At 51.4% G+C, this 230686-nt stretch carries 224 protein-coding genes, 1 tRNA gene and 1 pseudogene (2 of these 226 cut by a window edge); 184 read left to right on the top strand and 42 right to left on the bottom strand.

Going from position 1 to position 230686, the window contains the following annotated elements:
* A protein-coding gene (locus tag MKZ07_RS10185; RefSeq protein ID WP_036701128.1) for an AAA family ATPase crosses the window boundary here: on the bottom strand, positions 1 to 516 show its 5' portion. 15 nt of this gene lie to the left of the window's left edge; 516 of the gene's 531 nt are visible here — the first part of the coding sequence; it begins with the start codon at positions 514 to 516; its stop codon lies off the left edge, out of view.
* 108 nt (positions 517 to 624) lie between these two features.
* Here MKZ07_RS10185 and MKZ07_RS10180 point away from each other — a divergent pair, with 108 nt between their 5' ends.
* The gene (locus tag MKZ07_RS10180; protein WP_341027958.1) at positions 625 to 1005 is read left to right on the top strand and encodes a VOC family protein; all 381 of its coding nucleotides are present in this window, start codon (positions 625 to 627) and stop codon (positions 1003 to 1005) included.
* Between the two features lies 1 nt (position 1006).
* On the opposite strand, the gene MKZ07_RS10175 is transcribed toward MKZ07_RS10180, so the two are convergent.
* Positions 1007 to 1357, bottom strand: a complete 351-nt coding sequence (locus MKZ07_RS10175; RefSeq protein ID WP_051494048.1) for a VOC family protein — start codon at positions 1355 to 1357, stop codon at positions 1007 to 1009.
* Between the two features lie 245 nt (positions 1358 to 1602).
* Here MKZ07_RS10175 and MKZ07_RS10170 point away from each other — a divergent pair, with 245 nt between their 5' ends.
* Positions 1603 to 3084: a serine hydrolase domain-containing protein gene (locus MKZ07_RS10170; protein WP_341025678.1), complete on the top strand. Its 1482-nt coding sequence runs from the start codon at positions 1603 to 1605 to the stop codon at positions 3082 to 3084.
* Positions 3075 to 3632 carry a hypothetical protein gene (locus MKZ07_RS10165; protein WP_341025677.1) on the top strand — a complete coding sequence of 186 codons (558 nt, stop codon included), beginning with the start codon at positions 3075 to 3077 and terminating at the stop codon, positions 3630 to 3632. The genes MKZ07_RS10170 and MKZ07_RS10165 overlap by 10 nt, the downstream gene beginning before the upstream one ends.
* Before the next feature lie 52 nt (positions 3633 to 3684).
* Here the strand turns inward: MKZ07_RS10165 and MKZ07_RS10160 are convergent, their stop codons facing one another.
* Positions 3685 to 4236 carry a helix-turn-helix domain-containing protein gene (locus tag MKZ07_RS10160; protein WP_341025675.1) on the bottom strand — a complete coding sequence of 184 codons (552 nt, stop codon included), beginning with the start codon at positions 4234 to 4236 and terminating at the stop codon, positions 3685 to 3687.
* Between the two features lie 29 nt (positions 4237 to 4265).
* On the opposite strand from MKZ07_RS10160, the gene MKZ07_RS10155 reads away from it, so the two are divergent.
* The 9 genes and pseudogenes from MKZ07_RS10155 (at position 4266) to MKZ07_RS10120 (ending at position 9963) form a co-directional block, all read left to right on the top strand.
* Complete coding sequence (locus MKZ07_RS10155) at positions 4266 to 4676, top strand: hypothetical protein (RefSeq protein ID WP_341025673.1); 411 nt, start codon at positions 4266 to 4268, stop codon at positions 4674 to 4676.
* 42 nt (positions 4677 to 4718) lie between these two features.
* A complete protein-coding gene (locus MKZ07_RS10150; RefSeq protein WP_036701136.1) occupies positions 4719 to 4901 on the top strand; it encodes a hypothetical protein in 183 nt (60 codons plus the stop codon).
* Positions 4902 to 5285, top strand: a complete 384-nt coding sequence (locus tag MKZ07_RS10145) for a hypothetical protein (RefSeq protein WP_341025670.1) — start codon at positions 4902 to 4904, stop codon at positions 5283 to 5285. It begins immediately after the preceding gene.
* Between the two features lie 107 nt (positions 5286 to 5392).
* Entirely contained in the window at positions 5393 to 5596 is a 204-nt protein-coding gene (locus MKZ07_RS10140) for a hypothetical protein (RefSeq protein ID WP_341025669.1), read from the top strand.
* Positions 5597 to 5711: 115 nt separating this feature from the next.
* Positions 5712 to 5846, top strand: a complete 135-nt coding sequence (locus MKZ07_RS33555; RefSeq protein WP_372238094.1) for a phage holin family protein — start codon at positions 5712 to 5714, stop codon at positions 5844 to 5846.
* Positions 5847 to 6293: 447 nt separating this feature from the next.
* Positions 6294 to 6542: pseudogene (locus MKZ07_RS10135) on the top strand (ran-binding protein 10); the annotation flags it as partial.
* Between the two features lie 765 nt (positions 6543 to 7307).
* Complete coding sequence (locus MKZ07_RS10130) at positions 7308 to 8234, top strand: hypothetical protein (RefSeq protein ID WP_341025668.1); 927 nt, start codon at positions 7308 to 7310, stop codon at positions 8232 to 8234.
* Between the two features lie 84 nt (positions 8235 to 8318).
* Positions 8319 to 9071 (top strand): hypothetical protein, encoded by a 753-nt coding sequence (locus tag MKZ07_RS10125; RefSeq protein ID WP_341025666.1) that lies wholly within the window; start codon positions 8319 to 8321, stop codon positions 9069 to 9071.
* A gap of 349 nt (positions 9072 to 9420) precedes the next feature.
* Positions 9421 to 9963, top strand: a complete 543-nt coding sequence (locus tag MKZ07_RS10120) for a DUF1648 domain-containing protein (protein WP_341025664.1) — start codon at positions 9421 to 9423, stop codon at positions 9961 to 9963.
* Between the two features lie 122 nt (positions 9964 to 10085).
* Here the strand turns inward: MKZ07_RS10120 and MKZ07_RS10115 are convergent, their stop codons facing one another.
* On the bottom strand, positions 10086 to 10577 hold the full coding sequence (locus tag MKZ07_RS10115; RefSeq protein WP_076160390.1) for an effector binding domain-containing protein: 492 nt from the start codon (positions 10575 to 10577) through the stop codon (positions 10086 to 10088).
* A 105-nt stretch (positions 10578 to 10682) separates the two neighbouring features.
* Here MKZ07_RS10115 and MKZ07_RS10110 point away from each other — a divergent pair, with 105 nt between their 5' ends.
* The 5 genes from MKZ07_RS10110 (at position 10683) to MKZ07_RS10090 (ending at position 15758) form a co-directional block, all read left to right on the top strand.
* Positions 10683 to 11600 carry a helix-turn-helix transcriptional regulator gene (locus MKZ07_RS10110; protein WP_341025662.1) on the top strand — a complete coding sequence of 306 codons (918 nt, stop codon included), beginning with the start codon at positions 10683 to 10685 and terminating at the stop codon, positions 11598 to 11600.
* Between the two features lie 21 nt (positions 11601 to 11621).
* Positions 11622 to 12284, top strand: coding sequence for a hypothetical protein (locus MKZ07_RS10105; protein ID WP_341025661.1), 663 nt, complete (start codon positions 11622 to 11624; stop codon positions 12282 to 12284).
* Between the two features lie 238 nt (positions 12285 to 12522).
* Positions 12523 to 13239: an SMI1/KNR4 family protein gene (locus MKZ07_RS10100; RefSeq protein ID WP_076160385.1), complete on the top strand. Its 717-nt coding sequence runs from the start codon at positions 12523 to 12525 to the stop codon at positions 13237 to 13239.
* A gap of 195 nt (positions 13240 to 13434) precedes the next feature.
* Complete coding sequence (locus MKZ07_RS10095; protein WP_341025660.1) at positions 13435 to 14811, top strand: ADP-ribosylglycohydrolase family protein; 1377 nt, start codon at positions 13435 to 13437, stop codon at positions 14809 to 14811.
* Entirely contained in the window at positions 14808 to 15758 is a 951-nt protein-coding gene (locus MKZ07_RS10090; protein ID WP_341025659.1) for an alpha/beta hydrolase family protein, read from the top strand. The genes MKZ07_RS10095 and MKZ07_RS10090 overlap by 4 nt, the downstream gene beginning before the upstream one ends.
* Here the strand turns inward: MKZ07_RS10090 and MKZ07_RS10085 are convergent.
* Entirely contained in the window at positions 15755 to 16072 is a 318-nt protein-coding gene (locus MKZ07_RS10085; protein WP_341025658.1) for a hypothetical protein, read from the bottom strand. The genes MKZ07_RS10090 and MKZ07_RS10085 overlap by 4 nt on opposite strands.
* Before the next feature lie 458 nt (positions 16073 to 16530).
* Between MKZ07_RS10085 and MKZ07_RS10080 the strand changes: the two genes are divergently transcribed.
* The 3 genes from MKZ07_RS10080 (at position 16531) to MKZ07_RS10070 (ending at position 21597) form a co-directional block, all read left to right on the top strand.
* Positions 16531 to 18339, top strand: a complete 1809-nt coding sequence (locus MKZ07_RS10080; RefSeq protein ID WP_036701168.1) for a copper amine oxidase N-terminal domain-containing protein — start codon at positions 16531 to 16533, stop codon at positions 18337 to 18339.
* Between the two features lie 116 nt (positions 18340 to 18455).
* A complete protein-coding gene (locus MKZ07_RS10075) occupies positions 18456 to 19373 on the top strand; it encodes a metallophosphoesterase family protein (RefSeq protein WP_036701170.1) in 918 nt (305 codons plus the stop codon).
* A 121-nt stretch (positions 19374 to 19494) separates the two neighbouring features.
* Positions 19495 to 21597: a thioredoxin domain-containing protein gene (locus MKZ07_RS10070; protein ID WP_036701251.1), complete on the top strand. Its 2103-nt coding sequence runs from the start codon at positions 19495 to 19497 to the stop codon at positions 21595 to 21597.
* A gap of 48 nt (positions 21598 to 21645) precedes the next feature.
* Here MKZ07_RS10070 and MKZ07_RS10065 read toward each other — a convergent pair whose 3' ends face one another.
* Positions 21646 to 22443 (bottom strand): PaaX family transcriptional regulator C-terminal domain-containing protein, encoded by a 798-nt coding sequence (locus MKZ07_RS10065; protein ID WP_162174501.1) that lies wholly within the window; start codon positions 22441 to 22443, stop codon positions 21646 to 21648.
* A 196-nt stretch (positions 22444 to 22639) separates the two neighbouring features.
* Between MKZ07_RS10065 and MKZ07_RS10060 the strand changes: the two genes are divergently transcribed.
* On the top strand, positions 22640 to 23326 hold the full coding sequence (locus MKZ07_RS10060) for a metal-dependent hydrolase (RefSeq protein ID WP_036701172.1): 687 nt from the start codon (positions 22640 to 22642) through the stop codon (positions 23324 to 23326).
* A 104-nt stretch (positions 23327 to 23430) separates the two neighbouring features.
* Here the strand turns inward: MKZ07_RS10060 and MKZ07_RS10055 are convergent, their stop codons facing one another.
* Positions 23431 to 24240, bottom strand: a complete 810-nt coding sequence (locus MKZ07_RS10055) for an alpha/beta fold hydrolase (RefSeq protein ID WP_036701173.1) — start codon at positions 24238 to 24240, stop codon at positions 23431 to 23433.
* 117 nt (positions 24241 to 24357) lie between these two features.
* Here MKZ07_RS10055 and MKZ07_RS10050 point away from each other — a divergent pair, with 117 nt between their 5' ends.
* Positions 24358 to 25227 (top strand): aminoglycoside phosphotransferase family protein, encoded by an 870-nt coding sequence (locus MKZ07_RS10050; protein WP_036701176.1) that lies wholly within the window; start codon positions 24358 to 24360, stop codon positions 25225 to 25227.
* A gap of 183 nt (positions 25228 to 25410) precedes the next feature.
* Here the strand turns inward: MKZ07_RS10050 and MKZ07_RS10045 are convergent, their stop codons facing one another.
* Entirely contained in the window at positions 25411 to 25638 is a 228-nt protein-coding gene (locus MKZ07_RS10045) for a hypothetical protein (protein WP_036701178.1), read from the bottom strand.
* Positions 25639 to 25789: 151 nt separating this feature from the next.
* Between MKZ07_RS10045 and MKZ07_RS10040 the strand changes: the two genes are divergently transcribed.
* The 3 genes from MKZ07_RS10040 to MKZ07_RS10030 all read left to right on the top strand — a co-directional run bounded on the left by MKZ07_RS10040 (position 25790) and on the right by MKZ07_RS10030 (position 29785).
* Positions 25790 to 26629: a DegV family protein gene (locus MKZ07_RS10040; RefSeq protein WP_036701180.1), complete on the top strand. Its 840-nt coding sequence runs from the start codon at positions 25790 to 25792 to the stop codon at positions 26627 to 26629.
* Between the two features lie 361 nt (positions 26630 to 26990).
* Positions 26991 to 27359 carry a hypothetical protein gene (locus MKZ07_RS10035; RefSeq protein WP_036701181.1) on the top strand — a complete coding sequence of 123 codons (369 nt, stop codon included), beginning with the start codon at positions 26991 to 26993 and terminating at the stop codon, positions 27357 to 27359.
* A 182-nt stretch (positions 27360 to 27541) separates the two neighbouring features.
* Positions 27542 to 29785 (top strand): helix-turn-helix domain-containing protein, encoded by a 2244-nt coding sequence (locus MKZ07_RS10030; protein WP_341025654.1) that lies wholly within the window; start codon positions 27542 to 27544, stop codon positions 29783 to 29785.
* 142 nt (positions 29786 to 29927) lie between these two features.
* Here MKZ07_RS10030 and MKZ07_RS10025 read toward each other — a convergent pair whose 3' ends face one another.
* On the bottom strand, positions 29928 to 30812 hold the full coding sequence (locus MKZ07_RS10025) for a carbohydrate ABC transporter permease (RefSeq protein ID WP_036701185.1): 885 nt from the start codon (positions 30810 to 30812) through the stop codon (positions 29928 to 29930).
* Between the two features lie 380 nt (positions 30813 to 31192).
* On the opposite strand from MKZ07_RS10025, the gene MKZ07_RS10020 reads away from it, so the two are divergent.
* Genes MKZ07_RS10020 through MKZ07_RS10010 form a run of 3 tightly spaced genes read left to right on the top strand, consistent with a single transcriptional unit; the run spans position 31193 to position 34605 of the window.
* Positions 31193 to 32050, top strand: a complete 858-nt coding sequence (locus tag MKZ07_RS10020) for an ABC transporter permease (protein ID WP_081751444.1) — start codon at positions 31193 to 31195, stop codon at positions 32048 to 32050.
* 41 nt (positions 32051 to 32091) lie between these two features.
* On the top strand, positions 32092 to 33594 hold the full coding sequence (locus MKZ07_RS10015) for an extracellular solute-binding protein (protein WP_036701190.1): 1503 nt from the start codon (positions 32092 to 32094) through the stop codon (positions 33592 to 33594).
* 51 nt (positions 33595 to 33645) lie between these two features.
* Positions 33646 to 34605 (top strand): pectinesterase family protein, encoded by a 960-nt coding sequence (locus MKZ07_RS10010; protein ID WP_036701191.1) that lies wholly within the window; start codon positions 33646 to 33648, stop codon positions 34603 to 34605.
* Positions 34606 to 34725: 120 nt separating this feature from the next.
* On the opposite strand, the gene MKZ07_RS10005 is transcribed toward MKZ07_RS10010, so the two are convergent.
* Positions 34726 to 35013 carry a YxcD family protein gene (locus MKZ07_RS10005; protein WP_036701193.1) on the bottom strand — a complete coding sequence of 96 codons (288 nt, stop codon included), beginning with the start codon at positions 35011 to 35013 and terminating at the stop codon, positions 34726 to 34728.
* The gene (locus MKZ07_RS10000) at positions 35013 to 35447 is read right to left on the bottom strand and encodes a hypothetical protein (protein ID WP_200869254.1); all 435 of its coding nucleotides are present in this window, start codon (positions 35445 to 35447) and stop codon (positions 35013 to 35015) included. Before MKZ07_RS10000 ends, MKZ07_RS10005 begins: the two co-directional genes overlap by 1 nt.
* A 635-nt stretch (positions 35448 to 36082) precedes the next feature.
* Here MKZ07_RS10000 and ltrA point away from each other — a divergent pair.
* Positions 36083 to 37375 carry a group II intron reverse transcriptase/maturase gene (gene ltrA / locus MKZ07_RS09995; RefSeq protein WP_036694821.1) on the top strand — a complete coding sequence of 431 codons (1293 nt, stop codon included), beginning with the start codon at positions 36083 to 36085 and terminating at the stop codon, positions 37373 to 37375.
* Between the two features lie 295 nt (positions 37376 to 37670).
* On the opposite strand, the gene MKZ07_RS09990 is transcribed toward ltrA, so the two are convergent.
* Positions 37671 to 38234 carry a beta-class carbonic anhydrase gene (locus MKZ07_RS09990; RefSeq protein WP_036701195.1) on the bottom strand — a complete coding sequence of 188 codons (564 nt, stop codon included), beginning with the start codon at positions 38232 to 38234 and terminating at the stop codon, positions 37671 to 37673.
* 232 nt (positions 38235 to 38466) lie between these two features.
* Between MKZ07_RS09990 and MKZ07_RS09985 the strand changes: the two genes are divergently transcribed.
* The 9 genes from MKZ07_RS09985 (at position 38467) to MKZ07_RS09945 (ending at position 46015) form a co-directional block, all read left to right on the top strand.
* Positions 38467 to 39984, top strand: a complete 1518-nt coding sequence (locus MKZ07_RS09985) for a carboxypeptidase M32 (RefSeq protein ID WP_036701196.1) — start codon at positions 38467 to 38469, stop codon at positions 39982 to 39984.
* A gap of 151 nt (positions 39985 to 40135) precedes the next feature.
* The gene (gene trhA, locus MKZ07_RS09980; protein ID WP_036701197.1) at positions 40136 to 40783 is read left to right on the top strand and encodes a PAQR family membrane homeostasis protein TrhA; all 648 of its coding nucleotides are present in this window, start codon (positions 40136 to 40138) and stop codon (positions 40781 to 40783) included.
* A gap of 169 nt (positions 40784 to 40952) precedes the next feature.
* Positions 40953 to 41309 (top strand): putative DNA-binding protein, encoded by a 357-nt coding sequence (locus MKZ07_RS09975; protein WP_036701198.1) that lies wholly within the window; start codon positions 40953 to 40955, stop codon positions 41307 to 41309.
* A gap of 21 nt (positions 41310 to 41330) precedes the next feature.
* On the top strand, positions 41331 to 42722 hold the full coding sequence (ffh, locus tag MKZ07_RS09970) for a signal recognition particle protein (RefSeq protein ID WP_036701200.1): 1392 nt from the start codon (positions 41331 to 41333) through the stop codon (positions 42720 to 42722).
* Positions 42723 to 43079: 357 nt separating this feature from the next.
* A complete protein-coding gene (gene rpsP / locus MKZ07_RS09965) occupies positions 43080 to 43352 on the top strand; it encodes a 30S ribosomal protein S16 (RefSeq protein WP_036701203.1) in 273 nt (90 codons plus the stop codon).
* A 22-nt stretch (positions 43353 to 43374) separates the two neighbouring features.
* A complete protein-coding gene (locus tag MKZ07_RS09960) occupies positions 43375 to 43605 on the top strand; it encodes a KH domain-containing protein (RefSeq protein WP_020432321.1) in 231 nt (76 codons plus the stop codon).
* Positions 43606 to 43709: 104 nt separating this feature from the next.
* Positions 43710 to 44234, top strand: coding sequence for a ribosome maturation factor RimM (gene rimM / locus MKZ07_RS09955; RefSeq protein WP_036701208.1), 525 nt, complete (start codon positions 43710 to 43712; stop codon positions 44232 to 44234).
* Positions 44234 to 45022, top strand: a complete 789-nt coding sequence (trmD, locus tag MKZ07_RS09950) for a tRNA (guanosine(37)-N1)-methyltransferase TrmD (protein ID WP_036701255.1) — start codon at positions 44234 to 44236, stop codon at positions 45020 to 45022. Before rimM ends, trmD begins: the two co-directional genes overlap by 1 nt.
* A 919-nt stretch (positions 45023 to 45941) precedes the next feature.
* Positions 45942 to 46015: transfer RNA gene (locus MKZ07_RS09945), tRNA-Pro, on the top strand.
* 255 nt (positions 46016 to 46270) lie between these two features.
* Here the strand turns inward: MKZ07_RS09945 and MKZ07_RS33550 are convergent.
* Complete coding sequence (locus MKZ07_RS33550) at positions 46271 to 46354, bottom strand: putative holin-like toxin (RefSeq protein WP_353953970.1); 84 nt, start codon at positions 46352 to 46354, stop codon at positions 46271 to 46273.
* 201 nt (positions 46355 to 46555) lie between these two features.
* Positions 46556 to 46750 (bottom strand): hypothetical protein, encoded by a 195-nt coding sequence (locus MKZ07_RS09940; RefSeq protein WP_036701210.1) that lies wholly within the window; start codon positions 46748 to 46750, stop codon positions 46556 to 46558.
* Between the two features lie 227 nt (positions 46751 to 46977).
* Here MKZ07_RS09940 and MKZ07_RS09935 point away from each other — a divergent pair, with 227 nt between their 5' ends.
* Positions 46978 to 47235 carry a hypothetical protein gene (locus MKZ07_RS09935; RefSeq protein ID WP_036701211.1) on the top strand — a complete coding sequence of 86 codons (258 nt, stop codon included), beginning with the start codon at positions 46978 to 46980 and terminating at the stop codon, positions 47233 to 47235.
* A gap of 118 nt (positions 47236 to 47353) precedes the next feature.
* On the opposite strand, the gene MKZ07_RS09930 is transcribed toward MKZ07_RS09935, so the two are convergent.
* Entirely contained in the window at positions 47354 to 48301 is a 948-nt protein-coding gene (locus tag MKZ07_RS09930; RefSeq protein ID WP_341025653.1) for a hypothetical protein, read from the bottom strand.
* A 278-nt stretch (positions 48302 to 48579) separates the two neighbouring features.
* Here MKZ07_RS09930 and MKZ07_RS09925 point away from each other — a divergent pair, with 278 nt between their 5' ends.
* The 11 genes from MKZ07_RS09925 (at position 48580) to MKZ07_RS09875 (ending at position 58227) form a co-directional block, all read left to right on the top strand.
* Positions 48580 to 48873, top strand: a complete 294-nt coding sequence (locus MKZ07_RS09925) for a hypothetical protein (protein WP_036701213.1) — start codon at positions 48580 to 48582, stop codon at positions 48871 to 48873.
* Positions 48874 to 49019: 146 nt separating this feature from the next.
* Positions 49020 to 49364, top strand: a complete 345-nt coding sequence (gene rplS, locus MKZ07_RS09920) for a 50S ribosomal protein L19 (protein WP_036701215.1) — start codon at positions 49020 to 49022, stop codon at positions 49362 to 49364.
* Positions 49365 to 49619: 255 nt separating this feature from the next.
* The gene (lepB, locus tag MKZ07_RS09915) at positions 49620 to 50240 is read left to right on the top strand and encodes a signal peptidase I (RefSeq protein WP_036701218.1); all 621 of its coding nucleotides are present in this window, start codon (positions 49620 to 49622) and stop codon (positions 50238 to 50240) included.
* 40 nt (positions 50241 to 50280) lie between these two features.
* A complete protein-coding gene (gene ylqF / locus MKZ07_RS09910) occupies positions 50281 to 51144 on the top strand; it encodes a ribosome biogenesis GTPase YlqF (RefSeq protein WP_036701219.1) in 864 nt (287 codons plus the stop codon).
* A gap of 444 nt (positions 51145 to 51588) precedes the next feature.
* The gene (locus MKZ07_RS09905; RefSeq protein WP_341025652.1) at positions 51589 to 52221 is read left to right on the top strand and encodes a ribonuclease HII; all 633 of its coding nucleotides are present in this window, start codon (positions 51589 to 51591) and stop codon (positions 52219 to 52221) included.
* Positions 52222 to 52291: 70 nt separating this feature from the next.
* A complete protein-coding gene (locus MKZ07_RS09900) occupies positions 52292 to 54547 on the top strand; it encodes a hypothetical protein (protein ID WP_341025651.1) in 2256 nt (751 codons plus the stop codon).
* On the top strand, positions 54544 to 54846 hold the full coding sequence (locus MKZ07_RS09895; protein ID WP_036692460.1) for an EscU/YscU/HrcU family type III secretion system export apparatus switch protein: 303 nt from the start codon (positions 54544 to 54546) through the stop codon (positions 54844 to 54846). Before MKZ07_RS09900 ends, MKZ07_RS09895 begins: the two co-directional genes overlap by 4 nt.
* Complete coding sequence (locus MKZ07_RS09890; protein WP_036692462.1) at positions 54843 to 55229, top strand: YraN family protein; 387 nt, start codon at positions 54843 to 54845, stop codon at positions 55227 to 55229. Before MKZ07_RS09895 ends, MKZ07_RS09890 begins: the two co-directional genes overlap by 4 nt.
* A 297-nt stretch (positions 55230 to 55526) precedes the next feature.
* Positions 55527 to 55781: a hypothetical protein gene (locus MKZ07_RS09885; RefSeq protein WP_083684912.1), complete on the top strand. Its 255-nt coding sequence runs from the start codon at positions 55527 to 55529 to the stop codon at positions 55779 to 55781.
* Positions 55782 to 55815: 34 nt separating this feature from the next.
* Positions 55816 to 56325 (top strand): metallophosphoesterase, encoded by a 510-nt coding sequence (locus tag MKZ07_RS09880; RefSeq protein WP_036692464.1) that lies wholly within the window; start codon positions 55816 to 55818, stop codon positions 56323 to 56325.
* Between the two features lie 210 nt (positions 56326 to 56535).
* Positions 56536 to 58227 (top strand): YifB family Mg chelatase-like AAA ATPase, encoded by a 1692-nt coding sequence (locus MKZ07_RS09875; RefSeq protein ID WP_036692465.1) that lies wholly within the window; start codon positions 56536 to 56538, stop codon positions 58225 to 58227.
* Positions 58228 to 58332: 105 nt separating this feature from the next.
* Here the strand turns inward: MKZ07_RS09875 and MKZ07_RS09870 are convergent, their stop codons facing one another.
* Entirely contained in the window at positions 58333 to 58761 is a 429-nt protein-coding gene (locus MKZ07_RS09870; protein ID WP_341025649.1) for an organic hydroperoxide resistance protein, read from the bottom strand.
* A gap of 148 nt (positions 58762 to 58909) precedes the next feature.
* Here MKZ07_RS09870 and MKZ07_RS09865 point away from each other — a divergent pair, with 148 nt between their 5' ends.
* The 79 genes from MKZ07_RS09865 to MKZ07_RS09475 all read left to right on the top strand — a co-directional run bounded on the left by MKZ07_RS09865 (position 58910) and on the right by MKZ07_RS09475 (position 140538).
* Positions 58910 to 59380, top strand: a complete 471-nt coding sequence (locus MKZ07_RS09865) for a MarR family winged helix-turn-helix transcriptional regulator (protein WP_036692468.1) — start codon at positions 58910 to 58912, stop codon at positions 59378 to 59380.
* Positions 59381 to 59792: 412 nt separating this feature from the next.
* Complete coding sequence (sucC, locus tag MKZ07_RS09860) at positions 59793 to 60950, top strand: ADP-forming succinate--CoA ligase subunit beta (RefSeq protein ID WP_036692469.1); 1158 nt, start codon at positions 59793 to 59795, stop codon at positions 60948 to 60950.
* A gap of 66 nt (positions 60951 to 61016) precedes the next feature.
* On the top strand, positions 61017 to 61946 hold the full coding sequence (sucD, locus tag MKZ07_RS09855; RefSeq protein ID WP_341025647.1) for a succinate--CoA ligase subunit alpha: 930 nt from the start codon (positions 61017 to 61019) through the stop codon (positions 61944 to 61946).
* Positions 61947 to 62196: 250 nt separating this feature from the next.
* Positions 62197 to 63315 (top strand): DNA-processing protein DprA, encoded by a 1119-nt coding sequence (gene dprA / locus MKZ07_RS09850; RefSeq protein WP_036692471.1) that lies wholly within the window; start codon positions 62197 to 62199, stop codon positions 63313 to 63315.
* Between the two features lie 99 nt (positions 63316 to 63414).
* Positions 63415 to 65511 carry a type I DNA topoisomerase gene (topA, locus tag MKZ07_RS09845; RefSeq protein WP_036692472.1) on the top strand — a complete coding sequence of 699 codons (2097 nt, stop codon included), beginning with the start codon at positions 63415 to 63417 and terminating at the stop codon, positions 65509 to 65511.
* 23 nt (positions 65512 to 65534) lie between these two features.
* Positions 65535 to 66914 (top strand): FADH(2)-oxidizing methylenetetrahydrofolate--tRNA-(uracil(54)-C(5))-methyltransferase TrmFO, encoded by a 1380-nt coding sequence (trmFO, locus tag MKZ07_RS09840; RefSeq protein ID WP_036692474.1) that lies wholly within the window; start codon positions 65535 to 65537, stop codon positions 66912 to 66914.
* A 40-nt stretch (positions 66915 to 66954) separates the two neighbouring features.
* Positions 66955 to 67497: an ATP-dependent protease subunit HslV gene (gene hslV / locus MKZ07_RS09835; protein ID WP_036692475.1), complete on the top strand. Its 543-nt coding sequence runs from the start codon at positions 66955 to 66957 to the stop codon at positions 67495 to 67497.
* A 33-nt stretch (positions 67498 to 67530) separates the two neighbouring features.
* Positions 67531 to 68931, top strand: coding sequence for an ATP-dependent protease ATPase subunit HslU (gene hslU, locus MKZ07_RS09830; protein WP_036692477.1), 1401 nt, complete (start codon positions 67531 to 67533; stop codon positions 68929 to 68931).
* A 376-nt stretch (positions 68932 to 69307) separates the two neighbouring features.
* Entirely contained in the window at positions 69308 to 69715 is a 408-nt protein-coding gene (flgB, locus tag MKZ07_RS09825; RefSeq protein ID WP_036692479.1) for a flagellar basal body rod protein FlgB, read from the top strand.
* 6 nt (positions 69716 to 69721) lie between these two features.
* On the top strand, positions 69722 to 70168 hold the full coding sequence (gene flgC, locus MKZ07_RS09820) for a flagellar basal body rod protein FlgC (RefSeq protein ID WP_036692480.1): 447 nt from the start codon (positions 69722 to 69724) through the stop codon (positions 70166 to 70168).
* Between the two features lie 29 nt (positions 70169 to 70197).
* A complete protein-coding gene (gene fliE / locus MKZ07_RS09815) occupies positions 70198 to 70506 on the top strand; it encodes a flagellar hook-basal body complex protein FliE (RefSeq protein WP_036692482.1) in 309 nt (102 codons plus the stop codon).
* 34 nt (positions 70507 to 70540) lie between these two features.
* Positions 70541 to 72130: a flagellar basal-body MS-ring/collar protein FliF gene (gene fliF, locus MKZ07_RS09810; RefSeq protein WP_341025644.1), complete on the top strand. Its 1590-nt coding sequence runs from the start codon at positions 70541 to 70543 to the stop codon at positions 72128 to 72130.
* A gap of 4 nt (positions 72131 to 72134) precedes the next feature.
* Positions 72135 to 73151 carry a flagellar motor switch protein FliG gene (gene fliG / locus MKZ07_RS09805; protein WP_036692485.1) on the top strand — a complete coding sequence of 339 codons (1017 nt, stop codon included), beginning with the start codon at positions 72135 to 72137 and terminating at the stop codon, positions 73149 to 73151.
* On the top strand, positions 73144 to 73992 hold the full coding sequence (locus MKZ07_RS09800; RefSeq protein ID WP_036692487.1) for a FliH/SctL family protein: 849 nt from the start codon (positions 73144 to 73146) through the stop codon (positions 73990 to 73992). Before fliG ends, MKZ07_RS09800 begins: the two co-directional genes overlap by 8 nt.
* Positions 73985 to 75298 carry a flagellar protein export ATPase FliI gene (gene fliI / locus MKZ07_RS09795; RefSeq protein WP_036692488.1) on the top strand — a complete coding sequence of 438 codons (1314 nt, stop codon included), beginning with the start codon at positions 73985 to 73987 and terminating at the stop codon, positions 75296 to 75298. Before MKZ07_RS09800 ends, fliI begins: the two co-directional genes overlap by 8 nt.
* A gap of 6 nt (positions 75299 to 75304) precedes the next feature.
* Complete coding sequence (gene fliJ, locus MKZ07_RS09790; RefSeq protein WP_036692490.1) at positions 75305 to 75748, top strand: flagellar export protein FliJ; 444 nt, start codon at positions 75305 to 75307, stop codon at positions 75746 to 75748.
* 18 nt (positions 75749 to 75766) lie between these two features.
* Positions 75767 to 76717, top strand: a complete 951-nt coding sequence (locus tag MKZ07_RS09785; protein WP_235218363.1) for a MotE family protein — start codon at positions 75767 to 75769, stop codon at positions 76715 to 76717.
* 22 nt (positions 76718 to 76739) lie between these two features.
* Entirely contained in the window at positions 76740 to 78215 is a 1476-nt protein-coding gene (locus MKZ07_RS09780) for a flagellar hook-length control protein FliK (RefSeq protein WP_036692491.1), read from the top strand.
* A 27-nt stretch (positions 78216 to 78242) separates the two neighbouring features.
* Positions 78243 to 78776 (top strand): flagellar hook capping FlgD N-terminal domain-containing protein, encoded by a 534-nt coding sequence (locus MKZ07_RS09775; RefSeq protein ID WP_036692493.1) that lies wholly within the window; start codon positions 78243 to 78245, stop codon positions 78774 to 78776.
* Positions 78773 to 79156, top strand: a complete 384-nt coding sequence (locus MKZ07_RS09770; protein WP_036692495.1) for a TIGR02530 family flagellar biosynthesis protein — start codon at positions 78773 to 78775, stop codon at positions 79154 to 79156. The genes MKZ07_RS09775 and MKZ07_RS09770 overlap by 4 nt, the downstream gene beginning before the upstream one ends.
* A 123-nt stretch (positions 79157 to 79279) precedes the next feature.
* The gene (gene flgG, locus MKZ07_RS09765) at positions 79280 to 80098 is read left to right on the top strand and encodes a flagellar basal body rod protein FlgG (RefSeq protein WP_036692497.1); all 819 of its coding nucleotides are present in this window, start codon (positions 79280 to 79282) and stop codon (positions 80096 to 80098) included.
* Positions 80099 to 80210: 112 nt separating this feature from the next.
* Positions 80211 to 80435, top strand: a complete 225-nt coding sequence (locus MKZ07_RS09760; RefSeq protein WP_036724671.1) for a flagellar FlbD family protein — start codon at positions 80211 to 80213, stop codon at positions 80433 to 80435.
* Complete coding sequence (locus tag MKZ07_RS09755) at positions 80432 to 80899, top strand: flagellar basal body-associated FliL family protein (protein ID WP_036692501.1); 468 nt, start codon at positions 80432 to 80434, stop codon at positions 80897 to 80899. Before MKZ07_RS09760 ends, MKZ07_RS09755 begins: the two co-directional genes overlap by 4 nt.
* 39 nt (positions 80900 to 80938) lie before the next feature.
* Positions 80939 to 81937 carry a flagellar motor switch protein FliM gene (fliM, locus tag MKZ07_RS09750; protein WP_036692509.1) on the top strand — a complete coding sequence of 333 codons (999 nt, stop codon included), beginning with the start codon at positions 80939 to 80941 and terminating at the stop codon, positions 81935 to 81937.
* On the top strand, positions 81927 to 83261 hold the full coding sequence (fliY, locus tag MKZ07_RS09745; protein ID WP_036692512.1) for a flagellar motor switch phosphatase FliY: 1335 nt from the start codon (positions 81927 to 81929) through the stop codon (positions 83259 to 83261). The genes fliM and fliY overlap by 11 nt, the downstream gene beginning before the upstream one ends.
* Before the next feature lie 26 nt (positions 83262 to 83287).
* Positions 83288 to 83653 (top strand): response regulator, encoded by a 366-nt coding sequence (locus MKZ07_RS09740; RefSeq protein ID WP_036692515.1) that lies wholly within the window; start codon positions 83288 to 83290, stop codon positions 83651 to 83653.
* A 9-nt stretch (positions 83654 to 83662) separates the two neighbouring features.
* Entirely contained in the window at positions 83663 to 84193 is a 531-nt protein-coding gene (locus MKZ07_RS09735; protein ID WP_036692516.1) for a flagellar biosynthetic protein FliO, read from the top strand.
* The gene (gene fliP, locus MKZ07_RS09730; protein ID WP_036692519.1) at positions 84190 to 84954 is read left to right on the top strand and encodes a flagellar type III secretion system pore protein FliP; all 765 of its coding nucleotides are present in this window, start codon (positions 84190 to 84192) and stop codon (positions 84952 to 84954) included. The genes MKZ07_RS09735 and fliP overlap by 4 nt, the downstream gene beginning before the upstream one ends.
* A 22-nt stretch (positions 84955 to 84976) precedes the next feature.
* Positions 84977 to 85246 carry a flagellar biosynthesis protein FliQ gene (gene fliQ, locus MKZ07_RS09725; protein WP_036692523.1) on the top strand — a complete coding sequence of 90 codons (270 nt, stop codon included), beginning with the start codon at positions 84977 to 84979 and terminating at the stop codon, positions 85244 to 85246.
* A gap of 4 nt (positions 85247 to 85250) precedes the next feature.
* Positions 85251 to 86042 (top strand): flagellar biosynthetic protein FliR, encoded by a 792-nt coding sequence (fliR, locus tag MKZ07_RS09720; protein WP_036692526.1) that lies wholly within the window; start codon positions 85251 to 85253, stop codon positions 86040 to 86042.
* A 22-nt stretch (positions 86043 to 86064) separates the two neighbouring features.
* A complete protein-coding gene (flhB, locus tag MKZ07_RS09715) occupies positions 86065 to 87159 on the top strand; it encodes a flagellar biosynthesis protein FlhB (RefSeq protein ID WP_084648837.1) in 1095 nt (364 codons plus the stop codon).
* A gap of 20 nt (positions 87160 to 87179) precedes the next feature.
* Positions 87180 to 89213: a flagellar biosynthesis protein FlhA gene (flhA, locus tag MKZ07_RS09710; RefSeq protein ID WP_036692533.1), complete on the top strand. Its 2034-nt coding sequence runs from the start codon at positions 87180 to 87182 to the stop codon at positions 89211 to 89213.
* Complete coding sequence (flhF, locus tag MKZ07_RS09705) at positions 89210 to 90628, top strand: flagellar biosynthesis protein FlhF (RefSeq protein WP_036692540.1); 1419 nt, start codon at positions 89210 to 89212, stop codon at positions 90626 to 90628. Before flhA ends, flhF begins: the two co-directional genes overlap by 4 nt.
* Positions 90625 to 91506: a MinD/ParA family protein gene (locus tag MKZ07_RS09700; RefSeq protein ID WP_036692542.1), complete on the top strand. Its 882-nt coding sequence runs from the start codon at positions 90625 to 90627 to the stop codon at positions 91504 to 91506. Before flhF ends, MKZ07_RS09700 begins: the two co-directional genes overlap by 4 nt.
* A gap of 34 nt (positions 91507 to 91540) precedes the next feature.
* Positions 91541 to 92932 (top strand): protein-glutamate methylesterase/protein-glutamine glutaminase, encoded by a 1392-nt coding sequence (gene cheB, locus MKZ07_RS09695; RefSeq protein WP_341025639.1) that lies wholly within the window; start codon positions 91541 to 91543, stop codon positions 92930 to 92932.
* 34 nt (positions 92933 to 92966) lie between these two features.
* Positions 92967 to 95057, top strand: a complete 2091-nt coding sequence (locus MKZ07_RS09690; RefSeq protein ID WP_036692545.1) for a chemotaxis protein CheA — start codon at positions 92967 to 92969, stop codon at positions 95055 to 95057.
* A 27-nt stretch (positions 95058 to 95084) separates the two neighbouring features.
* The gene (locus MKZ07_RS09685; protein ID WP_036692546.1) at positions 95085 to 95546 is read left to right on the top strand and encodes a chemotaxis protein CheW; all 462 of its coding nucleotides are present in this window, start codon (positions 95085 to 95087) and stop codon (positions 95544 to 95546) included.
* A 3-nt stretch (positions 95547 to 95549) separates the two neighbouring features.
* Positions 95550 to 96176, top strand: coding sequence for a chemotaxis protein CheC (locus MKZ07_RS09680; protein ID WP_036692548.1), 627 nt, complete (start codon positions 95550 to 95552; stop codon positions 96174 to 96176).
* Complete coding sequence (locus MKZ07_RS09675; RefSeq protein ID WP_036692550.1) at positions 96169 to 96666, top strand: chemotaxis protein CheD; 498 nt, start codon at positions 96169 to 96171, stop codon at positions 96664 to 96666. Before MKZ07_RS09680 ends, MKZ07_RS09675 begins: the two co-directional genes overlap by 8 nt.
* A gap of 2 nt (positions 96667 to 96668) precedes the next feature.
* Complete coding sequence (locus MKZ07_RS09670) at positions 96669 to 97079, top strand: hypothetical protein (RefSeq protein WP_036692553.1); 411 nt, start codon at positions 96669 to 96671, stop codon at positions 97077 to 97079.
* Between the two features lie 78 nt (positions 97080 to 97157).
* Positions 97158 to 97946, top strand: a complete 789-nt coding sequence (locus MKZ07_RS09665; protein ID WP_036692554.1) for a FliA/WhiG family RNA polymerase sigma factor — start codon at positions 97158 to 97160, stop codon at positions 97944 to 97946.
* A 30-nt stretch (positions 97947 to 97976) separates the two neighbouring features.
* Positions 97977 to 99380: a DUF342 domain-containing protein gene (locus MKZ07_RS09660; RefSeq protein WP_341025635.1), complete on the top strand. Its 1404-nt coding sequence runs from the start codon at positions 97977 to 97979 to the stop codon at positions 99378 to 99380.
* A gap of 67 nt (positions 99381 to 99447) precedes the next feature.
* Positions 99448 to 99756, top strand: a complete 309-nt coding sequence (locus tag MKZ07_RS09655) for a hypothetical protein (RefSeq protein ID WP_036692560.1) — start codon at positions 99448 to 99450, stop codon at positions 99754 to 99756.
* 69 nt (positions 99757 to 99825) lie between these two features.
* The gene (locus tag MKZ07_RS09650; RefSeq protein ID WP_036692562.1) at positions 99826 to 100398 is read left to right on the top strand and encodes a hypothetical protein; all 573 of its coding nucleotides are present in this window, start codon (positions 99826 to 99828) and stop codon (positions 100396 to 100398) included.
* On the top strand, positions 100395 to 100997 hold the full coding sequence (locus MKZ07_RS09645) for a hypothetical protein (protein ID WP_036692563.1): 603 nt from the start codon (positions 100395 to 100397) through the stop codon (positions 100995 to 100997). The genes MKZ07_RS09650 and MKZ07_RS09645 overlap by 4 nt, the downstream gene beginning before the upstream one ends.
* A gap of 161 nt (positions 100998 to 101158) precedes the next feature.
* Entirely contained in the window at positions 101159 to 101860 is a 702-nt protein-coding gene (gene rpsB, locus MKZ07_RS09640) for a 30S ribosomal protein S2 (RefSeq protein WP_036692565.1), read from the top strand.
* Between the two features lie 146 nt (positions 101861 to 102006).
* Entirely contained in the window at positions 102007 to 102657 is a 651-nt protein-coding gene (gene tsf / locus MKZ07_RS09635; RefSeq protein WP_036692572.1) for a translation elongation factor Ts, read from the top strand.
* A gap of 102 nt (positions 102658 to 102759) precedes the next feature.
* On the top strand, positions 102760 to 103488 hold the full coding sequence (pyrH, locus tag MKZ07_RS09630; protein ID WP_036692582.1) for a UMP kinase: 729 nt from the start codon (positions 102760 to 102762) through the stop codon (positions 103486 to 103488).
* Positions 103489 to 104043: a ribosome recycling factor gene (frr, locus tag MKZ07_RS09625; RefSeq protein ID WP_036692586.1), complete on the top strand. Its 555-nt coding sequence runs from the start codon at positions 103489 to 103491 to the stop codon at positions 104041 to 104043.
* A 78-nt stretch (positions 104044 to 104121) separates the two neighbouring features.
* Positions 104122 to 104889 (top strand): isoprenyl transferase, encoded by a 768-nt coding sequence (locus tag MKZ07_RS09620; RefSeq protein WP_036692589.1) that lies wholly within the window; start codon positions 104122 to 104124, stop codon positions 104887 to 104889.
* A gap of 20 nt (positions 104890 to 104909) precedes the next feature.
* Complete coding sequence (locus MKZ07_RS09615) at positions 104910 to 105713, top strand: phosphatidate cytidylyltransferase (RefSeq protein WP_341025632.1); 804 nt, start codon at positions 104910 to 104912, stop codon at positions 105711 to 105713.
* Between the two features lie 23 nt (positions 105714 to 105736).
* Complete coding sequence (locus MKZ07_RS09610; protein WP_341025630.1) at positions 105737 to 106876, top strand: 1-deoxy-D-xylulose-5-phosphate reductoisomerase; 1140 nt, start codon at positions 105737 to 105739, stop codon at positions 106874 to 106876.
* Between the two features lie 147 nt (positions 106877 to 107023).
* On the top strand, positions 107024 to 108298 hold the full coding sequence (rseP, locus tag MKZ07_RS09605) for an RIP metalloprotease RseP (protein WP_036692599.1): 1275 nt from the start codon (positions 107024 to 107026) through the stop codon (positions 108296 to 108298).
* A gap of 94 nt (positions 108299 to 108392) precedes the next feature.
* Positions 108393 to 109841 (top strand): proline--tRNA ligase, encoded by a 1449-nt coding sequence (gene proS / locus MKZ07_RS09600; protein WP_036692605.1) that lies wholly within the window; start codon positions 108393 to 108395, stop codon positions 109839 to 109841.
* A gap of 158 nt (positions 109842 to 109999) precedes the next feature.
* The gene (locus tag MKZ07_RS09595) at positions 110000 to 114331 is read left to right on the top strand and encodes a PolC-type DNA polymerase III (RefSeq protein ID WP_341025629.1); all 4332 of its coding nucleotides are present in this window, start codon (positions 110000 to 110002) and stop codon (positions 114329 to 114331) included.
* Between the two features lie 202 nt (positions 114332 to 114533).
* Complete coding sequence (gene rimP, locus MKZ07_RS09590) at positions 114534 to 115001, top strand: ribosome maturation factor RimP (RefSeq protein WP_036692612.1); 468 nt, start codon at positions 114534 to 114536, stop codon at positions 114999 to 115001.
* 26 nt (positions 115002 to 115027) lie between these two features.
* The gene (nusA, locus tag MKZ07_RS09585) at positions 115028 to 116125 is read left to right on the top strand and encodes a transcription termination factor NusA (protein ID WP_036692613.1); all 1098 of its coding nucleotides are present in this window, start codon (positions 115028 to 115030) and stop codon (positions 116123 to 116125) included.
* 30 nt (positions 116126 to 116155) lie between these two features.
* Positions 116156 to 116464, top strand: a complete 309-nt coding sequence (rnpM, locus tag MKZ07_RS09580) for an RNase P modulator RnpM (RefSeq protein WP_036692616.1) — start codon at positions 116156 to 116158, stop codon at positions 116462 to 116464.
* Complete coding sequence (locus tag MKZ07_RS09575; RefSeq protein WP_036724725.1) at positions 116457 to 116780, top strand: YlxQ family RNA-binding protein; 324 nt, start codon at positions 116457 to 116459, stop codon at positions 116778 to 116780. Before rnpM ends, MKZ07_RS09575 begins: the two co-directional genes overlap by 8 nt.
* Positions 116773 to 119463, top strand: coding sequence for a translation initiation factor IF-2 (gene infB, locus MKZ07_RS09570; protein WP_076158323.1), 2691 nt, complete (start codon positions 116773 to 116775; stop codon positions 119461 to 119463). The genes MKZ07_RS09575 and infB overlap by 8 nt, the downstream gene beginning before the upstream one ends.
* Before the next feature lie 18 nt (positions 119464 to 119481).
* Positions 119482 to 119829, top strand: coding sequence for a 30S ribosome-binding factor RbfA (rbfA, locus tag MKZ07_RS09565; protein ID WP_036692621.1), 348 nt, complete (start codon positions 119482 to 119484; stop codon positions 119827 to 119829).
* Positions 119830 to 119855: 26 nt separating this feature from the next.
* A complete protein-coding gene (locus MKZ07_RS09560) occupies positions 119856 to 120833 on the top strand; it encodes a DHH family phosphoesterase (RefSeq protein WP_036692623.1) in 978 nt (325 codons plus the stop codon).
* Positions 120830 to 121744, top strand: a complete 915-nt coding sequence (truB, locus tag MKZ07_RS09555) for a tRNA pseudouridine(55) synthase TruB (RefSeq protein WP_036692625.1) — start codon at positions 120830 to 120832, stop codon at positions 121742 to 121744. The genes MKZ07_RS09560 and truB overlap by 4 nt, the downstream gene beginning before the upstream one ends.
* 36 nt (positions 121745 to 121780) lie before the next feature.
* A complete protein-coding gene (locus MKZ07_RS09550; RefSeq protein ID WP_036692627.1) occupies positions 121781 to 122728 on the top strand; it encodes a bifunctional riboflavin kinase/FAD synthetase in 948 nt (315 codons plus the stop codon).
* Positions 122729 to 122877: 149 nt separating this feature from the next.
* A complete protein-coding gene (rpsO, locus tag MKZ07_RS09545; protein WP_019910460.1) occupies positions 122878 to 123147 on the top strand; it encodes a 30S ribosomal protein S15 in 270 nt (89 codons plus the stop codon).
* 224 nt (positions 123148 to 123371) lie between these two features.
* Positions 123372 to 125474: a polyribonucleotide nucleotidyltransferase gene (gene pnp, locus MKZ07_RS09540; RefSeq protein WP_341025627.1), complete on the top strand. Its 2103-nt coding sequence runs from the start codon at positions 123372 to 123374 to the stop codon at positions 125472 to 125474.
* Positions 125475 to 125741: 267 nt separating this feature from the next.
* On the top strand, positions 125742 to 126728 hold the full coding sequence (locus tag MKZ07_RS09535; protein WP_341025626.1) for a polysaccharide deacetylase family protein: 987 nt from the start codon (positions 125742 to 125744) through the stop codon (positions 126726 to 126728).
* Positions 126729 to 126805: 77 nt separating this feature from the next.
* Positions 126806 to 128071, top strand: a complete 1266-nt coding sequence (locus MKZ07_RS09530; protein WP_076158328.1) for a M16 family metallopeptidase — start codon at positions 126806 to 126808, stop codon at positions 128069 to 128071.
* Positions 128043 to 128495 carry a dUTP diphosphatase gene (gene dut / locus MKZ07_RS09525; protein WP_036692634.1) on the top strand — a complete coding sequence of 151 codons (453 nt, stop codon included), beginning with the start codon at positions 128043 to 128045 and terminating at the stop codon, positions 128493 to 128495. The genes MKZ07_RS09530 and dut overlap by 29 nt, the downstream gene beginning before the upstream one ends.
* Positions 128496 to 128771: 276 nt before the next feature.
* Positions 128772 to 129668, top strand: a complete 897-nt coding sequence (gene dpsA, locus MKZ07_RS09520) for a dipicolinate synthase subunit DpsA (RefSeq protein WP_076158330.1) — start codon at positions 128772 to 128774, stop codon at positions 129666 to 129668.
* A complete protein-coding gene (locus MKZ07_RS09515) occupies positions 129669 to 130265 on the top strand; it encodes a dipicolinate synthase subunit B (RefSeq protein WP_036692637.1) in 597 nt (198 codons plus the stop codon).
* Between the two features lie 218 nt (positions 130266 to 130483).
* A complete protein-coding gene (dapG, locus tag MKZ07_RS09510; protein ID WP_036692638.1) occupies positions 130484 to 131704 on the top strand; it encodes an aspartate kinase in 1221 nt (406 codons plus the stop codon).
* 16 nt (positions 131705 to 131720) lie between these two features.
* On the top strand, positions 131721 to 132596 hold the full coding sequence (gene dapA, locus MKZ07_RS09505; protein WP_341025623.1) for a 4-hydroxy-tetrahydrodipicolinate synthase: 876 nt from the start codon (positions 131721 to 131723) through the stop codon (positions 132594 to 132596).
* Between the two features lie 651 nt (positions 132597 to 133247).
* Entirely contained in the window at positions 133248 to 134933 is a 1686-nt protein-coding gene (locus tag MKZ07_RS09500) for a ribonuclease J (protein WP_036692641.1), read from the top strand.
* A gap of 154 nt (positions 134934 to 135087) precedes the next feature.
* A complete protein-coding gene (locus MKZ07_RS09495) occupies positions 135088 to 135588 on the top strand; it encodes an RNA polymerase sigma factor (RefSeq protein ID WP_341025622.1) in 501 nt (166 codons plus the stop codon).
* The gene (locus MKZ07_RS09490; RefSeq protein ID WP_036692655.1) at positions 135585 to 136604 is read left to right on the top strand and encodes an anti-sigma factor; all 1020 of its coding nucleotides are present in this window, start codon (positions 135585 to 135587) and stop codon (positions 136602 to 136604) included. The genes MKZ07_RS09495 and MKZ07_RS09490 overlap by 4 nt, the downstream gene beginning before the upstream one ends.
* A gap of 157 nt (positions 136605 to 136761) precedes the next feature.
* Positions 136762 to 137556, top strand: coding sequence for a ClpP family protease (locus tag MKZ07_RS09485; RefSeq protein WP_341025621.1), 795 nt, complete (start codon positions 136762 to 136764; stop codon positions 137554 to 137556).
* A complete protein-coding gene (locus MKZ07_RS09480; protein ID WP_341025620.1) occupies positions 137553 to 137768 on the top strand; it encodes a YlzJ-like family protein in 216 nt (71 codons plus the stop codon). Before MKZ07_RS09485 ends, MKZ07_RS09480 begins: the two co-directional genes overlap by 4 nt.
* A gap of 97 nt (positions 137769 to 137865) precedes the next feature.
* Positions 137866 to 140538 carry an FtsK/SpoIIIE family DNA translocase gene (locus MKZ07_RS09475; RefSeq protein WP_341025619.1) on the top strand — a complete coding sequence of 891 codons (2673 nt, stop codon included), beginning with the start codon at positions 137866 to 137868 and terminating at the stop codon, positions 140536 to 140538.
* Positions 140539 to 140600: 62 nt separating this feature from the next.
* On the opposite strand, the gene MKZ07_RS09470 is transcribed toward MKZ07_RS09475, so the two are convergent.
* The 4 genes from MKZ07_RS09470 to MKZ07_RS09460 form a co-directional block, all read right to left on the bottom strand.
* Entirely contained in the window at positions 140601 to 141554 is a 954-nt protein-coding gene (locus MKZ07_RS09470) for an IS3 family transposase (RefSeq protein ID WP_445260094.1), read from the bottom strand.
* Positions 141476 to 141778 carry a transposase gene (locus MKZ07_RS33545; RefSeq protein ID WP_076160338.1) on the bottom strand — a complete coding sequence of 101 codons (303 nt, stop codon included), beginning with the start codon at positions 141776 to 141778 and terminating at the stop codon, positions 141476 to 141478. Before MKZ07_RS33545 ends, MKZ07_RS09470 begins: the two co-directional genes overlap by 79 nt.
* A gap of 196 nt (positions 141779 to 141974) precedes the next feature.
* On the bottom strand, positions 141975 to 142520 hold the full coding sequence (locus tag MKZ07_RS09465; RefSeq protein WP_036692660.1) for a DUF402 domain-containing protein: 546 nt from the start codon (positions 142518 to 142520) through the stop codon (positions 141975 to 141977).
* A gap of 196 nt (positions 142521 to 142716) precedes the next feature.
* Positions 142717 to 144693, bottom strand: a complete 1977-nt coding sequence (locus MKZ07_RS09460; protein WP_341025618.1) for an AraC family transcriptional regulator — start codon at positions 144691 to 144693, stop codon at positions 142717 to 142719.
* A 172-nt stretch (positions 144694 to 144865) separates the two neighbouring features.
* On the opposite strand from MKZ07_RS09460, the gene sleB reads away from it, so the two are divergent.
* The 19 genes from sleB to MKZ07_RS09365 all read left to right on the top strand — a co-directional run bounded on the left by sleB (position 144866) and on the right by MKZ07_RS09365 (position 163709).
* The gene (gene sleB, locus MKZ07_RS09455) at positions 144866 to 145717 is read left to right on the top strand and encodes a spore cortex-lytic enzyme (protein WP_036692692.1); all 852 of its coding nucleotides are present in this window, start codon (positions 144866 to 144868) and stop codon (positions 145715 to 145717) included.
* Between the two features lie 145 nt (positions 145718 to 145862).
* Positions 145863 to 147143 carry an EF-P 5-aminopentanol modification-associated protein YfmF gene (yfmF, locus tag MKZ07_RS09450; RefSeq protein ID WP_445670277.1) on the top strand — a complete coding sequence of 427 codons (1281 nt, stop codon included), beginning with the start codon at positions 145863 to 145865 and terminating at the stop codon, positions 147141 to 147143.
* 2 nt (positions 147144 to 147145) lie between these two features.
* A complete protein-coding gene (gene yfmH, locus MKZ07_RS09445; RefSeq protein WP_341025617.1) occupies positions 147146 to 148426 on the top strand; it encodes an EF-P 5-aminopentanol modification-associated protein YfmH in 1281 nt (426 codons plus the stop codon).
* Positions 148426 to 149193 carry an elongation factor P 5-aminopentanone reductase gene (gene ymfI / locus MKZ07_RS09440; RefSeq protein ID WP_036692664.1) on the top strand — a complete coding sequence of 256 codons (768 nt, stop codon included), beginning with the start codon at positions 148426 to 148428 and terminating at the stop codon, positions 149191 to 149193. Before yfmH ends, ymfI begins: the two co-directional genes overlap by 1 nt.
* A 132-nt stretch (positions 149194 to 149325) precedes the next feature.
* The gene (locus MKZ07_RS09435) at positions 149326 to 149586 is read left to right on the top strand and encodes a DUF3243 domain-containing protein (protein WP_036692667.1); all 261 of its coding nucleotides are present in this window, start codon (positions 149326 to 149328) and stop codon (positions 149584 to 149586) included.
* A 147-nt stretch (positions 149587 to 149733) separates the two neighbouring features.
* Positions 149734 to 150501: a DUF3388 domain-containing protein gene (locus MKZ07_RS09430; protein ID WP_036692668.1), complete on the top strand. Its 768-nt coding sequence runs from the start codon at positions 149734 to 149736 to the stop codon at positions 150499 to 150501.
* Between the two features lie 48 nt (positions 150502 to 150549).
* Positions 150550 to 151497 carry a RodZ domain-containing protein gene (locus MKZ07_RS09425; RefSeq protein ID WP_341025616.1) on the top strand — a complete coding sequence of 316 codons (948 nt, stop codon included), beginning with the start codon at positions 150550 to 150552 and terminating at the stop codon, positions 151495 to 151497.
* Between the two features lie 83 nt (positions 151498 to 151580).
* Positions 151581 to 151742: a hypothetical protein gene (locus tag MKZ07_RS09420; RefSeq protein ID WP_179090467.1), complete on the top strand. Its 162-nt coding sequence runs from the start codon at positions 151581 to 151583 to the stop codon at positions 151740 to 151742.
* 229 nt (positions 151743 to 151971) lie between these two features.
* Positions 151972 to 152463 (top strand): YajQ family cyclic di-GMP-binding protein, encoded by a 492-nt coding sequence (locus MKZ07_RS09415; protein ID WP_036692670.1) that lies wholly within the window; start codon positions 151972 to 151974, stop codon positions 152461 to 152463.
* A gap of 149 nt (positions 152464 to 152612) precedes the next feature.
* On the top strand, positions 152613 to 153200 hold the full coding sequence (gene pgsA / locus MKZ07_RS09410) for a CDP-diacylglycerol--glycerol-3-phosphate 3-phosphatidyltransferase (protein ID WP_036692672.1): 588 nt from the start codon (positions 152613 to 152615) through the stop codon (positions 153198 to 153200).
* Between the two features lie 58 nt (positions 153201 to 153258).
* Entirely contained in the window at positions 153259 to 154548 is a 1290-nt protein-coding gene (locus MKZ07_RS09405) for a competence/damage-inducible protein A (protein ID WP_036692673.1), read from the top strand.
* Between the two features lie 298 nt (positions 154549 to 154846).
* Complete coding sequence (gene recA, locus MKZ07_RS09400) at positions 154847 to 155911, top strand: recombinase RecA (protein WP_036692675.1); 1065 nt, start codon at positions 154847 to 154849, stop codon at positions 155909 to 155911.
* 115 nt (positions 155912 to 156026) lie between these two features.
* On the top strand, positions 156027 to 156761 hold the full coding sequence (locus MKZ07_RS09395) for a regulatory protein RecX (RefSeq protein ID WP_036692677.1): 735 nt from the start codon (positions 156027 to 156029) through the stop codon (positions 156759 to 156761).
* A 309-nt stretch (positions 156762 to 157070) separates the two neighbouring features.
* Positions 157071 to 158612: a ribonuclease Y gene (rny, locus tag MKZ07_RS09390; protein ID WP_036692679.1), complete on the top strand. Its 1542-nt coding sequence runs from the start codon at positions 157071 to 157073 to the stop codon at positions 158610 to 158612.
* Between the two features lie 223 nt (positions 158613 to 158835).
* Positions 158836 to 159630 carry a TIGR00282 family metallophosphoesterase gene (locus MKZ07_RS09385; protein ID WP_036692681.1) on the top strand — a complete coding sequence of 265 codons (795 nt, stop codon included), beginning with the start codon at positions 158836 to 158838 and terminating at the stop codon, positions 159628 to 159630.
* Between the two features lie 180 nt (positions 159631 to 159810).
* Positions 159811 to 160071, top strand: a complete 261-nt coding sequence (locus tag MKZ07_RS09380) for a stage V sporulation protein S (RefSeq protein ID WP_019910496.1) — start codon at positions 159811 to 159813, stop codon at positions 160069 to 160071.
* 164 nt (positions 160072 to 160235) lie between these two features.
* Positions 160236 to 161222 carry a dipeptidase gene (locus MKZ07_RS09375; RefSeq protein WP_036692682.1) on the top strand — a complete coding sequence of 329 codons (987 nt, stop codon included), beginning with the start codon at positions 160236 to 160238 and terminating at the stop codon, positions 161220 to 161222.
* A gap of 161 nt (positions 161223 to 161383) precedes the next feature.
* Positions 161384 to 161956, top strand: coding sequence for a phosphate propanoyltransferase (pduL, locus tag MKZ07_RS09370; protein WP_036692683.1), 573 nt, complete (start codon positions 161384 to 161386; stop codon positions 161954 to 161956).
* 220 nt (positions 161957 to 162176) lie between these two features.
* On the top strand, positions 162177 to 163709 hold the full coding sequence (locus MKZ07_RS09365) for a DEAD/DEAH box helicase (RefSeq protein ID WP_036692685.1): 1533 nt from the start codon (positions 162177 to 162179) through the stop codon (positions 163707 to 163709).
* A 123-nt stretch (positions 163710 to 163832) separates the two neighbouring features.
* On the opposite strand, the gene dapA (MKZ07_RS09360) is transcribed toward MKZ07_RS09365, so the two are convergent.
* Entirely contained in the window at positions 163833 to 164738 is a 906-nt protein-coding gene (dapA, locus tag MKZ07_RS09360) for a 4-hydroxy-tetrahydrodipicolinate synthase (protein ID WP_076158351.1), read from the bottom strand.
* A gap of 121 nt (positions 164739 to 164859) precedes the next feature.
* Between dapA (MKZ07_RS09360) and MKZ07_RS09355 the strand changes: the two genes are divergently transcribed.
* Complete coding sequence (locus MKZ07_RS09355; RefSeq protein ID WP_036699185.1) at positions 164860 to 165756, top strand: LysR family transcriptional regulator; 897 nt, start codon at positions 164860 to 164862, stop codon at positions 165754 to 165756.
* Positions 165757 to 166096: 340 nt separating this feature from the next.
* Here the strand turns inward: MKZ07_RS09355 and MKZ07_RS09350 are convergent, their stop codons facing one another.
* Positions 166097 to 166987, bottom strand: coding sequence for a LysR family transcriptional regulator (locus MKZ07_RS09350; RefSeq protein ID WP_341025613.1), 891 nt, complete (start codon positions 166985 to 166987; stop codon positions 166097 to 166099).
* Between the two features lie 169 nt (positions 166988 to 167156).
* On the opposite strand from MKZ07_RS09350, the gene MKZ07_RS09345 reads away from it, so the two are divergent.
* From MKZ07_RS09345 to MKZ07_RS09330, 4 genes are read left to right on the top strand one after another with little or no spacing between them, the layout of a single operon-like run.
* Positions 167157 to 168161 carry an ABC transporter ATP-binding protein gene (locus MKZ07_RS09345; protein WP_036699183.1) on the top strand — a complete coding sequence of 335 codons (1005 nt, stop codon included), beginning with the start codon at positions 167157 to 167159 and terminating at the stop codon, positions 168159 to 168161.
* 2 nt (positions 168162 to 168163) lie between these two features.
* The gene (locus tag MKZ07_RS09340) at positions 168164 to 169249 is read left to right on the top strand and encodes an ABC transporter substrate-binding protein (RefSeq protein WP_341025612.1); all 1086 of its coding nucleotides are present in this window, start codon (positions 168164 to 168166) and stop codon (positions 169247 to 169249) included.
* Positions 169250 to 169274: 25 nt separating this feature from the next.
* Positions 169275 to 170960, top strand: coding sequence for an ABC transporter permease (locus MKZ07_RS09335; protein ID WP_341025611.1), 1686 nt, complete (start codon positions 169275 to 169277; stop codon positions 170958 to 170960).
* Positions 170957 to 172345 (top strand): MBL fold metallo-hydrolase, encoded by a 1389-nt coding sequence (locus tag MKZ07_RS09330; RefSeq protein WP_341025609.1) that lies wholly within the window; start codon positions 170957 to 170959, stop codon positions 172343 to 172345. Before MKZ07_RS09335 ends, MKZ07_RS09330 begins: the two co-directional genes overlap by 4 nt.
* Positions 172346 to 172814: 469 nt before the next feature.
* Here MKZ07_RS09330 and MKZ07_RS09325 read toward each other — a convergent pair whose 3' ends face one another.
* On the bottom strand, positions 172815 to 173273 hold the full coding sequence (locus MKZ07_RS09325; protein ID WP_341025608.1) for an AraC family transcriptional regulator: 459 nt from the start codon (positions 173271 to 173273) through the stop codon (positions 172815 to 172817).
* A gap of 223 nt (positions 173274 to 173496) precedes the next feature.
* On the opposite strand from MKZ07_RS09325, the gene htpG reads away from it, so the two are divergent.
* The gene (gene htpG, locus MKZ07_RS09320; protein ID WP_036699175.1) at positions 173497 to 175380 is read left to right on the top strand and encodes a molecular chaperone HtpG; all 1884 of its coding nucleotides are present in this window, start codon (positions 173497 to 173499) and stop codon (positions 175378 to 175380) included.
* A 183-nt stretch (positions 175381 to 175563) separates the two neighbouring features.
* On the opposite strand, the gene MKZ07_RS09315 is transcribed toward htpG, so the two are convergent.
* Entirely contained in the window at positions 175564 to 176433 is an 870-nt protein-coding gene (locus tag MKZ07_RS09315; RefSeq protein ID WP_036699173.1) for a LysR family transcriptional regulator, read from the bottom strand.
* Positions 176434 to 176594: 161 nt separating this feature from the next.
* Between MKZ07_RS09315 and MKZ07_RS09310 the strand changes: the two genes are divergently transcribed.
* A complete protein-coding gene (locus tag MKZ07_RS09310) occupies positions 176595 to 178334 on the top strand; it encodes an ABC transporter ATP-binding protein (protein ID WP_341025607.1) in 1740 nt (579 codons plus the stop codon).
* The gene (locus MKZ07_RS09305; RefSeq protein ID WP_341025606.1) at positions 178331 to 180070 is read left to right on the top strand and encodes an ABC transporter ATP-binding protein; all 1740 of its coding nucleotides are present in this window, start codon (positions 178331 to 178333) and stop codon (positions 180068 to 180070) included. The genes MKZ07_RS09310 and MKZ07_RS09305 overlap by 4 nt, the downstream gene beginning before the upstream one ends.
* Positions 180071 to 180144: 74 nt before the next feature.
* Here the strand turns inward: MKZ07_RS09305 and MKZ07_RS09300 are convergent, their stop codons facing one another.
* Positions 180145 to 181017, bottom strand: coding sequence for an AraC family transcriptional regulator (locus MKZ07_RS09300; protein ID WP_063829056.1), 873 nt, complete (start codon positions 181015 to 181017; stop codon positions 180145 to 180147).
* Positions 181018 to 181207: 190 nt separating this feature from the next.
* Between MKZ07_RS09300 and MKZ07_RS09295 the strand changes: the two genes are divergently transcribed.
* The gene (locus MKZ07_RS09295; protein ID WP_341025605.1) at positions 181208 to 183286 is read left to right on the top strand and encodes a beta-galactosidase; all 2079 of its coding nucleotides are present in this window, start codon (positions 181208 to 181210) and stop codon (positions 183284 to 183286) included.
* Between the two features lie 106 nt (positions 183287 to 183392).
* Here the strand turns inward: MKZ07_RS09295 and MKZ07_RS09290 are convergent, their stop codons facing one another.
* The 3 genes from MKZ07_RS09290 to MKZ07_RS09280 are packed head-to-tail and all read right to left on the bottom strand — an operon-like array spanning position 183393 to position 184715.
* Entirely contained in the window at positions 183393 to 184028 is a 636-nt protein-coding gene (locus MKZ07_RS09290; protein ID WP_036699168.1) for an NUDIX hydrolase, read from the bottom strand.
* A 26-nt stretch (positions 184029 to 184054) separates the two neighbouring features.
* Positions 184055 to 184507, bottom strand: coding sequence for a hypothetical protein (locus tag MKZ07_RS09285; RefSeq protein ID WP_036699165.1), 453 nt, complete (start codon positions 184505 to 184507; stop codon positions 184055 to 184057).
* A complete protein-coding gene (locus MKZ07_RS09280) occupies positions 184494 to 184715 on the bottom strand; it encodes a helix-turn-helix transcriptional regulator (RefSeq protein WP_036699162.1) in 222 nt (73 codons plus the stop codon). The genes MKZ07_RS09285 and MKZ07_RS09280 overlap by 14 nt, the downstream gene beginning before the upstream one ends.
* A gap of 167 nt (positions 184716 to 184882) precedes the next feature.
* On the opposite strand from MKZ07_RS09280, the gene MKZ07_RS09275 reads away from it, so the two are divergent.
* Both MKZ07_RS09275 and MKZ07_RS09270 read left to right on the top strand, forming a co-directional pair.
* Positions 184883 to 185632 (top strand): ABC transporter ATP-binding protein, encoded by a 750-nt coding sequence (locus tag MKZ07_RS09275; RefSeq protein ID WP_341025602.1) that lies wholly within the window; start codon positions 184883 to 184885, stop codon positions 185630 to 185632.
* Entirely contained in the window at positions 185629 to 187053 is a 1425-nt protein-coding gene (locus MKZ07_RS09270; protein WP_341025601.1) for a hypothetical protein, read from the top strand. Before MKZ07_RS09275 ends, MKZ07_RS09270 begins: the two co-directional genes overlap by 4 nt.
* A 104-nt stretch (positions 187054 to 187157) precedes the next feature.
* Here the strand turns inward: MKZ07_RS09270 and kduD are convergent, their stop codons facing one another.
* From kduD to kduI, 3 genes are read right to left on the bottom strand one after another with little or no spacing between them, the layout of a single operon-like run.
* Positions 187158 to 187913, bottom strand: a complete 756-nt coding sequence (kduD, locus tag MKZ07_RS09265; protein ID WP_036699159.1) for a 2-dehydro-3-deoxy-D-gluconate 5-dehydrogenase KduD — start codon at positions 187911 to 187913, stop codon at positions 187158 to 187160.
* A 38-nt stretch (positions 187914 to 187951) separates the two neighbouring features.
* Positions 187952 to 188707 carry a DeoR/GlpR family DNA-binding transcription regulator gene (locus MKZ07_RS09260; RefSeq protein ID WP_036699156.1) on the bottom strand — a complete coding sequence of 252 codons (756 nt, stop codon included), beginning with the start codon at positions 188705 to 188707 and terminating at the stop codon, positions 187952 to 187954.
* Between the two features lie 34 nt (positions 188708 to 188741).
* Positions 188742 to 189575 carry a 5-dehydro-4-deoxy-D-glucuronate isomerase gene (gene kduI / locus MKZ07_RS09255; protein WP_036699154.1) on the bottom strand — a complete coding sequence of 278 codons (834 nt, stop codon included), beginning with the start codon at positions 189573 to 189575 and terminating at the stop codon, positions 188742 to 188744.
* A 222-nt stretch (positions 189576 to 189797) separates the two neighbouring features.
* Here kduI and MKZ07_RS09250 point away from each other — a divergent pair, with 222 nt between their 5' ends.
* The 4 genes from MKZ07_RS09250 to ybaK all read left to right on the top strand — a co-directional run bounded on the left by MKZ07_RS09250 (position 189798) and on the right by ybaK (position 193986).
* Positions 189798 to 191477, top strand: a complete 1680-nt coding sequence (locus MKZ07_RS09250) for a hypothetical protein (RefSeq protein ID WP_341025600.1) — start codon at positions 189798 to 189800, stop codon at positions 191475 to 191477.
* 239 nt (positions 191478 to 191716) lie between these two features.
* Positions 191717 to 193141 (top strand): aspartate ammonia-lyase, encoded by a 1425-nt coding sequence (aspA, locus tag MKZ07_RS09245; RefSeq protein ID WP_036699151.1) that lies wholly within the window; start codon positions 191717 to 191719, stop codon positions 193139 to 193141.
* An 89-nt stretch (positions 193142 to 193230) separates the two neighbouring features.
* Positions 193231 to 193503, top strand: coding sequence for a YolD-like family protein (locus tag MKZ07_RS09240; protein WP_256706908.1), 273 nt, complete (start codon positions 193231 to 193233; stop codon positions 193501 to 193503).
* Positions 193504 to 193515: 12 nt separating this feature from the next.
* A complete protein-coding gene (ybaK, locus tag MKZ07_RS09235; protein ID WP_036699144.1) occupies positions 193516 to 193986 on the top strand; it encodes a Cys-tRNA(Pro) deacylase in 471 nt (156 codons plus the stop codon).
* 100 nt (positions 193987 to 194086) lie between these two features.
* Here the strand turns inward: ybaK and MKZ07_RS09230 are convergent, their stop codons facing one another.
* The 3 genes from MKZ07_RS09230 to MKZ07_RS09220 form a co-directional block, all read right to left on the bottom strand.
* Entirely contained in the window at positions 194087 to 194908 is an 822-nt protein-coding gene (locus MKZ07_RS09230) for a phosphotransferase (protein ID WP_036699141.1), read from the bottom strand.
* Between the two features lie 53 nt (positions 194909 to 194961).
* Entirely contained in the window at positions 194962 to 195714 is a 753-nt protein-coding gene (locus MKZ07_RS09225) for a YdcF family protein (protein WP_076158391.1), read from the bottom strand.
* A gap of 454 nt (positions 195715 to 196168) precedes the next feature.
* Positions 196169 to 197131 carry an AraC family transcriptional regulator gene (locus MKZ07_RS09220; RefSeq protein WP_341025597.1) on the bottom strand — a complete coding sequence of 321 codons (963 nt, stop codon included), beginning with the start codon at positions 197129 to 197131 and terminating at the stop codon, positions 196169 to 196171.
* 174 nt (positions 197132 to 197305) lie between these two features.
* Between MKZ07_RS09220 and MKZ07_RS09215 the strand changes: the two genes are divergently transcribed.
* A complete protein-coding gene (locus MKZ07_RS09215) occupies positions 197306 to 199423 on the top strand; it encodes a glycoside hydrolase family 52 protein (protein WP_341025596.1) in 2118 nt (705 codons plus the stop codon).
* 229 nt (positions 199424 to 199652) lie between these two features.
* Here the strand turns inward: MKZ07_RS09215 and MKZ07_RS09210 are convergent, their stop codons facing one another.
* The 4 genes from MKZ07_RS09210 to MKZ07_RS09195 form a co-directional block, all read right to left on the bottom strand.
* Positions 199653 to 200759: a glycoside hydrolase family 88 protein gene (locus MKZ07_RS09210; RefSeq protein ID WP_036699129.1), complete on the bottom strand. Its 1107-nt coding sequence runs from the start codon at positions 200757 to 200759 to the stop codon at positions 199653 to 199655.
* A 118-nt stretch (positions 200760 to 200877) separates the two neighbouring features.
* Entirely contained in the window at positions 200878 to 201735 is an 858-nt protein-coding gene (locus MKZ07_RS09205; protein WP_051493913.1) for an AraC family transcriptional regulator, read from the bottom strand.
* A gap of 98 nt (positions 201736 to 201833) precedes the next feature.
* Entirely contained in the window at positions 201834 to 202709 is an 876-nt protein-coding gene (locus MKZ07_RS09200; protein WP_341025593.1) for a GerAB/ArcD/ProY family transporter, read from the bottom strand.
* Positions 202679 to 202942, bottom strand: a complete 264-nt coding sequence (locus MKZ07_RS09195) for a GerAB/ArcD/ProY family transporter (RefSeq protein WP_341025591.1) — start codon at positions 202940 to 202942, stop codon at positions 202679 to 202681. The genes MKZ07_RS09200 and MKZ07_RS09195 overlap by 31 nt, the downstream gene beginning before the upstream one ends.
* Positions 202943 to 203122: 180 nt before the next feature.
* Here MKZ07_RS09195 and MKZ07_RS09190 point away from each other — a divergent pair, with 180 nt between their 5' ends.
* From MKZ07_RS09190 to MKZ07_RS09160, 7 genes are all read left to right on the top strand, one after another.
* Entirely contained in the window at positions 203123 to 204631 is a 1509-nt protein-coding gene (locus MKZ07_RS09190) for a spore germination protein (protein ID WP_036699126.1), read from the top strand.
* A 1-nt stretch (position 204632) separates the two neighbouring features.
* Positions 204633 to 205850, top strand: coding sequence for a Ger(x)C family spore germination protein (locus MKZ07_RS09185; protein WP_036699124.1), 1218 nt, complete (start codon positions 204633 to 204635; stop codon positions 205848 to 205850).
* Between the two features lie 6 nt (positions 205851 to 205856).
* Complete coding sequence (locus tag MKZ07_RS09180; RefSeq protein ID WP_341025587.1) at positions 205857 to 206087, top strand: hypothetical protein; 231 nt, start codon at positions 205857 to 205859, stop codon at positions 206085 to 206087.
* Positions 206088 to 206260: 173 nt separating this feature from the next.
* On the top strand, positions 206261 to 207799 hold the full coding sequence (zwf, locus tag MKZ07_RS09175; protein WP_036699122.1) for a glucose-6-phosphate dehydrogenase: 1539 nt from the start codon (positions 206261 to 206263) through the stop codon (positions 207797 to 207799).
* A 64-nt stretch (positions 207800 to 207863) separates the two neighbouring features.
* Positions 207864 to 208757 (top strand): phosphogluconate dehydrogenase (NAD(+)-dependent, decarboxylating), encoded by an 894-nt coding sequence (gene gnd / locus MKZ07_RS09170; protein WP_076158403.1) that lies wholly within the window; start codon positions 207864 to 207866, stop codon positions 208755 to 208757.
* Between the two features lie 645 nt (positions 208758 to 209402).
* On the top strand, positions 209403 to 209597 hold the full coding sequence (locus MKZ07_RS09165) for a hypothetical protein (protein ID WP_036699115.1): 195 nt from the start codon (positions 209403 to 209405) through the stop codon (positions 209595 to 209597).
* A gap of 106 nt (positions 209598 to 209703) precedes the next feature.
* Positions 209704 to 210996: an L-cysteine desulfidase family protein gene (locus tag MKZ07_RS09160; RefSeq protein WP_036699114.1), complete on the top strand. Its 1293-nt coding sequence runs from the start codon at positions 209704 to 209706 to the stop codon at positions 210994 to 210996.
* A 32-nt stretch (positions 210997 to 211028) separates the two neighbouring features.
* Here the strand turns inward: MKZ07_RS09160 and MKZ07_RS09155 are convergent, their stop codons facing one another.
* A complete protein-coding gene (locus MKZ07_RS09155; RefSeq protein ID WP_036699113.1) occupies positions 211029 to 212084 on the bottom strand; it encodes an ankyrin repeat domain-containing protein in 1056 nt (351 codons plus the stop codon).
* A gap of 53 nt (positions 212085 to 212137) precedes the next feature.
* Positions 212138 to 212893, bottom strand: coding sequence for a DeoR/GlpR family DNA-binding transcription regulator (locus tag MKZ07_RS09150; RefSeq protein ID WP_036699191.1), 756 nt, complete (start codon positions 212891 to 212893; stop codon positions 212138 to 212140).
* 265 nt (positions 212894 to 213158) lie between these two features.
* Between MKZ07_RS09150 and MKZ07_RS09145 the strand changes: the two genes are divergently transcribed.
* The 5 genes from MKZ07_RS09145 to MKZ07_RS09125 all read left to right on the top strand — a co-directional run bounded on the left by MKZ07_RS09145 (position 213159) and on the right by MKZ07_RS09125 (position 219205).
* Complete coding sequence (locus MKZ07_RS09145; protein WP_036699111.1) at positions 213159 to 214310, top strand: iron-containing alcohol dehydrogenase; 1152 nt, start codon at positions 213159 to 213161, stop codon at positions 214308 to 214310.
* A 29-nt stretch (positions 214311 to 214339) separates the two neighbouring features.
* On the top strand, positions 214340 to 215812 hold the full coding sequence (gene rhaB, locus MKZ07_RS09140; RefSeq protein WP_036699109.1) for a rhamnulokinase: 1473 nt from the start codon (positions 214340 to 214342) through the stop codon (positions 215810 to 215812).
* A gap of 15 nt (positions 215813 to 215827) precedes the next feature.
* Positions 215828 to 217084: an L-rhamnose isomerase gene (gene rhaA / locus MKZ07_RS09135; protein ID WP_036699108.1), complete on the top strand. Its 1257-nt coding sequence runs from the start codon at positions 215828 to 215830 to the stop codon at positions 217082 to 217084.
* A 72-nt stretch (positions 217085 to 217156) separates the two neighbouring features.
* Entirely contained in the window at positions 217157 to 218002 is an 846-nt protein-coding gene (gene rhaD / locus MKZ07_RS09130; protein WP_036699107.1) for a rhamnulose-1-phosphate aldolase, read from the top strand.
* Positions 218003 to 218110: 108 nt separating this feature from the next.
* On the top strand, positions 218111 to 219205 hold the full coding sequence (locus MKZ07_RS09125) for an NADH:flavin oxidoreductase (RefSeq protein ID WP_036699104.1): 1095 nt from the start codon (positions 218111 to 218113) through the stop codon (positions 219203 to 219205).
* A gap of 107 nt (positions 219206 to 219312) precedes the next feature.
* Here MKZ07_RS09125 and MKZ07_RS09120 read toward each other — a convergent pair whose 3' ends face one another.
* Positions 219313 to 219789, bottom strand: coding sequence for a hypothetical protein (locus MKZ07_RS09120; RefSeq protein WP_036699103.1), 477 nt, complete (start codon positions 219787 to 219789; stop codon positions 219313 to 219315).
* Positions 219786 to 220568 (bottom strand): MerR family transcriptional regulator, encoded by a 783-nt coding sequence (locus tag MKZ07_RS09115; RefSeq protein WP_036699102.1) that lies wholly within the window; start codon positions 220566 to 220568, stop codon positions 219786 to 219788. The genes MKZ07_RS09120 and MKZ07_RS09115 overlap by 4 nt, the downstream gene beginning before the upstream one ends.
* A 174-nt stretch (positions 220569 to 220742) precedes the next feature.
* Here MKZ07_RS09115 and miaB point away from each other — a divergent pair, with 174 nt between their 5' ends.
* From miaB to MKZ07_RS09075, 8 genes are all read left to right on the top strand, one after another.
* On the top strand, positions 220743 to 222293 hold the full coding sequence (miaB, locus tag MKZ07_RS09110; protein ID WP_076158415.1) for a tRNA (N6-isopentenyl adenosine(37)-C2)-methylthiotransferase MiaB: 1551 nt from the start codon (positions 220743 to 220745) through the stop codon (positions 222291 to 222293).
* A gap of 24 nt (positions 222294 to 222317) precedes the next feature.
* Entirely contained in the window at positions 222318 to 222770 is a 453-nt protein-coding gene (locus MKZ07_RS09105; RefSeq protein ID WP_036699099.1) for a RicAFT regulatory complex protein RicA family protein, read from the top strand.
* Positions 222771 to 222910: 140 nt separating this feature from the next.
* Positions 222911 to 223681: an NUDIX domain-containing protein gene (locus MKZ07_RS09100; protein ID WP_036699096.1), complete on the top strand. Its 771-nt coding sequence runs from the start codon at positions 222911 to 222913 to the stop codon at positions 223679 to 223681.
* A gap of 47 nt (positions 223682 to 223728) precedes the next feature.
* Positions 223729 to 224280, top strand: coding sequence for a cysteine hydrolase family protein (locus MKZ07_RS09095; protein WP_036699095.1), 552 nt, complete (start codon positions 223729 to 223731; stop codon positions 224278 to 224280).
* A 57-nt stretch (positions 224281 to 224337) separates the two neighbouring features.
* On the top strand, positions 224338 to 225789 hold the full coding sequence (locus MKZ07_RS09090) for a nicotinate phosphoribosyltransferase (protein ID WP_036699092.1): 1452 nt from the start codon (positions 224338 to 224340) through the stop codon (positions 225787 to 225789).
* A 357-nt stretch (positions 225790 to 226146) separates the two neighbouring features.
* Positions 226147 to 227376: a glycosyl hydrolase family 8 gene (locus tag MKZ07_RS09085; protein ID WP_341025583.1), complete on the top strand. Its 1230-nt coding sequence runs from the start codon at positions 226147 to 226149 to the stop codon at positions 227374 to 227376.
* A gap of 395 nt (positions 227377 to 227771) precedes the next feature.
* A complete protein-coding gene (locus MKZ07_RS09080; RefSeq protein WP_036699189.1) occupies positions 227772 to 228782 on the top strand; it encodes a 2-oxoacid:acceptor oxidoreductase family protein in 1011 nt (336 codons plus the stop codon).
* Between the two features lie 26 nt (positions 228783 to 228808).
* Positions 228809 to 230686 carry the 5' portion of a thiamine pyrophosphate-dependent enzyme gene (locus tag MKZ07_RS09075; protein WP_036699090.1) on the top strand. It continues 429 nt past the right edge of the window, so only the first 1878 of its 2307 coding nucleotides appear in the window; it begins with the start codon at positions 228809 to 228811; the stop codon falls past the right edge of the window.

Raw genomic sequence — 230686 nt, 5'->3', positions numbered from 1 at the left:
AAACCGTTTCGCTATATTCGTCGCGTTCGTGTGCCAATCAATTGCACCATCAATATGTATTACAGGACACGTTAGAGTTTCCGCCCATTGTTCAATTCTTGACAGCGAACGCGAAGCCACGAAATCTGTAAATTTCAAATGTTGCTCGTACATATCACCGCCTTTGCGGATACGTTCTCCATGTTCGCTATACGCTCGTTGCTCTACACGTTCCATACGCAGTTCAATTGGTGCTGAGATAAATACAGCGAGGTCGTAATACTTAGGAATTGTGTCGCCAAAATCACCCGTGACAGCGGTGAGGACAAACGAACGATATTTCTCAATGTCGGAAAGTATTAAACTCAAACAGTCCTCATAAGGACGGACTACGGTATATGGAATTACTGATTTTTTAAAGTGGTAATCCTCGTGATCCATATGCTTAGAGTTCAATATGTGCGCCAGTTCACGTCCAAGTGTAGTCTTTCCGCTTCCATTTGCCCCGAACAAAATTATTCCATGAGTTTTATTCATTTTGCTGCCCTCCAACGCTAATCTAGTACTTTAGTTATAGGTGCGTTAATGATGATTGAGGTTTTTGGTGGGAGAGAAGTTAACTAAAATAAAAAGGAGGTCCACAGAATTAAACTAGGAGCAACCTTATACATTAAGGATACCATTGAAGCTGTAGCATTTTATTCAGAAGCCTTTGGACTTACCCTGGGGTACCATGAGAAATTCCCGGATGGCACATTTATGCATGCGTCCTCACTTAGAGACGGACAAGAAATATTTGCTGTCAGCGAATCACACAATGAAACCTTGGTTAATCTCATGCTCTCATCATCATTAGAGGGATCACGCCCAACTATGAATTATGGGATTAGCTTTGAGCGTGAAGAAGAAGTGAAAAAGGCATACGTAATGCTAGCGAAGGGCGGCACGGCGCTGTTTCCGTTAGGCGCCCTTCCATGGAGTTCCTGCTGTGCTGAAGTTGTCGATAAGTACGGCGTGTACTGGTAAATTACAGTAGATCCTTCTTCTCAATGAAGCTTACCGTATTGCCATCGGGATCAAGGAACCAGAAAGAATAAGCGCCCCACGGTCTGCGTTCAGGTGGAGAGGTAATCCCGATGCCGGGGATGGCTTGCCTTAGACGGTCATATTCAGCCAAGACATCATGGACATAGAACATTAGAGACATATTTTTGTCATTGACCACGTTCACTTGGCCCGGATTGTAGACTGCAAGCTGAGCGCTGTCGAATCCGTAATGCTGTCCTTCAACAACTGGAGACTCCTTGAGCACGATTTTATAAAAAGCAGCCAGGCGCGGCGCATTGTCAGTGAGGATACAGACACCACAAAGTTTCATATGTATACCTTCTTCCTTATTTTGGACGACATAGGTTACGCTCATTATCCCAAATCCTGTTAAGCATCACAAGTTATTCATGCGTTGCTCTTACTAATAACATAGTTACAGCAAATAACCGGGGGATAGTCAACTTCGGTTCTTTGTTGTTGAAATCACTAATCGTGCAGGGAAGGGCTGCTGCAAGCCGTCATACTAGATAAGTGTAAATTGATCCAGATGACCCAACTTGAAGGAGCATAACGATGAAGAGAACAACACGGAGAAAAGAAATACTGCTGAAAGGCATAGCGGTGCTGCTGATTGTGATCCTTGCTACGGCTGCATGTTGGCATGAGATTGGAACTCTTTTGGCCTCAGGGAAGGTTGACAATGAGTCCGTTATGGTGCAGAGCATCATGGACAAGACAGCGACTCCAGGTATAGCGATTCTATCCACCAGTCACGGTAAGACCGAATTCAAAACCTACGGCAATGCTGATAAGGAGCAGAGAAGGCCGGTTACGGCGGAGTCACTTTTTGAGCTAGGCTCAACGACTAAGGCATTCACGGCTCTGGCTGTGAGTATGCTGCAAAATCAAGGGGACTTGGCTTATACCGATGATGTCTCGCAATATCTGCCAGAGTTTGCTCCGGCCTACAAGGGGGAGAAGGTTGAGATCACGATTAACCAGCTACTCGCACATACCAGCGGAATTCCGTCCTGGAGCATCCGCCTGATCCCTGAAGGTTCAGGTAAAGAGCAGCTTGCAGCGACCATACATACGATGTCCAGTCTAGCGCTGGATACCCAGCCGGGCAGTGCCTATCAGTACGCAACAGTGAATTACGATATTCTGGCAGCGATTATTGAACAAGTTACAGGGATGAGCTATCAGGATTATGTGACGGAGCACATTTTGAAGCCGCTGGGGATGAACGACAGTTATTTCTCGACAGGACAGGAACGGAAGCCGGAGCAGCTTGCGCAGGGGTATCGGGTGTTTTTTGGCAAAAGCATGGCTTACGATGCCCCTAGATACTACGGAAATATAGCCGCAGGTTATCTGGTGACGAGTCTGAACGATTTACAGCACTGGGTCAACGCCCAGATGGGAAGCAGCGCGATCCCGGATGATCTGCATAAGGCCATTCAGCAATCGCATGAGCCTGACCTCCGAACAGCGGGACATGAAAGTGAAGACTTACTCTATGCCTTCGGCTGGAGCCAAGACCCGGAGACGCGGGTAATCCGTCATAGCGGCAGCAACCCAAATTATTCTTCCCAGGCGATCATTGATCCAGCGCGGAAGGAGGGGGTGTTCGTACTGGCTAATCTGAACTCTACCGCACCTGCGCTGATTGCCCAGAATATCTATAACCAGATGCAAGGGAAGCCGATGAAGGCCTTCAAGTATGACGACACCTATATCCTAATGGACGGGATAGCTTCGTTGTTAGTTGTGTTCACTCTGATTGGTATTGTGTTTAAGCTCATTCGGTTGGCGGGAGGGAGAAGCACATACACCATGGAAGAGAAGGTCATTCGCCATCAAAAGATCAAGGCGCGTATTACGCTTCTAATCAGAGCGCTGCTGCTAATATTTGTGCTGGGCTGGCCTTTTTTGGTAAATTACAATTACACTATGATTAGTGTATGGATGTCCTATTCCGTATTGCTGTGGATGGGGCTTGCTTCGCTTAGCTGCGTATTGTCCATGATTCTGGCAGGCAGACATTGGCGTTAATTATAGAGAGGGAGATGATCCTTATTAATCGCTGTACAAAAATAATATTGAGTATGCTTTTATGTTCATTACTTGTGGCACTTACCGCTTGTGATAGTAGTCCTAAGAGTACCGTTACCATTCTTGGCGGAAAAGAAAATATTAAATATGCGACTCTAAATAGTGATCCAAAGGCCTCTTTATCCGGTCAGACAGCTTCACCGTTTTCCTTTGCGTTTGAGGAAGAGAATCCTTCAGACATTCAATATTTGAAAAATGGCGAAGAGATTTCAATTGATTTTGGATCGAATCCGCCTGACACACTTTCCATAAGCGATGGATTACTTGATTCTAATGGAGATTATTTATATACATCCAAATTAATAACCGACGTTCCCTATGTTACAAAGAAAGGCGTGTATAGTTTCAATTTAGAAACGCACATCGCTTCTTCCTTAAGCTCTTACTATGAACAAGATAAAAAGGAATTTAGAGGTTTTATCATCAATGCATTCTGGGAGAAGCAGGAAAAGAAATATGCTTTTGCGATCCAATCAAGCGCTTACTGAAAGGGGCAGATGATGCGGAGGCTCGTTTTTGGCTAAAATAATTGACCGTAGTCTATGTTTTACTAACTTTGATACTATTCTCGATCATATAGTTAATAACTTTATCGCTCACATTAAATTTATCCAATACAGGCAGCCCGCGTTTAACGTTTTCGTGGTGCTCATCAATCTCTTCTTTTAAATCTTGCATTTTAGTTCGTAATGATTCTTTGCCGCCGTAGTCACGGCTTTTGTAATCAGAAGCGCCTAACTTCAGCTCTCTCCAGTGCATATTATCCAGCCAGACAAGCAATAGCCCGCCCACCAAGACCGCATGGGAAGAGAAGGTCCGCTCCATTGAAAGCCCTGTTTCAACAGCCATACTCTTAACTGTTTTGTATACATTTCTTAATTTCCTCATATCTGTTTCCTTTTCAATCATAATGGGGCCAAATGCCTGCAACATCCCAACTTCAAGGACGATCCATTGCGATCTAAACTTTCGGGCGGTACCTGATGGAAAGTCCTTGATTTTTTGTCGTACCCTTGAAACACTTATATCCCACTTCTGTGCTGCTTCGGATAATGTCAGGATTGTTTCATCGTTAAGATTGATATCGTTCATACATACACTGCTCCTATTCGTGAGGGAATATGGCTTGTTCTTATTATCAACTGAACTCGCAGGCCAGGCAAGGGAATGGAGACAAAGGAAATTCTGACTTAGGAAATAACAGTCGGATACAAGTTTCAAAAGGGAGCAAACAGACATCATGGAAAAAATGTATACTATATTCAGAATATTTGGAGGAGAAGGCGGGTATCATAAAATATTTAAAACTTTTCGATCTTTATGACGATAATAGAGGAAACATATCCCAAAAGGGAGTGCTTACCTTGAACAAGTTTATATCTGGGTTTATCACAGGCGCGTTATTGTTTGGTGGGGTTTCTGCTTTTGCTGCCTCATCAGGACTTATCGGTCAGAAAGTACAAGGTCTCTTTACAATTGAAAAGGCGGGGGTAAAGGTAGCTGATGCTGTAGTTATAAAAGGTTCAGCTTAGGCTCCTGTACGTGCTGTGGCAACTGCGATAGGAGCGGGGGTGATGGTAGAAGAGAAAAAAATAATTATGGAAGACTCAGTGTCGCAATGGGAGAACACGAAAAAGGAAAGAATGGTTATGCTTGAACAACTTAAAGCTGAACTGAACACACTCCAACAACAACTTTCTGATTTAGATGCTCAAATCAAGGCGCTGCAAAAAAACATACCCTTTGGAGAATATTAAATGAACAAAATTTTAATTATCATCTTTTCGAGTGCTCTTCTATTCGGGGGAGTTCATGGTATTTCTTTAGACAGCCTATCTTCATCGACATCTGTATCAGATAAGGCTGGGTTGAATGATCGCTTAGAAATGTTAAAGATTGAGCGCGATGAAATGGAATCTCAGATTCTAACAACAGAAAGCTTCATTGATAGTTACAAGAAAAATCAGGTGGATAAATGGAAAATTCAAATAGAGAAAAATCCAAACTCTCCCATGGTTCCCCAATGGCAAGAAGCATTTACTGACACTAGTGAATATTTGGAAGAACTTAAAGCTGATCTTGCCGCGCTTCGACAACAACTCATCAAGCTAGATTCACAAATAGAAGCACTCAGCCAATAAACCGTAGTACCGGAGTATCCTTAATCAATTACATTATAGTCATAAGAAAGCCTCTCCAATTTTGGAGGGGTTTTTACTCATGCTTGGAATGAGGAAAACAGGTGGTAGTGATAAAGAAACTTGAGTTATCCATTGACCTCACAAGACCGGCTGAAGAAATTACTGAAGCTACCATTACAATAATGGAGTTCTTTCCAGGGCGGCAGCTTGGTATTTTGCAGCAGGTTGATCAGGATATCGGCGATATACTGGCCGCGATGCAGCCGAAGGAAGATCAAGGACCTGTAGAAACGGCTAAAGAATCAACGTAGAAAGAATAAATTATCACAGCGCCGATTTAGGCGTTTTTATTTTGCCCTTTAATTGTTTTTTATGGTTTGGGGGCTACTTATTATTAGGGAGAACTCATAGAGAGGTCGGGGGAGAATGGATGACAAGGTTCACATGGTAAAAGCAATAGCTGCAACTGCTGGGGCAACTGTAGGCTACTTATGGGGAGGGTGGACCGTTATGTTACAAGCGCTGCTTGTGCTAGTCATTGTTGATTTTGTAACCGGATGAGCCGCCGCCTGGATTAACGGCATGATAATAAAGAGAATACAAGCGCCACTTTGAGCATGACTTATAACAAGTTACCTTACAGTGTATGAAATGAAACCAGCAGTTCACTTGACCGATTATGCTTTTTATTATACCGGCTCACATAATCTTAATTTAGAGTTCACATACCTTGTTGATGGTGTCAAAAAATATAAAACTATCACAGTGCCACAAAATGCCCCTGGACGAATAGCTTTAGATAAAGTATTAGACAATGTGGTAAATGTCAGTATTTATATTACCTCTGGAGTAGCTAAGGGAACGTATTTAGTGAAAGAGTTAAATGTATATGGAGTATTACAAACAGAGGTGCCAGTAGAGACTCCAGCGCTAACGCCTACACCAGAGCCATCTATTGAACCAACGTCAACAGTAACACCATCGCCGACTCCGGAACCATCGCCCGAGCAACCAACAGGTGACCGTGCGATCCTGGTTGTAACAATGAACACCGGCCTTGAAAAAGAGTTTGACCTGAGCATGGAGGAAGTGAATTCCTTTATCAACTGGTATGAGAATAAGCAAGCTGGAACAGGGAAGGCATCGTACGCCATTGATAAGCACGACAATAACAAAGGGCCATTTATTAGCCGCAAAGATTATGTAATTTTTGATAAGATACTTACATTCAGTGTAGATGAATATTCAGCAGAATAACTTCTTACTATGGTTAACCCTGCCTTTAAAGGTGGGGGGGCGTTAAGTAAAAGTTTCCTTACCCACATATACAAATGTTCCAAATAAAATATACTGGTCGTAAATAAGCAGAAAGCGGGATGAGTCATGAGTCAAACTCCAACAAGAAGTGAATTTCGCCGCGAAGTTAAAAGGCTAATAGACAAAGCGTGCGAGGCAGGGGCAGAATACGTAGATGTAGTATCTGGTGAGGTTCATAAAAACCTTGGTGGATACCCTGCACAAGATGGAAATCACAGGATGCCAATGTGTTGTGAAGCGATGTACGATTAGAAAAAGAGAATTGATGTAATTCTTTTCTCAACAACGAGTGGAAAAAGTAGTAAATTAAAGATTCGTTATTATACATTTGGATCCCATAGGACACCTAATGGATTATGGTGGCATCGTAGAGGGATAACACTTGAGGAACTTATGAGGATTTTAAGCACCCAAGAAGAAAAGGAAAGGTTTAGTACGGAATTGTTGAACAAAACGATCCCATGTCTACGGATTGGGAAATCAATGCTTACCTAAACTTATTAATTCAATAACCCGATAGTAGCGCTACTTGCCCCAAACTAACCCATCCCACCTGAACTTCAACCCCTAACTTCATGTTAGTGTCTTTTTCGTATGTTCCTAAGCTTCGCCATACTTCCGCCATGTTCTGGTTCCATCTACTCTGACATAATACGGTAAAGAACAGAGGTTGGTTTAACATCAGCCCTTTAAGGAGGAATTGGCATGTTTCATAAAACAGTGACGCTGCAGCCTTTTGCTGATATTTCGGTGCATACTGAGGGGTTCGAGATCGTCTCAGCTCAATTAGGTGGAGATGGCTGCATATATGTCCTGCTGATTAACCAGATCCCGGAACGGAAAAGCGGAATGTTCGTGCAATCCGCCTTGAAGCAACCGCGTACCTACAAGGTTCTGATGGTAGAAAGCCAAATTTATATCGATGAGATAATATTTCCTGATCAGCATTTTAATTATCATTATGTTCAGCCGCTTCGCAGACATCTGCTGTTGGTTGGAGCACGCAGTACGTATTATGGTGCAGGAAGATATGATCTGAACGCCAAAGTATGTGATTATACAGGACGTATCGTTCGTGAGTTCCTGCTTGGAGATGGGATTCAGAATGTTCAGGTGACGGAGAAAGGAACCATCTGGACCAGTTATTTTGACGAAGGCGTGTTCGGGAATAACGGGTGGGATCAGCCTGTCGGTGAACACGGCCTTGTGGCCTGGGATGAGCATGGAAACAAATTGTACGAAGATCATGTGTCTAATATTGCCGATTGTTATGCTTTGAATGTTGTCCGTGAAGAGCAGGTCTGGTTTTATTATTATACAGACTTTCTGCTCGGCTGCATCTCAGGCGGACCCAGTCAGCCCAAGGTTACGTTTATGAATCCTGAGATTTCCGGTTCGGCCGGGTTCTGCACGGATGGTTATCACTTCCTGTTCGATGGCGGTTACGGCAAACACGGAGAATATGTTATCAAGAAGCTTGAACAATCCAGCTTGACCAAAGGGCATAAGGTAAAGTTTCTGAATGAAAAATCCGTGCCGCTTGAACTAAAGTCGCAAGATTTCCGGGAAGACCGCGTGCTGTTCTGTGCAGATGATACATTGTATCAGATTTCGGTTAGTGATTTGCTCTGAGGGTGCGGGGTGCGGGGAAGTGACACGTACCCCATAATATGGTAGGGTTATTGCATTACGCGGAAATTGAGGGTGGCATACATAATGAAGGTTAAGATTTTATTTATTTTATTGACAGTTTCCTTAACAGTAAATGTAGTAATATTTTATGGATTATCGAAGTTTGATTTAGTTGAGAAAGGAAGTACAATTTCGAGTATCAATAAGTCAGCTTCAACTTCTATTGATATGCCTAACACAAGTAGTACTGGAATAAGTAGAACTAACACAAGTAGGACAGAAGATTCATTGACAATAATAGATCAAGATAAAATAGCAGCAACAGTAAAATCGGGTTACGGATATATCTATAGCTTAACTAATGATCAAATTATGAAGGCGATCAATGAAGGAAAAAGAGATCCTGGCTATATCGGCGAAGACTTCAAATTGCCTGTATTATCATCGACCAGCAAAGATAGAGCATTTGAATACATGGGCGTATTTATTGATACACCTTACAGATATGTGGCCATATATTCAAGTGATCTATACGAGAACTATGGCAGGACGTCATCTATTAATGAAGTGTATAAATTTATCGGCTATGATCATATTTCATTCTCTGCTTACTTGTTCGATGGATGGGCTCAGAAGATAGCCATGGAATTTACACAGGAGGGTGAAATCATCCAACCCTATAAGACCGAAGATAATGAGAATGGAGATATCAAGAGTATCAATTTTGATGTAAATGATATAGATTTTCGGGAACCCGCTTATTTGAAAATATATGAAAAAAGTAATCCTGAAAGGTATGCTGAATATAAGATCGCTTTCGAGGATTATGTGAAATAATATCCATTAGATTGAGGTGAGTGATATAACGATACTGCCTGTTATAATATTTATCTTAGTATTTGTACCTTCCATTGTACTCATTGTGAGTATGCCATATTTATCAAAAGAGACGATTAGTTTCGGAGTCACCGTCAGCGCTGGACAATTCCACAGTGAAACTCTGCGCCAGATGCGGAGGTCATATGCCAGAATTAGTTCTATTTTACATACCCTGCTATTCATTATTGGCATCCTATGCCTAATGTACAGTGATGAGCATTCGAGGCAAATCAGTTGGATCATGATTTCCTATGCACTCGCCATGCTCGTAATCTCCTTGCTTATTAACTATAGGTATCATTTGAAAATGAAAAGCTTACTACCTACGCTGCCTGCTGCTCCCGAATCACCGGTCATGGGGATGGAACCGGGATTTCGGAAAAGAAATGTTGGCCTGCCCAGTCATTGGTTTCTCATTCATGCTGTTATTATTGTGGTTAGTATTCTAACAGTGCTGCGCAACTACGATCTGATTCCTGACCAGCTACCTGTCCATTTCGACAGCAGTTGGACTGTAGACCGCTATGTAGATAAATCTTATAGTATCGTGTTTATACCTGCGATGATGCAGGTGTTAGGGGCACTTCTGTTCATTTATGAATATTGGAGAATGCGCAGAGGGAAGCAGCAGGTTAGAGAAGACGTATCTTACCGCCGTGCCTGGTCCAATTTTATGATTACAGCAAGCTTCTTGTTCGTTATCCTGTTATCCGTCGTGCAGCTAAATATGATGTCTCTGCTTCACATTAATTTTGTTATCCCCGTTGTCCTAAGCATTATTGCCTTTATCATCCTATATGCCTGCACCTTAACGTACTGGGCTGGTCAGCGTGAAAGCCGCAACACTTAATTAATAGTTGAGCGCTAGATCAGCCACACCTCAAATTTTGAGTACAAGCTGATCTAACGCGCTACAACGCAACGAAGTTGCTTTTACCTACAGCCTAACGTTATTTCCACTTAGTGGAGTCCTCAATCTGCCTTCCGCTTCTTCACCGGCACCCATACTTCAACTTCGGCATCCATAGGATTGCCATTGGTCAGTACCTCCGCAATTGGGTGTCCGGTATACACGTACTCATAATTATCGTTCAGGATGGCACCGAATGCCTCATCCTCCAGCCGGTCAAACGCAAGACGCGACAACCCGCCCTGACCCGACAATACTAAATACTCTCCTCCCGGAAAAAGCACTTCACCCGCAGCATCCGGCTCGGGCCCCAACGACTGAACGCCTGCAACATACAGGATCTTCCCATCCTCCTGAGCAATCGCGGCGAAGCCGTAGGGACTCTCAGACAAGGGAAGCAGAGAGGCCATGGAGCCGTTCTCCAGCGTGCTTTTGAAAAAAGCCGTTTTGAGCGGAGAATACGCCGGATCGTGCACCGCCTCGCCTTCACTTATAGCCGTCTTGTACCCGATGATGCGGAATGCTTCTTTCGTTTCAATTCTGGTCGAAATCATGACAATGTACCTCCTGGATCGTGGGATTGGTGTATTCCAAGCAAGCATAATCTACCAACTGTGACATCTGTATGGCATACTTGATTAGAGGTGGTTAGGATGAAAATGGATCGCTTGATTGCGCTCATTATGATCCTGCTGGAGCATGAGCAGATTAGTGCGCGCGAGTTAGCGGAGCGTCTCGAAGTCAGCAGACGAACAATTTACCGGGATATTGATATGCTGAACAGAGCCGGCCTGCCGATCTATACGCTCATGGGAGCATGGGGCGGTGTCGGCTTGATGAAATCCTACAAAGTGGGCAAAACCTTGTTCACCCCGCAAGAAATTCAGAACCTGCAGAATGGGATGCAGAGCTACAAGCAGCTTTTTGGGAGAAGGGAAATGGTGTATGCAGCGGAGAAGCTGAACACTCTCTACCCGGACAATGCAGAGGGCAGACCGAATGCGCCGTTCGTCATGGATCTGTCCTTGAATCAAGGGAATGAGTCGCTGCGCAGCCTGTTCGGGATGATCGAGACGGCGATGAATGAGCACGCTGTGCTGGCTTTTGCGTATACGGATGCGCGGGGGCAGATCAGTGAACGGCGGGTGGAGCCGTATCAGGTGGTTTTCAAGGAGAGTAGCTGGTACTTGCAAGCCTATTGTCTGGTCAAGCAGAACTACCGAGTCTTCAAGCTGGCCAGGATGAGTGGTCTCCAGATGACGAAGGAGCAGTTCGTTCCGAGAGCGTTCACCCCTCTTCCCATGGACGGAGGAGATTGGCTAAGTCAGGGCTGGCTGGAGGTTACGATCCGGCTGGACCGCTCCGTCATGGATCGCGTGATTGAACGGTTCGGCGCTGACCATATTCTGCGGGTGGATGAACACCACTGCTGGGCCAAGTATCCCATTATTGCGAATGACTATGGCTATGACCGGCTGCTCGCTTTTGGAGATAAATGTGAAGTGCTGGGGCCGCCTGAGATACGGAGCGGGTTCAAGGAATATGTGCGGGGGATTATGAGTAAGTATGAGGATTAATGTAAACTGGAGGTGCGGAAGATGGGAAACACAGTTAGGGGAGAGAAAAAAATTGGAGCAAGCGATTATCTGGCTTTAGCATTGTATGCGTTTGCAGGGTTTGGACTTGAGATCGTGTTATCTATGCTGTTGCCTTCGATCCTGGGAGTTAGAAGCTCTGAATACACGCTCATTCATCATTGTATCCATTGGGGACTAACCTGCTTGCTATGGGGAAGCATGGCCCTATTCCTGATCAGGCTCTCCAAGCGCAAATACGATTTTGACATGATGAACTTGCACGCAGCGCCGGACGCGAAGGAATGGTTGCTCGCGGTGGTGGTGTCGGTGATCGCCATTGCAGCTACAACTATCGTATGGGAGGGGTTTAAGCCGGTTCAGGAATACAAGGATGCGGTGAGGTTCGTTTTTCAGAATATCTATTACTTGTTCGAAGCTGCGCTGATCCTGCTGACGATTGCTTTTGGACAGAAATTCGGTGAAACGCTATTCAAAAGAGACAGGCTGCCCTACGGAGGGATATTCCTCGCACTCACTTGGGGCCTGATCCACATTCTGCTCCAGGGCGGGGCAACGGGCGTTTATGCGTTCTTCATGTCACTACTTTACGGAACGATATACATAATGTTGAGAAAGAATGTGCGGTATTCGTATTTGGTGATTGCGGTTGTGTTTGTTTTGTGAGGCAGAATGGGGAGAGGCTAGGGTGAATGAAATGAAGTATTCGATATGGATTGAAGCTGAAGAATGGGTTGAAGGGGAATGGAACTAGACGAATGCAGTCGTAAGCGGATTGAAGAGGTAATTGCACATTTAGTAGTTAGTGGTGAGTTATGAACTATCTCATTCTGAAAAAGTACCACAAAAGTCAATCATAAAGTGACACTAGGTTGTGAAAAACTATTTTATGAGGAGTAGTCGCATGCTTACAGATCTTATTCACAGACTTGGCCTCACATTGCCTGTTGCATTAGTTGAGGAGTTGGAGCTGCACAAGGAGAAACAAAAGGATCAAAACTACTTTTTGAGATTAATGGAAGCTGACGAAATTGTTGAATTAGTTGATTATTTGTCCAAAATAGAGGCTTATCGGGATATGATTCCTTTGTGGAGTGACGATCATTCAAACTATATTGGCTTGTACGTACAAGGCACATGCAAATACAGGATATGTTATATCGATCATGAGGAAACGGATGTATCTCCGGCCTTTAGAAGTATACGTTCATTTATAACGAAAATCGAAGAATATCCTGATCTGGATTGGCATGATTTGAATAAAGACTATCCAGCAGAATTTGAAGTTAGTCAAACTGAAATGAATGAAGACCTCGCTTGTATTGACGAGTTGAATCGAATGATAAGCTCTGACCAACTTATAAGCGATGATATTCGCTGTCAGTATATTTTTTCGATTATGGCATTAACGCCAAAAGGAAATCTTAATTCCATCATAAAATATCTAGACGATGAAGATATGTTTGTTCAAGAAAGAGCATGTGAGATTATTGGATTTCATACTTATATACCAGCTAAGGAAAAGCTGGTGAAGATCTCCAAAAACGGAATGCATAATGGGAAAATAGCAGCCAAAAGAGCATTAGAAAGGATAAGGGAAGACCGAAAAAATGAAATTTAAAAGCTCTGAATTGCTCGTAAATCGACTCGAACTACTAGGAAATAGAGTACACAAAAGTGAATTTATAAATGAGATAAGAACTAGAATTATGGAATTTATTAAGGAGATTCAAGCGATAAACAGTGAACTTTTGAAATCTGTTTATTTTTCTAAGTTGTTGGGGTTTTGTGATAATCAGAATAAAGGAGAGACAACATGCTGCCATCACTAACGTTTCTGAAACATCAATTAGAGGGGATTCTGCGTAATAAATTTGCACAGGGACATCAAACCTCCGGTTATTTAGCCCGATTGGAACAGCTTCCCTCAAGCTACGATGCTTATCTGGAATTCGCCCATAGCTTGGCTGATATTCCAATGCGGGAGAATTGGCCTTATTATGAGCCGGATGATTTGGAAGAGATATGGCGGGAATGCGATCCGGACAGACCTCTTGGGCAGCTCGGAGTCTTGAATTTGAAGGACAGTGCCAAGCGTGTAGAGGCAGGCTTCCTCGCTTCAGTCTGTGGTTCAATGCTGGGCAAGCCGATCGAGGTCAATCCCACGTTGCCAGAATTACGTCAAGCGTTAACCGCTATAGGGGAATGGCCGCTGAATGATTATATTTCTGAAAAAGCTCTCCATGCTTTGGATCGTCGCCATTGGTCCTGGTTCGAGACGACGCGGGGGCGGATTCGCTATGTGGCACCTGACGATGATATCAACTACACCTTAATGGGAATGATGGCGTTAGAGCAATTCGGTAAGGGTTTTACGAAAAGAAACCTAAGAGATTTATGGATCAATCATCTTCCGATAAGTACAACCTGGGGACCGGAGAGGGCCATCCTGGTTCGGTCGGGGATAAGCTATCTAGAGCATGACCAGGAATTATTCAATCATTCTGAGATGGAATCTTGGCCCGACTTCCTGGTGCAAGGTACAGAATTATGCGGTGCGGCAATTCGTGCAGATGCTTACGGCTATGCCTGCCCCGGTCAACCTGCGCTTGCGGCCGAGCTGGCTTGGCGTGATGCCAGTTTTACACACCGCCGGACAGGAATTTATGCCACGATGTTCATTGCCGCTGCAATTGCCGCCGCACATGTGCTGCGCGATCCGCTTGAAATAATAAGTACTGCACTGCAATTCGTCCCTAGAAGGAGCCGGTTCTATGAGATTACTGCGGATTGCCTGCAGATCGTAGCGGATGCAGATAACTGGCTGGACGCTTATCAGGACATTCATCAGAAGTACGCGAATCATTCCCACTGCCAGGTATATCAGGAAATCGGCACCTTGATAAATACCTTTCGATTTGCTGAGAATACCGGAGACGGAATATGCAAGCAGGTTATGCAAGGCAATGATACCGACAGCTTCGGAGCAACAGCAGGCTCGCTGCTCGGAGTGTATTTCGGCCCGGACAGCTTGGATGCGAGATGGCTGGAACCTTTCCAGGACCGGATTCATACGGGCTTATCTTATTTTCATGAGCAACAACTATCCCGCTTGGCTGAGCGTATAGGGCGTTTGCCAGAGCTGTTGCATACTGGTCAGCACCGTATTCAACCCAGCGAGCTGTATTTATGAAAGAGGTGAGTAACATAGCGAATTTAAGAAATGAAATAGCAGAAGCCATTGGAATAACATCTCCTAATCCCATAACTAATATCGAATATAGAATACTGGATTCAACGAAGGAAGATGGATATACAAGGAAATTAATTGAATATGATTCTTACGGAGACAAAGTTATTGCCTATCTTTTGCTTCCGGAAGTACTTGATAAAAACCCAGCGATTCTCATTAACCACCAGCATAACAGGGAGCATCATTTTGGAAAGAGCGAAGTGTGTGGATTAGCAGGAAATCCTTTACAAGCTTTCGGACCGGAATTGGTCAAAAAGGGATTTGTTGTGTTAGCTCCTGACTCCATATGCTTTGAGGACAGACGTACAAATGCACACGGAATTGAACCTCTCTCAGGCGACAGTGACTTTTGGCAACATTATAATGAAATGTGCTACCGTATAATACAAGGCGATTGTTTGATGAAAAAAGTGATAGATGATGCTATGAATGGTATAACATTGCTTTCTAATCTCTCTTTTGTTGACAATGAGTGTATTGGCACACTTGGACATTCATATGGAGGTAATACTGTTCTATTTCTATCTGCGTTAGATGAACGAATAGCCTTTAGCTGTGCAAGCGGCAGTGCGTGTACTTATGCAAATCGAATCAGTAACAATGTTGGGATCGAGATGGCGAGTGTAATTCCGAACTTCCACAGTAAATACGATATATATGATTTAGTATCTTGTATTGCACCAAGACGACTGCTTATTGTATCTGCGGATGATGATAAATATTCAAGAGATGCTGCATATATTGTTGAAAAAGCCAGCCCAGCCTATCTGGAACAGAAAGCTCTACATAACCTGCAACATATGAGATTTCAAGGCAGTCATGGGTTAACTGAAGAAAGATTTAATTATATTATTGGCTGGCTTAACTCAAATGGGAGACATTGTTAATCGCGTAATTTATATTCCCGCCATACGTTTTCATAGTCTTGGCTTTTTATGAAATAACGGTCTTCGAAGACATTGCTTTTGTAGATTTTAAGACCAAGTTGAATTCCGTCTTCCGTATCAGTTATGTTTCCCGTATCAACTAGTGTGGTCTCATCCATCTGGTCATAAGTAGTTGTATAGAAGTATTTATTTCCATCAATTGTGAGCCAAGTCACGGGATCGCTATTGGACAAATTATTGTTGCTTGTAGCTTTGGTATTTGAACATCCTAATAAAAGAAAGCAAACAGATATAATAAACAGAAGTTTTTTCATTTAATTAAGTCCTCCGGAGTTTTTCGTAAGCGCTATAAACATAGTTTATGGCGCTTACGAAGATTAGTTTAACTTTTGGAGTAAGGTTTCTTTTGGTTCGTTTGGTTAAGTAAATAGTCAGTACTCGTCATATGAAAATCTGCCAGCTTGATCAGAATCGCTGTGGGAATATCGACATCACCGCGTTCATAATTACTATAATCCGCTGGCTGCATTGCAAAAACTCCGCCATTTGAGTTTGCGTCAAATCCTTATCTTCGCGTAAATCCCGGATATGTTGATACATATCAAACACCTCCATCGCAAGCATATCTTAGCGAATTATTCGCTAGTGTAAACCTTTGAAACATCCAATAAAACAAAACATGACAATAAAGTACAAAATATACTATTGACTAATAGATTTATGCTATCCTTTATAGGATGGAATAAGATGCATTTTGAAGGGACGATTGTTTATGAGGAAAGTAATAGGATTGCTTATTTTTTGCATGATATTTATTAGTTTTTCAGAGATGGGAATTTCAGAAGCCAGCCAGCAATCAAAATATTTAACAAAGGAACAGAGTATCGTACCCCCGGTAACATTTTATGATAGTTCTGGAGAGAAGACAAACACATCGTTGAATTTTCTGACCAACGGTACATATGAATGGAAATGGACGATTCGCAGTGCACACCAATTTAGCTTTGATAAATTTTCGGACAATATGGTTTATTATAAGGACTTTAATGACATTTATACAGCAGTTGATGGAGAGGGAAAGAGAAACTGGATGTTTTTTGACGAACGGGCAAATGTATCTCGCACTACGAAGGGGACGCTTATTTCTACATTTTATGATCAAACAAGCACCCTTCAGATTATAGATGAAGAACCAAGAACTATTACTCAGCATGGATATATAAAAATATACAATTCAGATGAAACAGTTCGGGCAACTCTAAACTTTGTAAAACCTAATAGTCCTTTCTCAGAAATTTATTGGTTGGATAATAATGAGAATATAATTGTATTGGAACAAACAGGAATAGTTTCTTACAATAAAACCGGAAAGAAAAATTGGACGTATGAAACAGATGTTTTGGTTTCGGAGGATCGTCTTTTGGGCACAACAACAAATGTAGACAATATTTATTTTTCTGATTTAAACGGATATCTTATTGTTGAAATAGGCAATAAGATGATTTTATTGGATGATCAAGGCAAACCGGTTAATAGCGAGAAAATAGCGGGGAATTTACAAAGCTCATTCACAAATAATGATGATACCAATCAATGGAAAGGTGGCTCTTATGAAGCTGGTGAAGGTGCAATTCTAATCGCAAAAAATTTATCGGGGAAAATAAAATGGAGCTATAAATTGAGGAAATATGGACCACCTGAAAATATTGTTGCGAATTCTAAAGGACATGTGTTTTTTTCGGATAGTAACGGTAATATTTATGGATTAGACGAGATGGGAAATGAGATGTTCTGTTTATTACGTAATAATTCAGGGCTGACCCTCACTGAATTACTTGTGGACAATGAGGGCGACTTAATCGGAATCACAGATAATATAGGTATGTTTAAAATAGGTTTGCGGAAAGCTTCAATGCGTATTAATGGAGAGTTATTTAAACTCTCTAACCTGCCTATTGTGAAAAGTGGAGTTGTATTGGTACCCTATCGCGATTTACTTGAAAGATTGGGGTTCAAAGTAGTAGAGAACCAGAAAACACACGAAATCACAGGGAAAATGGTAAGTAAGGAAATTCGGTTTAAGCCAGGGGATACCACTGTATATCTTAATGGTAAACAGCGGAAACTTGCAGTTGGGGCTGAGATTCACAATGGAACAACTTATATTCCACTTCAACTCATTGCAGAAGTATCAGGGTTGGCAATGGAATGGGACCCAAGTATAAAAGAAGCGCGATTAGGCACAGCGTCTAGTATTGCTCAAAACGCAGTTGAACGCTTCTTGCTTCAAGTTGAACAGGGGGATGAGATTAAGATAAAGAATTCCTTAGTTACAAGTAACAATTTGAATTTGAAAGTTGCCAAACTTCTTGGAACTCATCACAGTTTTAAACAAATATATGATCTAAAATCAATCTCTGTTAAAGCTGTTGGTGAAGATGAAATGATTGTGGAAACTGTACAACGAAATCAACAATATTTTCAAGAAAATCAAGCAATACTTGATAAAGTAATGACAAATCATTTTACAATTAATCGGATGAAAGACGGACAATGGAAGATCAGTGATTTCGATTTATAGGTTTATGTCGATGTAGTCGGAACCCTAATGATCATGAATTTCCGGTCCCTTACTAAATACTTGCGAACGAAAAATTACTTATGTAATCTGAATATTTAAAGGAGGTAGGTAATCTAATGGGTATTATAAAATTTGCACTTTTTACAGATTTACATCATGATGTTATTCCAGATGGGTTAGAAAGATTAAATAGTTTTATAACAAGGGCACGTGAAGCAGAGGTGGATTTTATAATTGAGCTTGGGGATTTCTGTCATCCATGCCATAAGAATGAAGAATTGCTATCAATATTTAATGGTTTTGAAAAGCCACATTACCACGTAATAGGCAATCATGATACTGACCTGTATACTAAAAATGATGTTATAAATTGGCTTGGTATGGAACACTCATACTATTCATTTGAATGTGGAAATATAAAGTTTATAGTGCTTGATGCAGCTTTTATTCGATACGGTAATGAATTTGAAGTATATCATAAGCGTAATTATGAAGTAACAGATGGTATATATCCATCAATACCTGATTTTGAATTAATTTGGCTACAGCGAGAAATTTCAGAAAGCTTGCTACCTGTAGTTATATTTTCGCATCACAGCTTAGAAAACAGCTTTAGAAAACGTGGTGTATCAAACCGAGAAGAAGTACAAAGTATCATTAATCAAGCAACGGCTAATGGGAAGAAAATATTACTTTGTGTTAATGGTCACGACCATACAGATTCAATAGAAAAAATTAACGAAACTTATTATTTTACCCTTAACTCAATATCTTATAAATGGTTTGGTCCAGAATTTGAACATTTTTGCCACTCCAGTGAAATTCACGACAAATATCCATATATGAAAGATATTGTATTACATAGTGAACCTTTATCTGCTATTATATCAATTGATGAACAATACAATATTGAGATACAAGGTATGGAAGGTGGCTATCAAAAAATTACACCAAAGGAGTTAGGGATTACTGGTCCTTGGGATGGAAGAATAATTTCTCCTAATGTATCTTCTATGCGGTTATTGTTTGAATAGTATAAATTAGCTTTATTAACTTTTCGCATAAAAAGACACTAACTCTCGTTAGTGTCTTCTCTCTTCTATTGGGTAATACTAAGAATGGTACATCCTGCTTAAGGAGGTTACACAAATGAAGATTGAAGAAAGCCGGCAGCCTAATCGATTGACAAATGAAAAGTCCCCATATCTATTACAACACGCCCACAACCCCGTGGACTGGTATCCATGGGGAGACGAGGCTTTTGCCAAGGCGCAGGCGGAGAATAAGCCGATCTTTCTTTCCGTCGGCTATAGCACTTGTCATTGGTGCCACGTAATGGAACGCGAATCATTCGAAGACGCAGAGGTCGCACAGCTTCTCAACAATCACTACGTAGCCATCAAAGTAGACCGCGAGGAGCGGCCGGATATTGATGCGCTGTATATGTCGGTGTGTCAGGCGCTGACGGGGAGCGGGGGATGGCCGCTGACGGTGCTGTTGACGCCGGAGAAGAAGCCGTTCTATGCCGGGACGTACTTTCCGAAGCGGCAGATGTTCGGGCGGATCGGGCTGATGGAGGTGCTTGAGCAGATTCATGCGAAGTGGGAGCAGGATGGCAAAGCGCTGGATAAGCTGGGCGATGATCTGCTGGCTGAGCTGCACACGCTGGATCACAAGAATGCGTACAATCCTGAAACTACGGGCGGTATTCCCGGAGCGGAGCTGCTGCATGAGGCGTATGAGCTGTACCGGCGGCAGTTCGATGAGGAATACGGCGGGTTCGGCAATGCGCCGAAGTTCCCTTCGCCGCATAATTTGTCTTTCCTGCTGGCGTATAGCCAGCTTCATGATCAGCCGGAAGCGCTGCGGATGGTGGAGCATACGCTGGAGTCGATGTATAAGGGCGGCATGTACGACCATGTGGGCTTCGGCTTCGCGCGGTATTCGACCGACCGGGAGTGGCTGGTGCCGCATTTTGAGAAAATGCTCTACGACAACGCTCTCCTGGCTAACGTCTATCTGGAAGCCTTCCAGCTTACGGGGAAGCCGCTGTATGCGGAGATTGCCGAGCAGATCTTCACGTATGTGCTGCGCGATATGACTTCGCCGGAAGGTGCCTTCTACTCCGCAGAGGATGCGGATTCCGAAGGGGTGGAAGGGAAGTTCTATGTCTTCTCCCGCGAGGAGATTGAGGAAGCTTTGGGGCTGGAGGATATGCATTCGTATTGCCATGTATATGGGATTACGCCGGAAGGTAACTTCGAAGGTGAAAATATTCCGAATCTGCTCCAAGGTCTGCCAGAGGAGATCGCGGAGCGCATGGGCATGAATCCTCTGGGTCTGCGGACCCGGATGGACGAATGGCGTACGAAGCTGTTCGAGTACCGGGAGCAGCGCATTCACCCGCTTAAGGATGATAAGGTGCTGACCTCGTGGAACGGCCTGATGATTGCTGCGCTAGCCCTCGGAGCCAAAGCTCTACAGAAGCCGGAATATGCCAAGGCCGCCGAACGTGCAGCGGACTTCATCTGGGACAAGCTGCGGCGTGAAGATGGACGGCTGCTGGCCCGTTACCGTGACGGGGAGTCAGCGATTCCGGCGTATGTGGATGACTATGCTTTCCTGATCTGGGGCTTCAGCGAATTATATGAAGCTACAGGTCATGCGGTCTATCTGGAACGGGCGCTGGTGCTGAAGGACGGACTCTTGGAGCTGTTCCACGATACGGATGGCGGCGGCTTCTTCTTCACGGGTCATGACGGGGAGAAGCTGCCGGTCCGCTCGAAGGAATTGTATGACGGGGCGATTCCGTCCGGGAATTCGGTGGCGGCGAAGCTCTTATGGAAGCTGTCAGTTATTACTCAGGATATGGAGTTAAAAGAGATCGCGGAGCGCACCGCTGCGGTGCTTGCTTCCGCTGCATCAGAGTATCCGCCGGGGTATGCGATGTATTTGCAGGCCCATCTGGGGATGGTCTCCGGGGGCAGAGAATGGGTCCTCTCCGGCAAAAAAGAAGATCCCGCACTGCACGCCATGCTCGCTCAGGTCCAGCAGACCTATCTGCCGGACGCAGCGCTCATCGTCAACTGGGAAGGGGACAGCGGAGAGATGCTCCGTCTGCTGCCGCATCTGGCTGACAAACCGGCCATCCGCGGCGAAGCAACTGCCTATGTCTGCCGCAACTTTGCTTGCCGGACTCCGCTTACGAATAAGGAAGCGGTTCGGGAGCTGCTGGCTTCCGGCAGCCTAGAAGAGTAGTTCATATACGAAGAGCAGCCCTTCATCCGGGCTGCTCTTTGCCATACCTTATTGAACGAAAGGAGCATAGAACGAATCTGCAGGTATCGCCTGAGCGGCTCTAACCATGTATTCTCTCATGTCTGAGAGGACCCGTTTGCCCGGCCAGTGGTCCGGCAGCAGCTCATCCGGGAGATAGGGGTCGGCCATGAACAGTCCGCTTAACTCTTCACCCATTTGCAAATATAGCAAGAACAGCTGTAACGGTTGCCCCGCCTGAAGTCTATCCGCTAATCTCGGAGCGAACTCTTCCTTCAGCCAGACTGCTTTCTTCCGGTATAAGGCTTCGATGTCGTCCAGGTGCCAGATGGTCTGCGCTTTGAGCGGTGTAATCGTGCCTTCCTGAAATTGGCCTTGCAGGATGGACACCTTGCCTTCCAGCTCCAGCTTCTGGATCTGGGCTAAGACTTCGTCCTGATAGTTCCACGGTGAGATGTACACACTGTTATATAAAAGCCCATAACCCAGCTGCCCGAGTGCTGAGCGGAACAGGTCACGCTTCTTGCGCTCGGATTCGGGCACCTCCAGCATCACGACATCCCAGGTATGGTCCCACTGCTCCTGGTAACGGGCGGGCTTGCTGTTTATTGCCTTAATGTAGGCGAGGCCCTCGGCAGTGACGTTATACCAGGAGCGGGCCGGGGATGCGATATAGCCCTCTTTTTTCAAGCGGGATAGGGCATTGCGGATATAGGTGGAGGTGTACCCCCTGTGTTCATAGATCTCGACAAACTGCTGGGCGCCCATCTGCTCCACCTTAGATAACAGAAACAGCATTGTTTTCTCAACGGACAGCAACTTCTTCACACCTCTCTTGACAGCTGGCAGGAATAGATATATCATAAAAACAAACGAACGTTATTATTTATGTTATATTCGTCAATCGCACTGCTGGATTTGGATGTAGAGCAACTTGGTGTCATTGTAACGTAAACCTTGGGTTTTTGCACGATTCATTCCTAAGGACTTATTAAAATCTAGTCATGAAGAGGAGAGGAATTCTATGAAAATTACCTTCCACGGCCATTCCTGTGTTCAAATTGAGGTCAACGGCAAATCGCTGATCATCGACCCGTTCATTAGCGGTAATCCGGCGGCGGTGACGACTGTAGAGGAGATTAAGACCGATGCGGTGCTGCTGACGCATGCCCATATGGATCATATGCTGGATGCCGCACCGATTGCTAAGCGCAATGATGTGCCGATTGTAGCGATTGTGGAGCTGGCGGGTTACCTTGAATCCCAAGGCGCACAGACGATTGGCATGAACATCGGGGGAACGGTAGATCTGGGGTTCGCCAAGGCGACGATGATCCATGCTTTCCATACCTCAAGCATCACCCTCGAAGACGGACAGAGTATCTATGGCGGCACACCGGCGGGCTTCATTATTGAGGCGGACGGACACACGGTACTGCATGCAGGGGATACAGGGCTGTTCGGCGACTTGAAAATGTTCGGGGAGCTGTATGACATCGATCTCGCGATCCTGCCCATCGGTGGACATTTCACCATGGGGCCGGAGCATGCGCTTATCGCGGCGAAATGGCTGGGAGCAAGACAGGTACTTCCGGTTCACCATAATACCTTCCCGCCGATCCGCCAGGATGTAGGAGCCTTCGTTCAGGCGCTGGAAGAGGCGGGAATACGCGGCTCGGCGCTTGGCTATGGAGAGACGCTGGAGCTGTAGCGATCCCCTCTAGCCGCCGTATAATTTCTGCATTAACCACAGGGCTGCCCCAAATCGCTATTTCATGGCTTTTGGAGCAGTCCTGTTCAGGTTATGCATATAATCTACTGGGCGAACCGCGACAGCTCACGGTTGAACCGCTCCCGTTCGTCATAGAATAATCCGTGTCCGCTGTTCTCAAACGGAATAAGTACTGAATTCCTGATCCCTTGGTGCTGCGCTTCCGCAAGCGGGTACAAGCAGACCTGATCATGGATGCCGTGAAGAATCAGCGTAGGTACATGAATTTGGGGGAGATCCAGGAATAGCTCTTCTTGCAGCCAAGCCTCAGAGACAGCGATAGTGGACCAGCTAGCCGCCTCTAGTCCTAAGAGGAAGAACCAGTCCGAGAACGCCGGAGAGACTTGGTGATAGAAGAAAATCTTGCCGAAATCCTGCAGCATATTTGGCCGGTCCTCATAAGTTGACTTAATAATCTGCTCTATAACTTCTCTGGTTGTGCCGTAAGGGAAGCCCGGCCGCTGAATCAGACTGGGGGCTGCCGAAGCGAATAGGGCCAGCTTGGAGACTCCGTATCCCTTATGCCGTGCCATATAACGGATCGCGACAGCCCCGCCGGTAGAATGCCCGCCCAGCGTAATATTGCTCAGCCCTAAGGCGCCGATTACGCAGCGGATATCATCAGCGAGACGGTTGTAATCGTATCGGCCCAGCGGTTTATCTGATTTGCCGAAGCCCCTCATGTCAAGGCCAATACAGCGATACCCTTGAGGTACCAGCTGGTTGTATTGATACTCGAACATCTGGTGGTTCGCAGGCCAGCCGTGAATGAACAGGATGGTTTTACTGCCTTGTGGATTGATATCATTGACATAGATCTTCACGTTCGGTTCTACTCTGATCCAATGTTCCATTTCGCTTCCCTCATTTACTGGAGTTGTCTGTTTGCCTCATTGTATTCAGCATGCTGGGGAAAGTGCCTAGAAGACTGGCTTAGGCTGGTCATTCATACGAAAGGGGAATACAATATTATGAATAAGATTCTGAACGGTATCCGCTGGCAGGAGCAGGGCGCAGATAGTGAAGGCCTAATAGCAAGGCTGGAAGAGGCGGCCGTAACACAGATGAAGGGCGGGTTGGAAGCCGAAGTACATAGAATTACACTGCCGGATACGAAGCTTGTGCTGAAAATTTGGAACCGTGAGTCCCGGCCGGACATCTCGATCCAGTATCAAGTGCTGGAGCAGCTGTTCCGGCAGGGATGCGCGGTCTCACGGCCGTATGCTTGGGGGCTCGACGCTGAGGGTCATCAGGTGCTGTTAACCAGCTTCGATGGTATGCCCGTTAAGAAGGTGAATGCCGACAGCCTTACAGCCATAGCAGCCAATCTGCTCGATGTACATAAGCTGGAGATCGATTCTTCCAGCAGCTTGAAGGTTCCTGCATATGATTTCGCAGATTACTTTTTCCCTTCCTGGGCAGAGCAGCCGGAGATCCGATCGCTGGCGCAGGAGCTGGCGGAGCGGGGCAAACTGACTGCTCACCAGCTCATTCATGGCGATTATCATCTGGGCAATGTTCTGGAGTCTTCCGGGAAGTTCACTATCATCGACTGGACCAATGTCCAGCATGGCGATCCGAGGTATGATATTGCGTGGTCTATTCTGCTCTTTAGAGTGTATCTGGCGGAGCGGAATGCCAGCGTCTACCGGTCAGCCTTTGCCGCCAAATGCAATTATAGCCCGGCAGAGCTGGAGCTGTTCGAGGCACTGGCTGCTCTGCGCTGGCTTCAGCTGCACCGGACAACGGGTGTCCCGGTGCAGCGGAACACGCTGAAGGTGATGCGGACGCTAATACGGGAGAACCGGTATTTGCCGGATAGTCTGTCTGAATCGTTGTAGCTGATACCCCGCTTGGCTATTTCCCGTCCTCACAAGCACTACGTTCTCCAACCAACCAGTGCAAGCAGAAACGGCTACGCTATCCTCTTAAGGACGGCATAGCCATTTCTGCTTGCATGATAAGAAAGGTTGAGGAGTAAATATGCTCCCATAGAATGAGAAGCATTTCAGCCATTAAGCTGCTTAATTCTTACGCTCCGGGTTCTGCGGCTTCACACGGGCGGGCCGGGTGACCCAGTTGCTGCGGTTCATCGGCTTGACCGTATCAATCCGCTCGTTAATAACCTCAGCTTGTGTCTCCTCTGCCGGAGCAGACTCTGCGCTGCTGTCCGTGTCCACGGCAGCCGGGGTTTTCTTGGACAGGCCGGCACCATTATGCTTGCCGCGGTTCCATACTCTATTCTTGCTCATCTAAGTACACTCCATTTCTGTAACCATATGCTTCAACCATATCACAACTAGGACTAAGCACAAAACTCCGATTTTGACAAGTTATAAATTGTACTATCGATCTCCGGAAAGGGTAACTATAATGGTATAGAATTGAAAGGAGAGCATTCTGATGCCCATCAAGATAATAACGGATAGCGGTTCGGATCTACCCCCTGAATACACGAAGCAGTATGACATCTCCATTGTTCATTTGCCGGTCCATTTCGGCCATGAGCTGATGCCGGATGATATGAATGCCAAGGATTTCTATGACAAAATGCATGAATCGAAGGAGTTGCCTACGACTGCAAGCCCGAGTCCGCAGACCTTCCTGGACAGCTTCAAGCAAGTGGAAGCAGGCACTGACATTCTGGTCATCTGCATGTCCTCTAATATTAGCAGTACTTATCAGACCGCAATGATTGCCAAGGAGATGTACGAGGAAGAAGGACATCCGAATGCGATTGAAATTATAGATTCCAAGCTCTTCTCCGGCGGCTTGACCCTGATTGTCGCTATGGCGGCCAAATGGTCACTCACCGCAGCAAGTCTGGCTGAACTGAAGGACAGAGTGCTAAGCAAGGTCGAAGAGACGACTGCGTACTTCACACTGGACACCCTGGAAAATGTGATCAAGGGCGGACGGCTGAGCCGGATCTCCGGCGCTGTGGCTTCCGTGCTGAACATTAAGCTGCTCCTGAAGATCAGCGACGAGGGTATCGTTGAAGTGGTCGAGAAGACGCGCGGACTGCCCAAGGCACTGACTCATCTGCTGGCCAAGCTGGACCAGAAGCAGCATGATTATGAGCAGGCGGTAATCGCAATTGTGCATAGCAATTGTGAGACGCTGGCGCTGGAGATCAAGCGGCGTATTCTGGAGAAGCATCCCTTCAAGGAGGTTCTTCTGTCCACGATGGGACCCGTGATGGGAACCTATGCCGGGCAGGGCGGAATCGGCGTGGCATTTTAATTATATTAGGAAACTATAGTTTCCTGCTGCTGTGGAAAAGGTGTGTGTTGAACCAAATGTATATCAAAAAAAGCATACATTGTGCTCGCAAGCAGGCATGCGGCCTGAATGTATGTTAAAAACAGCATACATTGTGCTCGCGCGAAGGTAATCTTACTCGCCCTCAGGGTGATTTTGTCCTTATTCCCAGAGTAAAGCACTTGTAGAGTATTAATAACTAAGCCGTATACCGGACTTTCCGGTGTACGGCTGTTTGGTCTGAGTATGCGGATAGTATGAACGGCGGGAAGCAGGCTAGGCACACCGGACTGGGCAGGTGCATAGTATGAAGCAAATCCAATTACACGGAGGTCAACCACTTATGTCGACAACTTCTTCCGGCCAGCAAACGTCGGTAATCTATCAGGCAGACCCGGCGGTGGTTCAGCATCTGAACGGGGTCCGCGATTCGCTTCACCAGTCTTGTAAGCCGTATCTGAATCACAAAGTGCAGGTGCAGACCCTTGACGGTCAGATGCATGAGGGTACGATTGCCGGTATGGACAGCAAGCATATGTACCTGGCTGTAACCATAGCCACGGATATGGGCCGCGGATATTACAACCCATACTATAAGCCTTATCCTGGTCCAGGATATCCTGGCCCGGGCTACCCGTACCCCGGTACGGTGAACAGCAATGTGATTATGCCGCTGGTCTTGTTCGAGCTGCTGGCGATTTCGTTACTCTAAGCAAGGCTCATAGCCCCAGGATGTGAAAGGACCGGATCAGCCTATCGCTGATCCGGTTTTTCAGCTGTGCGGATGATATTCACCGGGAGATCTGCAAATTGCACACGTGAAAATAATCATGGAACCGCATTCATGAAAACGCTATAATTTAATGGAGTCTATCAAATCAAAGGGGAAACACAATGAGCAAAGGAAGAATGTTCTACAGCATCTTTATTCCTATATTAATTCTGGGCGTGGGACTGGTGGTCGGCTTCGGAAGCTATATCTACATCAGTACCATCGATTCAGTGGTCGAGCGGTTCTCCAGCAGCAAGCAGAGCTATATCGAGCAGATCAAGAACAATCTGGAGCATAAGATCCAAACGATAGAATATGCGTTCAACACCTATAGCACCACCAGCTCTTTTCAGGAGGTTGTGACCCACCCCATTACTGAGCAAGACTTCATCGCTTACCGGAATGTGAACTCGCAGCTGAATTATATCGCCTCCATGGCGGCTGAAGGGACGGAATATTCGCTGATCAGTCTGGTGCAGAACTGGCAGATCCTGAATGAGAAGCTCAGCAATCTCAGTGCCGAAGAGGTCCAGCAGCTCCGGGAGCAGTATATTGAGAATCAGGAGCAGAGCCTCTTCTGGATGAAGACGGACAAGGGCATCCGGTTCGTGAATACACTGCCGGTGTTCTCCAGTAAGAAGCAGGCGATTGCCTTATCCGACATTTCATTACATACCCTGAATGCCACGATGAAGAGCGAGGAGGATGCCTACGTCTACATTTTGAACAAGCATGGAGAACTGATGTATGAATCCGATCCTGGCAAGGGGCTGTTAGCCCCGGAGCAATTCGGTCGGCTTGCCGGAACGATCAATTCCATGGAGGACAAGGGGACGGTCCAACAGGAGATCTCCGGCCGTGACAGCCTTAAGCTTATCTATGCCAAGTCCTCGTATAATAACTGGATTTATCTTACTGTACTGGATCAGGCGGAGATTACCCGCTCTCTGGAGATGACCAAGTTCGGGATCTCCGCGATGGGGCTGCTGTTGATTCTCCTGATCTGGGTGGTGGCTTATATGATCTCCCAATATTTCACCAAGCCGATTGAGCAGCTCAAGCGCAGTCTGCCGGTTATTCCGCAGATGAATTCCAGGAATGAGCTGGAATATATCCGGCATTCTATTGATACGATGATCTCGGAGAAGGCTTCGCTTGAGAGTCTGATCGAATCGGAAATGCCCCGGCTAGAGACACAGTTGATCCTTAATCTGTTCCGCAGCCGCGTCTCGGCAGAGGAGCTGGAGCAGAGTCTGCTCCGGTTCGGGTACAGCCTGTCAGAGAAGCGCCGATATGCGGCGATGCTGATTCAGCTGGACAGTATGGGCGGCCGGGAGGCTTCGGACAAGGATGTCCTGCTGCTTGCCGTCAATAAGATGGTGGAGGAGCTAATCCCGCCTGGGCACCGGCTGCTGCCTATTATCCTGAATGATGATACCCAGGCCACGATCCTGTCCTTCGCCGGGTACAGTGATGCCGGGATGAACAAGGAAGTGACTGATTATGCGGCAGCCCTGCTGAAGGCGGTGCGCGATTATCTTAAGGTGTCGATCAGTATCGGCATCAGCAACTTTTACAGCAATCTGTTAGAGAGTAAGGAAGCCGGGGAGATGAGCAAGCAGGCCCTGCATCAGCGGCTGAATCTGGGTAAGGAATCGATTATCTTCTATGAGGATATATCCATGGTCGTCTCCGGTCCGGTGTCGCTGCATTATCCGGCAGAGCTGGAGACGCAATTGTTCAATGCCATCCGGCTGGGGGATAAGGAGCAGGTCACCGCTGCGCTCTATCCGTTCCTGGCGGAGCTGATGGGCAAGAACAAGAGCACTCTGAAATTCGAGGTCATGCTGGTGCGGCTCGTGAATAACCTGATCCAGCTCGAACAGCATCTGGGAGTTAGCGTCCTGTTGACACAGGATAATAATAAGCTGTATCACCGCCTGCTGGACATCCGGAATCCCGAAGAGATGGAGCGGATGCTGGTGCAGGAGGTTATTTACCCCATGATGTACAGCATGAAGGACAAGACCAGCCAGCAGTTCCGCTGTCTCTCGGATAAGATCACCGACATTGTGCACGCGGAATATGACCGTGAGCTTACACTGGAGGGGATCGGCGAGCGGCTTCATTACAATCCGAATTATCTAAGCAGCATCTTCAAAAAAGAGTACGGCACCGCCTTCAGCGAATACCTCATGAACTACCGCCTGGAGATGGCCAAACGGTGGCTGACGGAGACGGATATGACGATCAAGGAGATTGCCGAACGGCTGCAGTATCATAATCCGCAGAATTTCATCCGTTCCTTCCGTAAGAAGGAGCAGGTTACGCCTGGCGCTTACCGGAAGCTTAAGCAGGGCGAGTAGTGGTTGATTTTAGCGGGAATAGGGGATATTGGCTTAGGAGCTTGTATCAGGGGTCATGCAGAAACGGTACCGTCCTTGCTTCAAGGCGGTACCGTTTCTGCATATGTTCTATATTTTTGGATGGAAGCTGAACGGCGGACCGTCAGCCTTTGACTGCTCCGAGCAGAGCGCCCTTGGTGAAATGCTTCTGAACAAAAGGATAAGCGGCCAGCATCGGCACGGTGGCGATGACAATGACCGCCATTTTGATCGTCTGGGCCGGCGGCACAATATCGACTGAGCTTCCTTCGGCCTGCATCCCGCTGGAGACAATGACGATCTGGCGCAGCAGCACCTGGATCGGCCATTTTGCCGAATCATTCATGTAGAGGATCGCGTTCATGTACGTGTTCCAGTAAGCAACCGCGTAGAACAGGGAGATGGTGGCGATGGAAGGCAGGGCCAGCGGCAGCATAATCCGCATGAAGATTCCGAAGTCATTGCTCCCGTCGATCTTGGCGGACTCCTCCAGACTGTCAGGCAGCGCCTGGAAGAAGTTGCGCATGATAATCATGTTGAAGGCATTGACGGCAACCGGGAAGATCAGTGAGCCGTACGAGTTGATCAGGCCGACGCTTTTGACGACCAGGAAGGTGGGAATCATTCCGCCGCTGAACAGCATGGAGAAGACGACGATGAAGTTAATCGTATTGCGGGCAGGCAGGTATCTCCTGGACAAGCCGTAGGCCATCAGCGCGGTAAGCAGCATACTGACTACGGTTCCTGCAATAGTGACACCCACGGATACCCCGAGTCCCCGGAAGATGGTAGGCGTCGAGAGAATGTAGCGGTATGCATCCAGAGAGAAAGTGGTCGGGAATAAGATGAACCGCTTGGCCATGACCTCCTGGGTGGTAGCGAAGGAGCTGGCAATGATATTGATGAACGGCAATAAGCAGACAAGCGCAATCAGAACGAGTATGGCTGCGTTAACGAAGGTGAAGATCCTTCCGCCGACTGATTCTTTTCTACGTGAGCTATGGTTCATTCTGTGATCCTCCTCGTATTTCAGTACCTCTTCACTGTAACAAGGGGCAGAAATTACGTATATAATCCGGGCATGAGGTGTTCGCAGACCAGCCCTGTGCAGCACGCCTCCGCAGAATAATCATTAGCCTAGGCAGATAATCCTCAGAGGAGATCTGATCGGCCTTAATCCCGCAGCCACGCGGGTTCTGTAAACGCTATCACATAATGATTATATACGTAATGTAAGAAATTTCTTACGCTGGGATCGTAACAGGAACGAGCAAAGGAGGCTGACATGTGAAAGCAACAAGCATCACCGCAACACCAAATCTGACCATAGAAAAGGGGAAAGGCGCACGCGCTCTTACGGCTCTGAACAAATACAAGCTGCTGTATCTGATGATCCTGCCCGGGCTGCTGTATTTCATCATCTTCAAATATCTGCCCATGGGCGGGCTGATCATTGCGTTCCAGAATTATCAGCCGTTCCAGGGAATTACCGGGAGTGAGTGGGTCGGCCTGAAGCATTTCATCCGGTTATTTACGGAGCCTACGTTCATGCAGCTGCTGCGCAATACCCTGATTCTGTTTGCCATGAACATTGTGATCTTCTTCCCTCTGCCGATTATTGTAGCTTTGATGCTGAACGAATTGAAGGGACGCTATCTCAAAAACTGGATTCAGACGATTATCTATATCCCGCACTTCATGTCCTGGGTCATCATTGTCTCTATTACGTATGTGTTCCTGACGGTGGATGGCGGGGTCATCAATGAGCTGATCGCAAGTCTCGGCGGCAACAAAATCAGCTTCCTTACCTCCTCCGAGTGGCTGCGGACGATCTACATTCTGCAGATAATCTGGAAGGAGCTTGGATGGTCAACCATTATCTATCTGGCTGCCATTACTGTCGTGGACCCGCAGCTCTATGAAGCCTCTGAGATGGACGGGGCCAGCCGTCTGCGCAAGACCTGGCATGTTACACTGCCGGCCATCCGTCCTGTGATTATTACTCTGCTGATTCTCAAAATCGGCAGCACGCTGGATCTCGGCTTCGAGCATATGTATCTGCTGCTGAATTCACTGAACCGCAGTGTCGCCGAGATTTTTGATACCTATATCTATACGGCGGGCCTGAAGAACGGGCAATTAAGCTTCAGCACCACGATAGGTTTGTTCAAGGGTGTTGTCGGGTTAATTCTCGTGATGCTCTCCAACAAGCTGGCCAAGAAGATGGGCGAAGACGGCGTGTATTAAGGCTAAGGCTAACTATTTCTATCTACCAAAGGAGAAGTGTTATGAACAAAAAATGGGTCACTCTAATTGCAATCGCTACAATGGCTACCACTATGCTCTCGGCTTGCGGCGGAGACAAGGAAGAGAAGAAGAATGCCGCTGAAGAGGATCTGAACTCGACACTCGAAGTAACCTGGCTGAATATTCTGCACACGGCGTCACCGCCGACCGATACGATCAAATCTCTGCTTGAGGAATATACCAACAGCAAAATCACCTTCAACTGGGTGCCCGATGCTTCCAAGGAAGAGCGGATCACTACGGCGCTGGCCTCCGGGGAGCTTGCAGACATTGTCACCCTGACCATGATGACCAATTCATCGGTTAGAAGCTCACTGAAATCAGGGCTGTTCTGGGATGTGGGGCCGTATCTCGCAGAGTTCAGTAATCTGGCGAAGATTGCTCCTGAGCTGAAGGAAGCGGCTTCGATTGAAGGCGTACTGTACGGCGTTCCTTTCCAGAAGAATCTGGCGCGTTCCGGTCTAATTTTCCGCAAGGACTGGCTGGATAAGCTGGGTCTGCCGGTTCCGAAGACGCTGGATGAGGTGTATGAAGTAGCCAGAGCGTTCACAGAGGACGACCCGGACGGCAACGGTGTGAAGGATACGACAGGCTTCGGGGACAGATCAGAGCTGAAATACAGCAGCTTCAAAACACTAAGCTCCTATTTCGGCACGCCGAATGGCTGGAAGGTGGATGATAGCGGCAAGTTTACCCCTGAATTCGATACACAAGAGTATATCGACACGATGAATTACTCCAGAAAGCTCTACGAGAACGGATATCTGGCGCAGGACTTCGCAGTTACAGCCAAATCAGACCAGCAGCAGCAATTCGCACAGGGTAAAACCGGGATTTATACCGGTATGGTGGACATCACCAGTCTTAGAACACTGGCGCAGGATCTGCAGCCGGGCATGGAGCTGGTGCCGGTGAACAAGATTTCGGGTGGAGATGAACAGTATCATATCTGGTCCGAGGGCAGCGGGATCGGCGGATTGATGGCTTTTCCGAAATCAGAGGTGAAGACCGAAGCAGAGCTCAAGCGGCTGCTGAAGTTCGTCAATGACCTGATCGATGAGAAGGCGTTCATGCTTATGACCGGCGGGATTGAAGGCACTCACTTTGAATACGATGAGAACGGCGCCTTCAAGATTCTGAACACCGAGCTGTGGCAGGCGGATGTGCAGCCTTTCTCCTCCAGCAGACCTAGTGAGATTGCCTATACGCTTAAGGATGCGAACCCTGAGAAGCAGCTGGCTAATGAACTGATCCGCGAGAATGACAAGTTCGCTGTGCTTGACCCGACTGTTCCCCTAGATTCGGCAACCAACAATGAACAGGGAACGGAATTGCAAAAGATCATCACAGATGCTACCTTCAAATATATCATGGGCCAATCCGATGAGGCGACCTTCAAGAAAGACGTACAGACCTGGAAGGATTCCGGCGGAACCAAGATCACCGAAGAATATGAAGCTGCATACAAACTGACACAGAAGTAAGTAAGTAGGGTTTATGCGAAGGCTAGAGTCTGAGAGGGGATGGGAAAAGGGATGCTGGTGGGCAAGGAGGGCTTTTGCGATTACTCTACCATTCAAGCGGCAGTCGATGCCCTGGAACGGCTGGACCCGGACATAGAGGCTACGCTCTACATTATGCCGGGAGTGTATAAGGAGGAGGTGCGGGTCTACCGCTCCTGTCTCCGTATCATCGGCATCGGACAAGTGGAGATCACGATGAACCGCTATGCCCGGGAGCTGGATGAGCAGGGGGAAGAGATCGGGACCTTTGCCACTCCCACCCTGTTCCTGGGCGGCCGGAAGCTGGTGCTGGAGAATCTGACTATTTCTAATACAGCGGGACAAGGCAGTGAGGTAGGACAGGCTGTGGCGGTGTACGCCCATTGTGATGAGACGGTATTCCGAAATTGTACATTCAAGGGCCATCAGGACACACTGTTCACTGGTCCGCTGCCGCCGGCTCCCAGAGAGCGTCTGCTGTTCGGCGGGATTCCGCTCAGGGAGCAGCACGCGCAGTACCGCCAGCTGTACCAGCACTGTCACATTGAGGGAACGGTAGATTATATTTTTGGCGGAGCAACGGCCTACTTCGAGCATTGTACGCTGCACAGCCTGCGGGGTAGCGGAGGCCATGCAGGCTACATCACGGCAGCCTCCACTCCCGAAGGGCAGGCCTACGGCTACGTGTTCAGCCATTGTTATCTGAGCGCTGAGCCGGGCACAGCTCCTGTATTCCTGGGCCGCCCATGGCGGGAGCATGCCAAGACTGTCTTTGTGGATTGCCGGATGGGCCAGCATATCCACCCCCAAGGCTGGGCTCATTGGGGCGAGCCTGCCAATGAGCAGACGGTCAGGTATGCGGAGTACACTTCTGAAGGAACTGCGGCGATTCTGCGGCAGCAGCGTGTGCCTTGGGCTGAGCTGCACGGAAGCGGCGCAGCGCGGGTTGGCAGGGACGATGTACTGGCCGGGTTCCATACGCCGGAAGGATAAATGATCTTGTGGATATAAGGCGCTGACAATAAAAGGTAGGGAAACTAAACAGCAGAAGAAAATAAAAGGGATGACCCCGCTACCCGGGGTCATCCCTTTATTCGATCAAGTCTTCAACGCTTACGTGTTCACAACTGCTGTAATCTCTTCGTCCAGCTCCAGCCGAACATCTTCACGGTAGGCTCGGATGCCGTATTCGCTGTGTACGTAGCGAAGAATGGACTCAATCATGTTGGACTCTACCAGGTACTGGCTGCGTCCTTGTATCCAGACCTCTGCGGTGTATCCGGTGTCCTCGTCCCAGCTCAGTTCCACCTGGACTTCCTCCACCCGAACAGCCTTGCGTTCCGCCATATGCAGGCAGATCGCATTGATAATCTCGTCCATACTGAGAACGGTAACACCCATTAGTAGCGTCCGTCTCTTTCCTGCATTCTGCGTCGTTCCTGTCTGCGCTTGAAGAAGGACATAATCAGCGTAATCACGAAGTAGATGGCCAGCATGTTAATCAGGAATCCTATGATATTTCCAAAAGCACCCATTCCGGCGAACATTCCGCCGAAGAGGAAGCCGGCGATCCCGCCGATCATCAGGCCTTTCATCAAGCTGCCGCCGCTGAAGAAGCCGCGGTTCGCGTTCGCTGCAGTTCCGTTGGTGTTGCTTTTGGTGCTATCGCTTTTTTTCACATTATCAGTGGTCGATTTCTTCGGGGTCGTTGTGAATCCCCGGCTGCCTGATTTGAAGCCCCCGCCGCGGCGGGCATCTGCGAAGTCAGGAACAGTGACGGCGAAGAACAGTGTGAAGGCCATGACGATCATCATTACACGTTTCATTGGTTTCATTGAGTACGAGAACCTCCTAGAAGTTGGTAACACCCAGTGTACCTGGCTGTTGCCCGGTAATACGCAGAGCGGAGGTTAAGGTTTCAATTTTTAAAATATAAGGCGTGCCCAGAAAGCGCGTATCTTCTAACCGGTGAAAGTCCGGTCACGGGAGGGGCCAAGCCCCCGTGTAGCTAGGATGCCTGCGTACGGCGAAATCCGTGCGTAGAAGCGCATCGACAAAAGTCCGGTCAGAGACAGGGCGAGCAACCCGCCAGGCCGTAACATGAAGTGAATCCTGCCGCGTCGTCATAAAGGCCCCGCAAGGGGGAAGAGAGGAAGTCGAACCTCGCTTATATGGGTGAAGACCATGGAAGCTGCAGAGAACTTGGAACGGCAGTGAAGAATCCTCCGGCGTATGGGGATCGGCATGGAAGGAAAGAAGACATAGTGAACTGGGGAGACCCTCCCCCACACGGGAGGATTTTTTTTTTAGAAACCCGTAAAAAGACGCTCTATAAGTCCAAAAGATGAAATGAACCGTCTGTGGGAAGGGAGTCCGAGGGGCTCATAGTACCGAGGAACCTAAGGACAACATAACCTTAGGGAGAGAAGGAGCCCTGCTTTGTTTATGCTTTTGGAGGAGGTACGAGTGAGTGAATGCCAGTAGGCTAACGACACCTAAGGAAAAAGTTCAAGAACTCCAAGAAAAGCTAGGTCATGCGGCCAAGGAGAACAACAAGCGTAAATTCCATGCACTGTACGACAAAGTCTACCGCTGGGATGTGCTGAGTGAAGCCTGGAAACGGGTGAAAGCGAACAAGGGGGCTGCCGGAGTAGATACGGTGACGCTCGCGGATATTGAGAAACAAGGAGAAGTGCAATTTCTCAAAGACTGCGAGCGAGCATTAAAGGATGGTAACTACCACCCACAGCCCGTACGGCGGCACTATATCCCAAAGAAAGACGGGAAACCAAGACCGCTGGGCATACCCAGCGTGCGCGACCGAGTGGTGCAGATGGCAACCAAACTCGTCATTGAACCGATCTTCGAAGCGGATTTCGAAGAAGTATCCTTCGGATTTCGCCCGAAGCGAAGTGCGAAAGGAGCACTGGATCGAATCCGGAAAGCCTGCAACCGCAAAGGAAATTGGGTAGTCGACGTCGACATCCAAGGTTACTTCGACAATATTAACCAGGAGAAACTGATGAAATTGGTACAAATGCGTATCAATGACAGACGAATCCTGAAGTTAATCCGGAAGTGGCTTCAGGCGGGAGTCATGGAAGAAGGAAACGTAAGACGTTCCGATTTAGGCACACCACAAGGTGGAGTGATCTCACCACTTTTGGCGAACATCTATCTGAACTATTTTGACCGACTGTGGGAAAAACACGGGAAAGGAGTAGGTGAACTCACGAGGTATGCAGACGATCTTGTGGTGGTCTGTAAAACTAAAAAGGACGCCGGACATGCGTATGAACTCATACGCAGAATCATGGAACGTCTGGAGCTGACGCTACACCCAACCAAAACCCGTATTGTCGGCTTATGGACAGGAGACGAAGGATTCGACTTCTTAGGAATGCACCACCGGAAAAAGAAGGCAGAAACATCCCAAGGCAAGGTGTATTACACCACGCAGCAGTGGCTAACGAAGAAGGCGGAGGAACGAATTCGAGGCGTGGTTAAAGAAAGATTAGCACCGCCCAGCATGCGTTCGAAATCGTTTGCGGAACACGTGGAATGGCTCAATCCCAAGATTCAAGGATGGAGAAACTACTATTACACAAAGTACAGCCAAAAGAGGTTAGCAAAACTGGATTGGTATATTCTGCAACGATTTACCCGGTGGTATGCGAAGAAGAGACAACGAGGAAGATGGATGAGATCCCGGTCAGAAGTTAGATATTTGACCATCCAATATGGACTAAAAACGCTATTGTAATCTGCATGCCGATGAATGACAAACATCGGAAAGCCGTATGAGGGAAAACCTCACGTACGGTTTGATGAGGAGGGGCTGGGTTGCACCAGCCCTTTACTCTAGAATTTATATGTTTCACACGATAACTTATCCTTCTATTTCTCGCTGAAACGGTATCGTCCTTAAAAGGACGGCAAAGCCGTTTCCACTTGTTATCACAAATATAAATGTTATCATCCGGCATTGGCCTATGAACCCGGACACAAAAAAAGCGCGGGTCCGGGACCCGCGCAAACAGCAGTATCAGAGAGTTGCCTTAGTCCGCGTAGCCGTCCGAGACAAGCTCAAGCGCTCCGGTAGCCGGATCGATGATCATGCCGTGAATAGGTACGTTTGGGGGGAGTAAGGGATGGCGCTTAATCAGCTCCACAGTCTGAATTACCCCTTCCTCGACATTGTCAAACCCGCGCAGCCATTTCGTCAGCTTAATTCCCGAATTCTCCAGGGTGCTGAGCACTTCATCAGACACTCCACGCTCCTTGATAGAGTTAATCATCTTGTCCGCGTTCAGGGAAGCCATGCCGCATTCATAATGCCCCACGACGATGACTTCGTCTGCATCCAGCTCGTATAGCGCAACCATGACGCTGCGCATAACGCTGCCGAACGGCTGGGAGATGACGGCTCCGGCGTTCTTGATGATTTTGACATCGCCGTTCTTGAAATTCATGGCCTTAGGCAGAAGCTCAACAAGCCGCGTGTCCATGCAGGTGATGATCAGCATTTTTTTATCCGGGAAGCGGCTGGTCAGATAGCTCTCATATGCCTTTTCCTCTACAAAATGCTTGTTGAACTCCATAATGTCTGTAATCTGACTCATGAGCATGCGCCTCCTTAATTGATTAAACTGTAATCCATTGTACTGCGTCTAGCCGTGAACATAAAGGGCTTCCTGTAATCAAATATTGCAAAATCTAAGCGGAGTCTGTCTCCGTGCCTGTGAGCCGTTAACTGCTTCAAATTTGAAGAGAAACAGCCCGAATTTGATTATACCGATTATAAAAAGTATCATCAAGAGGAGTAGAAAAAAATGACAAGGCAGGTGCTCAGACATGGAACAGCAGGTCCGGGAACAGTGGGATAAATTCAGCGAGCTATTATTTAAAATCAGAGGCTATTATGAAGCAATTGGACTTCTGGGCTGGGATCTGCGTACAGGCGCGCCCCGCAAAGGCGTAGAGACCCGTTCTGCCACGCTCGGTATGCTGAGTGGAGAGGCGTTCAGACTCCAGGTATCTGAGGAGATCGGAGCGTTCACAGAGTATCTCAGCCGCCCGGAAGTAGCGGAGCAGTTGGACGGCAATCAGAATAAGATTGTCAAGGATACGCGCAAGGAGTACCAGCGGAGCAAGAGCATTCCTTCCAAGACCTTCGAGGAATATTCGGTGCTCACCGCCCATGCGCAGACCGTGTGGGAAGAGGCTAAGGATGATAATGATTTCGCCTCCTTCGAGCCATATCTGACCAAGATTGTGGCCTTCAAACAAGAGTTCGTTGATTACTGGGGCGTACAAGGCTCGCGGTATGACACACTGCTGGATATGTACGAGCCGGATTTGACGGTTGAGAAGGTGGATGCTATCTTCACCCGTCTGCGCAGCCGTCTTGTTCCGCTGGCCGAAGCGATCAATGCTTCGCCGAACAAGCCGGACACCGAATTCCTGAGCCAAATCTTCCCCAAGGAGCAACAGGAGAAGTTCGGCCTCTTCTTACTCGAACAGATGGGTTATGATTTCGAGGCAGGACGTCTGGATGAGAGTGTGCATCCGTTCGCAACGGGCCTGAACCCCGGCGATGTCCGAATTACAACGAACTATCTGCTCGACAATGTGACCAGCTCCATCTTCAGTTCGCTGCATGAGGGCGGACATGCTCTGTACGAGCAGAATTTCGGTGAAGAGCTGATCGGTACACCGTTGGCACAGGGCGCCTCCATGGGAATTCATGAATCCCAGTCCAGACTGTGGGAGAATATGATCGGCCGCAGCCGGGCCTTCTGGCAGCGTTACTATGGCGATCTGCAGCAGCATTTCCCGGAGCAGCTTGCGAACGTGGAGATGGAAGACTTTTACCGGGCAATCAACAGCGTAGGCAATTCCTTCATTCGGATCGAAGCCGATGAACTGACGTATAACCTGCATATTATTGTGCGTTATGAGATTGAGAAGCTGATTTTCAATGAAGGGCTTGAAGTCAAGGACTTGCCTAAGACCTGGAACGCGAAGTATCAGGAATACTTAGGTATTACACCGCCTACGGATGCGCTTGGCGTGCTGCAGGATGTTCATTGGTCCGGTGGAGATTTCGGCTATTTCGCTTCCTATTCCTTGGGTAACATGTATGCGGCCCAGATGCTGAACACTCTGCGCAAGGAGCTGCCGGAGTTCGAAGAGCTGATTGCTGCCGGTAACCTGCTGCCGATCAAAGAATGGCTGACGGGCAAGGTATACCGCTACGGCCAGAGCCTGACCCCTTCCCAGATTATCGAGCAAGTCACAGGCGAACCGCTGAATCCCGATTATCTGGCAGATTATCTGGAAGCGAAGTATACAGAGCTCTACAAGCTATAAGATTTGAATAAGCCTTGCTGCATCAGCAAATGATGGCTTCTTAAGCGATTAAATGATACAGCAGCAGCCTGCCCTGCGGCGTCCCTAAGCTGGAAGGACTTCGGAGAAACGGCTATAATAGAAGGAAACCGCAAACGGAAGGAATCGTGGTATGGCTAATACTCACACTTACAGCCGCAAGGAAGAAGTTGCCAATGCGGTTACTCACGGGATCGGCGCCGTCTTAAGCATTGCTGCGCTGGTGATGCTGGTCGTATATGCCGTTCAGAACGGCACGGCTTGGCATGTAGTCAGTTTCTCCATTTACGGCGCTACTATGCTGCTGCTGTATTTTAATTCAACCATGGTGCATAGTCTCAGGGAGGGGAAGGCGAAGGATTTCTTTGAATTCCTTGACCACTCCTCGATTTATTTATTCATTGCCGGAACGTACACCCCGTTTATGCTGGTGGCGATCCGCGGACCGCTGGGCTGGACCTTATTCGGTATCGCTTGGGGAGTGGCGGTGTTCGGTGTCTTCTTCAAGGCCTTTTTCGTCAAAAAATTCCTGTTCATGTCCACCATCTTCTACATTGCGATGGGCTGGATGATCGTAATCGCCTGGAGCCCTCTGTCCCAGGCTGTCGCCAGTGGCGGGATGACACTGCTGGTAGCAGGGGGGTTGATGTACACCCTCGGCACCGTCTTTTATGTATGGCGGGGCTTCCCGTACCATCATGCAATCTGGCATTTATTCGTGCTTACGGGAACCGTTCTGCACTTCTTCGTTGTATTGTTATTCATTCTCCCTATTCATTAATGCGGGAAGTTAGGGCAGGTATGGCGCCTGATTTCAACACGGGAATGCCGGTATTGGGCAAAGTGAAAGATGACAAGTAAAAAGACTTGACATCTTTCTTTGTTTTCGGTATCATAAGGGACGTTGTGAAGCTGTAAAGTGTTTTTCCTTGACGAAGGGAGTGCCCTTAATGAGTCAGGAGAATAGGCTCGAGAAAACCAACCGTATTAACCTGTTATTTGCTTTCTATGAACGGCTGCTTACTGACAAGCAACAGACGTTTCTCAAATATTATTTCCATGATGATTTCTCCCTGGGGGAGATCGCAGCGGAATTTGAAATTAGCCGCCAGGCTGTGTACGAGCATATTAAGCGGGCGGAGCAAGTGCTTGAGAATTATGAAGAGAAGCTTGGACTCCTGTCCAAGCATGAAGACCGCAACAAATACTTAGAAGAACTGCGCAGATTGCAGGATACGGCAATGCTGCCTGAGCAATATAAACAGCAGTTCATGGAACTCATGGAACAGCTGCAGAAGTTAGAGTAGGAAGAAGGGAGCGAGCCGCCTATGGCATTTGAAGGATTAACCGGAAGATTGCAGAATGTGTTCAGCAAACTGCGCGGCAAAGGGAAAGTATCCGAAGATGACGTAAACGAAGCGATGCGTGAAGTGCGGCTGGCCCTTCTGGAAGCCGATGTTAACTTCAAGGTCGTCAAGGACTTTGTGTCTAAGGTGAAAGAGAAGTCTGTTGGCACGGAAGTGATGGACAGCTTCACGCCAGGCATGGTTATCATCGATATTGTGAACAAGGAACTGACTGAGCTGATGGGCGGAAGCCAGGCGAAGCTGGCTAAGTCGAACAAGCCGCCGACGGTCATCATGATGACGGGTCTGCAGGGCGCGGGGAAGACGACCACATCCGGTAAGCTGGCGAAGCTGCTGCAGAAGGGCAATCACCGCCCGCTGCTCGTAGCCGCCGATATCTACCGTCCGGCTGCAATCAAGCAGCTACAGGTGCTCGGAGAACAGATCAAGGTTCCTGTCTTCTCGCTGGGTGATCAGACCAGTCCGGTAGAGATTGCCAGACAAGGTGTTCAGCATGCGAAGGATAACAACCTGGATTATGTCATCATCGATACGGCAGGCCGCCTGCATATTGATGAAGAGCTGATGGAAGAGCTGAAGCAGATCCATAACGTGGTAACTCCAGACGAAGTGCTGCTTGTAGTCGATGCCATGACCGGTCAGGATGCCGTGAATGTGGCGGACAGCTTCAACAAGCAGCTGGAGCTTACCGGCGTAGTGCTTACGAAGCTTGATGGTGACACCCGTGGTGGTGCTGCGTTATCCGTCAAGGCGGTCACCGGCTGCCCGATCAAATTCGCCGCTCTCGGCGAGAAGATCGATGCGCTGGAGCCGTTCCATCCGGAGCGGATGGCTTCACGGATACTCGGCATGGGCGACATGCTGTCGCTGATCGAGAAGGCTCAGGCCAACATCGATACCGAAAAAGCCAAGGAAATGGAACGTAAGATGCGCAATGCAGAGTTCACGTTCGATGATTTCCTGGAGCAGATGGATCAAGTGAAGAAGCTTGGACCGATCGATCAGATTCTTGATATGCTTCCCGGCATGAACAAGGCCAAGGGCATGAAGGACCTGAAGGTGGATGATAAGCAGATGGGCCGTGTCGAAGCCATTGTTCATTCCATGACCAAGGCCGAGAAAGCCCAGCCTGAGATTATCAACCACAACCGCCGCAAGCGTATTGCAGCAGGCAGCGGTACCAACGTCGCTGAGGTGAACCGGCTCATCAAGCAATTCGATGAAATGCGCAAGATGATGAAGCAGTTCTCCGGTATGATGGGCGGCGGAGGCGGCAAGGGTGGTAAGAAGAACGCCATGAAGCAGCTCAAGGGCCTTGCCGGCAAAGGCGGCATGAAGTTCCCGTTCCGTTGATCTTAATCTTCAGGGTCAATCTTTAATGTTTAGGTTCTAGGTTTAAGGTTTACCCCTAGATCTGATATAGTACAACATCAGAAGATCGAGTAGTCTTTTGACCTTAATCTTTTGATCTTAGTCTTTCGATCTTGAAATCTTTAAAACCTCGTTGCCAGGGAACGCCGCCAGTCAAGCGTATCCCGCAGGGAGGAAAAGCGGTCTCCGCTCGAACTCATTCCAAGTCCCGCCAATCTGAACGCCTACGCTAGTTGCACTTAGCGGGTGTCCAGAGGGCAGAGCCCTTGGGGCCCTCCCTTCGGGAAGGGAGGGTTTGGGAGGGATCGACAACGATATTCTTTTAAGGAGGTGAATTTCGTGGCAGTACGTATTCGTTTGAAAAGAATGGGAGCACATAAAGCGCCTTTCTACCGTGTAGTGGTTTCCGATTCCCGGTCTCCTCGTGACGGCCGTTTTATCGAGGAAATCGGTTATTATAATCCGATCGAAGTACCGGCAGTCGTTAAGATTGACGAAGAGAAGGCTCTTAAATGGCTTCAGACAGGTGCACAAGCATCTGATACCGTCCGCAACCTGCTTTCCAAAGCTGGCGTGATGAAGAAGTTCCATGAGTCAAAGCTTCAGAAATAATGACTGATTGCGAGGGTCCTCTATGGAAGAATTAGTTGGTGTTATTGCTAAGGCTTTAGTGGATCATCCGGAGGATGTGGCCGTACGGACCGTGGAGAAGGATCACCTGATTGTCTATGAGCTCTCCGTGCATCCTGATGATGTCGGTAAGGTCATCGGCAAGCAGGGACGGATCGCCAAAGCGCTTCGTACCGTAGTCACATCTGCAGCAGTCAAAAGTGATAAACGCGTTACCGTGGATATTTTATCTTAAGGATGCGCACAAGGAGGGGCTAGGGATAGTATATCCCGGCTCCTTTTTGTTGAAAATATAAGAATTTATTAGCTGTACGCAATCAACGTGAAGGAGATGAACACATGACAGAAGAGTTAACCGTAGGCAGACTGGTGAATACGCACGGCATTCGCGGAGAGGTCAAGATCCTGTCGCATACCGATTTCCCGGAAGTGCGGTTTGCACCCGGCAACAAGCTGCTGCTGATTCCCGCAGACGGAAGCCCGAAATTCGAGGTTACGATAGAATCGGCGAAAGAACATAAAGGAATGTATATCGCCAAGCTGAAGGGGTATACGAATATTAATGAGATCGAGAAATACAAAGGCAGTATGCTCAAGGTGCCTAGTGATAATCTGGTTGAGCTGCCGGAGAACGAGTATTACTTCCACCAGATCGTAGGCTGTGAAGTCTACACGGATGAAGATGCCAGCCAGCCGCTGGGAACGATTACAGAGATTCTGCAGCCCGGGGCCAACGATGTCTGGGTAGTGAAGCCGAAGAAGGGCCAGGATATTCTGATTCCGGTTATTAACGATGTAGTGCTGGACGTCAATATTGCAGACAAAAAAATCACCGTGCATCTCATGGAAGGGCTGCTCCCATGATCCGCATCGACGTGCTGACGCTGTTCCCGGATATGTGTGAAGGCGTCTTCGGCACCAGCATTCTCGGTAAGGCCCGTGATAAAGGCATTGCTTCACTGAACACTGTGAACTTCCGCGACTTCTCGGGCAACAAGCATAATAGCGTAGATGACACGCCTTATGGCGGAGGGGGAGGCATGGTGCTGAAGCCTGACCCTATCTTCGCAGCGGTGGAGCATGTGCTGGCTCAGAATAACGCTGGCGGGGAGCATGGGGACAACGGGGATACAGAGGCAGTGAAGCCGCGTATTATTCTGATGTGCCCCCAGGGCCGGACCTATAACCAGCAGATCGCCGAAGAGCTGGCACAGGAACAGCACCTGATCTTCATTTGCGGTCATTATGAGGGCTATGACGAGCGAATCCGTGAGCATCTGGTGACGGACGAGCTGTCGATTGGCGACTATGTGCTGACCGGCGGTGAGCTGCCTGCCTTGACCGTAATAGATTCGATCGTGCGGCTGCAGCCGGGGGCGCTGGGTAACGAGACCTCTGCAATCTCTGACTCCTTCAGCACCGGGCTGCTGGAGTACCCGCATTATACCCGGCCGGCAGAGTTCAGGGGCTGGAAGGTGCCGGACATGCTGCTCAGCGGACATCATGCCAATATCGAAGTGTGGCGGCGTGAGCAGGCGCTTCAGCGTACCCTCGAACGCAGACCGGATCTGCTGGAGACGGCTGAGCTGACAGTGAAGGACAAGCAGACGCTGAAGCGGCTGCAGGAGCAGGCAAGCCTTAAGAATAATTAACTGTAAATTTGGGCCTGAATAGAGTCATAGCAGGCGTCTTTTTAACGTATATTACGTTAGGGAGGCGTTTTTTGCTGTGTGCTGGGGATTGTAAGACATGTTTCATGAATGTGACAGGTAGGCAGGAAGAGTAGCTTTTTATTTGAAAATAGAAGCAGGGGTGTGTCGGTACCCATGTAGAGGGGTAATAATAAGAGGCGCCGCAAGAGTAGATGCAGCGTAAGACACAGCTAGCTTAACTATCGAAAGGAATGACTGAAGTGACTACGAATACGCATGAACCATTCAAGCCAGCCGTGGACACAGTCCACAACAAAGAAGCGGAGCCGCTCCGCACAGTAAGTGATATTATCGATTTCTATAAGAATCGTAAATCATAACTAAGATGTGCAAGGAATGAATTAGACCCTGGTATCAGGTTCCATAGCCTCAGTAATACAGCAGATTACACCAATAACCGCTTGAACAGAAGGACTTAAGGTCCTGATGGCTCAAGCGGTTATTTTTAGATAATAAGCAGGTAAATAAAAAAGACCGTCCGAAGACGGTCTCTCTACCCGAGGCGCTAGTTTGTAACTTTGATCCGTATCCCGCGCCACCAAGGCTAAACCATTCAGCCGTTGGTCCGGGTAAGGGATACGTTCAGCATGTCATGCTTGATGTGAACGCACCTCCTTTCCTTGTGCCAAGAGTATAGCACAGCCTTTACGGAAAATCCATTAAATATTAATAACATCCGAAAAAATATTGAACTCCATAAAAACGCTGAACTCTATTTGAAACTACTGCACTAGTGAGGTATATTTATAGTATAAGTAGTAAGTAACCGCTTACAGTCATATTATGTATTAGATGAACGTATGTTAATCGTAGGTATGCGGCAGACGTAAGTATGAAGGAATGGATTGATTTGAAATGTCGGGGTATAGCGCAGCCTGGTAGCGCGCACCCTTGGGGTGGGTGAGGTCGCAGGTTCAAATCCTGTTACTCCGATTTAAACAACATAACGATTCCTTACCAAGAGGGAGTTTTTGCAAGCTTCATGAAAAATTGCGTATGAATTAGAGTGATGAAAGTAAAAATAACTATAAATGGTTTTAAATTATAAGCAATATGTTGTATACTATAGAAATTACAGGAGTCGTACATACGACACGACTCCCGAGCAATAGCCGCTTTTAAGGGCGGTAGGCTTAAAAAGTGGAATAATCAACAAAAAGTAGACCATTCACCTTTGCCGAGGGCGGTCTACTTTTTGTTGTGGAATGATAGTATAAGAACAACCAAAGTCGCAAATGAAATCATTAGCGTTAATGTGTCTTTAACTGTCATATGGGCATCCCTCCCTTCTACGGAGAGGTAGCCGACCGCCCTTGCAAGCCTATTCTATTGCTTCTGCGATTATATCATATTTTGTAGAGGATTGGCATTTATTGTATTCCCGTTTTCGCTAAAACAAAAAACACTTCCGTCAGCGCAGCACGCTCTGTAGGAAGTGTTTTTATTTAGGTGATAAGGCTATGTGCGGTTAAACTAGAACCTGCCCCTGTCTCTATCCCGGCGGGTAAGCATAATGACTCCCGTAACCAGTGAATACAAGGCAACAACCATAAGCAATACAATGGCCCAAGTATAATTGCGCACCGTGTAGGTGAGCGAAGCGAAAATGATAAACCAGGCGATCCGCAGTACTCCTTCATTAATAAAACGTCTGCCTGCTGTACTCATGATTCCTGCCTCCTTATGGATTGTAGAAGATTGTTCACAACCGTAAGCGGTTAATTGTTTTGTTACTTTAATATTACCCCTTTTTACACAAAATTGATACACAATGTTCACAAGTTATTCATTTCACAGCTAATTTAATTATAGACAGCTGCTGCGTGACGATAGCCGTTACCGGCTTATCCCTCCCCTCATAAGATACAGAACCACGATTAAGGAGGAAACAGCAGATGGAAGCTTATTATAATTGTCTCCATTGCAAGGATAAGCGTGTACGCATTATGACTTCTGACGGCAAACGTCATGAAGGAATTATTGTGGATGTGGACCGGAATAATGTGTATCTGAAAACAAAGGGCAATGGTAGAATGCAAACTTCGGCCTTCTATCCGGGCGGTGCAGGAAACTACTATGGCGGATACTATGGCTACGGCAGTCAGATCCTTACCTTGAGCCTGTTCACGCTTCTGGCGATTGCGCTAATCTGACGATGGCCTGAACAACACAAAAAAGTGGGCTCCTGGAAGTCAGGAAGGCCCACTTTTTGCGTGAATAAATTATAGGATGATATAGTATACGGGTAAAATGCGCTCAAGGTAGAGGCTGTTAATTAACGGATATAGCTCCGATCTGCGTGGTTAACGATAGCAGCGGACCGCCGCCATTATAATCCTTAGATGTACCGTTGTCAGCGCCGGAGATGTGGCCAAGTTCGCTGCGGGCTTTGACCGTACATGCGGTTGATGCTGACAGATCGGCGGAGATTCTTCCGATATCGCTCTTGGCCTTGAGGCTGCTGCCCTTGGTCATGCTGGATACTCCAAGCTCAATACTTCCCGTATTCGACTCCACACTGGACTTGCCTGTGAACACGGTGTCTTGAAGGATGATGCTGCCCACATTGCTGTTAATCTCAAAAGTCCCCTCGAGCCCGCGGAGCTGAGCGGTGCCTACATTATTATCAATCTCAAACCGGTCAACGGTCTCTGGAATCCCGATTACATAATTAATGCTGAAGTTGGAATCGCCGTACTCATGCTGCGCCCATTCCCAGAGATCCTTCTTTGCATTGCCTTCACCATGAGCAGAGACGATGAGAGCGTCACCTTTATGTTCAATAGAAACTTCCGTATGATCCAGTACACCGGATACCAGCTTATGGCCTGTCTGCTCATGGACAATGACGGTGGCCTGGACAGTAATCTCGTCACCTGAAGCGGGCGCCACTGCGACTTCCCCCACCGAATTATCTAACTTAAGGACAGAAGCCGAAGCAATAGGCAGGGAGGTGGAGAACTTCCGGCTGATTCCGCTAGTGTTCATTTGATCTTCAATCATGCCCGCTGTGTTCTCGATGGCGTCGCCTACAGCATCACTGGCATCGCTGAGACTCTGCTTCACGGCTTCTGCCGCTTCCTGGGTGAAGCTGCCGGAGATCGTCTGCTCCAGTTGGCTATCCGCTGCTTCCTTGCCGGGAAGCTCCCGGCAGCCGGTAAGTGCAATAGAAAATACGGCCATTGCTGCAATAATTGCTGTGCTGTGATGTTTCTTCATTATATAGGCCCTCCTAAAGGCATGATTATTTGCTTATGTATACTCAGTATTATATATTATGGGAAAACACTGGATAACAGCCTGGCGGCGGGTTGTTGTACTGGACTATAGTCCAGTAAGCCTGCGGCTACATTTCAACTCTGCATTATGGTACACTAGCGTTAGATTAAGGAACGGAAGAATGAAATGTGACAGCTGGAGGGCCGGCACGGAAGCAGACCCGGGAGACGGTCTGTTTACTATTTTGACTGAACAAGTCAGAGGGGCGGATGAGCCAAATGCAGTATGCAGCTTTCCTGATCGTTGTGTTGGTGGGCGCAGTTGTCTATACCGTGTACCGCAGCCGGATGAGCCAAGAACAGACTGAAGCGCCGAAGCAGGGGAAGGCCAGTAATGTGATTTCTATGGAAGGGCACCGTAAGGCCAAGCAGAATGCTGCGGATCAGCAGTGCTCCTCCTGTAAGAAGAAGAACGGCAAGCTGATTTTTTATGCCCAGGATGACGGAAGTGTGGTCGGACTCTGCAAGGATTGCAAGGTGAAGGCGAAGAAACGGGATATGCTGCCGCTTTAAAGAATAAATATATGTTGCATGAGCCTGTCTTTTATGATAAAATTACTTCTGTTGTGTGGAATACGGTGGTCCTCTGCGGATAATGAGGGAGAGCAACGGCTCTCCGGAAGAGGCAAGAACACCTGTACGGAAGGAGGAAGTCCTTAATGAATATCCTACAAGCAATTACACAAGAGCAACTTCGTAAAGATATCCCGAGTTTTCGCCCGGGTGACACTTTGAAGGTGCATGTAAAAGTTATCGAAGGAACTCGTGAGCGTATCCAGTTGTTCGAAGGCGTTGTAATCAAACGTCGCGGCGGCGGTATCGGTGAGACTTTTACGGTTCGTAAAATCTCTTATGGTGTTGGTGTGGAAAGAACATTCCCAGTTAACTCCCCTAAACTCGAGAAAATCGAAGTGGCTCGCCGCGGTAAAGTTCGTCGTGCGAAGCTGTACTATCTTCGTGACCTGCGCGGTAAAGCTGCAAGAATTAAAGAAATTCGTCGCTAGAATAGTGACAAAGGAAAGGGGCTTGAATTCAAGCCCCTTTCGTTTATTTCTTGTAATTAAAGAATTGTGCTCCCCGCAAAGCACCTGAGTAAGCATCGAAGTTCGAGCATCACTTTGTGGGTTTTTAGACATATGTGCCTTAGGAACAGCTTCTCCGAAAAGGCCTCCTGAAGGAGTAATCGCGGGGGAGTTTTTGGCAGGAGCTTTTTTGTATTGTATAGTGGAGATAACAATTATTGGAGAGGACGGTGAACTATGCAGCAGGATTTGCAGCAAGGGCAAGGCGAAGTGATTGATTCAAACGGCCAGAGCCCCCGGAAGCCAAAGAATGAAGTCCTGGAATGGATTAAAGCGATAGCGATTGCATTGGTTCTGGTTATTCTAATACGCTGGCTTTTGTTCAAACCGTTTATCGTAGACGGCCCTTCCATGAAGCCTAACTTCCATACCGGCGAAAGAGTGATTGTTAACGAAATTCTCTACGATATCCGCAAGCCGGAGCGCGGAGAAGTCATTGTGTTCCATGTGCCTTCAGAGGGCCGGGATTTCATTAAGCGTGTCATTGGTGTGGCAGGCGACACAGTCACAGTTGAAGGGGATGTCGTTACAGTTAACGGAGAGCCTGTGAACGAAACGTACATCCAAGGCGCGATTGATGATGCGCATAATAACAACATTTTGTACAACAATAAGAACTTCCCGAATGAGCAGTTTACGGACAATAAGGTGCCGGAAGGCCATGTGTTCGTAATGGGGGATAACCGCTCTGACAGCACGGACAGCCGGATGATCGGTTATGTGCCGCTGGGGGATATTGTCGGCCGTGCAGACCTTATTTTCTGGCCGGTGAAGAATATTTCATTAATAAATCATTAATTCATTACGAAGCTGACAGAAGTCAAAGGAGGTGACGGCATTGGCCATTCAATGGTTTCCTGGTCATATGACGAGGGCTAGACGGCAAATCGAGGATAAGCTGAAGCTAATTGATGTTGCAATAGAACTGCTTGATTCCCGTCTGCCGATTTCGAGCCGCAATCCGATGATTGACGATATTTTGCGGGACAAGCCAAGACTGATTATTCTAAATAAAGCAGATCTGGCCGATCCGGAAGCTACGCGCAAGTGGCTGGCTTATTTCAAGGAGCAGGGTCATGTTGCCTATCCGGTAGATGCTTCTACTGGCACTGGAATTAAAGAAATTCCGGAGCAGGTGAAGCTGCTGCTAAAGGACAAGATCGACCGGCAAATTGCCAAGGGCATGAATCCGCGTGCGATGCGGGCACTGATTGTGGGCATTCCCAACGTAGGCAAATCGACTCTCATTAACCGGATGGCAGGAAGAAATATTGCAATTACCGGTGACCGTCCGGGGGTTACCAAGGGCCAGCAATGGATTAAGACCGGCGGTAGTCTGGAACTATTGGATACGCCGGGGATTCTTTGGCCGAGGTTCGAGGACCAGGCGGTAGGCTATAAGCTGGCAGTAACCGGGGCCATTAAGGAAGAAATCCTGAATATTGAGGATATCGCTTATTATGCGGTGAAATATCTGGTGAAGGATTACGGAAGCCGGTTCAAGGAGCGCTTCGATATCAGTAAGCTGCCGGAGGACTTAGAGAACCCGGATGAAATCGTAGCCGTTATGGAAGCGGTAGGGCGTAAGCGCGGTTGTCTGATGAGCGGTGGCCGTGTAGATCTGGAGAAGGCTTCACGCGCGCTGCTGCATGAGCTTCGTGCCGGGAAGCTTGGACGCTTCACGCTGGAGACACCTGAATAGTAGAATGTAGTATGGAATGGAAGAGCCATCCGTGAATGTGGGGTGGTTCTTTTTTTGCGTATTAGAGGGTTGAGGAAGAATGGGCTGGAAGTCGTTAGTGCTGTGAAGTGTGAGAAGGAGCGCGAAAAGACATTGGGAGAGTTGGAGAGAACAAGGGTAGGGGTATGAGAGGATGCGTGAAGCAATCATGTAAGAATTGCAACTTTTCTCTATTAATATTGGACGGAGCAGCAGAAGTGTTGTTTTTCATACAACTTTTTTGGATTTGCGCAGTATTAATGAAGGGATTGTTGTATTCAGTGCAGAATTTTAAGATTCTGAGACTGGGATTGGATGGAAATGAGTGCAAGTTCGAAGCTCTTTTGGGATTCGCATTCTGTCATATATTCGTAGGAAGATCATAGATGTAGCTTATTTTAATTTTAGTGGGCAGGTGGAGAGACGATGAGTGAGATAGATATGCTTGGGTATGAAAAAGAAGGCTGGAGACAATCTTTCCGTCACATCGCAGGTGTGGATGAAGTGGGCCGGGGGTGTTTGTTCGGGGATGTGGTGGCTGCAGCGGTAATTTTGCCGGTGGGGCTGATTATTGAGGGTGTGGATGACTCTAAGAAGCTGACGGCCAAAAAGCGGGATGCTCTGTATGAGACCATTATGGAGCAGGCGCTGGCGGTAAGCTTAGGGCATGTGGGGGCAGCGGTGATCGATGAAATTAATATTAAGCAGGCTTCGCGTTTGGCGATGCGCCTGGCGGTAGAAGGTTTAAGCCAGCAGCCGGACTATATGCTGATTGATGCGGAGAAGGTGGAACTGCCCTTGCCGCAGCGCGCCATCATCAAAGGGGATGCCAACAGCCAGTCGATTGCTGCCGCCTCCATTATAGCCAAGGTGACCCGTGACCGGCTCTGTGAGGGCTTGTGGGAGGAATTATACCCGGATTATGGGATTAAAGTACATAAAGGATATGCTACCAAGCTGCATCGTGAACAGATCAAGGCACTGGGTGTAACTCCGATGCACCGGCGCAGCTTCATCGGCAATATTCTGGCGGAGCAGGAACAGCTGGCTTTATTCTAAGCGTGTGACCCAGATAATCACAAATGAAGGCGAAATACCGATATAAATAGAAAGAAGGGAGGCGGACAACATGAACATCGGATCACTGGTTCGCGGTTTGCTTGGCGACAGTAAGGCGGGAGAGGCCAAATCTGTAGAGCTTAAGGAAGGTCAGGTTGTTCGCGGCGTTGTGCTTAGCGTATCCGATTCCGGAAAAGAAGCGGTGGTGCAGATTCAGGGAACGCCGGTACGGGCTGAACTGGAAACACCGCTGGCAGCCGGTCAGACGCTGAACCTGCAGGTGGGTGCACCAGGAGAAGGCGGCTTGCCGGTGCTTAAGCCGGTATCTCTTGGGGAGGCGGCTATGGTCTCGCCGCAGAGTATGGGCGAGGCACTCGAGTCGCTTGGACTTGCCAATTCCAAGACGGGCCGGGAGATTGTTCAAGCGATGCAGGCTGGAGGACTGGCTTTCACTAAGGAGACTGCGGCGAAGCTGGATGCAGTAATGAATGCCAAACCTCCCGGTGTCCCTGCTTCAGAATGGCTGGAGGCGGCTGTAATCTCGGTGAAGCGAGGCTTGCCTGTAACGGCTGAGACGGTGAAGGGGCTGCAGCAGGCTGTATTCGGACCGAAGCTGCATGATCTGCTGGCGAAACTGGAGACTGCGCTGAACGTATGGGTGAAGCAAGGGGCGGAAGGCGACGGATCAGGTCAAGCTGCGGGGAATAGCAGACCTGCGTCAGGGCTGCTGACAGGCGGAGTGAATGCTGCGCTGGCTGGCAATGGAGGGACTGCCGGAGTGAATACTCAGGCGGGACAGAGCGGTAATGCGGGCATTTCGCAGGCTGTGGGTGCCAATGGACAAGCTGAATTGGTATCAGCGGGAGATGCAGAACCTGCAGGAAGCGGGGATGCGGTTGGAGTGCGTGACGGTGCGGGGAACGCGACTGGAACGCGTGAAGGTGCAGGGAACGCAGCTGGAGCGCGTGGCGGAGGTGCGGGGAACGTAGCAGGAACGCATGGTGAAGGAGCGGGGAACGCTGCGGGAGCACGTGGCGAAGGTGCGGGTACTGTAGCTGGAGCGCGCGAAGGCGTCGGGAATGCGGGAGGAGCGCGTGAAGGAGCGGGGAACGTAGCAGGAACGCGTGGCGAAGGTGCGGGTCCTGTAGCAGGAGCTCGAGAAGGAGCGGGGAATGTAGCTGGAGCGCGTGGCGAAGTTGCGGGAAGCGTGGCTGGAGCGCGAGAAGGCGCGGGAATCGCGGCGGGAACGCGTAGTGAAGGTGCGGGAAATGCAGCTGGAGTGCGTGAAGGAGCGGGGAACGTAGCAGGAGCGCGTGGCGAAGTTGCGGGGAGCGTGGCAGGAACGCGAGAAGGCGCGGGGAATGTAGCTGGAGCACGTGGCGAAGTTGTGGGGAGCGTGGCTGGAGCGCGAGAAAGCGCAGCAATCGCGGCGGGAGCGCGTGGCGAAGGTGCGGGTACCGCAGCTGGGGTGCGTGAGGGCGCGGGCGTTGCCGCGCAGACGCAGAGCGCTGCGGGGCCTGCCCTGCTTGCGAAGCTGCAGGGTGTGCTCTCCGAGCTGCGCGGCACTCTGCCACAGCTCGCCGAAGCGCCGCCCGCCTCCGGCGCGGCGGGCGGCAGTGCAGCCCCTGCGGCTGCGCCGCCGCAGGGGGAACCCGCCGCCACCCAGGGGACTGACCCCTGGGTGGGGCGGATCTTGAAGCTGCTCGGTGCGGAGCACGAGCAGCAGATCCTGCGCAGCGGCGGGGCGCACACCGCCGCTGCGCAGGCAGCGTCCGGCGGCGCAGAAGATGCCGCCGGTACGCTCAAGGGCGTGCTGCTGCAGGTACTGGGCAGCAGTGAGGCCCCGCCCGCGGTGAAGGAAGCCGCGGGCCAGCTGGTTCAGCAGCTGACAGGCCAGCAGCTGCTGCTGAATACAGACCGCACCGCGCCGTTCGCGCAGGTGACGATGTTCCTGCCGCTGCACGGGCCGGATGGCCGGGAGACGGCCTCCGTCCAGATCCAGTCGCGGCGCGGCAGCAAAGGGGAGCTCGACGCGGCGAATTGCCGCTTGTGGTTCGATCTGGACATGAAGCAGCTCGGCCAGACGATGGTCGATGTGCAGGTGGTGGACCGCATCGTCAGCCTGAAGCTGCATAACGATGAACCTTGGGTACTGGAGCTGCTGGAGGGCCGCCGCGAGGAGATGAAAGCGGCGGTCGAAGGCATAGGCTATCAGCTATCCAGCTTGCGCACGGAGGCATTGCCGGAACGGAGCGTGGCCGCTGCTGCGGTGAAGCCGTCCGATTATGCTCCTCAGGAGTACAAAGGAGTAGATTACCGCATATGAGTGAGTCTGAGCAGAAGGTTCCGCAGAATCTCAAGAAGGCAGTGGCGCTCAAATATATTCCAGGGCAGAGCGAAGCGCCGGTGGTTGTCGCTAAGGGGCAAGGCTCGGTTGCGGACATCATCCTGCAAAAGGCAAAGGAAAACGGAGTAGCGGTCCAGGAGGATGCTGCGCTGGTAGAGGTGCTATCGAAGCTGGATCTCGACCAGCAGATTCCGCCTCAGCTCTATCAGCTGGTGGCTGAGATTCTCAGCTATGTATACCAGAGTGACCGGACAGCCGGGGAACGGAGACAGAAGTGAGCCATAACGGGGACGGCAGAACCTACACCCGCCAGGAGAAAGGCGCTGCTGCCGAGCAGGCGGCCCGAATGTATCTGACTTCACGGGGCTACCACATCCGGGATTATAACTGGCGCTGCCGTAGCGGAGAGCTGGATATTATCGCAGAGTATGAAGGCGCTCTGGTCTTCATTGAGGTGCGCAGCCGGAGCGGATCAGCTGTACAAGGCACTGCGGAGGAATCGGTCGATGCGCGCAAAATCCGTCAGGTGAGAGAGACGGCCCGGGTCTACCTGCACATGCAGGGACTGCAGCCGAATGCAATTGCCTTCGATGTGATTGCTGTACAGCTTCAGCCGGATTTAAGCATCGGCTCCCTGCGGCATCTCCGGGACGCCTTTTAGCGGTTCTCTGTTTTTCAAAAAAACGGGTAGAATTATACAATTATCCTTGACAGATGCCGGACTTCATGGGTCATTTCTCAAAAGAAGTGGGTAAACATTAGTGTAACTTTTAATGCCACCATGAGGAGGGCTGCCGGAATGAGGAATCAACCAATGAATATACAGGTAAGCTTTACTTGCCAAAATTGTGAGCATAATATAGTAACGGAACTTGGCGCAGAGCCCTTATCCGTTGTATGCTGCAGTAATTGCAATAAGACATTTACCGTTATGCGGCCTGCAATAGCGGAAGAGATATTGATTGACTGGGAGAATGAAGCGTTATTCCACAAGATGCGTGCTGAGAAAACTCAAGACAGCAACAGCAGCCTCTTGTCACTGGTCATCAATGTGATCGAGCTGCTGACCTGGCGCGACAAGGGCAACGGACAAGTGGAGGCTATTAAGGAAATGCGCAAATGGCTGATCGAGCATGAGGAAGCGCCGCCCGTGGCAGAATTAATACAAATGGATGTGAATCGGCGCGGAGCCAAACGGAAGTGGAATGAATAAGGAATCAGGCACTTAGCGAAAGCGGGGAGCGGTCTTGTCCAAAGTATTTTTTACCTCAGATCATCATTTTGGCCATAACCTGATCATTGATTTTGAATCGCGGCCTTTTGCCGGTGCGGAAGAGATGGACAAGATGATGATTGCGAACTGGAATGCTGTCGTAGGCAAGGAGGACACAGTTTTTCATCTTGGGGACTTTTCCTTCAGGAATCAAGAGGATACCCGGAGCATTGTGGCTGCCCTGAACGGGTACAAGATATTGATTCTTGGCAATCATGACCGTGGACGCGGACGGAACTGGTGGCTGGAAGCCGGGTTTGATGAGGTCAGTGAGTATCCGATGATATACAAGGAGTTTTTTCTGCTCTCGCATGAGCCGATGTATATGAACAAGCATATGCCTTACGTGAATGTGCACGGACATATTCATGGACAGAAGTATGAAGGCAATCATCATTTTAATATCTGTGTGGAACACTGGAATTACACCCCGCTGTCCTTTGAGCAGATCAGGAATTCGGTGGTAGCCAGTGAAGAAGGCTGAATAAAATGATTCTTTGGTCATGATTGCGCAATTATGCAAGACTATTAAAAGCTGATTTTTGTGCAGCATTATATGCGCAATAACCTTGCATCTTGTGTAGGGTTACGGCTATACTGAGTGTAATTAAGCTTACGGAAAAAGAGGAAGCACCTTTTTTCCTGGAAACGAACGCCCGCTGCGGGCGTATTTCTGGAGAAGAGGTGCTTATTTGTGTACGGAAAAATGCATAGCGCATGCCTGTATGGCATTGAAGGTGTAATGATTGGAGTAGAGGTGGATCTGGCTAACGGCTTGCCGCAGACCATTATTATCGGCCTGCCAGATTCGGCAGTCAGAGAAGCGGTCGAACGGGTGCGGGCCGCTGTCAAAAATTGCGGGTACAGCTATCCCCAGCAGCGGGTGACGATTAATCTGGCCCCGGCGGATCTGCGCAAGGAGGGCTCGGCGTTTGATCTGGCGATTGCCCTGGGGATACTGACGACCAGCGGCCAGCTTGTCATGCCGGAAGCCGGGCAGATGCTGCTGATTGGTGAGCTTGCGCTGGACGGAAGTCTGCGGCCGGTAAATGGGGTATTATCTATGGCCCAGGCTGCGCGGCAGGCCGGAATTCATGCTGTCCTGGTGCCACCCGGCAATGCGGCGGAAGCTGCGTTGATCGCGGGAATGAAGGTGTACACTGCCGGGCATCTGCGGGAGCTGCCTCAGCCCGGTCAGATTATTCCGCCGAATTCGGTTGAACGATCTGAAGTGGCCGGGTCTGAGCTGCTGCAGGCTGATTTACCGTTTCCAGTATCAGTATCTGTGAGTGCTGAAGCGTCTTCCAGGAAACGTCCGCCCGTTCTGGCTTTGTCCCTTGACCATTTGAGATATCGTTCTGAGCCAGCGGAGAAGATTCCTTCCCAGCTTGGGGTGAAGCAGCTAATGAATGAAGATTACAGCGATGTTATTGGCCAGAATCATGTGAAGCGGGCGCTTACGATTGCGGCTGCCGGGATGCACAATATTATTCTGATCGGCCCTCCAGGTACGGGGAAGACCATGTTGATTAAGCGGTTACCCGGAATTCTTCCCGATCTTACCGATCAAGAATCGCTTGAGGTGATGAAGATATTCAGTGCTGCCGGGAAGCTTAGAGACGGCGGAGGCGGCTTGCTGCGGGAACGTCCGTTTCGTTCACCGCATCATACCATCTCAGCAGCCGGATTGATCGGCGGGGGAGGAATTCCGAAGCCGGGGGAAGTTAGCCTTGCGCACCGCGGTATTCTCTTCCTGGACGAGCTGCCCGAGTTCTCCCGGACTGTGCTTGAAGTGCTCCGTCAGCCGCTGGAGGATGGGATTGTCACAATCAGCAGGGCACGGGCATCCTTCACCTTCCCGGCCCAGTTCCTGCTCGCTTGCTCCATGAATCCCTGCATGTGCGGATTTCTTGGTAATGGCAATGCGGAACAGAGGTGCAGCTGCAGTCCGGCCAAAATCGCTAAGTACCGGGGCAAAATCTCGGGTCCGCTGCTGGACCGGATGGATATGCAGGTTGATGTGCCGCGTCCAAGAGAAGGCGACAGGAGTGTACCTCCGGTCTCAACGGCACAGATGCGTTCTGAGGTCCTGCGGGCTCAAGCCATTCAGGCGAAGCGGTATAACACTCTACCGATCTCCTGGAACAGCGAGCTGTCTGGGGCGGCGCTTCGCCGTTATGCTGCGCTGCGGCCGGAAGAGGAGATGCTGCTCAGCAGTATTCTGGAGAGTCTCGGGCTTAGCATGCGGGCGCATGACCGGATTATTAAGCTGGCCCGCACGATTGCCGATTTGGAAGGAACGGAGGAGATTAGCGCTGCGCATCTGGCCGAAGCAGTCCAATACCGCAATCTGGACAGGCAGGTCATGGTGGAGGAGGAAGCCTGACACGCCAAAACCCCCGTCCGGGGCCGCCGGGCAGGGGGTTGGCATGCTGAAACGGTACCGTCCTTTAAAAGGACGGCAATGCCGTTTCCACTTGGGAAGCTATTCTTATAGCACGTTCAGTTCAACTTCGATATTGCCGCGGGTCGCGCGGGAGTAAGGACAAGCTCCGTGAGCTGCTTCTACGAGTTGCTTGGCGGTCTCACGGTCAACACCCTTGACGAGAACATCCATCTTCACGGCAATGCCGAAGCCGCCGTCTTCCACTTTACCGAAGCTGACAGTAGCCGTAACTTCTGAGCCTTCGATCTTTACCTTGCCCATACGTGCAACCATATTCAGCGCGCTGTCGAAGCAAGCGGAGTATCCGGCTGCGAACAGCTGCTCAGGATTGGTACCTTCACCGCCGGCGCCGCCAATTTCGCGTGGTGTGCTAATCGCAAGATTAAGCTTAGGGCTGTCGGATTCGATAGAACCTTGTCTGCCGCCTACGGCTTTTACTGTTGTTTCGTACATTTTCTGTTGGATGGTCATCATATTTAATCGCTCCCGTTCGTTTTCATAAAGTATTGTACACAACTAAATTTAACACAATTAAAATAAAAGTCAATCTATTTCCCGCTATTAACATGATATTATGGATGAATTGTGATAAACTAATGTCACAAAGGCAGGTGAAGAAGAAATGCAAAAAGAATCTACTACAACCCCTGAGCTTATGCTGGAGAACCAGCTCTGCTTTACGATTTATGCGTGTTCGCGTGAATTTACGAAGCTATACCAGCCTCATCTGGATAAGATCGGATTAACGTATTCGCAGTATCTGGTTATGCTGGTCCTGTGGGAGAGACAACAATGTACAGTCAAGGAGCTGGGTGAAGCTCTGTTCCTCGATTCAGGGACGCTGACTCCGCTGCTCAAGCGTCTGCAGGCTGCAGGACTAATTTTGCGTGAACGTTCTTTGCAGGATGAGCGGAAGGTGCTGATTTCATTAACAGCCCAAGGCTTGGCGCTGCGGCAGGATGCTATGGGCATTCCCGGCAAAATGGCAGAAGGCACGATGCTCTCCCCGGTAGAGTTCATAGACTTGCTGGGACAGTTCAAAAATCTCCTGAACCGGGTGCATGAAGCTAACGTTAGCAATTCGAAATCGTAGTCTCGCTCCCATATAAGAGTATAGGTTTCACCGTCCTGAATAAGGGCGGTAAAGCCGTTTCTGCATGGATGTCAATGCAATCGTTCGCATTCCGGCATGAAACCGAGCGAAAATGTATGTATAAATAGTGAAAGTTTTTAAGGAAAGCGTTTTTAAAACATGTTACAATATTCTGGGTTTCACATTCTGGCATATAGGTAATTATAGATATCACCTTGTGATAGGAACTATATGCTACTGGCAGAGAACTGTACCGTTTGCAGCGTATGCTTCAGGCGCCGGCGCTCTGCTTGTACCGGGATATTGCCGGTTAACAACCGGTCTGGACCCGGCTTTGGACAATCAAAACGGAATGCGGAATGACCGCAGGCTGCCTGCACAGGTCACCGCAACACTTTAGGAGGCTTCCGGAATGAATATCCACGAGTATCAGGGAAAAGAAGTACTTAAGAAGTATGGCGTAGCCGTACCGAACGGAAAAGTTGCTTATACAGTGGACGAAGCAGTGGAAGCTGCCGCAGCGCTGGGTACACCTGTGGTTGTAGTCAAAGCGCAGATTCATGCTGGCGGACGCGGCAAGGCCGGCGGCGTCAAGTTGGCGAAGAACAGTGATGAGGTTCGCGCGTATGCGTCCGAGATCCTTGGCAAGACACTGGTCACCCATCAGACGGGACCCGAAGGCAAGGTAGTGAAGCGGCTGCTGATTGAAGAGGGCTGTCAGATTGTCAAAGAATATTATATTGGTCTGGTTGTGGACCGCGCTTCCGGACGTGTCGTCATGATGGCATCCGAAGAGGGCGGTACGGAGATTGAAGAGGTGGCGGCTACACATCCCGAGAAGATTTTTAAGGAAATCGTGGATCCGGCGGTGGGGCTTCAGACCTTCCAGGCGCGCAAACTGGCTTACAGTATCTCTATTCCTCCCGAATTGGTGAACAAAGCAGTCAAGTTCATGCAAGCGCTATATCTGGCTTTTGTGGATAAAGATTGCTCAATTGCGGAGATCAACCCGCTGGTTGTTACTGCTGACGGTAATGTGATGGCGCTTGATGCTAAGCTTAACTTCGATTCCAACAGTCTGTTCCGCCACAAGGATATCCTGGAGCTGCGTGATCTGGACGAAGAGGATGCCAAAGAAATCGAAGCGTCCAAATTCGACCTCAGCTACATCGCACTGGACGGCAACATCGGCTGTATGGTGAACGGTGCGGGCCTGGCGATGGCAACTATGGATATCATTAAATATTATGGCGGCGAACCGGCCAACTTCCTCGATGTAGGGGGCGGTGCGACAACTGAGAAGGTAACGGAAGCTTTCAAAATCATCCTGTCCGATGACAAGGTGAACGGTATCTTTGTTAATATTTTCGGCGGAATTATGCGTTGTGATGTCATCGCTACCGGTGTAGTCGAAGCGGCAAGACAGCTTGGCTTAACCAAGCCGCTGGTCGTACGTCTTGAGGGCACGAATGTGGCACTGGGCAAGGAGATACTCGCCGGCTCCGGACTGAATATCGTTGCTGCTGATTCCATGGCGGACGGTGCCCGCAAAATCGTTGCTCTTGTGTAAGCATAGCTGCCTTTGTGGGGAGCCAGTCTCGTATTCGACAATATAAGTGAGGATGTGACCTATCGCATGAGCATTCTTGTAGATAAAAATACGAAAGTCATCACCCAGGGAATTACCGGCGCTACGGGTTTATTTCATACAAAAGGCGCGCTGGACTACGGTACTCAGATGGTTGGCGGTGTAACACCGGGCAAGGGGGGCACTACGGTTCAGATTACCCTGGACAACGGCACCGAGAAGAGTCTGCCTGTCTTCGACACGGTTGTTGCAGCTAAGGCTGCCACTGGTGCAACTGCAAGTGTCATTTACGTACCGCCTGCTTTTGCCGCAGATTCGATTATGGAAGCGGTGGATGCAGAGATGGACCTGGTCATTTGTATCACAGAAGGCATTCCGGTGCTCGATATGGTCAAAGTGTCCAGATACATGGAGGGCCGCTCCACAGTGCTGATCGGTCCCAACTGTCCGGGTGTCATCACGCCTGGAGAATGCAAAATCGGCATTATGCCTGGTTATATTCATAAGCCGGGGTATGTCGGTGTAGTCTCCCGAAGCGGAACCTTGACCTATGAGGCCGTAGATCAGCTGACGGAGCGCGGAATCGGCCAATCCTCAGCGGTGGGCATCGGGGGGGACCCGGTGAAGGGCTCGGAGTTCATCGACATCCTTAAGCTGTTCAATGAAGATCCGGGCACTAAAGCTGTTATTATGATCGGTGAGATCGGCGGCACAGCTGAGGAAGAAGCAGCGCTGTGGATCAAAGAGAACATGACCAAGCCTGTAGTGGGCTTCATCGGCGGGGTCACGGCACCTCCGGGCAAACGGATGGGTCACGCCGGGGCAATCATTTCTGGCGGTAAAGGGACGGCGAGCGAGAAGATCGCTGTGCTGGAGTCCTGCGGCATTAAGGTAGCGCCAACACCTGCTGAAATGGGCTCTACCCTCGTCAGTGTGCTTGAGGAACGCGGCATCCTGAATGCCTTCACAACCCACTAGAGCGCTTCTACGCTAGTTCGAAATGTTTTGGGGTCCCGCAAAGTACCTGAGTTATCATCGAAGCTAAATCTCCACTTTGTGGGGTTGTTTGGTCACAGCTTTTCCTGCTGAAGCAGGTATAATGAATGTTGAAGGTAAGCAACCTTTTGTCCCGGATTATGCGGATGAAAGGTTGCTTTTTTTGGTTTAAGTCAGGTTGGGTTTAAGACAATAAGGAAGGCTGGCCCTTCCGCACGGGGAGAGAATACATATGGAAATTCGGGAGCTATTGTTCGGTCTGCATGAGATGGAGGGGATTGGGTGGAAAAGTATCGACAAGATCCGCCGGGCGGGTCTTTTGACGAATGCTGTCTTCTCCTGTTCTGCTGAGGAATGGGAGCGGGTTGGAATCAACGGTGTGATATCCGCGCGCCTGGCTGTAGACTTTAATGAAGCATGGGTGCTGAAGCGCCGCTCTTTAATGGAAGAAAGCGGTGTAGCGATGGTCACCATTCTGGACGATCACTATCCTATGCAGCTGCGGGAAACCCCTCAGCCGCCTTGGGTATTGTACTATCGTGGCCGTCTGGAGCTGGCTTCCCGTCCCTCTGTTGCTATGGTTGGGACCCGGGTGCCTACCGCTTATGGGCGCAAAGTGGGGGAGATGCTGGCGGGACAGCTAAGTGCAGCCGGTCTCACGGTTGTAAGCGGCCTGGCGAGGGGGATTGACAGTGTCTGTCATGAAGCGGCGCTAGGCGGAGCAGGAGGGACTATTGCCGTGGTGGCAACCGGCCTCAATAAGGTCTATCCTCCGGATAACCGTGAGCTGGAGCGGCAGATTTCGCGGGAAGGGCTGGTTCTTAGCGAATATCCTATCGGAACTCCGAGTCATCCCGGATTATTCCCGCAGCGCAACCGGATTATCGCAGGTCTGTCACTGGGAACACTGGTAGTGGAAGCAGATAGCCGCAGCGGGTCCCTGATCACCGCTGATGCTGCGCTTGAAGCAGGTAGGGATGTGTTTGCCGTACCGGGGCCGCTGACCTCTCCCAAGAGCAGAGGGGCACTGGAGTTGATTAAGCAAGGTGCGAAGCTGGTAACCTGCGCCTCAGATATTGTGGAAGAATACGTCTCCTACCTTCCTTCCAAGGGGGCTGAATCAGCTTTAGCAGGAGCATTAGAGCAAGAGAGCCCAGCCGATCTGATGGAAAAGAAATTGACAAGTGAGGAGCTGCACCTTTACCATATACTGCATCAAGGCCCCTTTACACTCGATGAACTGCTGGCGTCAACGAGGTGGGATTTTGGACATTTGCATTCAGTTCTGTTATCTTTAATCATAAAAAAAGCGGTAACACAATTACCGGGTGCAATTTATAAGGTAATTTAATATAGAAGTAACTGTGGTAAGCATAGACATCCTGGTTCAGCCGGGTCCGAGGACTGGTTCAGGAGGTGATCTGCTTACGAACTTTTGGGAGGAAAACCTATGGCAGATGCGTTGGTTATTGTAGAATCACCATCAAAAGCAAAAACGATTGGTAAATATCTGGGCAGCAAATATATTGTTAAGGCATCAATGGGGCATATCATAGATTTGCCAAAAAGCCAGATCGGTGTGGATGTGGAGAATCAGTTCAATCCCAAATATATAACGATCCGGGGCAAGGGTTCTATCTTGAAGGAACTTAAGGATGCCAGCAAAAAAGTCAAAAAAGTTTATCTCGCAGCCGACCCGGACCGCGAAGGGGAAGCCATTGCCTGGCATTTGGCAAATGCACTGAATTTGGACAACACTCAGGAATGCCGGGTGGTCTTCAATGAAATTACCAAGCAGGCGGTGAAGGATGCCTTCAAGACACCGCGCAAGATAAATATGGATCTGGTGAACGCCCAGCAGGCGCGGCGGATTCTGGACCGGCTTGTCGGTTACAAGATTAGCCCTCTATTATGGAAGAAAGTCAAAAAAGGCCTCTCCGCCGGACGGGTACAATCGGTAGCGGTCAAGATTGTGATGGACCGGGAGAATGAAATTTCCGAATTCATTCCTACAGAATACTGGAGCATTACTGCTAAGCTAGCGATTCGGGATTCTGAATTCGAAGCCAAGTTCCACCGGCTGAACGGCGAGAAGAAGGAACTGGGCCAGGAGAGCGATGTGCAGGAAGTGCTGGAAGCGATTAAGAACGCGGCCTTCCAGGTCAAAGAAGTAAAGGAGAAAGAGAGACAGCGTCATCCATCCGCTCCGTTCACAACAAGCTCACTGCAGCAGGAGGCTGCCCGTAAGCTGGGCTTCCGCGCGTCCAAGACGATGTCTGTCGCACAGCAACTCTATGAGGGAGTTGAGCTGGGCAAGGAAGGCACTGTCGGATTAATCACTTATATGCGTACGGATTCCACGCGTCTATCCACTACAGCCCAGGATGAAGCCAAGGAGCTGATCCAAGCCAAATACGGTGAGAAGTTCATTCCCGAGACGCCGCGCCAATATTCCAAGAAGGCTGCGGGCGCCCAAGATGCGCATGAGGCGATCCGTCCGACTTCTGCACTGCGCGAGCCGGATATGGTCAAGGAATTCATGAGCCGTGATCAATTCCGGCTGTATAAGCTGGTATGGGAGCGTTTTGTGTCCAGTCAGATGTCTTCTGCGGTGCTGGATACATTGTCGGTAGACATAACAGCCGGTACAGCGATATTTAGAGCGGTAGGGTCCAAGGTCTCGTTCCCGGGATTCATGAAGGTGTATGTGGAAGGCAATGATGACGGCACGACAGACGAAGAGAAATTTCTGCCGCAGCTGAAGGCAGGCGATGAGCTGGTGAAGCGCGGGATCGAGCCGAAGCAGCATTTCACCCAGCCGCCGCCAAGATATACAGAAGCCCGTCTCGTCAAGACGCTTGAGGAACTGGGCATAGGCCGTCCAAGTACCTATGCGCCGACCCTGGAGACGATCCAGAAGCGCGGGTACGTGGCGATTGAAGAGAAGAAGTTCATGCCGACTGAGCTTGGAGAGCTAATCATAGAGCAAATGGAAGAGTTCTTCCCAGAAATTCTCAATGTGGAATTCACCGCCCATATGGAAGGGGATCTTGACCATGTGGAGGAAGGTGCGGAGAATTGGGTGAAGGTACTCGCCCAGTTCTATGAGTCCTTTGAGAAAAGACTCCTATATGCGGAAGAAGAAATGAAGGAAATTGAGATTGAAGATGAGGTCTCCGATGAACTGTGTGAGAAATGCGGCAAGCCAATGGTCTATAAGCTGGGCCGGTTCGGCAAATTCCTGGCCTGCTCCGGATTTCCGGAATGCCGCAATACTAAGCCGATCATTAAGGATATCGGTGTAAGCTGTCCGAAATGCCATGAAGGCAAGGTAGTGGAGCGGCGCAGCAAGAAGGGGCGCGTCTTCTACGGCTGCGATCAATATCCGGGCTGCGACTTTGTCTCCTGGGATAAGCCGTCAGTGAAGCCTTGTCCGGCTTGCGGCTCCTGGATGATCGAGAAGCGTAACAAGCAGGGAACCAAGCTGCAGTGTACTTCATGCGATCATACAGAGGCTGTAATCGACAGCGATGAGTTAGCAGAATAATAGGGTTACAGGAGGAACGGAAATTGACAGAAAAAGCACAAGTAACCGTTATCGGCGCAGGTCTGGCCGGGAGTGAAGCCGCCTGGCAGATCGCTTCGCGCGGAGTTCCAGTCAGACTATATGAGATGCGCCCAGTGGTGAAGACACCGGCGCATCATACGGATCAGTTCGCCGAGCTGGTCTGCAGCAACTCACTGCGGGCCAATGGCCTTGGGAACGCGGTGGGTGTACTTAAGGAAGAAATGCGGCGTCTGGGCTCCCTGGTGCTGGGTGCAGCCGATAGGCATGCTGTTCCGGCAGGAGGCGCTCTTGCTGTTGACCGGGACGGCTTCTCCGGCGAAATCACGTCCACGCTGCATAACCACCCTCTGGTGGAAGTCATAAACGAAGAACTTACGCATATACCGGAGGAAGGGATTGTTGTTATTGCCACCGGGCCGCTGACTTCACCCTCCTTGTCTTCGGAGATTAAGGCACTGCTGGGTGAGGAATACTTCTATTTCTATGATGCAGCAGCGCCGATTGTAGAGAAAGACAGCATCGATATGAGCAAGGTCTATCTGGCATCCCGCTATGATAAAGGCGAAGCCGCCTATCTCAACTGTCCAATGACAGAAGAGGAATTCGATGTTTTTTATGATGCGCTGATCTCGGCCGAGACGGCTGCACTCAAAGATTTTGAGAAAGAGATTTACTTTGAAGGCTGTATGCCGATTGAAATTATGATGAGACGCGGAAAGCAGACGGCACTGTTCGGCCCTATGAAGCCTGTAGGACTGCTCAATCCTCACACAGGCAAGCTGCCTTACGCGGTTGTGCAACTGCGCCAGGACAATGCTGCCGGTACGCTGTATAATCTGGTTGGTTTCCAGACTCATCTGAAGTGGGGCGAGCAAAAACGGGTATTCTCGCTTATTCCGGGCCTGGAGCAAGCTGAATATGTGCGTTATGGGGTTATGCACCGCAATACCTTCATTAATTCTCCCAAGCTGCTTCAGCCGACTTACCAGATGAAGGGACGGGAAAGACTGTTTTTTGCCGGCCAGATGACCGGGGTTGAAGGTTATGTAGAATCTGCGGCTTCCGGTATGATCGCCGGTATGAATGCAGCGAGAGCTGCGCTTGGCGAAGAGAGCCTGATCTTCCCTGAGGATACGGTGCTGGGCAGCATGCCCGCCTATATCACTTCGGCCGATCCTGAACATTTCCAGCCGATGAATGCCAACTTCGGCCTGCTGCCGAAGCTGGACGCCCGGTTCCGCAGCAAAAAAGAGAAGAACGAACGTCTGGCTTACCGGGCGCTTGACAGCCTTGCTGCTTATGCTGCAGCCCATGAATTGACGTATACAGAGCCGGAGCCGGTGGATACTGATCCGGCAGAAGCGGATAGTCCGGCACAATAGGTTCAGACCTGTATCACCTAATCTGAGGAGGGTGTCCATCATGTTACCCAGCTTTCATGCAACTACGATTTGTGCGGTAAGACATAACGGCCATGCGGCGATTGCCGGTGATGGCCAGGTTACGTTCGGAGAGAGTGTCATTATGAAGACGACGGCCAAGAAGGTCCGCCGCTTGTACAGAGGCCAGGTTATTGCCGGGTTCGCAGGCTCCGTTGCTGATGCGATTACCCTGTTCGAGAAGTTCGAGGGGAAGCTCGAGGAGCATCACGGCAATCTTCAGCGGGCGGCGGTGGAGCTGGCCAAGGATTGGCGCCAGGACCGCATTCTGCGCAAGCTGGAAGCGCTCATGATCGTAATGGATAAGGAAGGCATGCTGCTGATCTCCGGCAACGGTGAAATTATCGAGCCGGATGATGATGTGCTGGCGATCGGCTCCGGCGGTAACTTTGCGCTGGCTTCCGGGCGGGCACTTAAGCGTCATGCTCCTCAAATGGGTGCCGGTGACATTGCCAGAGAAGCGCTGCAGATTGCATCCGAGATCTGTGTATATACCAATTCCAATATCATTGTCGAACAGTTATAGGCAAGGTGCCATATATAAAGGGAGGAAGTCACAATGGTGAATCAATCGCTTACGCCACGCCAGATCGTAACAGAGCTTGACAAATATATCGTAGGTCAAAAGCAGGCCAAGAAATCAGTGGCTGTTGCCCTCCGCAACCGGTATCGGCGGAGTCTGTTGTCCGAGGAGCTGCGGGATGAGGTTGTGCCTAAGAATATACTAATGATTGGACCTACCGGTGTAGGTAAAACAGAGATTGCCCGGCGTCTGGCCAAGCTTGTTAACGCCCCGTTCATCAAAGTTGAGGCCACCAAATTTACGGAAGTCGGCTACGTGGGGCGCGATGTGGAGTCGATGGTCCGCGATCTGGTTGAGACCTCTATCCGTATGGTGAAGCTGGAGCGCACCGAAAAGGTGAAGGACCGCGCAGAAGAGCTGGCGAATGACCGGATTGTGGCGATCCTGGTCCCGTCCACCTCGAAGGGTAAATCGCAGCGCAATCCGTTTGAGATGATTTTTGGCGGAAACAACGGCGGGACGGAAGATACTAAGGAAGAGCCGGAGGACGGAAGCCTGAGCGAACGCCGCAGAGGGATCAAGTTCAAGCTGCTTGCCGGCCAGTTGGAAGATGATGTCATTGAGATTGATGTCGAGGACACGACGCCTTCGATGATGGATATGTTCGCGGGCCAGGGGAACGACCAGATGGGCATGAATATGCAGGAGATGTTCGGCAACCTGCTGCCTAAGCGTACGAAGAAGCGTAAGTTGCCGATCCGTGAGGCCCGCAAGGTGCTGATCCAGGATGAAGCGGCCAAGCTGATTGACACAGACGACATGATTCAGGAGTCAGTAGCCCGCGCAGAGCAATCCGGGATTATTTTCATCGATGAGATCGATAAGGTAGCCAGCCAAGGCAAGGGCTCAGGTCCCGATGTATCCCGTGAAGGCGTGCAGCGTGATATTCTGCCAATCGTCGAGGGATCAACAGTCATGACCAAATACGGGCCTGTGAAGACAGACTACGTGCTGTTCATCGCTGCAGGCGCTTTTCATATTGCCAAGCCTTCAGATCTGATCCCTGAGCTTCAGGGACGTTTCCCGATCCGTGTGGAGCTGAGCAGTCTTACACTTGAGGACTTTGTATCTATTCTTACGGAGCCTGAGAACGCACTTACGAAACAATATGTACATTTGCTGCAGACGGAGAACATTGAAATCCAGTTCCAGAAGGAAGCTATTCAGGAAATTGCCAAGATCGCGGCCTCCGTGAATCAGAATATGGAGAACATAGGGGCACGGCGTCTTCATACAATCCTGGAAAAGCTGCTGGAGGATCTATCATTTGAGGCGCCTGAGCTGACGCTCGACAGGGTGGTCATCACTCCGGAGTATGTTCGCGAAAAACTGGCAGGAATCGCGCAGGACCGCGACTTAAGCCAATATATCCTTTAAGATGACAGAGCCATAAAATCATCAATATAGGTAATTCGAATTATGGTTATGTAAATTTGATTCTAATTTCATGCATAAAAAGTTAAAAAATTCTATAATAAAGCAGTAAATGTAATATAAAAGGAAAATAATTGTAAAAACATGCTTTAAGCCCTCTCTTTTCTGAAAAGATAGGGCTTATTTCTTATTGTAATAATATACAAATTCTAAGAGAATCAATGTATGTGAGATTGATATAAGAATCATTCATCGACATGGTTCGACTTAATGACGAATATGTTGTGAAAAAAATGACTTTATTTGTCGAAAATAAGCAGGGATTTGAACAAAGTTGTGGAATTCTTTTCATTATGATAGGTTTGGAAGGGGGATTACTATGGGTTTGCTGAACAGTGTCAGTTTTCAAAGATTACAAGGAGGCCTTGATGCCGCCACCAAACGACAAAGTGTTCTGGCTAATAATGTAGCAAATAATGATACACCAAATTTTAAACGTTCAGATGTTAGCTTTGAGAGCTTCCTGAGAGATCAGGAGGGCGGACTTAAAGCTACTCTGGGTGCGAAGGTTTCAGACTCCCGCCATTTCCGCTTCGGGACAGTAACCGGCATGCCGGCTGCTGTGGTCAGTACCGATGAGACTACATCTATGAATAACAACGGCAATAATGTGGATATGGATCGTGAACAGGCGCTGAGCGCCGAGAACCAGCTGAGATACAACTCTTATGTAGAACAGCTGAACAGTCAGATCACAATGATGCGTACAGTTGTACAGGGAGGGTAATAAATAATGAACTTTGGCAGCAGCTTTGGTATTAGCGCCTCGGCTTTAACCGCCCAGCGTCTGCGGATGGATGTGATCTCCTCCAATATCGCCAACGCCGAGACCACAAGAGCCTCCGTGGTGGACGGTAAAGCCGTACCTTACCGCCGTAAGCTCACAGTTCTGGAAACTACCCAGGCTGACAGCTTCGCGAATATACTCGGCTCCAAGATGAGCGGCGGCAATGATGGCGTCAAGGTGAAATCGATTATCGAGGATTCTTCTCCGCTCAAGCCCGTATATAATCCGAGCCATCCTGATGCGGACGCTGACGGTTATGTATATATGCCGAATGTGGATGTGACCAAGGAAATGGTGGACATGCTGTCTGCCTCGCGTTCTTACGAAGCGAATGTTACGATGCTGAACGCATCCAAATCCATGGTGACCAAGGCGCTTGAAATCGGCCGGTAAAATGAATTGACTGTCTAGGAGGAGAAGAATTGATACAGAATTTATTGATCGGGAACCAGGCGGTTCAGCCGCTCGCTATGAAGTCCGTAGCTGCAGAATCCTCAGCCGTGCAAGAGCCGGGACAGAGCTTCGGTTCATACCTGGAGAATGCGCTTAACCAGGTAGCAGATCAGGAAGAACAGGCGAAAGACATGAGTAACAAATTTGTACTGGGAGAGGTCAACATTGATGAGGCTATGATTTCGTCCCAACAGGCATTGCTGAGTTTGCAGTTGACTACACAAGTCCGGAACAAAGTAATTGAAGCCTATCAGGAAATTATGAGAACTCAAATCTAAATGATCCTAGCTACGTTTCGGATGGGGTGACACTGTGAATGAAAGATTGGCCCAGTACCGGGAGAAGATAACCCAGTATTGGAACAGATTCAGCGGTAAACAGAAGTTAATGTTTTTCTCCACTCTGTTTATTATCATTATAGTAATCGTAGTTACGACTATGCAGTTATCGAAGGTAGAATACGAGGTTGCTTTTCAGGACCTGGACAGTACCGATTCAGCGGGAGTTATGAGTTATTTGGATACATCAGGGGTGTCTTACCGTTTAAGCCCGGATGGCAAAAGTATCTCCGTTCCCAGCACGGATGCTGCACGTATCAAGATAGCTGTTGGTTCTCAGGGGATCGTTCAGCAAGGGTCAATCGGGTACAAGGTGTTCAATGAATCCTCGTCCATGATCGGCACTACAGACAGTGAATTCAATGTTAAATACAACAATGCGCTTAATGGTGAAGTTGAACAGCTGATGAGAAGGATGCAGGGGATTAAAGACGCCAAGGTTCTCATTACTCTGCCAAAGGAGACGGTATTCGCCTCACAGGAGGATCAGGAGAAAGCGCAGGCTTCCGTGGTGATGAGCTTTGATCCGGGATTCAGACCCTCCCAGGAGAATATTGACGGTTACTTCAATCTCGTGAAGACCGCTGTCCCGAATCTTCCCATCGACAACATTACGATCACTAACAACGAGGTGGAGCTGAAACCGACGGCCAAGGGCGGCCAGGCGGGGATCTCCAGCCAGGTTGAAGAGAACTTCGCACTCAAGAAGAAATTCGAAGATGATGTCAAGAAAGATGTCAAACAATTCCTGAGTACCCTGACAGGTCCCGACAAGGTCGATGTCCTGGTGTTCTCCAAGCTTAATTTCGATAAGGAGAACAGAAAGGAAGATGTTGTAGTACCGGTGGATGCTGAGAATATGAAGGGGATTGAGATCAGCTCGCAGATTATCAGCAAAACGTTCTCGGGCCAAGGGAACACATCCGGAGGAGTCGCGGGTACAGGGTCTGAAGATGTTGCAGGTTATCCTGCTGGGGCTGACACAGGTGCTTCTTCTTCTGAGGAATCATCGGAGACAAGGAACTTTGAAGTTACGAGAATCACCAAAGATATTATCGCAAGTCCATATACTGTAAAAGATTTAACCATAAATGTCGCGGTTGAACCACCTGCAGGACAAACAACTTTGGACGAGGCTACTTCAGGAGCGATACAAAACATTCTGGTCAACATTGTCCGCGCCTCGCTGGCAGATTCAGGTATTACTTATACAGACGCGGACCTGACCAAAAAAGTTTCGGTATTCTCGCAACAATTTGGAGGTGCCACTGCCGAGAATACATCCGGAGGACTGGCAACTTGGATGATCTGGGCCATCGGTGCGGCTGCTCTGCTGGTCGGTGCAGGCGGAGGTTATCTGATCTACCGCAGCCGCAAGAACAAGCAGGAGGAAGAGGTGGAAGAAGATATTCCGCTGCAGGTTCCTACCGAGTTCCCTTCAATTAATATGGATAGCGTGACGAATGAAAGTCAGGTCCGCAAGCAGCTGGAAAGTCTGGCGAAGAAGAAGCCGGATGAATTCGTAAATCTGCTCCGCACTTGGCTTGCTGAAGAACAGAGGTGAAGAGATGGCAAAAGCTAGCCAGCAGGGACTCAGCGGCCGTCAAAAGGCGGCGATCCTGCTTATCACACTAGGGCCTGAAGTATCGGCACAAATATTCAAGCATCTGCGGGATGAGGAAATCGAACAGCTGACGCTGGAAATTGCGAATGTACGCAAAGTGGACAGCGGGGAAAAAGAGTCGATCATGTCCGAATTCCATCAGATCTGTCTTGCACAGGAATATATCTCTCAGGGTGGTATCAACTACGCCAAGGAGATCCTTGAAAAGGCGCTCGGCTCGGCAAAGGCGCTCGAAGTGATCAACCGCCTGACAGCAACACTGCAGGTAAGACCCTTCGATTTTGCCCGCAAGGCAGATCCGAATCAGATTCTCAACTTCATCCAGAACGAGAATGTGCAGACCATTGCACTTGTACTCTCTTATCTGCAATTTGAACAAGCGGCCTCTATCCTGTCTTCTCTGCCTCAGGAGAAGCAGGCCGAGGTAGCCAGAAGAATAGCGATTATGGACAGCACCTCTCCAGAGGTCGTAACCCAGATCGAACGTGTGCTGGAACAGAAGCTGTCTGCTACAGTCACCCAGGATTATACGAATGCAGGCGGTATCGAATCGATTGTACAGATTCTAAACGGTGTTGACCGCGGTACAGAACGGACTATTCTCGATTCCTTGGAAATTCAGGACCCGGAGCTGGCCGAAGAAATCAAGAAGCGGATGTTCGTCTTCGAAGATATCGTCAATGTGGATAACCGTTCCATTCAGCGGATTATCAAGGATATCGACAACGCGGACTTGCAGCTTGCGCTCAAAGTGGCCAGCGAGGAAGTGCGGGATGTTATCTTCCGCAATATGTCTAAGCGTATGGCTGAGACCTTCCGCGAGGAAATGGAGTATATGGGACCCGTGCGGCTGCGTGATGTGGAAGAAGCACAGACCCGCATCGTAGGCACGATCCGCAGACTCGAAGAGTCTGGTGAAATTATCATCGCCCGTGGCGGAGGAGATGACATTATTGTCTAAGCTGATCAAACATTCTCAATATATTCCCGTAGATGTGCTGAAGCGTCTTGAACAGGCCAGACATCATGCAGGCCTGACTGAAGAGCCGGCTCCAGAAGAGCCTTCGGGTGAAGTCCACTACCAGGACCCCGCCAGGGAGGCAGCGGAGCAGTCCCGCAAGCAAATGCTGAAGGATGCTCAGGAGTTCGCGGAGAGTCAAGTCCGCAGCGCTTCCGAGGAAGCGGAGAATATTGTGGAATCAGCACGGACTGAAGCTGAAGAATGGTGGCGCGAGCGTAGAGAACAGGATGAGCTGCTGATCGAAGCCGTCAAATCCGAGGGCTATCAACAGGGGTATCAAGAAGGTCTGGCCCAAGCAGAGCAGGAGATGTCCCGGCGTCTCGCCGAGATGATGGACGAAGCGCAGACCGTGCTTCAGGAAGCGTACCGGGCAAGAGATGTAATTATTCAGGAGGCGGAGCCGTTTCTTGTAGAGCTAAGCTGTGATATTGCTGAGAAAATCGTGGACAAGCAACTCACCGTTGAACCGCAATTTGCGATGGATCTGATCCGTAAGAATCTGGCCCGCAAACGTGAGCAGGGGCTGATCTCACTCTGTGTGTCTCCTGCACAGTTTGCTTTTGTCAATGCGGCCCGTGAAGAACTCTCGCTTGCTGTGGACTCTCAGGCTGAGCTGCAGATTCTCCCGGATTCAACGGTCAGAGATCTGGGGTGTGTGATCCGGTCTTCCTTCGGCAGCATCGATGCCCGGGTTGATACCCAGCTTGCCGAAATTAAAAAAGAACTGCTAAGAATCGCTCTGGACTCAGATGAACACAGAAATGGGGACGACGATGCTTGACAGCAGAAGATACAAAGATCAGCTGCGTAACTTCGATCCGGTAAGGATTAACGGTAAGGTTACTCAGGTTATCGGGCTGATGGTGGAGTCGGAAGGGCCAGACGCCAGCATCGGTGATGTGTGTTATATCTATCCTGCCAAAGGAAGTAAGCCGCTTCAGGCAGAGGTTGTAGGGTTCCGTGATAACAAGGTGCTGTTAATGCCGCTTGGCGAACTGCAGGCTATCGGGCCTGGTTGTGATGTAGTGGGCACCGGCAAGCCGCTTAGCGTTCAAGTCGGCTCGGAGCTGCTCGGGAAGGTTCTCGACGGTCTGGGACAGCCGCTGGATGGTTCACTGATACCGGCCAGAATGCCGCACAGCTCCACCTTCAACATTCCGTCCAATCCGCTTAACCGCCCGCGGGTCGCCGAACCGATCAGCATTGGAGTCCGGGCTATTGATGGACTTTTGACTATCGGTAAGGGGCAACGTGTAGGGATTTTTGCCGGCTCGGGTGTGGGGAAGAGTACACTGATGGGCATGATTGCCCGAAACACCTCGGCAGATGTCAATGTGATTGCGCTGATCGGTGAACGGGGCAGAGAGGTGCTTGATTTCATTGAGCGCGATCTGGGACCCGAAGGTCTTCAGCGTTCGGTGGTCATTGTGGCCACTTCCGATCAGCCTGCACTGATCCGGATTAAGGGGGCGCTGATCGCCACTACGATTGCCGAGTACTTCCGCGACCGTGGTCTGAATGTCATGCTGATGATGGACTCGGTAACACGTTATGCGATGGCGCAGCGTGAGGTAGGGCTAGCAGTCGGCGAGCCTCCGGCGATGAGAGGGTATACACCTTCTGTATTCGCCAGTCTGCCTAAGCTGCTGGAACGTGCTGGGACGGGCCCTACAGGCTCAATCACCGCGTTCTACACGGTGCTGGTTGACGGTGACGATATGAACGAGCCGATAGCAGATGCTGTGCGCGGCATTCTGGACGGACATATTGTTCTGAACCGGAATATAGCCAATAAAGGACATTTTCCAGCGATCGACGTTCTCGCAAGCATCAGCCGGGTGATGAAGGATATCGCCCCGGAGGAGCAGATTGCAGCGGCCGAGAATGTGAAGCGCCTGATGGCGGTATATAAGGATTCCGAGGACCTGATTAACATCGGAGCCTACCAGAGGGGCTCTAACGCGCAAATCGATGAGTCGATGCATTACATCGACAGCATCTGGGATTTCACCAAGCAAAAGGTGAACGAGAAGGTAACCCTCAGCGAAGTGCAGCAGACTTTAATTTCACAGTTCTCGAGGAGTTGATTGATCATGAGATTCCATTATACTTTTCAAAAAGTGGTGGACTTGAAGGGTAACGAAAAAACACAGGCAGAGTGGATGCTCTCAAGCGCGCTCGGAGAACTGCAGGCACAGGAAAAAAGCCTTGATGAATTAACTGGTCAGCGCAGCACGCTGATGTTGTCCCTGCAAAGTGCAGCACAGCAGAAGACACCGATGGCTAAGCTTCGTGAAATGCAGGATTACGTGGATTATCTCGACAAATGCATTGCCCGTAAGCATTCCGACATTAGTAGGGCACATGTTGAGGTTCAGAATAAGCAGGATCACCTGAGTACGAAGGTTCTGGATGAGAAGGTATGGCTCAAAGCCAAAGACAAAGCACAAACCGCATTTCTGCAGAATATGAGTTTACGGGAACAAAACGAACTGGATGAGATGGCTACCGTCCGCTTCGCGATGAAATCCCTCTAACCCGGGAGGTTTCCGCTAGTGGCAAATAATCAGATGGAACTTGAAGATGAAGGGTCGGCAGGCAAATTAGAGCGTTTTTTGTTCTTGATGATTCCAATCATTTTCACGCTTGTACTGCTTGGGGTACTGCTCACCCTATTTAATATGGATATCCGCAATAACGTGTTGGCGATTGCCAACAAAATTCCTGTTATAGAGAAATGGGTGCCTGATCCGCCCGCGGACCCGGCAGCGCCGGGTGAAGCCGCAGAGGAGAATCCGCCCGCAGAGAGTAAAGAGCAGGCCGCGAGCTCCGCGAGCACGATCAAAGAACTCAAAGCTCAACTTACCGCTGGGGAGGAAAAACTGAAGAAGGCTGAAGAAGACAAGGCGGCGGAGACAACCAAGGCCGAAGCACTTCAAAAGCAGGTTGATGAGTTAAAGACCGCTGCTGAAACGGCCGCAGCCACCGAGGAAGAGGAAGATCCTTATCTGAAGAAAGTGACGGATCTGGCTAAGCTGTATGCCGGGATGAAGGCCTCCAAAGCGGCGCCGATTATGGAGAATTTGACTACCGATGAGATGGTTCAAATCTTCAGTGTGATGAACAATGCCAGCAAAACGGCCATCCTGGAAAAAATGGATGCCAAAAAAGCGGCAGATGTCTCCATAAAGCTAAAAGAAACCACAAATTCAACCGATATGGCTATTGCAGCCCTGCAATCCCGGCTAAAGCAGGAGGCTGGTACTGCTACTCCCAAGCCTTCAGCTAATCTGGATCAGGAGAAGCTAGGCCAGACCTTCACCAGCATGCCCGCTGCGGATGCGGCAGTGCTGCTTGGCTCCATGTACAGCCTGAGTCCGGATAAAGTCATCACGGTGCTGAATACGGTCAGTGACTCGGTCCGCTCCTCCATTTTGGGGGAGATGACCAAGAAAGACAGCAAGCAGACAGCCAAAATTGTCAACCGTCTGATGGGCGGGAAATAACTTTTGAAGGGAGGTGAAAAAGATGAGTATTATTCTACAAACCTTAACCGCAGGCAATCTGGCTGCTTCCGGCGGAACAACGCAGGGGACAACCGGGACAGTTAACCCGTCGATGCCATTTGCCCAGACGCTTGTGCAGAGCATGGGGGGAGTTACGACTGCCAAAGGCACTGAGACTCCCGTAGCCGGTAATTTAGCTTCATTATTGCAGGGACTCCTCAGTGCTGTTCAGGCTAAGGGAGAAGAGGCAGGCAGTACAGATGTTAAGCAAACGAAGCTGCTGGAAGGTCTTGTGCAGGATATAGAGAAGCTTGACACCAGTCTGGAGGCTGATCCGGCACTAATTGCTGCGCTTCAAAGTTGGCTGCTTCAAGTATCTGCTCTTGTGTCCGGCAATCCCTCTCCAGGTTCACAGGATGCCTCAGCTACTGTTGCTGACACATCCATCAGCTTGTCGCCACTTGCCAAGAACCCTGAAACCCTGCGCTTTGCCATTCAAGATGAACTGAACAGCCTGGTTCAACGGGTTCAGATAGCAGCTGTCAGCGGGGATCAGGAGACTGCTGCCAAAGGAGCTGCGCTTCTAAATCAATTCTCAGCTATTATGGCGGAGAGTGCACCTGTTAATCACAAGTCCATGGCTAACAAGACTCCAGCAGTTGTTGATGCTCCAGCGGTGTCGCTTAAGCAGGCAACGGAAAGCGAGCCTAGGGTGGGAATGTATAGCAAGGGAGATTTGGCAACGGATGTCCGTAGGTTATTGGGGGCTTCAGCGAGCACAGGTTCCATGTTGAATGCAGCAGCTGTGGCTGGCAATTCCGAAGCTGTAACTGCACCTGAGGGTTCCACTCCTATTGCCGCGGTAGTGACTGCCACATTGAAGGAGACAGTGTCTGCCGAAGATCCTTTACTATCTGGAGAAGGGACGACTCAGGAGCCGGAGGTTGTAACGGCCGGCCAATTATCGCTGCGGCACGGAATTACTGCACCGCTGAAGGCGGAAGCCGCGCCAGTGCCGGTCCAGCAATTCGCCCAGGAGATGAACACCTTCATCAGCGGTAAGCTTGAGATTGTCAAGAAGGGCGGAGTGGCTGAAGCTACGATCACCTTATTCCCAGAGAATCTTGGACAAGTGGATGTGAAGATTACCATGCAAAACGGAAATCTGGTGGCACAGTTCATGACCCAGCATGCCGGAACCAAGGATATGCTTGAGCAGCAGATGAGCCAGCTTCGATTGGCATTGCAGTCCCAGGGACTTCAGGTAGAGCGCCTCGAAGTGACGCAGAACAACAACTCCCCTCAGTCACAGTGGACCGGAGGGCAGGGTCAGCAGGCAGGCGCGGGCGGACAGCAGCAAGGCAGACGTTCGCGGGATCACCAGGAAGAATCAGCAGATGCCGTGCTCGCCGCAGAGCTTAATGGCGAATGGAAGGATTGGGTTTCTGCTACTCAGCAGGATACCAACCAGAGCGGCGGATTCTCAACCAAGATTTGATGAACAGAACAAGCGAGGTGAAATAATATGGCAACGAATCCCGTGTCTAACAGCAACCAGTGGAATTATGTAGCGAATGATAAGACACCCAAGACCACAGGTACCTCTACACTGGGCAAGGATCAGTTCTTGAAAATACTGATTACCCAGCTGCAGAACCAGGACCCGATGCAGCCGATGGAGGATAAGGAATTCATCGCTCAAATGGCTCAATTCTCATCTGTAGAGCAGCTTATGAACATATCCACCCAGCTTACAGCACTGAATCAGTCCCTTGGCTCGGTGTCAGGATTGATCGGGAAGGATATCACCTGGACGGATGCTGAGACGAAATTGCCGAAATCGGGCAATGTTGAATCGATTGTTGTCAGCAGCGGGGTACAATACGCAGTGGTAGGCAAGGAGCGTATTGCTCTAACAGATATTACGCAAATTCAGAATGCTGGTACTACACCTCCAGCGGGCAGCGAGACTCCAGCGGCTAGCGAGAGTCCAGCAACCAGTGAGACTCCGGCAGCCAGTGAGACTGCGACAAACGGGGAGAGCGGGGAGACATCATGAGTGACAGAATAACTATCGGACAATTATATCCGGCAGCTGTACATCCTTCCGCCTTGCAGCGTCAGCAATCTGTTAAGGGCTCCTCAAGTCCTGAAGCGTCGTTCGAGAGTGTGCTGCAGAAGAATATCCTGAAGTTCAGTAACCATGCAGCTAAACGCCTGGAGCAGCGGGGAATCGAGCTTGGCAGCCGCCAACTGGATCAGATCTCCACTGCGGTAGACAAAGCAGCCGCCAAGGGCAGCAAAGAATCTCTGATTCTTATGAAGGATATGGCACTTATTGTTAGTGTGAAGAACCGGACAGTTGTTACAGCGATGGATGGCAATTCAATGAAGGACAATGTATTCACGCAGATTGACAGTGCAGTAATTATATCTTGACATCGGCTGGTCCTTACTGGAGAGCCGATAGTGGCTGCCGACCGACTGACGCGGCCACCACTCCAGCTTCATCTTTCAATTCTTAAGAGTCAGAAGACTCTATAACCGGGAGGACGATTAATAATGTTAAGATCTATGTACTCAGGGGTTTCAGGTATGCGCGGATTCCAGACCAAGCTTGATGTCATTGGTAACAATATTGCGAATGTCAATACCATCGGCTTCAAGTCTGGACGCGTGATGTTCAAGGATATTATGAGCCAGACTGTCTCCGGGGTTACAGCACCTGGGGAAGAGGGACAAGGCGGTGTCAACGCCAAGCAGATCGGTCTTGGAGTGAGTATCGGTTCAATTGATACCCTGCACACCGGTGGTAGTGCAATGACTACCAATAACCCTACAGATTTGCGGATTGAAGGAGACGGATTCTTTCTGGTGAAGCTTTCGGGTGATCAGGAGATTCCATTCCTAACCCGTGCCGGAGATTTCCATGTGGACGCCAGCCGTAATCTGATTACATCGGATGGCCTGCATGTCGTTGACTCCGGGGGCGCACCCATTCAACTCAGCGATGATGCAACGGGATTCTCCATCTCCAGTGACGGAACAATTGTGCAGACGATGGCGGACGGCACTACTGAATCCGGTGTTCAAATTGGTGTTGGCAAAGTCAGTAATCCGGGAGGGCTTGAGAAAATTGGCGGCAACCTGTACCGGATGACCTTAAATGCAAATGCTGAAGGGGCGTTGGAGCCGACGACTGCCAATAATGCAGAAGTGGGAACTGGTACCATCGTTCCAGGCCAACTGGAAATGTCCAATGTGGATCTGACCGGCGAGTTTACAGAAATGATTGTTACCCAGCGTGGATTCCAGGCGAATTCGCGGATTATCACCACTTCCGATGAAGTATTACAGGAAGTAGTTAATCTGAAGCGTTAAGCCTGAACCGTAATATGTAATTTGCTGAATAATAACGTTTTGCCCGCAGCGGAAATGTTATTACAGTCGTGGGGGAGGATCTCCTCCCCCTATTTAGGTTAGGAGGCCTGTCATGATTTCGGTAACAAGATTGAACGGGGCGGGGATGTGGCTGAATGCCCTGCTGGTTGAAATGGTTGAAGAATCACCGGACACGTATATTACGCTGGTAACCGGCAAAAGACTGATCGTGCTTGAAAAAGCCGATGAAGTCATTAGCAAGATTAAGGAATATAACAGGGACATAGGCACACACGCTGCCACCATTAAAGTCCAGTCAATGGAGGAGCTTTCATGAAAAAGATGCTGCCATGGCTCATCACGATATTGCTGGCCGTTACACTTATCGTAGTCGCTGCATTCTTACTAATGGACAAAATTTTCCCAGGTGATGGGAATGAAGTGAGCAAGGCTGTCCAGAACGTGGAGACGAAGAAGATGACTGCTGATCAAATTGTTGAGATGACAGCCGAAATCAAAGATATCAAAACTAATCTTGCCGATCCCGATTACATCCTTTCAGTTGACATCGCGCTTCAATTAGATTCGGCGTCGTCCAAGGAAGAATTCGAAAAGATAAAATCTATTAAAATAACACCGCTGATTATCAAAGCGATTGCCGATGCCAAACCCGAGGAGTTGAATGGGGCCAGCGGCAAAGATCAGTTCAGCAGCAAACTGGTGAATATCATCAATAAGAACCTGACAGAAGGTTCCATCACCCAGATTGAATTCACCAAATTCATACTGGCATCTATGTAGCTGCAGGCGGGTCTATTCTTTGATGGGGGGGTGATTGAATTGGTTGATGTACTATCACAAAACGAAATTGATGCTCTGCTTGCTGCACTTTCATCCGGTGAAATGGATGCCGACGAACTTAAAAAAGAAGAAACCACTAAAAAGATCCGCTCTTATGATTTCAAACGGGCCGTGCGTTTCTCCAAAGATCATATCCGCAGCCTTACCCGGATTCATGATAACTTTGCCCGCTATCTTACAACGTACTTTTCGGCCCAATTGCGCACCTTCGTGCAGATCAATGTCGTTCAAGTAGAGCAGCTCCCTTATGACGAGTTTATCCGCTCCATTCCCAAAATGACGATATTGAATATTTTTGAGGCCGAGCCGCTGGAGGGCCGGATGGTGATGGAGGTGCATCCGAATATTGCTTTTGCCATGCTGGACCGTCTGCTTGGCGGCTTCGGAACGGCACCCTCCAAAATCAATGCGTTGACTGAAATCGAAACGACCATTATGGAGAGGATTTTCAGCAGATGCTTTGAAAGTCTGCAGGAAGCCTGGAAGACAGTGCTTGATATCCATCCCAGGATGGAGGCGCTGGAAACGAATCCGCAGTTTATGCAAATTGTATCGCCAAATGAAACGATTGCCCTGATCTCCCTCAGTACCAAAATAGGAGACACGACGGGGATGATCAACCTTTGTATCCCGCACGTTGTGCTGGAGCCGATTATGTCAAGGCTCTCGGTGCACCAGTGGTTTGTCTCCGAGAAAAAGGTGCGGGATGAGGTAGAGCTCGAAGCCATCCGGGCACGGGTTCACCGGGCGCAGCTTCCAATCGTGGCGGAGCTTGGCGAATCGAATTTATCCATTGCTGAATTTCTCGGGCTCAGCATCGGCGACGTGATTTCTCTTAACAAGACGGTGGATTCCGGTCTGTCGATTAAGGTGGGGGACAAGCTGAAATTCATTGGAAGTCCGGGGATGATCAAAGAACGTGTGGCTGTGCAAATAGACGAGATTGTCAGCGAAGGGGTTGAAGAGTTTGACGAGTAAAGATTATTTGTCCCAGGAAGAGATAGATGCTCTTCTTAGACAGTCTGCGGAAGGCAACTTGGCTCCTTCACCGAAGACCGTGGATGATTACTTAACACCTTTTGAACAGGATGCACTGGGAGAAATTGGGAATATCACCTTCGGAAGTGCGGCAACCGCACTCTCCACCCTACTGGGTAAGAAGGTAGACATTACTACCCCTAAGGTTTCCATTATTACACGCGGAGAGTTCGAGGAAGCCTTTCCCAAACCTCATGTGGCTGTTCACGTACAGTATGTCGACGGTTTCCAGGGCATCAATTCTCTGGTTATCAAGATCAGGGATGCACAGGTCATTGCCGACTTGATGCTCGGTGGGGAAGGAGATCCTAAGGACGAGGAACTGAATGAGATTCATATCAGTGCCGTGCAGGAAGCGATGAACCAGATGATGGGTTCGTCCGCTACCTCAATGTCAACGATCTTCAACAGATTCGTCAATATTTCTCCGCCAGGCATTGACATTCTTAACATGTCGAGCGGAGAAGGTGTAGGAAGCCTGCCGGATGATGAGACGCTAATCCAGATTTCCTTCCGCCTCAAGATCGGCGATCTGATTGATTCCACCATTATGCAGCTGCTGCCTGTACAATTCGCCAAGGATATGGTGACCATGCTGCTAGGCGATGTCAGCCAGGCTGACCAGGAAGCGGCCGTCTCCTCTGCGGAAGCAACACCGCCTCCGGCTGCGGCAGCCGCACCAGCGCCTGCACCGGAACCGGCACAGGCTCCGCCTACAGCTCAGCAGCAAATGCCAGCGCCGGAGGCGGGAGGGTACCCTCCGCAATATCCGCCGCAGGGCCAGGGAATGCCGCCTTATCCGGGAATGCCGGAAGGGGGATATTATTATCCTCCGGCAGGGATGCCGGCGTATGGGATGCAGGGCATGCCGCCTTACGGAATGCCGCCGCAGGGCATGCCCTATCCGCAGCCTCAGGCGCAGAATCCTGCACAGGGCCGTAATGTAAATGTGCAGCCTGTGCAATTTGCGAATCTGAGTGCAGGGGCTTTTGGCAATATTGACGAAAATAATTTAAATTTATTGATGGACATACCACTGAAGGTAACCGTAGAATTAGGAAGGACCCAGAAGCAGATTAAAGATATTCTGGAAATGTCGCAAGGTTCAATTATTGAACTGGACAAGCTGGCAGGTGAGCCTGTTGACATTCTGGTTAACAACAAGCTCATTGCCAAGGGGGAAGTCGTAGTTATCGACGAGAACTTCGGTGTCCGCGTTACGGATATCGTCAGCCAGTGGGACCGTATACAAAAATTACAATAAGCATACTTAGGGAGGATTTTGTAAAAATGGCTAACCGAATTCTAATCGTGGACGATGCAGCATTTATGAGAATGATGATCCGGGACATTTTGTCGAAAAACGGATTTGAGGTAGTGGGTGAAGCCCAGGACGGTTCACAGGCTATAGAGAAATTTAAGGAACTGCGTCCGGATCTGATCACGATGGATATCACCATGCCTGAAATGGACGGAATTGCCGCCCTTAAGGAAATCAAAAAAGTAGATGCCAATGCCAAAGTCATTATGTGTTCAGCCATGGGTCAGCAGGCTATGGTTATTGATGCAATCCAGGCCGGTGCCAAAGACTTTATTGTGAAGCCGTTCCAGGCAGACCGTGTCATTGAAGCCATCAACAAAACGCTGGGTATATAGGAACGAGGTATGTTATTTGCTTCCGGAACGCTCGGAGACAGTAGTAATGCCCTGCTGAATTTATTGAAGGTTGTTTTTTTTCTGGCAGTCATTGTTATTCTTATCGTGCTGCTGATCCGTTTTCTGGGACGCCGCAATCAGACTCTGATGAGCGGCCGTTCCATCCGTACGCTGGGTGCGCTGGGGCTGGGTCCGAATAAGTCGATTCAGGTCATTGAGCTGGGCGGCAGCCTCTATCTGATCGGAGTGGGCGAGGACATCACTATGATGGATAAGATCACCGATCCGGCAGAGGTGGCGCTGATTATATCCGCTTTTGAAGACCAGGCCTCAGGAACAGACAACTTCATTGCACCGCTTATCGCCAAAATCAAGTCCAAGCTGCGCGGTGAGGTGCCGTCCCAGGAAATTGAGATTCATGAGACTTCGTCTTTCTATGAGACGCTGCAATCCAAGCTTGCCCTGGCGCCAGAGCGCAAGGAGAAGCTGGAGGAACTGCGCAGGGATGAGGATCTCAGGAAAGAGTCGGAGGATTTATGAAAAAAAAGCTGATTCTTTCTTTTTTGTTGCTTGGTATTTTCAGTGTGCTGCTCCTGCATCCGGTTCATGCTGACCCGATTCCTAATATCAATATCTCGGTGGGAGACAATGATGCTCCAAGCGGGGGTACGAGCTCCATCTCTATCCTGCTGCTGGTAACGGTGCTTAGCATTGCTCCTTCATTCCTGGTGCTGATGACCAGCTTCACGCGGATTGTGATCGTACTGGGGTTCGTGAGAACCTCACTGGGTACACAGCAGATGCCACCGAACCAGGTGCTGGTAGGACTGGCTCTGTTCCTAACCTTGTTCATTATGTCGCCGACACTGGCAACTGTGAACGAGACGGCCTTACAGCCCTATATGAAGGGCACTCTGACCCAGAGCGAAGCTCTGAACAAAGCGCAGGAGCCGATTAAGGAATTTATGTTCAAGCAGACGAATACGAAGGACCTGCTGCTGTTCATGAACTATACCGGCAATAACGCTACAGTGAAGCCAGCCAGCTATAATGATATTCCTTTAACAGTAATGGTACCTGCTTTTGCAATCGGCGAGATGAAAAAGGCGTTTACCATGGGCTTTATGATTTTTATTCCTTTTCTTATTATTGATATTGTGGTGTCCAGCACCCTGATGGCCATGGGGATGATGATGCTGCCGCCGGTAATGATATCGTTGCCTTTCAAAATTATGCTCTTTGTGCTGGTGGACGGCTGGTACCTAGTAGTCAAATCACTGCTGCTGAGTTTTAACACCTGACTTGTAAGAGGAGGTACATGGGATGAATGCGGAGTTTATTATCGGCCTGGCCGGCCAAGCCGTATATTTAGTGCTGGAGACCAGCGCCCCCATGCTGATTCTTGGTCTGGTGGTAGGACTGATCGTCAGTATTTTTCAAGCCACAACCCAGATTCAGGAGCAGACCCTGGCGTTTGTTCCCAAAATCGTTGCCGTACTGCTTGCTTTACTGCTGTTCGGTCCGTGGATTATAACGAAGCTGGTGGATTTCACCAGCCAAATTCTGGGCAGTCTCTATATGTATATCGGTTGAGTCTATGAATATAGAGACCCTGGTGCAAAGTTTTCCTGTCTTTCTGCTGATTTTTTGTCGAATTACCGCCTTTTTTGTTGTCGTTCCTGTCTTTTCGTCGCAAAGCGTGCCGACAACGTTCAAAATTGGTTTGTCTTTTTTTGTATCGATGGTCATCTTCAGCTCAGGCAGCATGAATATTACAGTTCCGCAGGATCTGGGGTTTATCCTCCTGATTATCAGGGAGGCATTAATCGGGCTGTTGCTTGGGTTTATCGCCTACCTGATGTTTATGACGATTCAGACTGCGGGCTCTTTTATCGATATTCAGATCGGGTTCGGGATTGCGAACGTCATTGACCCGATGACCGGGGCCTCGGCACCGATTATCGGTAACTTCAAGTATATGATTGCACTGCTGCTGTTCCTGAGCATGAATGGCCACCACTACCTGCTGGATGCTATTGTATACAGCTATAAATGGGTGCCGATCGATAATGACCTGTTCCTCAAAATGATCGGCGGAAGCTTGTCAGAGTTTCTGATCCGCACCTTTGCTCAATCCTTTATGCTGGCCTTTCAAATGTCGGCTCCGCTGGTCGCTGCACTGTTCCTGACGGATGTAGGCCTGGCCTTCCTGGCGAGAACGGCTCCGCAATATAATGTGTTTGTCATCGGTGTCCCGCTCAAAATCATTATCGGTCTGGCGCTGCTTCTTATACTGATGCCGGGGATGGCTGCGCTGTTCCAGAATCTCTTCGAGATTATGTTCGAGTCCATGCACAACTTGCTTGGCCTCATTGGGAAGAGTCCTTAGGCTACGGTAAGGAGAGATTGTCTTGGCAAAACAGGCAAGATACAAACTGAACCTTCAGCTGTTCGGAGGAGATAAGACAGAGAAAGCCACTCCGAAGAAACGGCAGGACGCCCGCAAGAAGGGGCAGGTTGCCAAAAGTGCTGAAATGTCAGGCGCAGTGGTCCTCTTCTCGGCGCTGCTGTCACTGAGCGTCTTCGGCGGCTTCATGAAAGAACGGTTTATCAAGCTCTACACAGATGTGTTCCAGAACCGGATGATGCTTGAGGTAACACCGGAGAATATCACTACGCTGTTTAACCAGTACGGGCTGCAGATCCTCATTCTGCTTGCTCCGCTGCTGGGCATCACCTTCCTGCTGGCGCTCGTGGCTAACTTCGCACAGGTAGGCTTCATGGCTTCAGGCGAAGGAATTACGCCTAAGTTCAGCAAGATAAACCCCATCAAAGGCTTCAAAAATATTTTTTCCATGCGTTCCGTAGTAGAGTTCCTCAAATCTATCTTCAAGCTCATCCTGATTGCCTATCTGGTCTACAGTACGCTTTGGGGACAGAAGGAGAGTTTTGCACGCCTCTCGCATGTCGATGCGGAAGGGGCATACGCCTTCGTTGCGAAGCTGACCATGAGCCTGGGCATCAAGATTGCAGCGGCTCTTTTTATAATGGCGGTACTGGACTATATCTATCAGAAATACGAGCATGAGAAGAGTCTCAAGATGTCCAAGCAGGACATTAAGGATGAGTACAAAAAGATGGAGGGCGACCCCATCATCAAAGGCAAGATCAGGGAACGTCAGCGCAGAATGGCGATGCAGCGGATGATGCAGGAGGTCCCCAAGGCTGATGTTATCATCACGAACCCGACCCACTTTGCAGTCGCCCTGAAGTATGACGGTTCCACAATGGAGGCTCCTCAGATTATAGCCAAGGGCCAGGATTATGTGGCACTCCGCATCAGGGAACTGGCCAAGGAGCATGGTGTTGTAACGATGGAGAATAAGCCGCTGGCACGGGCATTGTTCCAGAGAGCGGAGATCGGTGATGTAGTGCCGGCCGATCTGTTCCAGGCAGTTGCCGAAGTGCTGGCCTATGTATATAAGCTTAAAGGCAAGAGGAGATAAGCCGGGGGAGGTTAAGGACATTGAAAGCTAAAGATTTAACAGTTCTACTGGGCATTATCGGTATTGTGCTTATGATGATTCTGCCCATCCCTGTCTGGCTTTTGGATGTACTGTTAATTGTCAATATCTCGATAGCCCTGACCATTATATTGGTCGCCATGAATACCAGAGATCCGTTGCAGTTCTCAATATTTCCTTCACTGCTCCTGATCACAACGCTGTTCCGCTTAGCGCTGAACCTGTCAACAACCAAGCTGATTCTGGCTGATGGCCATGCCGGGGAGGTCGTAGCGACCTTCGGAAGCTGGATTGCCAGGGGACAGATCGCTATCGGGTTCATTGTCTTTCTGATCCTGGTTGTGGTTCAGTTCATTGTTATCACCAAGGGTTCGGAGCGCGTGGCCGAGGTAGGCGCCCGCTTCACGCTGGATGCGATGCCCGGTAAGCAGATGAGTATTGACGCGGATCTGAATGCGGGGATGATTAATGAGCAGCAGGCACGGGAACGCCGCCGTAATGTCGAACGCGAGGCGGATTTCTTCGGAGCCATGGATGGTGCGAGTAAGTTCGTTAAAGGGGACGCCATTGCCAGTATCATCATCCTCATTATCAACCTGATCGGCGGCTTCATTATCGGTATGACCGTTCATGGTATGTCGTTCCAGACAGCACTCTCAACCTACTCTGTCCTGACCATCGGTGACGGTCTGGTCAGCCAGATTCCGGCCTTGCTGATCTCCACGGCTTCCGGTCTCATCGTTACCCGCGCGGCTTCGGAGGGCAATCTGGCCGAGGATCTGACCGGACAATTGCTGTCCTATCCGAAGCTTCTATACATAGTGGCTGCGACCATTGCGTTTCTGGGGTTCTTTACCCCGATTACGATTATGTCCACGCTTCCTTTGGCGGGGCTGATGGCTTATGCGGCTTACAGTATGGGACAGAAGGCCAGCAGGCAGCAGATTGCCGATGAACAACTGGTCGAGGAGAAGCAGATCGAAGAGGTGCGAAGTCCCGAAAGTGTTATCAATCTGCTTACGGTGGACCCGATCGAATTCGAATTTGGTTATGGTCTGATTCCTTTGGCGGATACGGGGCAGGGCGGCGATTTGCTCGACCGTATCATCATGATTCGACGGCAATGTGCACTGGAGATGGGTCTTGTCGTGCCGGTTATTCGTATACGCGACAATATTCAACTAAAACCGAATGAATATGTCATCAAAATTAAAGGAAATAACGTTGGCGGCGGTGAATTATTACTTAATCACTATCTTGCCATGAGTCCTGGGTATGATGACGAGTCGATTAGCGGGATTGAGACTATCGAACCATCCTTTGGTCTGCCTGCCTTATGGATCGATGAGTCGGTGAAGGAGCGGGCTGAGTTATCCGGTTATACCGTGGTTGACCCGCCTTCCGTTGTAGCCACGCATCTGACCGAGCTGATCAAACGGTATGGACACGAATTGCTGGGCCGTCAGGAGACGAAGCAGCTGGTCGACAATCTCAGGGAGAATTACCCTGTGCTGGTGGACGAGCTCATTCCTTCCATTCTTGCTGTCGGGGATGTTCAGAAGGTGCTGGGCAAGCTGCTGCGGGAGAAAATATCCATCCGCGATCTCGTCACCATCTTCGAGACGCTTGCTGATTACGGCACTTATACTAAGGACCCTGATATTCTGACTGAATATGTGCGGCAATCTCTCTCCAGACAGATTACCCAGCAGTTCTCTCAGACGGGGGAGACCCTGCGTGTCATTACCGTAGGTCCCGGGCTTGAGAAAAAGATTTCCGAGAGCGTGCAGCAGACCGAGCAGGGCAGCTACTTGGCGCTTGATCCGGTATCTACCCAAACCGTCTATCAGCGGCTTACGGAGCAGATCAACCGTCTCCTGCAGTCCGGCCAGCAGCCGATTGTACTGACCTCTCCAACGATTCGCATGTATCTGCGCCAGGTTATTGAGCGAACCATGCAGGATATCCCTGTGCTCTCCTACAGTGAGCTGGAGCCAAACATTGAAATTCAAAGCGTCGGGGTGGTGAACTTATGAGAGTGAAGCGTTATGTGGTCGATACGATGCCTGACGCCATGCATTCGATCCGCAGCGAGCTTGGAAGCGATGCCGTTATTTTAAGCACCAAAGAAATAAAGGTTGGCGGATTCATGGGTATGTTCACAAAAAAGAAGATTGAGGTTGTGGCTGCTGTGGAGAACGGTGCAAAGGCGGCTGCGCAGGAGAAGATTCCTGCACCGCCGATGAACGTACCGCGAAATGCAGTACCAGAGGCCTATCAGAAGGCTGCCTCAGCCGCTGCTCCTCCTCTCCCGCCGCCTGTGACGGTAAGGGAGGCGGCAGCAGCCAAGTCGTTTGCCGAGATTGCCGCAGCACTGGCTGATCCACTGGAGCAGGGCGGAGGTGTCGCTGTGATGCCGCCTTTAGCCAAGACTGAGCCGCCGGTTATCCGCACTGAGGATATTGCAGCAGGCCAGCCGTCTGTACCGCAGCCGGAGGAGAGCCGGAAGAAGCTTGCAGCCATCTATGAATCGCTTGCAGCAGAACAGCCTGAACCTGAGAGTGCCTCTGCCACTGAGAGTGATGTCCTGCGGGAGATCCGGGATATGAAGCAATGGATGGAACGTATCGCACGTTATTCCTCAGGGGCTGCCGAGCTGCCGGATGCGCTGGAATCCTTACGTAGCCGCCTGATTGACCAGGAGACTGACGCAGTTCTCGTAGAGGAATGGATCGGATATGTTCTGGAGCGTTACCGTGAGGAAGGAAGCAGCTGGGGGCCGGAGCAATTCGAGGCTGTGCTTAGAGAGCAGATTGACGGTTTTCTGGCGGGACGAATTGCCGGCGGTATTGCCCCGGATACCCGGATTGTATATATTGCCGGGCCGACAGGGGTCGGCAAGACGACAACGATTGCCAAGCTGGCAGCGGAGCAGCTGTTCAAGCAGGGCCGTAAGGTCGGGCTGATTACCTCGGATACTTACCGGATATCAGCCGTTGAACAGCTTAGAACCTACGCCTCCATTCTCAACATACCGCTGGAGGTTGTCCAATCACCTGGAGATCTGCAGCGGGCGATGTTCCGGCTGGAGAGCTGTGATCTGGTGCTCATGGATACCGCCGGACGCAATTTCCGCAATGAAATGCTGGTGGCTGAACTACAGAGTCTGCTGGCCAAGGAGCTTAAGAGTGAGACCCTGCTGGTGCTGAGCCTGACCTCGAAGAGCCGTGACATGAAAAAGATCGCGGAGCACTTCGGCAGATACCAGCTGGATAAGGTTGTATTTACGAAGCTGGATGAAACTGGGAGCTATGGCCCGCTGTTCAATGTTCTGAATGATTACCCGCTAAAGCTCTCTTATATTACCAACGGACAAAATGTTCCTGATGATCTTCTAATGGCAACAGGGGAGCAGATTGGCGGCATGCTGCTGGGAACAGGGGGCGGGTGATGGACCAGGCGCAGGCGTTAAGACGGCTGGTCTCCAGTCAGGATACAAGGCAGGCTCCCGGAAGCGGTGCCTCTGCCCGGATCATCACGGTATGCAGCGGGAAGGGGGGAGTCGGGAAGTCGAATTTCACCCTTAACTTCGCGCTTGCACTGAAGGCCATGGGACGGAGAGTTCTTCTGTTCGATGCCGATATCGGCATGGCTAATATTGATGTCCTTATGGGTGTCTCATCCAGATACAATCTGTACCACCTGCTCAAGCGGGAAGCAGATATCGGACAGATCATTCAGCTCGGACCGCAAGCGTTGCCCTTCATTGCAGGGGGTTCCGGGATGGACGAACTGTTCACACTCTCGGAGGCGGATCTGAATTACTTTACCACACAGATTGCAAGCATTGCCGATACCATGGATTTCATCCTGTTCGACACAGGGGCGGGGCTGTCCAAGGAAACGATGAAATTCATCACTTCTGCCGACGACTGCCTGGTGGTGACCACACCTGAGCCTACAGCAATTACAGATGCGTATGCGCTGATGAAGGTTGTTCATAATTCGCATCCGGAGGTCTCGTTCAGACTGATTGTCAATCAGGCAGGGGATGAACGGGAGGCACGGGCTACCAGCGACAAAATCCGGATGGCAGCCAGCCGGTTCCTGCAGCTTGAGCTTCCCTTCCTTGGTTACATCAGCAGCGATCCGCATGTGGTACAGGCGGTTAAGAAACAAATTCCATTCTCAGTGGCTTTTCCGAACAGTATTGCAGCCAGGGATGTTCAGAGGCTTGCACAGAGTTATCTGGCTGTTGATTCAGTAGAAACCGCTAAAGTACAAGGCATCAAGGGATTCATTAGCAAGTGGTTGAAACGAAACAGATAATTGTTCTGAATTTGAGGGACAGAGGTGGAAAGCTATGAGGCCATATAAAGTTCTGGTTGTTGATGATTCTGCATTCATGCGCAAGATCATTTCCGATTTAATAGAGAATGATGCCGACTTTCAAGTCACAGCGACAGCTGCTAACGGACGTGAGGCGATTGAGAAGGTTAACGAGCTTTGTCCGGATCTCGTAACCATGGATGTGGAGATGCCTGAGATGAATGGCCTGGAGGCGCTAAAAAGTATCATGGCCCAGCGTCCGCTCCCGGTGATTATGCTGTCCGGTATCAATGAAGAGGGTATGAAGGAGACGATTCTGGCCTTGGAGTGGGGGGCTTTCGATTTCATCCGAAAGCCGTCCATTTCAAACTCCCAGGATATCATCGCTGTCGGAGAATCCCTCAGGGAGCAGATGAAGGAGGCGATGCTGGCGCGCGAGCGGCGTGAAGCCCGCGCTTCTGCCGTCAAATTGCCTGAGCCTCCTTCTCCTGCTGCTGAACTAACTGCTCCGCGGGCTATTGTGGAATCGGTGAGACGAAAGCTGGAGCCCTCCAAGAGAGAGGCGGATAAAGCACCGCTTCAGGGCACGGAGAAGCCGAGGGTCAAGGCACCGATTGAACCGCCTGCTGACAAACGGAAGCCGGAGGCCGGAGCTGAGCCAGTTACTGCGAAGCGGGTAATCAAGCCCGCGCCAGTAGTGCCCAAATCGGCTCCCGAAAGGTTTAAAGGCCGTTCCAAGGAAGTGCAGGGCGCCGGATGGGCTGGACAACGTGCAGCTGCTGAAATTGCTGCAGGTTCGTTCGTTGAACCTCCTGCAGCATCAGGAGGCCAGGTAAGCGGAAGCCGGGGCGTGCGTAAGCTGGTTGCTGTAGGCTGCTCAACAGGAGGTCCGAGAGCACTTAAGGCGTTCCTGGAGAACATCCCTGGAGACTTCCCGGCACCAATTGTCATTGTCCAGCATATGCCGCCTAACTTCACCAAATCGCTGGCCCAGCGCCTGAATACCTTTAGCGCGCTGGAGGTCGCGGAAGCGGAGCACGGTATGGTTCTCCGGCAGGGAGCAGCGTATATAGCCCCCGGGGGCTATCACCTGACAGTGGTTCCTGCGCCTGGCGGCCAATACATGATAGAGCTTACTAAGGAAGAGGTCCGCAATGGACATCGTCCTTCTGTAGATACACTGTTTGAATCGGTATTGAAGCTTACCTCGCTGGAACGTCATGCTGTCATTATGACGGGGATGGGCAGCGACGGGGCCCGTATGATGAAAGCACTCTACGATTCAGGGGTGACATCAACCTTTGCAGAGAGTGAAGAAACCTGTGTGGTTTACGGAATGCCGAGGTCTGCAGTAGAGTTGAAGTGTGTAAGACACATCCTGCCTTTGCAAGAAATTGCTCCAAGGCTGGTACAAGCCGTTAAATAATGGAATAGCGAACTCGAAGGGGAGGTACCCGCTCATGGACATGAACCAATACTTATCCATGTTTATTGATGAGTCAAATGATCATCTGCAGTCTTTGAACGAGAGCATGATGGGGCTGGAAGCGAATCCGGAGGATCTGAGTATTGTTCAGGTGATTTTCCGCTCCGCCCATACCTTGAAAGGTATGGCGGCTACAATGGGTTTTGAAGATTTGGCTTCGCTTACGCACCAAATGGAGAATGTGCTCGATTTGGTGCGTAATAACAAACTGCGGATGCAGGACTTCATTTTTGATACCCTGTTCAAAAGTATTGACGCTCTGGAATCCATGGTGGAGGATATCACCGGCGGGGGGGCGGGCAAGGCCGATGTAACAGCCATTGTCTCTTCCCTGCAGGCTATCGTTCGCGGAGAGGTTCCTTCTGCCGGCAATGCTTCTGCTGAAGTCACTGCTGCTGCGTCCGGCAATGCAAGTGCGGCCCAGGTGTTCCTGGATGAATTCCAGTACTCTGTGCTGGAGCAGTCCCTTCAGGAAGGCCATCAGGTGCTGTATGTGGATGTGGCTATCCGCAAGGACTGTCAGCTCAAAGCCGTACGTGCCTACATGGTCTTCGACCTTTTGGAGCGTTCAGGAGAAGTCGTCAAATCCTTCCCTTCGGTTCAGGACATAGAGCAGGAGAAATTCGATTACGGATTCTCCCTCTACTACATAACCCAAAAGGATGCAAGTGAAATTCAGAAGATGATTCTGAATTTGTCGGAGATCGAAGCGGTTACTGCTGTGGCGCTTGATCAGGAGTCACTTCGCCAAATGGGACAAGACACTGCGGCAGCTACCGCCGAAGCGCCTGCCCCGGCTCCGGTGCAGGAGGCTGCTCCCGCAGCTGCCGGTATTGCTTCACCTGCTGCTTCTGTGCACCCCAAGGAAGAGAACGGCAAAGCTGCCCCGGCCCGGGCAGGAGGAGCGCCGTCGCCATCACGAACCATCCGTGTTGATATTGAGCGCCTGGATGTGCTGATGAATCTGTTCAGCGAGCTGCTTATTGACCGTGTCCGGCTGGAACAGCTGGCCTCTGAGGTCCAGAACGGTGATCTTACCGAGACAGTCGAGCATATGGGCCGGGTCAGCGGAGATTTGCAGAATATTGTCATGAAGCTGCGCATGGTTCCGGTAGACACCGTATTTAACCGGTTCCCGCGGATGATCCGCGATCTGGCGAAATCGCTGGACAAGAAGGTGGATCTAATCATCACCGGCGCGGATACAGAGATGGACCGTACCGTAATTGATGAGATTGGTGATCCATTGGTGCATCTCCTGCGTAATGCGGTAGACCACGGGATTGAATCTATCACGGACCGTATCGCTGCCGGGAAGTCGGAGACAGGAACCGTTCATTTACGAGCATTCCATAGCGGCAATCATGTCTTCATTGAGATTGAAGAGGATGGTAAGGGCATCTATCCCAAGAATGTACTGGCCTCTGCCGTCAAAAAGGGTGCAATTACCCAGGAACAGGCTAATACGATGTCGGATGACGAAGCGTACCAGCTGCTCTTCGCGCCGGGCTTCAGTACGGCTGAGGTAATCTCTGACGTATCGGGACGTGGCGTGGGTCTGGATGTGGTCAAAGCCAAAATCTCTTCGCTGGGCGGCAATGTCACCATCTATTCAACACCGGGCAAAGGTACGAATTTCTCCGTTCAGCTTCCGCTGACCCTGTCGATCATTGCAGCAATGCTGGTTCGGCTTGGCTCAGAGAAATATGCCATTCCGCTCTCTTCCATCGTAGAGACTGGAATTGTGAAGCAATCCCAGATCCGCACCATTCACGGCAACCGGATGCTGGAGTTCCGGGGCAGCCATATTCCGCTGGTCTCCCTAAGCAAGATCTTCTCTATTCCGGACTATGATGAAAGCACGGAAGAGGAGACGGAGATCGTGGTTGTCCGCAAAGGAGAACGGCTGGTTGCCTTGGCCGTGCAGGACTTCATTGGCCAGAACGAAATTGTAATCAAGAACCTCGGCAAGTATTTGCCTGAGGTGCAGGGGATTTCCGGAGCCACCATTCTTGGAGACGGACAAGTAGCGCTTATTATCGATCCGAATGCTTTTATCAAATAATCAGGTTAGAACAGGGAGGGTCATTCCATGGCTGAAGATATTAAAGTAATTGTATTCAAGCTTGGCACTGAAGAATACGGCATTGAAGTAGAGAAGGTCCAGACGATTGAACGCATGATGCCGATTACCCGCGTACCGAAGACCTATTCATTTATCAAAGGTGTGATCAATCTGCGCGGTGTCGTGATTCCGGTTATTGATCTGCGCGGACGATTCGGCATCGAGGAAGCGGAGCACACCGACCAGACCCGAATCATTATCGTAAATGTGAATGAGATGGAAGTGGGCTTCATTGTCGATTCAGCCAACGATGTCATCGACTTGAACCGTGACATTATCGATGTACCGCCGGATGTTGTGGGCGGCATCAAGGCGAAGTATCTGGACGGAGTAGCTAAAATAGGGGATGACCGTCTGCTGATTATGCTTAACCTGTCTGAAGTGTTGAACAAGAGTGAAATCGTGCAGCTGGAAAGCCTGGAGGGCTAGCCTATGGAGCTATTCAAGAATTTCAAAGACTTCAAAATGGATGTACTTAAGGAAGTTGGAAATATCGGTGCCGGCAATGCAGCCACTGCCTTGTCCCAGCTGCTCAATAAGCCGATTGACATGGCCGTGCCGAAGGTACAGCTACTCAGCTTCGAGGAGATCACCGATAAGGTGGGCGGAGCGGAGGAACTAGTATACGCGGTATTCCTGCGTGTGGAAGGTGAAGCCCCGGGCAACCTGTTCTTCATCCTTACCCCGGAAGCGGCAAGCAGTCTGCTCAGCCGGATTGCCGGAATTGAAGTCTCCGGCGGCGATGAGTTGAGTGAGATGGAGTTATCCGCACTAAGTGAGATCGGAAATATTCTGGCCGGCTCATATCTCTCTTCCCTGGCGGACTTCACTTCCCTGTCCATGTATCCGACAGTGCCGGCGCTTGCGATGGATATGGCTGGTGCCATTCTTGGCTACGGGCTGCTGCAGTTCGGTCAGATGGGTGACGATGCTCTGCTGATCGATACGACTTTTTTAGAAGGCCAAAATGAAATTGAAGGACAATTCTTCCTTATTCCCGATCCGGAATCGTTCCCCAAAATATTCAAGGCTTTAGGAGTACCGTTCGACAATGATTGAAGAGCAGAGCATCATTAAAGTAGGTATGGCGGATCTGAACGTAGGCAGCCAGGACAGCCTTATTCGTACGACCGGTCTTGGCTCCTGCGTAGGACTGACTCTGTTTGATCCCGGTAAAAAGCTGGCGGGGATGGCTCATGTTATGCTGCCCTCGTCAGAGATTGCCCGGGAGGGACAGCTGAATATCGCCAAGTTCGCAGATACTGCTGTACCTGAGCTTTTGGCCCGCCTGCTGGGGCTGGGGGCGGTTAGAAGCCGGATTGTGGCTAAGATGGCCGGGGGCTCGCAGATGTTTGCTTTTGCCGGAGGGAGTGACACCATGAGGATCGGGCCTCGGAATGTGGAATCCTGCAAGCTTGCTCTGGACAACCTTCGTATTCCTCTTATCGCGGAGGACACGGGCGGCAATTATGGGCGCACGATAGAAATCTCTTGCACCACAGGAGTGATTTTTATCCGCAGCGTTCAAAAAGGCCCGAAGGAAATTTAGCCATGAGCAGGAAACTATTGCTGAATATTGTGGCCGGACTGATCGGATTTCTACTAACCTTCCTTGCGAATAACGGACAGAACCTGCTGGGTACCAGCCTGATCCGTGGCATGTACGGATTTATTATCTGGTTTGTGCTTGCTTTCTTCCTGAGATGGGTATTGGGTTTTATTATCGGAAAAGAATCCTCAGACCCCGAAGCCAGTTTGTTCGATAACGAAGAGTCACTTGGCGTGAAGCTTGATATTAGTACACCTGAAGAGGATCAGGAGCTCAAGGACCTGCTAACCCCAAAACGGGAGGCGGTCAGTGAAGAGCCCGGGGGGTTCACGCCTTTGCAGCCTCCGAAGCTAGTCTCTATGAAAGATCCTGAAGAATTGGCCAAGGCCGTTCGTCACCTGAAAGAAGAATAAGCGAGTGTTGCGGCGAAAGTCCGTCATCTTGCGCCGCATGTTTGCCCGCTGACTAAACTTTGGGAAGGGTGAAAGCCGTTGAACGAGCGTAAAGCAGCTCAGTCGGAAACAGACCTGCTTTGGGAGCAGTGGAAAGAGCACGGCGATCCTGAAGCTAAAAAAAAGCTGATTGAGAGTTATCTCCATATTGTTGATTACGTGTCCAGCCGTCTGGCAGTAGGGTTGCCCAAAAACGTCTCCAAGGACGATTTGGCCAGCAACGGTGTCATGGGACTCATTGATGCCATCGAAAAATTCGACTACAAGCGGGGGCTTCAATTCCAGACCTATGCCTCGTGGCGGGTACGGGGAGCAATTCTCGATTCTCTGCGGCAAAGTGACTGGGTTCCCAGATCCGTACGCGAAAAAGCGAAAAAAATCGAGGATGCCTACCAGCAGCTGGAACAGAAGTATTTGAGATCGGTAAGTGACGATGAAATGAGCCAGTATCTGAATATTTCGGAAACGGAGTTTCAGACGATGCTGCAGGATGTTGCAGTAATGTCGCTCTGTTCATTGGAAGATCCTATACGTGAAGAAGAATCAGAGACACGAATGTCCATATTGGTAGATGACAAGGCCAAGAATCCGGACCGGAAAGTAAATGAGTTCTACCTGCGGGATACGCTAACCAAGGGCATCGAGAAACTAACAGTGAAAGAACGGACCGTCGTGTCCCTTTTATATTATGAAGATTTATCTTTAAGCGAGATTGCGGAAGTGATGTCACTGTCTCCTTCGCGAATCTCCCAGCTTCATTCCAAAGCTATTTTGCGGCTAAGAGGAACACTTGAGAAGAACCGGGACCTTCTAATGCAAAATGATTAACCGGGTGACGGTGACAAGGGGGAGCAGAAATTGATCGGTCAATATGTATTGAGCCAATACCTAAGCATTACTTTTTCGGAGGATAAGGGGATTGCTTACCTTCAGTTCACCAAGAAGGATGAGAATTTCACCTGTTCGGTCGAGGACCTTGAGAGCTTCCTGTTCAGTCACAATATTCGTTTTGGTATCCAGCATGATATTGTTCAGCGGATTAGCAGCAACCCGGAAGAATATTTCTGGAACCGGGTGCCCATCGCGATTGGACAGCCTGCTGTCAATGGTAAGGACGGCCGGGTTGTGCTGACCGTTGATATGGAGGAGGACCGCAAGCCTCTGGAGAAAGAGGATGGCAAGGTGGATTACAAAGAGCTGGTCCGTCTGCATAACGTGAGGAAGGGCCTGCTTATTGCCAAGGTTATTCCGGCAGAGAACGGCGTGAACGGCAAAATGGTAACAGGGGAAGAGCTTCCGTTCCGGGCAGGGAAGGAGGCTCATTTCAAGGTAGGCAAGAATGTGGTGGTGGATCAGGAAGAGACCTCCATGTATTCGGCGATTGACGGATTGGTTACGCTGACAGACAAAGGGAAAATCAATGTATTTCCAGTGTATGAAATCAATGGGGATGTGGATTACAGCACAGGGAATATTGATTTCGTAGGAACAGTGGTCATCCGCGGCAATGTGCTTACCGGTTTCACTGTCAAATCCGCAGGAGATATCCGGGTGGTCGGCGGGGTAGAGGGGGCCGAACTGATATCGGGCGGGTCCATCGAGATTACCGGCGGCATCATTGGATATAATAAAGGCCTTGTAAGCGCCGGTAAAAATGTTAAGGTCTCGTTCATCCAGGATGGCAATGTTGTGGCCGGGGAGGATATTGTAGTCTCCCAAAGTATTATGCATTCCAGCATCCGGGCAGGCCATGATGTGCTGTGTAACGGGGCCAAAGGCTTAATCGTAGGCGGTATCGTACAGGCAGGCGAACGCGTGATCGCCCGTACCATCGGCAATACCATGTCTACAGCTACAGCGATTGAAGTGGGCGTTGTTCCCGAGCTGAGAAATGAGATCAACGAACTGCGCCAAGAGCTCCGGCAGCTTCTCGAGAATGAGGACAAGACCAATAAAGCGCTGTATCTGCTTAATCAGCTGGCGAACAACGGCCAGCTATCGCCGGATAAGGTGGCACTTCGCGTCAAACTTAATGCAACCAAGCAATCCCATATGCGTGATGAAAAGAGAATTAAAGAGCGTGTGCTGGAGATCGAGCGCATGCTGGAGGACACCGGCAGAGCAAAGGTTGATGTGGTCAAGACGATCTATGGAGGCTCTAAGATCGTAATCGGCAGGTATACCAGGTTCGTCAAGGACCCGACAGAGCGGGTATCCTTCATTTATAGTGAAGGGGACATATCCATAATACCGTATGTGTAATGGCGGGCAGCCGAGGCGGCCTGCTATTCCTTGATTCTGAAACCAATGAGTGGAGAAGAGGGATCTTATGAGTCTGAAACCGGTGGAACTGCAAATTGCATTGCCCCGTACCCATGATGCGGGCAAAGTTCAGAACAACCTTCAGCAGCGTCCTGCACTCGACCAGCAGCAATTGGCAGGCCAGAATGTCAAGCATAGTCAAGAAATCTCTCTGCGCAGCACTGAGGTTGACGAGTCTGCCGAATCGGCGCTGCGGGACGGCGGTAAGGGGAATGGCTCTGGCAGTCAGCCTCATCCGCGAAAGCCGGACAAGCAGGAGAATACTCATGATGCTGAACATCCCTATAAGGGGCACCGTATAGATTTCAGTCTCTGATTGGGACCAGAATAACCGCAAATGCAGTTAAGACATCCTATGAATTAAACGCAGAAGGAGATTACACATTTGGAACCATGGGTATACATCGTGCTGGTAGGCGCAGTTGCTATTGTTTATGCCCTGCGGCTGCCGGCCAGGACGGGCAAGGAAGACTCGGAGAAGAAGAGCCTGAAGGAGACGGAGGCGGCTCTCGAGCTCTACATGGCTGATATCGAGCATGAGAATTCCGAGCTGCTGAAGCTGGTGGGCAGTATTAAGACACAGTCACAGAGCAATAAGGTGGCCCTTCAGGAAGAAATCGGTGTATTGCGTGAGCAGGTGGGCGAACTGCAGAGGAGCCTGCTGCTGATGGATACGCGGCTGACTGCGGAAGAGAAGGGACTGCTTCAGCTGGCTGCCACCTTCTCGCGGGAAGCTTCGTCCGGCCATACAGAGAAGCCCCAGAACATGGAGCAGGCGGCTGCGGCAGTACCTCCGGCTAAGCCAAGGCCCGTCAGCTCCATTAAGCTGCGGTATCCCCGGCTGTTCGAGCTGCATGAGCAGGGGAAATCAATCGATTCTATTGCCAAGACCGCCGGCCTGCAGCGGGGCGAAGTGCAGCTGATCCTGCAGCTTGCCCAGCAGGAGGAATCCGTATGATTAAGAACCGGTTCTTTATGCTGGGACTAGGGATCGGGCTGATAGCCGGCGCGCTGCTGCTGCAGCTGATGATAGCCGGGCGGGCTCTGCCTCTAACCAAAGAAGAGCTGATCCGGCAAGCGGCTAGTATGAACCTGACCATTGTAGATCCGGCAGAAGCTGCTGCAACAGCAACGCCATCCCCGGAGAAAGCGGCCGAGGCCAAGACCTCCGGGGCGCCAGCAGCAACACCAGCCTCTACGCCTGTTGTTCCGCCCAAGCCGGCCGCAGCGCCAAGCGTCGCAGCGACTCCGGGCAAGCCTTCAGCTCCTGCGCAGCCGCAGAGCACGGCATCGCCTGTTACCAAGACTCCGGTTACGCCTGAAGCGCCTGTGGCTGTGGTGGACGGGGTAATCTCTTTGAAGATTCCCACTGGAATTACTCTAGCCCAGACGGCAGATCTGCTTGCGGAAGCCGGGGTTATCGAGGACAAGAACAAGTTCCTCCAGACGGCCGACAGCCGTAAGGTGAACACTATCATTCAATACGGCAGCTACAGCTTCAACAAGGGAGAGAGCATCAACTCCATTATTGACAAGCTGATTACCGTAAAAAAGTAATCGTTGCATAGGTTGTTTTAATATGATATATTAATTGACGGTGTTAAAACACACGCCGGTTGATTTCGACAAGAGGTGCTTTCTTCTGAAGAAAGTCTTGCTGAAAGATGACGCGCGGCGGAGGAGACACACAATAAACCAAAACTAGGAGGTGTGTGAAGATGGCAGTAATCTCCATGAAGCAGCTTCTCGAAGCTGGGGTACACTTCGGTCATCAGACTCGTCGTTGGAATCCAAAGATGGATCGTTATATCTTCACTGAAAGAAACGGAATTTACATTATTGACTTGCAAAAAACAGTCAAGAAGGTAGAGGAAGCTTACAACTTTGTAAAGAGCGTCGCTGGCGACAACGGCACAATCCTATTCGTAGGAACAAAGAAGCAGGCACAGGATTCCGTAAAAGAAGAAGCTGAACGTTCGGGTATGTTCTTCATTAACCAGCGTTGGCTCGGTGGTACCCTGACTAACTTCCAGACCATTCAGAAGCGTATTGACCGCCTGAAGAAACTGGAAGCTTGGGAAGAAGACGGTACCTTTGCAGTATTGCCTAAGAAAGAAGTTATCCTTCTCCGCAAAGAGAAAGATCGTCTTGAGAAATTCCTGGGCGGTATCAAGAACATGAAAGGTCTTCCAAGCGCGCTGTTCATCATTGACCCGCGTAAAGAGCGCATTGCAGTAGCAGAAGCTCGCAAATTGGGTATTCCTATCGTAGCTATCGTTGATACTAACTGCGATCCGGATGAAATTGACTACGTAATCCCAGGCAATGACGACGCTATCCGCGCCGTGAAGCTCTTGACTGGTAAAATGGCTGATGCTGTTGTTGAAGCTCATCAGGGCGAAGACACAACTACAGCTTAAGGTAGTAGCCGGAACATAAAACATGAACTTAAATGAAAAGGGTGGTTGGCAGGTGGATAACCTCTCACTGCCCTTTTTTTAAAATGCAAGTAAGTATCGCTTGATGTCCTCGCATGACAACGACTATGACCCTGGAGGGAATAACAATGGCAGTAGATGCAAAAGCAGTGAAGGAACTTCGCGAAAGAACAGGGGCAGGAATGCTCGATTGTAAGAAAGCGCTGGAAGAAGCAAACAACGATATCACCAAAGCAGCAGAATTGCTTCGTGAAAAAGGATTGTCCGCAGCAGCCAACAAAGCAGGACGTATTGCTACTGAAGGTACTGTAGAATCCTATATCCACGCTGGCGGCCGTATTGGCGTTCTGGTAGAAATCAACTGCGAAACTGACTTCGTAGGTAAAACGGATTCCTTCAAAGAATTCGCACGCGATATCGCTATGCAAATCGCAGCAGCGAACCCGCTGTATGTTCGCCGTGAAGAAGTACCTTCTGCAGACGTAGAGAAGGAAAAAGAAATTCTTAAGGCACAAGCGCTGAACGAAGGCAAGCCTGAGAAGATCGTTGAAAAAATGGTGGAAGGCCGCATCAGCAAGTTCTATGAAGAATATTGCCTGATGGAGCAATCCTTCGTTAAAGACCCGGACAAGACAATCTCCCAGTTGCTGAATGAAAAAATCAGCACCATTGGCGAGAACATCACCATCCGCCGCTTTGTTCGTTTCGAACTGGGTGAAGGTCTTGAGAAGAAAGTCGATAACTTCGTAGAAGAAGTTATGGCACAAGTAAAACAATAATAACTGCATGTCATTGAATAAGAACTGAATACAGGCAAGCATCAAAAGAGCGGAACACATACAAGTAGTGTTCCGTCTTTTGTAGAAAGTGAGGGTATATAATTGGAACAACCGGTATTTAAGAGAGTAGTCCTTAAGGTAAGCGGTGAATCGCTCGCCGGACAGAATGGCTATGGCATCGATGCCGATACGATCATCTCTATTGCAGAGCAGGTCAAAGAAGTCGTGGAGCTTGGAGTTCAGGTTGCGATTGTGTGCGGCGGTGGCAACATCTGGCGCGGAATCGCCGGAAGTGCAAGCGGTATTGACCGGGCAACAGCCGATTATATGGGGATGTTGGCAACAGTGATGAACTCGCTGGCATTGCAGGACGCTTTGGAACAGATCGATGTCCCAACCCGGGTTCAGACCTCTATCGCCATGCAGCAGATTGCTGAGCCCTATATCCGCCGCCGGGCGATCCGGCATCTGGAGAAGGGCCGCGTAGTTATTTTTGCCGCAGGGACAGGGAATCCGTTCTTCTCGACCGATACTACGGCAGCGCTTAGAGCAGCCGAGATTGAAGCCGAGGTTATCCTCATGGCCAAGAATAAGGTTGACGGCGTCTACTCAGCAGATCCGTTCAAGGACAGCACAGCCGTGAAATACGAGCAGCTGACTTACATGGATATTCTGAACAAAAACCTGGGGGTTATGGATTCTACCGCTTCCTCACTCTGCATGGATAATAATATACCGCTCATTGTGTTTGCTATTACAGAGCAAGGCAATATCAAACGCGTCGTTCTCGGCGAAAAGATCGGAACGATCGTTAAAGGGAGTGTAAATTAAATGCCACAATCGGTTAAGAAAAATGCCGAAGAGCGTATGGAAAAAGCGATTCTCTCGCTGAAACGCGACTTGGCAACACTGCGGGCAGGACGCGCTTCGACGTCACTGCTGGATCGCATCCAGGTTGAATATTACGGTGCTCCAACTCCAATCAATCAACTGGCTAACATCAGCACACCGGATTCCCGGACCCTGCTGATCCAGCCGTGGGACAAAACCTCAATGTCAGACATCGAGCGGGCAATTATGAAATCGGACATCGGGATTACACCTGCTAATGACGGTACAATCATCCGCCTGTCGATTCCTCCGCTTACCGAAGAACGCCGCAGCGAGCTGGTGAAATTCACCAAGAAGTTCGGGGAAGAAGCCAAGGTAGCGATCCGCAACATCCGCCGCGATGCCAACGATGACATCAAAAAGATGGAAAAAAACGGCATTTCAGAAGATGAATCACATGGACATCAGGAAGATATCCAGAAAACAACGGATAAGTTCATAGCTGAAGTCGACAAAGTGCTCTTGTCCAAAGAAAAAGAGATTATGGAAGTATAACGAAATTCATGAGACTTCAGGCCCCTCCGTTAATGGTGGGGTTTGTCTCTTTCTGATAAGAGCTTGGAGGAAACGGAAATGATCAAACGGATTCAAGAATGGCTGAGCCGTAAAGACAGGCAGGAGCCAGTCGAGATTTCACCGGATAATATTCCCCGGCACATAGCGATAATTATGGATGGCAACGGGCGCTGGGCGAAACGGCGCGGTATGCCTCGGGTTGTAGGCCATCAGAACGGGATGAAGGCGGTCAAACGTGCTACGATTGCAGCGAATGACCTGGGCGTTGAATTCTTGACCCTGTATGCTTTTTCTACGGAGAACTGGAGTCGGCCGAAGGATGAAGTGGATTTCCTGATGCGTCTCCCCGTTGAATTTCTGGCGATTGAATTGGACGAATTAATTGAAAAGAATGTACAGGTTCGCGTAATGGGCGATATCGACTCGCTGCCTTCCCATACGCGCAAAGCGATGGAAGAAGCGGTAGCCCGCACACAGAGCAATACCGGACTTATTCTGAATTTTGCACTCAATTACGGCGGGCGTAAGGAAATTGAGGATTGTATGCGCGGCATGGGCAAGGATATTCAGGCAGGAGTCCTGTCCCCTGAAGAGATTACTTCAGAGCTGATAGACAGCAGAATGTTATCCAGCGGATTACCTGATCCTGACCTGCTGATCCGTACCAGCGGTGAAATGCGGCTTAGTAACTTTATGCTGTGGCAGATCGCGTATAGTGAATTTTGGTTTACGGATGCATACTGGCCGGAGTTCGATAAGACGCATCTGATCCAGGCTGTTGCTGAATATCAGCGCCGCACACGCCGTTATGGTGGACTGAAGTAGCCTGATGGGAGAGGGATTCTTTGAAGCAGCGATTGATTACCGGAATTGTTGCCGGGGCCTTGTTTTTAGGGTTATGCTATTGGGGTGGCTGGCCGTATCAGCTGATGCTGACTGCCATGGCCCTCATCGGCTATTATGAATTTGTCAAAATGACGGGTACAGCAACCTTCGGACTGACTGCTGTATTGGGTTACGCCTCTGTAGTAGGCTTTATGATTCCTTGGGATCTTCTGGGGACGAATAAGTTATTCTCCTGGGAACAGGGGATATGGCTGGTATTGCTGCTGTTCCTGCTGGTCACTGTCTTCAGCAAGAATAAGCTGGATATCAAAATCACCGCGATGATGTTCACGGGCATTGTTTACATAGGAATGGGGTTCTCGTATATGGGAATCGCCCGCAGTGCGGGCGATAGCAATGGCCTCTTCTGGACGATCCTGCTGCTGTGCTGTATATGGGGCAGTGATGCCGGAGCCTATTTTGTCGGCAGAAGCTTCGGGAAGAACAAGCTGTGGCCTGCAATCAGTCCTAACAAGACTATTGAGGGCGCACTTGGCGGAGTATTGATTTCTGCTGTCATTTCGATTGTGTTTGCTTTACTGGTTCCTGATCTGCTGACTACGGGGCGCGCGCTGCTGATTGGAATTGCTTGCGCTGTGCTCGGTCAGCTCGGAGATCTTGTACAATCTGCCTATAAACGGGTGTACGGTATTAAGGATTCAGGCTCACTCTTGCCGGGTCACGGAGGCATCCTGGACCGCTGCGACAGCTGGATCATCGTATTTCCTTTCGTACATATCGTAATGCTGATGCCTTACTATTAACGACAGGGAGAAGGAAAGCAACTGTGAAAAGAATTAGTATTCTCGGCTCCACGGGTTCCATCGGTACCCAGACGTTGGATGTGGTAGCGATGCATCCGGAAGCTTTTGAAGTCGATGGACTGGCGGCGGGAAGCAATACTTCACTGCTGCTGGAACAGGTCCGCCGCTTCAAGCCGCGCCGTGTATCGGTATCCACGAAGGAGCTTGCAGAGGAGATCAGATCCAGTCTGCCTGCCGGTGTAGAGCTGTATAGCGGAAGTGAAGGTCTGGTGGAGATTGCTGCCGGAGGCGATGCACAGACGGTCGTAACTGCGCTTGTAGGAAGTGTAGGACTTCAGTCCACGCTTGCGGCGATTGAAGCCGGCAGACACATTGGACTGGCTAATAAGGAGACGCTGGTGACCGCCGGTCATCTGGTTACAGAACTGGCTGGACGCAAAGGCGTGAAGCTGCTGCCAGTGGACAGTGAGCATTCGGCGATTTTTCAATGCTTAAATGGGGAGAATCGTAAAGATGTGGCTTCAATTACCATCACTGCCTCGGGCGGCTCGTTCCGTGATTTTAAGCGTGAACAGCTTACGAATGTAACCGTAGCAGACGCACTGCGTCACCCTAACTGGAGCATGGGGGCCAAGATTACTATTGACTCGGCAACCATGGTTAACAAAGGTCTTGAGGTTATTGAAGCCCACCATTTGTTCGCCCTTCCGTATGAGCAGATTGATGTGGTGCTGCATCCGGAGAGCATTATTCACTCGTATGTTGAGTTCTGCGACAGCAGCATTATCGCTCAGCTCGGGACTCCTGATATGCGGGTTCCTATTCAATATGCGCTCACCTATCCCGACCGCTGGCCGTCTCCTGCGAAGCGCTTGTCTCTGGCTCAGGTAGCCAGCCTGACCTTCCGGGAGATGGATTATGAGCGCTATCCGGCGCTGAAGATGGCCATTGACTGCGGCTTAGCGGGTGGTACATTCACAACCGCCTTCAATGCAGCCAATGAGGTCGCCGTAGCCCGCTTCCTGCGCGGTGAGATTCCCTTCCTGCGGATTGATGAGATTATTGATGAAGTGCTTCAGCGTCATCACAATGAGGCGAACCCCGGTCTGGAACAGATTCACAGTAGCGATTTAGCCTCCCGGGAGCTTGCGGCTGTCCTGTAACGGGATAAGAGGCTTTTATAAACGGTGAATATGGCTGTACCCTGAAAAATAGGTGTGGACTGTTGATTCTCTTGTGCCCTGCCTTGGAATAATGATAAATTAAGAGGACATACTTCGGTCTTACACCTTAAGGGGGAATGTTGCGCTATGGAGATGGTAAGAGTTGTTTTTTTAACGGTGTTTATGTTCTTTGTTTTGGTGACTGTCCATGAATGGGGACATTATTATTTTGCCAAACGCGCCGGAATTCTTGTACGGGAATTTGCGATCGGTTTCGGTCCGAAACTGTTCTCTTATAAACGCGGTGAAACCCAGTTCACGCTTCGCCTGCTGCCCTTCGGGGGATACGCCCGGATGGCCGGTGAAGACCCCGAGATGGTTGAGATCGGCCCGGGGCAGACCATTGCCGTCCGGCTGGGCCAGGATAACAAGGTGAAGAATATATACATCGATTCACTGGATACGCGCAGAAATGTTATTCGCGGTGAAGCGCAGTTCACCGATCTGGAGAATGAACTGAAAATCCGCCTCGATGTTGACGGTGAAGTGACCACTTATGATGTGAATCCGCAGGCGATGATGATCAAGGGCACCCAGCAGACGCAAATTGCGCCTAGGGACCGCCAGTTCGGCGGCAAAACCGTCGGTCAGCGTGCGATAGCGATCCTGGCCGGTCCAGTGATGAACTTCATTCTGGCGTTTGTGCTATTTGCACTTCATCTGCAGATGGCCGGAATCCCGGTGGAGAATCCGACCTATGTGAAGATCGGTGACGTCAGCTTAGGAATGCCTGCGCAGGAAGCAGGTCTTCAGAAGGGCGATATCGTCGTCACTGTGGACGGGCAAGCCATCGGCGGAGATTACCAGAAGATGATCAAGCTGACCTCGGCCTCCAAAGGCAAAGAAATGAACTGGACGCTGAAGCGCGGCGAAGAGACCTTAAATGTAACCATGATTCCCCGCGGAATGGAAGGGGAGCAAGGCGGCAAGGTTGGAATTACGCCAGAGCTGCCTACCCGCAAGGCCGGAGTGGGGGAGACGATTACCAAGTCCGGTACAGCTATGGTCGACACCACCAAGCTGATTTTTATAGGCTTCAAGCAGTTGATCAATAAATTTAATATGGATGATATCTCGGGGCCAGTAGGCACATTCCAGTTGACCGGACAGATTGCCCAGCAGGGCATTCAGTATCTTACCTACTGGGCGGCTATTCTTAGCCTGTACTTAGGGATCTTCAACCTGTTGCCGATTCCTGCATTGGATGGCAGCCGGCTTGTCTTCCTTGGTGTTGAGGCACTGCGAGGCAAGCCGGTCGACCCGAGCAGGGAAGGCATGGTCCACTTTGTAGGCTTTGCCCTGCTGTTCCTGGTGATGATCGCTGTTACGTATAATGATATTTTACGCCTCATAAGCGGCTGACGGATGTCATATCATTTTTATCCCGTGATGCATTGGATTGGGCTTCACAGCTAATGTGCAATCTGAGGGGCGAATAATAGGAGGATTTCTTCACATGGCCAAAGACAAGCAGTTCGTTACAGAGATCACGCCGCAGGGCGAGGATTTCTCACGCTGGTATATCGATGTTATCAAAAAAGCGGACCTGATGGATTATTCACCGGTCCGCGGCTGTATCGTATTCAAACCGGACGGCTATGAAATCTGGGAGCATATCCAGGAGGAAATGAACCGCCGCCTGAAGGCTACCGGTCACCGGAACGCCTACTTCCCGCTATTCATTCCTGAGAGCTTTTTCCAGAAGGAGAAGGAACATGTGGAGGGCTTCAATCCGGAGCTGCCTTGGGTCACTGAGGCCGGAGGCGATGTGCTGGAAGAACGTCTGGCAATCCGTCCTACGTCCGAGACCATGTTCGGTCATATGTATTCCAAATGGATTCAGTCTTACCGCGATCTTCCGGTGCTAATCAACCAATGGGCCAACGTGGTCCGTTGGGAGAAACGTACCCTGCCGTTCATCCGCACGACGGAATTCCTCTGGCAGGAAGGCCATACCGCGCATGAGAATGAGACGGAAGCACGCGAAGAAACGATGAAGATGCTTGATAACTACCGCGACTTCGTGGAGACCTTTCTGGCTATTCCGGTAGTGACCGGACAGAAGACGCCATCCGAGCGGTTCGCCGGTGCTGTGGATACGTATTCCATTGAAGCGATGATGAAGGATGGACGGGCCGTTCAGGCCGCTACCTCACATTATTTGGGTACCAAGTTCGCGGTTGCTTTTGATATCCAATATCTGAACCGGGAGAATGTACTGGAACATGCGCACACCACCTCATGGGGCTCTACCACGCGTCTGATTGGTTCGCTCATCATGGTGCATGGTGACGACCGCGGACTGGCCCTGCCGCCGAAGGTAGCGCCTACGCAGGTCATTATGATTCCAATCGGACCGCCTAAGACCCGCGAAGCGGTCATCGGACGTACCGACGAACTGTTTGGTGAACTCAAAAGTGCCGGAATCCGTGTGCGTGTAGATGACCGTGCGGATGTAACCCCGGGCTGGAAGTTCAATGAATATGAAATGCGCGGCGTCCCTGTCCGTCTGGAGCTTGGACCGCGTGATATGGAGAATGGAGTCTGTGTGCTCGTATCCCGGATCAGCGGTGAGAAGAAGGTCATTCAGCAGGAGAACCTGGTTGAAGAAGTGAACGCCATGCTGGAGCAGGTCCATCGGGAGATGTATGAGCGGGCACTGAAATTCCGTGAGGATCATTTCTATTCCGTAGACACTCTTGAGCAGATGAAGAATTCTATGGAGGAGAAACGCGGCTTTGCGCTTGCAGGCTGGTGCGGCTCTGAAGAATGTGAGGATAAGGTCAAGGAAGAGACCGGCGCAGGCAGCCGTAATATTCCGTTCCATCCGTCAGAAACGAAAGAAACCTGTATCTGCTGCGGCAAGCCTGCCCAGCATACGGTTGTATTTGCCAAAGCGTATTAATCGGCAACCTTTTAATTGTTAACTTTTTTATATCAGCTTCTGGCGAGAGGAGTCGGCGGGCCGCAAGTACCCAATGCTTTTCAAGCCGGAGGCTTTTTCTTACAATAGAATGACGTCGAAGTCTTACGCCAATTATTGCCGAGTTAGGTGGGGAATGCATGGAGCAGAACGTGGAGAGAAGAAAGAGATTTGAGCTGTTGATGAAGCAGGGGGAGATTCCGCCTGCCATGATTGATCCTTATTTTGTAGACGGACAGATTGAACGGGTGGAGATTAGCCGCGGCAACCATGACTGGCATATCGTGATTGCGAAGACAACCCTGATTCCCGCCCAGACCTACCGGGCCTTTATCCTAAGAATGCGTGAGAAGCTGCAGCATATTGCCAAGGTCAGCTTCTTGTTCCTATATGATGATACTGTAAGCAGAGCCGATATTGTGCAGGAGTACTGGGGCATGTTCCTCGAGTGGGTCCAGCGTGAGATTCCTTCCGTCAACGGTTGGCTGACGCGTTCCAGTCAGGAGCTGCGGGACGGAACGCTCATCCTTAGCCTGAATGATACCATGTCGCTCGAACTGGCCCGTAAAAAGGGTATCGAAGCCGCCATTATTAAATATTATGATAAATATTTCGCACTTCCCCTCAAGGTCAAGCTGCAAATGGCCGAGGACGAGAGTAAGAGCAAGGCGGATGCCTATGAGGAATTCCAGCAGAAGCTCCAGCAGGAGCAGCGTGAGCTGGTAGAGCTGATGATGATGAATAGCGAGCCGGACGAGCCTGAAGAAGCCGGGGACCCGAATGAGGTCATTAAGCTTCAGGTAGGGAATGACATCAAAGAGCAGGCCGTCTCCATTCTGGAAATTCAGGATGAAGAGAAGAAGATTACGATCCAGGGGACGATCTTCGGGCTGGACCGCAAGGAACTGCGTAACGGAAATACGCTGTTCACCTTCTGCATCACAGATTTTACAGATTCCCTGCAGATGAAGATGTTCGCCAAGACCAAGGAAGAACTGAAGATCATGGGCCAGTTGGCTAACGGCAAATGGGTCCGGGCGCGCGGCAAAGTGGAATATGACCGGTTCATGCAGATTCCTGAGCTGGTGATGATTCCTTCGGATCTGACCGAGGTGTCGGCGCCGCCTGCCCGTAAGGACAATGCCAAGGAGAAGCGTGTGGAGTTCCACTTGCATACGACTATGAGCACGATGGATGCGGTAGCACCGATTGATGCCTATGTCAAAACAGCTGCGAAATGGGGCCACCCGGCACTTGCAGTTACCGACCACGGCAATGTTCAGAGCTTCCCGGATGCGAATCACGCCGCCCATAAGCATAAGCTCAAGATGCTCTACGGGGTGGAGGCTAATGTCGTCAATGATGCGGTCAATATCGTGGAGAATGCGCAGGCGATCGAGCTCAAGACGGCAACCTATGTCGTCTTCGACATCGAGACCACGGGGCTGTCCATCACACGCAACAACATCACGGAGCTTGCGGCGATCAAGATGTGTGAAGGCAAGGAACTCGACCGTTACACCACCTTCGTCAATCCGCATGAGAAAATCCCCTACCACATCCAGCAGTTGACGAACATTACGGATGAAATGGTCAAGGATGCCCCGGATCTTGCGCCGGTACTGGGGGAGTTCGTGGAGTTCGTAGGAGACAGCATTCTCGTTGCGCACAATGCGCGGTTCGATATGGGCTTCATTCAAGCTTCTCTGAAGAAGCTGGGGCAGCCGGAGCTGCCAAATCCTTCACTGGATACGCTGGAGCTGGCGCGTCTGCTCTTCCCCAAAATGAAGAACCACCGGCTCAATACGCTTGCTGACAAGTACAAGGTACTGCTGGAGAGCCATCACCGTGCGGTGGATGATACGATTGCACTGGGCGGGATTCTGAACGGTCTGCTGTCCGATGCGGAGAAGATGAAGGGCATGACCCGGCTGGACCGGCTGAATGATTATGTAGGCAATGACTTGTCGAATGTACGGCCGTTTCACTGCGGAATCTATGCACTGAATCCGATCGGCAAAAAAAACCTCTACAAGCTGATCTCTATGTCGCATACCGAGTACTATAAGCGCGTACCCTGCATTCCCAAATCGAAGCTTGAAGAACATCGTGACGGACTGCTCGTCATATCCGGCTGTGAGCGGGGCGAGTTCTTCGAGGCTGTGCTGAACAAGACCGTGGAAGAGGCAATTGAGGTTGCCCAGTTCTATGATGTGCTGGAAATCCAGCCGCTGACCATGTACATGCATCTGGTGGATAAAGGGTTCGTAGCGAGTCCAGAGGACCTGCGGGGTGTTGTACGCAAAATTTGTGAGATCGGCGAACAGATGAATAAGCCGGTGATAGCCACTGGGAATGTGCACTATCTGGAGCCGCGCGATAAGCTGTTCCGCGATATTACGATCCACGGGATTACGGGGTTCAGTCCGCTAAAAGACCAGAACAAGCCGGATGCCCACTTCCGTACAACCGATGAGATGCTTGCCGAGTTCGAATACCTGGGTGCAGCCAAAGCGAAGGAAGTCGTGGTCACGAATACTGTTGAGCTGGCTGAGCGGTTCGAAGAATACGATCTGTTCCCAAGCGATCTCTTCACGCCTATTATTGAAGGTGCGGATGATGAGATCCGCAATACCTGCTATGAAACAGCCAAATCGATCTACGGCGAGGAACTGCCGGAGGTTGTGATTGCCCGTCTGGAGAAGGAGCTTGCCCCTATTATTAAATACGGGTTCTCCGCCAACTATCTGATCTCGGAACGGCTTGTCAAAAAGTCGAACCAGGACGGTTATCTCGTCGGTTCCCGTGGCTCGGTAGGCTCGTCTGTAGTGGCAACATTCCTTGGAATCTCGGAGGTTAACCCGCTTCCGGCTCACTATATTTGTACCAATTCGGAATGCCGGCACAGCGAATGGTTCCTGGACGGAAGTGTGCCGAGCGGGTTCGACTTGCCGGATAAGGACTGTCCCGATTGTGGCGGGAAGCTGAAGGGAGAAGGTCAGGATATTCCGTTTGAGACCTTCCTGGGCTTCAAAGGGGACAAGGTTCCCGATATCGACCTTAACTTCTCCGGGGAGTATCAGCCGAACGCCCATAATTTCACCAAAACAATGTTCGGCCCGGACAATGTATTCCGCGCGGGAACCATTGGTACGGTAGCGGAGAAGACCGCCTTCGGCTTCACCAAGAAATATGAAGAACATCACCAGAAGCGCTGGCGCGGCGCAGAGGTCGGACGGCTTGCCGCCGGCTGTACCGGTGTGAAGCGCAGTACGGGGCAGCACCCCGGCGGTATCGTAGTTTTGCCGGATTACATGGAGATTGAAGATATCACTCCCGTGCAGTTTCCGGCGGATGATGTTACAGCCGAGTGGAAGACTACCCATTTCGACTATCACGCCTTCGATGCGAACCTGCTGAAGCTTGATATTCTCGGCCACGATGATCCGACCATGATGCGGATGCTGCAGGATCTGACCGGTGTGGACCCGACGACCATTCCAATGAATGATCCGAAGGTAATGAGCATGTTCAACTCCACGGATGCTCTCGGGGTAAGACCCGATCAGATTCGTACCCCGGTGGCCACTTATGGAGTGCCGGAGATGGGAACGAAGTTCGTCCGCCAGATGCTTGTTGAAGCCAAGCCTTCCAGCTTTGCCGACTTGCTGCAGATTTCCGGGCTGTCCCATGGAACCGGCGTGTGGCTGGGAAATGCGCAGGAGCTGATTAAGAACAATACCTGTAACATTAAGACGGTAATCGGCTGCCGTGATGATATCATGCTCTACCTGATTTATAAGACGGGGATGGATGCCAGTCTGGCCTTCAAAATTACAGAGAGCGTGCGTAAAGGGAAGGGCTTGCCGCCGGAATGGATTGAGGAGATGAAGAATTGCAAGGTGCCGCAGTGGTACATTGATTCCTGTCTCAAAATCCAGTACATGTTCCCGAAGGCCCATGCCGCGGCTTATGTTATTTCAGCGGTGCGCACAGCCTTCTTCAAGCTGTATCATCCGATAGAATACTATGCGACTTACTTCTCGGTCCGCGCGGCGGATTTCGATATCGAGCTGTGCTGTAAAGGCTACGAAGCCATTGCGCGCCAGCTTGTGGAGATCGAATCCAAGGGCTTCCAGGCGCTGCCTAAGGAAAAAGCCATGCTTCCGGTCCTGGAGATGGCCCTGGAGATGACCGCACGCGGCTTTACCTTCAAGAACATTGATCTGTACCGCTCGGATGCTACCAAATTTACGGTGGACGGCACCAGCCTGATTCCTCCGTTCTCCTCGCTTGCGGGAATCGGGGATAATGCTGCAATTAATATCGCCGCTGCCAAGGATGCAGGAGAATTCCTCTCCATTGAGGATTTCCAGCAGAAATCCAAGGCCAGTAAAACGGTGATTGAGCTGCTTACGGGAATGGGCTGCTTCCGGGGATTACCGGAGAGTAACCAGCTTTCACTGTTCTGACAACCGGCTCAAGTGATGGCATATACAGCCCTTTAATGTCCTCTTAGAAAGGGGAGTCAAGGGCTGGTACTTGTCAGTGCTGCCTCTCTATGGTATAATTTTTTTGGTAATAATGAGATAAGTCCGTTGTGTAAAGAGTGGGGAAACCCACTCTTTATCTTTGGTATATAGCAAAAGACAAGTTCGTGGAGGTAATCTTCTTTTGAGCACACCCAAATCCAAAATTAAACAAACGGTAGAGCAGCTGCTCGGGTCCTATCTCGAGGACAATGGTTTCGAACTGGTGGACGTTGAATACGTGAAGGAAGGCTCCAACTGGTTTCTGCGCGTATTCGTAGACAAAGAGGGCGGCATCGATATCGATGACTGCGGTACTATCAGCGAATATATCAGCCAGAAGCTGGATGAGAATGATCCGTTCTCTGAAGCGTATTTCCTTGAAGTCTCTTCGCCGGGAGCTGAGCGTCCGCTCAAGAAAGCTGCGGATGTCACCAAGGCGGTAGGCAAGGACGTATATGTAACGGTCTATGAGCCGATTCAAGGACTCAAAGAATTCGAAGGTCGTTTGCTCTCGTTCGAGAACGAGGAACTGCTCATCTCCGCGGGCAAAAAAGAACATGTGGTACCTTACGCCAAGGTCGCCAGTGCGAGGTTGGCCATTATTTTTTAACGTCTTGAAAGGGGGACCGGAATTTCATGAGTATGGAGTTTATTGAAGCTATGAATGAACTGGAAAGGGAGAAAGGCATCAGCAAGGATGTGCTGTTCGAAGCCATCGAAGCGGCGCTGATCTCCAGCTATAAACGCAATTTCAATGCGGCGCAGAATGTGCGTGTGGATATGAACCGTAACACAGGCGTAATCAAGGTGTTTGCCCGCAAGCTGATTGTGGAGGAGGTTCTCGATGCACGGACCGAGATCTCGCTCCTGGCTGCCCGGGAGATCAACCCGCATTTCCAGCTGGAGGATATCGCCGAGCAGGAAGTCACGCCGCGTGATTTCGGCCGCATTGCCGCCCAGACTGCGAAGCAGGTGGTTACCCAGCGTATCCGCGAAGCGGAACGTGGCCTGATCTATAACGCTTTTATCGACAAGGAAGATGATATTGTAACCGGCCTTGTACAGCGTCAGGATATGCGCAACATCTATGTGGATCTTGGCAAAATCGAGGCGGTTCTTCCGCTGAGCGAGCTGATGCCTGGAGAAAAGTTCAAGCAGAGCGAGCGTATCAAAGCTTATATCACTAAGGTGGAGAACACGACCAAAGGGCCGCAGATTATGCTGTCCCGCAGTCATCCAGGTCTCCTGAAGCGTCTGTTCGAGCTGGAGGTGCCGGAGATTTTTGACGGGGTGGTGGAGATTCGTTCCGTTGCCCGCGAAGCTGGCTTCCGCTCCAAGATCGCCGTGTTCTCACGCAATCCCGAAGTGGACCCGGTCGGCTCTTGCGTAGGGCCAAGAGGCACACGTGTACAGACCATTGTGACTGAGCTTCGCGGTGAGAAGATTGATATTGTCAGATATTCCGAGCTGGTGCAGGAGTACGTAGCCAATGCACTTAGCCCGTCCAAGGTGCTTGAGGTTCAAGTCTTTGAACCTGAGAAAATGGCCCGCGTCATTGTTCCTGACTATCAGCTGTCACTGGCCATCGGCATCAAGGGGCAGAATGCCCGTCTTGCCGCTAAGCTGACCGGCTGGAAGATCGATATCAAGAGCGAGACGCAGGCGGAGCAGGAATACGGCAGACCCAGATCGTCCAATGATGAAATGCATCAGGATTCCGTCTCCATCGATTAATGAATGCTGACTGACGGGAGGTGCTTTGTTATGAAGCAAAGAAAGGTGCCGCTGCGTAAATGCGTTGCCAGCCAGGAGATGATGCCCAAGAAAGAGCTGATTCGCGTGGTGAGAACGCCTGAAGGCGAGGTGCTGATTGACCTGACAGGCAAGAAGTCGGGCCGTGGCGCTTATATCTGCGGTAAACTGGAATACTTTAAGCTAGCACAGAAGACCAAAGCACTTGACCGGGCATTGAAATGTCAGGTCAGTCCTGAAATCTATGCCCAGCTTGCCCGGGATTTTGCATCCGTGGAGGAGCAGTTTTTGGCAGCGAAGGATAGTGAGGACAATGAGTAAGACACTTTCTTATTTAGGGCTTGCGATGAGAGCAGGCAAGATTGTCACCGGCGATGAGGCTGTGCTTAAGGCAGTACGGTCTTCAGAGGCGAAGCTGGTCGTCCTGGCAGGTGACGCTTCAGATAATACCCAGAAGAAGTTCCGCGATAAATGCGGGACCTACGATATTCCACTAGTAATCGCATTTCACCGGGATGAACTCGGTGCAAGTATTGGTAAGGACCAGCGCGTAGTGCTGGCCGTTACGGATAAAGGATTCGCGGAAATGATCTCCAGAACGCTTGGAGATACTGTCGGAGGTGGAGTTATTGACTAAAGAAGATAATAAGGATAAGCTGCGCGTATACGAATATGCAAAGTCTTTGAACATGAGCAGTAAAGAAATTATTACCATTCTGAAGCGTTTGGATGTCCCGGTGAATAATCATATGAGTGTCATGGAGAATGGCTCCGTGAACAAAGTTGAACAGTTCTTCAAGGACATCAAGTCAAACGCTGCAGCCAAGCGGGACACCGGCACCAGCAGCCGTCCGGTAACTACCGGAACGGTAACCGCCGAAGTACGCAGTGCTCAGAATACCAACAAAATTCAATCGGAAAAGCAGGTAGGTATGAACAGTAACCAAAACAACAACCAATCGACGACGTCCCCAAGGCCCCAAAGCGGACAAGATTCCCGCAGAACACAAACATCAGGCTCCGCTCAGAATTCTCGCCCGCAGGGCAGTTCAAGCAGCAGCCGTCCACAAAGCAGTTCGACTGGCAGCCGCCCGCAAGGCAGCTCCACTGGCAGCCGCCCACAGGGCAGCTCCACTGGCGGCAGCCGTCCACAAGGCAGCTCCACTGGCGGCAGCCGTCCACAAGGCAGCTCCACTGGCGGCAGCCGCCCACAGGGCAGCTCCACTGGCGGTAGCCGTCCACAAGGCAGCTCTACTGGCGGCAGCCGCCCACAAGGCAGCTCCACTGGCGGTAGCCGTCCACAAGGCAGCTCTACTGGCGGCAGCCGTCCGCAAGGACAAGGCAGCGCACCACGTACAGGTGACCGTCCGCAAGGTCAAGGCAATGCAGGCGGAGGTTTCTCACGCAGCGACGGCCCTAAGAAGAACACCACTGGCGGCAGACCTGGTGGCAACAACAGCGGCCAGAAACGTTACGACGACAACAAGGGCGGCAACTATCGCGGCCGTGGCGGCAAGAACAACCGCGGCAGAAACCAGCCGACCGTATATCGTGAGAAGATTGACAACACACCTAAGAAGATCATTGTCCGTGGCAGCATGACCGTGGGTGAAACCGCGAAGCTGCTTCACAAGGATGCTTCGGAAGTGATCAAGAAGCTGATCTCGATGGGGGTTATGGCCACCATCAATCAGGAGCTTGATATCGATACGATTCTGCTGCTGGCCGGCGAATTCGGCGTAGAAGTAGAAGTGAAGATTCCGGTTGATGAAGACAGCTTCGAGACCGTGGAAGAGAACGATTCCGAAGATGATCTGATGACCCGGCCACCGGTTGTAACGATCATGGGTCACGTTGACCATGGTAAAACAACCTTGCTCGATGCCATCCGTTCCACGAATGTATCCGGCGGCGAAGCAGGTGGAATTACGCAGCATATCGGTGCCTATCAAGTTGAGATTAATCATAAGAAAATCACATTCCTTGATACTCCGGGCCATGAAGCTTTCACCGCCATGCGTGCCCGTGGTGCCCAGGTTACAGATATGACGATTATCGTTGTAGCGGCAGATGACGGCGTAATGCCTCAGACTGTAGAAGCGATCAACCATGCCAAGGCAGCCGGACTTCCGATCATTGTGGCAGTTAACAAGATCGACAAGCCGGGCGCAGACCCTGACAAGGTGAAGCAGGAGCTTACAAGCTATGAGCTGGTGCCGGAAGAGTGGGGCGGCGATACAATCTTCGTCAACCTGTCGGCTAAGCAGCGCATTAACCTTGAAGAGCTGCTGGAAATGATCCTGCTCGTTGCCGAAGTAAATGAGTACAAGGCGAACCCGGACAAACGGGCACGCGGTACTGTTATAGAAGCTGAGCTTGACAAGAACCGTGGACCGGTTGCCCGTATTCTCGTGCAGAATGGTACGCTGAAGGTCGGAGACGCATTTGTAGCGGGTAACTGCTTCGGCCGCGTACGCGCCATGGTGAATGACAAGGGACGCAAAATCAAGGAAGCGGGACCTTCCACTCCAGTGGAAATTACCGGTCTGACCGAGGTGCCGCAGGCGGGCGATCCGTTCATGGCCTTCGAAGATGAGCGTAAAGCACGCGCGATCTCTGACAGACGTTCTACAACGCAGCGCCAGTCCGAGCTGAACACGAACACCCGCGTTACGCTGGATGATCTGTTCAAGCATATCAAGGACGGCGAGATCAAGGATCTCAACGTTATCATCAAGGGTGACGTTCAGGGTTCGGTAGAGGCGCTGAAGGGCTCCTTGGCCAAGATCGAAGTCGAAGGCGTACGCGTGAAGATCCTTCACAGCGGTGCCGGCGCGATTACGGAATCCGATATTACCCTGGCAGCAGCCTCCAATGCTATCGTGATCGGTTTCAACGTTCGTCCGGATGCCCAGACGAAAGCGGCGGCCGAGCAGGAGAAGGTGGATGTGCGACTGCATAACATCATCTACAATGTCATTGAAGAGATCGAAAGTGCCATGAAGGGCATGCTTGATCCTATATTTAAAGAAAACGTTATCGGTCATGCCGAAGTGCGCAACGTATTCAAAATCAGCAAAGTGGGCAGTGTCGCAGGTTGTATGGTTACCGACGGCAAAATTGCCCGCAATGCTGAAATGCGCCTGATCCGCAGCGGTATCGTTGTCTTCACAGGCAAAATCGACACCTTGAAGCGTTTCAAAGATGATGCAAAAGAAGTGGCACAGGGTTATGAATGTGGCATAACTTTGGAACGCTATAATGATGTCGTTGAAGGCGACATTATCGAAGCATTCATCATGGAAACGGTAGAGCGCTAAGCGAAGAGGTGAAATAAGATGTCTAAAATCAGAGCGGGACGGGTTGGCGAGCAGATTAAGAAAGAGCTGAGCCAGCTCATCCAAAGCGGACTGAAGGACCCGCGTGTCGGGTTCGTAACTGTAACTGGCGTAGATGTGACGAACGATCTGTCACAGGCCAAGGTATACCTGAGCGTATTCGGGGACGAGGAGCAGAAATCAGACTCACTTAGAGCGATTGAGAAGGCCAATGGCTTTCTCCGCTCGGAGCTTGGTAAAGCGATCCGCCTGCGCCATACGCCTGAGCTGATCTTCAAGATTGACGAATCCGTTGCTTACGGAAGTCACATTGAGAAGCTGCTCGGCGAAATCGGCAAAAACGAATAGGCCACGGAACATAAAGGAGACGGCGAATGCAGAGCTATGAACAAAGTCTCCAGCAGACGCGTAAGTTTCTGCTGGAACACGACGATTATCTTGTAGTGTCGCATGTTCAGCCGGACGGAGATGCAGTCAGCTCCACCCTTGCGGTGGGCTGGCTTCTCTCATGTCTGGGCAAAAAATATCTGATGCTGAATGAAGGCCAGATTCCGCAGCGAATGGAATACTTATGGCATGCCGATCAGATTGTCAATCTGTCTGAGGGTTCGTTGCCCCGCCAGTACAGCCATGTGATATGTGTTGACTGTGCGGATTTCCAGCGTGTAGGGCTGACCCAGCAGCATTTCACCAGTGATGCACTGATCTTGAATATTGACCATCATCCAACGAACAACGGCTACGGCGCGGTGAACCTCATCAAGCCGGATGCGGCAGCGACAGCAGAGATACTGTTCGATCTGCTGAAGACCTTTGAACTCAAGTGGGATATTGATATTGCCACAGCCATTTATACTGGACTGTTAACGGATACCGGCGGTTTCCGTTACAGCAATACTTCTCCTAAAGTGATGGCGGCGGTATCCGAACTGCTGACACTGGGTGTGAATGGACCGGACCTGGCTGAGACCCTGCTGGAAGAGATGACGCTTCCCCAGGTGAAGGTGCTAAACCGTGCACTTAGCACATTACAGCTCAGCTCTGAAGGAGATATAGCCTGGGTGTATGTTACACCTAAGGATATGCTGGACTCTGGAGCGGCCAATGAGGACCTTGAAGGGATTGTCAACTATCCGCGGAATATCCGCGGTGTAGAGGTAGGCATTCTGTTCAAGGTTATTGATGACCATGCGGTGAAGGCCAGTCTTCGTTCAGCAGGTAAGGTGGATGTGGCCGCACTTGCGCAAGCCTTCGGCGGCGGAGGACACACCCGGGCAGCAGGCGCGCGTATTAATGGAACTCTGGAAGAAGCTGTGACACAGGTGCTGGAGGAGGTCAAACGTCATTTATGAGTGAGCTTACAGGAGTTCTGGCTGTATATAAGCCGGCAGGGTTCACTTCACATGATGTTGTGGCCAAGGCGCGGCGCATTCTGGGCATGAAGCGGATTGGACATACCGGGACCCTTGATCCTCAGGTAACCGGAGTATTGCCGCTCTGTCTAGGCCGGGCTACTAGAGTAGTGGAGTATATTCAGGAGCTGCCCAAGGAATATGTCGCCACGCTGCGGCTGGGGATGGCCAGCGATACAGAGGATCTAACCGGGACGATTACGGAATCCGTGGAGGAGGTTCATGTCACAGAAGCCGAAGTGCTGGCTGTGCTGAACTCCTTCCAGGGCGTGATCTCACAGGTGCCGCCGATGTATTCCGCAGTGAAGGTGGACGGCAAGCGTCTGTACGAGCTGGCCCGGGAAGGCAAGACCGTAGAGCGCAAGAGCCGTGAAGTGGAGATTTATGAGATTGAGATGCAGCAGATGGTCTGGAATGGCAACTATCCGGAGATCACTTTCCGGGCGTTATGCTCCAAGGGGACCTATATCCGTACCCTCTGTGTAGATATCGGACGTAAGCTCGGTCTTCCCGGTGTAATGGTGAAGCTGGAGCGGACGATGTCTGCCGGGATCTCTGCCAGTCATTGCCTGACTCTGGAGCAAATTGCGCAGCACAAGGAAGGCGGCACACTGGATGAGCATCTGATTGCTGCTGACGAGGCGATTTCACATATGCCCAGACATACCGTTGCCGCAGAGAAGAAGAAAGCAGCCCTGCAGGGGCAACGTCTGTCGACCCGGTTTGTAATGCCGGAAGTGAAGCAGGCCGGAGATTTCCGTCTCTATGATCAGCAAGGGGAGTTCCTCGGTATTTATGCTTTGGAGGCTAACGGAGCTATTGCACCTGTCAAGGTGTTTGCCCAGGTCTAAACTTTAATTTATTTGCGAATGTAGGTGAGAAACAGCGTGAGAACCGTAACGTTAAGCTATCCGATGCTGCCTGAGGCGGCAGCACAGTATGCGCAGCCTCAAGTAGTTGCCCTGGGACAGTTCGATGGACTGCACCTCGGGCATGCCAGTGTCATCACATCAGCTGTTGCTCTGGCCCGCGAGGCAGGTGTACCCGCAGCGGTGATGACCTTCTACCCCCATCCCAAGGATGTTATGGGCAAAGGGGATTATGAGGGATACTTGACCCCCTCTAAGGATAAGCAGGAGCTGCTTGCCGGGATGGGTGTTGAGCTTTTATATATAATTGAATTTAATGAAGAGCTCTCCCGGGTAAGTCCGGCGGACTTTGTCTCTGTGATGCTGCTGCCGCTGCAGATTGTAACTGCAGTTGTAGGGTTCGACTTCCGCTTCGGCTACAAAGGTGAGGGAGATGCGGACAGGCTCTCGGAGCTGGGACAAGGTGCGATGAAGGTAGAGACGGTCGCCCCGTTCCTGCTTGAAGGAGAGAAGGTCAGTAGCTCAGGTATCCGCAAGAGCTTGCTGAGCGGGGAACTGGGTAAGGCTAATGCCTGGTTTGGACGTTGTTATCACCTGCGCGGTACCGTAGGGCACGGGGAGAAGCGGGGCCGGACCATCGGCTTTCCGACAGCCAACCTGCAGCTCGAAGACCGCTATGTTATTCCGGCCAAGGGCGTATACGCCGTCAAGGTCTTTTACCGGAATGAGGTCTTGTACGGGGTGATGAATGTCGGCGTGAAGCCAACGTTTCACGAAGGCGTGACCACTCCGAGCTTTGAGGTACACCTGTTTGATTTTGCCTCAGATATCTATGGGCATGAGCTTAAGGTGGAGCTGGTTTCCTATATCCGGTCTGAACGCAAGTTCGGGTCCATCGATGCCTTGATTGCACAGATCGGTGCAGATGCTGAGACAGCCAAAGGGCTGCTGGGATATCATTCCTAATCTTTCCGGACAAGCCGTTTACTTTTGTCTGTGAAGGTGCTATACTGATTAACGTTGCTGGAATGACAGCATCAGAACCTTAGCTTGGTTACTTGTTCTCACCGACGGTGACGAGGCTACTGGCGATTATAATGAAGGAGGTGAACAGGATGGCATTGACTCAAGAACGTAAACACCAATTGATCGACGAGCACAAAACTCACGAATCCGATACTGGATCCCCTGAGGTGCAAGTTGCTATCCTTACGGAGAACATCGTTAATTTGACTGACCACTTGCGTACGCACAAGAAGGATCATCATTCCCGCCGCGGACTGCTGAAGATGGTTGGACAACGTCGTAAACTGCTGGCGTATTTGAAGAACAAAGACATCAGACGTTACAGCGCCCTGATCGAAAAACTGGGATTGCGTCGTTAATTTTCCATAAGCTCAGCCCAAAAGCAGCCTGGTTGTATACCGTATGTCCTTCTTACGAGCGACAGCGGGACAGCCGGGTTGCTTTTTGAAAATTTAGGGTAAACTTTTACAGTTGACAAGTTGATAGCATTCGCAAAAACGGCTATAGCACTTCTGCGGAGGACAAGCCGTTTTTGCTTGTAGAACATACAGGAACGTATTATTACCATTCAAGGAGGGGTTTTATGGAACAACGTGTGGAAATGCAGCTGGGCGGAAGACGCCTTGTGCTGGAAACAGGCCGTCTGGCCAAACAAGCGAACGCAGCCGTGATGGTGCGTTACGGGGATACTTCAGTATTGTGTACGGTTACAGCATCCAGTGAGCCTAAAGATCTGGATTTTTTCCCGCTTACAGTGAATTATGAGGAAAGATTATATGCAGTAGGCAAAATCCCGGGCGGATTCATCAAACGTGAAGGACGTCCGAGCGAGAAAGCAATTCTGTCCAGCCGTCTGACAGACCGTCCAATTCGTCCATTGTTCCCGGAAGGATTCCGCAATGACGTTCAAGTCTTGAACCTGGTAATGAGTGTGGATCAGGACTGTGCGCCTGATATTGCGGCCATGATCGGTACTTCCGCTGCGCTCAGTATCTCTGATGTGCCGTTCAACGGACCCATCGGCGGCGTGGCTGTCGGCCGGATTAACGGGGAATTCATCATCAATCCTGATCAAGCCCAGCAAGCAATCAGCGATATCTATGTGGTTGTGGCTGGTACGAAGGATGCCATCATGATGGTAGAAGCAGAAGCCAATGAAGTGACTGAAGAAGTAATGCTTGAAGCGATCATGTTCGGACATGACGAGGTCCGCAAGATTGTGGCAGTGATTGAACAACTCGTAGCCGTTGCCGGTAAAGAAAAGATGGCTGTGAAGCTGCATGCGGTTAATGCGGATGTGAATACAGAGGTTCGTGCTTTTGCGCAGAGCCGTCTGGTGGAAGCTGTAAGAATTGCCGAGAAGCATGCCCGTCAGGATGCTATTGATCTGGTGAACAACGAAGCGGTGGCGTATTTCGCAGAGAAATACATAGAAACTCCAGAGCTTCTTAAGGATGTTAAGGAAGCCCTGCATGATATCGTGAAGGATGAAGTTAGACGTCTGATCACACATGACAAGGTTCGTCCAGATGGACGGAAGCTGGACGAGATCCGTCCGATCGAATGTGATACAGCTCTTCTGCCGCGCACGCATGGTTCCGGTCTGTTCACACGCGGCCAGACACAGATCCTCAGCGTATGTACACTGGGCGCACTGGGCGATGTGCAGATTCTGGATGGTATTGATCCGGCTGAAACCAAGCGCTTCATGCACCACTACAACTTCCCTCCGTTCAGCGTAGGGGAAGCCCGTCCGCTAAGAGCACCGGGACGCCGCGAGATCGGGCACGGGGCACTCGGCGAACGCGCGTTGTCCAAGGTGATTCCAAGTGAGACTGAATTCCCGTACACTATCCGTTTGGTATCCGAAGCGATTGAATCCAATGGCTCCACCTCCCAGGCAAGTATCTGTGCCAGTATTCTGGCGATGATGGATGCAGGGGTACCTATCAAGGCGCCTGTAGCCGGTGTAGCGATGGGTCTGATCAAGGACGGGGAGCATGTATCCATCTTGACCGATATTCAAGGCATGGAAGATCACCTCGGCGATATGGACTTCAAGGTAGCGGGTACAGCAGAAGGCGTAACGGCGATTCAGATGGATATCAAAATCGACGGCATCGACCGCAAGATTCTGCAGGAGGCGCTTGAGCAGGCACGAGAAGGCCGGATGTTTATTCTGGGCAAAATGAATGAAGCGATCGCAGCTCCAAGAACGAGCCTGTCTAAATATGCTCCGAAGATCATTATCATCAATATCAATCCGGACAAGATCCGTGATGTAATCGGTGCCGGCGGTAAAATCATCAACAAGATCATTGAAGAAACCGGCGTGAAGATTGACATCGAACAGGATGGCCGCGTATTTATCGGTTCTTCTGATGAAGCTATGATCCAGAAGGCCCGTGGCATCATTGAGGGTATTGTAAAGGAAGTTGTGGTCGGTGAGATTTATGTGGGTACGGTTAGACGCATTGAGAAATTCGGCGCTTTTGTTGAATTGATCCCTGGCAAAGACGGCCTTGTGCATATTTCCCAGCTGTCCACAGACCGTGTGGCGAAGGTGGAAGATGTTGTGGCGATTGGCGACACGATCACCGTGAAGGTAACAGAGATCGACCAGCAGGGCCGCGTCAACTTGTCACGCAAAGCTGTACTGACTTCAGAGAGCGGAGCGAAGGCGTAAGAAGCATTACGCTGACGCTTCACCGTTATCCTTACTATAGATAAGAAGAAGAGACAGAAGCAGTACAGTTCTGGCTCTTTTTTTTGGAAAAGTATACGCTGCGTTACCGTCCTGACTGACGGTTATACCTTACCCGCTTGCAGGCGTCATAGATGCAGTATGCATAATTTGCACTCTGCATACATAGGCTGGGACAAAGCGTCCCCGCACGGCTTGACCCTGGTGCGGAGACGAAACAGACCGTTTGTGCCAGGGAGGTATAACGTCATGAAGACGGACAAGGCGGCGCTCGTGCTGGCTTGCATCGCAGTAGTAATTGGAATTGGCAGCACGAACGGACCCGTGAAAGAGATGATTGCCGGGCTTAAGCCTCAGGCGGATGCAGCCGTAATGAGCTATGCTCTGAATCAGACAGAGGATGATCTGCGCGCTCAGATTACCCGCCGGGCCGAGGCGCTGAATGCGCAGCCGGTGAATGCTGTTGTGGACCGGGTATGGAAAGCCATACCGGGGTATAACGGGCTGGAGGTCGATGTGGAGGCAACCTACCGGAGCACGCTTTTACGGGGACCCGAAGCAGGGCTTAAGCTGATGTACCGCCAGATTAAGCCTAAGGTATCACTGGATGATCTGGGAGCACAGCCGATCTACCGGGGGAATCCGGCGAAGCCGATGGTCTCGCTGATGATTAATGTGGCCTGGGGGAATGAGTATATCCTTCCGATGCTGGACATTCTGGATGCGGAGAAGGTGAAGGTCACTTTTTTTCTGGACGGAAGCTGGTTAAGCCGCAACAAGGAGCTTGCAGCAGAGATGCTGAAGCGCGGGCATGAGGTAGAGAACCATGCGTATACGCATCCTAAGATGAGTATTCTAAGCCGGACGCGTGCCACTGCAGAGATTGAGAAAACGCAGAAGCTGCTGAAGGAAAGCCTGGGTGTGACGAATAAGTGGTTTGCTCCGCCGTCAGGAGACTTTAATCAGCAGACGGTGGAAATCGCCGCCTCACTGGGACTGAAGACGGTATTATGGACGCTGGATACGGTTGATTGGCGCAATCCGTCCCCGGAATCAGTTGTTGCCAAGATCAGCAGGCGGGTAGAGCCGGGAACCCTAATTTTAATGCATCCGACGGCATCCTCCTCGCAAGCGCTGAGAGGGATGATCCGGGGGATCAGAGCCAAGGGCCTGCAGCTGGGAACCGTCAGTCAGACGCTCTCCGCTGAGCGTATCGTGACTGCGGAAGTTGAGTGAACGCCCTATTTCTGATAGGATAAGAGGCGCGAATAACAAATACAGACAGAACAAGGCTGTGCCAGGAGGATTACACATTGGACAAAATATTATTATCAAACGGACTCCGGGTGGTTACCGAGAAGATCCCGACCGGCCGATCCGTATCTTTCGGAATCTGGGTTAAGACGGGCTCCCGCAATGAGAACCCGCTAAACAACGGGATTTCCCATTTCATCGAGCATATGCTCTTTAAGGGGACAGACCGCTATAGCGCCAAGGATATTGCCGAACAGTTCGATGCCATTGGCGGGAACGTCAATGCTTTTACCTCGAAGGAATATACATGCTTTTATGCTAAGGTGCTGGATGAGCATCTGCCGATTGCTGTGGATGTGCTGGCAGATATGTTCTTCCGTTCACGGATGGATGCCGAGGAACTGGCCAAGGAGAAGAATGTCATCCTGGAGGAAATCGCCATGTGCGAGGACACACCGGATGATCTTGTCCATGAGCTGATGTGTGCTGCCGCTTACGGCGAGCACCCGCTGGCCTATACGATCCTCGGGCTGAAGGACCGCTTGCTGGAGATGACGCCGGATGATCTGCGTGCTTACATGAAGGAGCAGTACACCATCGAGAACACAGTGATCAGCGTAGCCGGTAATATTAACGACGGGCTGATCCCGCTGCTGGAGCAACATTTCGGTTCCTTCACGAATCATGGTGAAGCGCCGGAACTGACTGAGCCTGCATATCAGGGGGAGCTGGTATTCCACAAAAAGAAGACCGAGCAGAATCACATCTGCATCTCCCTGCCGGGTGTCCGCAGCGGCGGGCCGCTGCAATATCCGATGGCGCTCCTTAACAATGCGTTCGGCGGCGGCATGAGCTCCCGGCTGTTCCAGGAGATCCGTGAGAAGCGTGGTCTGGCCTATTCGGTCTTCTCGTACCACAGTGCCCAGGCTGACAGCGGCTTGTTCACGGTCTATGCCGGGACAGCGCCGAAGCAGACCAAGGAAGTAACGGAGCTGATCAAAGAGATGTTGCGTGATCTGGCTGTGAACGGTTTGAGCGAGGACGAACTGCGTAAAGGCAAGGAGCAGCTCAAGGGGAGCCTGATTCTCAGCCTGGAGAGCACGGGCAGCCGGATGAACCGGATGGGCAAAAATGAGCTGATGCTCGGCCGTCAGGATACGCTGGATGAAATGATAGCCAAAATCGGAGCTGTAACCATGGAGGATATCGATGCTCTGCTGGACTTTATGTTCGCACAGCCGTTGTCCCTGGCAATGGTTGGTTCCACAGATAAAGCGATAGCCAATGTTAGGAGAGATGATCTTGCCTCATTACGTACAAATTAACAAACTGCCAGGGAATGAGGATGTTCTGCTGCCCTGCAAAATGTCCGAGCAGGCCTCGGGGTATGACCTGTATGCCGCTGTAGGAGAGCCTGTGGTGCTTGCTCCGGGCGAGCGGACACTGATCCCCACTGGCATATCACTGGCGATGCCAGGCGGGCTGGAGGCGCAGATCCGTCCGCGCAGCGGGCTGGCCCTCAAGCATGGCATCACCTGCCTGAACACACCGGGTACCATCGATGCGGATTACCGGGGCGAAATTAAGGTGCTGCTGATCAATCTGGGACAGGAGCCGTTTGCGATTGCCCGCAACGAGCGGATCGCCCAGATGGTATTCCAGGCTGTGCCAGAAGTGACTCTGGCGGAAGTGGATGAGTTGTCCGACACGGCGCGCGGAGCCGGCGGCTTCGGGCATACTGGCAAATAAGCCCTCCTTAACTTATAGCTGTACTAATAAGCTTGCGGAAATGCACCTTCGGGTGCAGCCGCAGGCTTTTTTTAAATTTATATGTTTTGGGGTCCCCGCAAAGTACCTGAGTCATCTTCGAAGCTAAAGCCCCACTTTGTGGGGTTATTTTGTTAGCTTAGTTAAGCTATAGGTATTGCCGGGAATTAGAATTCTTCTCCGCTCTTCACCCATCGGCGGCTTCCGGCATAAGATGCTCTATAGTCGAATGTGGTTGTGGAAAGGAGCGTCATCCCTATGCTTACTGGCATCAGGATCGTGTTCCTGGGCGGGGACGCGAGACAAATTGAAGTGATTCGGAAATGTGTGGAATTGGATGCGGCCGTAAGCGTTGCCGGATTCGATACATGGGATGCCCCATGCCCGGGGGTAAGCCTGGAACTGCTGTCGACTGAGCTGCTTGGTCAAGCGGATGTGCTGGTGCTGCCGGCGGTCGGCTGCGATGAGGAGGGGTACATTAACGCGTTATATTCTTCGGAACGCCTCCAGCTGAAGGAGGAGCATATTGCGGCTCTGCCGTCCCGGGCAATCGTATACACCGGCATGGCTAAAAACTATTTGCGCGGCCTTTGTGCCGTTCATTCCCTGAAGCTGGTGGAACTGCTGAACAGGGACGATGTGGCGATCTATAACTCTATTCCGACAGCGGAGGGAGCTTTGGTGATGGCCATACAGAACACGGACTTTACCATACACGGCTCCACATCGATGGTGCTGGGAATGGGCCGGACCGGGTTCACCATGGCCAGAACGCTCCAGGGAATGGGAGCAACGGTCAAAGTAGGCGTCAGGAAGCAGGAGCACTTTGCAAGAGCGGCGGAAATGGGCTGGAAGCCTTTTATGACAGAGGATTTGCTGCTGCATGCACCAGAGGCGGATCTGATCTTCAACACCATACCCGCTATGATTATCAACGCTCAGGTCCTGTCCCGGCTTCAGCCGCACTGCGTGATCATTGATTTGGCGTCCGCACCGGGCGGATGCGACTTCCGTTATGCCGAGAAGCGCGGGATCAAGGCGATGCTGGCACCGGGCCTGCCCGGGATTGTTGCCCCCAAGAGCGCCGGAATCATTATGGCAGGTGCACTGGTACAGTCGATATCGGACGAGACTTTAATCAGGGGGGATGAATGAATGGATTGGCACGGAAAAACAGTAGGTTATGCCATTACCGGCTCACACTGCACCTTCGCTGAGGTGATGCCGCAGATTCAGCGGTTCATGGACTCAGGAGCGAATGTGGTGCCGATTGTGTCTGCTTCGGTACTGAATACGGACACCCGCTTTGGAACCTCGGAAAATTGGTTAAAACAGTTGAAAGATATAACAGGGAATGATATCATTTCTACAATTGTTGAAGCGGAGCCGCTGGGTCCTTCCAAGCTGCTGGATGTGCTGACGATTGCTCCCTGCACAGGGAACACAACAAGCAAGCTGGCGAATGCGATGACGGACAGTCCGGTGCTGATGGCAGCCAAATCACAGATGCGCAACGGGCGTCCGCTGGTGCTGGCGATCTCGACGAATGACGGACTCGGACTTAACGCGGCGAATATTGCGAAGCTACTGGTAGCCAAACATATTTATTTCGTCCCGTTCGGACAGGATAACCCGGAGGGGAAGCCGAATTCGCTGGTGGCGCAGATGGATCTCATTCCTGAGGCCTGCTACGCCGCCCTGCAGGGCAACCAGTTGCAGCCTATGCTGGTACAACGATTTCATTCTGCATAGCTTATATAATCAGCACAGGATTGGCCCGGAAGAGCGAATTTTAGCTGACGGACCCATAAGCTTCATTTCTGCCGTCCTCATCCCGGGGGCGGCACAAACAATTTTACGCTATAATAAGAGTCAGGTTATCGCGGCTACGAACACTTCTGCCTCGCGGGGTGATTTATTTCACGTAGGGTTCAGTAGTTCTGCTGAGAGAAGTAATGGAGGAATTATACATGGGTATTTTGGTGCAAAAATTCGGCGGAACCTCACTCTCCACACCAGTGGCCAGAGAACACGTAATCCGTCATGTCAAACGGGAGCTGGCCAGCGGGTTCAGCCTGGTGGTTGTAGTCTCGGCTATGGGCCGCAAGGGGGAACCCTATGCTACCGATACACTGCTTGATCTGGCGGTTCAGAGCGGGAATTCACTTCCGGACCGGGAACGGGATCTGCTGATGTGCTGCGGGGAGATCATCTCGGCGGCCAATCTGTGCGGTCTGCTAGAGCAGGAGGGCATTCGGTCGACGGTGCTGACAGGGGCGCAAGCCGGATTCCTGACCGACAACAGCTATGGCAATGCCAGAATCCTGGATGTGCGGACAGAACGCATTCTACGGGAACTGCGTGAGCATAAAGTAGTAATAGTAACCGGTTTCCAGGGCCAGACTGAAGCGGGTGATTTCACCACGCTGGGCCGCGGAGGAAGCGACACCTCAGCTACAGCCCTTGGGGCCGCGCTGCGTGCGGATATGGTAGATATCTATACGGATGTGGACGGAATTCTCACCGCTGATCCGCGGATTGTAGAAGATGCAAGGCAGCTTACTTATGTCAGCTACACCGAGATTTGTAACATGGCGTATCAGGGAGCCAAGGTCATTCATCCGCGGGCTGTGGAGATTGCCATGCAGGCCCAGATTCCGGTGCGTGTACGCTCGACCTTCTCCGAAGCGGAAGGGACGCTTGTGACCCATCCAGAGGGCTTCAGCGATGTATCCCATGGAGTCGTGGACCGGTTCGTCACTGGTGTTGCCTATGTCAGTAATATTACGCAGATCTCGGTGGAATGTCCGGAGGGTAACGGCACCGGCGTGCAACTGCAGATTTTCAAGAGTATGGCCGATAACGGAATCAGCGTGGACTTTATCAATGTGACACCGACCGAGGCCGTATATACAGTGTTCGATGACAAGTCGGAGCAGGCGATTGCCGCGCTTCAAGAGCTGGGCCTGCGTCCCAAGAGCTTGTCCGGCTGTGCCAAGGTCTCCGTCATCGGCGGAGGCATCAACGGCGTTCCGGGAATCATGGCGCATATCGTCGAGGCGCTCAGCTCGCAGAACATCCAGATTCTGCAGTCTGCCGATTCCAACACAACCATCTGGGTTCTCGTGAAAAAAGAAGATATGGTGCAGTCGGTTCGCGCCCTGCATGCCAAGTTTGAATTGCACCGCTGACAAGGAGGAATTCAAAGTGGATTTCGGAAGACTGATCACCGCAATGGTAACCCCGTTTGACGGGGAAGGAGAAATCAACTGGGAAGCAACTTCAAGGCTGGTCGATGTTCTGATCGAGGAACAAAAGTCTGCTGCGCTCGTAGTCTGCGGAACCACCGGCGAATCGCCGACCTTAACCGATAAGGAGAAGCTGAAGCTGTTCTCCTTCGTGAAGCAGCAGGCAGGCGGACGCTGTAAAATTATTGCCGGTACCGGCAGCAACAGCACCAGACATTCCATAGAGCTCACTAAGGAAGCCGAGAAAATCGGCGTGGACGGTGTGCTTCTGGTCGTCCCTTATTACAATAAACCGAATCAGGAAGGGCTCTATCAGCATTTCTCTACAATTGCTGCCGCGACTTCGCTGCCCTGCATCTTGTACAATGTGCCGGGACGAACGACAGTAAGCATGAGTGTAGCTACCACCCTGCGTCTGGCGGAGATTCCTAATATTGTGGCCACGAAGGAATGTGCTTCGGTAGACCAGATTACTTGGATTGCCTCAGCTTGTCCTGAAGACTTCCATGTCTACACCGGAGATGATTCCGCCGGCCTCGCGACGCTTGCTGTGGGGGGCCACGGTATCATCAGTGTGGCCAGCCATGTTGTGGGAGCGCAGATGTCGGAGATGATCGAGGCCTTCAACTCCGGCGATGTCCGCCGTGCAGGCGAGCTTCACCGGCAGCTGTTTCCGGTCTTCAAGGGGCTGTTCGAGTGTCCTCAGCCGCTGCCCAATCCCTCGGCAGTGAAGTATGCACTGGGGCTGCGCGGGATGGATGTCGGCTCGGTCCGTCTGCCGCTGATTTCACCGACGGAAGAAGAGGCGGCCTTCATTGCTTCCCTCCTAAGATAAGATAGAGCAGTATCTTTTTATACAACTGAACATGTAAAAAAGGAGCGATTCTCCGTTATTGGAGGACCGCTCTTTTGTATGTCTGGTCGTTCGCTTTGGCAAGGGATAGCTTAAAAAGGACTTCATGCCCGCAGAGCATATTTGGTATTTATTTCTCCTGCATTAACTCTATGTTAAAAAAGTCAGGTATTGCAGCGATTTTTGCTTGTCTTTTCCTCAAATATTGGCTGTTTGTTAAGGAAAGAATAGGACCAGGTACAGGGTGACTTGTCTTTTGCCAAAAAAATCATGTATAATGAACTTAAGTGACTTGGTGCGGTTAATTGAATATGCGGTAATCTTCCGGCAATGCGGATTTATTGCATTGTAAGACAGGATAGGTCCTTGAATAAGTCTGTGCTAAATATGCCGGATTTACGCGCGAGGGGCGCGGTGGTGGAATTTTGAGGGCATTTGCCCGCTTCAAGAGGATATTACTGCCCGGATTCGGGAGTTTAGACTTGCGCAAGTATACAGACTTACCGGGAATTCCTTGTCGAAATAAGGAGTTAACAGCAATTTGATGTATATTACAGCGCCGCTGAAATATTGAAGCTCATTGTTAACAAATAAAAAGTATGACGTCCAACATCATAGGAGGGTTAGATTCATTTGTCCAAAAAAAACAATAACAACAACGACAAACTGACGATATTCGCACTTGGCGGAGTCGGTGAAATTGGCAAGAACATGTACGTAGTTCAGTACGGTAACGACATTGTAGTCGTAGACGCCGGTCTGAAGTTCCCTGAAGAAGATATGCTGGGTATTGATATCGTAATACCGGATATCTCCTACCTCACTGAGAACCGTGACAAGGTAAGAGGAATTGTACTTACCCACGGACATGAGGATCACATTGGCGGATTGTCTTATGTGCTTAAGAACCTGAATGTTCCTGTATACGGAACAAGACTGACCCTGGGCCTTGTAGAGAACAAGCTCAAGGAAGCGAACCTGCTGGGTGAAACTAAGCGGATTCTGATTAACGAGGATTCCGAGGTTGAACTGGGCACATCGCTTAAGGTAACCTTCTTCAGAACGAATCACAGTATTCCGGATTCTGTCGGGGTATGCATTGAGACACCAGAGGGCAACGTTGTCCACACCGGTGACTTCAAGTTCGACCACACGCCAGTCAACGGTCAATTTGCCAATCTGCACCGCATGGCTGAGATCGGATCGAAGGGCGTTCTGGCCTTGCTGTCAGACAGCACCAATGCCGAGAAGCCGGGCTTCACACCTTCGGAGAAGAATGTCGGCATCGTGCTGGAGGATATTTTCCGCAAAGCTGAACAGCGTGTGGTGGTAGCAACCTTTGCTTCCAACGTGCATCGTATTCAACAGGTAGTGAACGCTTCTGAAGCAACCGGACGCAAAATTACCGTTATTGGACGAAGCATGGTTAACGTAGTATCCATTGCTTCCGAGCTTGGATATCTGCATATCCCTGACGGCATGCTCATTGAGCCTGAAGAGATGAACAGAATGGCAGGCAACCGTGTTGTAGTACTGTGTACAGGCAGCCAAGGCGAGCCGATGTCGGCGCTGACACGCATGGCGCGTTCCAGCCACCGCAAGGTAGATATTATGCCGGGCGACACCGTTATTATTGCGGCTACACCGGTACCGGGTAATGAGAAATATGTAGGCCGTACCATTGATGAATTGTTCCGTCTGGGTGCCAACGTTATATACAGCGGCTCCAACTCCGGCGTTCACGTATCCGGTCACGGCAGCCAGGAAGAGCTGAAGCTGATGCTCAACCTGATGAAGCCGAAATACTTCATGCCTATCCACGGTGAATACCGGATGCAGCGCAAGCATGCACTTCTGGCGGAGTCTGTTGGCGTAGAGCCAAGCAATATCTTCATCACCGAGCTGGGTGAAGTGATTGAGATCTCCGGTGGAGCTGCCCGCAGAGCGGGTAAGGTAACTGCCGGTAACGTACTGATCGACGGGCTGGGTGTCGGCGATGTAGGTAACATTGTGCTGCGTGACCGTAAGCTGTTGTCGCAGGATGGTATTCTGGTGGTTGTGGTTACCCTCAGCAAGCAGAACGGAGCGATTGTCTCCGGTCCTGACATCATCTCACGCGGATTCGTATATGTGCGGGAATCGGAAGGTCTCCTGGACGAAGCGAACCGCATTGTCTCGGGAACGCTGCAGCGTCTGATGAGTGAGAAGGTCAATGAATGGGCTTCCCTGAAGACTAGTGTCAAAGACTCTCTCGGCCGTTTCCTCTATGAGCAGACCCGCCGCAGACCGATGATCCTGCCGATTATTATGGAAGTATAAGAGAAGCATTTCTTAACAATATAGCTTTTTGGCAATAGCCTCTTTTCCCGGAAATATTGGACGGTTTCTGGGGAAAGGGGCTTTTTTATGTTTTTTTCGCTGCACAAAACAACATTTGGGCAACCTGACCGTTATACAGGCAAGGAGGTGCAGCATGGAGCCAAGAGACATGGAGAAGGTGCTCCAACCCAAACTGGCGGAGATCCGCCGCTACTTGATCCGCCTCGGCGCCGGAGCCTCAGATGCAGAAGATATTGTGCAGGACACGGTGTACAAGGCGCTGCTGTATCTGGATGCGATCGATGAGCGCAAATTCAGCGCATGGTTGTACAAGGTCGCAATTAACCGGTATTTTGACCATTGCCGCAGTCAGAAGAGATATCAGTATAGTGGCGAGGAAGTGGAGGAACATCCGGCCCATGAGCAGGAGTTGCCGGAAGTGGTGCTGCTGCGCAGGGAACGGAAGGAAGAGATTGAAGGAGTGTTGGCGCGGCTCCATCCGGTGAATAAGCAGCTGGTTCTGCTGAAATATGAAATGGAGTTATCCTACAAGGAGATCTCCGCCATGCTCGGCATTTCTGAAGGAAGAGTGAAAGCTACTCTTTATCGGGCCAGACAGCAATTTCAACAATTATACGGAGGTGAGGGCGAATGACAGCCCCATGGGAAGAAGCAGAAGACCAGAATATTATCCAGACCCTGAAAAAAACCAAACGGAAGAGCATGATTCGCAGTATCCTGATTTCAGTTGTGGTCAGTGTGCTTATGCTGATTGTCGTATTCTACGGTGCAGCGCAACTGGTAGGCCGCCTGTCCTCCAATGCCCTGTACAGTGAGCAGCAGTATATGAGGATCAGCAGCCCTAATGAATTTAATTCAGGCACTAGGGACAATAGAGGTTTTCTATCAGGAGTCCTTGAACTTCAAACCTATAAAATCGTCGATGATGTGCCCGTTCCCTGGAAGAATAGATGGCTCAATTACAACGCCTGGTGGTTCCCTTTCACAACAGGTGCCTATGGAGGCTCTAATAATCTAACCGTACAGGATGCCAAGATGAAGCAGGAAGGTTATGAGTATTACCGGGCGTATAATTCCTATAACGGGCAGAGGGAGCTTGCATTCTATATTCCAGGCGTCGATTACGGCGGTAGCATTCTAAATGATCTTCCCGAGCTGGACAAGATGAACGCAGACAAACGGGTGGAACTGGCCGTATCCTTTGACAAGGATTATTCGTTTGAAGAGGTGAAAAGCCTGCTACCCGCAGGCGCAAAGCCAGTCTGGTACTGGGTCGATACGTATGATGACCGCGAGGGGTTCAACTTCAAGCCGTATCCAAATGAGAATGATCCCGCTAAAATGAACTATCCGGCCCCGATGAGTGCGAATTACGGAGTCTACGGATTTGGTGTTCAGCCGGATTGGGATCAGGCGAAGCCTGATGATTTCATTGGCTCAGTGGAGGTCGGTGTTAGCAAGAAAGACATTCATTATAGTGAATATCAGCGGATCTACAATTATTTGAAAAAGGATAAGGCGGCGCCGGAAGCCGGTGATGTCCGGATATTGGGCGTAGTTGTGACCGGCAAGGCTGACAGCTTGAAAAGTCTGAAAGGCCAGGCTTATGTGCATGGAGCAGTACTGGGAGCCGTGGTGGACAAATATTAACCGGCAATGACGGCGGACGTTCTGAGGAGCGCCCGCCGTCTCTATGTGATAGTTCAAGGTTATGGTGTATAAGGAAGTCCTCCGGAATGTCATACTAACAGAAATCAGAATCCTGAAGCACACGGGTGTTGCAGGCAGAAGGGGAGCGCTGTGTACGATGGAAATTACAGAAGCAAGCAAGGCGGGCGGAGGGCGTAACGAAGAAATCCTGCCAGGGGAGATAAAGCCCGCAGTGAATGAGCCGATTCCTCCTGGAATACCGGGACCTGTGGGGGTGCTTAAGGAATTGGGGCAGACAGCGGTTCCGACAGGAGAGCCGGATATTTTTTGTATGACGATTATTGGACAGATTGAAGGGCATTTCGTCTTGCCGCCGCATAACAAGACCACGAAATACGAGCATATTATTCCCCAGCTTGTTGCCGCCGAGCAGAATAAGACCATCAAGGGGCTGCTGATTATTCTTAATACGGTTGGTGGGGATGTAGAGGCTGGGCTGGCTATAGCGGAGATGATCGCTTCCTTGTCGAAGCCTACGGTCACAGTTGTTATCGGCGGCGGTCACAGCATCGGCGTGCCTATAGCGGTATCCTCCACGTATTCTATTATTGCTGAAAGTGCAACCATGACGATCCATCCGATCCGGATGAACGGCCTGGTGATCGGCGTGCCGCAGACCTTCGAGTACATGGAGCGGATGCAGGAGCGGATGGTGAAATTCGTGACCTCTCATTCCCGCATCACGGAATCACAGTTCAAGGATCTGATGTTCAAGACCGGAGAGCTTAACCGGGACATCGGTACCGCAGTAGGTGGTCAGGATGCCGTCAGATTCGGCTTGATGGATGAAGTGGGCGGAATCGGCGCCGCGTTGGCCCACCTGAACCGGATGATTGCCGCTGTGCCAGCTATGACGAACGATACGCTTCCGCAAGGGGGGCTGACCCAATGACTTTTTATACCATTCTGCCAATGGAGCAGGTGTTCGAGGGGGCGCTCAGTTATGCCACTCCCGTGCAGGAGATGACTATTCAGGGCATGCTGATGCAGGTTGAACTGCTGGATGGAGGCCAGGCGAAGGTGGTCCGGCTGCTGCAGTGTCCGCTGGATAAATATCTGGATGTGGCCTTCTCCCCGGGTGCTATCGTTCAACTGGACCGCTAAGTGCGAACAAACAGCCTAAAGATGCATATTCTGACAAAAGAGAACATAGGTACGCCACGCCATTATATGGTATAATGTTGACTCGGGGGTGGCTGGCGTGGCTAAACGGAGAAGAAAGAAGAAGAAAGCACTGCTGGGCAGTGTTTTAAAATATGAAATCTACGGAATTCTGCTGATTACGATTTCCGTCATTGCTTTGTCAGGGGAAGCGGCTGTCGGCCGTACGCTCTCAAGCATGGCGGGCTATTTGCTTGGCAGATTCTATTTTGTGCTGCCGCTGGCGGGTATTTTCTACGGCCTGATGGTAATGATTCACAGGAAATGGCCGTCCACCTGGAACAGCCGCTATACCGGCGGCCTGCTCCTGCTGTTGTCCATGTGCCTGATGAGTACCATATCGGCTATGCAGCAGAAGCTGGGTCCAATTGGGATGCTGCATCCGGGCAATGTACTGTCTCAAATACATAATGATTTATCCGGCGCCCTCTCACCGGGCGCCGGCGACAGCAGCGTATACATGCTGGGCAAGGATATCAGCGGGGGGTACATCGGCGCGCTTGAATACGCTGCGCTCCTATGGCTGTTCGGCAATCTGGGCGCTAAGCTGCTGATGATTGTATTGCTGGCCATCAGCTTCATGCTGATTACTAATCTCTCCTATGTAGAGCTGTTTACCTTACTCCGGGTAAGGGCCGTCAAGCTGATTGAAGGAATTAAGCTCCGGGCGGCTAACCGCCCTGCTGCTGTTCCGGTGGTGAACAGCAGACCGGCTAGAGCCAGCAGAGTTACAACGCCTGAACCTGCGGATGATGACGATTACTTCGAAGAGGATGACGGATCGGATCAGCAGCTGCCAAGACGCGGACAGTCGAAGCTGCTGGGTAGAATTACCGGATGGTTCAGCGGGTCTGCCCGCCAGAATCAGCCGGAAGTCATGGATGATCTGGAGGTAGAGCTGCCCGATATTATCATTACTGATCCGCGTACGGGTCCGGTCATCTCCGGAATGACAGCAGCGGGAGGTGCTCCTCTGGAGGAGTATGGCGAGGAGGACTTCCCGTATGAGGAGCTTGAGCCTGTTACGCCGATCATCCGGGACTTCTTCGAGCATATCCGCTCTGAAGGGCTGAATGCCGAGGACCGGGAGGAATGGAGCGAGTTCTCACCAGCGGCGCGTGGTGGTGCCGCCACTGGTACAGGCGCTGGTAACCTGACGAGAGCGGGAGCAGAACCTGCTCCGTCAGGGGGATCCGAGGAGGATATCCTGCCTGTGGAGCTGGACGGGCTGTTGGGAACGTCAGAGGAGGGGGCATCGGCTCCGGTTATACCGCCTCCACCTCCGCCCAAGCCGTACAAGCTGCCGTCGTTCCGTTTGCTGGCTAAGCCCAATAACGGGGCGAAGGCGGGCGATCAGAATGATTATATGCAGACGGCACGCAAGCTGGAGGCTACACTGGAGAGCTTCGGTGTAAGGGCGAAGGTGCTGGAAGTGGTTCGTGGACCAGCGGTGACCCGGTATGAGATTCAGCCGGATATCGGCGTGAAGGTCAGCCGGATTGTCAATCTCACCGATGACATCGCGCTGGCACTGGCTGCCAAGGATATCCGTATGGAAGCGCCGATTCCCGGCAAATCAGCCATCGGCATTGAAGTGCCGAATTCAGAAGTCTCGGTCGTCACCATGCGGGAAGTAATGGAGACACAGATTTTCCAGGAGGCGGATTCGCGGCTATCCATTGCTTTCGGACGGGATATCTCCGGCCAGACGATTATCGGCAATCTCGCCAAGATGCCCCATCTGCTGGTAGCAGGAGCAACCGGCTCCGGTAAATCGGTCTGCATTAATGGTATTATTACCAGCATTCTATATAAGGCTAAGCCGAATGAAGTGAAATTCCTTATGGTTGACCCTAAGATGGTTGAGCTGAATGTATATAACGGCATTCCGCATTTGCTCGCCCCTGTAGTTACAGACCCTAAGCGTGCCAGTCTGGCGTTGAAGAAGATTGTGGTGGAGATGGAGAAGCGGTATGAACTGTTCTCCAAATCCGGCACACGCAATATGGAAGGCTATAACAACTTGATGAAGGATAATCCGGCAGCAGTACTGCCGTATATCGTTGTCATCGTGGACGAGCTTGCCGATCTGATGATGGTTGCCGCCAATGATGTAGAGGATGCCATCTGCCGGCTTGCCCAGATGGCGCGGGCGGCGGGGATTCATCTGATTATCGCCACACAGCGTCCTTCGGTGGATGTTATTACCGGCCTGATTAAGGCGAATATTCCTTCGCGTATTGCCTTCGGAGTCTCCTCGAATGTGGACTCCCGGACCATTCTGGATATGCCGGGTGCCGAGAAGCTGCTCGGACGCGGCGATATGCTGTTCCTGCCGATGGGGGCTTCCAAGCCGATCCGTGTTCAGGGTGCTTTTATGAGCGATCAGGAAGTGGAGACGATTGTGCAGTATGTCAGCAGCCAGGGGGAAGCGAATTATGATGAATCGCTTGTGCCTGAGGTAGACGACACCTTGAGCGAGGATCAGGAGCCGCAGGATGAATTGTATGAACAGGCTGTCCAGATTGTTCTGGAAGCCAAGCAGGCCTCTGTATCGCTGCTTCAGCGGCGTATGCGCGTCGGTTACACCCGTGCCGCACGCTTGATCGACTCAATGGAGGCCAGAGGCGTAATCGGCCCTTACGAGGGCAGCAAGCCGCGTGAGGTGCTGATGTCGCTGGAGCAGTATCAGCATGGTAGACTGACTTCATAAATGCAAAAAGCTGTCCCGCAAGCCATTTGGTCATACCCCTGTCAAGTAGACAGAAGAAAAAACTAAGCAGCCAGCGCGTGTCGATACTCAATCGGCGCGCGCTGTTTCAGTTTCGCCTGAAAACGTTGGTAATTGTAAAAGTAGATATACTCCTCAACTGCTTGATGAATCTCTGCTTCTGACTTACACTGGTGAAGGTACAACTTTTCTGTCTTCAGATGCGAAAAGAAGGATTCGATGCAGGCGTTATCCAGGCAGGTTGCTTTGCGAGAGTGGCTGCCCTTGACGCCGAATGCCTCTAATCGTGTGTTGTACGCCTGAGACGTGTACTGAAAGCCTTGGTCCGAATGGAGCACGGCCTCAGACACGTCTCTTTTCCGCGTCCACTGTTCAACCGTATCCATGACGAGGTTTACGTCGTTTCGCTCCGAGATCTGCCAAGCTACAATCTCATTGTTAAAGAGGTCCTGAATCGCAGACAGATCATAAAAGCGGGTGCCGTCTGAGATATACGTGATGTCCGTTACTAGCTTCTGCTGAGGTGCTGTCGCATGAAACTTACGCTTTAATCGGTTCGGGTAGACCACGGAAGGAGCGGAGCGCGCACGACTCCTTTTCTTGCGAATGACGGACTGGATCGATAGCTCTTTCATGAGCCTCCATACCTTCTTGTGGTTGACGAGGTAGCCTGCCTCCCGCAGGGCTGCCTGCATTCGAGGGTACCCGAAATAGGGATGAGCCAGGTGAATAGCTACCATATGCTCTTTCATGGCGTGCTCTTGCTCATAGGCATCCATTCGTCGAACCTGTGCACCTCGCCACTTGTAGTAATTTGCCCGCGATACCTCTGCAATGGCTAATAGGCGGGTGATGCGATGTTGGTCACGTAGTTCTTCAATGACGGCGTATTTGTCGTGTAGTCCAAGCTTCCCTCCCTTTACAGATTTGGATACCGCTTTTTTAAGTAGTCCACCTGTGCCTTTAAGTAATCTCGTTCTTCTTCTATACTGGCAAATGTAGAACGTGGACGTCCTTTTAAAGGGCTTGTTGCCCCTTTTTGTGTATCGAGTGGCTCCCCATTCCGATATTTCTTTACCCATACTTTAAGCTGGGTACAGTTCACAATTCCCAACCTGTCGGAGACGACCTTATAGCTCTCACCTCCTGTACAATAGGCTTGAATGGCCTCTTTCTTGAATTCCTCTGTGTACGATTGAAATACTTGTCCCTTTTTGGCCATACCAAAATCCCCTCCAAGTTCACTCATTTCCTCATGTTAACACATGAGTTTTTTTTCGAGTGTCTACTTCAAGGGGATAATACCAATTTGCTGCTTGGGACAGCTTTTTATTTTAAGGTTCTTTTCGATAACATTGATGTTATGTGTCCCGAACAATCCCAGCATAAATTGGTGAGTTGTTCATTTTTTATCAGGCTTACGTTTGGAGTATATGTACAGGAATATCTTGATGTTGCTCTGAAAGCTGCAACAAGGTGAATTTCCCGTCTTTGATAAGGGAATTAATTAAGTCTGCCTCTTGTCTTGCGAGGTTATATAGAGAGCTGTCAATTCTGCCCTGAAGCAATGCTTCATCGAGTTCATCCGAATCCTTTTGGATTACTTCACCTGACGGCAAAACGACAATATCTAAGAACAAATCGTCCATCCAAGGCACGTTATCCTCACTTACACCATTCCTATAGCATATATCAATATACCACTGTACAATTTGCCCTTGCTCGTCAAACATTGTAGTCACTGAATGATGCTTATCAAGAGGGAATTGTTGAAGCCACGAATAACCATCATTTACAATGCAAACCTTTTGATCAAAGTATTTTACGTACAACGGCTCTTTAACTTTGGCAATCTTCAGAAGTGATAAGTAGCCTTTAAAATTATCCGTTTCAAGATATGACTGGGCGTATTCTCTTTCCAATACACGTTTCCAATCTGAACGGTCTCCATATTTTCTTTTCAAATGTACAACTCCCTTCTCCTAAGAAGTATTCTTTCCTCATTGTATCAAAGCGGAGAATCAGCAACAATATTTATATAAAAGACCTTATTATAGGATGTTTTACATCTAAAAACAGAGCAGCGATTCTCCAATATAAGGGGAGCGCTGCTCTGTTTGATTTGTGCCTACGTTTATTTTGCGAATGATGCCATTGGTATTACTTCACCCGCGGTGCTGCAAGCAAATGCTCAACCATGTAATCCAGCTGTGCATTCAGGGAGTAGATATCATTATAGTAAGATAATCCGAAGTCGATATTCATCAGCCGGCCTTCCTTGACTGCCGGAATGCTGTTCCAGAGCGGGTCCCCCGTCAGATCAGTCATCCCGTCATAGGATGAACGGAAGATATAATCTCCGCTGTAATCGGAAATGACTTCAAAGGATACAGACTCGCCGCCTACATCAGTCTTGCTATCTATTTTTTGCTGAATTTTCTCCGGTGCCTTCATGCCAAGATATTCATATAAGACCTGTGAACCCCGGCCATACTGTTTGCTCATAATCACCAACATACTGCGGTTTTCGCCGCCTTCCATGATGGAGATCGTCGAATCTAGAATTCCCGCTTCCTGCAGCTTCTGCTTACTGTTCTCCACCTTGGCATTGAAGTCGTTTAAGAGGCTGGTGGCCTGATCTTCTTTGTTAAGAGTGTATCCAATGAAGCTGACCCGCTCAGCGGTAGTCATTTTCTCATAAGGCACCAGCACGGTGGGTGCAATGTCATGCAATGCATTGTAGGTCTCCTCGGATGGAACGATAATCAGATCGGGATCAAGTGATAAGACAGCTTCCGGGCTGGCCTCGAACCAACTTCCCAGCTTCTGTACATCCTTCAATTCGTTCTCGAACGCAGCGCCTTCATTTACACTAGACACACCTACGGGCATAATGCCCAGCGCCAGAACATCGCCCAGCAAGTACAGCACAACGACACGCTGAGGATCGGCGGGCACCTCGATGTCTCCTTTTACAGTAGCGATTGTCCGGGTCTGTGCCTCGGCTGCGGTGTGGTCTGGAGAAGTTGTGGCGAGTGATGTGGCTGCAGGAGAAGAGGCCGGCGATGGGCTGGCATTGCCTGCTGCGTTAGAACCGGTATTCCCTGAGGCACAGGCACTTAATACTATGGTGAAGCATAACAACAAGGTAAACATTAGAGATGGCTTGGCCGTTCTGAACATGGATGACGCTCCTTTTAGTTCATATTGATAATGATTATCATCATCAATATATCGGAGAGTTCCTTCACGGGCAATGTCATATGCAGACAGCGCAGATGGCATATCCCGCCAAGGTAAAGCAGCCTGCATAGAATTTTTGTACCTCACCGGCGAGTTTCCGAAGTGCTTCTTGAACATTTTGCCAAAAGAATATGCATCCGGGTAGCCTACAGCAGCAGCAATATCATGCAGTGTGGACTCTGTGCCCAGCAACAGCTCACGGGCTTTGTCCATGCGAATCTGAACCAGATATTGGGCAGGGCTAGTCTGAAGCCGCTTGCGGAATAACCTTGATAATGTCCTCGGGCTGGTGCCCAGAGTGCCGGCAAATGTATCCAGGGTGAACGGCCTGTTGTAAGAATCGTGCATATAGCGTACAGCCTGGTCGAGCACATCTGCTCTAAGCGGGTGCAGCTCCTGCCCCTGCATCTGATGAAGCAGCTCATGGACCCATTGATAGAACAGGGCTTTGACATGCAGATGTTCCAGGGTGCGGCGTGTCTGCCAATCACCATACATCCGGTCTAGAATCTCATACAGCGGAAGGGGATAGACAGGACTGAAGTGATAGGTTCCGGTAAAAGGTCTGCTGCGTTCCAGAAGCGCTGTTAGGTTGCGCCGGGCGGGCAGGGTTAACGTTGAACGGTACATAATAAGGTAATAATCCATTATTTCCTGTGTTTTCAGCAATTTGATAATGGTACCTTTGCCCCCGTGAAATACATTTGCGCCGCTTACTTCATAGGGGCTGTCATCTATAAGCACACTTGCGCTGCCGCGAACGATATAAAGGTATGTACTAGCCGGAAGGCGGTACTTCAGCGGAAGTTGTCCAGAAGTGAACGAGGCCTTGCGGATATCGATAACTTCTACAGTAGCATGATTCCACAGTACAATATGGTCCTTAAAATCCATGTTTCTTCTCAACTCCTGTTGTTTCTTAGCTCAAGTATAGTTGATAATCGTTCTCAGTTGCAATGGATTTACCGTTCCCTGCTTTGCGGTCATGCATAGGAAGTCCTGCCAGTCGTCATAATAACTTTAGCCATTCATGCAGAACTTCCAAGAGAAAGGTAGAGCGAATCCCATGACAAAACATAAGCAGTGGATCATTGCCGCAGTTACCCTTGCCCTTGCAGCTGCACCGTTTGCAGGTGCAGTCTTCAAAGATCATGATTTGATCTTTGCCAAGCCATATGCAGCAGAACAGGTTGCCGCAGACATCCCTGATGAAGAGGAGGAAGTCATGCCTGTGTTCGGCACAACTCCGCTTATGGTAGGCTCCTCGGGGCAGGATGTCTATGAGCTTCAGGGAAGATTGAAGCACCTGGGTTATTTTAACGGGAAGATTGACAGTCAGTTCGGGACCAAAACCAAAAATGCCGTCACCTGGTTCCAGTGGAAATTCGGCCTGAAGTCTGACGGGGTGGTCGGGGCCAAGACGAAGCTTAAGCTGTACAATGCGACTACAGCCTGGAAGCCGACAGCACCGGGGGCAACTACCGCCCAGAAAAAAGCGCCCTCCGGCGCAGCTGCGGCCAAATCCAATACGGCTGAGCTGGCCTCCGGCAATACGATGGGCCTGTCCGAAAATGACCTCAAGATCATGGCTAATGCGGTTTACGGCGAGTCACGCGGGGAGCCTTTTGAAGGTCAGGTGGCCGTAGCTGCAGTCATTCTCAACCGTGTGAAATCCCCAAGCTTCCCGAACACGCCTTCGGGCGTCATTTTCCAGCCGGGAGCCTTCACCGCCGTAGCTGACGGCCAGATCTATCTGGAGCCTAATGAACAGGCACGCAAAGCAGTACAGCAGGCACTGAGTGGCTGGGACCCGTCGGGCGGCTGTATCTATTACTTCAATCCCAAGACGGCGACCTCCAAGTGGATTTGGTCCCGTCCGCAGGTGAAGACAATCGGCCAACATATCTTCTGCATGTAGCTTAAAGTGTCTGTATACAACCCTCCGTAAGAGCAACCGGTACGCTGTCCTCCGGTTGCTTCCTTACTTTGGAATGGTTTAGAATGGATAATACTTCATAAACTTGTTATAGAGCATCAATCCACGCTGCAAAGGAGTTTTGGACTTGACTAATAATGGATTTCAACATGGCCATGCCGCAGGCATGCGTATACATGTTCTGCCGACCAAGGCGTTCAAGACGTTCGCCATCTCACTGTATGCAGGCGTTCCGCTTGAAGAAAGTACAGTAACCTCAACAGCACTGGTTCCGTTTGTACTCCGCCGGGGGACAGCGTCCTACCCGGAGACTACCCAATTCCGTGAGCGTCTGGAGGAGCTGTACGGTGCAGGCTTTGGCTTCGATATTTACAAACGCGGGGATTACCAGATTGTCCAGTTCCGGATGGATACCATCAATGATTCCTTTGTGCAGAGCAAGGAGAGCCTGCTTGGGGAATCCTTTGCCTTTCTGGGAGAGGTATTGACCCGTCCCCTGCTTGAGAGTGGAAGCTTCCGGGCTTCTTATGTAGCTACAGAACGCGAGACGATCCGCAAGAAGCTGGAATCCATTGTGAATGATAAAATCCGCTACGCGGCAGAACGCTGCATTGAGGAAATGTGCCGCAAAGAGCCTTACCGGCTTCATCCCCTCGGCCAACGGGCCGATCTGGATGCTATTACGCCTGAGACGCTGTACCAGAGCTATACCTCCTGGCTGAATGGAGCTACGCTCGATCTGTATGTAGTGGGCGACACCACACCTGAGGAAGTCGAGAAGCTGGTGACAGCTCATTTCGGCCGGGCCCATCACTCTGAAGCTGGAGGCTACACCTCGGACTTCACTCCAGTAAAGGTTACGGAAGTGCGGACGGTGGAGGAGAAGCTGGATGTGAATCAAGGCAAGCTGAATATGGGGCTGCGGACCTCTATTACCTACAAAGATGACCGGTACGCTTCCGCGCTGATGTACAACGGCATTCTTGGCGGTTACCCGCATTCGAAGCTGTTCGTCAACGTGCGTGAAAAGGAGAGTCTGGCGTATTACGCCTCCTCCCGTTATGACGGGCATAAAGGCATCGGGACGATTCAATCGGGGATTGAGACCCAGAACTACGGCAAAGCCGTTGATATTATCCGCAAGCAGCTGGATGAGCTGAAGGCCGGCAATATCACTGACCTGGAGCTTAGCCAGACCAAGGCGATGATCCGCAACCTGTTGTCCGAGATTCAGGATTCGGCGTTTGAGATGATCTCCTTTGATTTCAACCGCCAGCTATCCGGCAAAGACCGTTCTGCCCAGGAGCTGATGGAGCAGGTTGACGGTATGGGGGCAGCTGAAGTTAAGGCGGCTGCGGATACTTTTGAGCTGGATACGATTTATTTCCTGACAGGGAAGGAGGAATAGGAATGGAGAAGCTCCATTACGAACGGCTTCAAGAAACAATTTATCACGAGGTTATGGATAACGGACTGCAGGTGTATGTGCTGCCGAAGCCGGCTTTTCTCAAAACCTACGCCACCTTTGCCACGAAATATGGATCAGTAGACAATCACTTCAAGGTTGCAGGCGGCGAGGAGACTACAGTGCCGGACGGAATTGCCCACTTCCTGGAACATAAAATGTTCGAGGAGCCGGAAGGCGACATATTTGCTACCTTTGCGTCCAATGGCGCATCGGCGAACGCCTTCACAAGTTTCGACCAGACGGTCTATCTTTTCTCGGCCACAGAGAATATTGAACAGAATCTCAGCACCCTGGTTGATTTTGTGCAGCGTCCTTATTTCACCGATGAGAACGTGGAGAAGGAGAAGGGGATTATTGGGCAGGAAATCAATATGTATGCCGACAATCCAGACTGGCGCGTCTATTTCGGGCTGATTGAAGCGATGTATGCTACCCACCCGGTTCACATTGATATTGCCGGAACTATCGAATCCATCTCAACCATCACGAAGGAAACGCTGTACACCTGCTACAATTCCTTCTATCATCCCAGCAACATGCTGTTGTTCGTTGTCGGAGGGGTGGACCCCAAGCAGGTATTTGAACTGATCCGCAGCAATCAGCTGGGCAAGAGCTATGAGAAGCAGGGTGAAATTACTCGTATCTTCGCGGAGGAGCCTGATCAGGTAGCCTCAAAGCATGTGGAGAGCAGACTTGCTGTTTCCATTCCCAAAATGATGTTCGGATTCAAGGATAAGGTGGATGGTCTAAGCGGTGAAGCAGCGGTGCGCCGTGATCTGACCACGAAGCTAATGCTGGACCTGCTGTTTGGCAGCAGTACGGCATTGTATCAGAAGCTCTATGACGAGGAGTTGATCTCGGACAGCTTCGGCCATGAATTTAACAGCTCTGCGGAGTATGCATTCTCGGCGATCGGCGGCGATACCAAAGATCCGGGACTGCTGCTTGAACGGATTAAGGAAGAGGTTCTACGTATTCTGGAGACGGGCTTCGCGGAGAAGGATTTCGAACGGGCCCGCAAAAAGAAAATCGGCGGCTTCCTGCGGATGCTGAATTCGCCGGAGAGCATTGCCCATGAGTTCACGCGGTACCAGTTCAGTGGAGGAGATCTGTTTGAAGTGCTTCCCCTGTATGAATCGATCACTCTGGATGAAGTCAATGTCCGGCTTCATGCCCATGTGAACTGGGAGCAGCTGGCCGTGTCGCTGGTGGTGAGTCCTTAATGATGTTACCGGGAGAGGACAGCAAACCGATTGGCGAAATGACAGTGCTCATTACCGGGGGCAGCGGGGGAATCGGCGGCGCGATCGCTGAGCGTTTTGCCTCGGTGGGAATGAACATTGTGATACATTATATGAATTCGCATGAAGCGGCAAATGATGTGGCCCGGCGCTGTCTGGCGCTGGGGGCAAAGGTAATGACCGTAGCGGCGGACATGAAAGACCGCAGTCAGCTCGTACGCATGGCCGAAAGGCTGGAGAGCAGCGGCATGATGCCGGATATCCTGGTCAATAATGCCGGGAAAGCTCATTATGGCATGTTAGCCGATCTGACCGAGGAGGAGTGGGACGATATCATGGCGGTGAATCTGAAGGGCACCTTCATGTGCAGCCAGATTTTCATGCCTTATATGGTCACGCAGCGTTACGGCCGGATCATTAATGTGTCTTCCGTATGGGGGATCTCGGGCGCATCCTGTGAAGTGGCTTATTCAGCAAGCAAGGGCGGAGTGAATGCTTTTACCAAGGCGCTCGCCAAGGAGCTGGCCCCCTCCAAGGTCACTGTGAACGCTGTTGCGCCTGGAGCGGTCCACACGGCCATGCTATCCAATTTGCAAGCGGATGAGCTGAAGATGCTGGAGGACGAGATCCCTGCGGGGAGACTGGCTACCCCTGAGGATATATCCTCGCTTGTTTATTTTCTGGCGCTGCCTGAATCGGGTTATATTACGGGGCAGGTCATCAGTCCGAACGGCGGCTGGATTACTTAATTACCGGTATAATGCCAGGAACCATGAGCCTGCTCTGGAGAAATGCTCCAGCATAAGAACTTCCGGCTTGAGACATATTATAACTGTTGCTTCTAAATCTCAATATCATTACAAACCTGAGGAGGATTTAAGATGTCAACAGATTCCGTAGTGAAGAACTTTGATACCTGGAAAAGCTTTTTGGGAGACCGGGTCATTCAGGCCGAAAAAATGGGGATGAGCGACGAGACCATCACCAAGCTGGCGTTCGAAATCGGGGAATTCCTCGACAAGAAGGTCGATCCGGGCAACTATTCCAACCGGGCCATTAAAGAGCTGTGGGATGTCGGAACGGATGATGAGAAGCATACCATTGCCGGACTCATGGTCAAACTGGCGAAGAAAAACGCATAGTTGCGCGGAAGAAGCTCCCCTTGCGGGAGCTTTTCTGCAATTATTACAATCGTGTCCTTGCCTTTCAATTTTTTTTTCTATATCATTAACATGACCCGTGTATCTGAAACAACATGCAGGGAAAAGGAATCTATGAGGTGCGCACAAGTGGAATATAAACAATGGTATATGGAGTATAAGATACATAAGAACAGACCCGGTCTGTTAGGCGACATCGCTTCTATGCTGGGTATGCTGGAAGTCAATATTCTGACGATTAACGGCGTAGAAGGCAAGACGCGCGGAATGCTGCTGGAAACAAGCGACGATGAGAAGATCATGCTGATGGGCGAGATGCTCAAGAAAGTTGATAATATAACGGTTACGGCACTCCGTACACCGCGGCTTGTAGACCGGTTGGCCGTCCGGCATGGACGGTATATCGACCGTGATTCAGATGACCGTAAGACCTTCCGCTTCACCCGCGATGAGCTCGGGCTGCTGGTGGATTTCCTCGGTGAGGTGTTTAAAAAAGAAGGTAATCAGGTTATAGGACTACGTGGCATGCCGCGGGTAGGCAAGACGGAATCAATCATTGCCGGCAGCGTCTGTGCGATGAAGCGCTGGACGTTTGTCTCCTCAACACTTCTGCGCCAGACGGTCCGCAGCCAGCTCGCCGAAGACGAAATGAATCCGCATAATGTATTTATCATTGACGGGATCGTCAGCACTATCCGCTCGAACGAGAAGCATTATAACCTGCTGCAAAATGTCATGAGTATGGCAAGCACCAAGGTGATTGAGCATCCTGATATTTTTGTGCGGGAGTCCGAATTCACCTTCGATGACTTCGATATCATTATTGAGCTGCGCAACGCACCGAACGAAGAGATATTGTACGAGTCGTTTACGACAAGCTACAGTGAAGATCTTTAATATATTTAGTCAGGAGCATTGCTCACACAACATTCAGGAGGTGATGGTATGTCGGAACTGGGCCGGCATTTGAAGGAGGCTCGTCTGCAAAAGGGGATGAGTCTTGATGATGTCCAGGAAGTAACAAAGATCCGAAAAAAATATTTGGAAGCCATCGAAGCAGGGGATTATAAAGTGCTTCCGGGCAGTTTTTATGTCCGGGCCTTTATTAAAACCTATGCCGAGGCAGTCGGGGTTAACCCGGATGAACTGATGGAGGAGCACGGAAATATGCCTGCCGCCCCCGTCGATACTACTATGGAGACCGTGATCCAGAAGCGGAGCCGCAAGCCTGAAACGGAGCGTAACGCCAAGTGGCTGCCGACCTTGCTTATGTGGACCTTTCCGATTTTAATTCTGGTGGTCATCTATTTATATGCTACTTCATCGAGTAATCAACAGGACCCGAAGCAGGCGGATACCGCAGACATGACTTCGGCAACGCAAGATCCGGCCAAGGTGAAGCCTTCACCTACTGCCGCTGGCGGAGGTGCAGTGCCTTCAGCGACAGCAGATGCGGCAGCTACACCTGATGCAGGAGCGGCGGCAACCACTGCGCCTGCTGTAACTCCAGAGCCGTCTCCATCGGCTGCTCCGGGGGCTGTTACCGTTACTCAAGACCGTAAATCGGGCAAGACGACGATCTATAAGGTCTCTGCGCCTGCCGGAAGCCAGGTTCAAGTAGTGATTGCCTCAACCGGAGTCAGCTGGCTTGAAGTGTACAAGGGCGAGAACTCCAAGGGGGAGAAGCTCAGCTTCGGGAACACCAAGGCCGGCGATAATCTCAGCTTCACGCTGGACAGCGAAGGCATGTATATCAAGTCGGGATATTCACCGGCTACGGCCATTTCGGTCAACGGACAGGCAATCACCGACGGCAAAACCTCCTCGCGTCTGCTGCTTGAACTGGATAGCGGGACGGATGGCGCTACTGGCGGGAGTACTACCGGAGAATAGTAGATCCAATGTATAGTCTTTGGCAGATTGGAGAACCTAGAAGTGTTTAACAGTTTTCTCGCCAAAGTGAGGTGTATTCTCTCATGACCGTCAGCTGGATTGTAACAGGGCTTGGTATTATTGTCAGTCTCCTGGGGTATTATTTGACACCGGGCGCCTGGGGATATGGTATTCTGGGCTTTGGACTGGCACATGTTCTGCTGGGGATTCTGGATATGTTCCGGGCTCCTGCACGCAGCAGATAATATTTAGGTGAGCGTCTCCCGGGCGGGTTCCGGGAGGCGTGTTTTTAGGTGCAAATATAAGAATTTATATGTTCACACTGTAAATTTTCCTTCTATTTCTCGCTGAAACGGTACCGTCCTTACAAAGGACGGAATGCCGTTTCCACTTGACTCTTTTCCAATATTAGACTTAGGAGCGCCTATCTCATATAATAGGAACAGACTAATTGTAACTAAAGGATGTGGAACCATGAGTTCAGAAAGTTCATTTGATATCGTATCCAAGATGGATATGCAGGAGCTGACCAATGCGGTTCATCAGACCGAGAAGGAAATTGAGAACCGGTTTGATTTCAAGAACAGCAAGAGCAGCCTGAAGCTGGAGAAGGATGCGCTTGTAGTCGCCTCAGAGGATGAATACAAGCTGAACGCAGTAATTGATATCCTCCAGACCAAGATGGTGAAGCGGGGAATCACGCTGAAGAATATGGATTTCGGCAAAGTGGAGCCGGCTTCGCTCGGCACGGTGCGCCAGCGGCTGGGGCTGCGGCAAGGGATAGACCAGGAGAACGCGAAGAAGATCAATATTCTGATCCGCGATTCCAAGCTGAAGGTCAAGAGCACCATTCAGGGTGATCAGATCCGTGTGACCGGCAAAAGCCGCGACGATCTCCAGCAGATTATCCAGCTTTTACGCAAGGCTGATTTGCCGCTTGATTTACAGTTTAACAATTTAAAGTAAGATCATGTGCCCCGCAGTGTATACTTACCTTACTTGCGGGGTGCTTTATGTTTTTTTGACACTTATTTATGGCTATAATATACTAGCTAAGCAGTTTTGAAGAACATGCTGTAATACCGGATTCGTATGGACTAGGGGAGGAACCTTCAGTGAATTTACCCAACCGTATCACATTAGCGCGTATTTGCCTTATCCCAATCATGATGTTTTTTCTGCTGGTGGACTTCAGCTTCTATCCGGAACCGATACATTGGGGCTCCTTTCAGCTTTCAATTAATCACTTGGTCGCGGCGGTTATTTTTCTGCTGGCAGCCAGTACCGATGGAATTGACGGTTACATAGCCAGAAAATATAACATGGTCACTAATCTGGGCAAGCTGCTCGATCCCCTAGCGGATAAGCTGCTGGTCTCGGCCGTGCTGATCTCATTGGTCGAGATGGGAAGATGCGATTCCTGGATTGCCATTGTTATCATCAGCCGTGAGTTTGCCGTGACCGGCCTGCGCCAGGTGGCACTGCTGGAAGGGAAGGTAGTGGCTGCAAGCAAATGGGGAAAGGTAAAAACAGTGATTCAGATTGTTGCCATTTCACTGCTGCTGCTTAACAATTTCCCGTTCCAGTTCGTCAGCATTCCTGTGGATGACATTGCCATCTGGGCGGCAGCCATCATTACCATTTACTCTGGCATTGATTATTTCGTGAAGAATAAGGAACTGCTGGATTTGAACAAAGCCTGAGATGCTGGAACAGGTTGAACCTTGCAGAATACCTACAATCAGGAGGAGAACGTCAGCTATGAAAGCAGAGATTATTGCCGTTGGAACAGAACTATTACTTGGACAAATCGTGAACAGCAATGCCCAGTTTCTTTCAGTAGAGCTGGCTGCATTAGGCATTGACGTTTATTTTCAGACCGTTGTGGGAGATAACAAAAGCCGCCTGCTGGAAGCGATCCGGATTGCTCAGAGCCGGGCGGATGTTATATTGTTCACCGGTGGCATCGGTCCGACCGAGGATGATCTGACCAAGGATGCGCTGGCTGCGGCGCTTGGCCGGACCCTGCACATTGACCAGCTGGCCATGGATCATGTGCAGCGCTTCTTTGATGACCGCAAGATTGTAATGACTGAGAATAACCGCAAGCAGGCGCTTGTCATTGAAGGGACGACTCCTCTGTCCAATGATACAGGCCTTGCGGTAGGGATTGCTTTTGCAGAAGAGGACAAATATTATATCGTGCTGCCGGGTCCGCCCCGGGAGATGAAGCCGATGTTCACGGATAAGGCCAAGCCATGGCTTCAGCAGCATGCACTTACTAGTGAAATGCCGCTCTACTCGAAGATGCTGAAGTTCGCCGGGATTGGCGAGTCGCTGCTGGAGGACAAGCTGATTGATCTGATCCGCAGCCAGAGTGATCCTACGATTGCCCCGTATGCCAAGGAAGGCGAAGTGACCGTGCGCATCTCTACCAAGGCGCCGTCCGAACGGGAGGCTATGGTCAAGCTCGATGCTCTGGAGAAGACGATTGCGGATATTCTGCCGGAGAATCTGTATGCCAACATCGATGTGCCGCTGGAGCAGCTGATTGTGGACTGGATGGCGGATGCGGGGCTCACTCTGAGTGCTGCCGAGAGCTGTACGGGCGGGCTGCTGATGGAGAGTATTACGAATATCCCGGGCAGCGCCTCCATGTTTGCCGGGGGGATCGTGTGTTATTCCAATGATATTAAGAAAAAACTGCTGAATGTGCCCTCCGCTATGCTTGAAGGCCCGGATGCCCCGGGAGCCGTGAGCCGCGAGGTTGCGGAGGTGCTGGCTGAGCAGGTGCGAATGATCGGTGACACGGACTTCGGCTTATCGGTTACCGGTGTAGCCGGACCGGGATATTCCGAGCGCAAGCCGGTGGGGCTTGTGTTCGTAGGACTGGCTGAGAGGGGCTGCAAGACAGAGGTATACGAGCTGAATCTGAAGGGCACCCGTGATAACATCCGCCTGCGCACCGTTAAGGCGCTGCTGTACCGCCTGTGGCGCCGGCTGGAAGAACGCAAGGTTGCCACTCCCCTGGAAGGCTCGGCCTTGCAATAACGGTTCAAGGCGGTATATAATTTATGTATGCGGAAGAACCGTGGCTTGAGCAATCATGCTGCGGTTTTTTGTTTTATATTATGTATAACAAATTATCCTAAGGTTGTTCCTATTCACGTGATGAGCAGAAGAGAGGTACCTGCAAAAGTCTTGCATCCGGAAGGAGGCCTATGTCTTACAATAAAAGGGAGTATTATCCCTGTGAGTAAAAAAAACGAATGTATGTTCGAAAAAAGACTTGGCAAGACCTTCAATACACGTTATTATAATACTATAAACAGTGAAGGAAGTGGTCTGATTGTCAGATCGTCGTGCAGCGCTTGATATGGCGCTTCGTCAAATAGAAAAACAATTCGGTAAAGGTTCGGTAATGAAACTGGGAGAATCCACTCACATGAAAGTGGAAGTTGTACCTAGCGGATCTTTGGCACTTGATATTGCACTAGGTATTGGCGGACTTCCCAAAGGACGTATTATTGAAGTATATGGACCGGAATCTTCCGGTAAGACGACGGTTGCACTTCATGCGATCGCAGAAGTACAAAAGCAGGGCGGACAAGCTGCCTTCATCGATGCTGAGCATGCGCTTGATCCTAAGTATGCTAAGGCGCTTGGCGTTAACATTGATGAACTGCTGCTGTCCCAGCCTGATACAGGTGAACAGGCCCTCGAAATCGCTGAAGCGCTTGTACGTAGCGGAGCAGTAGACATCATTGTAGTTGACTCTGTAGCAGCATTGGTACCGAAGGCAGAAATTGAAGGCGACATGGGTGATTCTCACGTAGGCTTGCAGGCCCGTCTGATGTCTCAGGCATTGCGGAAGCTGTCAGGTGCCATCAACAAATCCAACACCATTGCGATCTTCATTAACCAGCTTCGCGAGAAGATCGGGGTAATGTTCGGTAACCCTGAGACCACTCCGGGTGGACGCGCTCTGAAATTCTACTCCTCCGTCCGTCTGGATGTGCGCCGGGTAGAGGGTATCAAGATGGGTAATGATGTCGTGGGTAACCGTACGAAGATCAAGGTTGTGAAGAACAAGGTAGCGCCTCCGTTCAAGCAAGCAGATGTAGATATCATGTACGGCGAAGGGATTTCCAGAGAGGGAAGCCTTGTGGATATCGGTACAGAGATGGATATCGTTAACAAGAGTGGTGCCTGGTATTCCTATGAAGGGGAACGTCTGGGTCAAGGACGTGAGAATTCCAAGCAGTTCCTGAAGGAACATCAGGATATTGCCCTGCTGATCGAGAACAAGATCCGTGAGGCAAGTAATCTCACGACTCTGGTAGAGGCACCATCCGAAGCGGCTGTGGCTGCGGAGCAAGAGGAAGAAGAGAAGCTGTTGCTTGAGATTGAGTAATTAAATCCCCCTCTACTTCTAATTGAATAATGAAGTCAAGATGGATAGGCGCCCTGTGAAGATGTAACAGGGTGCCTTTTCGCAAATATTTCAGCTTAAGTAGGTGATTGGCAGGATGGTTATACAATTGGATGAGGAATTCGAAGAACAGGATGAGCAGGTGCTGGCGGATTTCCCGGGAGATCAAGAGCTGGTAATTACACGGGTGGAGCGGCTCAAGAAGTCTAACTATCGTTATCTGATCCATTTCGGAGACTACAACATGACTGTTCATGAAGATGTCATGATTAAATACCGGATGATTACCGGGAGTACTTTTGTAAAAGCGGATCTGGAGGATATCGTTGCCGCAGACGAGCGCCAGCGGGCGTATGTGGAGGGGCTTAGGTATCTGGAGCGCAAGCCCAGAACGGGACAGGAGATGGCCCGCCGTTTAAGGGAGAAGGAAATAGGGGAGACTGTTATTGCCGAAGTTCTGCTCCGGCTGCAGGAGGAACGTCTGCTTGATGATCCCTTATACGCTAAGCAGTGGGCGGAGCAGCGGATTGTGAATCAGCGTAAGGGCAAAATGTGGATCAGGCAGGAGCTGCGCGAGAAGGGGATCGATAAGTCGCTGATTGCGGAAGCGCTGGATGAGATCACACCCGAGCAGGAGCTGGAGAGCGCACTGCAGACCGGACGGAAGAAATGGAATATGATCCGGGGAGATGTGAACGACAAACGCCGGAAGACAGGGGCGTTCCTGATGCGCCGGGGATTCTCAGGTGAAATGGTACGCCAGGTGATCGGGATTTTGCGGGATGAGCAGGATTCTGAGGGGGAAGAAGAGGAGTTTTACTTCCCGGATTGATTCTCTTGACTTTAATGCGGTTATCGACTCTCTTGACAAGGTCTTTTTATAAATAATAAAATATAACATGAATCGGCATAAACTAAGAATCCTTTTTCCTTCCCAAAAAGCAGACTCTTATGTTCCGGTTCGCGTACAACTCATATGAAATGTAATCGCCGGATAAGGCGGGCAATGTGCATGTGCAGCATGTGCAGTATGGCAATCGGTGTATTACCGGTTTTTTGTATGGTGATGAACGGATAGTTTAACAACTGCACAAATACCCAAGGGAAGAACCTTGGAGGATATCAACGAGGAGGTGAACAGATGGAACCATTGATCTGGGTCATTATCGTTCTCGTTGTAGCTGCAGCATTCTTTGGATTCGGTTATTTTATTCGTAAATCCCTTGCAGAAGCTAAGATTTCCAGCGCAGAGAAAGAAGCCGTAGTCATCGTGGAGAACGCGAAGAAAGAGGCGGAGGCGCTGAAGAAGGAAACGGTACTCGAAGCTAAGGATGAAGTTCATAGAATCCGTACCGAAGCTGAGAAAGAAACTCGTGAACGTCGGAATGAAATTCAACGGCAAGAGCGACGTTTGCTGCAAAAGGAAGAATCGCTGGATAAAAAAATGGAATCGCTTGAACGAAAAGAAGAACAAGTAGCTAACAAAGAGAAACGAATTGATGAAACCCAACAGCAAATTGATGTTATTTACAAGAATCAGGTTACTGAACTGGAACGTATCTCCAATCTGAGCATCGATGATGCCAGAAGTATCATTCTCAGCAATGTAGAACAGGAAGTTCGCCATGAAACTGCTCAGATGATCAAGGAAATTGAACAGCAGGCCAAGGAAGAAGCGGACAAGAAAGCCCGCGAGATTATCACCTTGGCGATTCAACGCTGTGCGGCTGATCATGTGGCTGAAACTACGGTATCTGTCGTTACCTTGCCGAATGAAGAGATGAAGGGCCGGATTATCGGTCGTGAAGGACGTAACATCCGTGCGCTGGAGACTCTGACCGGCATTGATCTTATTATTGATGATACGCCGGAAGCCGTTATTCTGTCAGGATTTGATCCGATCCGCCGCGAAGTGGCCCGTACGGCACTCGAGAAGCTGGTGGCAGACGGACGTATCCATCCTGCACGTATTGAAGAAATGGTGGAGAAATCCCGTAAAGAAGTAGATGAACGGATTCGCGAATACGGTGAACAAGCTACCTTCGAGGTTGGCGTTCATGGTCTGCACCCGGATCTGATCAAAATTCTGGGCCGCCTGAAATTCCGCACGAGCTACGGTCAAAACGTACTTAAGCACTCCATGGAGGTTGCTTATTTGACTGGACTTATGGCCGGTGAGCTTGGGGAAGACATCGTGCTTGCAAAACGTGCCGGACTGCTGCATGATATCGGCAAAGCGCTTGATCATGAAGTGGAAGGTTCGCATGTTGAAATCGGCGTCGAACTGGCGAAGAAGTACAAGGAACATCCGGTGGTTATCAACAGTATCGCATCCCATCATGGAGATTGCGAAGCTACCTCGGTTATTGCTATGCTGGTTGGAGCTGCTGATGCTTTGTCGGCTGCCCGTCCAGGTGCACGCCGTGAGACCCTGGAAACGTACATCAAACGTCTGGAGAAGCTGGAGGAGATCTCGGAATCCTTCGAGGGTGTCGAGAAATCCTATGCCATTCAGGCGGGCCGCGAGGTTCGCGTAATGGTACAGCCTGAGAAGATTGATGATGCCGAAAGCTTCCGTCTGGCCCGCGATATTACGAAGATGATTGAGAGTGAGCTGGATTATCCGGGTCATATCAAGGTTACGGTAATCCGCGAGACACGCGCTGTAGAATATGCGAAATAAATAAGGAAATTGGCCCCCTTGCGGGGCCTTTTTTCTTGCGTGCACGCCGTGAGTTGCTGGTATATCCATTCACATTGGAGCCTGCTGAACAATCTAATAGGCTCTACCAGGCGCCACTCGCGCCGTGGAGTTTGGAATGAAGCAGAATAGGTGAAATTATACTTAAGCAGCGATTTATGGTTGGCAGAGCATACACAAACCAAAAATTTAGGAGGAGAAGATTATTAAAGTTTTATTTATCGGAGACATTGTAGGCAATACAGGCAGAAAAGCGCTGCGTGAAATGCTGCCATCCCTGAAAAGTAAATATCAGCCACATATCATCATTGCCAATGGTGAGAATGCCGCTGCCGGAAGAGGAATCACCGCTGCCATCGCTAACGAATTTTTCAACTGGGGTGTCCACGGCATTACGATGGGCAACCACACCTGGGACAACAAGGATATCTTTGAGTTCATCGACGACGAGCCGCGGATTATCCGTCCGGCTAACTTCCCGCCGGGAACACCGGGCCGGGGGTACACCGTCGTTAAGGGAAATGGCAAGCAGCTGGCGATTGTGAATCTGCAGGGCCGCACTTTTCTTCCGGCGATCGATGATCCGTTCCGGGTAGGCGAGGAGATTGTGGAAGAGCTGCGCAGAGAGCATAAGTGCATTCTGGTGGATTTCCATGCGGAAGCAACCTCTGAGAAAATAGCGATGGGCTATTTTATGGATGGACTGGCTTCGATTGTAGTCGGCACACACACTCATGTGCAGAGCAACGATGATGTGATCCTGCCTGGAGGTACAGCGTATCTTACAGATGCGGGTATGGTTGGTTCAAGAGAAGGGATTCTGGGTATGGAAAAGGATGCGATCATCTATAAATTTACAACTCAGCTTCCCTCCCGGTTTGTAGTCGACGAAGGCAAATGGCAGCTGCATGGTCTATTCGCAGAACTTGATGAAGCTACAGGCAGAGCGACACGACTGGAGAAGATCCGGCTGCGTGAGGATGAATGGGTGATGAGCTAATTCGGTAAAACTCATTTTGTTTTGGGTAAAGTGTGATATTTATTATATCGAAAAAGAGTATCTTTTGAACTATTTTCTCCGGAGAGGTCCGCAAAAAGAAGGAATTAATTCTTCTGAAGCGAATAACATCTACTGTAGTGGAAGAAGAACACCATCATTTTCCCAGGGGAGGTACTTACTATGGATGTATTAAAAGTATCAGCTAAATCCAATCCAAATTCCGTTGCTGGCGCATTAGCAGGTGTTCTTCGCGAACGTGGATCGGCCGAGCTACAAGCTATTGGAGCAGGAGCACTGAACCAGGCCGTTAAGGCCGTTGCCATCGCCCGGGGATTTGTCGCACCTAGCGGAGTGGACTTGATCTGTATTCCGGCTTTTACGGATATAGTGATTGATGGGGAAGACCGGACGGCAATCAAACTTATTGTAGAACCTAGATAATCAAGTGAATGTGAATCATTTAGATTAAGCCTGTTTACAATGTAAACAGGCTTTTTGCTGTGCTGACTGCTGCTTCCGTTAGGCGCATATATATAAAATAGACACTGGGCCGTCAACGGTTCATTCAGATATTCATAAGGTGAAGGAAGAAGGAGAGCTGACCTATGATGGGAAACAGGAAGCTGCGGGTAGCGGATTTTCATTGTGATGCTCTGAGTAAGCTGCAGGCGAATCCAGGGATAGACTTCAGGAATGATCCCCGGCTGGATGTGACCGCAGAGCGGCTGGCAGAGGGGAATGTCGGACTGCAGGTTTTTGCCATCTACTTGTCTGCGGTGCGCGGAAGGGCCAAATTCGAGGATATTCTGGGGCAAATCGAGTGCTTTCACCAAAAGGTTACTGGTCCTGGAGGGCTTCAGTGGCTGCGATGGAAGGAGGAAGTGCAGGAAGGCAGCTTAACTGCTTCAGCCTATGGAATGCTCTCTCTGGAGGGCGTAGACGGTCTGGAGGGCAATCTGTTCTATGCCCAGTTATGCTTCGAGCTGGGTGTGCGTTGCCTGGGGATTACCTGGAACTATGCTAACTGGGCCGCGGACGGCGTGCTGGAGCGGCGGAATGGCGGTTTCACCGAGCATGGCCGGAAGCTGATCGACTGGTGCAACCGGAGTGGAATGCTGCTGGATGTGTCGCATTTAGCCCCGGCAGGCTTCTGGGAGCTGCAGGAGCTCAGTGCCCGTCCGTTCATTGCTTCGCATTCCAATTGCGCTGCGGTCTGCAGTCATCCCCGCAATCTGAGTGATGATCAGCTGAAGGCTTTGATTGTCAAGGACGGGCGAATCGGGCTTACCTTTGTCCCCTGGTTCGTGCGGGATGGAGGAGGGACCAAGCGGGAGGATATGCGGAGGCATATTGAGCATGTTTGTGGTCTTGGCGGGAGCGGACAGCTGATGTTCGGCTCGGATTTTGACGGGATTGACTCGTGGGTAGAAGGGCTGGAGCATCCGGGACAATATGCGGAGTTCGCCGATATGCTGCTGAAATACTATCCCGAAGCTGATGTACGGGGCTGGCTATATGAGAATGCGCTAGGGTTCTTGAGGGAACAACTGCCTTCTTCCGCAGATAGAGCCTCTGTTCTCGCCAGGAAGTGACTATGAATTGGAAAAACCAGGATGAAGCATTCACAGAATCGTAATATGCCCGGAAAAAAGCCTCGCATTGTGATGCGGGTCTTTTTATTTGTGGGTAAATAGATGTATAATGTTCAGTGGCTTGTACAGATACTAGAGAAAATACAAGGAGTGACTTAAAAATGAGCAAGACTGTACCCGTAGGTGTGTCGGCCCGGCATATTCACCTTACGCAGGAGCACGTAGAAGCATTGTTCGGCCCAGGTTACCAATTGACCGAGTTCAAACCTCTGTCCCAACCCGGACAATTCGCAGCGAATGAGCAAGTGGCTGTAATTGGTTCGAAAGGGAAGTTCGACAAAGTTAGAATCCTCGGACCTGCCCGTCCGGCTTCGCAGCTGGAAGTATCCCGCACAGACTCCTTCAGCCTCGGCGTGAAGGCACCTGTCCGTGAATCCGGCAATATTGAAGGAACACCAGGAATTACGATTAAAGGACCTGCCGGTGAAGTTGAGCTGGAGACTGGCGTTATTGTAGCAGCGCGCCACATCCACTTCCACACTTCCGAAGCAGAAGCTTGGGGCATTGCCGATAAGCAGCTCCTGAAGGTACGTCTGGGCGGCGAACGCGGCCTGGTGCTGGAGAACGTGATTGCACGCGTATCCGACAGCTTCAAGCTGGATATGCACATCGATACCGATGAAGCTAACGCTGCAGGTGCCAATAATGGCGATACCGCTGAAATCCTAGACTAGTATTTTATTATAGTGAAGACAAGAGCAGGGGACCCATCCTCTGCTTTTTTGTTATATATTTTTTTGAAAAGAAAGAAATGAAAGTTTTCATATTCGCTTTTCTGTGTTATCATTATGTGTTATAACTTTGCTGAGCGCTATGTGGAGACGCCGCAAAAGGAATACACAGTACTGGAATTAAGGATTCACCAATATATGTATGCACAATGAAGGAGATAAAATGACATTTAACGATTTGAACCTGATCCCCCCGATTCTTAAGGCGCTTAGCCTGGAAAACTATACATCCCCAACCCCTATTCAGGAAGAGTCTATTCCTGCGGCATTAGCCGGCAGAGACATCCTGGGCTGTGCACAGACCGGTACCGGTAAAACGGCGGCCTTCTCATTGCCGATTATTCAGCTGCTGAGCCAGCAGCCGGGCAGAACCGGCGGAGGCAAACGCATCCGTTCCCTGATTCTTACGCCTACCCGTGAGCTGGCGCTGCAAATTCAGGAGAACATTCAGGCCTACAGCAAGTTCACAACGATCCGTTCGACAGCCATTGTCGGTGGAGTATCACAGAAGGCGCAGGAGCGGGCGCTTGCCATCGGTGCCGACATTCTGATTGCTACACCGGGCCGACTGATTGACCTGATCAGCCAAAAGCGTGTGGATCTGCAGCATGTGCAGATTCTGGTGCTGGATGAAGCGGACCGCATGCTGGATATGGGCTTCATTCATGATGTGAAGCGGATTATCGCCAAGATGCCGCTCAAGAAGCAGACCTTGTTCTTCTCGGCGACCATGCCTACAGAGATTTCGCAGCTGGTCAAGACACTGCTGGTCAATCCGGTGAAAATCGAGATCACTCCGGTATCCTCCACAGTAGACAGAATTGAACAGTCGATTTATCTGCTGGAGAACGGAAATAAGCAAAATCAGCTGAACCGTCTGCTGCAGGACCCGTCGATTGTATCGGCACTGGTATTCACACGCACCAAACGCGGCGCGGACCGGGTAACCCGGGATTTAACCCGTATTAATATTACAGCACAGGCCATTCACGGCAACAAATCACAGAATGAGCGCCAGAATGCGCTGAGAAATTTCAAGAGCGGAGCGACCCGCGTGCTGGTAGCTACAGACATCGCTGCGCGCGGAATTGATATTGATGAGCTATCTCATGTTATCAACTTCAATCTGCCGAATATCCCGGAAACCTATGTTCACCGGATTGGCCGGACCGGCCGTGCGGGGATGAGCGGTATCGCCATCTCGCTGTGCGAAGCGGAGGAAATTCCGTATCTGAAGGATATCCAGAAGCTGATCGGCAAGACGATTCCGGAGGTCAAGGATCATGCGTACCCGATGTCTAAGAGCAATCTGGCATTGCTGGCAGACCGTCCCGGCAAAGCACCGGTCAAACCGTCGCAGAAAGCCAAGACGAATCCGCCCCGCAAGCCGAAGTCGGAATGGTTCGCACAAGGCAAACAGCAGGGCGGCAGTAACGCAGGTGGCGCTAAGGGTGCATCGGGCAGCGGTAATGCAGGCGGTGGAACTAGAAGTGCATCGGGCAGCGGGTATGCTGGCGGTGGAGCGAGAGGTGCTTCGGGGAGCCAGGCTAATGCCAGCGGCCGTCCTAGTGGCATCCAGAGTCAGAAATCACCCGGCGGCTCATATGGCCGTTCAAACCCATCAGGCAGCAGACCTGGCGGCAGCCAGAGCGGTCGTCCGTCCAGCCGTCCAGCGGCTAAAGCGGGCCGCTCGTAATCGACTTGCAACTTGCAGTAATACTACTAGACAGTAATGCTAAACCCGATCTAAAAAAAACCCGCCATTCTCAGTATCTCACTGAAAATGGCGGGTGTTTGTCTGTTACATGACTCTTATCTGTTACATCGCTTCTTGTCTGCCCATGACAGCTTCCCCTGCAAGGTAGGCGCCCAGCTCTTCGCGCAGCGCGGCGCTGATGGAAGTCATTGGCAGGCGCAGCGTATCCGAGGAGAGCTCTCCGAGTTCGCTGAGCAGCCATTTGATCGGGGCTGGGTTGGACTCCTTGAACAGCAGCTTCATCAGCGGCACCAGCTGATCATACGCAGCCTGTGCAGCCTCAACCTGACCGGCTCTGTACTGCTCGTAGATACTGAGGAAGCGGCCGGTATATACATTGGCTGAGGCCAGCATGCCTCCGGCGGCTCCATAGCCCAGCATCTCGAAGAAATGCAGATCGTCGCCGCAGAGCACAGGCTTGCCGCCGCTCCTCGACAGCTCGGAGACGAGCAGGGGGGAGCCGGAGCAGTCTTTTAAGCCTACGACATTATTCATCTCCAGGATCGTACGGGCGGTGTCCAGCGTCATGCCGACTCCAGTGCGGCCCGGGATATCGTAAGCCATAATGGGCAGACCCACCTCTGCCGCCTTGCGGAAATGGGCGATGATGCCTTCCTGAGACGGACGGCTGTAATAAGGGACAACCACCAGTGCGGCATCGGCACCTGCGTTCGCCGCCAGCTCAGTACGGGCTACGGTAGAGTATGTATCATTCGTACCTGTGCCCACCACGAGCGGGATAGAGCTGGACTTCAAAAGTTCCCGTGAGGCATCCACGAGCGACTGTAATTCCTGTATATTGACTGTCGGCGATTCTCCAGTGGTTCCATTGACGACCAGACCATGAATATTGTTCTTGATGATGTTGTTCACATAACGCTGATACGATTCCAGATCAAGCTCACCAGCAGCATGGAACGGGGTGACCACGGGAACATAAATTCCATAAATCTGTTCTTCTGTTAACATGAATATCGTCCTCCAAAAATGTAAAATCCGTTTGTTCTACTGTACCATGGATTCTTGCATCGTTGTTAGCTATAATAAATGATGTGGGTTATCAATAATATTGATGTTAGGGTGAGAGACGATGGACTTAACGTATATGCGGACCTTCCGCGAAGTAGCCAAGCGGCAGAGCTTCACGCGCGCGGCTGAGGAGCTGGGCTATGCACAGTCCAGTGTCACAATGCAGATACAGAAGATTGAGAAGGAATACGGCGTGCCGCTTATCGAACGTCACGGCCGCGCCTTGCGCCTGACACCGCCGGGGGAGGAGCTGCTTAAGCTGTTCGTGGAGATTCTGGAGCTCTATGACCGCTCTAAGGAAACGATCGCCCAGCAGATCGGCGGAACGCTTACGATTGGAACGATTGATTCACTTGCGGCCTTCTATCTGCCGCCGTTCCTGCAGCAGCTGCGGACGATGTTCCCTGGTCTGAATATTCATCTGCAGACCGAGCAAGAGGCCAATCTGATCTCCAAGATCAGGGACGGCGAGGTCGATATCGGCCTTCTGCTGGACCGCAGCACGGTGGATAGCGCGCTTACGCGGACGATCATCCGAGAGGAGCCGCTTGTCCTTGTGGCACCAGCCAGCCATCCGCTGGCCCGGCTGGAGCAGGTGACCCTACAGGATCTGAATAACTGCGAGCTGATTGTCTCCGAGGAGAGCTGCATTTACCGCAGCCTGTTCGAGAACCTGCTCCGCGACCACGGCATCGTGTTCCGGATTGGTTTTGAGCTGTCGAATTTGGAGGCGATTAAGCGTTGTGTGCGCAATGGCCTGGGCATAGCGCTGCTGCCGCGGATTGTGGCTGAGGAGGAGATCGAGCGGGGGAACCTGTCCGAGCTGTCTTTTGCCCACCCGGAGATTCATTTCGATTTGCAACTGCTGCTGCATCCGAAGAAGTGGAAGTCCCTGCCGCTCCAGTCGCTGATTCAGATGCTGCTTGAGGATGCCAAGGCGAAGACTGTGGCGTTGTGAAAGTAACATACTGAAGCGGGGAGTCGCCTCGTACCAAATTCATACCACTAGAAGAGCACTGCCGTATCACCCTCAAGTAGGGTGCGGCAGTGCTCTTTTTCGAGTTATAAGCAAAATCGGTTGCTCCACGCTATGCATAAACGTTCTAGTTGTCGCGATGATGGTACTTAAGAACAGCAGGTTCCTTTGGCAAATATGTTGTAAGAATTACAACAGGGGGAATGCTACCTTTCGTACAACAATTGACGATTACGATCGTTAGTATAAGGGGCAAGTTGCATTTTGTGCAGGATTCGAAATGGGAATTGCGTTAATCCTGCATAGACTTACTCAATGGCAGCTAACAGTTTTTGGTTGCCAGCAGGCTGCTCCGGAAGCTCTCCATCTGCACCGAAGGATGCCGGTCCTTGTTATGCACGGCATAGATATAACGCGGCGCCATTCCCCCTTGAATAGGAAGCATCTGAATTAGTCCTTGCTGTTCCTCCCACTGTACTGCCATCCGGGACATCACGGAGATGTGCCCGCCGAGCCGCACAAGCTGCTTGATAGCTTCCAGCGAATCAACCTCAATCGTATTGCGCAGCTGTAGCCCTTGCTGTCCGAACCAACGCTCGGTCAGGCGGCGTGTGGTGGATTCGCTTCCGTGCAGCGCAAAGGGAGTCTTACTGATCTCCTCCATGCTAAGCTGAGTCTTGCAGGCGAACGGATGCCCGGGAGAGCAGATCAGGACGAGGTCATCTGTAATCAGCGATTCAGCCTGCAGGGCAGGCTCCGCGAAAGGCTCTGAGGAGATGACGCCTAAGTCAATTTCGTGGCGGATCAGCATCTCCCGGATCACAGGGGCGGGCTTTACGGACAGAGCCATACGGATGCCGGGGAACTCCCGGGAGAACGCATGTAATAAGGACGGCAGCAGATAGGTTGCAGGTACATAGCTGGCCCCAATCAGCAGCGCTCCCCGGTAGAGGGTGTCGAATTCGCCTGCTACCCGGCGGGCCTCACGGGCAAGCGCATTAATTTTCACGGAATAATGAAGGAGGGCTGCTCCGGCCTCGGTGAGAAAGGTTTTGCCGCTGCGGGCTTCGAATAGCCGGACCCCAAGCTCTTCTTCAAGCGACTTCATATGAAAGGTTACGGTCGGCTGTTTGATCCCGAGTACCTCGGCTACGCTGGTCATATGGTGCAGCTGGTCGATCAGTTCAATGATTTGTAGTTTCATCAGATTCATAGATGTACCTCTTCTATGCGTTAGTGGGAGATCCCCCACCATAGATTTTATCTATGAACGTTAACAGAATTCATATATAAAGTTAATTACATGTTTACATGAAAAATAAACAACCTGCGAATACAGACGTTAGACTGAGGACAGCTCAAGAAGACAGGCAGGGATCGAAATGAATATTCAGATGAAGGGGATTCATAAAAGCTTTGGCGGACAACCGGCGCTGCTGCCTGCGGGGCTTGAATTGAAGCACGGTAAGTTCACCACCTTGCTGGGGCCTTCCGGTTGCGGAAAAACCACGCTGCTGCGGATGTTAGCTGGCCTTGAGCGCCCGGATGGCGGGGAATTATACGCTGACGGGAAATGTTATTTCTCCGCTGCGCAGCGGATCGATCTTCCGGTACACAAGCGGAATTTGGGGATGGTGTTTCAGGATTTTGCACTCTGGCCGCATATGACGGTGTATGAGAATGTTGCTTTCGGGCTAAAGGCCTCAGGGCAACGTGCGCAGTTGCGGAGCAAGGTGCTGGAGACACTGGAGATGGTCCGGTTGCAGGGGATGGAGAATCGGTATCCGCATCAGCTGTCGGGCGGTCAGCAGCAGAGGGTTGCTTTTGCCAGAGCGGTAGTTGTCCGTCCGGGTGTGGTGCTCTTCGATGAGCCGTTAAGCGCGCTGGATGCCGTACTCCGGGAAGAGATGAGAGTGGAGATGATGTCGCTGGTCCGGGACATGGGTCTAACTGCACTCTACGTGACCCACGATCAGATCGAAGCGATGTCGATGTCCGACGAGATTGTAGTTATGAAAAGCGGGCGGATATTGCAGACAGGAACTCCTGAAGCAGTATACGAGGCCCCGTCAGAGCCGTTCGTCGCTTCGTTTATCGGCAAGTCCAACTGGCTTACGCCGGAGCAGGAGATGGTGCGGCCTGAGCATATCGGATGGAGCCGTACGGCGGGCGATGACCTGTGTTATTCCGCTGTTGTACGAAGTGTTAGTTATGTTGGAGAGCGTTATGAGATCCGCGCGGAGGTGGAGGGGGCCGGACTATGGACAGTTTATCTGAACAACCGGATTCCCGTAGGAGAAAGGGTCCAGCTCTATGTCTCACCACGGCAGATATGCCGGATGAACTCGAATTCAAATGAAGAAGAACCTAAAAGGAGCGAGTCATAACCATGAAATGGAACAAATCACCTAAACAAGGGGCAATGCTGCTGTTATCTGCTGTGATGAGTATGAGTCTGGCGGGCTGCGGTACGGGCAACAGCACCAGTGCCGGCGGGGCCAGCACGAGTACACCTGAGGCAACGGGTGCAGCTGCGTCAACTCCTGAAGCTACAGAAGCTGCGTTAAGCGGCAAGCTGGTACTGTATTCCGCCGGCCCGCAGGGCTTGGCAGACGATATTGTGAATGGCTTCAAGGCCAAGACAGGCCTCACGGTGGAGATGTTCCAGGGAACGACCGGCAAAATTCTGGCCCGGATGGAGGCGGAGAAAGCAAATCCGGTGGCCGACGTGGTGATTCTGGCTTCCCTGCCTTCCGCACAGGCGCTTAAGGCGGACGGTCTGACGCTACCCTACCCGGAAGCGGCCAATAAGGAGAAGCTGAATCAGGACTGGTCGGATGCCGAAGGCAATTATTTCAGTTCAAGCGCCTCTGCGCTCGGGATTGTCTATAATACGAAGCTGGTAGCGAATCCGCCCAAGACCTGGGCAGAGCTGGCAGGTATGGAGTGGAAGGATGCCGTCAACATTCCTGATCCGACGCTGTCAGGCTCGGCGCTGGATTTCATTACAGGCTATCTCAGTGTGAACGGCGAGCAGGGCTGGGATCTGTTCAAGAATTACAAGGCGAACGGTGTTGCTATGGCTGGAGCAAACCAGGAAGCACTTGATCCGGTGATTACAGGAGCTAAGAGTATTGTGGCAGCAGGAGTAGATTATATGGCCTACAAGGCCAAAGCAAAGGGAGAGCCGCTGGATATTATCTATCCTGAGGAGGGCACCGTGGTTAGTCCGAGACCGGCAGCGATTCTGAAATCAAGCCCGAACGTGGCGAATGCCAAAGCGTTCATTGATTATCTGTTGTCCGACGAAGCCCAGCAGTTGGTAGCGGATGCGTATCTCATACCGGGCCGCGAGGATATTGAAGCTTCGAACCGGACCAATCTGAAGGACATCCCGCAGCTTAAGGTGGACTGGGCCTGGATGAGTGAGCACGGGAATGAGACGGCTTCGAAATTCGCAGAAATATACAAATAAAGGCTTAAGGTTGAGGTGAAAAGCAATGAGTCCAGTCTCCATGGACAGTAACCGGATACTTCGGAGAGCGGGCTTGCTGCTCTCCTTCTTTTTGCTGGCGGTCAGCATTGGCATTCCGCTCCTGCTCATCTTCTGGCAAAGCGTCACCCCGAATCAGAGCCTGGACTGGATGGCCCTGCTCCGTACGATCACCGGACAGAGTCTGTCCGGGGTGCTGCTGAATTCGGTATGGCTGGGAATATGTGTAGTAGCTGGAACCACGCTGCTTGCGATGCCGCTGGCCTGGATGATGGCTAAGACCCGTATGGGGCTGTACCGCTGGATTGACGTTATTCTGCTGATTCCGTTCATGACCCCGCCGTATATCGGCTCCATGGGCTGGATTCTATTCATGCAAAAAGGCGGCTATCTTCAGCAGTGGCTTCCGGGTGCGGGTGCGTTAAGCGATTCTTTCTTCAGCTTCTGGGGGATGGTCTTCATCATGAGCATGCATCTGTTCCCGTTCCTGTATCTGCTGCTTAGGGATGCGCTTATTCGTATAGGCGGCAATCTGGAGGAGGCGGGAGCGGTGCACGGGGCAAAGGCAGGCTACCGCTTCCGGCGGATCATCATGCCGCTGCTGCTGTCGGCCTATGGCATGGGGGTGATGCTCGTCTTCGTTAAGACGATTGCGGAGTTCGGGACACCGGCTACCTTCGGCCGCAAGATCGGCTATTATGTCATGACCTCGGAAATTCATAAATACATTTCCAGCTGGCCGATTGACTTCGGCAAGGCTACGTCGCTTGCATCCGTGCTGCTGTCGGTCTGTCTGGTGATCTGGTATATGCAGTCGGCGGTCAGCCGCCGGTTCACTTACCGTCTGGTGGGCGGCAAGGGACAGCGCTCCAAGACGTATTCGCTGCGCGGCGGCGCAGGCTGGCTCGCAGGCTTATATCTGGCTTCACTACTGCTATTATCCATAGGCATCCCTTACTTCTCGATTATCGCCGCCTCGCTGATGAAGCTGCGCGGTGCCGGGCTGTCGCTGGACAACCTGACGCTCGATCATTACAGGGAGCTGCTCTCCTGGGGATCGGTGAGTCTGAAGGCAATTGGGAACAGTCTGGGGCTGTCGCTTGCCGCAGCATCGGTGGCTGTCATACTTGGAGCCGGCCTTGCTCTGGCCATCGGCAGGTCTTCTACCCGGCTGCAGCGGATCATTGATCTGCTGAGTCTTTTGCCTAATACGGTTCCGGGTATTGTAATGGTGGTAGGGCTGATTCTGCTCTGGAATGCGCCATGGATGCCCTTCACGCTCTACAACACCTACGGCATGGTAGTACTAACGTATGTGGTGCTGTTTCTTCCTTATACGGTGCAGTATGTGAAGTCCAGCTTCTCGCAAATTAACGGGTTGCTGTTTCAAGCGGCCCAGGTTAGCGGAGCAGGCCCGTTCTATATCTTATGGCGGATTCTGCTTCCGCTCATTATGCCCGGTATGCTGGCAGGCTGGATGATGACCTTCACCATATCTGTAAGGGAGCTGGTCGGATCGCTGTTGATTCTGCCGCCTTCGATGCAGACCTCGGCTACGTATATTTTTGCCCAGTTCGAGCAGGGGCAGGTATCGCTTGGCATGGCAATGGCAGTGGTATCGGTCGGCTTGACGGTGCTGCTGCTGCTCGGTATTGAACTGCTGAATTCCAGAAGAAAGTGGAATGGATCATGACGAAACTGACCATATGGGGCGGGGCCGGTGAACACGGGCGTTCTGCTTACCTCCTGAGTGGCGGCGGCTACCGTCTGCTGCTGGATTGCGGGGTGAAAAAAGGCGGAGCCGGACAATATCCCCTTATCGATCCCGGGCAGGTAGCCCTGCTGGATGCGGTACTGCTCTCCCATGCCCATGAGGATCATTCGGTAGCACTACCGCTGCTGTATGCGCAGGGTTACAAGGGAGAGGTATGGACAACGCGGGAAACCAGGGCTCAACTGGATGCCTATTTCCGCTCCTGGCGTTCGAGTATTAGCCGTGAGGGGCATGAACTGCCATACACTGAAGCAGATGAACAAGCGATCCGTTACCGGTATCTGGAGGAGGAGGGCAGCTGCCTGTCCTGGTTCGGACTGGTTCCCGGGGTTCAGGTCATGTGGGGGCGAAGCGGGCATCTGGCGGGATCAGTATGGTTCCTGATCGCTGGGGAAGGGCAGTCGATCTTCTATTCCGGTGACTATACGGCGGAATCTCTGCTGCTTGCTGCTGATTCACCGGCTGAAGCAATACAGGCAGCCGGGGGCATCCCTGACCTTGAGCAGAGACTGAGGGCATGGTCACGGGGCCAGCGTCTTGATCTGGCGGTTGCCGATGCGGCCTACGGCATGGACGAGGAGAGCCAGTCTGATAAGCAGAGGCAGCTGGAGCAGGCCATACGCAGGACTGCGGCACGGGGAGGCAAGGTACTGCTCCCGGTTCCGGCAGGCGGACGCGGCCAGGAGATGATACTGTGGGCCGCCAAGCTTTATGCGGATCTGCCAATGGTAGTGGAGAAGAAGCTGATAGAGGGGATGAGGCGGCTGGCAGACTCGCCGTTCTGGCTTAGGAGCGCTGAGCGAACGGGAGAGTATTCCGCACTGGAGAACATAGCAGATTTTCTTGCCGCCCGCCGCTGGACGATGCCGCAGTGTGAGGCGGAGCGGGAGGCGCTGCTGTCAGGCTCCGGCCCTTCCCTGTGGTTCGTACCAGATGGCATGATGCAATCGTCCTTGTCGCGTTGGTACTATGCGAGGTGGGCGTCCCATTCAACCTATTCCGTGCTGATCACCGGTCATGTAGCCGCCGGAACCTTCGGGTACAGGCTGCTGCATGAACCCGGACAGCATGGAGTATGCGAGGTGCTTAAGCTGCGTTACAAGGTGCATCAGGGCCGGAAAGATGTGCAGCGTATGCTGAAGTCCCTCCCCGTCCGGCACGCCGTGCTGGTTCATGCTGCGAAGCCGGAGACCGACAAGCTCCGTGAAGCTTTGATCCAGGGTGGACAGCTGACCGGCTGCACGCTGCATTCTATGGCGCCTGGAGAAGAGTTGGATTTGGAAGGCCAAGGAAATAACGGATGAAAAGAGGCTGTCTTATAAGTGGAATTTCACTTATAGAGATGGCCTCTTTTTTGTTGGGGGTGACGCGTAGGCCAAATGTATGCGAAAACCGAACACAATGTGCAGACACGAAGGTAATCGACCCAATGTATGCGGAATTCCGAATACAATCGGTGCTGCTGCAGTGAGGAACGCGCCCCATGCTCCGCAGTCCGTAACATTGTAGAGAAATCATGCAAGAAATGCAGCAATACTGCCCGGTAGAAGCGACTGCTGCTGAAATCCTGCATAAAATGCAACAAATCCGGCGCTAACTTGCTCCCATCACCGGAATTCCTGCAAGTGATGCAACAATGTACCACACCCAGTAACTTCTTTAGTGAAGTCCTGCAAAATGTGCAACAATACTGCTTCATACAAGTGGTCGGTGAGAGAAAATTTCAGAACTGGCTAGAGATGAGGAGCACTTTTTCAAAGCGCCTTCGCGCTCTTAATCAAGCACAGGAAAACACAACTCACAAAGATGCCTGCTGACCATGACTTCCGTGTATCTCTCTATAACCGGCCGTCCGGGATCAAGCTTATAGCCGCTGCGTGACAGCGCCGGGAGAATCTCGGCCCATGCTTGTAGTACAGCCTCAGCCGTATGCTGGATGGTTACCACTGCGTAGGCTCCGCCGGGAAGCTCGCCGTAAGGTACTAAGGCCTCGGCTGGAGAATTCTCAGGCAGGCTGATGCAGGCATCATATCTGCACTCCGCAGGTGGGGTGGTCTCAGGGTTGTCCTGCGGAATACCGAACAGCACCGCCGAGCCTTGAAGCAAGCCTTGTTCCCGCGCCCACTCCTTCAATTGTTCCATCGCCTGGACGTTACCGGGTCCGTAGGGACCTGTCCGCCGTACATAAGCTATGCGTGTTGCCGGAATGCTCTCGAGCTGAAGATTCATCATTGTTCATGATCCTTTCTGTGGTCAAATGAAGTACATTTCGAATGCTAACATGGACTAAAATAGAATGCATATCATTTTTCGGCAGCCTATTATATGCAGCAAGATATTGACATGAAAAACGAGAATATGGTATATAAAAGGGAGTGTTAGCACTCAAGTGAGTGGAGTGCTAAACGATGCTCCGCAATCCGAAGGTTACTTTTGAAAGGAGATTTATTTATTCATGGCTAAAAAAGAGTTTAAAGCTGAATCCAAAAGACTGCTGGAAATGATGATTAACTCCATTTATACGCAGCGCGAGATTTTTCTGCGGGAACTGATCTCAAATGCAAGTGATGCCATCGATAAAATCTATTACAAGGCACTGGCCGATGATAATCTTGTGTTCAATAAAGAGGACTACTACATTAAAGTAACCGCTGACAAAGAAAGCCGCATGTTAACCATTGCCGATACCGGCATCGGGATGACACAGGAAGAACTGGAGAACAATCTGGGGATTATCGCGAACAGCGGCTCGTTTGCTTTTAAGAAGGATAATGAAGCCAAAGACGGACACAACATTATCGGACAATTCGGGGTCGGATTCTATTCCGCATTCATGGTGGCTGACGATGTGACCGTAATTAGTAAGGCGCTGGGCAGCGAGCAGGCGTTCAAATGGGAATCCCAGGGGGCGGACGGCTATACGATTGAGCCTTGTGAGAAGGATACGGTCGGTACCGAAATTACGCTGAAGATCAAAGAGAACACCGAAGACGATAACTACGATGAATTCCTCGAAGAATACCGTCTGAAATCGGTCATCAAGAAATATTCGGACTTCATCCGCTTCCCGATCAAGATGGATATTACCGGCAGACAGCCCAAAGAGGGCGCTGAGAATGAATTCATCGATACGATTGAAGAACAGACGGTCAACAGCATGGTGCCGATCTGGCGCAAGAACAAGAAAGAGCTGACCGATGAAGATTACAACAACTTCTATGCTGAGAAGCGTTACGGGTTCGACAAGCCGCTGAAGCATATCCACATCAGTGCTGACGGCGCAGTGGTCTACAACGCGATTCTGTTCATCCCGGAGAATACTCCGTTCGACTACTACACTAAGGAATATGAAAAAGGCCTGGAGCTCTACTCCAACGGCGTGCTGATTATGAACAAATGCGCCGACCTGCTGCCGGATTACTTCAGCTTCGTCAAGGGGATGGTCGATTCCGAGGACCTGTCGCTCAATATCTCCCGTGAGATGCTGCAGCATGACCGCCAGCTTACAATGATCGCCAAGAACATCAAGAGCAAGATTAAGAGCCAGCTCTTGAGCTTGCTGAAGGATGAGCGCGAGCAGTATGAGACGTTCTATAAGTCTTTTGGCAGACAGCTGAAATTCGGGGTCTATAACGACTACGGTATGGAAAAAGAAACGCTGCAGGATCTCCTCATGTTCCACTCCTCCAAGGAGAAGAAGCTGGTGACGCTGGCTGAATATGTAGAGAGAATGCCGGAAGACCAGAAGTATATCTACTACGCTTCGGGTGAATCGGTAGAGCGCATTGAGAAGCTGCCGCAGACTGAAATGGTGCTGGATAAGGGCTATGAGATTCTCTACTTCACCGACGATATCGATGAATTCGCAATCAAGATGATCATGGCGTACAAGGAGAAGGAGTTCAGAAATGTCTCCAGCGGTGACTTAGGGATTGAAGAGAGTGCCGAGGATAAGCCATCCGAAGAGGAAGAGAATGAGAACAAGGGATTGTTCGAAGCCATGCAGGGCATTCTCTCCGGCAAAGTGAAGGCGGTCAAAGCCTCCAAGCGGCTGAAATCCCATCCGGTCTGCCTGTCCACCGAAGGTGAGCTGACGATCGAGATGGAGAAAATCCTCAAGGCTATGCCTAACGGCGGCCAGGATGTGCAAGCGGACAAGGTGCTGGAAATCAACATTCACCATGATGTCTTCCAATCACTTAAAGCGGCGGCCGAGGGCGATAAGGAGAAGCTGGGCCTGTACACCAACCTCTTGTACAACCAGGCGCTCCTGATCGAAGGTCTGCAGGTTAATGATCCGGTGCAGTTCACGAACGATATTTGTAAAATCATGGTCTAACACCGGCGCTGCCGCCGGTCAGTTGACCTTGGCTTATTAAAAGACCCCGCGACTGGCTTAGGCCGGCGCAGGGTCTTTTTGAATGTTTGTGGGGGTATTTAGTGCATATATGGAAAGCATCCAAGGGCAGGATGACTGGCGCAGATAATGGACATCCTCCAGAAGGGAGGAGCCTGAGCGTATTCATAGTGACTTGAAGGTCTCGATGAACTTGGTCGCCATGGACGACAAATACTTATCCTTCATCCATACGGCGGCCACCCGGGTGCGCAGGGTCTCGCAAAGGATTTCTTTGTAGATCAGGTTGCTGTGATTAGCCAGCTCAAACGCCGACCTCGGCACAATGCCGATCCCTAGTCCCGCATTGGCCCATAGCAGCGTGGTGCGGGCATCATCGTTCATACAGAAGATCTGTGGCTCAAAGCCGTGCTCTAGACAGGTCTCGCGGATGAGCTGCTCGAAACGGCGGTAGATAATCAGCGGTTTGTCCTGCAGCTCGCCCAGCTGGGCAGCATTCTGGCTCGGGGCCCAGTCATAATCAGCGGTCATCACCGCGATCATCGGCTCCGAATGGAAATACAGGCATTCCAGATTACTGGTGTTGAACGGGGTGCGGACAATGCCCACCTCAACAATGCCCTTGTTCAGCAGGTCAATAATCATGAACGTATTGCCTTCGTGAATTTCAAAGGTTACACCCGAATAGCTCTTATGGAATGCTGTGAGCGGCTCGTGCAGCAGAGTAGCACCTGAAGAAGAGACCGTTCCAATGATAAGGCTGCCCTTCAGCCCTTTGGCATAGTCACTGATCTCCCGGGCGGTGGAATCCGTCAGCTCCAGGATCTGCTGGGCCCGGTTACGCAGAATGATTCCGGCATCTGTCAGCTGTATGCTGCGCGGTCCGCGCTCCACCAGCTTGACCCCCAGTTCCTCCTCCAGTAGCTTCAGCTGCTGGCTGAGCGGCGGCTGGGCCATCCTCAGCTTCCTGGCTGCGGATGTAATTTGTCCTTCCTCGGCAATGGCCAGGAAATACTTTAATTGGCGAATATCCATGGTTGAGCCTCCATTTGTAAGGGTTATGACATACGTTATCCATATGGGATTGATACGAAACCAATATTATCAATATGTAAGCAGGTATGACATAATCATAACGGGTCTTTTGTTTTTTTCAAGAGGGATTACATACTACGCTAAGTTAGGTGAGGATGAATGTGCGCAAAATTGCAGTTTTCTTAAAACCGTACAAAAAAGAAGTGACGATCGGGCCGATTTTCAAGCTGCTGGAGGCGATTCTTGAGCTGCTCTTGCCGACCATTGTTGCCCTGATCATCAACAACGGAATTGCCAAGCAGGATAGCAGCTACGTCTACAAGATGGGCTCCCTGATGGTGGTAATGGCCATCCTGGGCTTCGGCTGCTCTCTGGTATGTCAATATTATGCGGCGCGGGCTTCACAGGGGTTCGGGACCTCGCTGCGCAACAAAATGTTCAAGCATATCTCTTCGCTGTCGTATGCGGAGCTGGATGTTATCGGCACACCTTCGCTGATTAATCGGATCACTAACGATGTTAACCAGCTGCAGGTGGCAGTAGCCATGCTGATCCGGCTGGTCATCCGTGCGCCGTTCATCTGTATCGGTGCTATTATTATGGCGATGTTCCTGGATTTCCGTCTATCACTGATCCTGATTGCAGCGACACCGGTATTTGGAGTGATCCTGTACTTCATCATTACCCGCAGCTCGCCAATGTACCGCAAATATCAGGTGAAGCTGGACCGTCTGTCGCTGGTGCTCAGCGAGAATCTCTCAGGAATCCGGGTGATCCGGGCCTTCGCAGAGAGCCGCCGCGAGAAGCAGCGCTTCAATGAAGCCTCTGAGGATCTGACGCAGACGGCCATCCGTGTCGGACGGATATCCGCCTGGCTGGGACCAATGACGACACTGGTAGTGAACGCGGCAATTATTGCCATTCTATGGGTGGGCGGCATTCACATTGAAGCTGGGAATCTGTCGCAGGGTGAGATTATTGCATTCATTAACTATGTAACCCAGATCCTGCTGGCCCTGATCGTAGTCTCCAATCTGGTCATTCTGTTCACCAAAGCCTCGTCGTCTGCCAGCCGCATCAATGAGGTGCTGGCTATGACAGCTTCGGTTGCTGAAGTGCCTGCTCATGCACCTGCTGCGAAGCCGGACGGTGCAGCGCCGGTGATTTCCTTCCGCAGTGTCTCTTTCGGCTATAACACGACCGGTGAGCAGGCCCTGGAAAATATCTCTGTAGATATCCTCAAGGGGCAGACGGTAGGATTAATCGGCAGTACCGGTTCAGGTAAGAGCACCTTCGTAAATCTGATTCCGCGCTTTTATGACGCTGTAGAAGGGGAGATTAGAGTCGAGGGTGTAAATGTACGGGACTACCGGCTGGAGCAGCTGCGCAGCAGAATCGGCATTGTACCGCAAAAGGCGGTATTGTTCACCGGGACGATTGCCGAGAATATCCGCTGGGGAAAGGCGTCTGCTACCCGGGATGAGATTATGGCCGCAGCAGAGGTTGCCCAGGCTGAGGAGTTCATCACCCGGCTGCCTGAAGGGCTGGATACGCTGGTCGTACGCGGCGGGCATAACCTGTCCGGCGGACAAAAGCAGCGGCTGACCATTGCCCGGGCTGTAGTAGGACGTCCGCCGATCCTTATCCTGGATGATTCCTCCAGTGCGCTGGACTTCGCTACGGATGCGGCACTGCGCCGTGCACTAAGCAAGAACAGTACAGATATGACCGTGCTGCTTGTATCCCAGCGGGTAAGCACAGTTAGGCAGGCCGGTCAGATTATCGTCTTCGAGGAAGGCCGGATTGCCGGAATTGGTACGCATGAGGAACTGCTGGAGAGCTGCGCAGTCTATCAGGAAATCTGCATGTCACAGCTCTCAAGCGAGGAGGCACTACAATGACCAGTACAATGACCTGGAAACGTTTGTTTCAATATACCCGTGAGTACCGGAAAATAACGTATGGAGCTATCTTCTGCGCCATCCTGAGCGTGGTTGCCAGCCTGATCGGGCCGCTCCTGATTGGCCGTGCCATTGACCACATGATCGGGCCGGACCGGGTGGAGTTCCCGGAGATTCTGCGCCTGCTGCTGATTCTGGGCAGTGTGTATCTGGTCGGCAGCTTCTTCGGCTGGCTGCTCACTTATTATACGAATAAGCTGGCGTTCCGCACGGTCTATGACCTGCGCCGCGAGCTGTTTGACAAGCTGGACGCCCTGCCCCTGAAATTCCATGATAACCATCCCCAGGGCGACAGCATCAGCCGGTTCGTGAATGACATGGATGCCGTCTCTGACGGTCTGCTCCAGGGCTTCTCCACGCTCCTGACTGGGATCGTAACCATTGCCGGAGCTATAGGGCTGATGCTCTATATCAGCCCTATAATGACACTGGTGGTGCTGCTGTCTGCTCCGGCAACCTTCTTCGTTGCCCGCTTCATTACGATGCGCTCCCAGCAGCTGTTCCGTGAGCAGGCCAAGATTCTCGGGGGGCTGAACGGCTATGTTGAGGAAATCGTCGGCGGGCAGAAGGTGGTGCAGGCTTATCATTACGAGGACCGTTCCTTTGCAGGTTTTGCGGAGCGTAATAATGAGCTGTACAAGACAGGGACGAAATCGCAGTTCTATGGCTCGCTCTCGAACCCGACCACGCGGCTGGTCAATAATATCACCTTCTCGCTGATTGCGATGATCGGGAGTGTGCTTGTTATCGGAGACCTGTTCTCCGTAGGGGATCTTTCCAGCTTCCTGATCTACTCCAGTCTGTTCGCGAAGCCGTTCAATGAGATAACCGGTGTGATCACACAGCTGCAGTCAGCCACTGCTTCGGCGCAGCGGATCTTCACCATTCTGGATCTCCCGCAGGAAGCCCCGGATCAGCCGGATGCCTATGTGATGGAGAACAGCCGGGGAACAATCACCTTCGATAAGGTAAGCTTCGCCTATACACCAGAGCGTCCGCTAATCAAGGACTTCAGTCTGGAGGTGAAGCCGGGCACACGCGTGGCGATCGTCGGCCGGACCGGGGCGGGCAAGACCACTCTGGTTAACCTTCTGATGCGTTTCTATGAGGTTGACAGCGGAACGATTCGAATTGACGGAGTAGATATTACCTCCATCACCCGTGACAGTCTGCGGCGCAATTTCGGAATGGTGCTTCAGGAGACCTGGCTGTACGGGGCTTCCATCCGCGACAATATTGCTTATGGCAAGCCGGAGGCTTCCGAAGCGGAGGTGATTGCGGCTGCTAAGGCTGCGAATGCGCACAGCTTCATCAAGCGCCTGCCTGAAGGCTATGACACCAAGATCAGCACCTCGGGAGATAATCTCTCCCAGGGCCAGAAGCAGCTGCTCACCATTGCCCGCGTCATGCTGGTTGATCCGCCGATGCTCATTCTGGACGAGGCGACCAGCAGCATTGATACGCTGACAGAGGCGCGGATACAGAAGGCCTTCCTGGCAATGATCACCGGCCGGACCAGCTTCGTGATTGCCCACCGGCTGTCCACGATCCGCGAGGCGGATCTCATCCTGTTCATGAAGGATGGGGATATCGTGGAGAGCGGAACGCATGATGAGCTGCTGGGGAGCGGAGGCTACTACGCCCGCTTATACAATAGCCAGTTTACGGCGGTGTAGGAATACTCTAATTTATTTAGCTGAGGCATAACTTCTCCGGAAGTGTGCCGCAGCTATTTTTTTGCCCAGCAAGCTTAAAGTTGATCCTTGCCCGGATGCAGCCTGCTGCGCATCACCCCGGGAGTCACTCCATGGGCCTTCCGGAAGACCCGGATGAAGTAATTGGTCTCCATGCCGAGGTTGAGGGCGATATCCTGCACGGGACGCTCCGGGTCCTCGGTCAGCATCTGCATGGCGCGCTGCAGCCGCAGGTTCTGCAGATATTTATGCGGAGTGACGCCGTATTCCTGCAGGAACAGACGCTGGAAATGCTGGACGGAATAACCGACAGCCGCCGCCAGATTGGTGATCAGCAGCGGCTCGGTGAAATGCTCGTTGATCAGGCTGACTGCTTTGTTCAGTGCATCGTTGCGGACGTTTTCGTTCTGCAGCCGGGTCGCTGCACCTGTGGAGACTTCACTTTTGCGCAGCATCAGCAGCAGCCGGTACAGCGTCACCGATAACTCCTGCATCGGCTGTTCCTCCTGACGCGCCGAGCTGTTCCCGTTCACCGTGTGCCAGATCCCGCCGAGCATGTCCCAGCATTCCTCGAACCGCTCGGGGCGGAACGGGGCCGAAGGCAGCAGGCCGAGACCCTCCAGAACGGAGGCAGACTGGCTGCCGTGGAACCCGATGAAGCCGACATGCCACGGTTCGTGGGATAACGGATAATATTCATGTCCGCGGTCGGGCGGAAATGCATAGGCCATCCCCGGCTGCAGCACCGTTTCGGTGCCGTCCTCCAGATCACGGAACCGCCCGCTGCCGCTGCGGATCAGAAAAATCTGATGCACCGGGAATCCGGCAGGACGCACATGGTGATACTGGATATGACGGCCGACAGAATACGGATAGAGGGGAAAAGCACTCAGGTCACGCGGCATTTCAATCAGAGAGAAGGGGAGCATACGAACACCTCATATTCATTTTGTGCTATTCAAACGCTATTATTATCCTACCATTGACTACAGATTATCCTTTATTATAAATAGTGTAAATCGATACAAGCAAGAGGGAAAGCGCTACTGAAGAAATTGTATCAGTGAAAAGTCCCATCCTGACATCTACTACCACACATAAACGAGAGGATGAAATCATATGAGCAGCAAAGTTCCTGCAATCAGCAGCAAGGCTCCTGTAATGCTTCACGGTGCCGACTATAATCCCGAGCAATGGCTGAAATATCCGGGGGTGCTTGAAGAAGATATCCGCATGATGAAGCTGGCAGGCTGTAATGTCATGTCTGTAGGAATTTTCTCCTGGGTATCCCTGGAGCGCGAAGAAGGGGTATTTAACTTTGAGTGGATGGATCAGCTCCTGGACCGTTTTGCAGAGAACGGAATTTACGCCTTCCTGGCGACTCCGAGCGGTGCGCGTCCGGCATGGATGTCCGAGAAGTATCCTGAAGTGCTGCGGGTGGAACGGAACCGGGTTCGCAACCTGCACGGCGTCCGTCATAATCACTGCTTCACTTCACCGGTCTACCGTGAAAAGACAGCGCTGATCAACTCCAAGCTGGCTGAGCGTTACGCGCATCATCCGGCAGTGATCGGCTGGCATATCTCTAATGAATTCGGCGGCGAATGTCACTGTAATTATTGTCAGGATGCCTTCAGAGACTGGCTCAAGGCGAAGTACAACAATGATCTGGATGAGGTGAACCACGCTTGGTGGGCTACCTTCTGGAGCCATACGTATACTTCCTGGGAACAGATTGAGTCCCCTGCTCCGCATGGTGAGACACAGGTTCACGGACTTAACCTGGACTGGCGCCGGTTCGTAAGTGATCAGACGATAAACTTCTGCCAGCATGAGATTGACGCCGTGCGCGGCTTCAACCCTGATCTGCCGGTAACTACCAATATGCATATGATTGACGGCGTGGACTACCGCAATATGGCTAAGATTCTTGATGTGGTATCGTGGGATGCTTACCCGGACTGGGGATATACCGAAGACGATGATGACGCCCGCTTGGCCGCTTGGACAGCGATGCACCATGATATGTACCGCAGCTTCAAAAAGAAGCCGTTCCTGCTCATGGAAAGCACGCCTTCCCTCACGAACTGGCAGATTGTCAGCAAGCTGAAGCGTCCTGGGATGCACAAGCTGTCCTCACTCCAGGCCGTTGCGCATGGTTCTGATTCTGTACAGTACTTCCAGTGGCGTAAAAGCCGCGGCTCCAGCGAGAAGTTCCACGGCGCGGTGATCGACCATAGCGGACATACGGAGACCCGTGTCTTCAAGGATGTAGCTGAGGTGGGCCGTACCCTGGCAGGACTGGAGGAAGTTGTAGGTACTACAACCCCTGCTGAGACAGCCATTCTGTTCGACTGGGACAACCGCTGGGCGGTGAAGGATGCTCAAGGGATCCGCAATTCCGGCCTGAAATATGAAGAGACGGTGCTTCAGCATTACCGGGGACTGTGGGAGCTGGGAATTCCGGTAGATGTGGTAGGCTCAGGCGATGACCTGTCCGGCTATAAGCTGGTAATTGCTCCGATGCTGTACCTGATCAGCGAAGAGAACGGGAAGCGGATTGAGAAGTACGTAGAGCAGGGTGGAACCTTCCTGGCCACTTATTGGTCGGGAGTGGTCGGCGAGACCGATCTGTGTCACCTGGGCGGCTTCCCTGGACCGCTGCGCAGAACGCTGGGCATTTGGGCCGAAGAGACAGAAGGGCTGCATAGCCGCGACCTGAACGGTCTGGTGCTTGACCCCGGCAATAGCTTGAAGCTGAGCGGGGAATACGATGCGCATGAGATTGCCGAGCTGATTCATCTGGAAGGCGCTGAGGCGCTGGGTCATTACCGCAGCGACTTCTACGCCGGACGTCCTGCACTCACAGTGAACAAGCTGGGAGCAGGTAAGGCTTATCATCTGGCAACACGTGTGAAGGACGCGCAGTTCTATGTAGACCTGTACGCCGCAATTACCGGAAAAGAGCGGATCAGCCGCACCCTGAACACTGAGCTTCCGACCGGAGTAACCGCACAGCTGCGTTCCGATGGCGAGCATGACTATGTCTTCGTGCAGAATTTCAGCGGCACCGAGCAAGTAGTGGCGCTGGACGGACAAGCCTACACCGATGTAGAGTCCGGCGCAGCCGCTCCGGCCGAGCTGAAGCTGGCAGTGAACGGACTGGCAATTCTGAAGCGTGAAGCGGCTAAGGCATAAGTGAAGCGGCTTAATCGCGTAATATAGTACATGTATCGGCAAAGTTACATTGAGTTACAGAAGAAGGCAGAACCCCATCGACGGGTTCTGCCTTTTTAAGTATGACTTAGGTTGTGGCTGGACCGTACAACCGCTCAATCCCCTCAATCACCCGCCTAAAATATTCATGCTCATGCGGGACAAAGCGCGTGAAGTCCACCAGCTCATCGATGCCCGTTCGTTCACCGTTCCCGTTAATCTGGAAGCCCTGTACTTGAAGTTTGCTGTCTGCTCCCGAGATGAAGCTGCGGAAATCAGCGAAGCGGGCCTCTACGATGCCTGCCACCTCTTCCAGCTGTGGGGTGAATGCACTGAGCGCATAGCGGTTCTCATAGACATATACATGTGCCCGTTCACGGTCCATGAATCCGGCAGAATCCATCTGGTAGGGGATGACCCCCAGCGGCTGCAACTCGTCAAAAGCTATCGCAAGCCCCAGTTCCTCCTGGACCTCGCGGATACCGTCCAAGGCCGTCTCCTCTGCCAGCAGATGTCCGGCAGCGGTGATGTCTAGCAGCCCGGCATAATCTTTCTTTTGCTGACTGCGCAGCTGGAGGCAGATTCTCAGCCCGCTGTCAGCTTTACGGACAAACCAGCAGTGGAAGGTCTCATGCCAGAGGCCTTGGCGGTGCACCTCGTCCCGGGGAGCCGTCCCCGTCCGGTTCCCTTGTTCATCAAATGTAGCTAATAATTCTTCGTTCATACAGTTCGCCTCCAATGTCCGGTAAGTTAAATTTTCCGGGAGTAGTATGCCGATAGCAGAAGGTACAACGACAGAAGTGTAATCAACGTAACGGCAATCGTTAAGAACACAGTTTGGTTAATCAAAGAGGCGGCGACAGCAGAAAGAGACAATAAAAGAAAGAAAAGACGTATAGCAGCCCTGCCCGTTTTTAAGGCGATCATCCGGTTTCGTTCATCTTGCGCGGCAATATGTAACGCTTCTAGTATTTCAGGGTTTTTGAGCGCCTTGCGGAGTCTGGCAATACGGAGAGCGGCAGAAATCCACGAACCGGACAATAAACCGGCGAGAATCCCTATATCCCAGCTGTCCAGCGCGTCGAGCCTGCCCCACACGAATGCTTTGAGTATAAACGCCACAATAACGGTTATCCCCATACTTACCGCGTAGAAGGAATTGATAACGATCCGCCGCCGCAGCTCCTGTTCAAAAGACTTCATAGTCGATATCCTCCACATCTGAAAAATCAAAAATATCCTCGATCGGCAAACCGAAAAATTTTGAAATTTTATAGGCAAGCGGGAGGGAGGCGATGTACTTTTCATTCTCGATTGAAGTGATGGTGTGCCGTGTGACACGCAGTGCCTTAGCCAATTCCTCTTGGGAAATCCGCCGCTCTTTTCGCAGCTCGCGTATTCTTGTCTTCAATAATCAGCCACCTCCCCTGAAGTAATGTTATCTGCACCTCAACTCTGTTATTATGTTGCACGGTTACGGGCTTAGTCAAGTTCACTATACCATTTATGTGTAGTTGACTACACTAAATATGTGCAGTAAGCTATACATAAGATAACCTAAAGGATGGTGCGGGGAGCATGGAGAATATACGGTTCGCAGGGGTCAGAAAGTCCTTTGGCGATGTCGCTGCCGTAAACGGCCTGGATCTGAGTATCGCGGAGGGCGAGGTCTACGCACTGCTTGGGCACAATGGAGCGGGAAAGACCACAACGCTTCGCCTGCTGCTTGGTCTGCTGGAGCCGGACGACGGGGAGGTCATTGTTTTTGGGAAGAATCCTATACAGGAGGGGGATAGTGTGCGCGGGCTGTGCGGTGTTTTATCTGAAGATACAGGGTTGTACGAGTCTTTGAGCGTCTGGGATAACCTGATGTATTACGCTGATATTTATGGTATGAGCCGTGTAGAATCCAGTCGCCGTATTGACGAGCTGCTGCGGACATTTGAACTGCATGACAAGAAACGAACGATGATTAAGGGCTTGTCTACCGGCATGAAGAAAAAGGTTGCCCTGATCCGGGCCATACTGCATAAACCGCGCCTTCTGATCCTGGATGAGCCTACGAATGGGCTGGATCCTGTTAGCACAGCCGATCTAAGGAAGATGTTATTGCGGCTGGCGAAGGAAGAGGGGACCACCATCATTATGACCACGCATCATCTGGAAGAGGTCCAGAAGCTGTGCGATAGAATCACGATTCTGCGGCACGGGCGGAATATTTTTACCGATTCCATCTCAGCGCTCCAAGACAGCAAGCATTACATGGACAACGGGCAATTCAGTCTTGAGAAGCTGTACATGGATATGGAGCAGGGGGGAGGCCGATGAACAGATCCTATCCCGTTTTTCGTATTCAGTGCGCAGAGTTTGTAAGTGACAAAGGGATGCTCTTCTTTTACGGCCTGTCCATAGGCATTACCGGTATAATCCTTCCACTGTTCATGCACGGGGTAGAAGTCTCCTTAACTGCCGCAGCATTACTTACGGCAGTCTTACTAATACCCATGTTATCCGGCAGCATTGCGGGAGAACGGGAGCACCGCACTTTGGAGACACTCCTGTCCAGTCCCATCCATGGGAAAAGCATGCTCTGGAGGAAGTTTGAGTTCTGCTTCTTATTTGCGCTGGGCTACTTCACTATAACCGTTCTCTGCTCTGCGTTAACGAGCTATCTTGCCGGCGGCGGAGCGGCGTTGATTCTTTGGCAATGGATGTGCATCATGGTTGTAGCTGCATTGAATTATAGTGCAATATGCATGGGCGGGGTGTATGTTTCCTCCACATCAGGAGATTTGCGGGCTGCCAACCAGCGGGTGTCGATAATGGCTTATCCTCTGAGCTTTCTGTTTGTCGTCTGTCTGTCGGTTATAGAAACCGCGGATTTGTTGTCGGCGCTGATCACAAGTTGTATCTGTACATTGATTTACCTTGGGGTTATATCGATGTTCGCAGCGAAGATCCGGAGGATGAAGCAGCCGGATTTCTTCCAGCCCATAACCATCCAGAAGCCGGAGAGCGCACATCAGCAGCGTATATCATTAGCTCTCCCGAGATCTCAGTTTGGCATAGTGTTGAGATTGGAGTGGAAGGTGTTAATGTCCTTGAAAAGGATGCTCCTGAGCTTTGGATTTCTGTGCTTCTCGCCCGTTGCTATGATGTGTCTGCTGCTGTATTATACGGGAACGCTTGACCTCAACTATGCCGTTCTGCTAACCGTGCTAATAATACTGAGAGTACCGACCAACTTAATAGCGTACTCCATAGGCGGGGAAAAAGTATATAAGACAGGGGAAGCCTTATTGTCTACACCTCTGCAGATCCGGCCGGTCTTTCTGGCCAAATGTATGATTCCAGTGCTGGTAACGTCGGTCATGCTGACCGTCTCATCCCTGCTGACGTTAGCAGGCGTAACTATTGCAGCGCTGATCAAGCCTGATCTTGTCTCCATCCAAGGCTATACGGCTGCCCAGCTTATCCTGCTGTTTCCCGTTGGTCTGCTCTCATCCATCGCCATGATGTTCATAGCAGCTATTCTTTCTCTGCGGCTCAGAACTCCGCGTCAGGGCTTGTATGCGACAAGCCTTCTGTCGGTTCTGTTTGTGTTCCCGGTATTAGCGATCATCTACTTGGCTCCGAACATGCTAATGGGGTCCATGATCTATCTCGCAGTTCTCGTAATTGGTAATCTATTCTGTCTCAAAAGAATTTCGGACAACATAACCCGGCCTCAGCTCATGAGCAGACTATAAGGAACATACAAAACCCCCGGCCATGCTTCATTAAGAAGCAACCGGGGGTTCGTTGTATAGGTGCCGTTCCTGTAAGGTCGGCACCCGTTTCCACTTGTCGTTCCTTATCTAGCCAACCAGCCGCCGTCCACATTGAGAATGTGGCCGTTCAGGTAGTCGGAAGCGGCAGAGGCCAGGAATACGGCAGGGCCCTTCACATCTTCGGCAGTTCCCCAGCGTCCGGCTGGAATACGGTCAAGGATGGAGTCGGAGCGGCTCTGGTCCGCACGGATTGGAGCGGTGTTCTCAGTAGCCATGTAGCCTGGAGCAATCGCGTTGATGTTAAGGCCCGAGCCTGCCCATTCATTGGCGAAGGCTTTGGTCAGACCGGCTACGGCATGCTTACTTGCTGTGTAGCCCGGCACGTTGATGCCGCCCTGGTAGGAGAGCATGGAGGCGATGTTGATGATTTTGCCGCTTCCCCGTTCCAGGAAGTGACGTCCGACAATCTGCGACAGCAGGAAGACCGTGTTCTGGTTGAGGTTAATGACATCGAACCAGTCCTTCTCACTATGGTCCTTGGCCGGAGTGCGGCGGATCATGCCTGCACAGTTGACGAGGATATCCACTTTGCCGGTGAAGGCAACGGCTTCGTCGAACATGCCTTGAAGCTTGGAATGGTCGCTGAGGTCAGTGGCGATGCTCAGTGCTTTGACGCCAAAAGCTTCACAGGCTGCTACAGTCTCGTCACTGGAATTAAGAGATACGGAGACTACGTCTGCACCGGCTTCTGCGAAGGCGATGGCAATGCCTTGTCCAAGCCCTTGCGCTGCGCCTGTTACGATTGCTGTTTTACCTGCCAAGCTGAATAAAGATGACATATGATTAATCTCTCCTTTGAGCTAGTTGAATTATATAATTACCCGCATTCAATGTTGACGCCAGCCTTGCGGAACAGCCCGGCAGTCTCCGGGGCAAGCCCGCTGTCTGTCAGCAGCACATCGACCTCCTGCAGGGAAGCGAAGGTGCGAAGCGCGGTCTGACCGAACTTGTGATGATCGCATGCGGCGAACACCTGGCGGGCCGTGGAGACTAAGGCCTGTTTGAAATCGATGAAGTCGCCGGTGTATATGGACAGGCCGTGTTCAATATGAACGGCTGTGGCCGAGAGAAAGGCTTTTTGAATATTAAGCTTCTGTACATAGGACACGGCTTCAGGACCGGCCAGCATATTGCGGACACGGTAACCGCCGGGAACGACCAGCCGGATGTTATCTCTGGAAACCAGCTCACTGATGATGTAGACATCATTGGTAATGACCGTAAGGGGAATATTCGTAAGCCGCCGGGCAATCTCAAGCGTTGTGCTTCCGCCGTCCAAGGCAATGATGTCATCTGGAGCGATATGCGCCAGCGCACACCGGGCAATCTCCGTCTTCTCCTCGGCGTATTTATCCAGCGGATTGCGCAGGGGCAGAATGCCGAACTGATCGCTCTGTGCCAGCACGGCGCCGCCGTGGACGCGCATAATCAGTCCCTGTTCCTCCAGCTTGCTTAAATCCTCGCGGATCGTTTTGCCGGTAACCTGGAGCTTGTCGCTCAATTCATTCACGGTTACATCCTTCTGGTTCAGCATAACTTCCATAATCATCTCGTGCCGCCGTATCGGGTTCATCCGCCTGCCTCATCTTTCCGTAGTTGATTTGCTTCTATTGTAATTCTTTCATCCCTACGGGGTCCATATCATCATACCGCTTATTGTCTCCGGCCATGCTCCAGATGAAGGTATAGTTATGCGTGCCCACACCGCTGTGAATGGACCAGCTTGGCGAGATGACAGCCTGTTCATTGTGCATTACAATGTGGCGGGTCTCGGTCGGTTCGCCCATCAGGTGGAAGACGATAGAATCATCCGGCAGATCGAAATAGAAGTAGGCTTCCATCCGGCGCGGATGCGTGTGAGATGGCATGGTGTTCCACATGCTGCCCGGCTTCAGCTGAGTCATCCCCATTACAAGCTGTGCGCTCTGCACGCCGTTCGTGTGGATGAAGCGGTGAATCGTCCGTTCGTTGGAATTCTCCAGACCGCCCATAGCCCCGGATTCGGATTCAGCCAGCGTAGTTTTCGTAGTCGGGTAGGACTGGTGAGCCGGAGCGGAATTCAGATAGAATTTTGCCGGTTTTGCGCTGTCCGCACTCTTGAAAATAACATCCTTCGAGCCTTGGCCCACATACAGGCATTCCTTGAAATCGACCTCATATTCAGTTCCGTCCACAACAACCGAACCTGGTCCGCCGACATTGATGATCCCCAGCTCGCGGCGTTCCAGGAAGTAAGTTACGCCAAGTTCCTTGAGGTCCGTAGTCAGAGCCACCTCGCCGTTCACCGGATTCGCTCCGCCAACGATCATGCGGTCTTCATGAGTCAGGACAAGCTTCAGCTCGTCTGGTGCAAAGATAACCGGAATATGGAATTCCTTGCGCAGGCGCTCAGTGTCAAACTGCTTCACTTCATTCGGATGTGATGCAAAACGTCTTTCCATCGAATATTCAGTCTCCTTAGAAAACATATTTTCGTTCGTATAGGTACAATTTAATCCATATACGTTCATTTATCAAGTATAATCTTTTTTAGTGCGTTTATTTTAGTTTATTTATTCCGCAATATGATTGCCATCTGAACTGAAAGCGTCCACAATAGAGTGGGAGAGAGTGGATTGTATTGTAAGTTAACGACAGAAATATCACTGTGGAGGGTGAGCGATATGACAGACCAGCCTAAGCATCAGCAGAAGACTTCTTATAAAATGCGCCAGCGGGAGATTATATATTCGGCCGCGATGGAGGCAGAGCGCCTTCCGCTGCAAGCCAGCGGGCTATGGTTCCATGATGATGTGCGCAACAACTTCTATTATGCTTCCTATTTATTTGCCGCTGCGGTGGACGATACCCTGGAGCTGCCGTTCAACCGGGAGGAAGCGCAGCGGAAGGCGGATGCCGTCCTGCTGGAGACCGTTCTTCTGCAGAACCGTCAGCCTGGCACGAAGCTGTACGGACACTGGCCGCTGGGGCTAAATCCTGTTCCGAGAGAAGCAGCACCGCATGAGCTGCCGGTCGAAATTATGGGCAGCCTGATGGTCTGGTTCTGCAAGCAATATTCTGCCAAGTTCAGCGCGGGACTGCGCGTGGCATTCCATACGGCACTCGGACATATCTACCGCAGCGGCTTCTTCCGGAAGCAGGTAGCGGAGTTCGGCCACCATGAAGCGAAATATACGGCGGCGAAGCTGATCTTCGGCCAGCTGTTTGAGGATGAGGAGCTCAGGGAAGACGGGCGGCACAGTCTGGAGATTACACTTGCGCATATCCGTGCGAAGGGCATGCCGGAGTATGGCAGCCTGCCGTGGTTCTGGCACTGGGTGCAGGCGTTCACTTGTGCCTGGGAGCTTGAAGCGGACAGCAGCGTCAGAGAGACGCTTGGCGAGATGCTGGACTTCCTGTGGGCTGAGCGGAGCCAGTGGTATCTTCAAGGAGCCTGGGCAGGCGCGCATTCCCGGGGCTGGCCGCATGATATTCCGGCAGACGGCAATGTGCTGCATGACTATGTGCAGTTCGGGGATTTCGCGCTGCCTCCGGAGATGCCCCGTACCGAATACGCAGGGTTCCTCTATTATGAAGCGCCGGGGGAGGTGTGCTCTGCTGCATTGAACCGCCAGTTACCGGTAGAGGTCTGCAAGAAGACCGAGAAGGTGGTTGCCGGTTCCATGGAGCGCCAGCCGGCGCTGCATTCCTACGCCTATATCTGCCAGGATTACGCAGCAGGCGGGATGTGGGAGCGGGTGGAGGAATTCGACAATGAGCAGCTGCGTTGGGCCTTCTCACTGCCTGTTCCGGCGGCTGAAGGCGTGAACCGGCTTTACTTTTTCCATCCGGGTCAAGGCTACCAGCCGGGCGATCCCCGGCACCAGAGTCCTTATATGGAGGTGCTGTATCATCGGAACACGATCCTGTCGCTGTTCCCGGTGCCCGAAGGAGAGGATACGGCCATTGTCGGGGTGCTTCCGCTGGGCGAATGGATCAGGCAGCCCAAGGCGCTGCTTGGCTATGCGGGCAATGTGTATTTTGCCGTCTATGTATCACAGGAATATGAACTGCTGGAGCGGCCATCCTATCTGGAGGTAACGTCCAAGAACATGCCGGGAGGCGTCGTGGTCGAAGCGCTTAGCACAGATCAGGCGGCAGAGCTGGGGATACACAGTCTTGACGAATTCGCCGCAGCCGCTATGAAGCGGGCACCGGAATTTACGGAGGGAGAGAACCTCTCGGCAGCGTATACGGCCTGGAGCGGGAATGAACACCTGCAGCTCAGCATTGACAATAAGCATACGGGAATACGTTCGCAGATTAACGGCAAACCGGTATCATTTGAACATTATAAGGTCTAAACGGGACACTCCGCCCCCTGGGGATCTTAAGATTTTTTCAGATTGGAACTATCTCAAATTTTAAGCTACAATGACATAGAGCCCGGGGGTCAGCAATGGCTGCCGGGTTCTTTGCGCTACTCGCATAGGGCCTGAGCATGGAGCAGCAATGAAGGTAATATCTTTAGGGCTGCAAGGAAAGAATAAGTTGACTAATTAGCAGCTGAGGATCTACTACTGAAGACATGGGGGAGAGCAGGATGACAGAGACAGAATATCGGCTGGAGAAGGATTTTTTGGGCAGCAAGCAGGTGGAGCATCAGGCCTATTACGGGATACAGACCCTGCGGGCGGTGGAGAATTTCCCGATTACCGGCTACCGTGTGCATCATGAATTAATCAAGGCGATGGGGATTGTCAAAAAATCCGCTGCGCTCGCCAACATGGAAATCGGCCGCCTCTATAAGGGCCTGGGGGAGGTCATCGTCCAAGCGGCAGATGAAGTGATTGCGGGGAACTGGGATGAGCAGTTCATCGTGGATCCGATTCAAGGCGGCGCAGGCACCTCGCTCAATATGAATGCCAATGAAGTGATTGCGAACCGTGCGCTGGAGCTGCTGGGCAAGGCCAAGGGAGATTACCTGCAGCTTAGTCCGAACACTCATGTGAATATGGCGCAATCGACGAACGATGCTTTTCCGACGGCGATTCATATTGCCACACTATCGCTGCTGGAGCAGCTGCTGATCACGATGCGGACGATGCACGGTGTGTTTTTGCAGAAGGCGGCTGAATTCGATTCCGTCATCAAAATGGGGCGGACCCACCTGCAGGACGCGGTGCCGATCCGTCTCGGACAGGAATTCGAGGCGTATAGCCGGGTGCTGGAGCGTGACATTCAGCGGATCGAGCATACGCGGGGCCATCTCTATGAGGTGAACATGGGTGCGACCGCCGTGGGTACCGGACTGAACGCCGATCCCCGGTATATTACGCGGGTCGTCGAGCTGCTGGCTGAGATCAGCGGTCTGCCGCTGGTCAGCGCGGAGCATCTGGTGGATGCCACGCAGAATACGGATGCCTATACCGAAGTCTCGGCTTCCCTGAAGGTCTGCATGATGAATATGTCCAAAATTGCCAATGATCTGCGCCTGATGGCCTCCGGCCCGCGCTCCGGCTTCAATGAAATTACGCTGCCGGCCCGCCAGCCGGGATCGTCCATCATGCCCGGCAAGGTGAATCCGGTGATGGCCGAGGTGATTAACCAGGTAGCTTTTCAGGTGATTGGCAATGATCATACGATCTGTCTCGCCGCTCAGGCCGGTCAACTGGAGCTGAACGTTATGGAGCCGGTGATGGTGTTCAATCTGATTCAGTCGATCAGCATCATGAACAATTCCTTCCGGGTGTTCACCGACTATTGTCTGGCAGGAATTGAAGCCAACAAGGAGAAGCTTGCGCGTGAGGTGGAGCGAAGCGTCGGCATCATTACCGCCGTGAATCCGCATCTGGGCTATGAGGTCGTCTCGCGGATTGCCAGAGAAGCCATTCTGACCGGAGAATCGGTGCGGGCCTTATGTCTGAAGTACAATGTGCTGAGCGAAGAGGAGCTGAACCTGATTCTGGACCCGTATGAAATGACCCATCCGGGCATCGCGGGGGCTGCGCTTTTGCATAATGATTGAATAATAATCGTGATTTGTGTAAAATCAGGCTTCCTCTCATGGTATAATAGACAGGAGCATTTACACCGGACATTATCCTATATTCTGTAATGGCTTACTGGAGGCAAAGTGTGGCGAAGGCAAAAGTGGCAAAACGTCCAACCCGCGACGAATTCGTGCTTGAAGAGCTGGGCAACCAGCTGGTAGAGGCGAAGCAGGAGAATTCTGAGATTCTGCTGACGGTCTGGGGGAAGGAAGAAGAGGTGCGCGGGGTTATTGTAGAGATGGATTCGCGTACCGGCAGGGTGCATGTCAGAAATAATGAAGAGATTATCAAGGTGCCGTTCATGGACATTATGCAAATCAATTACCCCCGGGATTAGGGGGAGCGGCAAATGAACAAAACGAATGCCATGCGCATACTGGATGCAAGGAAGATAAGCTACACCATTCATAGCTACGACAATGAGGACGGGCTCATTCACGGAACAGCGGTTGCTGAGAAGATCGGTCTGCCTCCTGAGGTAGTATTCAAGACACTGGTCGCACACAGCGGACCGCAGCCGTATGTCTATGTGATCCCGGTTGCTGAGGAGCTGGATCTGAAGAGAGCTGCCAGAGCTGCCGGAGTGAAGAAGATCGAGCTGCTGCCGCTGAAGGAGCTGCTGAAGCACACGGGATATGTGCGCGGAGGCTGTTCCCCTGTCGGCATGAAGAAGCTTTACCCTACGTTCATTCACAGCAGTGGGGCGGAGCTTGAGGTCATCGCAGTCAGCGCAGGCCGGATAGGCGTTCAGATGGAGCTTGAGCCGAAGCTGCTGGGCGAAGCGGTGTCTGCGGTTTTTACAGATTTGATTAAAGAGTAGAGTAAGCGGGATGCGAAATTCACTCTTCATTAGCAAAAATAAAAGCAGCAACTCTCCCTGGTCATGTGAGAATTGCTGCTTTTTTACTTTTTGCGCTTTTTCAAAGAGAAGCAGTAGTCCATTCGCTATAATGGTCAGCTATGAATTGCAGCTCGCGCTCGTAGTGGGCCAGGTGCCCTTCTTCCACCATTTTGACAAAAGCCGGGTTGCCCGCCTCAGCCTCCTTCTTCAGCGTATCGCACATAGCTGTGAGCCGCCGGGTCAACCAGTCGTGCAGATCTTCCGGGACAGGGAGTCCATAGGCTTCGAAAAACAGCTCAATCCGCCGCTGCCGGTCCGCTGCATGCAGGGCTGCCTGGTAAGGTACCGTGGAGCCTGTCAGATAGTCGGGTGCAAAACCGGCGAGCGGAACTGAAGTGTAGAGGGTATAGGCAATATCCCATAGGCGCGGGCCCGGACCGGCCATGTCGAAATCAATCAGCGCCACGGGCGCACCATGCTGAAACACCACGTTGTACAATGCCGCGTCATTATGGCAGATCACTTCATGTGCCGCAGGATCGGCATAGGAGAGCTGCCACTTCGTATGTATACTATTCGTTACAAAACCCTCCGTTGCATCATGATAGCTGCGTAACAGGCGCGCTAGGCTAGTAAGGGTCTCTTCAGACCACATGTACGGCTCCAGCTCAGGATAAGCGTTGCCCGGAACCTCACCGGGAAGAAAGGATAGAATCTCGCGCCCTGCTTCATCTACGCCTAGGAATCTGGGTGCTCCTGCGAAATTCTGCTGCTCCAAATGATGGAGCAGTGCATGAATACTCGTGCTCCAGCTCCCTGTGGGACGGCGGACGGTGTCTGCCTTGCGGATGATCTCATTTACATTTCCGCCGGTTAACTTCTCTTCATCGTACGGGTTCATTGGTTATGTTACCTCACTTTCTTTGCTTCTTCCCTTCTTCACATACAGGCTACTTAAGGCAGCAGCTTCGCGGCCATTAACCCCAGATACTCCTTCAGCGCAAGTCCGGTTGTGGAGACGGCTCCGGCAGATGGAGTGAATTTGCTTACATAGAGTGACATAGGACGGCTGGCTTGGAAATCTACCGGAAAAGCCTGCGGCGTAAGTCCGGCATGCTCGAACTGGACCATGCTGCGCGGCATATGGAAGCCGGAAGTTACCAGAACGGGACGGCTTAAGCCATGCTCCTGCATGAGCTTCGCGGTATTGACCGCATTCTGCTCCGTATTGAGCGAGCGGTTCTCCGGCAGGATGTCCTCTGCGGGGATGCCGAGGCCGATGAGCTGCCGCCGGGCGATATCCGCTTCATTGCCGCTGTCGGCGAATACCTGTCCCCCGGAGAAAATGATGGGCAGGCCAGTCTCGCGGTACAGCCGCGCAGCCGCCAGCAGCCGGTTCGCCGCTGGACCGGACATATTGCCCTGCCCGTCCAGATCCGGGGTGCCGGAGGTGGCCCCTCCGCCAAGGATTACGATCACATCGCCCTCTGCGGCAGCAGGCTGAGGGTACTTCCGTTCCAGGCTCCCGATCAGCGTATCGCTGACAGCAGAGGTCATCGACAGATAGAGCAGGAGCGTGACGCATAGCAGCACGACCGCAGGACGGCGGCTATTTTTCCACAGCCAGACCACCATGCCCAGCAGCAGCAGGACGAATATCCCGGGTGGCAGGATGAAGCTGTATACGAATTTAATGAGATAGATCATAGGGTCACCAACTTTTACAAATATGATATAAGACATTTAACAAAAAATTCAACCGCATAGCAGCTCAATTCTAGTTGTATGGTACCACGGGTCCGGCTGGAGTCCCCGGCTTCACCCGGCTGATTCCGCAATTCTGCGCTGCGCTACTTCGTGCTTCTCGTGTCCTCCGTGTGCGCTCTCGGTGAGCTTACAACTGAAGTGGACTGAGGTACCTTTATTTTGCCATAATCAAGCTTGATAGTGCCGAAACGGACTGAGATTCCGCTAACTTATGCTTTTGAGCCTCAAAGGACATATATTAGGACGCATAAAGGATTCTCTGTCCGCTTAGCCCGGATTTTCACCTAATTTGCTCATATAGCGGAATCTCAGTCCTCTTCATTGTCAGTTAGAGAGTCATGTAGGCGGCGGGGTATGGGTTTGCCGGATTCTGGTTTGAAATAGTATATCTTCATTATGTAGCTCTCCCTGAGTGTGGGAGGGGCGCTCCGTCGCCTGTCTTGCCCGGCTCTTCCGTAAGCTGGCGGTAGCCCATGGGGGGCAGACCGGTCCAGCGCTTGAACTGCTTGCTGAAATGGGACACATCGCGGTAGCCCAGCCGGTAGGCGATGCTCTCTACAGACAGGCTGTTATCCAGCAGCAGCAGCTTGGCATGGCGGATAATGAGATCGGAGAGATACTGCCTGGGCGGCAGCCCGTAGATCTGCCGGAAGGCGCGGTTGCAGTGGCTCGTGCTATAGCCGAGTCTGGCTGCGATCTCTTCGATACTTCCGGCTCTGCTTCCTGATGCCGCAGCCGTGAAGACGGATTCCTGCAGCAGCCCTTCAATGGCATTCGCCAGCGCAACGGTCTTCTCCGTCACTCCCGGCAGGGTGCTCCGGGCAGGGGAAGGCAGGGCAGCCAGTACCCAGCCGCTAAGGGCGGCGAAGAACTGGAGCGAAGCGCTCAGCATCACAAGCCGGCCCCGCTGCGCATCACTGGCCTCCGGGAGAATGGTCGAGCGGATGATGTCGTCCAGGGAAGAACGGATCGCCTTCAGCTCCGGGGTGTCTCCGCTTAGACTGACGGTATCCATTGTCATTAAGGAGCGGCGCAGAACCAGATCGTCAATGTCGAAGTGCAGGCAGTAATAAGACATCTCGTCGCCTGAGGCTGCGCCCAGACTGGAGTGCAGCACACCGGGGCGGATGAACAGAATGTCGCCGCTCTCCTGGATGTAGGATTGTCCGCCTACGGCCATGCGCTGCGAGCCCTGCAGAACGATGTTGATCTCGAACATCGGGTGAGTGTGTGCCGGATATTGCCACTCCTTGTTCACCTTGCGCCAGTGGGCGGCAAAGAGATGGAAGGCAGCCTGAACATCCGGGGACATGCGTCCATCCATGGAATGCTGTGTGCCGGGATCTAATACGTTCATGTTCAACCTCTTCTTTGTTAAAAGATGGATCTATTATAGCATAGGCCGCTGTGTCCGATTGATTTGTCCAAATAATTGGCGGCTTTGCGCCTGTTGCCTGAGGGGAGGATAGCGCTAACATAGAGCTAGAGCCCGGCACTGCCGGGACATAGCTGGAGGGAGTGTATATACTGTATGCCAACGAACAAATTCTTCAATGCCCATCATTCACCGATAGGATCATTCTCAAGCTTCACCCTCGGATTTCAAGGAGCGTCCGGTGGCTTTGACCTGGAACTTGGCAGACCGCCGAGACAGAACATATATATCGGCCTTGCGCGTAAGGATAACCATGGTTACGACACGTTTCCTTTCCATGAGCAGGGCAGCGACGATGAGAGCAAACGCTACGACATCGAGAACCCGGACCCGAGTCCGGACAAGCCGCAGATGCTGTTTCACTTCGGGGAAGATGAAATTACGCGCGATTTCCGGCTTACAACGGACAGCTGGCAGGCCGGCGATCTGACCTTCCGTATTCTGTCACCCGTCCGGCCCGTTCCGGACCCGGAGACGGCCTCGGACGCAGAGTTGAAGGAAGTGCTGCTGCCAGCAGTGCTGGTAGAGCTTGAAGTCGATAACACAGCGGGCAGCTCTACGCGCCGTGCTTTCTTCGGCTTCCAGGGGAATGACCCGTATAGCGCCCTGAGAAGATTCGATGGCGGCCAGGAGGATCTGACGGGTGTCGGTCAGGGCCGGTTCCTGGCGATTGCCGCGAAGCAGGGAAGTGTTAAGGCGGCAATGCATTTTACAATGGAGGATATTCTTGCAGCGGAGCTGGAGGAGAACTGGACGTTCGGGCTGGGGCAGGTTGGCGCGCTTATTATGGATGTGCCCGCCGGTGAACGCAAGGTGTACCAGTTCGCGGTCTGCTTCCACCGCTCCGGTTATGTGACTTCAGGAATGGATGCGAGCTATTACTATAACCGCTATTACAGCAATGTGGAAGCTGTTGCGGAATACGCGTTATCCCGGTTCGACACGCTGAAGCAGCAGGCTGAAGAGGCGAACGGGATGCTGGAGGGAACGGGGCTCAGTGACGACCAGACTTTCATGCTTGCTCACGCTATCCGTAGCTATTACGGCTCTACCGAGCTCTTGGAGTACAAAGGCCAGCCGTTCTGGGTCGTCAACGAAGGCGAATACCGGATGATGAACACGTTCGATCTTACGGTAGACCAGCTGTTCTACGAGCTCAAGATGAACCCGTGGACCGTCCGCAATGAGCTGGATATGTTCGTGGACCGGTTCAGTTATGTCGACACCGTCCGCTTCCCTGGGGACCCGGCCGAGTATCCGGGCGGACTTAGCTTCACGCATGATATGGGAGTAGCGAACGCCGTGTCGCGTCCGGAGTATTCCTCCTATGAGCTGTACGGCATTGACGGCTGCTTCTCGCATATGACCCACGAGCAATTGGTCAACTGGATTCTTACTGCGGCGACCTATGTGGAGCACACGGGCGACCGCAGCTGGATGGAGCGCAACCTTACCGTTCTGGAGAGCTGCCTGCAGAGCATGCTGAACCGGGATCATCCGGACCCGGCGAAGCGCAATGGTGTGATGGCACTCGACAGCTCACGGACCATGGGCGGTGCTGAGATTACGACCTATGACAGTCTGGATGTCTCTTTGGGCCAGGCACGCAACAATATTTATCTGGCAGGAAAATGCTGGGCTGCTTATCTGGCTATGGAGCGGATTTTCCGCGACAACGGCAATACGGAGCTGTCCCAGACTGCCGGCCGGCAAGCTGAACTGTGTGCGGCTACCATCGTGGCTAGTGTGACCGAAGGCGGCTACATTCCGGCGGTCATCGGCGAAGGCAATGATTCGAAGATTATCCCGGCCATTGAAGGCCTGGTATTCCCTTATTTCACAGGCTGCAAGGAAGCCTTGGAGCGCGGAGGACGGTTCGGCGAATATCTTGAGGCACTGGACACGCATCTGAAGGCTGTGCTTGTGGAGGGAGTCTGCCTGTTCGAGGACAGCGGCTGGAAAATCTCCTCCACCAGCAATAACAGCTGGCTGAGCAAAATCTATCTCTCCCAGTTCATCGCCAGAGAAATTCTCGGCCTGGAATGGGATGAGAAGGGGCGCGCAGCAGATCAGGCCCATACGGCCTGGCTTACGCATCCGCAGCTCTCGATCTGGAGCTGGAGCGACCAGATTATCTCCGGCGAAATCACCGGCAGTAAATATTACCCGCGCGGGGTAACGGCCATTCTGTGGCTGGAGGAGCAGAAGAAGTAGGCAGTAGAAGCCGGATATCCGGCGGTGTTAACTTAAACAGCGAATCTCCCATGGCGGGGATTCGCTGTTTGTTTTTTATTGTTATTTTTGTATAACTGCGGCGGAACTCACTTGAAGAAAACAGGTGAAGTCGGAGAAATGCGCCCACGCAGTGCCGAATGTGATCGGTTTTCCGATTACATTGGACTCGCGCATCCATGCAAGCTGTCTGAGCCTGCTTCCAGCCAGACTAGAACAACCGGTGCTTCCAGCCGTTCAGCTTCGCTACGGCTTCAACATAGTAGTAGTCGCCGTAGATCAGCGACACATTTGTGAGCGAATCCCCGCTGGCGGCTCCATGCAGCAGAATGGCTTCATGGTCCGGCTGGTCCCAGGTGGCATAATTCTCTGTAAGTGAACGCAGAATCCGCTCCGCGGCATCCGCATACACACGTTTCTCACCCGGCGGCACAAGCTCTGCCAGCTCAAGGAGGCCAGAGGCGGCAATCGCGGCGGCTGAGCTGTCTCTGAACATGCGCTTGTCATCTGCAAGCCGGAAGTCCCAGTGCGGCACGTGATCCTCCGGGAGAGCCGCGATGAAATAATGGGAGATACGTTTAGCAGTATTCAAGAAACGCACGTCCCCGGTGTTACGGTAGGTGTTCGTGAAGCCGTATAGCCCCCAGGCTGAACCCCGGCTCCAGCAGGATTCAGGGGAATATCCCTGACCGCCGAAGTTCTCCAGATAAGCGCCGGTCGCGGCATCGAAAGAGAGAATATGCTTGGTGGACCCGTCCTCGCGCACACCATAAGTCATAGCGGTCTCGGCATGGCTGACCGCAATAAGACGGTAGCGCGGATCACCAGTCACCCGGCTGGCCCAGAACAGCAGCGAGATGTTCATCATGCAGTCGATGATCACCCAGCCGTGCTTGTCCCCGTTCCAGGCGCGGATGAACTTACCTGCAGGATTATAACGCGCAGCGAGGTAGTTAGCCGCTTCAAGTCCCCGGCGCAAGCCCTCTGCATCACCGATCAGCGTATGCTTAATCACCGCAGTGGCCAGGAACTGAAAGCCTACGTCATGATGCAGCTCTTCGGTCGGTTTCGCGAACCACTGTCCAATCGTTTCGTCCCAGGGCCAGGCTGCATCCTTATAAGCTTCCTTGCCGGTCATGTCATACATAACCCAGAGTATTCCCGGCCAGAAGCCGGAGGTCCACCAGTCGGTCCCGGGATTATCGAATCTGCCGTCTGCTCCCGCAGCATGAGGACTCCGCGTTCCGATCTGCTGGATCATGCCGTTCACTTTCGGTTCCAGACGGTTCATTACTTCCTGCCAATAAGCTATAGTCATCGCTGAAGCCTCCAAAGGAATTAGATTATGGCCTCAGTATAACGCCTCTATCGAACTGGAAGTTGTCTTTTGATATCACGAAATGTTGTTATATTGTCCTATTCCTCGCAAGTACCTCTCAGGTTCCCTTGCGGTATTGCAGCGGAGAAAGGCCAAGCACCCGTTTGAACAGTTGGTTGAAGTAGGAAGGATTCGGGAATCCGACAGCGCTGCCGATTCGCTCCACCGTAAGGTCTGTGGTCTCTAGCATCCGGCAGGCCTGCTTCAGCCGCCGGGCTGTAAGATAATCTACGAGCCGTCCGCCGGTCTCCTGATGAAAAATCCGCGACACATAAGATTTCGACAGATGAGTCTCTGCGGCCAGCTGCTCCAGACTAATCTCCTCGTGGTAATGGGCTTCAATCCAGTTCATGATCTGCTCTGAATAGCGAAGCTGCCGCTTGTCTCCGGTATGGATCAGCGACTGTTCTCCAGTTCCCAGACAGCTGAGGAGCTGTAGAAGGAGCATGGAGATATCCTCACTCTCTTCCCCGCTCTTACTCCGGCACTGGTTATAATTCGAGTAGATCCATTCCACAGTCTCCATGCGGTCACTGAGATCGAAGCCGCAGGAGGGATTGCTGCCCTGCCAGAGTGTAGAGAAGGCGGCCCTGCGTTTGGGGAAGCCCTGGAGCAGCTGCTCGGCAGTATGCGGGTCGAGATAGAAGATGGTGCGTACGAACGGACGCTCTGGGGAGACCTCTGAATAGATCCGGTGCAGCTGATAGGGCTGGAAAAAGAATAGCATCCCCGGACCGATATCATACATCTGCTGGTTGACCACAATACTGCCTTGTCCCCGGTGCACGAACATGATTTCACAGCATTGATGCCAGTGGTAATACCCCTTGTAATGATCATCGGTATAGATCCGGTAGTCCCAGATCAGCGACTGCCGGTTATCGAACAGTACAGGCTCGAATAGCTGTTTCATCATGCTGCAGTTCATCCCCCACAATGACAAAATAGAAACATTTCATTGCTTCCTATTATAGGGGACCTGCTGGGAGAACGCTACAGTAACAGCTCCTTCTTTTATCCTTGTGAGGCAGGTTTGCGTTTTCTAACCTTATAGACGATAAAGATCGTCATTGGGAGAACGAAGGAGAGTGTGAGGTTCCAATCGACCCAATAGGCTGGAATTTCTTTTACATAAAAAACAATATCATTGGAGCTGAGCTGGGACAGTCCATAGATCAGGAAGGCAACCGGGAAGATCAGCGGACGGTGGCTTTTCAGCTTGAACATTTGTGCAGTCCCCAGGACGAAGGCATAGAAATACAGCGCTGTTTTGAAATAAGTGGTAATAATCCAGGCGGTGGCCATGAGCGCTTCCAGCCGTTGCAGGAAGTTGGCAACATTGATTTTTTGGGCCAGGATATAGGCGGCATAGAAATTATGCTCCGAGAAATAGACGCCCAGCACGGTCAGCGAGAGGAACAGAATCAGATTCAGCCCAACGGATCCCGCGAAGAGTGCAATGAAGATGTCACGATTGATCTTGCGGTTCTTGCGGGTAAAGGGATACACCATTAAGAAGACGCACAGCTCCCCGAACGGGTAAAAGACCCCAAACATAATGGTATGCAGCATCCCAGGCAGCGGCGTGGTCATCATCGGGTACAGCCGGTCTATCTGAACCTGCGGAAATAAGAGGACCATCAGCGAGACCAGGAATAGGGCAAACAGCGGAAAAAACACCTGTGCCGCCCTGCCCACCACCTCCAGTCCCAGACGCAGGCCATACACCAGGATGACAAGACTCATGAACCGGATGACTCCGCCCGGTGTCCCCTCATAGATCTGGGTGGTCAGGAAATCCTCCATTTCGCGCACATATGTCGAGGCGGCCAGGACGAAGAAATTCAGATAGAATAAGCCTACTGCAATGCCCGCCCATTTTCCCAGCACCTGCTGACTGATCTCTCAATTATGGTTTGGTTTGGACTGATGTTCGCTACATTGATTAGCAGATAAATAAGGGCCATGCCGAGCGGTATGCTGATCAGTGCGGCGATCCAGGCATCCTGATGGGCTTCAGCCGTCATGGTGGTCGGATAGACCAGAGCCATATCCCCGATGAAAATGAACAGACCGAGAATGACCATCTGCGCGGTGCTGATTCGTTCTTTTTCAATACCCACCTAACGCTCCTCCTTTCCTTTAACAAGTCATAAGGTTGCTTTGCTGCAATCTTCTTAGTATGACAGCTCCTTCCAGAAATTATGTGCTCATTGTCTTGTGTTCAGCAGCGGAATAATTAACTAGCCTTTCAACCAAACTATCAACGTACCGTATTGCTCAAATGAAGAGGGTGAAGCTGCATGGAGGATGAAGCGAACGGCAAATTATCTGCACGCCTGGAGGCCAATGAGGAACAACTGTCCCGGCTGCTCGGCCAGAGCACAGATCTGGTCAGCAAACGGCTGCAACTGGGAGAACATACGGAGCTTAATGTATTCTATATAGATGGTCTTATTGACAATCAGCTGCTGCATAACTCCATTCTGTATTCGCTGCAGGAAGGTAGGATCTGTGATCTGCTGGAAGCGGAGAGTCCTGAGCGGAAAATAGAGCTTCTCAGCAAGCGCATATTATTGGCTGGAGATGTTACTATCGTCCGGGACTATGTCCGCTTCATTCATGATCTGCTATCCGGCAATGTGATGATCATGGTGGAGGGGTCGGCAGAAGCGCTGCGCATCGGCCTGCCCGGCTGGGAGGACCGTAATGTAAGTGAACCCAACTCGCAGTCTGTCGTGCGCGGGCCAATGGAGGGCTTCACGGAGAACCTGCGAACGAACACAGCCCTGATCCGCCGCAAAATCAAAGACAGCCAGCTATGGCTCGAAACGATGCAGATCGGGCGTGTAACCCAGACCAGCGTATCAATCATGTATTTGAAGCATATTGCCAACCCGGAGCTGGTCGAGGAGGTTAAGCGCCGGTTGGACGCGATTGATACCGACAGTATTCTGGAGAGCGGTTATATTGAGGAGTTCATTCAGGATACGGTGGCTACACCTTTTCCCACAATCTATAACAGTGACCGTCCCGATACGATAGCCGGAGGTATCCTGGAAGGGAAGGTAGCTATTCTCGTGGACGGCACCCCTTTTGTGCTGCTGGCTCCGACGGTGTTTGTCTCCTTTTTCCAGTCGGCAGAGGATTATTATCAACGGGCGGATATTTCCTCGCTGCTGCGATGGATACGGTTTCTGGCTTTTTTCCTAACGATGTTCGCTCCAGCCTTCTATGTAGCAATCACCACCTATCATCAGGAGATGATTCCAACCAATCTGGTTATCAGTCTGGCTGCCCAGCGGGAGACGGTGCCGTTTCCGGCCTTTGTCGAAGCAGTGATGATGGAGCTGACCTATGAAATTCTGCGGGAGGCGGGGGTGCGAATACCGAAGAATGTCGGCCAGGCGGTCTCTATCGTCGGCACGCTTGTCATCGGCCAAGCGGCGGTTGCTGCCGGGTTCATCTCCTCGGCCATGGTCATCATTGTATCGATTACAGCGATTTCAAGCTTTGTTATCCCTGAAGCTGGAATGTCAGTGGCCGCAAGAATGATACGGTTCGTGTTGATCATGCTGGCCGGGTTTATGGGATTGTACGGGATTCTATGCGGAGTGTTCGTGCTGGTGCTGCATCTCGTAAGCCTGCGTTCATTTGGTGTACCCTATATGAGTCCAATCGGCCCCTTCGTCCGCGAAGATCTCAAGGACTCCATCTTCAGGCTGACCTGGCCGCTCCTGCGCACCAGACCTAGGCAGAACCGCACCCAGAACCTTAGGCGGCAGGCTCCGCCCAAGCGCGGGGGGTCTTAACATGAGGAAGCGAATGGCGAAGGTGCTGGCCGCCTGTATTCCGTTGTTGCTGCTTCCTATGCTGCTTAGCGGGTGCTGGGAGCGCAAGGAGCTGAATGAGCTGGCTTTTGTGCTGGGATTGGGTCTGGACAAGGCGGAGGACGGCTACAAAGTCTCCATGCAGGTAGTTATTCCTTCCTCCATCATCTCACAGAGCGCGGGTGGGTCAGGGGGAAGCGGTGTACCTGTCGTGCTCTATACCTTCAAAGTCAAAACGATTTATGAATCGCTGCGCAAATTCAATCTGGTCAGTTCACGTTCACCTTATATGGGGCATATCCGTGTGCTGGTCGTAGGTGAAGAGCTGGCCCGTGAAGGCCTTGCCGAGACGCTGGATGTGCTCAAAAGAAGCCGCGAGCCGCGTATGGATTTCTATGTTATGGTGGCGCGCAAGACGACCGCTGAGAATGTGCTTAAGGTGCTAACTCCGCTGGACCGGCTGCCGGCGAACAAGCTGTTCAATTCACTGGACAAATCCTACCAAATCTCTTCCAAGACAGTTGCGGTTACAGTGGACGATTTCATCGAAGATCTAATCTACGAAGGCACGAACCCCGTGCTGACCGGAGTAGAGTTGCTTGGGGACCCTGAGGCAGGCGGCGACAAGGCCAATGTGGAACGGACGAATCCGGACACGAGGCTGCATTATAAAAGCGTAGCCATCTTCCGAAGGGACAAGCTGATCGGCTGGATGGATGATGCTGTCACAGTGGGTTACAACTATGTCATTGATAATGTTACCAAGAACACGGGATATTTCAAGGACAAGAATGGAAGCCTGGTCGTTATGGAGGCGCTGACAACCACAACCAAGCGCAAGGTAAAGTTTATTGACGGCAAGCCGCATATTTACTTGAGTGTGGAGGCTTTATGCAACGTGCAGGAAATTGAAGGTCCGGACAAGATAGATACCGAGAGTAAAATCCATGAGCTGGAGCTGAAGACGCAGGAGCGGATTGTACAGCGGATGGAAGCGGCAGTGAAGAACATAACTGAGCGGTATAATGCTGATGTTTTTGGGTTCGGCCAGTTGATATACCGCAAGAGTCCAAAAATATGGTCCAGCGTGAAAGAAAATGATGAATATCTCAAAAGCCTGCCTGTGCATTACAAAGCCGCTGTAACCATTAACCGGATCGGAACGATCGATAATTCTTTCATCGATGAAATCAAGGAGTGATCCTGCATGCTGATATTACTGGTATTCCTCATCCTGGCTGTGGGCTGTATGGTAATTGATCTCCCTAACCTGAAGGGCAGGCAGAAGCGGCGGGACCGCTGGGTGTACTTCGCCCTCTGGATTGGCGGACTCGCTGCTGCGGGCTGCACTATTCTGAAAATTAAGGTGCCAAGCCCGCTGCTGATGATTATGGTGATCTACAAGCCATTCAATGATCTCGTAGCCTCATGGTTCTGAGTAACGCAGCAGGTCTTCTAATAGAAGGCCTGCTTTTTGGCATGTTTGGGTAATTATCGTAAATGTCGAATTGAGATTGACGAATTGAGTTTATAGTCGTATGATGTGTTATAAAGTTCCTGAGTATTAATTAGTAACTATATAATAAAATGATAACAACGGGAGGAATGAAAGTGGAATCATCTACATTTGTACTTTTTGGCGCAACCGGGGACTTGGCGAAGCGGAAAATCTTCCCCGCTCTATACAACCTGTTTACTGATGGCAAGCTTTCCGGTCCTCTCTCAGTCATAGGGCTGGGCAGACGGGAACTCACTAATGAGACGTTCCAGCGTCAGGTGCTGGATTCGCTGCGCACCTTTTCGCGCCGTCCGGTAGAGGATACAGCGGTGCTGCAGAATTTCCTGCAGGCTTTTGAATATAGTGTGCTGGATGTCGGACGTCCTGAGGATTATGTGAAGCTGCTTGGCCATGTACAGCGCCGGGAGGAAGAGCTGGGGCTTCCGCAGAACCGGATGTTCTATCTGTCGGTCGGTCCTGAATTCTTCGGGGAGATTGCCGGTAATATCAATGCCAGCGGGCTCGGGGATACCAAGGGCTGGAAACGTCTGATTATCGAGAAGCCTTTCGGACGGGATTTGCAGTCGGCACGGGTGCTGAATGAGAGCTTGAGCGCAGCTTTTGCAGAGGAGGAAATCTTCCGTATTGACCACTTCCTGGGCAAGCCGATGGTGCAGAATCTGGAGGTGCTGAAATACTCTAACCCTGTGCTGCGGGCCTTGTGGCAGAACCGGTATATCGCGAATGTTCAGATTACCGCCAGTGAAACGGTGGGTGTGGAAGAGCGGGCGGGTTACTATGATAAGGCTGGCGCGCTGCGCGACATGTTCCAGAACCATATGCTCCAATTGCTCATGATGATGGCGATGCAGCTTCCGAAGGGCAGTACACCAGAGGACGTCCGCAGCAAAAAGCGGCATGTCATCCGTTCCGTCCGCCCTCTGCTCGCTGAAGAGGTAACACAGCATGTTGTGCGAGGCCAATACGCAGCAGGGGAGATGCGCGGACAGCAAGTGCCTGCGTATACCGCTGAACCGGGGATCGCAGCCGCTTCACAGAATGAGACGTATATTGCTGCACGCCTGTGGATTGAAGATCCGCTGTGGAACGATGTGCCGTTCTATATACGTACAGGTAAGCGTATGAAGGAGAAATCCACGCGGATTGTTATAGAATTCAAAGAGCCGTTTAATGATGTGCATAACAAGAACCGTAACAAGCTGCCGCTTGACCCTAATCTGCTGGTGATTGATATTGGTCCGAATGAGGGCATCTCCCTGACTCTGAATACCAAAAACCCGCTTCAGCACGGGGAGCTTGAGCCGGTTAGCATTAAGCATGAGCCGGGTAATCCCGATGTGCCGGAGGCCTATGAGAATCTGATCTATGATGCGATGCTCGGCGATGCCACATTCTTCGCTCATTGGGAGGAAGTAGAGTTGTCCTGGCAATGGGTTCAGCCTATAATCGAAGCAACAGCAGAAGGCAGCCTGCCGCTGCACCTGTATCCTGCCGGTTCTAACGGCCCGGCGGCGGCAGAACAGCTCCTTGGCGAGTTCCACTGGTGGCTGGATGAACCGGAGAATACAGAGCCTGCACGCGTTCACCGGACAGCAGGGATAGAACCGGAAGTCATCCGGCCTGGAGCCTAAGCGGCGGCGGTAACAGCAAGCGGACAGAGTTAGCTTATATGACTACAATTCGGAGGGATTCGTAATGAAAGTCGGTTTAATTGGACTAGGCAAAATGGGCTTCAATCTCGGCCAGAACCTGCTGGAGCATGCCCATGAAGTGGTAGCGTATGATGTGAATCCTGCTGCGGTGCAGGAATTGGCCGGACGCGGTGCGTCCGGGGCAGCAAGCCTGGAGGAGCTTACGGGACGGCTTGATTCCCCGCGCGTTCTCTGGATCATGGTTCCCCATACTTATGTAGATTCGGTTATTGCTGAACTGACGCCGCTATTATCCAAGGGAGATATCATCATTGAAGCCGGTAACTCACATTATAAAGAGTCGATCCGCCGTCATGAAGAGCTGGGTGCCCATGGAATTCACTTCCTGGATGCGGGAACCTCCGGCGGAATGGAAGGTGCGCGGAGTGGGGCCTGCTACATGGTTGGCGGCGATGAGGAAGCGTGGACGGTCGTTGAACCGCTGTTCCGTGACACTGCGGTAGAGAACGGATACCTGTACGCCGGCAAATCCGGGAGCGGACATTTCCTCAAGATGGTGCATAACGGCATTGAATACGGCATGATGGCTGCGATCGGTGAGGGCTTCGAGGTGCTGGAGAAAAGCGGATATGACTTCGACTTCGAGCAGGTGGCCCGCGTCTGGAACAACGGCTCGGTCGTCCGCTCCTGGCTGATGGAGCTGATCGAACGCGCCTTCTCCAAGGATGCCAAGCTGGAGGATATCAAGGGCGTCATGCATTCCTCAGGGGAGGGACGCTGGACGCTGGAGACAGCCTTCGACCTTCAAGCAGCGACGCCGGTCATTGCCATGGCTCTGCTCATGCGTTACCGGTCGCTGGAGACCGACACCTTCACCGGCAAAGTCGTCGCCGCCTTGCGTAATGAATTTGGCGGCCATGCGGTGGAGTCGAAGTAAGCAGAAGTAACTAGACTGAAGCGTTGATATCAGGGGGCTGTCCATAGCCATGCAATGGCTGTTTGGGCAGCCTCTTTGTTTTGGATTTGGCCGGAAGCCGGGCTGCACGTTGGCTGTACGGGAAGTGAAAGGGATACATCCCCTTGAATCGGCCGAATCCCCGCTAATCGGGCAAATGAGGAGCATTAGTGCACCTGAATCGGCCGAATCCCCGCCAAATCCCCGCCAATCGGGCAAATGAGGAGCACTAGTGCACCTGAATCTGCCGAATCCCCGCCAATCGGGCAAATGAGGAGCACTAGTGCACCTGAATCTGCCGAAAACCCGCCAATCGGGCAAATGAGGAGCACTAGTGCACCTGAATCTGCCGAATCCCCGCCAACTAAGCAATCTGGCACCAGAGCAGTACTTTTCCAGCAATGTAGCCCATTGGAGAAGTACTGCTCTTTCTTGTGCCTGGCACAGAGAATCAGACAACCCGCAGACAGCATATAAGTACAGAAACATATATGATAACGGTTTTGCCGTCCTTTTCAGGCGGTACCGTTTCAGCGAGAAATGGAAGGACAATTTGTAGCTTGAAACATATATGTTCTGGCGTAATATATAATCCTTATATTTTGAAATAGACAGAAGGGGTGACCGGTGACGCACAATCAGGAATTCAGAGTCTATCTGATCACGAAGCGGGATATCCTGCGGTTTATTGTGGTCGAGGTGATTGTTGGCAGTATGACGTATTCGCTGGCCTGGAGCTTATTTCATAATACGATTCTGGCGGGAGCGGGCGGCTGGGCCTGTACGGAAGGGCTGAAGCGGCTGGTGAAGCTGGGCGGGTGATGGGTAATAACGGGGATTCCCCGGACTGTCTATCTGATGTACTATATAAAGAAATAGATATAGATACAGACATAGATCGACAGACAGAGGGAATGGTGATGCACAGATGATTAACCTACTGGAAGTACTACACAAAGAAATTATGCCCGCAGAAGGCTGCACCGAACCGATTGCAGTGGCTTATGCCGTCTCGTTGGCCGCTGAACTGGTGGAAGAGGAGATTACGGCGATTCAGCTGCTGCTCAGCGGCAATATCATCAAGAATGCGATGGGCGTAGGGATTCCTGGTACAGGCCAGACGGGCTTGCCGATAGCGGCGGCCTTGGGTGCGGTGGTGCGCCGCTCGGAGCGGAAGCTTGAGATTCTGTCCGGGCTGACCCCGGCGGAGCTGGCAAGTGCAGAGGGACTGCTGGAGCGTAAGCTGCTGGAGGTTGAGCTGAAGGATACGCCGGAGAAGCTATATATAGAAGCGAGAGTACACAGCAAGAACCATACCGCCACAGCAATCCTGGTAAAAGAGCACACGAATGTGCATTATCTTGCGAAGGATGGCCAGCGGCTTGAGCCGAAAATGGACAAGGCCGACTGCGGCGACCCGCATAGTCTGGACCCTGAGGTATACTCGGTCTCACTCGAAGATATCTATGCCTTCGTTCAGAATACACCATTCGAGGATCTTCGTTTCCTGCTTGAGGGAGCGGTTATGAATAAGGCGATCTCGGAGGAAGGGCTGCGCGGGGAATATGGCCTCCAGGTGGGCCGGAAAATGAGCCAGCAATCCGCCCTCAATCTGTTCGGCGCGGATGTGGCGAACCGGATTATCGCCGCAACGGCAGCGGCATCTGATGCACGGATGGACGGCAGTGCTATGCCGGTAATGACTACGGCGGGCAGCGGCAATCAGGGGATTGCCTGCACTATGCCGGTCATTGCCCTGGCCGAGCTCCTCGGCAAGGATGAGGAGACTCTGGCCAGAGCGATGGCGCTCAGCAATCTGATTACCATTCATGTGAAGCATTACATTGGCCGTCTGTCCCCGCTCTGCGGCTCAGGCATTGCCGGCGGAGTAGGGGCGGGCAGCGGTATTGTTTATCTGATGGGCGGAACGCTGGCGCAGATCAAACACTCCATCCAGAATACGATTGCCTCTACTTCAGGCATGATTTGCGATGGTGCGAAGCCAACCTGTGCACTCAAAATCTCCACGGCCACCAACGCAGCCATTCAGTCTGCCACCCTGGCTATGAACAATATCTCCGCGAGTCTGAATGACGGTGTCATCTTCGAGAAGGTGGAGGATACGATCAAGAATATGGAGACCCTGGTCCAGGAGGGGCTTGCCGCCACAGACCAGGCCATTCTGAATATTATGCTCTCCAAGGGAGCCGCTTCTTCATAAGGATCAGGACAAGCACTGGAATGTCTCAGCGTTTAGCGTTTGTAATCTGGTTGCGGTAAGGAAACAGGCTGTGGATTGGCTAGCACCCAATTCACGGCCAATTCGCATAATCTGGCCGGTTCATCGTTGCCGTTGCCTTGGCGCAGGTAACCGGCTAATTCCGCAGCTTCCTTCAGTTGCGCAGGGTCCAGAGGTATGCCTGAGGCGAAGTGCAGAAGTAGCGCACTGAGCATTTTACGGAAATCCGCACCCCAGTTGCCTCCGCCGTTATTCATGATTTCATAAGAGATCCGCCCAGTGATGCGAATGACCTCCCCTTGTACGGTAAGCGCGGGTCCTGAGCCGGGGATGAGCGCCTCCCATAGCTCTTGATGCTGATCCTGCCACCTTGTGCTCTTAACCTCGATCTTAGAAACACCGTCATGCATCACTCTCGCGGCTACAGGCTCCACACCGAACAGCTTGTAGAGCTTGTCCAGGGCCGTTACAGTTTCATCCAGGTAGTCTTTATTGAAATTAGCTTTGCTGAATTCAAATGCTTTGCCGATTGATTGTACCGACTCTTTCATCTCTGGAGTAAGAGTTGCCCCCGCCTCCAGCATCACCTGGGCGATCTCAGCCATGGCGGTGATATCAGCATTCCGGCAATTGATCAAGGCCTTCGCCAGCGGGGTATTCCCGCGCTTGCTCACAGCATGGATGTTGGCACCGTGAGCGATAAGATCACGGATCGCCCCAGTCCGGTAGTAGTTGGCAGCGGCGTGCAGCGGGGTCTCGTCCTGATAATCCAGAGCTTCCAGCTCAGCACCAAGCTCAAGGAACAGCGGGATATTACCCGACCAGTTTCCGGCCTGCGAATGCAGCGGAGTGCGCTGATATTTATCCCTGGCGTTGATGTCAGCACCCTGCTCCACCAGCCAGCGGACCAGCTCATCCGGAATTTGCCGGATGCTGAGCGCGGGTTCTTTGTAGGATCCCAAGGTTGCATTCCAGTCACATTTCTCAAAAACAGCCTTAAGTTGATCGATATCCCCTGATTTAACCAGCTCGCGGAAGTCCGCGGGTAAGGTTATTCTCTTTTTGCCCATTTGATTAACTCTCCTCTCTAAGATGAATCTCCTATGATAGATCTCTCATGAACTTAGTACAGCACTTCCACATTCTTCTCTGACAACAGCTTCAGCCACGCTTCTGAAGGCTTGCGGTCGGTAATCAGCACATCGATCCGGCTTAGCTCTGCGAGCCTGGCGAAGGCTGTCTGGTCGAACTTGGTATGGTCTGCGAGCAGCACAACCTTGTGTGCCTGGCGCAGCATATATTTCTTCAGCTCACATTCCGGTTCATTGGAGTCGGTGACCCCGCGGTCCATATCCAGAGCCTTGCAGCTGATTATGGCAGTGTCCACATTGTAGCGCTGGATGGTCTCATGGGCTACGGGGCCGACAAGCGACAGGGAACGGTGGCGGAGTGAGCCGCCTGTAGAAATAATGCTGTGGCTTGAGCTCGCGAACTCATGAAGAATGTTGATCGAATTGGTGATGATCGTCAGATTACTTTTATTACCCAGCAGCTTCAAGAATTCAAACGAGGTCGAGCTGGGGTCCACCATTAGCGTATCCCCGTCATTAATCAGATCCAGCGCCTGGATCGCTATTCTGCGTTTGATATCCGTATTGAGTGCTCCCCGGGTCAGAAAAGGCAGGTCCTCATTGGTATGCCTGTTCAGCATGGCTCCGCCGTAGGTCCGGCTTACAATGCCATCCTTCTCCAGCTTCTCCAGGTCTCTGCGGATCGTCTCCTCTGTCACCTCGAACATCCGGCTGAGATCGGACACCAGCACCCGTTTGTCCTGATGGACAAGGTCGATTATTTTTTTGCGTCTTTCGGCAGCGAGCATACGTATCACCTTTCCAGAGTTGATAGTCTTAATATAGACTGTAATTTCTGTGTTGTACAACATAATGAACCTTATTTGCTCTGAAACCCACAATAATAATCGTTTATTCTCCACAAAACAAACAATAAACAAATAAAAACAACTTAAATAGTGTTTAAAGTGTTGACAACACAGATTAACGGCGATACGATGAAAAGGTCAACAGGTTGAATGTATGCTTACAGTGTTCATTAACTATTTATGTGCCCGGGAGGCTGGTTAAGCAATGAGTACTCATGTCTATTATGTGCCGTCAATTAACATTATGGGAAAGGGCTGTCTGAAGGACATCGCCCCGTACATTCAAGAGCTGAATCTGCAGAAGGCGCTTGTGGTCACAGACAAATTCCTGATGAAGAGCGGAATCGCCGGAAGGCTGCTGGCTATGCTGGATGAAGCGGGAATTCAGTATGTGGTATATGATGAAGTGAAGCCGAATCCTACCTGCAAAAATGTTCATGACGGCGTGGAATTTCTGAAGCAGCACGAATGTGACTATCTGATCTCTATCGGCGGCGGCTCGCCGCAGGATACGGCCAAGGCCATCGGCATTGTTGCCACTAACGGCGGGCATATTGCAGATTATGAAGGCGTTCACAAATCAAAGAACAAATCTCTGCCGATTGTCGCGGTGAACACGACGGCCGGGACTTCAAGTGAAGTGACGATCAATTACGTGATTACGGATGAAGAGCGCAAGATCAAGATGGTCATGGTAGACAAGAACAGTATCGCCACCATCTCGGTGAATGATCCGGAGCTGATGGTTGATAAGCCCGCTGCACTTACGGCGGCTACGGGCATGGATGCCCTGACGCATGCAATTGAAGCGCTGGTCACTCCAGGCGCATATCCGGTAACCGATGCTACCGCTCTGGCTGCGGTGGAGCTGATCTTCGCCAATCTGGCGCGGACGGTGACGAATGGACACGATATTGAAGCGCGTGAGCAGATGGTCTATGCCATCTTCCTCGGCGGCCTCGCCTTCAATAACGCAGGCTTAGGCTACGTGCATGCCATGGCCCATCAGCTCGGCGGGGTCTATGATCTGCCGCACGGCGTGTGCAATGCGATGCTGCTGCCATACGTGGAAGAAGAGAATGCCAAGCATGTGCCGGAGAAATTCAGAGCGATCGCCAGAGCTGCCGGTATGCAGACCGAAGGGCGAAGCGACAAGGAATGTGCGGATTACGTCATCGAGTCGATCAAGGCCCTGTCTAAGGAGGTTGGCATTCCTGCCAAGCTGTCCGAGCTGGGTGTTGCTGAAGTAGATCTCGATCTGCTTGCTGAGAATGCAATGAAGGATGCCTGCGCACCTGGTAACCCTTTTATTCCTACCAAAGATGAAGTAATCGCGTTATTCCGCAAAATTCTGTAAATCACCTTTCATAGAATAGGAGATTCCCTATGACCTATCATATCGCCGTCGATATCGGCGCCTCCAGCGGACGGCTTGTACTTGGACAGCTCGTGGACGGGAGACTCCAGCTTGCGGAGCTTCACCGTTTCAGCAATGGCTTCACGGAGCAGGACGGCTCCTGCTTCTGGGATATGGATTATTTATTGGATGAAATTATTAAAGGTCTGCACCAGGCGAAGCTAAGAGGCATTCACGAATGCACCCTCGGCATTGACACCTGGGCGGTAGATTATGTGCTGCTGGATGCCGAAGGCAAGCGGATGAACGAGGTCTATGCCTACCGTGACCGCCGGACGGACGGGGTGATGGAGGAGGTTGCGAAGCTGCTCCCGCCGCATAAGGTCTACGCCAAGACCGGCATTCAGCAGCTTACCTTCAATACGCTGTATCAGCTATATGCACATGACCGGGAAGAGCTGAAGGCAGCGGATCAGATTCTGCTGGTGCCGGATTATCTCTACTACCGGCTCGGCGGATGGAAGATGAACGAGGTTACCAATGCATCCACGACACAGCTACTCAATCTTGCGACCCGTGATTTCGACCCTGAGCTGCTGGAATTCCTGGGTCTGCGGCGTGAACAGTTCGCTCCGCTGACTGAGCCGGGGGAAGAGCTTGGCTTCCTCTCAGCGGAGCTGGTGGAACGGTATGATCTGCCGGAATGCCGCCTGATCTGCGTGGCCACACATGACACAGCATCTGCGGTACTCGGTGTGCCTGCTCAGAAGGACCGTTCGTCAGCCTATCTTAGCAGCGGGACCTGGTCTCTGCTGGGAGTAGAGCTGGATCACCCGCTCAATGACAGCAGAGCGATGGCAGCCAATTATACCAACGAATGGGGCGCTTACGGGACTTACCGGTTCCTGAAGAATATTATGGGCCTCTGGCTAATCCAGGAAGTGCGCAGACTGGACGGCGAAAGGTTTAGCTTCGCGGAACTGGCAGAGCAGGCCGGGCAATGCGCAGGCTTCCGCAGCCTGATTCCCTGTAATCATCCGCGGTTCCTTAAGCCCGGCGATATGATTCAGGAGGTCCGCCAGGCCTGCTTGGAGAGCGGTCAGCCTGTGCCGCAGACTCCCGGTGAGCTGGCCCGCTGTATCTTCGACAGTCTGGCGCTATCCTACCGCAGCTATCTGGCTGAGCTGGAAGACCTCACCGGGGAGCGCACCTATGTGTTGCAGATTGTCGGCGGCGGCGCTAACAATAGACTGCTGTGCCAGCTGACGGCAGATGTGACCGGCAGAGAAGTACTGGCCGGACCGACCGAGTCCACAGCTTTGGGTAATCTGGCTGTGCAGATGATTGAGGCGGGCCGCATGGCAGACATCCATGACGCCCGTCAGATTATCGGCCAGTCCTTCTCGATTCAGTCTTATCTGCCGCAGCCGGTTCCTCAGCTGGCGGAGCTGCTGATCCGCTGGGAGCAGCTTCAACCGGGAGCGAATGTTCACAATACGTAATTAGGAGGCAACAGCATGGATCAGAGCATCATTAACAGCTACAACGAAGCCAAGAAATTATATGCAGCCCATGGGATTCATACGGATGAGGTACTGGAGAAGCTGGCGCAGATCAAAGTATCGCTGCACTGCTGGCAGGGCGACGATGTACGGGGCTTCCTGTTCAAAGATAAAGAGCTGAGCGGCGGCATTGCCGTGACTGGCAGCTACCCCGGCCGGGCCGGTACACCGGAGGAGCTGCGTCAGGATCTGGAGAAAGCCCTCTCGCTGATTCCCGGCAAGCATAAGGTCAATCTGCATGCGATCTATGCCGATACGAAGGAGCAGGTGGATCTGGATGAGCTGGCGCCGCGCCATTTCACGAACTGGGTGGAATGGGCCAAGGAGCAGGGATTAGGTCTTGATTTCAATCCGACCTGCTTTTCGCATCCCAAGGCGGCGGATGGCTTCACCCTCAGCCATGCGGACGAAGAGATCCGCAGCTTCTGGATTAAGCATTGCAAGGCTTCCCGCAGCATTGCCGAGCACTTCGGCCGCGAGCTGGGCCAGCCGTGTGTCACGAATTTCTGGGTGCCTGACGGCTACAAGGATACTCCGGTGGACCGGCTGGCACCGCGCATGCGTCTGAAGGAATCGCTGGATGAAATCTTCAGCGAGGAGATGGATCCGCAGTACACGATCGATGCCGTGGAGAGCAAGCTGTTCGGTATCGGCTCGGAGAGTTACGTGGTCGGATCGCATGAGTTCTACATGGGCTACGGCCTGACACGCGGCAAGGCCATCTGCCTGGATGCCGGACATTTCCATCCGACGGAAGTGATCTCGAACAAGCTCAGCTCCATCCTGATGTTCAGCGAGCAGCTGCTGCTGCATGTCAGCAGACCGGTCCGCTGGGACAGTGATCATGTAGTCACGATGGACGATGAGCTGCTGGAGATTGCCCGCGAGCTGGTTCGCGGGGATCTGCTGCCGCGCACGCATATCGGCCTCGACTTCTTTGACGGCAGTATCAATCATCTGGCGGCTTGGGTAATCGGCACGCGCAATACGATCAAGGCCCTGCTGCGCGCCATGCTGGAGCCGGTAGAGGAGCTTCGGGCCATTGAACGGGCTGGAGATTACACCTCGCGGCTGGCCTTGGTGGAAGAATTCAAGTCCTATCCGTTCGGTGCCGTCTGGGATTACTACTGCGCTTCGCAGGGAACCCCGGTCCGCGAGGGGTGGCTGGCTGAAGTGAAGAGCTATGAGCAGGAAGTATTGGCTCTAAGATAAGATCAAGCTGCTGAAAACACAAAATAACAAGTACCCGCACGCTGAAGGGGCATATAGAAGGAGAGAGAGCATATGAGTACATCCGTAATTGAATCCAAGGGGTATATATCCGGCGTCACTGCGCCTTTTATCGAGGAAATGTCCGAAATTACCCATCACATGTGGTCGCTGGGCTGGGATGAGCTGAACGGGGGCAATGTAAGTTACCTCCTGGATGAAGAAGAGGTAGCCAAATATATCAATATCCGCGAGCCGCTGCGTACGATCAGCCTTACCTTCCCTGTCGCGGAGCTGGCGGGCAAATACTTCATCGTTACCGGATCAGGCAAGTATTTCCGTAATGTGATCAAGGACCCGGAAGCCAACCTTGGTGTACTGCGTGTCAGCAGCAGCGGCGAGAGTGTGGAGGTATTGTGGGGACTGCGCAGCGGCGCTGTTCCGACCAGTGAGCTTGCTTCCCACTTCATGAGCCACATCGAGCGGCTGAAGGTAGATCCCGCGCACCGGATTGTGCTGCATACTCATGCAACGAACGTGATTGCCATGACGTTCACCCATGATTTGAATGAGCTGAAATTCACCAAGACTCTGTGGGAGATGTGCACGGAATGTCTGGTGGTCTTCCCGGATGGCGTCAGCGTCATTCCCTGGATGGTTCCGGGCAGTAGTGAGATCGGGCGGGCCACCGCGGATAAAATGAAGGATTACCGCGTGGTCATCTGGCCGCAGCATGGCATCTTCGTGACCGGCCAGACTATGGATGCGACGTTCGGATTAGTAGAGACCATTGAGAAGGCCGCCATCGTCTATAATCTGATCGGCGGACGAGAAATTAAGCAGAAGATTACCGATCAGCAGCTGGCTGATCTGGCTGCAGCCTTCCGGGTGACTCCGAAAGCCGGCGTGCTGGACTTATAAGACATTATCGGCCGCTCTTAGACTGGCAGTAATTTGCATTTGCCGCCGGAAACCGTCATACTATGCTTACTTAAAGTAATCATCGTATGAATTGGAGGCTAGTGGATTATGAATGTTGCTGCATTGTTTGAACCTTTTGAATATGGAGGCCTGTCCCTCCGCAACCGTGTGGTGATGGCACCGATGACCCGGGTGCATTCCCCTGGAGGCGTACCCGGTCCTGAGGTGGCAGCGTATTACCGCCGCCGCGCGGAAGGCGGGGTAGGCCTGATCATAACGGAAGGCACAGCCATTGATCATCCGGCGGCGGTCAGCCATCAGGATATCCCGAACTTCCATGGCGAAGCCTCCCTGGAGGGCTGGGCGCAGGTCGTGCGCGAGGTGCATGCCGCAGGGGGCAAGATCATGCCACAGCTCTGGCATGTCGGCATGGCCCGCAGCATCGGTGAAGGGCCTAACACTTCGGCGCTGCCGATTGGCCCATCCGGGCTGAGTCTGGCCGGAGAGCAGGTCACGGAGCCGATGACGAAGAGCGAGATTCAGGCCATCGTCAGTGCCTTTGCCAAGGCGGCGAAGGCTGCCAAGGCCATCGGCTTCGACGGAATTGAGCTGCACGGTGCCCACGGCTATCTGATCGACCAGTTCTTCTGGGAGAAGACCAACCGCCGGACCGATGAATACGGCGGCGATCTGGAAGCGCGCACCACCTTTGCGGTGGAAGTAGTCGATGCCTGCCGCCGCGCGGTAGGACCGGATTTCCCGATCATCCTACGTTTCTCGCAGTGGAAAGCCGGAGCCTATGACGCCAAGCTGGCTGAGACTCCTGAGGACCTGGCCCGCTTCCTGGCTCCGCTCAGCAATGCGGGCGTGGATATCTTCCACTGCTCGACCCGGCGGTTCTGGGAGCCGGAATTCGCAGGCTCGGAGCTTAACCTGGCAGGCTGGACGAAGAAGATCACGGGCAAGCCTGCCATTACAGTAGGTTCTGTGGGACTGGATAGTGCGTTCACCAGTGCGGTCACGGAGAAGAACCAGGACGACAATATCGACCGTCTGCTGGAACGCCTGGAACGGGCTGAATTCGATCTGGTAGCAGTTGGCCGGGCGCTGATCAGCGATCCTGCATGGCCTGCCAAGGTGCAGGCGGGCAAGCCGGACGAGATTATTCCGTTCACCTCCGAGGCGACCCAGACTTTGTACTAATAGATAGAGGTCAACACTACCACCCTGTGCACCCGGCATCAGTCTATTCGCTGATGTCTGTGGGCATGGGGTGTTCTTTTTTATCCGTGAAGCCTAATTCTTATCCGTTATCCCGGCCCCAAGCGGAATTTCTTCTCGCAAACAGCCTTCGCCTGATCACCTCTGGATTTGTGAGTTGCGACTACCTCTCCGTCATACAGAATGGTACAGCTGATCCAGCTGGCCGCCTCATCCTTGTCTGCCTGCACCTTAGTGGAGGTTAGCGGGATGAAGGTGTCCTTGGGGATGGTAAATTCCTCTCTGTAAGGAACTTCGATAGTATCCAGATAGACACTTTCCGGATGCTTCCGGGCATCAATGTCCACCTCCAGATTAACTGCCGAATCGCTGTCACTTTCAATTAGCACCTCTACCCGTATGGCATCGGCATCCGGTTCATTCTGTACTGGGGAGGACTCAGCGATCATTCCATCCTTGGATTCTTGTGTTATTCCGCAGGCCCATAATAGAAGCAGTACACTGGCCAGCAGGGCTGTCCTTCCTATTTTCCAGATCATCATCTCTATTTGTTTAGGTTTACTCATGTCTGTTCTCCTTTCCTGGTGTGCAGATAATAGCGGATCATCTCATCTACAAAAGACATGAATGCGCGATCCATGCCCATCACGATAGGCTCTGCCCCGTCAGCGGGTCTGATCTGCTCCCAATACTTATCCAGCAGCTTGGCATCACCCTCGAATAGCTCCAGTGCCTTGTCGTACAACCGGCCCGCCACATGTTGTGCTTCTGGAGTATAGGGTGATGAGGACTTTAACCGTACTGCCTGCTCCAAAATATCCAAAAGCTCCTCCATCTGCCGGTTGTTGCTGCCAAGCACAGGGAGATGCTGAAGAATCCCGGTTTCCTTAGCCGTAAAGGGTGAATCCTCCGTGAATTCGGCAGGTATGATTTCTCCGCTCAAAGGGCGGTTATTCATGGCACTAATGATGTGTGTCAGATCCTGCAAATTCTCCGTTCCCTTGAGCCGGATGGCATGAATGGTTGACCGGAGATAATACTGTTTGCGGCTTAACTCTTCCTTCTTCTGTTCTATCAGCTCTATCTGCTCGTGTAATGAAGCGATCCAATTATCATCTTCTTGCGCAGAATGCATATTCTCTAACAGCCCTTTAATCTGTTCTAAGGTATAGCCGACCGATTTCAATAAAAGAATTTTTTGAAGCCGGAGGATGGCTTTGGCATCATAATAGCGATATCCGTTCTCTGAAATAAGTGCGGGCTGTAACAGCGCAATTTGTTCATAGTGATACAGGGTTCTTTTGCTGATATTTGCGGTCTTCGCTAACTCCCCAATGCGGATCATAGTTACGTTCCCTCCTCAACAACACTATAAACGATAACGTATACGTTATAGTAAAGCTTTTAAATCCAACTTGACCCGGACATAGAATGGTATCTATTGGGATTCTTATGATATAATTTGACATTAGAAAAGCACGGAAAATATGGGGACATCAGCAGAGGATGTGACGTTAGCATGGCGAAGGGGAGCAAGGATTACGGGCAGTATTTCGATTTCACAGATGCCAAGATCATCAGCGAGACTGAAGGCAAGACCACTTACCGGATCAAAGGCAGAAACGTACAGATCAACAGCCAGCCCGATTACAAGGAGGGCAAGCGGCGGGGCAAGGAAGAGATCGAGGTGCACTATCATTTCGACATTCCACCGGAGATGGCAGATTTCGGTGCAGGCAAGAGCTATCATATTACCACCTACGGCTGCCAGATGAATGAGCATGACACGGAGACGATGAAGGGAATGCTGGAGCAGCTCGGTTACCAGGCGGCGGAAGAACGCAGCGAAGCTGATATTATTTTACTTAATACATGTGCGATCCGCGAGAATGCGGAGGATAAGGTATTCGGAGAGCTGGGCCATCTCAAAACACTGAAGCTCGAGAAGCCCGGCCTGCTCCTGGGGATCTGCGGCTGTATGTCCCAGGAGGAGGGCGTGGTCAACCGGATCATGAGCCGGTACGGCTTCGTGGATCTGATCTTTGGCACACATAATATCCACCGCCTGCCGGAGCTGATCAAGGAAGCGGTGTTCAGCCGTGAGCTGGTCATTGAGGTCTGGTCCAAGGAAGGCGACATCATTGAGAATCTGCCGAAGAAGCGGGAGGGTCTGCGCGCCTGGGTGAACATTATGTACGGCTGCGACAAATTCTGTACCTACTGCATTGTGCCGTTCACCCGGGGGAAGGAGCGGAGCAGACGTCCGGAGGATGTCATTGCCGAGGTGCGGGAGCTGGCCCGCCAAGGGTTCAAGGAAGTAACGCTGCTGGGGCAGAATGTGAATGCCTACGGCAAGGATTTTACCGACATTGATTATACCTTCGGCGACCTGATGGACGAGATGCGGGGAATCGATATTCCGCGTATCCGGTTCATGACCTCGCATCCGCGTGATTTTGACGACAAATTGATTCATGTACTGGGCAAAGGCGGCAATCTGGTGGAGCATATCCATCTGCCGGTGCAGTCGGGAAGCACAGCTGTGCTGAAGCGCATGAGCCGCAAATATACCCGTGAAGCCTATCTGGAGCTGGTCAGTAAAATTAAGGAAAACGTGCCGGATGCGGTGCTGACTACCGATATTATTGTCGGCTTCCCCGGTGAGACGGAGGAGCAGTTCGAGGAGACACTGTCCCTGGTGCGCGAAGTAGGGTATGATATGGCGTATACCTTCATTTATTCTCCGCGTGAAGGGACTCCGGCAGCCGGCATGGACGATAATGTTCCGTCAGAGGTCAAGAGCGCGCGTCTCCAGCGTCTGAATGATCTGATCAAGGAGCAGAGCCGGCTGGGGAATGAACGGATGCTGGGCCGGCGGGTGGAGGTATTGGTGGAAGGCGAGAGCAAGAATAATGCCCGGATGCTGGCCGGACGTACCCGTGACAGTAAGCTGGTGCATTTTGAAGGCCCGTCCTCCCTGATCGGCACGCTGGTGCAGGTGAGCATTACCGGCGCGAAGACTTGGTACATCCAGGGGGACTATCTGGCGGAAGCCGCAGCGGTCCTCTAATTATAGAGAAATGGGGCGAGAAGAATGAGCCAGGAAGAAGCACGACTGAATGAATATGGCATGCAGACCCACAATACCCGTGATTTAATTGTCCGGGAGGATATTATGGGCAAGGCGAAGGACTTGGCTGCACTCATCTCCACCAGTGAGGAGGTCCGTCATTTCCAGCAGGCTGAGCAGAAGATTCTGAATCACGAGCGTGTGCAGGGACTCATTGCTACGATTAAGAAGAAGCAGAAGGAGATCGTGGCGTTCGAGAGCTTCAAGAACCAGGCCATGGTCGAGAAGATTGAACGTGAGATCGAAGAACTGCAGGATGAAATCGACAGTATCCCGGTTGTGAACGAGTTCCAGCAGAGCCAGAGCGATATCAATTATCTGCTGCAGATGGTGATTTCAGTGATCAGGGATACCGTTTCGGATAAAATCAATGTGGAAGCAGGCACCGAGGCGCCGCCGTCCACATGCGGAGATTAAGGCGAACACCCCGGGGGCGGATGTGAATCCGTCCCTTTTTACATAGCAAGCGGGCCGGCTCAGGTTGATTTTGGGCGGACAGGTTTGGTACATTAAAAGATACGAACAACAAACAATAGCACGGCAAAGGATGATCTATAGTGACTGAGAACGCGGAACAAACCTATAACGCCAAGAAGTACCGCACACCGGATGGCGTTCCGGCGGATATTGTCATGTTTACACTAACCAAGCGCGAGCGGAAGACCGTCACGAAGACGTTGCCGCTGCGCGAGCTGAAGGTGATGCTGGTCCGGCGCAAAAAATGGCCGTGTGCAGGCATGTGGGCCCTGCCGGGCGGCTTTTGCCAGGAGGATGAATCGATCTATGATGCCGCTACGCGCGAGTTGAAGGAAGAAACAGGCGTGGACGGCGGACATTTGGAATATCTCGGCGTCTACAGCCAGCCGGGCCGTGATCCGCGCGGCTGGATTATCAGCCATGCCTTCTTTGCACTGGTCGAGGAGTGGATGCTGGAGCAGCGGCAGGCTTCGGATGATGCAGGCGAGGTTGGCCTGTTCACACTGCAGGAAGCGCTGGAGGAGCTGGAGCTGGCTTTTGACCACCATGATATTATTACCGATGCCTACCTGCGGATTCAGCAGCAGATGCTGCAGACGACGATTGCCCGGCAGTTCCTGCCGCGCCATTTCACGCTGAGCGAGCTGTACCAGGTGATCCAGACGGTGGTGCCGGAATTCAAAGAACCGAATTTTATCCGCAAAATTACGTCAACACGCAGCCGTCAGGGTATATTAAAAGAAGTGAGCGATGAAGCGGGGAATCCGCTCAGCTCCAATCAATACTCCCAGCGCCCGGCACAGCTCTATATGTTCACGGACCATGAGCCGTTATTATCCATTTATACGTAAGCTGCCGGGAAGTGCAGGCCCATTACCTTTTAGGAGGCTATCCTACCATGAGAGCACTGATTGTAATTGATTTCACGAATGATTTCATTGACGGGAACCTGCCTGTCGGCCAGCCCGGCATCGATATTGCGCCCAGAGTCAGTGAATTGACGGAGCAATTCGTGCGCAGCGGGGACTATGTGGTGATGGCTGTAGATCTGCATGAAGCCGATGACCCGTACCACCCGGAGGCCAAGCTGTTTCCGCCGCATAATCTGCGGGGAAGCCAGGGGCGTGAGCTGTACGGCAGCCTGAAGGCTGTCTACGAGGAGAATCGGGAAGCTATCTACTGGATGGACAAAACACGTTACAGCGCCTTCTGCGGCACGGATCTTGCGTTGAAGCTGCGTGAGCGGGGGATTACCGAGGTGCATCTGATCGGGGTCTGCACGGATATCTGTGTGCTGCATACGGCAGTGGATGCCTACAACCACGGCTTCGGGATTACGGTCCATGAGGATGCCGTCGCCAGCTTCAATCCTGACGGTCATGTTTGGGCGCTTGGACATTTCCGCGGCAGTCTTGGCGCGAAGGTTGTCACGGCGTTAGGAGAGCAGTAACACATCATCTGGGACAGAACCCGAATAACAACAGTGTAACGACTAGGAGATGAGGACTTGAGGAGAGAACTTGCTCTACATACAGACAAATACCAGATTAATATGATGTATGCCCACTGGATGAATGGCACACACAAACGCCGGGCAGTATTCGAAGCTTACTTCCGCAGGCTGCCGTTCGGCAACGGGTTCGCTGTGTTCGCCGGGCTGGAGCGGATTGCCCAGTACATCGCGGAGTTGCGGTTCACGGAAGAGGATATCCGCTACCTGTCGGAACAGGAGGAGAATTATGCGCCGGCCTTCCTGGAGGAGCTGCTGCAGTTCCATTTCCAGGGCAGTCTCCATTCCATGAAGGAAGGGGCCCTGGTATTCCCGGATGAGCCGCTGATCCGGGTCGAAGGCACAATTATGGAGGCGCAGCTGGTCGAGACTGCGATCCTTAACTTCATGAACTATCAGACGCTGATCGCTACCAAGGCGTCGCGGATCAAGCAGGTGGCCCCTAACGACACGCTGCTGGAGTTCGGAACACGCCGCGCACAGGAAGCGGATGCCGCAGTCTGGGGCGCCCGTGCCGCTTATGTCGGCGGTTTCCACGCGACCTCTAATATGCTGGCCGGTAAGAAATTCGGCATCCCTACGAAGGGCACCCATGCCCATTCCTGGGTGCAGAGCTTCCCGAGCGAGCAGGAGGCGTTCGACGCTTATGCGAGAGTGATGCCGGACGGCGTGACGCTGCTGGTGGATACGTTCGATACCCTGCGCAGCGGTGTGCCGAATGCGATCAACACGGCGAAGAAGCTGGAGGCGCAAGGCAAGCGGATGAACGGCATCCGGCTGGACAGCGGTGACTTGGCTTATCTGTCCCGCAAGGCGCGCGAGATGCTGGATGAAGCCGGGCTGCAGTATGTGAAGATCGTGGCCTCCAATGATCTGGATGAGAACACCATCATGAACTTGAAGTCGCAAGGGGCGGCAATTGACACATGGGGAGTCGGAACCCAACTGATTACCGCTTCGGATCAGCCTTCACTGGGCGGCGTCTACAAGCTGGTCGAGATTGAAGCACCCGGCGGCGAGATGATCCCTACGATCAAGATCTCTTCCAATCCCGAGAAGGTCTCTACGCCCGGCAAAAAGGAAGTCTACCGCATTATCGGCCAGAACGGCAAAGCGCTGGCTGATTATATCAGCTTCGCGGATGAGCCTGCGCCCCGCAGCGGTGTCCGGCTGAAGCTGTTCAACCCGCTGCATCCTTATATGAAGAAGCATGTGGAGCGTTACGACGCGGTGCGGATGCTGGAGCCGATTGTGGTGAACGGCTTCCAGGTCTATACCCTGCCGGATTTGGCGGAGATCCGCCGCTACCATCAGGAGCAGCTTGACCTGTTCTGGCCGGAGTATCTGCGTAAGCTGAACCCGGAAGTCTTCCGCGTGAATCTCAGCGAGCAGCTATGGAACCGCAAGCAGCAGCTGATTGCAGAGCATATGATTACCGATGTGGAGTAGAACCTGGTCGGCATTTCATTAGAACAAGAATATAGTCAGCCCTCTCAGGCCTGCCGTGCGAACCCGGCGGTTTGAGAGGGCTTTTTGTGTGAGCGGCCATCTGCTTATTGACAGCAAGTCTATGAAATCATATATTGAATATGTTACAAATGACAAAAATGGAAGAAAGAGATCGGTTTTTGCAACAAAATTGTAAGCGCTCTAAAATCCGCCCTCAATCTCATTATATCTGCTACGCTCATTCATGTAGCCGCCACTCTCGGTGTAGGAGGTGAGCTTTTCCTGCCATTGCCCATTTGTGAGACAAGCAATTCTATAACGTTATCAATCCACTAACTGTTAAGGAGTGAAAGAATTATGAACAAGCAAACCAAGCACAAGCTGCACTGGGCAAGTCTGCTGCTTCTATGTCTGGCCATCTTCATCCTGCCTGCCGGATCTGCCTTCGCCGCTGTGAACAAGCCGTTCCCGCAGCATACGGTCTACACCAGCGGAACTATTAAGCCGAATCATGTAAGCCAGACTGCACTTGATAATGCGGTGAAGACCAAATGGGATGCCTGGAAGGGGACGTACCTCAAGCCGGCCGGCACCGGGAAGTATTATGTGAAGTATAATTCGAACGGGGAGACCGTATCTGAAGCACAGGGCTACGGGATGCTGTTCACCGTTCTGATGGCCGGCTATGACGGCAATGCGCAGACCTATTACAATGGACTCTATAATTATTACACCGAGCATCCCAGCTCTATTAATCCTTACCTGATGTCCTGGAAGCAGAACAGCAGCTTCCAGAATGTCGAAGGCCAGAACTCGGCCACAGACGGCGACTTGGATATCGCTTACTCTCTGCTGCTCGCTCATAAGCAATGGGGAAGCAGCGGAACTGTAAACTATTTGCAGGCTGCGACCAATATTATCAACGCTATCATGAATAATGACATCAATCAGTCCCAGTGGACAATCCGTCTCGGAGACTGGGCGAACAGCGGCTCTTATAACACAGCCACCCGCCCGTCGGATTTCATGGTGAATCATTTCAAAGCCTTCCAGGCCGCTACGGGGGATGCCCGCTGGCAGAACGTAACGAACAAGACTTATACCTTGATCAACAGCCTATATAGCGGCTATAGCTCCACAACCGGTCTGCTTCCTGACTTCGTAGTCTATTCTAACAATACGTATCAGCCAGCTGCCGCGAACTTCCTGGAATCTCAGCGTGACGGGGATTACAACTATAATTCGTGCCGGGTTCCATGGCGGATCACCACCGATTACCTGCTCACCGGCGACAATCGTGCCTTATCCCAGTTGACTCAGCTTAACACCTGGATTAAGACCAAGACAGGAGGCACACCAGGCAATATCAAGGATGGCTACAAGCTCGACGGAACCACCTTCGGCAGCTACAACAGCGGAGCCTTTTACGGCCCCTTCGGTGTGGGTGCAATGACCTCATCCGCGAACCAGAGCTGGCTGAACTCCCTCTGGAGCCATACAGCTAACAGCGCACCAGAGAATTATTATGAAGACAGCCTTAAGCTGTTCTCGATGATTGTCATGTCTGGAAATTGGTGGGCTTACTAAGCAGGAATAGTAATGAAGATGGAACTCCTTCCTTGAGCGGACAGGAGTTTCTTTCTTTTGGTACCAGGCACCTGTGATATATATCATTATTTCTGTGATATTTTTAACATCTTAATTTTTAATTTTATTGCTAAATTAAGGATGACATCTCATCCACAGCTTGCTTAGGAAAGTGCGGAATTACACAGAATTTTCACATTTTGCCGTTTTCATGGAAGCTTTCCTTCTATTGAAATAACACCGCACTGTCGCGTATAAAGAAACCTGCATAAATCTATAAAGAATTGTGATTTCCTGAGTGTGGAAAATGCAAGATATGTCACTTCGCGGCTTACAAAATCAAGTTACAATCGTTGAAAAAGTCAAAAGGATGTACTAAGAAAGGGGTTATGTCGGTGGTACAATTGCCAATAGTAAATGAGCTGGGATTCTTTGAGATTCGTCTGGAGTCCATTGGAGGCCTGGGCGCGAACCTGGCAGGTAAAATGCTGGCGGAAGCAGGAGTGGTCGGCGCAGGGCTTAACGGCGTCAGCTTCTCATCGTACGGTTCGGAGAAGAAGGGGTCTGCGGTTAAGGCTCACATTCGTTTCTGTGATATGGATACCCATATCCGTGATACTTCGCCGGTCGAGCGTCCGCATGTTGTAGGCGTGTTCCACGAAGCACTTGCCAAGACCGTTAATGTAACCAGCGGAATTCATGAACACAGCACCGTTCTTGTGAACTCGGCCAAGACGCCGGACGAACTCAGAGAACTGCTGAAGATGAAAGCCGGCACGATTGCGGTGATCGATGCTACCAGCATCGCGCTCAAGGAGAAGAACCGCGTTAATATGGCGATGCTTGGGGCGCTGTTCCGGCTCTGCCCGTTCCTTGACACGGATATTATGAAGGGCGTCATTGAGAAGTCTCTCGGCAAAAAATATCCGCAGGCCGTCCAGTCGGCCATCTCCACCTTCGAGCGCGGCTACAATGAAGTGAAATTCATGCAGTTCGAGCTGGCTGCCGGCGACACTATGCCGGAATATGTACGTTCGGATATCTCGGCTCTCGGTTATGAGACTCAGCCGATCGGCGGAACGATCACGAACCCGGGCAGCAGCTTCCTGAAGAACCTCAGTATCTCCCGTTCCGGTATGCTTCCGGCATTTGAGATCGAGTCCTGTATCAACTGTGCACAGTGTGACACGGTATGTCCCGACCAATGCTTCGTGTGGGAAGAGCGCCTGGACCGCAAGGGCCGTTCGCAGATGTTCCTGCTTGGTATTGATTACCAGTACTGTAAAGGCTGCCTGAAATGTATCGGTGCCTGCCCGACCTCAGCATTATCCAGCATGAGAGAGAAGGAAGGCTTCGCAGACAGCCATACCGTGAAGCATCAGTTCGATCTGGTAACTCCAGTCTAAAACCCGGAAGAAAGGTGGAATACATTGTGGCTATTGATTATGAAAAAGAACTAGGCTCCGCCAAGGTGGAGCAGAAATTCCTATACGAGTCCGGCAATGAAATGGCGGCCTATGCCGCGCATCAGATTAACTATCATGTCATGGGTTATTTCCCGATCTCCCCATCGACTGAGGTGGCCCAGTTCCTCGATACGATGAAGGCCAGCGGCCAGCATGATATTATGCTGGTACCGTCCGACGGCGAGCACAGCTCCGCCGGGATCTGCTACGGCGCTTCGACGGCAGGCGGCCGTGTGTTCAACGCAACCAGCGCTCAAGGGTATATGTTCATGCTGGAGCAATTGCCTGTACAAGCAGGTACACGGATGCCAATGGTCATGAACCTGGTGTGCCGTTCGATCTCGGGACCGCTGAATATTCACGGAGACCACTCGGATCTGTATTTTGCCCTGAACACCGGCTGGCCGATCCTGATGTGCCGTGATCCGCAGTCGGTCTATGATATGAACCTGATGGCGCTGAAGCTGGCAGAACACGCCAAGGTCCGGCTGCCGGTAATGGTGGCCTCTGACGGTTACTTCACTTCGCACCAGAAGCGCCGGGTGCAGGCTTTTGCCCACCGTGAGGATGTCCACAAGTTCGTTGGCGAACAGCCGCCTGCAGGCTTCACCGATACCCTTGACCGCAATAACCCGGTCACTGTGGGACCTTACATGAATGAACCGGATTACATCAACAACCGCTATCAGCAATCCGTTGCGATGTACAATGCGGGTGAAGTCTTTGAAGAAATTGCCCAGGAATTCGCAGAGCTGACCGGACGCCATTATGAGATGATCGAGCAGTACCGGATGGAGGATGCCGATGTCGCTGTCTTCCTGATGAACTCCGCTTCGGAGATCATTAAGGACGTAGTCGATCAGCTCCGCGAGCAGGGAATCAAGGCAGGAGCGATCTCCCCGAACATGATCCGCCCGTTCCCGCAGAAGCAGATTGCCGAAGCGCTGAAGAATGTCAAAGCCATCACTGTAGGTGACCGTGCAGATTCGGTTGGCGGACACGGCGGTAATATGGTGAACGAGATTAAGGCAGCACTGTTCACTTACGGTAATACAACGACTAAGGTTATCAGCCGGATCTACGGACTTGGCGGTAAAGACTTCTACGCCGAAGACGGACACCACTTCTTCCAGCTGGCTATGGATGCCGTTGTTGCAGACCGTGTAGAGATTCCGTTCGATTACTATGGCCACAATCCGGGAGCGCCGGAGAATGCGCCGAAGCGTCTCTTGAAGCCGATGGACTTCGATAAGCTGAAGACCGGCCTGATCACGGTAACCCAGAACGAAGAGACCGGCAAGCTGAGTGTACGGGTTCCGCCGGTCCGCTCGCTGATGAAGAAGCCAAGACGTCTGTCTCCAGGGCACGGCGCATGTCCGGGCTGCGGGATTTTCTCCGGGCTGGAGCTGTTCTTCAAAGGGATCGAAGGCGATATCGTAGCGCTCTACCACACCGGCTGCGCGATGGTAACGACTACCGGTTATCCGTATTCCTCCCATAAATCGACGTTCATCCACAATCTGTTCCAGAATGGTGCGGCTACACTGTCCGGTGTGGTTGAGATGTTCTGGGAACGCAAACGCCGCGGTGAGCTTGACGGGCTGGGGCTGAAGGAAGACTTCACGTTCGTTATGGTTACCGGCGACGGCGGGATGGACATCGGAATGGGTCCTGCGATTGGTGCAGCGCTGCGCGGCCACAAGATGATCATCGTAGAATACGATAACGAAGGGTACATGAATACGGGTGCACAGCAGTCCTATTCCACACCGCTCGGACACCGTACTTCTACTTCAAGCATCGGCAAAACCCAACAGGGCAAGCTGACCCAGCACAAGGATACA

The organism is Paenibacillus sp. FSL P4-0338 (assembly GCF_038002365.1).
Classification (GTDB): domain Bacteria; phylum Bacillota; class Bacilli; order Paenibacillales; family Paenibacillaceae; genus Paenibacillus_AQ.
Note: the sequence above shows the minus strand (reverse complement) of the source record. Positions and strands in the feature narration are given on the sequence as shown.

Coding starts and splice junctions, on each gene's coding strand:
- MKZ07_RS10050 (WP_036701176.1), top strand. CDS start 24,358: ATGAATAAGATTCTGAACGGTATCCGCTGGCAGGAGCAGGGCGCAGAT.
- MKZ07_RS09210 (WP_036699129.1), bottom strand. CDS start 200,759: ATGACTATAGCTTATTGGCAGGAAGTAATGAACCGTCTGGAACCGAAA.
- MKZ07_RS09760 (WP_036724671.1), top strand. CDS start 80,211: ATGATTTCGGTAACAAGATTGAACGGGGCGGGGATGTGGCTGAATGCC.
- ybaK (WP_036699144.1), top strand. CDS start 193,516: ATGAACAAAACGAATGCCATGCGCATACTGGATGCAAGGAAGATAAGC.
- MKZ07_RS10125 (WP_341025666.1), top strand. CDS start 8,319: ATGAAGGTTAAGATTTTATTTATTTTATTGACAGTTTCCTTAACAGTA.
- MKZ07_RS09645 (WP_036692563.1), top strand. CDS start 100,395: ATGATTAAGAACCGGTTCTTTATGCTGGGACTAGGGATCGGGCTGATA.
- dapA (WP_076158351.1), bottom strand. CDS start 164,738: ATGTTAACAGAAGAACAGATTTATGGAATTTATGTTCCCGTGGTCACC.
- MKZ07_RS10020 (WP_081751444.1), top strand. CDS start 31,193: ATGATCCTGCCCGGGCTGCTGTATTTCATCATCTTCAAATATCTGCCC.
- rhaD (WP_036699107.1), top strand. CDS start 217,157: ATGAGTACATCCGTAATTGAATCCAAGGGGTATATATCCGGCGTCACT.
- MKZ07_RS10055 (WP_036701173.1), bottom strand. CDS start 24,240: ATGGAACATTGGATCAGAGTAGAACCGAACGTGAAGATCTATGTCAAT.
- MKZ07_RS09690 (WP_036692545.1), top strand. CDS start 92,967: ATGGACATGAACCAATACTTATCCATGTTTATTGATGAGTCAAATGAT.
- frr (WP_036692586.1), top strand. CDS start 103,489: ATGCCACAATCGGTTAAGAAAAATGCCGAAGAGCGTATGGAAAAAGCG.
- MKZ07_RS09330 (WP_341025609.1), top strand. CDS start 170,957: ATGACGAAACTGACCATATGGGGCGGGGCCGGTGAACACGGGCGTTCT.
- MKZ07_RS10005 (WP_036701193.1), bottom strand. CDS start 35,013: ATGGGTGTTACCGTTCTCAGTATGGACGAGATTATCAATGCGATCTGC.
- MKZ07_RS09870 (WP_341025649.1), bottom strand. CDS start 58,761: ATGATGACCATCCAACAGAAAATGTACGAAACAACAGTAAAAGCCGTA.
- MKZ07_RS09460 (WP_341025618.1), bottom strand. CDS start 144,693: ATGGATTTTAAGGACCATATTGTACTGTGGAATCATGCTACTGTAGAA.
- fliR (WP_036692526.1), top strand. CDS start 85,251: ATGAATATAGAGACCCTGGTGCAAAGTTTTCCTGTCTTTCTGCTGATT.
- MKZ07_RS09415 (WP_036692670.1), top strand. CDS start 151,972: ATGAGTTCAGAAAGTTCATTTGATATCGTATCCAAGATGGATATGCAG.
- MKZ07_RS10115 (WP_076160390.1), bottom strand. CDS start 10,577: ATGATTTCGACCAGAATTGAAACGAAAGAAGCATTCCGCATCATCGGG.
- MKZ07_RS09375 (WP_036692682.1), top strand. CDS start 160,236: ATGATGGGAAACAGGAAGCTGCGGGTAGCGGATTTTCATTGTGATGCT.
- MKZ07_RS10030 (WP_341025654.1), top strand. CDS start 27,542: ATGAGCAAAGGAAGAATGTTCTACAGCATCTTTATTCCTATATTAATT.
- MKZ07_RS10035 (WP_036701181.1), top strand. CDS start 26,991: ATGTCGACAACTTCTTCCGGCCAGCAAACGTCGGTAATCTATCAGGCA.
- MKZ07_RS09515 (WP_036692637.1), top strand. CDS start 129,669: ATGGATTGGCACGGAAAAACAGTAGGTTATGCCATTACCGGCTCACAC.
- MKZ07_RS10110 (WP_341025662.1), top strand. CDS start 10,683: ATGGATCGCTTGATTGCGCTCATTATGATCCTGCTGGAGCATGAGCAG.
- MKZ07_RS09095 (WP_036699095.1), top strand. CDS start 223,729: ATGAGAGCACTGATTGTAATTGATTTCACGAATGATTTCATTGACGGG.
- rpsO (WP_019910460.1), top strand. CDS start 122,878: ATGGCATTGACTCAAGAACGTAAACACCAATTGATCGACGAGCACAAA.
- sucD (WP_341025647.1), top strand. CDS start 61,017: ATGAGCATTCTTGTAGATAAAAATACGAAAGTCATCACCCAGGGAATT.
- MKZ07_RS09865 (WP_036692468.1), top strand. CDS start 58,910: ATGCAAAAAGAATCTACTACAACCCCTGAGCTTATGCTGGAGAACCAG.
- MKZ07_RS09985 (WP_036701196.1), top strand. CDS start 38,467: ATGGAACAGCAGGTCCGGGAACAGTGGGATAAATTCAGCGAGCTATTA.
- MKZ07_RS09215 (WP_341025596.1), top strand. CDS start 197,306: ATGCCAACGAACAAATTCTTCAATGCCCATCATTCACCGATAGGATCA.
- MKZ07_RS10090 (WP_341025659.1), top strand. CDS start 14,808: ATGAAAGAGGTGAGTAACATAGCGAATTTAAGAAATGAAATAGCAGAA.
- MKZ07_RS09180 (WP_341025587.1), top strand. CDS start 205,857: ATGCTGATATTACTGGTATTCCTCATCCTGGCTGTGGGCTGTATGGTA.
- MKZ07_RS09260 (WP_036699156.1), bottom strand. CDS start 188,707: ATGAACCCGATACGGCGGCACGAGATGATTATGGAAGTTATGCTGAAC.
- MKZ07_RS09230 (WP_036699141.1), bottom strand. CDS start 194,908: ATGAACCCGTACGATGAAGAGAAGTTAACCGGCGGAAATGTAAATGAG.
- MKZ07_RS09345 (WP_036699183.1), top strand. CDS start 167,157: ATGAATATTCAGATGAAGGGGATTCATAAAAGCTTTGGCGGACAACCG.
- MKZ07_RS10095 (WP_341025660.1), top strand. CDS start 13,435: ATGCTGCCATCACTAACGTTTCTGAAACATCAATTAGAGGGGATTCTG.
- MKZ07_RS09655 (WP_036692560.1), top strand. CDS start 99,448: ATGAGTCTGAAACCGGTGGAACTGCAAATTGCATTGCCCCGTACCCAT.
- pnp (WP_341025627.1), top strand. CDS start 123,372: ATGGAACAACGTGTGGAAATGCAGCTGGGCGGAAGACGCCTTGTGCTG.
- flhF (WP_036692540.1), top strand. CDS start 89,210: ATGAGAGTGAAGCGTTATGTGGTCGATACGATGCCTGACGCCATGCAT.
- htpG (WP_036699175.1), top strand. CDS start 173,497: ATGGCTAAAAAAGAGTTTAAAGCTGAATCCAAAAGACTGCTGGAAATG.
- pduL (WP_036692683.1), top strand. CDS start 161,384: ATGAGCAAGACTGTACCCGTAGGTGTGTCGGCCCGGCATATTCACCTT.
- MKZ07_RS10025 (WP_036701185.1), bottom strand. CDS start 30,812: ATGAACCATAGCTCACGTAGAAAAGAATCAGTCGGCGGAAGGATCTTC.
- MKZ07_RS09495 (WP_341025622.1), top strand. CDS start 135,088: ATGGAGCCAAGAGACATGGAGAAGGTGCTCCAACCCAAACTGGCGGAG.
- MKZ07_RS10105 (WP_341025661.1), top strand. CDS start 11,622: ATGGGAAACACAGTTAGGGGAGAGAAAAAAATTGGAGCAAGCGATTAT.
- MKZ07_RS09335 (WP_341025611.1), top strand. CDS start 169,275: ATGAGTCCAGTCTCCATGGACAGTAACCGGATACTTCGGAGAGCGGGC.
- kduI (WP_036699154.1), bottom strand. CDS start 189,575: ATGGAAAGACGTTTTGCATCACATCCGAATGAAGTGAAGCAGTTTGAC.
- flgG (WP_036692497.1), top strand. CDS start 79,280: ATGTTAAGATCTATGTACTCAGGGGTTTCAGGTATGCGCGGATTCCAG.
- ffh (WP_036701200.1), top strand. CDS start 41,331: ATGGCATTTGAAGGATTAACCGGAAGATTGCAGAATGTGTTCAGCAAA.
- MKZ07_RS10085 (WP_341025658.1), bottom strand. CDS start 16,072: ATGAAAAAACTTCTGTTTATTATATCTGTTTGCTTTCTTTTATTAGGA.
- MKZ07_RS10080 (WP_036701168.1), top strand. CDS start 16,531: ATGAGGAAAGTAATAGGATTGCTTATTTTTTGCATGATATTTATTAGT.
- MKZ07_RS09225 (WP_076158391.1), bottom strand. CDS start 195,714: ATGATCTATCTCATTAAATTCGTATACAGCTTCATCCTGCCACCCGGG.
- MKZ07_RS09420 (WP_179090467.1), top strand. CDS start 151,581: ATGACCGTCAGCTGGATTGTAACAGGGCTTGGTATTATTGTCAGTCTC.
- miaB (WP_076158415.1), top strand. CDS start 220,743: ATGGCGAAGGGGAGCAAGGATTACGGGCAGTATTTCGATTTCACAGAT.
- MKZ07_RS10040 (WP_036701180.1), top strand. CDS start 25,790: ATGCCCATCAAGATAATAACGGATAGCGGTTCGGATCTACCCCCTGAA.
- rhaB (WP_036699109.1), top strand. CDS start 214,340: ATGACCTATCATATCGCCGTCGATATCGGCGCCTCCAGCGGACGGCTT.
- fliG (WP_036692485.1), top strand. CDS start 72,135: ATGGCAAAAGCTAGCCAGCAGGGACTCAGCGGCCGTCAAAAGGCGGCG.
- MKZ07_RS09925 (WP_036701213.1), top strand. CDS start 48,580: ATGCAGTATGCAGCTTTCCTGATCGTTGTGTTGGTGGGCGCAGTTGTC.
- MKZ07_RS09620 (WP_036692589.1), top strand. CDS start 104,122: ATGATCAAACGGATTCAAGAATGGCTGAGCCGTAAAGACAGGCAGGAG.
- MKZ07_RS09685 (WP_036692546.1), top strand. CDS start 95,085: ATGGCTGAAGATATTAAAGTAATTGTATTCAAGCTTGGCACTGAAGAA.
- MKZ07_RS10175 (WP_051494048.1), bottom strand. CDS start 1,357: ATGAAACTTTGTGGTGTCTGTATCCTCACTGACAATGCGCCGCGCCTG.
- tsf (WP_036692572.1), top strand. CDS start 102,007: ATGGCAGTAGATGCAAAAGCAGTGAAGGAACTTCGCGAAAGAACAGGG.
- MKZ07_RS09380 (WP_019910496.1), top strand. CDS start 159,811: ATGGATGTATTAAAAGTATCAGCTAAATCCAATCCAAATTCCGTTGCT.
- MKZ07_RS10015 (WP_036701190.1), top strand. CDS start 32,092: ATGAACAAAAAATGGGTCACTCTAATTGCAATCGCTACAATGGCTACC.
- proS (WP_036692605.1), top strand. CDS start 108,393: ATGGCCAAAGACAAGCAGTTCGTTACAGAGATCACGCCGCAGGGCGAG.
- MKZ07_RS09770 (WP_036692495.1), top strand. CDS start 78,773: ATGAGTGACAGAATAACTATCGGACAATTATATCCGGCAGCTGTACAT.
- MKZ07_RS09405 (WP_036692673.1), top strand. CDS start 153,259: ATGAAAGCAGAGATTATTGCCGTTGGAACAGAACTATTACTTGGACAA.
- MKZ07_RS09535 (WP_341025626.1), top strand. CDS start 125,742: ATGAAGACGGACAAGGCGGCGCTCGTGCTGGCTTGCATCGCAGTAGTA.
- trhA (WP_036701197.1), top strand. CDS start 40,136: ATGGCTAATACTCACACTTACAGCCGCAAGGAAGAAGTTGCCAATGCG.
- MKZ07_RS09740 (WP_036692515.1), top strand. CDS start 83,288: ATGGCTAACCGAATTCTAATCGTGGACGATGCAGCATTTATGAGAATG.
- fliQ (WP_036692523.1), top strand. CDS start 84,977: ATGAATGCGGAGTTTATTATCGGCCTGGCCGGCCAAGCCGTATATTTA.
- MKZ07_RS10145 (WP_341025670.1), top strand. CDS start 4,902: ATGAACAAAATTTTAATTATCATCTTTTCGAGTGCTCTTCTATTCGGG.
- aspA (WP_036699151.1), top strand. CDS start 191,717: ATGACAGAGACAGAATATCGGCTGGAGAAGGATTTTTTGGGCAGCAAG.
- MKZ07_RS09150 (WP_036699191.1), bottom strand. CDS start 212,893: ATGCTCGCTGCCGAAAGACGCAAAAAAATAATCGACCTTGTCCATCAG.
- MKZ07_RS10120 (WP_341025664.1), top strand. CDS start 9,421: ATGAAAAGCTTACTACCTACGCTGCCTGCTGCTCCCGAATCACCGGTC.
- MKZ07_RS09480 (WP_341025620.1), top strand. CDS start 137,553: ATGACTTTTTATACCATTCTGCCAATGGAGCAGGTGTTCGAGGGGGCG.
- MKZ07_RS09125 (WP_036699104.1), top strand. CDS start 218,111: ATGAATGTTGCTGCATTGTTTGAACCTTTTGAATATGGAGGCCTGTCC.
- MKZ07_RS09155 (WP_036699113.1), bottom strand. CDS start 212,084: ATGGGCAAAAAGAGAATAACCTTACCCGCGGACTTCCGCGAGCTGGTT.
- MKZ07_RS09305 (WP_341025606.1), top strand. CDS start 178,331: ATGACCAGTACAATGACCTGGAAACGTTTGTTTCAATATACCCGTGAG.
- MKZ07_RS09670 (WP_036692553.1), top strand. CDS start 96,669: ATGAGCAGGAAACTATTGCTGAATATTGTGGCCGGACTGATCGGATTT.
- MKZ07_RS09295 (WP_341025605.1), top strand. CDS start 181,208: ATGAGCAGCAAAGTTCCTGCAATCAGCAGCAAGGCTCCTGTAATGCTT.
- MKZ07_RS09975 (WP_036701198.1), top strand. CDS start 40,953: ATGAGTCAGGAGAATAGGCTCGAGAAAACCAACCGTATTAACCTGTTA.
- MKZ07_RS10160 (WP_341025675.1), bottom strand. CDS start 4,236: ATGAACGATATCAATCTTAACGATGAAACAATCCTGACATTATCCGAA.
- MKZ07_RS09895 (WP_036692460.1), top strand. CDS start 54,544: ATGAGTGAGTCTGAGCAGAAGGTTCCGCAGAATCTCAAGAAGGCAGTG.
- MKZ07_RS10155 (WP_341025673.1), top strand. CDS start 4,266: ATGGCTTGTTCTTATTATCAACTGAACTCGCAGGCCAGGCAAGGGAAT.
- MKZ07_RS09960 (WP_020432321.1), top strand. CDS start 43,375: ATGGAAGAATTAGTTGGTGTTATTGCTAAGGCTTTAGTGGATCATCCG.
- MKZ07_RS09755 (WP_036692501.1), top strand. CDS start 80,432: ATGAAAAAGATGCTGCCATGGCTCATCACGATATTGCTGGCCGTTACA.
- MKZ07_RS10130 (WP_341025668.1), top strand. CDS start 7,308: ATGTTTCATAAAACAGTGACGCTGCAGCCTTTTGCTGATATTTCGGTG.
- MKZ07_RS09085 (WP_341025583.1), top strand. CDS start 226,147: ATGAACAAGCAAACCAAGCACAAGCTGCACTGGGCAAGTCTGCTGCTT.
- topA (WP_036692472.1), top strand. CDS start 63,415: ATGGCAGATGCGTTGGTTATTGTAGAATCACCATCAAAAGCAAAAACG.
- MKZ07_RS09775 (WP_036692493.1), top strand. CDS start 78,243: ATGGCAACGAATCCCGTGTCTAACAGCAACCAGTGGAATTATGTAGCG.
- MKZ07_RS09285 (WP_036699165.1), bottom strand. CDS start 184,507: ATGAAGTCTTTTGAACAGGAGCTGCGGCGGCGGATCGTTATCAATTCC.
- MKZ07_RS09220 (WP_341025597.1), bottom strand. CDS start 197,131: ATGAACGTATTAGATCCCGGCACACAGCATTCCATGGATGGACGCATG.
- rpsB (WP_036692565.1), top strand. CDS start 101,159: ATGGCAGTAATCTCCATGAAGCAGCTTCTCGAAGCTGGGGTACACTTC.
- MKZ07_RS09105 (WP_036699099.1), top strand. CDS start 222,318: ATGAGCCAGGAAGAAGCACGACTGAATGAATATGGCATGCAGACCCAC.
- dpsA (WP_076158330.1), top strand. CDS start 128,772: ATGCTTACTGGCATCAGGATCGTGTTCCTGGGCGGGGACGCGAGACAA.
- hslV (WP_036692475.1), top strand. CDS start 66,955: ATGTTACCCAGCTTTCATGCAACTACGATTTGTGCGGTAAGACATAAC.
- gnd (WP_076158403.1), top strand. CDS start 207,864: ATGAAAGTCGGTTTAATTGGACTAGGCAAAATGGGCTTCAATCTCGGC.
- ymfI (WP_036692664.1), top strand. CDS start 148,426: ATGATGTTACCGGGAGAGGACAGCAAACCGATTGGCGAAATGACAGTG.
- MKZ07_RS10060 (WP_036701172.1), top strand. CDS start 22,640: ATGAAAATTACCTTCCACGGCCATTCCTGTGTTCAAATTGAGGTCAAC.
- MKZ07_RS09115 (WP_036699102.1), bottom strand. CDS start 220,568: ATGATCCGCATTGGGGAGTTAGCGAAGACCGCAAATATCAGCAAAAGA.
- MKZ07_RS09275 (WP_341025602.1), top strand. CDS start 184,883: ATGGAGAATATACGGTTCGCAGGGGTCAGAAAGTCCTTTGGCGATGTC.
- rhaA (WP_036699108.1), top strand. CDS start 215,828: ATGGATCAGAGCATCATTAACAGCTACAACGAAGCCAAGAAATTATAT.
- MKZ07_RS09490 (WP_036692655.1), top strand. CDS start 135,585: ATGACAGCCCCATGGGAAGAAGCAGAAGACCAGAATATTATCCAGACC.
- MKZ07_RS09680 (WP_036692548.1), top strand. CDS start 95,550: ATGGAGCTATTCAAGAATTTCAAAGACTTCAAAATGGATGTACTTAAG.
- MKZ07_RS09780 (WP_036692491.1), top strand. CDS start 76,740: ATGAGTATTATTCTACAAACCTTAACCGCAGGCAATCTGGCTGCTTCC.
- MKZ07_RS09355 (WP_036699185.1), top strand. CDS start 164,860: ATGGACTTAACGTATATGCGGACCTTCCGCGAAGTAGCCAAGCGGCAG.
- MKZ07_RS09290 (WP_036699168.1), bottom strand. CDS start 184,028: ATGAACGAAGAATTATTAGCTACATTTGATGAACAAGGGAACCGGACG.
- sleB (WP_036692692.1), top strand. CDS start 144,866: ATGACAAAACATAAGCAGTGGATCATTGCCGCAGTTACCCTTGCCCTT.
- MKZ07_RS09735 (WP_036692516.1), top strand. CDS start 83,663: ATGTTATTTGCTTCCGGAACGCTCGGAGACAGTAGTAATGCCCTGCTG.
- hslU (WP_036692477.1), top strand. CDS start 67,531: ATGGTGAATCAATCGCTTACGCCACGCCAGATCGTAACAGAGCTTGAC.
- MKZ07_RS33555 (WP_372238094.1), top strand. CDS start 5,712: ATGGATGACAAGGTTCACATGGTAAAAGCAATAGCTGCAACTGCTGGG.
- rnpM (WP_036692616.1), top strand. CDS start 116,156: ATGAAGCAAAGAAAGGTGCCGCTGCGTAAATGCGTTGCCAGCCAGGAG.
- MKZ07_RS09250 (WP_341025600.1), top strand. CDS start 189,798: ATGACAGACCAGCCTAAGCATCAGCAGAAGACTTCTTATAAAATGCGC.
- dut (WP_036692634.1), top strand. CDS start 128,043: ATGATCTTGCCTCATTACGTACAAATTAACAAACTGCCAGGGAATGAG.
- MKZ07_RS09425 (WP_341025616.1), top strand. CDS start 150,550: ATGTCGGAACTGGGCCGGCATTTGAAGGAGGCTCGTCTGCAAAAGGGG.
- MKZ07_RS10045 (WP_036701178.1), bottom strand. CDS start 25,638: ATGAGCAAGAATAGAGTATGGAACCGCGGCAAGCATAATGGTGCCGGC.
- MKZ07_RS10075 (WP_036701170.1), top strand. CDS start 18,456: ATGGGTATTATAAAATTTGCACTTTTTACAGATTTACATCATGATGTT.
- MKZ07_RS09930 (WP_341025653.1), bottom strand. CDS start 48,301: ATGAAGAAACATCACAGCACAGCAATTATTGCAGCAATGGCCGTATTT.
- MKZ07_RS09365 (WP_036692685.1), top strand. CDS start 162,177: ATGACATTTAACGATTTGAACCTGATCCCCCCGATTCTTAAGGCGCTT.
- MKZ07_RS09315 (WP_036699173.1), bottom strand. CDS start 176,433: ATGGATATTCGCCAATTAAAGTATTTCCTGGCCATTGCCGAGGAAGGA.
- MKZ07_RS09325 (WP_341025608.1), bottom strand. CDS start 173,273: ATGATGAATCTTCAGCTCGAGAGCATTCCGGCAACACGCATAGCTTAT.
- MKZ07_RS09190 (WP_036699126.1), top strand. CDS start 203,123: ATGGAGGATGAAGCGAACGGCAAATTATCTGCACGCCTGGAGGCCAAT.
- rbfA (WP_036692621.1), top strand. CDS start 119,482: ATGTCTAAAATCAGAGCGGGACGGGTTGGCGAGCAGATTAAGAAAGAG.
- fliJ (WP_036692490.1), top strand. CDS start 75,305: ATGAGATTCCATTATACTTTTCAAAAAGTGGTGGACTTGAAGGGTAAC.
- MKZ07_RS10100 (WP_076160385.1), top strand. CDS start 12,523: ATGCTTACAGATCTTATTCACAGACTTGGCCTCACATTGCCTGTTGCA.
- MKZ07_RS09435 (WP_036692667.1), top strand. CDS start 149,326: ATGTCAACAGATTCCGTAGTGAAGAACTTTGATACCTGGAAAAGCTTT.
- MKZ07_RS09160 (WP_036699114.1), top strand. CDS start 209,704: ATGATTAACCTACTGGAAGTACTACACAAAGAAATTATGCCCGCAGAA.
- MKZ07_RS09485 (WP_341025621.1), top strand. CDS start 136,762: ATGGAAATTACAGAAGCAAGCAAGGCGGGCGGAGGGCGTAACGAAGAA.
- MKZ07_RS09675 (WP_036692550.1), top strand. CDS start 96,169: ATGATTGAAGAGCAGAGCATCATTAAAGTAGGTATGGCGGATCTGAAC.
- dprA (WP_036692471.1), top strand. CDS start 62,197: ATGGAAATTCGGGAGCTATTGTTCGGTCTGCATGAGATGGAGGGGATT.
- MKZ07_RS10000 (WP_200869254.1), bottom strand. CDS start 35,447: ATGAAACCAATGAAACGTGTAATGATGATCGTCATGGCCTTCACACTG.
- kduD (WP_036699159.1), bottom strand. CDS start 187,913: ATGTCATCTTTATTCAGCTTGGCAGGTAAAACAGCAATCGTAACAGGC.
- flgC (WP_036692480.1), top strand. CDS start 69,722: ATGAACTTTGGCAGCAGCTTTGGTATTAGCGCCTCGGCTTTAACCGCC.
- MKZ07_RS09595 (WP_341025629.1), top strand. CDS start 110,000: ATGGAGCAGAACGTGGAGAGAAGAAAGAGATTTGAGCTGTTGATGAAG.
- MKZ07_RS09350 (WP_341025613.1), bottom strand. CDS start 166,987: ATGAATCTGATGAAACTACAAATCATTGAACTGATCGACCAGCTGCAC.
- dapG (WP_036692638.1), top strand. CDS start 130,484: ATGGGTATTTTGGTGCAAAAATTCGGCGGAACCTCACTCTCCACACCA.
- MKZ07_RS09940 (WP_036701210.1), bottom strand. CDS start 46,750: ATGAGTACAGCAGGCAGACGTTTTATTAATGAAGGAGTACTGCGGATC.
- flgB (WP_036692479.1), top strand. CDS start 69,308: ATGGGTTTGCTGAACAGTGTCAGTTTTCAAAGATTACAAGGAGGCCTT.
- rny (WP_036692679.1), top strand. CDS start 157,071: ATGGAACCATTGATCTGGGTCATTATCGTTCTCGTTGTAGCTGCAGCA.
- sucC (WP_036692469.1), top strand. CDS start 59,793: ATGAATATCCACGAGTATCAGGGAAAAGAAGTACTTAAGAAGTATGGC.
- MKZ07_RS09560 (WP_036692623.1), top strand. CDS start 119,856: ATGCAGAGCTATGAACAAAGTCTCCAGCAGACGCGTAAGTTTCTGCTG.
- lepB (WP_036701218.1), top strand. CDS start 49,620: ATGCAGCAGGATTTGCAGCAAGGGCAAGGCGAAGTGATTGATTCAAAC.
- MKZ07_RS09185 (WP_036699124.1), top strand. CDS start 204,633: ATGAGGAAGCGAATGGCGAAGGTGCTGGCCGCCTGTATTCCGTTGTTG.
- MKZ07_RS09340 (WP_341025612.1), top strand. CDS start 168,164: ATGAAATGGAACAAATCACCTAAACAAGGGGCAATGCTGCTGTTATCT.
- rimM (WP_036701208.1), top strand. CDS start 43,710: ATGACAGAAGAGTTAACCGTAGGCAGACTGGTGAATACGCACGGCATT.
- fliP (WP_036692519.1), top strand. CDS start 84,190: ATGAAAAAAAAGCTGATTCTTTCTTTTTTGTTGCTTGGTATTTTCAGT.
- MKZ07_RS10150 (WP_036701136.1), top strand. CDS start 4,719: ATGGTAGAAGAGAAAAAAATAATTATGGAAGACTCAGTGTCGCAATGG.
- MKZ07_RS09900 (WP_341025651.1), top strand. CDS start 52,292: ATGAACATCGGATCACTGGTTCGCGGTTTGCTTGGCGACAGTAAGGCG.
- nusA (WP_036692613.1), top strand. CDS start 115,028: ATGAGTATGGAGTTTATTGAAGCTATGAATGAACTGGAAAGGGAGAAA.
- rseP (WP_036692599.1), top strand. CDS start 107,024: ATGGAGATGGTAAGAGTTGTTTTTTTAACGGTGTTTATGTTCTTTGTT.
- fliI (WP_036692488.1), top strand. CDS start 73,985: ATGCTTGACAGCAGAAGATACAAAGATCAGCTGCGTAACTTCGATCCG.
- MKZ07_RS09120 (WP_036699103.1), bottom strand. CDS start 219,789: ATGAGTAAACCTAAACAAATAGAGATGATGATCTGGAAAATAGGAAGG.
- MKZ07_RS09145 (WP_036699111.1), top strand. CDS start 213,159: ATGAGTACTCATGTCTATTATGTGCCGTCAATTAACATTATGGGAAAG.
- MKZ07_RS10010 (WP_036701191.1), top strand. CDS start 33,646: ATGCTGGTGGGCAAGGAGGGCTTTTGCGATTACTCTACCATTCAAGCG.
- MKZ07_RS33550 (WP_353953970.1), bottom strand. CDS start 46,354: ATGACAGTTAAAGACACATTAACGCTAATGATTTCATTTGCGACTTTG.
- cheB (WP_341025639.1), top strand. CDS start 91,541: ATGAGGCCATATAAAGTTCTGGTTGTTGATGATTCTGCATTCATGCGC.
- MKZ07_RS09575 (WP_036724725.1), top strand. CDS start 116,457: ATGAGTAAGACACTTTCTTATTTAGGGCTTGCGATGAGAGCAGGCAAG.
- MKZ07_RS09395 (WP_036692677.1), top strand. CDS start 156,027: ATGGTTATACAATTGGATGAGGAATTCGAAGAACAGGATGAGCAGGTG.
- MKZ07_RS09270 (WP_341025601.1), top strand. CDS start 185,629: ATGAACAGATCCTATCCCGTTTTTCGTATTCAGTGCGCAGAGTTTGTA.
- MKZ07_RS09300 (WP_063829056.1), bottom strand. CDS start 181,017: ATGCTCCCCTTCTCTCTGATTGAAATGCCGCGTGACCTGAGTGCTTTT.
- truB (WP_036692625.1), top strand. CDS start 120,830: ATGAGTGAGCTTACAGGAGTTCTGGCTGTATATAAGCCGGCAGGGTTC.
- rplS (WP_036701215.1), top strand. CDS start 49,020: ATGAATATCCTACAAGCAATTACACAAGAGCAACTTCGTAAAGATATC.
- MKZ07_RS09240 (WP_256706908.1), top strand. CDS start 193,231: ATGGCTTACTGGAGGCAAAGTGTGGCGAAGGCAAAAGTGGCAAAACGT.
- MKZ07_RS09205 (WP_051493913.1), bottom strand. CDS start 201,735: ATGATGAAACAGCTATTCGAGCCTGTACTGTTCGATAACCGGCAGTCG.
- MKZ07_RS33545 (WP_076160338.1), bottom strand. CDS start 141,778: ATGGCCAAAAAGGGACAAGTATTTCAATCGTACACAGAGGAATTCAAG.
- MKZ07_RS10170 (WP_341025678.1), top strand. CDS start 1,603: ATGAAGAGAACAACACGGAGAAAAGAAATACTGCTGAAAGGCATAGCG.
- yfmH (WP_341025617.1), top strand. CDS start 147,146: ATGGAGAAGCTCCATTACGAACGGCTTCAAGAAACAATTTATCACGAG.
- MKZ07_RS09990 (WP_036701195.1), bottom strand. CDS start 38,234: ATGAGTCAGATTACAGACATTATGGAGTTCAACAAGCATTTTGTAGAG.
- MKZ07_RS09935 (WP_036701211.1), top strand. CDS start 46,978: ATGGAAGCTTATTATAATTGTCTCCATTGCAAGGATAAGCGTGTACGC.
- MKZ07_RS09905 (WP_341025652.1), top strand. CDS start 51,589: ATGAGTGAGATAGATATGCTTGGGTATGAAAAAGAAGGCTGGAGACAA.